Below are 230686 nucleotides of genomic sequence, written 5' to 3'. Positions count from 1 at the left end.
GTCGGGAGCGGGGAAAGCTAGCGGGATACAAGACCAGTGCCGGAATTTTGGCAGGGCTGTTCACCGCAGCGCTGATGCTCAATCTAGCCAACTGGTTCAATGCCGATGACCTTCAGTCAGGATTCCTCAAGGTCAGCATGCTCTATGGCCTGCTTGCCGTCATCATCATGCTCATCACCTTCGTCACCAGCTTTGAACTGGATTTTGCCTCGAACAGCGGAAAGACGCTGAGCTTCGGTCAAACCCTGACCTTTTTGAAGAAAAACTACGCTTTCTGGCTGATGTGTGGCGGGGTTCTCTGCGGCGCCACAGGTAGCTCAATCGGCAACAAAGCATCGGTCTATTATGTCTCGCAAAATGCCGGCGAACCGGGGTGGATCTCTGCAGTGCTCTCTTCCGGCCTGGTTGCGGCCGCCATTGCCTCACCGCTCTGGTCCATGTCCTATCGCTGGCTGGCCAAGCGGACGGTATGGCTGATCGGAGCCGGGGGTTATACAGTCCTTGGCGGCCTCGCCTTTCTCATCGGGCCGACCGACATTCCCACCATCATTCTGTTCCGGGTTCTGGACGGTATTTGCCTGAGCGCGATCGTCGTGACGTACTGGTCGATGCTGCCCGACACGGTTGAATTTGGCGAATTCCGGAGCGGCGCGCGAGATGACGGGGTGATCTTCGGGATCAACCAGTTTGCGCTGAAGTCCGCCACCGGCATTGGTGTTGGCCTGCTGGGTCTGGGTCTGGGAGCGGCTGGATATGTCGCCCAGCAGGAGCAGACGGAAACAGCACTGACCGGCATTCGCGCTCTCACTTTCCTTGGCCCGATGGTGGGCTATGGACTCAGCTTCCTGTTCATTTTCTTTTATCCGATCGACGTCAAACTGCATCAGCGGCTTGTGAAAGCCCTGTCCCGACGCAAAGCTAAAGCGGTAACTGCGACAGCCAGCTAAACAAAAAAGCCCGGCATCAAATGCCGGGCTTTTCTTTCCAATACTGCTGGAAATCAGGCCAGTTTGACCAGATCCTCATCGCGTGGTGCGCCCTCGTCGAGACCGATCCCGAAGCTGTTACAGATCCGGCTGATCTGGGTGTAGTGGCCGCAGGTCATCACGATATCCATCATCTCCTTTTCGGAATAGTGCTGCGTCATTTCGGACCAGGTTTCATTGGTGACAAAATCATCGGCATAGAGGTCATCGACCGCCTTGATCAGAACCCGTTCGGACGGATCCCAGTCATGCGCGTCCGGATCCTTCTTGATCGCCTCGATTTCGTCTGCCGTCAGGCCAGCATGGAGACCGATCCGGCTGTGATGAGACCATTCGTACGCAGCCTTGGTGTTCCAGCTGGTGCGCAGGACCACGATTTCCTTTTTCCGCCCTTGCAGATCGTTCTTTTTGGACTGGATGTAGTTGCCCCAGGCAGTCAGTGCCTTGAATGCATTAGGATATTTCAGGATCGTCCGGAACAGCTTCAGATTCCTGGCAATCTCGTTAAAGCCGTCCAGTATCGATTTCTGTTCCTCGTTTAGTTCTTCGTCAGTGACGGGCTGGACCCTTGGTTCGTTCAGTCGCATGGCATTCCTCTTTTCGTTGTAGTGAATTATTCTGCTCAGCCAAAGGCAGGCTTCGGCCGGTCGGGAAACATCTCGGGGAAATCCCGGGAAACCTGATCGGGATAGTCAGGCTGGCGCTTCTCCAGAAAAGCGGCGACTCCTTCGCGGACATCGGCTGACGCACCGCGCGACTGGATCGCGCGACTGTCCGCCTTGTGGGCTTCCATCGGATGTTCGGCCGCCAGCATTTCCCACATCAGCCGCCGCGTGACAGCAATGGAGACCGGCGCGCAATTGTCTGCGATCTCCCGGGCAATTGCGCGAGCTGCGGGTAGCAGGTCTTCCGGCTCATGCAGAGATTCAACCAGACCTTTTTTCAAGGCTTCCTCAGCCCCGAAAACACGTCCGCTATAGGTCCATGACAGGGCCGTCGATATGCCGACTATGCGCGGCAAAAACCAGGAAGCTGCTGCATCCGGTGCAATGCCGCGGCGCGCGAACACAAAGCCGTACCGGCCTTTTGTGGAAGCGATCCGGATGTCCATGGCCAGCTGCATCGAAGCACCCACGCCAGCCGCTGCACCATTTGATGCGGCAATAACGGGTTTCAGGCTGTCGAATATCCGCATCGTGACAAGTCCGCCCAGATCGCGATACACGTCGCCCGCCTTGGGCAAACTGTCAGCATCGTCATAGGCCGTATAGTCAAACGTGTCGCCACCCGCCCCCAGATCCGCCCCGGCGCAAAAGGCCCTGTCACCAGCACCGGTCACGATAACCGCTTTCACTTCATCGTCACTGTCGGTGATGTCAAATGCTGCCAGCAGATCCTTGGTCATCTGGGGATTGAACGCGTTCATGTGCTCCGGACGATTGAGAGTGATCGTCGCGATGCCTTCCTCCCGAGAATATAAGATCGTGTCGAATTCCGGCATGCCATGATTCCTTTCTGCCCGACGTTTGCAGGTGCACTAACACGGGATTGACATACTCGTCAATTTACATACTTGTATGTACAGTTAAATAATCGAAACTGATGGAGTCACCCATGCTGCAGACCGAAAACCGCACGGCCTTTGACGAAAATCATGCGATCTTCAGGGACCAGGTCCGCAAGTTCTTTGACAGGGAACTCCACCCCAATCTCAATCGATGGGAAGAGGAAGGAATCATCGACCGAGACTTCTGGCGCGCATGTGGCGAGGCCGGTCTGCTTTGCCCGACAATGCCTGAGCAATATGGCGGGCTCGGCGCTGATTTTGGCTATAACATCATTATCGACGAGGAAATGACCTATGCCGGATCTTCAGCCGGACTGGGTCTGCAATCTGATATCGCTGCGGATTATATCCTTGCCTACGGGTCTGAAGAGCAGAAGCAGGAATGGCTTCCCAAAATGATTTCCGGCGAGGCAATTGCCGCCATTGCCATGACTGAACCGTCAACCGGCTCGGACCTTCAGAGCATCAAGACCACCGCCAAAAAAGACGGCAATCACTATGTCATCAACGGGTCCAAAACCTACATCACCAACGGCCAGAATGCCGACTTCATCATATTGGTGGTAAAAACCGACCCTTCACTCGGCGCCAAGGGAATTTCTCTGGTGCTGGTCGAAGCCACGCGGGAAGGTTTTGGCCGGGGCCGCAATCTGGACAAGATCGGGCAACATTCTGCCGACACTTCGGAACTGTTTTTCGAAGATGTCCGTGTGCCGATAACCAATTGCCTCGGTGAAGAGGGACTGGGCTTTGCCTATCTCATGAGCCAGCTGCCCCAGGAACGCCTGAGCATCGCTGCCGCCGCTCAGGCCGGAGCACAGCGTGCCTTTGATGAGGCGGTCAAATTCACAAAGGAACGCGGCGCCTTCGGAAAGACCGTGTTTGATTTCCAGAACACCCGCTTCACGCTGGCGGACCTTGCCGCCGAATTGCAGGTAGGCTGGGCGCATCTGGACTGGTGCATCACCCGGCATATCGCCGGCGAGCTGACGGCGGTTGAAGGTTCAGCCGCCAAATTGTGGCACAGCGAAATCCAGTGGAAATGCTGTGATGCCGCGCTGCAGCTGCATGGCGGGGCTGGCTATATGAACGAATATCCGATTGCCCGCTTGTGGCGTGATGCGCGGGTACAGCGGATATATGGTGGCACGTCTGAAATCATGAAGGAAGTGATCGGCCGTTCGCTTTAGCGATCACGCGCATCCTCTCCGGCTTTCAGATCCCACCAGACAATTGACCGGAAATTTGTTCCTGCTTCAACCAGTTCGCCAACGCGCGGGGCATGCATGAGGATATTCTGCTTATCAGCTGCGGCGCGGGCCAGTTCAATTGGCTCATTCCAGGCATGAAATCCGAGGTTGAACGTGCTCCAGTGGACCGGCAGCATTTCCTTTGCCCCCAGATCGACATGGGCCTGCACTGCGTCTTCCGCGCTCATATGCACGTCCGTCCAGGCCGCGCCAGGCCCATAGGCACCGATCTTGATGATACTGAGATCAAAAGGGCCATATTCCCTTGCGATCCGAACAAAATGGCCGGAATATCCGGTATCGCCACTATAATAGGCGCGGTGTTCGGGGCCGATCAAAGTCCAGGAAGACCAGAAGGTCTCCCGCTGGTTCATCAGGCCGCGACCGGAATAATGCCGGGCTTCGGTGCTGATGATTTGAACACCATTGATTGCCTGCGACTGCCCCCAATCAAACTCGGTATAGGCATCTGCCGGAATATCCCAGCGATCGAGATGGGTGCCCGCACCCAGTGGCACGAATATTCTCGCGCCCTTTGCCACCAGAGCCTTGATCGTTTCCATGTCCAGATGGTCATAATGATCGTGAGAAATCAGCACGGCGTCCACTTCAGGCACGTTCGTCAAGTCGATCGGTGATTTGTGAAACCGTTTTGGCCCCATTCCCTGCAGCGGCGAAGCATAGTCGGAAAAAACCGGGTCAATCAGGATACGCACCCCGTCGATTTCAAGATAGCTGCTGGCATGTCCCAGCCAGATGGCGCGCAGACCGGGCTCCACTGGCGCCTCGAATAAGCCTGCCGGGATTTCCACAAGGGGTATGGGCGCTGGCGGATAGCGTTGTTCGTCGCCGAAAAACTGTCCTTCAATCTGTTCCCGGATCCAGCCCGGCTCGGTCGGGCTGGGCGGCAGGACATTGTCGAACTCGCCATCTTTGTGGTGCGGCGACTTTTCAACCCTCGCCAGCCGCTCTCCTTCGACATCCCCGCCCACGGATGGCGCGAAATTCATGAACAACCCGACACTGGCACCGATAATGATCAATACCAGGATCAGTATTTTTGTTATGCCTTTGATGATCCGCATGACGCTGTGTCCAATCGAGTTCGCCTGGTTTGGTTAGTCGGGAACTGACTAATCGTTATCCGGCGTGAGCTTCACGAAATCCTCCCAGACCAGTTTTTCGACGCCAAAGCCATCGGTGACAATGTTGTTTGCCATCGCCGCGCCCAGGCGAGATACCTTGATTCCGCGCAGCTTGCGCCATCTCCCCTGAAACAATGGACCTATAACAGGCCAGATAGCAAGCGCCGTCTCAACAGCCCAGCCGTATCGCCGTTGTGGCGTCAGGATCATGGCTGGTTTGAAGAGACTGAGGCGCGTGAACGAAAGAGTTGCGAGAGCGTCTTCCAGTCTGCCCTTGCTGCGGACGTAGCTGTTTCGCGCATCCGGATCGGCAGTTACTGATGAGAGCATTGCAAAATGCCCAACTTCGCGTTTTTGGCATGCGGTCGCAAAAGCCATCGGTATATCGAAATCGACAGCCTGGAATTCTTCCTTCGAGACCTTGAACGGATCACCGACGCCGACCGTACAGATCGCGGAATCGTGACCATCGACTAAGTCAGCATATGACCCAGGGTTACGAAGATCGACTACATGAGCGACAACTTTGTCTTGAGCCGGGCGCTCAATGGCTCTTCTGTCAAGCAGTGTCACTTGCACCACATCTGGCATCGCGATTAGCCGGTCCAGCACAGCCGAGCCAACCGCGCCGCTGGCACCCATCAATACAACTTTGCGGTCCTGTCCGCTCATTCCAGTACACACTTTTCGAGACCGATTACTTCAGCCCAAGAAAATCCGAGACCACCATCGCCTGCATCTTCTTGCCATCCGGATCAGCCGAGGTTTTCAGTGAACAGATCTCTTCCGCCCAAGGCGAAGTTCGCTTGCGCACAGGTGGGTCGTCGGATTCAACAACTTCGAGCACTGCCGCTGCTGCGTCGTCCGCAGTCTGATAGGGGCTGTGTTCCCATTCGGTCGCTCCCATGGTGTCGCGATACTGGCCAAAGAGCGGCAAATACTCATCTTCTGGCAAGCCTCCCGTGGACTCCAGATGCGCCATCACATTGTTGACAAATTCCGAGGCAATCCCCCCCGGCTCAACAACAGTGAAGTTGATGCCAAAGGCCGGGCCGACATAGCTGGCAAGCCCCTCGATAAACCCTTCAACGGCAAATTTGGTCGCGCAATAGATTTCGTTAAACGGCTGCCCGACCAGGCCGCCCACCGAAGACACTGCAATCACATGGCCGGACCTGGCTTTGCGCATATGTGGCAACACCGCTTTGGTGCAGCGCATGACGCCCATCTGGTTGATGTCGGTGACTTGCTGCATTTCCTCTTCGCTCGCCTGCTCCGCCGTCCGGACAAATCCCATCCCGGCATTGTTGATCAGTGTGTCGATCCTCCCGTCATTCGCGATAATTTCGTCGACCACCGCAGAAATGCTGGCCATGTCCTGTACATCCAGCCGGCGCACTTCGAGGTCGACACCTGCCTCCGCGGCTGCGGCATCCAGAACCCTGCGCTTGTCGAGATTGCGCATCGTTGCGTAAACCTTGTGGCCGTTTTTGGCTGCACCCAAAGCGAGAGCCACGCCCAGTCCGCTGGAACATCCGGTAATCAATATCGTTTTTGCCACGTCCATTTCCTCTCAGATTTTCAAAGCCGTCTGCCCCGCAGAGAAATGCGGGTTACTGACGAACTGATGCCCCGACTAGCGGATGGAATATTCGTCGAAATCCGGTTCGCGGATCATCTCGTAAAACTGGTCAAAGGTCCACGGCTGGGTCACACCGGGCCGGCCATGGCTGTTGAGATAATAGCCGCCGCCGGCTCCCTGATTTTCCAGCAGCAGGGTTTTGAGCCCCTTGTCCAGCCGATCATTATAGTCGAGATACACGTCTTCCTTGATCTCGAACGTTTTGCTCCCGCTCTCAATTGTTTCGGTGATCAACCGGCAGCTATAGCGTGTCAGGCACTCCATCCAGCTGTGAAAACTCCCCGTCACCGCCCCGGCATTGGGGCCATAGAGAATGATGAAGTTCGGGAATTTCGGTATGGTCAGCGTCAGATGCGCCCGCGCGCCGTCTTCAGACCAGAGATCTTCCAGCGTTGTCCCATCGCGGCCTTCATATTCGACCGGCCACAGATAGCGTTCCACATCAAAACCGGCGGACAGCACGACCAGGTCAAACTCGCGCTCTGTGCCGTCGGGGGAAACGATCCCGTTTTCGGTAAAATGGTCAATAGGGCCGCTCACCAGATCGACATTGTCGAGCAACAGGCTGTCATACCAGTCATTGTCGACGACCAGTCGACGCGACATCGGGGCATAGTCAGGCACGAGCTGCTCATAAAGTTCGTCATTGTCACCCACTTTCGATCGGATATAGCCCTGAAGCATCTGGCGCAGCTGTTCGTTTTTCTCGCTGACCACGCCGCCCTTCTCTATCCACTCGTCATCGAGATACTGGAAGGCTTCCACCTGCATCGCTGACGCGGTGTGGTGATAGGAAAACCAGTTTTTATATCCGGGCATATTGTCCAGCAACCAGCGCAGCTCAGGCGTCACTTCGTTGCGATATCCCGGCACCTGATTCACCCAGTTGGGTGTGCGTTGATAAATGGTCAGCTGCGACGCCTTCGCTGCCACGCCGCGCACCAGTTGCGATCCCGTTGAACCGGTCCCGATCACGGCTACCCTTTTGCCTGTGTAGTCATAATCGTGATCCCAGGCGGTGGTGTGGAACATCTTGCCCCGGAATTTCTCGATACCTTCAATCTGCGGCAATTTCGGTGTGCTGAACAGACCGGCACCGCTGATCATGAACTGGCTGTTCAAAGTATCTTTGTTGCCGTCACCATCTTCCGTCGTGATGTCCCAGCGCGAATTTTCCTCATTCCATACCGAGCCCGTCACCTTGGTATTCAGCCGGATATGTTCGCGCAGTCCATGCTTGTCGACAATATAGTCCACATAATCACGCAGATCGCCCTGTGTGGCGAAATGGCTTTTCCATGGGTAATCCTGTTCAAATTTATATTGATATATGAACGACGTAATATCCACACGTGCTTCCGGGTAATCGTTCAAATACCAGGTCCCGCCCAGTCCTGCCTGCCGTTCGATAATCGTAAATTTCAGACCCAGCTGCTGCATCTGTATCGCGGCCATCAACCCGCTAAACCCGGCACCAATGATGGTGACATGAAATTTGTCCAGCTCTTCATCAGCCGGCTTGTTCTTCCAGCGGGCGGCCCGCACAAATCCGTTATCGGCAAAGGCCAGGTCTCCCCAGCCATAGTCGACATGCTGCTCGGAGATTTTCTTGCCGTTGAACATTTCCATCATGTGCGCGGCTTCTTCCCGCGACGGCATCACCGACGGAGAAGCGGGATCACGATCGCGCAGATATTCAAATGCCTTCTGTTTGATGACCGCCGCGTGCTCCTTGGAAATTTTCGGAAACTCATAGGGTGTCCCGCGCAGTTCCGTACGCACCGCGGCCATTTCCTCCAGCTCGGGGTCACGGGTCTGCTGGAACAGCGCTATGCGCAGTGCGTTGATCTGCGCCTGATCAAGCGCCCGACGGATAAATTCCTCATCAACGCTCAATCCCCCGGATTGCTTCAGCACGGTCGCCATTGATGATTCTCCTGATTCCTGTTGAATTTGATTCTCTATACAATATAATCATGTTTCGTTTAAAGAATCAACATGGCTTGTTGTTGACACGCAAAAAAGGACTGTCATGGGACGGCTGGACGGAAAAACTGCACTGGTCACGGGCGGAGCAAGGGGACTCGGTTCCTCGGCGGCAAGGCTGATGGCAGCGGAAGGCGCCCGGGTTGTGGTCACGGATGTCCTGAACGAGGAGGGGCACCGGGTAGCAGCAGACATGGGCGCTACCTTCCTTTCTCACGACGTTGCCAGCGAAAGCGACTGGCAAAGAGTTGCGAATGACATGCTCGATAGCCATGGCCAGATCGATATTCTGGTCAACAATGCAGGAGTCCTGCACCGCAGCAGCATCATCGAACATGACATCTCCGATTGGGACCGTGTCATCGCCATCAACCAGCGCAGCGTTTTTCTCGGCATGCGCCAGATCGGCAAGTACATGGTGGAACAAAAAGGTGGCTCCATCATCAATGTCTCCTCGGTGGCTTTCAATCACGCCCGACCGACAACCGCCGCCTATACCGCCACCAAATTTGCCATCATCGGCATGACCCGCGTTGCAGCCAAGGAAATGGGGCCACACGGCATTCGGGTGAATGCCATTTTGCCGGGCATGATGGACACGCCGATGATTGACATGATTGACCCTGATCGCGCTGCCCGGGACAAGCAGATTCCGGATGTCCCGTTACGTCGCACGGCTTCGGCCGACGAAGTTGCGAAAACCATATTGTTTCTCGCCAGCGATGAGTCCTCATTCTGCACCGGAGAGTCCATTCTGGTCGACGGAGGTGTCGGATGCTGACCAACCCGTTACGGAATCCGGAACCTGCGACAATAACCCGGAGGCAGACACATGAATCTTGAAAAGCTGTTTTCTCTTGAAGGACGCGTTGCGCTGGTTACCGGCGGTCAGCGCGGGATCGGCAAGATGATCACCGAAGGGTTTCTGGTCCAGGGCGCGAAAGTCTATATCACCGGGCGCAAGGGAGACCAGGGCCAGGCTGCGGCAGAAGAATTTGGCCCAGACTGCACATATATTTGCGGAGATATTTCCACGGTGGAGGGGTGCAAGACCCTCGCGGTGGAACTGGCCGATCGCGAGCAACATCTCGACATACTGGTAAACAACGCCGGTGTTGCCTGGGGGGAGGACTATCTCGATTTTCCCGAAGCCGGCTGGGACAAGGTCATGGACACCAATGTGAAAGGGCTGTTTTTTCTGACGCAGGCTTTGCATTCGTTGTTGAAGGCCGCGGCAACTGCCGACCGGCCGGCGAAGGTGCTCAATGTGGCATCGATTGATGGTCTCAGCATCAATCCCTGGGAGACATACAGTTATCAGGCGTCAAAGGCTGCCGTTATCCATCTCACCCGCAAAATGGCATCCCGATTAATCGCGGACAATATCGTGATGTCCGGTATCGCACCGGGCCCTTTCGCATCGACCATGAACAAGGCGGCGCGGGACCATGGCGAACAGATGGCAAAAAATGTTCCGGCAAGGCGGATCGGCAATGCCGGGGATATGGCCGCAGCCGCAGTCTATCTGGCGAGTCAAGCCGGAGACTATGTGATTGGCACCACCCTTCCCGTGGATGGCGGCATCGTCAATGCGATGGCAGCCGACAGTCCCCCGGCAGGTTAGAAAGCAGGAAATCCAAGTGAAAAACAGTTCCCACATTGATCCCAAGCTCTACACGTTTCTGGAAGAGCAAGAGAAAGCCAATGACCGGTTGCGGGAGTCCGCAGACAAGATGCCGCAACCCGGCTCGGTCGATCCGAAAATCCTGCGGAACTTCCGGATCTACAACAAGGATGGTTCAATCAAGCCGCCCCTGCATTCCGAAGCGTTTGAAGAGAATCTGGAACTGGCCGACCGGACCATCAAAACCCGGGTTTTCCCGGTGGAGGAAGCGCGCGGGATTGCGTTGCATTTTCACGGTGGCGGCTGGACCATGGGGTCGGTCTATGAACAGGATCCCTATCTTGCGGGCATCGCCCAAAAGACGAAACTGACACTTGTCACCATCGATTATCCCCTGGCCCCGGAACATCAGCTGCCTGAAATTCTGGACGTGGCCCATGCAGCGACCTGTGCCTTGCTGGAGAAGCATCCAGACCTGCCAGTCGCGATTGTGGCAGAATCTGCCGGAGCCAATGTGGCATTGCACTGTCTCTTGCGATTGCGGGAGGAACCATCCCTGTTGCGGCGTATCAAGGCGGCAAGCTTGTGCTATCCTGTCGCAGACCTCTCCATGACACCTTCGCTGCGCAACTGGGACAACGACCTTCCCGGTCTGTCGCGGCAATGGATGGAATGGTTTTTTGAACTTGCGTTGCCCGGTGTCGACCGGGACAGGCGCAGTGACCCGAAATATTCACCGCTCTATGCTGATCTTGCCGGCCTCCCCCCCGTGCTTTTCAGCGTGGGAGAACTGGATCCCATGCTCGATGACAGCCTGTTCATGCATCAACGCTGGCTGGCGGCAGGAAACGAAAGCGCACTTGCCGTCTATCCCGCAGCGCCGCATGGCTTCAACGCCGATGAAACGAGGATGGCCAAGGCCTGCAACCAGCGGATCCATGATTTCCTCAAGTTTCGACTGACTGCACCTGATCCGGCTTGAACGTGGATTTCGCGAGATGCAGAAACAGCGCAGCGCCCAATCCTACACATATGGCCACCGTCAACGCCATCTGAAGTGACGCGGCATCTTGCGCACCGCCTCCGAGCCAGTCGCTCATCAGTCCGATAGCGAAGGGTGCAAGCCCCACACCCAGCAAACTGGTTGCCAGGCCGAAGAATGCCGTCGCAGTTCCACGCATGCCAGCGGGAACGATGGACTGCATTGAAGCCGTGAGCGGACCAAATCCGATCGAGCCTACAATATTCACTGCAAATACCGCCACGATCACAAGCGGAACCGAGCTTCCGTAGAGCACGACAAGATAAAATGGGAATACGGCAATGGCCGCAATCATCGGCACGAAAAGAAGCCAGTACACATTGCGCTCGACCAGCCTGTTGGTCACCAGCCCGCCTCCGATGGCCCCAATCGCAGTACCGCCGCCCATGGCCAGTCCGAAATAGAGGCCAACCTCACTGGCACTCAATCCGAACTGCCTGATCAGAAAAGCCGGGACCCACTGCGCCACACCGAACAGGACAAACGCATTGCAGACCGAAGCAAAGACAATCGGCAGGAAACTTCTTTTGGCGAACAGAAACCGGACAGCGGGCAGGAATTTCGTTCCCTCCATTGCGGTTTCGACGCCATCCTGAATTCCCCGTTCCGGATCGCGCAGCGTGAAAAATACCAATAGAATGAACGGCACGCCCATGAACCCCGCTGCAAAGAAAGCGGTACGCCAGCCATGGGTATCAGCCAGATAGCCGCCCAGCGCCAAACCCACCATCAGGCCAATGGAACCACCGCTGGAAAAGATTGCATAGGCAATCGGCCGGATCTGGAAATTGCAGAAATCAGCAAGCAGCGAGTAGGATGCGGGCGTGTTGCCTGCTTCCCCTGCCCCGACAAACAACCGCGCCAGCAGCAGATGGACAAAATTTCCCGCAAATCCGGTCACAGCCGTCGCCAGGCTCCAGACAGAGATACCGGCCATCAGGATTTTCTTGCGGCTGAACAGGTCGGACAGGCGACCAATCAATACGCCCGCGATCGAATAGAATGCAGCAAAGGCCAGTCCGGTCAAAATGCCGATCTGGGTATCGGTCATCGGAATTTCCTGCCGGATGTCCTCAATGAGGACCGCCAGAATCATGCGATCGACATAGTTGAGCATGTTGATAGCAAACAGCAACCAGATCACGTACCAGGTATAAGGCGTGGCGGCGGTTCCCGTTGGTTCGTTACTCATGCACCCCCAGCCTTCCATGCTTTAAACAGGTCATTAGCATCTCGTATAGATTGTTTGCGTCCAGGGCAATTGCCCAAAGTCGCGCTTGCATTTTATATGAAACACATATATCTCGTTTAAAGGCTTGAAAGTTTGGCGAGGGGATGAACCGTGTTGGCAAATGCGAAACCGGACAAGGAATTTATTGAACTGGCAGTAGGCGCGGCAGACGTGAATGCCCTGCGTCTTGCGCTGTATCAGCAAACCGGCGATCCCGAACTTGCCGCCATGAAGGTCAGCAGCGAATTGCGGCAAGGCAATCCTTTCAAATATACCAATGTCGAGAAGGAACATCACGACCGGATTCGCGAAATGGCGGTCGAATACCTGTCCGGCGATGTCGATGCTCCGGTCATCCCGACCCGGGAAGAAGCCAACGCTCTGATGGACCTGTTTTGCGGGCGGACCCTGTCGGAGGCTGAAAAGGGATATGCCTATGGCGATCTGGCCTTTGATGAAACGGTTCGTTTTCCCCAATGGAAAAACAGGCCGCCACAGGAGGAACTGGACAAGATCAACGTCACGATCATTGGTGCCGGCTTCAGCGGTCTTCTGGCCGGCATTCAAATGGACCGACTGGGCATCAACTATCGCATCATTGAACGGCAAAGCGGTTTGGGCGGGACATGGTGGCTCAACGATTATCTGGAAGCCCGCGTCGATGTGACATCATTTCTGTACCAGTATAAATTCGAACTCGGCTATCCATGGAAAAGCTTCTTCGCCACCCAGGGCGAGCTGCAGGAATATATCGACTATATCGTCGACAAATATGACCTGCGCAAAAGAATCACGCTTGGCACCAAGGTCAACACGGCGAACTGGATTGAAGACGAGAACAAGTGGCGCTTCACTCTGGAAGGCCCGGATGGCCAGACCGAAGTGATCGAAAGCAATTTCTGCATCAGCGCCAGCGGCCAGTTCAGCACGCCGCAAATGCCGAAAATTGACGGCATTGAAGATTTCCAGGGCGCAATGTTCCACTCGACCGAATGGGATCATGACTATGACCTGACCGGAAAACGGGTAGCAATTATCGGCACCGGTTCAACCGGATCGCAAATGACCCGTGGCATTGCCGAAAAAGCATCCTCGCTGACCATCTATCAGCGGACGCCCAACTGGATCATGAAGATGCCCGGTTACCGGGACAAGGTGCCGGAGCACCTGCACTGGCTGATGGATAATATGCCCGGATACCGAAACTGGTTTGTCTTCTCCGAGCATATTTCGCAGCTCCGCATGGACGGGATCAACGAGGTTGACGAGGAATGGGTTGCCAATGGCGGCCTGTTCAACGAACGAAATGACCAGCTGCGCGAGATATTGAAACGCTATATCTACAAATCGGTAGGTGAAGACAAAGAGCTCTATGAAAAGCTCGTGCCCGACTATGCGCCGCTGGCCCGGCGCCCGGTCGTCGACAATGACTGGTACAAGACCCTCACGCTCGACCATGTCGATCTGGTGGCCGGACCGATTGACCATTTTACGGAAACCGGAATTGTGGCCGCAGACGGATCGGAAAAAGACTTTGATCTTGTCGTGCTGTGCGCCGGATTTCAGGTAGAACGCTTCCTGTGGCCTGTTGATTATATCGGCCGCGATGGATCCAATCTCGATGATCTGTGGAAGGTGGACGGCCCCCGCGCCTATCAAACCTCCATGCTGCCGGGCTTTCCAAATTTCGCAATGATCTATGGCCCCAATTCAGGCCTGGTCGCGGGCAGCTATCACAGCTGGATCGAGCTTTTCACCAAATATTTCTGCGAAATCATAACGCACACGATAGAAACAGGCGCCTCGTCATTTGAGCTCAGGAGAGAGGCGTATGACGCGTTCAACAAGGAACTGGATGAGCGTTCCTCCACATGGGTCTATCAAATCGAAAATGGCGGCGGCGGATATTATATGAACAAACATGGCCGCTCATCCGTTCGACTTCCCTGGAAGGTTCCGGAATTTTACGACAAAATCAAGCAGCCGAAATTTGACGATTATTTGATCGGGTAGCTCAGACACGCAGCGAGTGACAACCTGCCCTGCATGATCGGGCCCGTCCCGCAACGACCCCGTTCACGGACTCAAGCCCCGGCATGCTCGAGCAGCACCGGTGCCCGGTACGTGCCTGCGAAAATTTCTCCTCCATAGACGTCAGGACCGGGAATCGATAAACATCATGTCGCTCGACCATCTGGAGGAAGAATATGGCCGAAACCGTTCCTGTGCAGCACTTGCCACGTCCCAGGATCAGTTACCGGAAACCGGCGCGTCCGCATTATCTGGAGCGCGATGATTATGTGAAGCCGGCCAGTGAAATTGATCTCGACGCAATTGATTTTGTCGATGTTGAACAATGGCGGCAGCACAAGATGTGGGACCGGTTTGCACGGCTGCGCAAGGAAGACCCCGTGCATTATACACCGGACAGCCCGGTTGGTCCTTATTGGTCGATCACCCGCTATGAAGATGTGAAAGCGGTTGACGTGGACAATAAACGTTTTTCATCCGACGCCAGCTACGGGGGGATCACACTAGGGAAACCCCTGGAGGAGTTCACCGCTGAGAGCTTTATTTCGGCCGACGAACCCGATCACTGGAATCAGCGCAAACCGATGCAGCCGGCTGTTGCCCCCGCCCTGCTGCGCAATGAATTTGAACCGCTGATCAGAGAACGCACCCGGGCGGTTCTGGATTCACTGCCTGATGACAAGCCGTTTGACTGGGTCGAAGCCGTATCAACGGAACTCACGGCCATGATGCTGGCGACATTGCTCGGTTATCCGCAGGAACGAAGGCGGGAACTGACCCGATGGTCGGATGTCACAACCAACCCGTTTGATCCGGATATTTGTCCCGGCGGGCGCGAGCAATGGTTGCAGGAACTCAATGCGTGCCTGGGGACATTTTCGACCATATATGCCGAACGCCAGTCCGCGCCGCCGACGAATGATCTGATAAGCCTGCTCGCCCACGGACCGGCCACCAGAAATCTGTCCCCCCAGGAGTTACTGGGTAATGTGCTGCTGCTGATCATCGGTGGCAATGATACAACCCGCAACACGATGTCTGGCGGTATCTATGCACTGAACAAATTTCCGGATGAATATGCCAAGCTCCGGGATGACCCCGGCCTCATACCCAATATGGTATCGGAAATGATCCGCTGGCAAACGCCGCTTGCTTACATGCGGCGCACCGCGCTGGAAGACGTTTCCATGCACGGCAAGACGATCCGAAAAGGCGATCAGGTTGCGATGTGGTATATCTCTGCCAATCGCGATGAAAGATTCTGGGAGCAGGATCCGGACGCGCTGATCATCGACCGCAAGCAGGCGAAAGATCACATCTCTTTCGGTTTCGGGATCCATCGCTGCTACGGCAATCGTCTCGCCGAACTGCAGTTGCGCATCTTGTGGGAAGAAATCATGCAACGTTTCACCCATATCGAGGTCATCGACGAACCCAGTCGAACGTCGAGCGCATTTGTGCACGGCTACACCTGGTTGCCGGTCATCTGTCATCGCAAAGCCTGACCGGTGAGATGGCAGTACGAATTTCAGGAGGTACCATCAATGGCTGTTTCAGACTCAGAGTTGCGAGAAATCGCCCTGTCATTGGATGGTGTGACGGAGAAACCGCATTTTGATCGGGCAGCCTTCAAGGTGAAACGGAATTTTGCAACACTGGCCCCGGACAAAGCCACGGTGAACCTTTTGCTCCTTCCTGAAGAGCAAGAGCTCAGATGCGAAATGCACCCCGATTGTTTTGTACCCGTTCCCAACAAGTGGGGTGAGCGCGGCTGGACTGTCATGGATCTGACCAAGGTCGATATGGATATCGCCAAATCCGCCATGCATGCGGCCTGGTTGAACGGAAAATAGGGGTCGTCCTAGTCCGTTTGAGGCGTGTTCCTGCATAATGGCAGCAGCGTGTCAAAGGACGGCAAAAGGGTAGTAGACAAAAATCGCGATTGTTCGAAAGAGAAAGTTCAAAAAAAAGCCCGGCGTAAGGGCACCGGGTTTTTGCAAGTTTATTTGGCCAAATGGAGTCGCTTTGTTTCTTGGTTTGCGGCTCTCGTATTCCGGTTTGTGTGTGCGAAAAACCATTGCTGTTTTTTCAAGTGTTCGAGCTGGCCTGATGGTGACGATGTCCACTCTCCATCGCACTGCCGATGGGTTGGTATCTTCCCGGCAATTTTCATAATCCATCAAGTCAGGGTTGTTTTGCGCGTAACAATTCTCACAAAAATGAGATACGCCAGAAACAACCAGTGGTCTGCCCCACCCGTGCGGAGACGAGTTCACAAATTGCACATCTCAGGCTGCCGGCAACAAAACCTGGATCGCTTTTGGGACTAGCTCCTCTCCGGTCAAACTCATATCAAAGCCCGGGTGGAGCGTCAGCCAAAGTTCGATAAACCGCCCTTTTCATCGACGAGTTGCGTCAGGCGGTCATTCCGGATCGATACTGGCCAAGGCACAGTGAAATCCGATACCGCCCCAGCGCTGATATTGTTGCAAAAAAGTTACAAGCGTAAAACAATATGGACATAACCGGTTTCGAATTCTTGCCTCGGGGCACCATTGCGGGTAACCCAAATCCACCGACGAAGCTGTAAGGGCAGCTTTCATAACGGACCTCGGATGCAGCCAAACAACTGCAGAAAGAGGTCTTGCTTGAAAGGCTTGACCCATGAAAAATACACGCTTTTTTACCCTGAAATCTACTTCTGCCCCGCTCGCACTTTGTCTTGCGCTGACTGCAACACCGTCATTCGCACAAGTTGCCGAAACGGAAAATCAGGACGCCGATGCGACTGCGGAAAGTGCCGAGACTCTGATTGTTGTTACCGGGTCACGTATCGCGCGCCCGGGGGTTGAGTCACCCTCGCCCGTCACCGTGGTTGGTAACGAAGACATCAAGCTTCAAGGCACAACCCGTATCGAGGATATCCTCAACACGCTGCCTTCGGTTGCAGCGAGCCAGGCAGCCGGTCTCGCCAATGGTGCGGACGGCACCGCCACTGTCGATCTTCGCGGCCTTGGGTCAACCCGAACGCTCGCACTCATCAATGGCCGCCGCATCGTGCCCGGCGATCCGTCGCCGGCAAGTGGCTCGGCTGCAGACATCAATATCATTCCCGCCGCCATGCTGAAGCGGGTTGAAGTTCTGACCGGCGGTGCCTCATCGGTTTATGGTGCTGATGCTGTCGCCGGCGTTGTCAACTTCATCATCGACGACGATTTTGAAGGCTTTCGAATTGATGCCCAGTACGGCGTCTATCAGCACAATAACAACAACCAGTTCATTCGGCCATTTCTTGATGCGCGAGGTTTTCCTTTTCCGGACGGCAACACCGTAGACGGGGGAACAATCGACGCCACCGTCGCCTTTGGCTCAAGATTTGCTGATGACCGTGGCCATTTCATGATCTACGGCGGCTACCGCAGAATCGAAGCGGTGACCCAGTCCGAGCGTGACTTCAGCGCCTGTGTCCTGCAGAATGTCGCTGGCGGTGCCAACCGCTGTGGCGGGTCAGCAACAACTCCAAATGGCAATATTCTGGTATTCGATACGGCCGTTACGACAGGGACATCGACTTTCTATACTTTCGCGCCGAACCGCGGTCTGGTGCCTGGCGCCGGGGTTTTCAACTTTGCACCATTCAACCATTTCCAGCGCCCCGACGAGCGCTTCACTGCCGGAGCTTTCGTGAAATACGAGGTCAGCGATTCATTCCGTCCGTATATGGAATTCCAGTTCATGGACAATCAGACGGTTGCGCAAATTGCTCCGTCCGGAAACTTTGGCAACACCTTGACGCTGAATTGTGACAACCCGCTAATGTCTGCTGAGCAATTTGCGGTTATTTGTGACGCCGACAATTTGATCAGCGGTTTCGTCGGGACGTTCCCGGCCGCCACCACTGCTCCGTTCAATCCCAATCCGGGCGCGCCCCCTATAGACTTTCAGGACGGCCAGGGAGGAACCTATAATCAAGGCTATGCGCTTACTCTTCGGCGCAATATCGAAGGCGGTCCGCGTCGTTCAAATCTCGGTCATACGACGTTCCGAGGTGTTATCGGTGCGAATGGCGATATTTCGGATGTGTGGAGCTACGACGCCTATTACCAATATGGCAAGGTGGAATACTCGCAAGTCTATGACAATGAGTTTTCCATAGCCCGCCTCACTCGCGCGCTTGATGCGGTGACTGACAACCGCCCGGGTAGTGCAACGTTCGGGCAGGTCGTTTGCCGTTCGCTTATCACCGCCGGAGACACGAACTGTGTCCCTTACGACTTGTTCGCTGGTGAAGGCGGAGCGAGCCAGGCAGCCGTAGACTATCTCAATGTATCCGGATTCCAGAATGGTGAAACGACCGAACAGGTTGCGAACATCTCGTTTACGGGTGATCTCACCAACTATGGCGTTGTTTTTCCATGGGCCGAGAACGGCGTGCGGATCAACGTCGGTGGCGAATGGCGCCAGGAGACGCTTGAACTCGAGGTTGATACGGCTTTTGCAACCGGTGATTTGAGTGGCCAGGGTGGCGCAACCCTGCCTATTTCAGGCAGTTTCGACGTTCTGGAGTTTTTCGCTGAAACACAGATCCCGATCATCGAGAATGGGTTCATCGACCTGCTTGAGATCAATGCTGGCTATCGTCGATCGCATTATGAAACCAGCGCCGACCGTACATATAATACTGACACGTTCAAGATTGGTGCCGAGCTGGCACCGATTCCTGACATACGCTTTCGGGCCGTTTACAATCAGGCGGTTCGGGCACCGAACATTCAGGAACTGTTCCGTACACCGGCGGTCGGCCTGAGTGGATCAAACGACCCATGCGCCGGAATTACAATTTCCGCGACCGATTTCGGTTGCCTGGCGCAGGGCCTTGTCGTCGGTCAGGGGGTAACTCCAAATCCGGCGGGACAATATAATGGCCTGCTCGGCGGGAATGCCGACTTGCAACCTGAAACCGCAAAAACATGGACGGTCGGCGTTGTGCTCCAGCCGGATTTCATTCCCAGATTGTCGGTGACCGTCGACTATTTCAATATCGAAGTGGAAGATGCCATCCGCACATTCGGTGTCGATGCCGTACTCAATAACTGCGTAACCAATGCTTCGGCGACTTTCACGCCTGAGTCATGTGCACTGGTCAATCGCGACGCTGCAGGCTCGCTCTGGCTGACGCCCGGTGGCTTTACGTCCGATCTTCCGAACAATGTCGGCAGCATTCGAACTTCCGGCATTGAAGTGGCGGCCAGCTACTCTGTGCCCGTCAGCTTTGGTACGGTCTCCCTGTCGATGAACGGCACCTATCTCGATTCCTACGAGATCGAGAATGGCCTCACCAATGCCGACGGCAGCCGTGTTTCATTCGATTGTGCAGGTCTCTACGGACCAACTTGCAGTGTTGGCGGAACGTCGAATGCGGGCGCTCCGCTGCCACGCTGGCGCCACAAGGCCCGTGTGTCGCTGAACATGGACTCCGGCATTGGTATCTCGGCCCAGTGGCGATATGTCGGCAAGGTGACAGCCGAAACGGTTTCGTCATTTGCCGCACTGAACCCCGGAGGTCTGACAGATCATGCCGGGCCGGGAACCCGGATTTCATCGTTCAACTATATCGACGCGGTGCTTTCGTTTAACCTCGAGGAGACCTTTCAATTCCGTCTCGGTATCAACAACCTGTTTGACAAGGAACCGCCGCTGGTAACCTCTGGCGGTGGGGGAACACCGAACCTGTGTCCGACCGGCCCTTGTAACGGCAACACCTATCCGGCGACGTATGATGCTTTGGGACGTTACATATTTGCTGGCGTGACACTCGACTTCTGAAGCCGGGTTGATCTATGATATTGGAGAGTTTCTGAAGAGAAACTCTCCATTTTTTTGCTGACGCGACTGTCAGCGATAAATGACGCGGCAAACAGAGGGCGTGATATGACAGACCAGTCCTCCAGCATACTCGACAGCAATGATTTGCTGAACCAGGCTTTGCAGGCAGCGCAGCAAGGACAGTTTGCACAAGCAAGGACAATAGCTGAAACGGCGCTTCAGGGCGAAACCGGTGACGCGGCTCCTCTTCATGGCTTCCTCGGCATGGTCTGCGCCCGCTCCGGGGATCTGCCGGCGGCGACCGACCATCTTGCACAGGCGCACGCGCTTCTCCCCCAGGATATTACCATCGCATGCAACCTGATCTCGCTGTTGATGGATCAGGAGCGTGACGCGGAAGCGCTGGCGGTATCCAGTGCCGAACTGATGCAAAAGGATGAAAGCCTGAGGGTTGGTCGTTTTCGCGGATTCCTTGCGCAGAAACAGGACGATTTTGCTTCTGCAGCTGATGCTTATGAGTTTGTAATCGCCAGACAGCCTGATGATTTCGAGTGCTGGAACAACCTTGGCAACGCCCGGACCGGGCTGGGTGACCATGAAGGTGCAGTGGCGGCCTTGCGGCGCGCAATCGAACTTGATCCCGGAGCGGCGCCGAGCAGGCTCAATCTGGCTTCGGCACTGGAAGCGCTTGAACAGACGGAGGAGGCCGAAGCCGAGTTGATCAAAGCGGTTGACGAATTTCCGGAAGACCCTCGTCTGCCTTATCAACTCTACATATTTTACAAAACGCAGCTCAGGCAGGAAGAAGCGGTTGCCGCACTGATAACGGCAGCTGACCGCGATCCTAGTTCTGCCGACATTCAATTGAAGCTGGGGATCGAGTATGGCGTGTTGCGGCGTACGGAAGATGCCGAGCGCGCGTACAAGCGGACGATCGAACTCGATCCGAAAGAACTCGACGCCTATCTCGGTCTCGCCATTCAGTACGAGCATACCAATCAGGAAGAAGAATTCGGCCCGCTCATTGCAAGAGCGCACCAGAACGGAATTGCACCAGAGCCATTATCTTATATCGAAGCACTGGGATTGCGGCGAGAGAAGAAGTTTGAAGAAGCGCTAACCAAACTCGATGCGGTTCCTGCTGATGTAGAACCAATCCGTACCACGCATATGCGGGCCACGCTGCTCGACCGGCTGGACAAGCCCGACGAGGCTTTCGCAGTTTATACAGAGGCCAACAGGCTGGCCTATGAAGACAACCCGACCGAGCCGCTCAATCGTGCACGAGAACTGCGGGAACAGCTGGCAGGGGAAATCGCCATGCTCACACCGCAGTGGCGCGATTCCTGGCGCCAGGCAACAATCGCAGACGACCGGATTGATCCGGTCTTTCTGGTCGGTTTCCCGCGGTCCGGAACCACCCTGCTCGACACAATCCTGATGGGGCATCCAGGCACCGTTGTGATGGAAGAGCAACCACCGCTCAATCATGTCGAGGAAGCTCTTGGTGGTCTGGCGGCACTGCCTGATATGGACAGCGAGGCCATCATGAAGGCCCGCGACCATTATTTCGCCGAAGTCTTTAAGATTCAGCCAGTTACTCCTGGCCAGTTGCTGGTGGATAAATCACCGCTGTTCCTCTATCGGCTTCCCCTGATTCAACGCCTGTTCCCGAAGTCAAAGATCATTCTGGCCCTGCGCCATCCTTGCGATGTGGTGCTCAGCTGTTTCATGGCAAATTTTCGACTGAACTCAGCCATGGCCAATTTTCTTCGTCTGTCCGATGCGGCCGAGCTCTATGATCTGGTCTTCCGGCACTGGAACACCTCTCTCGCTTTGTTCCCGTCACATGTCCATCCGATTGTCTATGAGCAGCTGGTAGAGGATGTTGCCGGCGAGGTGCGTCCATTATTCAAATTCCTGGAACTGGAATGGGATGAAGCCGTGCTGGATCACAGCCGCACTGCCCGATCGCGCGGACTGATCACAACAGCCAGCTATTCCCAGGTGACCGAACCCATTTACCAACGCGCCAGCGGCCGATGGATACGCTACCGGGAAAAGCTGCATCCCATATTGCCAACTCTGACGCCATGGATCGAGCACTACGGATATGATTCATAGCCAGCGATTTTTGCATATCACCCGGCGGCATTCCCCCACCTCTGCTCTTGCCAACCAGACAGCGATTTGACCGCTTGCATGATTTTCTCAATCCGCTTCACTGACCGTGCTCTCGCAGAAAGGCAACTGCTGCGCCGTATAGCCCCGGCTCCTTGTGTGTCAGTTGCCGTACCGGAATTTTCTCCATCATCGATTGAAAACGCCCCTTCGCGACAAATCTCTTTTTAAAACCCGATGATGGCAGCTGGTCGGCGATACGATTACCCAACCCGCCGGCGAGAACCACCATCTGAGCTCCCTGCGCCAAAGCCAGATCTCCTGCCACACTTCCCAGACAGAGGCAGAAACGATCAAAAGCTGCCGCAGCGATGGCATCATCACCGGAAAGAGCCAGTTGCCACAAATCCTTGTCGGTCAATTGTTTTGCCTGGCTGCCCTCAAGCTGAGCCATCAGCCGATAGATCTCCTGCAGACCCGGTCCTGCCACTACTCTTTCCACCGAAACACGGCCATGAACTTTGCGCAATCGAACCAGCAGCTGGTCCTCCAGTTCGTCATGGGGAGCAAAATCGACATGCCCGCCTTCTGTCTCTGTAACGGTATATTCATCGCCGGAACGCAGAATATGGGCCACACCCAATCCTGTCCCTGGTCCCAGCACGGTGATGATCCCCTTTTCGGGCGCGGCGATATCCGGACCACAAACGTGATCCAGAACGATGGCGTCCAGCGCAGCGATGGCATGACAGACGGCACCAAAATCATTGATGAGGGAAAACTGGTCCAGCTTGAGTTTTTCGCCAATCAGCCCCGGGCGAATCTTCCAGCTGGAATTGGTAAAACAGACATCTTCACCATTGACCGGAGCTGCCACAGCCAATGTTCCCCGGCGCGGCAACTCCTGTCCGATTGCCCTGGCATAGGCCTGCCAGGCAATCTGGAGACTGGCATGGGCCGAACATTCCATCGTCACTTCGCGATCAATCGCGATATTCCTGGCATCGCTTATGTTTGCTATCGCAAAACGCGCATGGGTGCCGCCAATATCGGCGATGACTATCTCGTTCACGGTCACAGGCATGACGTATCATACTGAAATCCATATCGACACAATTACTTGATGATATTGTTACGGATGACAGGGAGAGGCGCAGAATATTGTGATCTCTACAGGCTCATGGTTCTTGCCCGTCCTGGATTCTCACGAGAAAGTCGATAAGGAATGCCGTGGCCAGACTGAACAGCAGGAACCCGTTGGCCGCCAGCATGCCGGACAACAGGCGCCATTCCTGGCTGATAATGACGTCACCGAAACCCAGGGTCGTAAACGAGACAATGGAAAAATAGACCGCTGCCTCCAGTGTCTGGAACTCGCCAACCCAGAGGAAGGCCAGTGCCCAGATCCAGACGGCTGTGCTCAACGCGGCCAGCATCCAGAGGACCGCACCGGAAAGGATGATCATCATCTTCAGGTGCTTCAATCCGGACTGCAGTCGCTTGTTGGCGAAATCAAACATGCCGGACGCTGCCGCAAAAAAGGAAATGGTGATAATCACGGTCGAGCAGATCAGCAGGGAACCTATGATAATCTGTTTCAACATAATAACACTCGATCAGGTCTCATTCGGATTGTTGCACTTCTGTGTCTTGCGATTGCCAGCCACCGCCCAATGCCAGATTAAGGGCCACCCATTGTTCGACCCTTGCACGTCTGATGGTCACCAGTCCGCGCTCGGCGTTGAACAAACGCTGCTGAATGTTCAGCACGTCAATCAGATCCGTTTCGCCTTCCTTATATTGTAACTGGGACAGGCGGTAGGCTCGTGCCGAGGCCCTCGCCGCATTGTCCAGGGCGTTTTCCCGCCGTTTCAGCACGACCGCCTGATCCAGACTGGTTTCGGCTTCATTGAGCGCAGTGAGTGCGGTATCTGCATATGCGGCGATGGCCGCACGCTGATCCGCATTGGCCTGATCGACCTGGGCGCCGCGCAACCCTCCGTCGAAAATCGGTTGCAGAACGCCCCCGATAATGGACCAGACGAGATTGGGGCCGTCGAGAATATCCCCGAGATCCGAAGAAGCACCGCCAATATTGCCGGTCAGCGACAGCAACGGCAATCGTGCAGCCTTTGCCTGATCAAGACTGGCAAAGGCCGCCGCAACCCGTCGTTCAGCAGCGATTACATCAGGGCGGCGTTCGAGCAGTCCGGACGGAATGCCGGCCGGCGGGCTGGCAGGCGTCACCGGCAAATCACTGGCTGCCTTGAGCCTGTTCGCCGGATATCGACCCAGAAGCAGTTCCAGCGCGCGATTGGTGCTCCGCGCCGCGCCGCGGGCATTTTCGAGACTGTCAATCGCGGTCGCCAGATCAGATGCGGTGATGGCGGTATCCTGGGCCGAGGCAAATCCCTCGCGATAACGGACCCGCACAATGCGATCGATTTCTGCCAGCGCGGTGACGGTGCGTTCGGCGACGCCGATCTGCAATTGTGTTTCAATTGCGGTGAAATAGGCACTGGCCACGGCACTGGCCAAGGAATATTGCGCGAAACGAAAATCTGCTTCGACGGCCTGTGCGCTCGCATAGGCTGCATTTCTTCCGGCTCTCACGCGCCCCCAGATATCGACTTCCCATTGTGCCTGCGCGCCGAGGTCAAACTGGCTGACATCAGGAATCGGCCCTTCCAGCCGCCCGGTCCGGGTTGCGTTGAAATTCCCGTTGATGGCTGGGAACAGCGCGGACCTTGCCTGCCTGACCAGCGCCCAGGAGGATTCCACATTGGCCGCGGCGGCCTGAATGCTGCGGTTATTGAGCTGGGCTTCACGAACCAGTTCGGAAAGCACCGGATCACCAATCCGGTCGATCCAGCCGATCTGCACCTCTCCCGGCTCCGCCCCGTCAACCTGCCACTCGGCCGGCAGTGCGGGCAGGCTTTGCTCTGTCGCCTGGCGAACATCCGCGTCTGTGCTCAGCGACGCACAGGCCGTGAGCGGCGGTGCAAGCAATAGCGGCAGAACCAGACGCCAGTTCATGTTGTGGCTCCTTCAGAGGCGGGATCCACTATGTCGGACTCCGGGGCCTGCGCCGTTTCATTCTCGGAAACCTTGAACAGGGTCGCATAGACAACAGGAACAAAGATGAGTGTCAGCAGCGTCGCAAAGCTCAGCCCGAAAACAAGCACCACCGCCATCGACTGGAAAAACGCGTCAAAAAACAGCGGGATAACGCCAAGAACAGTGGTTCCCGATCCCAGCAGGACCGGACGGACGCGGCTGGCCGCGCTGTCGATAATCGCATCAAATCGCGGTTTGTTCTCGGCTATCTCCAGATCGATCTGGTCAACCAGCACAATCGCGTTCTTGATCAGCAGGCCGGCCAGCGAAAGCACGCCCAGTATCGCCATGAATTCAAACGGAACACCCATGACGATCAGACCGAATACCACGCCAACAAGGGCGAGCGGTACCACCGACCAGATCACCAGCGGCTGGCGCAAAGCATTGAACAGGAGAACGACGACCAATATCATCGCGCCAAAGCCGAACGGTATCGCTCCCATCAGCTGGCTGTTGGCTTCCGCGCTGTTCCCCGATTCCCCATCCCATTTTAGCGTATAGCCGGGCGGCAACGCGATATCTTCCACTTGCGGCTGTACACGGGCCTGGAGTTCACCGGCAAGAAGTCCCGGGACGGGGTCGGCCTGTGCCTTGATGCTCCAGATCTTGTCTGTCCGGCGCAGGCGGCCATCCCGCCATACCGTGCGGACCCCGTCGGTCACCTGTTCGAGAGGCACGGAACGACCAGATGCCCCGACCAGTTGAATGCCCCCGATCCCGGACACATCGGCCCGCTCGTTCTCGGGCGCTCGCGACAAGATCGGAATCAGGTCATCATTCTCCCGATACACGCCGACCCGCTGTCCGGAATAGTTGCGGGCCAGCGCGTTTCCGAGATCTGTTCTGCTCACACCGGCGCGCCGGCCTTTGACTTCGGAATAGACGGCGTCCACTGCCGGGACCTGTTGCCGCCAATTGTCTTTGATCGAAAGCGCGCCGCCATCCTCTGCAAATATCGCCTTTGCTTCTCCGGCGAGTTCGCGCAGTTTTGCGGGATCGGGGCCGGAAAATGTTGCCTCGATTTTCGAACCGCCTCCGGGACCGAGGACAAAACGCCAGACCTTGCCCTGTGCCTGTGTGAAATTCGAGTCGATATGGTTCTGGACTGTCGGGATCAGCTGGTCGAGCCGCTCATAATCATCGAGCTTTACCAGGATCTGGCCATAGGCACTGTTCTGCGATTCAAACTGATATACCAGCATGTATCGCAGCGTCCCGCCGCCGACCAGCGTATGGACATTTTCGACGCCATCCTGTTTCGCGATAAATTTTTCCAGTTCGCGCATATCGGCGTCGGTCTTGGCAATATCGGTACCTTCCGGCAGCCAATAGTCGACAACCATTTGCGGTGTGGTCGAAGCCGGGAAAAAGCCAGGTGTGACGAAATTGAATCCGACCATGGACAAAAGAAACAGTCCAACTGCTCCCGCTATCGTCAGCGCCCGGAATCTGATCAGCCGCGCGATTAGATCCTTGAACATCTGCATGCCAGGACTGTCCGGCTGTTCTTCCGGGGCGTCTTCGTCATCACCGGTCTCATTAAACAGCAGACTGCAGAAAAACGGCGTCAGGGTGATCGCAAAAACCCAGCTGTACAGCAGGGAAATCAGAATCACCCAGAACAGGTCGCCCGTGAATTCAGCGGTATCCCCGGGGGCCAGGCCAATTGGTGCAAAGGCAAGAATGCCAACCAGGGTACCGCCGAGCAAGGGCCAGATGGACTTGCGCACAGTCTCACCCGCAATGTCGATAATCTTGCGTCCCTTCTGGGTGCCCACCAATATGCCGTCGGTCACCACAATCGCATTGTCGACCAGCATGCCCAGCGCGATGATCAGCGCACCCAGCGAAATGCGGTGCATGGGGATATTGATCATGTACATCGTGCCGAGCGTGGCGGCGATGGTCAGTAAAAGCCCCAGACCAATGACAAGGCCCGAACGCGGACCCATGAAGATAAACAGCGTGCCAATCACGATCACCAGCGCAATGATCACGTTAATGACAAAGTCGACCACGGATTTTTCGACAACTTCTCCCTGATGATAGAATTTGTGCAGTTCCATCCCCAGCGGACGCTGATCCTCGATTTCCGCCAGCTTGGCGGATATGTCCTTGCCAATCGCAACCACATTGGAACCCGAGACTGCCGCCACACCGACAGCCAGCGCCGGTTTGCCATCATAATACATTTGCAGCGACGCCGGATCCTTGTAACCGCGGGTCACCCGGGCAATATCCCCCAGCTGCGTGATCCGGCCCTCGGATGAGGACACCAGCAGATTTTTAATGGCGTCCACAGAGTCGATATCGCCTGTGGGTGTGATGATCAGGCGCTGGTCTTCGATCTTTACCGAACCCCCGGAGACAACGGCATTCTGTGTCGAGAGCTGGTCAAATATCGCGTTGACGGTAGCACCCAGAGCCGCGGCATTCTGCCGGGCGATCTCGACATATATGACCTCTTCCTGTTCTCCGGATATGTTGACCTTGCCCACGCCTTTTACCGAAAGCAGATCTTGCTGGAGAGTTTTGGCATATTCGCGAAGTTCCGCCATTTCAAAGCCGTCGCCGGTCAAAATATAATAGATCCCGAATACGTCCCCGAACTCGTCGAAGACGGTTGATGGTCCTGCCCCGGGGGGCAAGTCACTCGCGGCATCTGCCACCTTGTTGCGAAGCTTTGTCCAGATGATTTGCAGATCATCCTTCGTCGGCGAAGCTTCAAATTTCATTTCCACAGAAATTTCCGAAAATCCGTCAGAAGATACCGAATTGATTTCCTTGACCTCGGCCATGTCCTGCAGCGCAGTTTCCAGTGGAGCCGTGACTTCTCTCGCCACTTCCTCGGGACTGCCACCAGGATAGGGGGTCAGAACCTGCGCCGTGCGAATGGTGAACTCCGGGTCTTCGAAACGCGGCATGTTCTGATAGGCGTACCATCCGGCAAATAGCGACAACAGGATGACAATCCCCATTATCAGACGGTTCCTGATGCTGTATTCCGCGATTTGCATATCCCGTCAGCCTATCGCTTCCAGGAGCGGACACGGTCGCCCTTTCGCAAATAAGCGCCGCCAGACGCGACGATTGTTTCGCCGACTTTCAATCCCTTGGTCGCAATCACGTCTTTGCCGACCTGATCGGCCAGCTCAACCTCTCGGCGGGCAACAGTCCTTTCCACCGGCTTTACCACCCAGACATATTTCTTGCCGCCTTCGGTCACAACGGAAGCAAGCGGGATGGAAATCCCGGCAATGCCATCGGCGCCCCGGCCATCCAGATCATAGTCAAAAAACAATGTGGCGGTCATGCCAGTGAGCACGAGCAGATCCGCGGGCGGCTGAAAGGTAAAGCGCCCTTCAAAAGTTTGCGTCGATTGATCCGCCTGACCGGTCGCCTCTCTGAAAACAGCCGGGAAGCGACGTCCAGGTGCGGCGTCCAGTTCGACGAAGGTGTTGTAATAATTGATCCGATTGGAATTGAGCACGAAACTGCCGGGGACATTCACGATTGCTTCCACAGCGCTGCTTTGCATGGTGACGACCGGAGCCTGTGGTTGCACATTCTGGAACTGCTCGACGTAGGTTTTGCCAATAAAGCCGGAGAACGGTGCCCGCAGGACCGTATCTGCCAGGCTCTTCCGCGCATCATCCAGCGTCGCCTGTGCCACCTGCCGCTGAGCGAGACGGCTTTCAACAACGCTTTGCGATATGGCGTCCTCCTTGATCAGCCGCAATGCACGCTGATACTCGCTGTCCGCGTTGCGGTATTGCGCTTCGGCCTGGGCGACTGCATTGCGGAAACTGCGTGGATCAAGCCCCGCGATCACGGTGCCCTTTCGATAGAATTCCCCGCCAAGTGCCTTCCAGGTCGTGATCTGACCACCAACCTGAAATGCCAGATCGGTCGACCTGACGGAACGGATCACCGCCGGGAAGCTGTTGCGGGCCTGCTTCGACTGCTCAGTCAGTTTCAACAGTTTGGCGGGACGCGGTTCAGCAACCTGATCCGTCTGCTCTGCCGCACCACAAGCCGGCAGCAACAACGCGAAGCAAAGAGCCAGTCCGGCGGGAAATGGAATTCGGTTCACACGAGCACTCCTTCCATGGTCAGTAGCTGCCAGGCGCGGCGGGTAGGGTGACGATAACGCCCGCGATCGCTCGCGACAATCGCCATATCTATTTTGTGGTTGCCAGTTTGTGGATAGAATATCGCTAATCCAGATGAACCGCAGTACGCCACAGACTCAACAATGGATATTCTGCGCACCCCCGGCTCGCAGCTATTCCCGCTCGATTTCGGTAATTGCGCCGGGTGCCGGGATATGCTCGGACATGGATCGGAGGGGCGCGTTTTTCCGAGCGGACAATATGGCCGCAATCGGTCCTCCATGGGTAACCACAACGATTTTCCTGTCGCTCGGCAGGTGATGCCAGGCCTGTATGGCACGCGCCAGCAGTTCGGCAGTGGTTTCTCCCCCACCGGGCCGAAACCCGTGCGGATTATCCATCATGCCGTCCATCGCATCGCCGGTCTCACGATAAATCTGGTTCCAGGTCCGTCCCTCCCAGCTGCCGAAATCCCGTTCGCGCCACCGGGGATCGCTATGTGCATTGATCGACAGCTGAACCGCCGCTCGCTCGGCGATGTTGCGCGTGCGCTTGCGATCAGAATGAATGATGATTTCCGGGCAGAATGTGATCAGGCGGGCGACCAGAGACTTGGCCATTCGCGCACCTTCGCGGCTCAATCCCATGTCGCTGGTGCCATAGCAGCGCTTTTGCCAGTCTTTGACAACAGGCGGATGCCTCACCAGCCAAATCATGGTCCCGCCATTGCCATTACCGCCAGCAAAAGGATCAGCTGCCCGACATAGGCGGCAAATCCCAGGCAGTCTCCGGTGCTACCACCGAGACGGCGCAGCAGCAGCGCACGGAACCAGATCAGGAACAGGGCCGCCAGGGCGAAGGTCAGTAGCGCTGCAAACGGCAACAGATAGGCGAAGAGCCCGATAACGGGAGCTGAAAGCAAACTGGCCAGCAGCAAGTCCTTGATACCGGTGCGACCGCCGATATCCCTGGCCAGTCCCTGAGCCTGAACCGGGACCGGAGAAACCAGTGCCATGACTGCTACAGCCAGCAGTCGGCCGAAACAGGCGGATGCGATCAGGGCGACAATGATCATGTCCTGGGGTAGTGTTATGAGCAAAGCGCCGCGCAATCCTACCGCAAGAATGAGACCCAGCGCGCCATAGCTGCCAATCCGGCTGTCCTTCATGATCCGCTGTGTCGATTCCCGGTCATGGCCCCCGCCAAAGGCATCACAGAAATCTGCCACGGCATCTTCGTGAAAGGCGCCGGTCAGCCGTGCCTCAATCGCCAGAGCAATGATCACGGCGATGGCGCGCGGCCAGACATGAGCGCTGGCGACAAGGACGATCGTTGTTATCAGCCCGACAAGCGCACCTACCAGTGGAAACCAGATGACCGCGCGGGACAAACCGGAGCGCGCCTGCTCAGCTGTCAAACCGTTGAGACCCGGGACCGGTATCCGGGTCAGAAACTGCACTGCCAGCAAGGGCGGCATCCACCATTTGAGATTCTCGCTCGTTTTGCTTCCGCTGGTCATGGCAGGATATCCGCCAGCCGGGCGACATCACCAAGCAGCGCAGCAGCGCTGTCCAGCATGGGAACTGCGACAAGCGCTCCCGTCCCCTCACCCAGCCGCATCTGCCACTCGAGCAACGGTTCGAGTCCGAGATGGTCAAGTGCGGCCTGATGCCCGGGTTCCGCCGACAAATGGGCAGCAATCATTTGCTGAACACTTCCCGGACTGAGCTGTTCTGCGATCAGGGCGGCGGCGGTGCTGACATAGCCGTCGAGCAGCAGCGTGGAGCCCTGCCTGGCGCCTTGCGCAAAATAGCCGGCCATTGCCGCAATCTCGAAACCGGCAAGAGCGGCAATGGCGGTCATGGGATCTTCATCAAAAATACTCGCCGCCCGTCCCGTCGCCCGCGCCACGATATCGCGTTTTTTTGCCAATATCGCGTCATCTGCTCCAGCGCCCCGTCCGGTCGCGACATTTGCATCAGAGCCGGTGAGCAGCATGGTGAGACAGGCGGCGGGCGTTGTATTTCCGATCCCCATTTCCCCCGCCATAAGCAGCATATGGCCATGGTCTTGCGCGCGAATGGCTTCTTCTTCTCCGGCTGCCCAGGCGCGCTGGAACTGGGCTTTCGTCATCGCCGGACCAAGTGCAAGATTGGCGGTTCCGGCGGCAATACGAGCATCCCGGAACCTTTTGGATGATCGATCTGCGGCTGGCGGGACAATAGTTCCCATGTCGACAAGCCGAACGTCCACATCTTGAGCGGCAGCCAAAGCTGTACTTGTCGCTTTTTGCGCGATGATGGTTTCCATCATTACCGTCGTCACCGCGGAAGGCCAGGCAGAGACACCACTTTCGACAACACCATGATCAGCCGCGAACAGGGTCATCCGCCTCGGCCTGGTAATCGGCTGTAGCGATTGCTGCACAACCGCCAGCCTGATCGCCAGCTCTTCCAGATGCCCCATGCTGCCTTGCGGTTTGGCAAGAGCATCAAGATGCGCGACAACAGTTTCGCGGGTAACTGTCATTTCGCTTCTCCCGCAATTGCCAGCAGGCGCTCAATATCCACATGTTTCTCCAGCGCTTCCGCCAGGTCATCAAGCGCGTTGTCGACGACAGACTCGTGCTTCTGGCCATTGGACGCCACTCCCAGCCGCGCCAGCCATGTCTGTCTCTGGGCCGGGTCATCAAATAATCCGTGCACATAGCAACCCGATATTCGGCCATCCGGGCTGATAACACCCTCCTCGCGACCACCATCCGTCCGCAACAAAGTTGCGCAATCGGTAATCCCATCCTGCACTTTGGTCTGACCGGCATGGATTTCATAGCCACCAAAAGGCTGATCATCGGCAATGCTTTTGCCTGTAATTCTGGACAAAGTCTTTGATTGGGCGAGGACTGTATCGATCGGCAGCAATTGTAACCCGGCAACGGTTTCAGCCGGGCCTTCCACGCCATCGGGATCGGCAATTGTCTGGCCCAGCATCTGATAGCCACCACAGATACCGAGAACATGCCCGCCGCGCCGGACATGGGCCGCAATGTCGATATCCCAGCCCTGCGTGCGCAGGAATTTCAGATCGGCAATGGTCGCCTTCGTACCCGGAATGATAATCAGCGCTGCGCTGGCCGGTATCGGTGCGCCCGGCGGCACCATATGCAGACGCACATTTGGTTCGAGCCGGAGGGGATCAAAGTCATCAAAATTCGCTATGCGTGAGAACATCGGAACGGCGATCTCGATCAAGCCATCGGCTGCTGTTTCCGCTTGCTCCAGCACAACCGCATCCTCCGCCGGCAGATTCCGGACTATCGGCAGCCAGGGGATGACACCCAGGCCCGCCCAGCCAGTGCGATCGGCGATCGCTTTGTAGCCATCCGTGAACAGGTCGATATCGCCACGAAACTTGTTGATCAGAAACCCCCGGATCATCGCGGCATCCTCGCCGTCGAGCACCGCTTTGGTTCCGACGATGGATGCAATAACTCCGCCGCGATCAATATCGCCGATCAACACAACCGGCACGCCCGCCGACCGGGCAAATCCCATATTGGCAATATCACCGGCACGCAGATTGATTTCCGCGGGACTGCCAGCCCCTTCGACCAGGACAATATCCGCTTCTTCGGACAGACGCTTATAAGACGCCAGAACCGCCTTGTGCAGCGATGACTTCCGCTCCCGGAAATAACCGGCATCACCAGTATCCTGAACCTGACCATGCACGATCACCTGGGCGCTTTTGTCGGATTGCGGCTTGAGCAGAACCGGATTCATGTCGACATGGGGTGAAACCCGGCACGCCAGGGCCTGCAAGGCCTGGGCGCGGCCAATCTCTCCGCCACCTGGTGTTACAGCGGCGTTGTTGGACATGTTTTGCGGCTTGAATGGTCGAACTGCCATGCCGCGATTTGCCAGCAATCGGCAAAGACCGGCCACCAGCACCGATTTCCCGACATCCGAGCCGGTCCCCTGGAGCATCACAGCAGCCATGCCAGAACTCCGATCAAAATCCACAGCAGCAGGCAGGCGCGTAGATACACACGGAGCGCGTCTGCCAGTTCTCGGGTCTGCGGGCGCGGGCCATCGCCCAGATTCTCTCGCTCTATCCAGTCCCCGTCATAAAACGCGCCGCCACCCATTTCTACGCTCAGGGCTCCCGCCATTGCGGCTTCAGACCAGCCAGCATTGGGCGAAAGATGCTTGCGGGCATCCCGAAACATCACCCGCCAGCCTCCGGGACCGGCGATACATATCAGAAATCCGGCCATTCGCGCCGGTATATAGTTCATGGCATCGTCAGCACGCGCTGCCGCCCAGCCAAAATCACGATAGCGGGTATCGAGATGTCCGATCTGACTGTCAGCGGTACTGATCGCCTTGAACACAAACAGGCCGGGGAGGCCGGCGATGAGGAACCAGAAAGCGGGCGCGACAATTCCGTCGCAAAAACTCTCGGCGAGACTTTCGGTAGCTGCGGAGGCCATGGCCTGTTCATCGAGGCGCTCGGTGTCGCGCCCGACAATCATCGACAGTGCCTGGCGGGCGCCAGGTACATCGCCTTGATGCAACGGATTCAATACATTACGGACATGGGAATAGAGGCTGCGCTGGGCGAGCCCCGTTGTGGCTATGATGATTAGAATTACCATGCCCGGCCACCTGGTCAGAACTGCTTCAAGCAAGAATCCGGCAGCGGCGGGCAGCAATATGAGAACCAGAACCGTCCCAATGCCTGACCGACGTCGCACCGCAGCACTGCCTGTGTTCCACCGCCGATCCATGCCGGATATCAGGCGTCCAATCCATGTAACCGGGTGCGGAATTTTGCGATGCAGGTTGTCGGGATATCCGATCATCGCTTCCAGTATCAGCGCAGCCAGCAATATCATGCTGTTGACCTCGACGGATGCGACAAATGTTTCCCAGAGCGTCACAGACGTCGAACCGGAACCACAAGGGGTTCCCCCGTGGCACTGGTCCCCATCTGGATTTCCACACCATAGGCCTCGCCCATTGTCTCAGCAGTCATTGCCTGTTCCCGTGGGCCAGCGGCCAGAACATTGCCTTCTTTCAGCACGATAACATCGTCGGCAAAGCGCGCCGCCTGAGTCAGGTCATGCAGGACCACAATGACGCCCTGCCCGGCCCTGGCATAGGTTTTCAGGCGTTCCAGAACGTCAAACTGATGGGCGGGATCCAGACTGGCCAGCGGTTCATCCGCCAGAAGCCACCGCGGTTCACCGGCCAAAACCCGGGCCAGCAGAACACGGCCCTGTTCCCCGCCTGACAGGCGCATGGCCTTGCGATCGGCAAGATCCGCACAGTCTGTGGCTACCATCGCTCTGGCAACCGCCTGATGATCGGCGTCGCTCATTCCCCAGCGTCCGGAGTGGGGCAGCCGGCCCAGCCCGACGATGGTCTTGACGTCGACATTCCAGTGGATGTCTGGCCGCTGGGGCAAAAGGCCAATCAACCGGCCACGTTCGCGGTTATCCAGCGAAAACAGAGGTTGATTGTCCAGCGTCACCGAGCCGCCCTGGGGTTCGCGAAGACCGGCCAGACAGGACAGCAGACTGCTTTTTCCGGCACCATTGGCACCCAAAATCACCGTGACCTTGCCCGGCTGGAACTGGCCGCTGACTGTTTTCAGTATTTCGCGCCCGCGCAATGTCAGGTCGAGGGAATCAAACGCGAGCTTCATCAGGCAAGCTCCCGGTGCATCTTGAACAGCAGGATCATGAAAAACGGGGCACCCAGCAATGCCATGGCAATGCCCAGTCGCAATTCACTCACGCTGGGCAAAATGCGCACCAGGCTGTCGGCCACCACGATCAGCAAGGCCCCTGCCAATGCCGAGGGCAACATCACGGCGGACGGTCGATGCCCGGCAAAGGGGCGCACCAGATGGGGCACGATCAGGCCAACAAACCCGATAATGCCGGCGGCGGCCACCGATGCTCCGACCGTCAAACCGACACCGATAACCGCGAGCCATTGCAGCCGCAGAACGTTCACGCCCATCGACCGGGCAGCATCTTCGCCAAGGGTGAGCGCATCAAGAGAGCGCCCTGTGGCCATCAGAAAAACCATGCCTGTGGCGATCAAGGGCAGTGCAAGTTTCACATCATCCCAGCTGCGGTCGGTCAGTGCACCCATCAGCCAGGTGACAATCTCCGTTGTCGCGAACGGGGTCGGTGCCAGGCTGATAATCAGCGTGGTCAGCGAGCTGGCCAGGCTGGCAATGATCACGCCGGCGAGAGTGAACAGGATCAGGCTGCCCGAACGCCCGGCCAGCAACGCCAGCAGGCCCATGCCAATCCCCGCTCCGGCCAGCGCGAATGCGGGCAGTAGCCAGGCGGTCATGGCGAAGCCAAAATAGAGCGACGTAACGGCTCCCAGTGCCGCACTGCTCGACACGCCAAACACGCCGGGGTCGGCCAGAGGATTGCGCAGATAGCCCTGCATGGCGGCGCCCGCCATGCCGAGACCCGCACCAATTGCCGCGCCCAGTATCGTCCGCGGAATGCGCAGTTCCATGATGATAAGACCAGCGAGGTCATCACTCCACCAGGTGGACGGTGCCACCCAGACCTTGCCAGCCGCCAGGGAAAACAGCATTGCGGCGAACAGGCCCAAGGCGAGCAAGATGTTGAGACGGACGGAGTTCATTTCCCGGCCTTCAGTTTGCGACGCGCCGCGGACAGGGTTTTGACCGCCTCGATCAGCGTTGGTCCGGCACAATGCATCAGCCGGGCGGGATAGTCGGCAATCATGATCCGGTGCGCCAGTTTTCGGAGAACCGGATGGGAGAGCATGCGGTCTTTCCGGTCGGATTGCACTTCCGAACCATTGGAGAACAACAGCCGCGGTGGGCGAGCCACCAGATGTTCGAGCGGCAGGATGTCCCACTGGCTCAGGCCATAACTGCTGCTGACATTCTCAAAGCCGGTGCGGCGCAACAATTCGTCGGGCAGCGTACCGCCGCCGGGCACCAGACCGCCACTGCGCCAGATCAATGCGGGAATTTTCTGAGTGTCGGACGGTCTCGCTTGGACCAGAGCATCAGAAATGCGCTGATTGACGACTGCACCGCGTTGTCTGGCGCCAACGATTTCGGCCAGCTGGCTGATCTGCTCCTGACTTTCGGCGACGCTTTGCGGAATCGAAAGCTGCACCAGCGGAATTCCCATGCGCCTGAGCGCAGAAGCGGTGGATTGCGGCACAATAGACCCGGCGACGACCAGATCCGGCCGCATGGCCAGTATCTCTTCCGCTGTTCCCGAGGTTGCCGGGAATTGCAGGGCCTGTCTGAGCGGAATGGACGTGGCGCGCCGGTCGTGGGAATAGTGGCTGACCGAAGCTATCTGGCGCTTGTCTGCCAGTTGCATCAGCAGCGCATCAGCGCAGGGATTTACCGACACGATCCGCTTGGGATACACCGGCATTGCCACTCCCGGACTGGGTGTAACCGGTCCTGCCGATCCTGTCATCGCAGGAGCGAACAGCAGCGCAACCGTGGCAAACAAGGCGATGGCGCGTTTCAATATTCCACGCCCTTCTGCGCCTTGAATCCCGCCTTGAAGGGATGCTTGATCTCGTCAAATTCCGTCACGAGATCGGCCATTTCGATGAGCTCCGGTTTCGCATTACGGCCGGTGATGCAGATATGTTTCTCCAGCGGCCGTTCCTGCAGGAATTTCGTTACTGCGGCAATGTCGAGCGTGTCATCCCGCAGCACGATGTTGAGCTCATCGAGAATGATGAAATCATATTCAGGGTCCAGAATGAGTTCTTTGGAGCGTTCCCAGGCAGCCTGAGCCGCTTCGATATCCTTCGCACGATCCTGTGTGTCCCACGTGAATCCGTCTCCCATCACTTCGAAGGTCAGCAAGTCGGGATTGGCCTGGAAGAAATTCTTCTCGCCGGTTTCCCAGCTGCCTTTAACATACTGGACGAGGCCTACCTTCATGCCCCAGCCGAGCGACCGAATGGCCATACCGAAGGCGGAGGACGACTTGCCTTTGCCATTGCCGGTATGGACGATCAGCAGCCCGCGCTCGATGGTTCGACGCGCCTGCATTTTCGCGCGGGCGGCCTGCACCTTTTTCATCCGGGCATTGTGCTTTGCATGCTGGTCATTATCGGTTTCGGTCATTGCATGTCTCTCCAGCTATCGAGGGCATTTGTCAGCCGCTGCCATTCTGCTTCATTGGCGGGGAGTCCAAAACGCAGCTGTTGCTCTTCTTCCGAAAATGGCCGGACCAATATGCCTGACCGACCCAGATATTCAAATAATTCCCGTGCTTTATCGTGAATTGCTAACCGGAACAGGGATGTCCCGCCGATGATCCTCAGGCCGGAATCTTCGAGCAACCGGTCAAGGCGTGACGCCGCCTCACCCAGGCGTTTGCGCTGGTGCTCTTGCCAGTTCCCATCCTGATAAGCCGCTATTCCCACGGTCGTGGCGATCGCCGATACCGGCCAGTCGCCTAGTACATGGCGGAGTCGCTCCACGATCGGCACATCCGCGATAACGAACCCCAAACGGATTCCCGCCAGTCCGTAAAATTTGCCAAAGGAGCGCAGGATGATGGCGTCACCGCGATCCGGCAACAGGCTGACTGCAGGTTCCGTATCAGCGAAGGCTTCATCCACAATGATCTGTCCGCGCAGCGCTCGCAGTCTGGCGGGCGAAACAATCCGCCCGTCCGGATTGTTGGGATTGGCGAGGATGACCAGATCATGATCATCGGCTTCATCCCGGGAGATTTCGACCGCGTCTGGCCAGGCCGCCCTGTGACCCGAGTAAATCGGCGTTAGCAGCGCTCCCTGCGAATTCGGGAACAGAGTTCCGAGCAGACGGATCGCCAGATCACTGCCCGGAACGGCAACGATCTCCGCCGGCTTCGTCACGCCAAATGCCTCTGCCGCCGCCCGCTCCAGCCGCGCAATCTGTTCCGGTTCCGGCAGGCGGCCCCAGATGTCGGCAGTGACCTCCGGTACCGGATAGGCCCAGGGGCTGATCCCGGTGGACAGATCGATCCATGGCGCTGGCGCTGATTTGAAACGGCCAGCCGCAGCCACCAGCCGACCGCCGTGAAAACGGAACGGATCAGGAGGGGCTGCGGCGATCATGTCAGTAGCGTACCCGTACGCCCGCAAATGCGGACCGGCCGGGGGTGCCATATCGGAAGATGGTTTCGTAGTCCTCGTCCAGCAGATTGTCGACGCGGCCATATATCTCGATATTGTCGGTAACCGGCATGGCCGCCCGCAGATCGACGACGACATAGCCTGCAACTTCCCGGATGTTTGCGCCATCGTCAAACTGCGACCCGACATGAGTGATGGAAGCACCGGTTTTCAGTCCGAAACTCCAGTCATAATCGAGCGACGCGTTGACACTGTGTTTCGGGCGGCGAGGCAGTGTCAGACCGGTGATGCGGTCTTCGGTATCCACCAGCCCGTAATTGAGTGACCATGTCAGCGCCTCAACCGGACGGATGACCAGACCGAATTCCAGCCCCTGTGCCCGGGCGCGGTCAACATTGTCATATGTCCCCGACGGCCGGTTCTCGCAGATCCCGGTCTGCACCGGGCAGCTGATGAAATCGATCAGGTTGCGGCTATCCCGGCGAAACAGCGTGGCACGGACTTCGATCTTCCCGCCCACAAGTTTCTGTGTCACTCCCGCATCCCAGCTTCGCGAAGTTTCGGGGGCAAGCGTATCATTGCCAAAATCGCTGAACAGCTGAAACAGCGACGGCACCCGGAAGCCTTCGCCATAGCTGGCGCGAAAAACAGTGTTCCCCTGATTGGGACTGTAAACCACATCTCCGGCGAACGTCGTCTCGCCGCCGAAAGTGCTGTGGTCATCATAACGCAGACCAATATTGGCCGTGAGGCCGGAAACAGGAGTGATGCCGAGCTGTCCGTAGATACTGTCAATGGCGGCGCTGAAATTGCTGGCACCCGCACCCGAACCAGTGCGATATTTTGACGTTTCCGTTTCGGCACCAAAGGTCGCAGTGACCATGTCGGACATGTCAAATATCCCCTGATATTCAAACCGTTCATTGCGGCCGAGCGCATCAAAGGTCTGCACATCCAGATTGAAATTGTCTCTGCTGACGCTGGTATAGGCGAAGGCGATCCGGTTGCGGAACCGGCCATCCAGAAGGGCAAAGTTCAACCCTGAATAACCGACAAATTCTTCCGTGTTGGCCACTTCGGAGGTGTCCCCCAATCCGAACACGCCATTGGCGAAGACAAAGCCGTCAATATCGGTCCGGCCATCCGAATAGTAACCGCGCAGATCGACGGAGATCGAGTCTGTCAGGGAAATCTCAAGCTTGCCGTTCGCGCCAAAATTGCGGTAGCCGTCCTGTTCGGTTGCACCGCGTGCTTCATTGAAAGCGGAAAAACCGTCGCTGCGGTAGTAGCCTGCTCCGACACTCGCTGCGACCGGACCAAAACGTCCCGAGACATTGCCTACGACTTGCCCGGTATCCCGATAGCCATATTCCGCGCGCGCATTGATTGCGAGATCTTCCGTGGGCTCCCGTGTAATCATGTTGATCACCCCGCCAATCGCCTGACTGCCCCAGATAACCGACTGGGATCCGCGCAGCACTTCGATCCGCGAAATATTGCCCGTCAGCAGGTTGCCGAAGTTGAACCCGCCGCCGGGAGAGGACGGGTCGTTCAGCTTCACGCCGTCGATCAGGGCGACAGTCTGATTGGAGTCTGCTCCGCGAATGAAAACCGAGGTGGACGTCCCGATCCCGCCATTGCGGGCAAATGTGACGCCGGGAACGTTGCGCAGCAGGTCAACGACCGCGACGCTCTGGGTTCGTTCAATCCGGTCTTCATTGATAACGGTGATCGCCTGTCCGGTCTGCGACACGGGTTGCTCTGCGCGAGATGCCGTCACGACGATGAGCTCATCGTCCGTTACATCATCCACCGTTGATTCAGCAAAGACCGGCTGAACCGACATTATTGCTGTTGTACATACTATAAAGCTCTGAAAACGCATGATTATTCCTTTTTGAAATCCATTCAAAAAGGCCACGCATCCAGTCGCCTGCGGGGTTCCCACATGCGCAGCCCGAAGTTAATCATCGCTACGCGAGGAAATCCCCGATCATATGGCACACCCCGTCCGCATGATAGAACGACAGCTACGGGCAGGTCTCCTGGCTCCTGGGTCATCACATCGCCCGTCCCCTTCCCGGACCTGGGTCCAGTGGGATTTGACAGGCATGCTCGCCAGATACAGTTGCGGGGGCAGCTCCGGCCTGAGAAGTTTCCCTCTTTCCGAATTCCCTTTTGATCCCGTCTCCGGGAACCTGTAGCAGGAGGTGATCTAGTCTTCCTGAAATCGTGGAGCAAGGGAAATATGCCCGCCAAAGTCCGAACAAGTGGCAAGATCACGCTGATACTGGGCGGCACCCGCTCGGGTAAAAGCCGCTTTGGACAGCAGCTTGCCGAGGAATATGGAGGGCAAATGCTCTATGTCGCAACGGCGGAAGCTTTTGATGCGGAAATGACTGATCGCATCAACCGGCATCGGGAAGATCGCGGGTCAAACTGGCAAACGATTGAAGAGCAGATGAACATAGCACACATGATCCGGGACAATGCTTCTCCCGGCACGGTGCTGCTCGTCGACTGCCTGACGATCTGGCTGAGTAATCTGATGCTGTCCGAAGCAGACATCGCGTTCGAGCTGGACAATCTGAGCGAGGCCTTGAGGAAAAGCGATGGGCCGGTCATTCTGGTATCCAACGAGGTGGGATCGGGCGTGGTCCCGGAGAGCCCGCTGGGCAGAGAGTTTCGCGATCAATCCGGATGGATGAACCAGCGCCTTGCAAGGGAAGCCGGGGAGGTCGCGCTGGTCACGGCAGGCCTGCCATTATGGCTGAAGGGCAGGACGAGCCAGTAAGGCAGACAAATATTTCCATGAAATCCCTCAGCTGCCGTTCATCCGCATCGGACAGATCGAGCCGACAGGGATTTTCCTCTGGTTCAACCGATTGTCCGGCGCTGGACTGTCCTGGACGGCCCATTGGTCATGTCGAACTTCAGACGGAAACAAGTGCTCTGGTTGCCCTTGTCCACCCGCAGCAGCTTTGCGATACTCACGTATGACCCGCCGTGTTTCCATAGCTCGCCCCGACCATTTGGATTGGTTGCTCTCGCACGATCGCGATGTGTCCCAAGACTGGGTTGAACGATGCATCATGCATAAGGAATATCTGATCCTACAGGAAGACGGGCTGGAGATCGGATTTATCCGGTGGAGTTCCTTTTGGGGAAAGATACCATATATGGACATGATCTTCGTCCTGCCATCGTCCCGGACCTCCGGGGCTGGAAAATTGCTCTACCGCGCCTGGGAAAAGGCAATGGCAGACCGTGGTGCCGGATTGTTGATGACCTCTTGTGAACGAGACGAACAAGAGCCGTTGCGATGGCACATGGCCAACGGGTTCGAAATCGTCGGGGAAGTCGCGTTTCCCGGGTTCCAAAACGGCAAGGAAGTCTTTCTGGCCAAGATCCTGGTGTAAAGGTCGGGTGCCCCTGTTCCATCGAGTACCTTTTGCTCAGCAAAATACCCGCCTGGGTCCGCGATGCGAACTGAAGCGGACGTGGGTTTCGAAAATCAAGATCTGATCCCGTGCTTGGTGAGGCGCTTTTGGTGAGGGACCAAAAAAAACGCTTGCATCATAGAAACGGGAGAATAAATGATACGTTATATCATAACACTTATTCTCCCGTAAAAAGGCTGTATCTATGAGAAAGACCATATTGTTGCTGGCGACATTTCTGAGTTCCCCGGCGATAGCTGCGACCGCTGAAGATTCGGCTGATGGCCTGGATCACCCGATTGATGATGATGAAACGATTATCGTGACGGCTGATTATGTCGACGAATTCGACATACTTGCCGGAACTTCCGTTATTGCCCGGGACAACATTCTCCGCCGTGTCCAGCCCCAGATCGGAGACGTTCTCACCGGTGAACCGGGGGTATCCGCAACGTCTTTCGGTCCCGGGGCCTCGCGCCCGGTGCTCCGCGGTCTGCAAGGCGAGAGGGTCCGGGTATTGACGGACGGGATTGGAACGCTGGACGTTTCTAATACTTCGGCTGATCACGCGGTCACCATTGATCCGCTGACTACTGACCGGATCGAGGTTTTCCGAGGACCAGCGGCCTTGCTGTTTGGCAGTCAGGCCATTGGCGGTGCCGTCAATGCGATTGATCGCCGGATTCCGCGCGTGGTTCCGGAGAACGGATATCATTTTGACCTTCTCGGAAACTATGCCACCGCTTTTGACGAAACCAGCATCGGCGGCGCCGTCGAACTGGCGTTGAGCGACCAGTTTGTGGTCCATGTTGACGGCAGTTTTCGGGAAACCAGTGACCTTGAGGTCGGCGGCTTTGTTCTGACCCCCGCATTGCGTGCCGAACAGCTTGAGGTTGCAGCGGAGGAACTCGAAGAAGGCAATCTGGATGAAGCCGCAGAAGCCCAGGAACTGGCGGCATTGCGTGATGTATTGCCAAACAGTTTTACCGAAACCTACACTTTCGGGGCCGGATTCGCGCTGATCAATGATCGAGGGAGCCTGGGTGCTTCCTTTGGTTATTATGACACCCGCTACGGGATTCCGGCACGGCCCGGTGCAGAAGATCATCATGGTGAGGAAGGCGAGGAAGAGGGCGAGGAGGAGGAAGCACCCGTTTCCATCGATCTGCAGCAATGGCGGGCGGACTTGCGCGGCGAGATATTCACGAGCGGCGGTTTTCTGCAGTCGATCCGCTTCCGGGCCGGCTATTCCAACTATGAGCATACTGAATTTGAGGGCGACGAGGTTGGCACTGTTTTCGATAGCGAAGGCTTTGAGGCCCGACTGGAACTGATCCAGGCTGATCGTGACGGCTGGCGCGGCGTAACCGGTTTGCAGGCGTCGACACGCGATTTCATTGCCGTAGGGGCAGAAGCCTTCGTCCCGCCGAACATCACCGATCAATATGGCCTGTTCACACTGCAGGAACTTGAATGGGACAAGATCGGTCTGGAATTCTCGGCGCGCTATGAAAAAACCGATGTGCGATCCGACAGTGTCGCTATCGGCCTGGAAGACGCAGCCGTGATTGTTCCCGTTGACCGCAATTTCAACGCGTTCTCTGTCGCAGCAGGTGCCAATTACAGCATTACACCGGATGTTCGCCTTGGCCTCAACGCCAGCCGCGTGGAGCGCGCACCGTCGGCCGAAGAACTCTTCTCCAACGGACCGCATGTTGCCACCCAGGCTTTTGAGATCGGCAATCCGTTTTTTGAGAAGGAAACCGCCTGGGGTCTCGAGGCCTATCTGCGCGGAGAGAGCGGTCCGGCCCGGTTCCAGCTGGCAGCCTATCACAACTGGTTTGATGATTTCATATATGAAATCGAAACCGGAGGTGAGGCAGACGGCTTGCCCATTTTCCAGTTTCTGCAGTCGGATGCGCGATACTGGGGGTTCGAGGCCCAGATGGCGGTTGACGTGGTACAGTCCGATGACCTGACCGTCACTGTCGATGCCGTCGCCGACTATGTCCGCGCAATGATCGAAGGCAGTGGTCCTGCGCCACGCATTCCGCCGCTGCGGCTATTCGGTGGCGTGGAAGCCAATACTGGCACGCTGGGCGGGCGGGTTGAAGTGGAGTGGGTCGATGATCAGAACCGCACGACCGACTTCGAACTGCCCACCGATGGTCACACCCTGGTGAATGCTTCGGTGTCATGGAAACCATTGGGCGCAGAGTCGGAGCACATCCTCATATTGTCTGCCGACAATATTTTTGACGTGGATGCCCGGCGCCACGCCAGCTTCACAAAGGATTTCGTGCCGCTGTCCGGCCGGAACATCAAACTCTCTGCCCGGATCAGTTTTTGATGTAAGGTGCGATAACCGGATCGGGCAGAATGTCGAATTCTGCCGATTCTGAAACCGTTCAAGGATTTTTCGCTGATGTCAGACAAACGGATCCCGGTGACCCTGCTGACCGGATTTCTGGGTTCGGGGAAAACCACCCTGTTGAACCGGATGATGCCGTTGCCCCCGATGTCGAGGGCGCTGGTTATCATCAACGAGTTCGGTTCAATCGGGATTGATCATGATCTGGTGGCGCACAGCAATGAAGATGACACAATCGTTGAAATGGCCAATGGATGTCTGTGCTGTACGATCAAGGGTGACCTGCAGAAAACTTTGCGGGAAGCGCCCTGGCGCTTTGCCCGTGCCGGTGAACGCTGGTTTGACCGGGTGCTGATCGAGACCACAGGTCTGGCGGACCCCGCACCGATCATTCACACCGTGATGGCGGATGACAAGTTAAAGGCCCTGTACCGGCTGGAGACCGTGATCGCTCTGGTTGACGGGTATAATGGCGATGCGACACTGGATGCCCAGGTCGAGGCGGTCAAACAGGTCGCGGTTGCGGATCAGCTCCTGATTTCGAAGACCGACCTTGCCGATGCCGCAGCCATCACCCGCTTGGAAACTCGGCTGCGCAAACTCAATCCAGCGGCTCCCTTCCACTTGCTTCCGGGTGAGGCAGAAGATCTTGCCGGCCTGTTTGATGGCCCTGTTTTCAACCCGGACCTCAAGCACGAGGATGTACAATCCTGGCTGGCAGCCGAAGCCTATGAAGATGAGGAGCATGATCACCATCACCACCATGGAGAATCCAGCCATCATACCCACGGTCACGGCCACGAACACGACATTAATCGCCATGACCACCGGATCAGATCCGTTTGCCTGACAATAAACGAGCCCCTGCCGGCCAAGGTGTTCGACAGCTGGCTGGAGATGCTGGTGACGTTCAACGGTGTCAACGTCCTGCGGGTCAAGGGCATCATCAATCTCGCCGAACTCGACAAGCCCCTCGTCATTCACGGTGTCCAGCACATCTGGCATCCGCCGGAAATCCTGGAGAACTGGCCCGGGGATGATCGCAGCTCCCGCATTGTCTTCATTCTTCGCGATCTGGAAGAAACCGAATTGCGGGACATGCTGGCTTTTGTGCAGAACAAATTTGCCGGTACGAAAGTTATGGGACTGGGTGCAACCTAGCCAGCCTTGGGCGGCAAAAACTATGCGCTGACACCCGAAAAACATGCCAATGCCGGTGTTCACTTTCGAGATGAACCGGATATCCAGTTGCATTGTCCATCTTGGCCGCTTCCCAAATATGACAGTTTTGTTGCAAAAACTGTCATATTTCTGTAATATATCCGTCATCGGATAGGAGAGCAGGCAATGAAAATCTTGAAAATACTGGGGATTGCAACAGGGTTGATGATGACAGCGACACCTGCGTCTGCCGAATCCGACAAGGGTGAAATCGGCTACGCCAAGGGAGCCCTGGCTTATGATGCCCTGATGGCCGGCAAAAATGAGGTGGCCGTTGAACGACTGGAACAGGCAAAATACGTCCAGGCAAATGATCCTGCGCGACTGATCAATCTGGGACAGGCCTATGCCCGAACGGGACGCATGGGTGACGCGGCTGTCATGTTCCAATCCGCGATCAACAGCAATCGCAGTCTGGATCTTGTTCTATCCGATGGGACGGTGATCAATTCGCGTGATGCGGCCAGACTGGCCCTGCGCAATCTGAACAATCGGGTGGCGTCTCGCTAAGTCGATAACAGCGACAATTAGAATCAAGAGCGGCCGCATTTGTGGCCGTTTTTTGTTTCTCCGATATTTTACAACTGCTGCAGTGCAGCAAAATACCTGACTCCTCTGCCATGTCCGGACAAACAGCAACATACATGACTTATTTTTGTCTCTGAAACGTCATCTGAACCGCACCAACGAGTCATTTTCCCTGCCTATTGCCCAGGTCCGAAGGCGATGGGGATAAGCTGATTCGGTTCCGCATCGTTTGAACTCAACAGTTTCAAACCCGATTTGCGGAGATATCCCTGATGATCAATAAAAAGTGTCGTTCCGTCCTTTTCGCAAGTGCCGCAGCGCTTGCCGTGTCCGCCTGTGGTGCCGATGATGTGGCTTCACCCGGTGAAGGCAACCTGGTCATTCTGCCAACCCCCACTCCAACGCCAACTCCGACGCCAACTCCAACACCAACTCCGAACCCTGGCCCGGCGGCTGACTGCCCCACCGGCACAGCGAATGTTGGCACGCTCACAACAGGCAACGGCGAAGAAGTTCGCAACTGTCAGATCTCCGGCACCATCACCGGCAACCTCGTCATTCCGCAGGAATCCGGCAGGATCTACTCGCTGAACGGCGGTGTCGAAGTTGGCGTTGATGGTGGTGCATCCGGTATCCTGACCATAGAACCGGGCGTTGTTCTTTTTGGTTCCTCCGGCGGCGACTTCCTGCTCGTCAATCGCGGTTCACAGATTTTCGCAGAAGGTACAGCCTCTGCTCCGATCATCATGACCTCTCGTCAGAATGTCGAAGGCACGGCCGGGATCAACAGCATCGGTCAGTGGGGTGGCGTCGTGATATTGGGCCGCGCCCCGATTTCGGATTGCGCCAGCGGCGGGGCATCCAACCCCGGCGGCACCCGCACCGACTGCGAAGCGATTGTCGAAGGCCCAACCAACGCTGTCTATGGCGGGACGCTTCCGGCCGATTCCAGCGGACGGATTTCCTATCTGCAGGTTCGTTACCCAGGCTTCGAAGTTTCGCCCGGCAACGAACTCAACGGCATTACTCTTGCTGGCGTTGGCAGTGGCACCTTCTTCCAGAATGTTCAGGTTCACAACAGTTCGGATGACGGCGTTGAGTGGTTTGGCGGTCGGGTTAACGGCAAGAATCTGGTGATGACCGGCATCGATGATGACTCGGTGGACAGCGATTCCGGCTACCAGGGTGCCAACCAGTTTATCCTTGCGGTTCAGCGCGCGGGCGGCGGCGACCATGTGATGGAAGCGGACTCCAATGGTGACGAGGACGCGGAACCGCGTCAGCGACATCAGCTCGCCAATGTGACCTTCGTGTCCCGAGGCGGGGATTTCACGGTTCTCCTGCGCGGTGGCGGGGATTATGAATTCTACAACTCGATCCTGACCAGTCAGGGCACGAACAGCTGTCTCGATGTCGACGGCACGGCGACTGTTCAGGCCGCTGGTGCTCAGCCGGATGAAAACGGGCCGCCAGTATTCGAGTCCACTTTCCTGAGTTGCACGACAGATTTTGTCGATGACGGCAATGTGACGGTAGCCACGATCCAGACCTTGTTCACCAACGGAACGAACAACACCACTGGTGGAACGTCGACACTCGCCAGTGCCGTGTTCCCGCTGCCATTCATCAATGGAGCAAACGAAACGGCCGTGACGCCGTTTGCAGCCAGCGGTGCCAACAGTTTCTTCGAGGATGTCAGCTACATCGGCGCCGTGCAGGATGCCAATGACACCCGGTTCCAGGGCTGGACCTGTGGTCTCTATGCCGATGACTGCATCACCGCACCGACCATCGGGTAACCGGACCTGACTTTTGGGATGGCGGCGTTTCGTGCCGCCATCCCCTTTTTTATTTTCGATAAGGAATATCTCCGATGAAAAAGCGGACTCAATTTATCTCCAGCCTGCTTCTGAGCACTGCCCTGTTTGCTCCGGCTGCCCTCGCCCAGACCACTCCGGCAGAAGAAACAGCGGGTGAGCAGGTGGCACAGGAACCGGAAGTCTCAGAGGAAGAAGATGTCGACATTTCCGCGCCAGGGGGTGACTTCGGCGGAGATATTATTGTCCGCGGCCGGTTCATTCCCAACCCTATCCGCGCCACTCCGGAAGTGGTTTCGGTCCTCGGTGCCGAGGAAATCGCCCGCGCAGCCGATGGCGATATCGCCGGATCGCTGCAACGTGTGACCGGACTCAGCGTGGTTGGTGGTCGATTTGTTTTTGTCCGTGGGCTGGGCGAACGTTATTCGCTTGCGCTGCTCAACGGGCTCCCGCTGCCGTCTCCCGAGCCGCTGCGCCGCGTTGTGCCGCTCGACCTTTTTCCGACCAGCGTCATCGCGTCCACCGTTGTCCAGAAAAGCTATTCTGTAAATTATCCGGGGGAATTCGGCGGCGGCGTGATTAACCTCACGACGAAATCGACCCCGGAAGAGCCGTTCCTGAAGATTAGCGCCGGGATCAGCGGGGACAGTGAAACAACGGGTGAGCTCGGCTATACCTATGACGGGTCACCGACGGACATCATCGGATATGACAGCGGCGGGATCCGCTCCATCCCGACCGGGCTGCAAAATGCGATTGACCAGCTGGTTCCCATTTCAACAGGCAATAATTTTTCGTCGCTCGATCTGCAGAATTTTGCCGCCAGCCTGACCAATGCCGAAACCGCTCTCATCCAGCGCAATAATGACATCCCCGCGAATTTCTCCGCAGAAATCACCGGCGGCACCACGCTCGATGTAGGGAATGCCTTTGTCGGAATAATCGCGACGGCGGGTTTCGACAACAGCTGGCGGACACGTGGCGGCGTTCAGCAGCAAACCCAGGGGATCGTCCAGATTGACGGACAGGACGGCCTGCTGCCCGACCGCAATTTCAATTTTCTGCAGACCCAGAACCGGATCATCGTCAACGGCCTGCTCGCGCTGTCGGCCGAGATTGACGAACACAAGCTGCGTCTTTCCAACCTCTATATCCATGACACGATCAAGGACGCCCAGATTGCAGCCGGAACCGATGCCATCAGCGTGGGAGAGGAAACCCTCCTCAACCAGAGCCGGACAAGCTGGTTCGAGCGTCAATTGTTCACCACCCAGTTTGTCGGAGAATTCAGGTTTGACGAGATCAGCCTGGATCTGCGCGCAAGCTATGCCAATTCCAAACGCGATGCGCCCTATGAGCGAACCTACAGCTATGCCTTTGACGATCAGGTCGCCAATGATTTTGTAAATGACCTGACTTCTCCGGGCCAGTCCGCGCGGATCCGGTTCAGCGATCTGAATGATGACGTTTATGGCGCGGGAGTGGATTTGGGATATGAAACAGATATCGGAATTCCGGCAAACTTCCTGTTCGGCTACAATTATTATCTGAACGACCGCAACGCATCCCGGCGGGACTTCCGTTTTCTGCCAACCAACGGTCTTGCAAGCCCACTGGAGCAACAGCGGATCGATTTTCTGCTGTCGGATTTCAACATCTTCACGCAGCAGATTGAATTGCAGGAGACCGCGTCCCAGACGACCGTGCCAGCCTATACTGCGGAACTGGAAGTCCATGCCGGGTATGGCTCGGTAGATGCGGAACTGACTGATGGCGTCAGGCTCAACCTTGGTATCCGGTACGAAGACGCCAGCCAGACGGTGTCTCCCATATTGCTCACCGGAACGACCGGGGGCGGTGTCCCAACCAGTCTCGCCAACGACTATTTCCTGCCTGCAGCCACGCTGACCTGGAATTTCGCAGATGACATGCAATTCCGTATCGCCGCTTCGCGAACCATCGCCCGGCCGCAATTTCGCGAACTGGCCCCGCAGCAATTTCTCGATGTCGAGACCAACCGGACGTTTATCGGCAATCCGTTGCTGGACGACAGCGAACTGATCAATGCAGAGGCCCGTTTCGAATATTATATCGGACGCGGCGAACGAATCACAATTGCCGGATTTTACAAGGATATCGACAATCCGATCGAGTCCGTGGCCTTCGTCCAGGGCGGTGGCGCTTTCTTCCAGGGCTTTTCCAACGCCCCGTCGGCGCAGCTCTATGGCGTGGAAGCCGAAGTGGTGAAATATTTCCCGCTCCAAGATCTGGGTGGGTCATTTTTTGACGATCGCCGCCTGCTTCTGGCTGCCAACTATACCTTCACGGAGTCGGAAATCTCCGTTGGCGCGGCCGACACGGCGATCAGCCCGATCACGCTTCTTCCCGGAGCGGCAACCAGCTTCTTCACCGACGGGGATCGATTGACCGGCCAGTCCAGGCATGTTGCCAACCTGCAATTCGGCATGGAACGGGAGGACGGACCGCTGTCCCAGCAGACGATCCTGCTGACATATAACAGCCCGCGCGTAACGGCTCGCGGGCCACAGGATCAGCCGGACCTTGTCGAAAGAACCGGATGGCAACTCGATTTCGTCATGCGCGAGGAGCTGGATATCGCAGGCCAGGATTTTGAGGTGAAGTTCGAAGTGCGGAACATTCTGGGCGAGGATTACAGGGAATCCCAGACGCTGAATGCCTCCACAATTCTCAACAACGCCTATGATGTTGGCACGCGTTTTTCCTTGAGCATTGGCTTGAATTTCTGACCCGTCATCCCTTGCCACTGGCAGTTTCGTGTCATTTATCTGTCATCGCCATGTCGCCGGATCGTCAACAAAAGGCCTTATTTACTGACAGGTCGGTTCAGGGGATTGGAATGGAAACCATCGGACATGGTCAGCAGGCTTTCGCAAGCCCCAATCCTTTCACTCCTGGGGTAATTTGTAGCAATCAGCAATCGTCCGGAGACGGTTCCGAATGACCGTCGAGACGGATGATGGTGATGAAACCGGCATTCTTGACAGGATGATCCGGTCCGCAATCCGGCAGCATGTGACCAACATTCATCTCGAACTTTCTGAGTCATTTCTGGTCGTTCAGTTTCGGCGTGGTGACAAACTGGCGGAATTCGGGAAATTACCTTCTGCAATTGGTGTAAATGTCATCCGGCAAATCAAGGACATGGCCAGTATCAAGGCCCTGGAACATGATCAAAGCGAGGTTGGGCGGATCGATGCGGATAGAAGTCCTTTCCAGGAGGATATCGAAGTTTCCGCACTGCGCTACCAGGCAAAAGAACGGATCGTCTTGCAGATTCAGAGTGCCGGCAGTCCGGATCTGCGTCCCGACATGCCTGGGCTGACGGAATCTGCTCGCGACATACTCGGGGGCGCGCTGGCGGAACCGGAAGGCATCATCCTTGCTGCCGGCCCGGATGTCTCCGACAGAATGACAGCTGCATATGCACTTGTTCAGCAGCTTGGGCGACAGAATCTGAACATATGTACTGTCGAGAATTCGCCGGTCACCTGGCTTGATGATATCGTGCAATTTGACACCTGCCAGCAGAACGACCCCGAATTTTCAACAGGTTTGAAGGCTGTCTTGCGACAGGATCCTGACGTTGTGATGCTGGAGGAAATCCCTGATCCTTGCACTGCGGATATTGCCGTGCGGGCCGCGCTGGAAGGGCGGCTGATCGTTGCGGCCGTGCCTGCAAAGAATGCGGTGGGTGCCATTTCCCGAATGCGGAACCTGAATACCGATCCCTTCCTTCTGGCCTCGTCATTACGCGCTATCGTCGCGCGGCGTGAAGTGCGCCATCTATGTGAATCTTGCCGCAAACCCGTTCAGGCGAACGGATCCATGGCTTCGCTGCTGGGATTCGACAACGGCACGGTGGTCTTTACCGAAACCGGTTGCAGAGAGTGCAACCAAACCGGCTTCCAGGGTTCAACAGGTGTATTTGAGGTGATACGGGTCGATGATACGGTCCGCAGACTCATCAACGACGGCGCCGATGAAGCCCGGATTTCCGCCCATGCCTTCCTTCACCAGCCGAACCTCTCCTCTGCGGCCAGAGCGCACGTTCGCCATGGATTGACGACAGCCGAAGAAGCGATCCGAATATCCAGACCGGCCGACTGATCGTCACCGAATTCCCGCCACAGCCTTGCTCCGAATTCCGGCGCCCCGCATTGTACCGACAGCGACCGATTCTTTCCGGCCAATAATAGTGTCTTTACACCATACGTCGCCGTTCAGGTCGGTACTATAGTGTTGCAAATCCACTGAACAGAGGAGTCCGCTGTGGCCGCCATCATGACCAGCGTAAAAATACTTGTTCGTATTGCTCTGGCCTATGCCGCCGCCTGCTTCGCGGCTGCGCTGGGAATATTTTTGATCGGCAGCCTTATGACCATTGGGCAACCGCTGATGGAAGGCGTTACCTGGTCTGAGGATATGGCGAACCAGGCCGGCTATTTGCCGGTTTACGCCGCTATGGCCGGGATACTGGCAGCCCCGGTTGCCCTGCTTACCATTCTGATATCAGAGTTTGGCAAGATTACCGGGCTCTGGTTTTTCCTGCTGGCGGGAGCAGCGGCCGGTATTCCCGTCCTGTTCCGTGGCAGCCAGTTTACGCTGATGCGTGCTCTGGATGATTTCGTCACTCTCGGACCAGTTGGGGCTGCAGCGGGCGCGGCATTCTGGCTTGTACGCCATCGCAAATGGCCGATCTAATTTCTGTCCGGGCTACAGCATCATGGGCAGCACGGGAGCAAGTCCTGCAGATGGTGTCTTCCGCCTGATGGCGACACTCCGGTCAAAAGCGAACATGTCCGGGCATGTGCCTATCTCTTTTTCTTGCAGTTTTTTATCTTGATTTCCGGAACGCTAGGATATGTATTCCGGTCGATATATTCCCTGTTTCCTATAAAGGTGAACGGCATTTTCCTTAGCTTGCCGCTCTTGATGTCAAAATCTCTGGGTGCTTGTCCCGGATGAAACAACCAGCGGAACTCCGGTTTATCTGACAGGTAAATATCCGACTTCTTTTTCCAGCCTTGTATCTTGCCATTGTCAACATATGCGTAAAAATCTTTCAGGTCATAACTGTTCAATTCAACAATCATGTCGGCTCGCGCGGAAATTGTATGCCATCCCCATACCGTAATACCGGAATTCCTGTTTCGGCCGGTCCTTGCAAACACGGCCCTTACCGGCGACGTGCAGGTGTTGGTGACTCTGTAGGAATATTTGCTGCGCCAGGATTTGGATTGCTTTCGCGGAGCTTTTCTATTTTGGGGTGCCGGCACGTAAGTTTCTGTCTGTTGTGGGGGTCGCAGGGGTTCGGGTGATTGACGCTGGTTGTTTGACTGGTCCTGCAGAAAGGCATTTGATGAACAACGCTGATATTGCTGTGTGCAATAACCGCGTGAGTAACATCCGCCACCCCGGGCCGGGCAGGATTTCTGCAATTCACCGCGCGACGGACTGCGACCGCAGGCCTGAATGACGGCGCGCTGCTGATATTGTTGAACTTGCGTTGCGCTTGGGCGCGCGCCGTATTGACCTCTCAGCGGAGCCAATGTGTTTAGTCGGCGGCGCTCGCAGTTTTCATATTTCCGCACGATGTTGGCGCGACATTGATCTGTCCGCTGATTTTCATATCGCTCATTTGCTTTGCAACTGTTGGAGTCAATTTCGCAACTTTCCCGAGCAATGCGGCATTGGTTCTCGGCCTCTCCAATGGTTTGAAGTAACATGGCGGGTATGGCAGGCGACGCATGTGCACTGCTGTCCGATGCTGCCGTTGGCATAAGAATAAAAATGGTGAGAAAAGCGGCAGCAACGAGCCCCCCTATAACATAGCTTTTGTTGCCCATTTTTCCCTCGCTTCTTTTGTTTATGACCATATCCTAGAAATCAGTACCATGCGTTTTCAATATTTTCGAAACCGCTTCATTGCCTGCAAACTGCTCAATATATCCCGCATGCTGTGCGCTGGCTTCGTCGCATCCCGCCTTGTCCCGGCTTTCGGCAACCTGCTTGTCGCGATCCGGATTGCCGCTGGCCTCTCCGGCAAGATGACGGCAGATTTCGAGTCTTTCAAAGTGCAGGACAAGACCAAAGGGCAATCGGTTCGACCTGCTGCCCAGCTTTTCCATATCGGCCACGAAAAAACCCTTGGGGCTTGCCGAATATTCGCGCCCGACAGAGCTGGTGGTTCGCCATGCCGGATATTCGATCCGCTGGTGAGGTGCGGCCTTGATGCTTGTCACTGTGCTGCCTTCGAAGAAAGTGAAGATGATTTCCCCCCGCTTTCCAGTGGACCAGAACCCGCCGGAGATATTGCGCGCCACCCAGGCCTGTTTCACTGAGCTCTGCCGGAAAACCAGTGTACCTTCCTCGTCCATCATCACCGTTACCCGGTGATTTTGATCGATACCGGCATAGAGGATTTGCTCGCCCATCAGGCAGTCCAGATGTGTGACATTCACCCGCGGGATATGGACGCTGGACAGCGTTGCCATGGGTATTTTGGCAGGATCCCCCAGAGCACCCGGATTGATGAAATGCAGTTCAAAGACCGCCTCTTCACTGTCCGGCTCGACGAGACTGTAACGTATCTGGCTGACTCCGGCATCCGGTTCGCTCAGTTTCAATCTGGTCGCTGCGACCTTTTCGCCCTCTCTCAATTCAAGAAAATCAAGCGTACCATTTCCGGTATTGATGAATGCCATCAGGTCGTCGTGATTTTCTCCGATACACATACTGTCGACGGCTCTGTAACGCGACAGATCATCCGCATTCGTCCGTATCATGTAAAAGCCGTTTTCCGTGGTCGGAAGACTTTGGGCCGAGACCGGTATTGCGGCAAAAAGGCTGGCCATACCACTGATCCAGCCCATGGTTGGTTTTCCGGTAAAAACAGGCATGTCGCACCTCCTCGCTGGTGCCATCCTATACCTCCGGGCATCCTCTCCCTATGGTGTGAACACACTATAATCTGCTGCTGGCAGATTATGATTTTTCCGCGTGTCGGAGGCCAGTCTGACGGTAACGTTACCACTCAACAGCGCGAGCGACCTGGTGCAGGCCTGTCACCAGGGATCCAGAAACAATTGCGCGACAGTACCTTTTCCGGGAACACTGCTCAGTTTCCACACGCTGCCAATCTGTTCTGTCAGATCGTCCACAATCGACAGGCCCAGGCCCTTGCCATCGGGATTGCCATCGGCCATTTGATTACCTCGCTGGCTCCGTTGTTTCGCAGCTTTCAACTGCTCGGCTGTCATCCCCGGTCCGGTGTCATGAACTTCGAACACCAGATGCCTGTTCCGGCGCCGAATGCCGACAAGAATGCGTGCGCCCGGGGCATAGGCAATGGCGTTGGCTACAAGGTTGCTGAGTATACGTAACACCGCGACGGAATTGGCGGTCATTTGCGCGGAAGACGGCACGACTTTCAGTCTGATGCCCGCCGCTTCCGCCTCCTGGGCAAAAATCGTGGCTATCGCCTGCAGGATATGGGACGCACTCATCTGGCGGTCCGGAGTTTCCGGGATTTGCCGACGATCCTCGCTGGCCTGGTTTAAATTCTCTTCGACAAGCGACTCCATATACTGGAGCGACTGTTCGATATGATCGATTTCGCTTTTGTCGGTTTTCGTCCTGTCTGACAGATTGTGGATCACTGATCTTAAGGAATGGAGCGGCTGTCGGAGGTCATGCGTGGTATTGGCGACCATCCGGTTGGAATTTTCGACCATGGCCTGCGCCAGTTCATATTTCTGTTCCAGCCCGGCCAGTCTTCCGGCCAGCTCGAAATTGCGTTCGGCCGACGCGGCCCTCTGCGCCATCAGCTGTTCCCGTTCCTTGCGCAATTCCGACACGACACTGACGCAGGCCACGCCCATCATGAAGGCATCAAAGATCATTGATGTCCGCATCGTATCGAGGGTCGCCGACCGCGTAACCTCGATATCAAGCCAGTGCGCCGTGAACGTTGTCAGAGATGCCACGACGATGCCCGACCAGCCGATCACAAAAAAGAGCACCCGGCGACCCTTCGTTCGCAATGCAGAAAGTCCTGCTGTCAGAAACAGCATCGCACAGAGGGTAATGCTGATTGTCATAAGTTGCTTGATCAGTTCACTGTCGACAACAACCGTTGCCAAAACCATCAGCACTTGCAGCAGAATGATTCCCAGCAGGATCCGGTCATAGACAGGATAGTCATCCCGGGTGTTCAGGTAACTGCGCGTGAACTGGGAGGCAAAGGCCGTTAGCGCCGCCGCCAGCGGCAAGGAAGCATAGGCATTCCATCGCGGCCAGTCCGGCCACAGGAACTGAAACGCATATCCGTCACGATGGAAAATATAAATCAGGACGGCCGCAGCGTAGAAGAAATAGTAGATGAATATGCGTGCCGGCGCGAAAATCGCCGCGGCTATGCTGGCGATCAGAAACATGCCGATAATGCCGTAAAACGCGAAATTCAGAGCCATTTCCCGGTTCGAACGGGAGTTGAAACTGTTCAGTGTTTCGATCGACATCGGCAATGCCGTCAGACCGCTTGTCCGGTATCGCACCCACAACACGGTCTGTTGACCCGCCTCAATCGAGAAAGGCACGGCCAATTGATGATAATCAACGGGACGCGTGCGAAAGGGCATCTCCGTATTTTGCTTCATCAGGCTCCGGGTTGAACCGCCGATCTCCTGGAAGACTTCTATCTCGCTGACAAAATTTGTTTCAATTGCGAAAATACGGGACAATTCCTCGTTGCCGGGGTTGTGCAGCTTTAGCCGCAACCAGATTGCCCCTTTCTGGAATCCGAAATTGGGCTCTGATTTTGTGACCTTCCGGAAATCAAAGGCTTCCGGATCCTGCTGCAGCTGCGACAGTGTCAATTGCTGTTGGGGATCAAGCAAATAACTGATATTTTGAGATATATTCCGGCTTGGATCATCTTGACGGAGTTCGATGATATCGGATGCGGTCCCACTATTTGCAGCAAATGCTGGTTTTTCCCCGGCAAAGATGAAAAGAATGCAGACGGCGACGATCTTGAATGCGGTCGAAACAGCTTGCCAGCGATGCGGATCAGGGATGGGACATGGGGCAGACAGCATATTCAATCATCCTCGTTGATGACCATGACGTGGTCCGTCAGGGAATCAAGATGCTTCTCGAAAATCACGGCAGCTTTGACGTGGTCGCCGAATGCGCTGACGGTGGAGCGGGTCTGGAGAAGGCGAAGCAACTTGTCCCCGATATCATTCTCCTGGATATCTCCATGCCCGACGTGACGGGGATTGAAATTCTGGAAGAAGTGCGGCGATGGTGTCCGGAAACGCGCATTGCCATTCTCACCGGCCTGACATCACGAAAACTGCTCGCCCAGGCCTGGGAAAACGGTGTGGACGGAATATTCCTCAAGACGTCAAATTCCAGAGATCTGGCCCATGAGCTCAAACTGGTTTGCGAAGGCAATCGGCGGCTGCCTCCCGAAGTTGCTGAATTACTGGACGAAGAAAAAGGGCAGGAAAAACTGACCCAGAGGGAGGCCCAGATTCTTTTCGCCATTGCGCGCGGTGAAACCAACGCGACTATTGCCAGGCGACTGGGTATCAGCGCAAATACGGTCGACAACCACCGGTCCAATATCATGCGCAAACTGGGAGCCCATTCCGTGGCTGAACTGCTGGCGCTGGCTTTGCGGGAAGGGCTGCTGGACAGCGCGAAACAGACCTGATTGCCTTTCATGAACAGACCCATCTCATTTGCCGCGCGGACAAGTGCCGACAACAGCGGCTAGTTGAAATTGAACGTATTCTCGGCGCCCGGATTCAGCTGGAATTCAAACGTCTCCGCCAGCCACTGATCCTGCCCTTTGCACGCCATTCTGTCGGCATCCAGATGATCAAAGTCCGACGGGTGCATGCAGAAAGCATAATCCCCTTTGCCCCAGCTCACCCGCTCGGATGTGGCATGCAGGTAAACCGTATCCTCATAGGGATCGCCATTGCGATAATGCGGAAACTCGATCCGTTCGCAGCGACCGCGTGGCAAGCGGACCCAGCCCTGTGCCCGCCAGTTCTTGCGTCGCCGGTTCTCGCCCCAGTCGTGCCACACCCAGGCCGCGTAGATGGTATCCGTACGCGACCGGTTGCACATGCTGAGGGCAGTGTACTGGGCTTCACCTCTCCCATAACCCGCCGATGGCGGCGGTGGTGCCGGCTCGCGAGGCGGTGGATTGCGCCGGGCTGTATCCTGACCACAGTGCACTGTCCGGCCATGCAAATGGTAACGGGATGTTCCCCGAAACTTGCGACAGGCCTCGGCATAACCCAGGGGTTTGAAATGGGCCGGAGTGATGATGTTAAATCCGACGCTCTGGGGGATGTGGCAGCCCCATTTCTTGCGTTTGGGGTCCCATTTGGCGCGAATTTTGGTCTTCAGGCCGCGCAGCAGACCGGTCCGGTATTTGCCGTCGCAGAATGTCGACAGATTGATCGATGATCCGCCGGCCTGTGCCGGTTGCGGAAGCAGTATCCCCGACAGAGCAAGGCAGACCGAAAAACTCAACGCGCCCAGGGCGGTTTGGCGAAGTAGCGAAACAATCATCTGTGGTCATTCCTGCCGCAGGCAACGCGGCCTTCTCCGTGCCAGTGGAAGTCCGCCCGCCCGGTCGTGAAATGGCAGAGGTCATTCAGGTTGATCCAGAATGTCCGGCCTTTGACCGAGGTATTGAAGCCCATGGAGTCCGCTTCCCGGCATTCCATCCGCTTTGTGCGGCTGTTATAGCCGTAACTCCACCGCGGCTTGACCCCTTTGAGGGCGCCCTTCCGGTATTTGGCCTCGCAATAGTCGCGGTACTGGGGTGTGGTGCCGCTCGCCTGCACCGGTGCGCTCCAGAAGGATGCCATCATCGGGGCGATCAAAAGAGTGGCTGCGGACAGTGTTTTCATCATACCGGTCATGTTCGTTCTCCTTCGACAGAGCGGTTGGGCTTGGCGCCCCTATTTGCACTTCCGTTTGCTGAGGCCGAAGAGCGTGGAAAATCCCTTGCAGGTGGACTTGCCGATATTACTTACCGTCTTCCCAACCCGTTTCGCCCCGTAATTGACCTGCTTGGCAGCATAGTTGGGATCGGTCATGAACCGGGCCCCATCCCGGGTTGTCTTGACGGTCTTTTCGCCGACATACTGCACCGCACCCACGCCCGCGCGCGCCGCGCCAGTCACCGCTCGATTGACATTGCCTGGAATCCGCCGCGGATCACGAATGGAGTCACCAACACCGCGCGCTGCACCATAAAGATTGTGCCCGAACCGCTCTGTGGCGCGGCCAGCAGCAATGACCGGGTCACCGCCATTGGCAAAGGTTTGCGCCTGGCCGAAGGTCATGTCGACACCATATTCGCCGATGCCGGTGCTGTGCCCGCCAAAGGCCTCGGTGCCCATATCGACGGCCGATACCCTGTTCGAAACAGATGTCGCTGCGAAGCCAGTCCTTGCAGTGGATTTTATCCGGCTGGTCCTGCTCATGTTCCGCGCACCCTGCCCGCGGACCGGAGCTCTTCCTGCACCCGGATAGCCATTGTTCCCGTACCGCGCCTGCCGCTGATACTGCCTGGTGCCAGCGGTTGTTCCCGCCGCTGTCGGCCGATACCCCTGTCGTTGTCCATGGGTGATCTGCGCCTGGCGGCCCTGTCGTTGCAACTGACGCCGTTCATTTGGCGTATAATCATATTCGTCGCGAAACTGGTGTCCCGGCCGGGCACGTCGCGCGTCATAGCCGCGCTGCTCGAGCTGCTCCAGATTCCCGGTCCCCGCCAGTCGGCCAGCATGTTTGCGATAAGCCGGGCCACGGAAGTCTGTCCCGCGCGGTGTGCGTGCCTGACCGCGCTGGTGGCGGTTCGTATTGCGTTGCGCAGAAGGATGCCCGTTATTTTGATACCCCTGTCGTGCACCATGTGCGACTTGCGCATCGCGACCCCGACGGTCCAGCTGCTGTCGCTCGGTCGGCGTAAGATCGTTCACATCCTCAATCTGATGTCCGGGCCGTCCCCGACGCGCGTCATAGCCGCGCTGCTCGAGCTCCTGCAGATCACTGTTCGCTGCCAGATCTCCAACATGCTGGCGATATTCGCGGCCATTGAAATCCGGGTTGGCGGCTTGCCGGTTGTTGCGTCTCTGGTCGCGCGCCTGATCGCCGCGCCGTTCCAGCTCGCGCGTTTCGCTGCTCTTCTTGTCGAATAACGCGTTAAATTGGTCTGCCTGCGCCAGGGCCGGTGAGGCTCCGGCAATGGTTGTGACCGCCAGTGCTAATGCTGACAGCGGCAATCCGGAATATTTTCTGATCTTGCTCATGTTCATTCTCCCCGTGTCTGGCGATAGAACAATCATCTGGAAAATCCGGCTGGAAGCCCATAGTGGAATCACACTATTTTCCGCAGACGGTCGTTCATCTGGAGTTCATTGGTCCGGAATAATACTGTAATTATTCAAGTGGTTATAACCAGTGCCTGCCGCAATTTCATCAGACAGGTTTCTAGCAATCCACGCCGCCGGTTTTCACCTTGCCCGAATATCCGGACTTGCGGTCAAACCGCTTCTCGATGGCCTGCATGAAACGCGGCATCAGGGACGGAATGCTGCCACAGGATCCGCTGCTCTTCAGACGCAACTCATATACCGGACTGGTTTTGGCGGTCGCATTTTTGGGCAGAATATCGACATGGACAAACCGCGAATAGACGGTCCTGTTCCGCACCTCCTGCGTATATCCGGTGATTCCGTAAGTCGGATCCGTACCGCGCACGGTGCTGTTGATCACCTGCTGTCCCGGCCTGGTTTCGTCCACAACGGTTGAGGTTGTCTGGGCATTGTATGTCATGCCCCATTGCGGCACGTTGTAGGTATAGGTGACCGGGCGACCATCATCGATGCCATAGTCCAGATAGGCAATATAGTCCGCAGGCTGCCCCGGTGCCACGACCCGCAAGCCGGCCTCTCGCATGATCGTTGTCAGGCGCCGGGCATAGCTGCGAAACTCAAGCGACCGGTCCAGTTCCGGCCGCCAGGACACCACGGAAAAGGTGGCCGTTGCCGGAACAGATTCGAGGGAATGGAATTGCGAGATATTGCTTTGAACCGGCCCACTGCCTCCGAGACAAGCGGAGAGGGTCAGACTCGTGGCAGCAAGTAAAAGCAGGTTATGTGGGCGCATGGCAGTTCTCCTGAAATGGGGTGCCGCTCGTTCTAGAACCCGCGGAAACGGGCTGGAATAGTGCAATCACACCATTCTTGGGCAAGCGGCATTCGGATAGAGTTGGAACACTATTGCGGGCGCTCGTCCCCAGAGAAGGAGTTGTCTTATGCCCTTTTGCAAGCTGATTATCGCAGGTTCGGCCCTGACTCTCGCCAGTTTCGCCACCCCCATATTTGCACAACCGGAAGATGGTCCGGCTCTGATATTCCGCTCGGACCAGCTGCCAACCATATTTATGTGTGACTCCAACTATCGCCTGAAGGTCTCATGGATGTCCATTGACTCCAACGAGTTGATTTCCGTCACATTGCCTTCCGATCGAAGTCCTGAAAAAAGCCGGACGTTGCTGTTACCTCTGTCGCAAAGCGGAAGCGGCGTGCGCTATGCGTCCGACCTGGCCAGTTTCCATATCAAAGGTGACTCTGCAGAATTTTCATCAAAAGAAACCGCTCATTCGGACGATACGCGCTTCCAGAACTGCAAGGTTTCTCCGTGAAGAACTCCCTGGATTGGCCAGCGCCTGACTCCAAAGACCATGGCACCGTGCGCGTTGCGGCCATACGCGTGATTGCTTGTTTGAACGTGGCGGATTGTAACACATGCGCATTGGTGCAAGAACACACCAATGGAATGGAGTGACTATCAACTGGTACTGGCTGTTGCGCGCGAAAAATCCCTTCGTGGTGCGGCACGCAATCTAGGGGTAAACCATGCTACGGTTTCGCGCCGGTTGCAGCAGTTGAACAAAGAGCCGTCAGGACCATTTCTTCAAAAATCGTCCACCGGATACTGGCCAACAAAGGCAGGCCAAACCATAGTCGAGGCCGCCGAGAAGATGGAACAAATTAGCGATGAGGCAGGACGCAAGCAGCGAGCGGCCGGACGAAACCTGTCGGGGCCGCTGTCGATCTCCATTCCCGCGCTGGTGCTGCAACATCTGCTGATCAATGACGTGTCAGCCTTTGGACAACAGCATCCCGAAATTGATTTGACGGTCGACTCAACCGATCGATTTGTCGATCTTGACCGGGCGGAGGCTGACATCGTGTTGAGAGCGGCGGACAGTCCTCCGGAACATTGGGTGGGCAGACGCCTGTTTCCCTATTCACTATCTGTCTATGCGCACAAGGATTATCTCGCGAATACGGCAACGCATGATTTGCAATGGATCGCTCCGCCCGGTGAGCAACAAAGGTGGCAATCATGGCTGGAGCAGTCGCCCTATCCTGACGCTGCCATCAGTATGACCATCACCACGATTGCAGGACGGTTCGCTGCTCTGAAACATGGCCTTGGGATGGGACGGGCTGCCTGTTTTATGGCGGATAAGGATCCTGATCTGGTGCGGTTGCCAGGTGCTCCGGTGATCGAGGTCGAAACCTTCTGGTTGTTGTGCCATCCTGACTTTGCCCGCACGGCCCGTGCAAAGGCAGCCCTGGCCTATTTTGCCGAGGCGATGACTTCATATCGCTCATTGCTTCAAGGCAATGGGCAACACGACTTAAATACTTGATATTCAAATAAAAAAATCAGATTGACGGTCGGAGGCGATAGAATGCGAGTTCTTTCGTTCCCGATGCGGCCAGGTGGCGGTTCGCCTTATACACATCAGACCGCAACAATCGGTCCGCACCGTCTGCGTCGTCCCACTCAATAAAGGTCAGCTGATTGGGAGACTTCGCACCGGACAGAGATTCAAGATTGGGATTCACCAGCTTGAGGACAAATCTGCCTCCATTGCGCTCGACTTCGCCTCGGAGATTGGCGAGATACTGGTCATAATCCGCGGCATTTTCCGGATCGGTATGTGCAATCGCCAGAGTGTAGAATTTGTCACTTCTTAATGTCAGCGAGAGCCCATCCTCCTGAACGTCGCGGTAATAGCGAATGTCATTCCAGATCGAGCGCCGCAATTCGCTGAATTCAGGCCAGCGTGGATCATTGGCAAACTGGTCATAAGCAGATTGACTGGGCCAGCTGGTCAACAAGAGTCCTTGTGGCTTGTATGTGCCAATGCTGGGACCGTTGATCAGCAAGGCGCCGTGTCGCGCAAAGCCATATTCCGTCGCCATCGGAATAGCGGACGACTGAAATTCCGCCCGCGCTTCCTTTGCTTCTTCTGTTCGCTTGTAATCAAATGCGATAACCGAGAAAAGCGATTGCGGCGGCAGCTCAATCTTGACGGACTTTATACCCGCGGCGCCATTTTGTGCCTGACCGGCGGAGTTCGCCGATTGCGCTTGAAGAGCAGAACACCCCGCCGCAAACAGCATGGCTCCGACGAGAGCAAAACGTGCCGAATATAGTTTAAGTCTTCTCATCCCGGAACTCCTCTGCATTGTCGCGTCTGAGATAGCTCAGGCAAGGTGCAGTGGAACGGATTGTTTTTCAGAGCCGATGTTGCGTTTTCGCACCATAGATCAACCTGACCAGGCGAATCACTGGTGCCGGCGTCTGGCAAGATATCGAAATATGGCCGTTCAAAGCCGCTTCAGGTGAATGGGCCAACAGCCAGGGAGCACTCCTCTGGATATCAGATGAGCTGTTGGAGTATGCTTTTTGGGCCCGCAGCGATCGCGTTTGCCGATATGAACGGTACGCACCTGTCCGAAGGTCCGCACTTTGCCGCGTGTTGGTCATCACCGAAACAGCGTGCGACTTCCGGGCTTTGGTATGGACTGCCATGATGCGGCTGGATGGTTGACCATCTGTTGAACAAAGTTCCGGTCGGGCTGGTTGTCAAAACCCCACTGTTGCTAGACAACAATCTCTCAGGTTTGGATATTACACAGGACGATTGGAGAAATCAGTGCAGCAAATCGACATCTCCGCTCCGGAACCCGGCAAGGCAGCATCGGCTTTACTGGCGTGTCCGGCCCAGAAAATCCTGATCGACGGGCAATGGGTTGAAACGGAAAGCGGAGACGTTTTTGAAACACTTGATCCTGCGACCGGACAGGTGATTGGCAAGCTACAACGCTGCGATGCGCGAGATGTCGACAAGGCCGTGGCAGCAGCCCGGAGAGCCCTTGAAGGCGCGGCCTGGAGTGGCATGACTCCGATGGAAAGAAGCCAGCTGCTGTGGCGAATTGCGGATTTGATCGAAGCGAATATTGATGAGCTGGCCGAGCTCGAAACCCTCGACCAGGGCAAGGCCCTGTATGTCGGCCGCTGGGCCGAAATCCCGGGAGCTGTAAACCAGTTCCGCTATTTTTCCGGTCTGGCCACGAAGATTGAGGGTACCACCATTCCCACCTCAATCAATTATCAGCCGGAGGGCAAGCAAGTCTTTGCCTATACCCAGAAGGAACCGGTTGGCGTGGTTGGTGCCATTGTACCCTGGAACTCGCCGCTGGTCCTGACGGCCATGAAACTGGCGCCGGCGCTTGCGGCCGGTTGTACAATTGTCCTCAAGCCGGCGGAGAATACCTCTCTGACAGCGGTCCGGCTGCTCGAGCTGATGCAGGAAGCGGGATTGCCGGACGGGGTGGTCAATTTAGTCACCGGTTATGGCAACGAGGCCGGAGCCGCTCTCGCGCAACATCCCGGTGTCGACAAGATTGCCTTCACCGGCTCAACCGCCACTGGTCGGCAGATACTGGATGCCGCGAAAGGCAATCTGAAGAAAGTCACGCTCGAGCTTGGCGGCAAGTCACCGGTCATCATCATGCCCGACGCGGACATCGATGCCGCCGTGCAAGGCGCGGCCAATGCCATATTTTTCAACGGTGGCCAGGTCTGTATCGCGGGATCGCGTCTCTATTGCCACAGCTCGATCCAGGACAAGGTGATCGAGGGGGTCGCCGCGATTGGAGAGCAGATTACACTGGGCCACGGGCTCAACCCTGAAACGCAGATGGGGCCACTGGTATCGAGAGAGCATAGCGCCAAAGTCGCCGAATATATCGCCGATGGAAAATCCAGCGGCGCGTCAATTGTGGCCGGCGGAGAAACCGGCGGACCCAATGCCAGCTTTGTTGCACCAACCGTGATCACTGATGTGAAACCGGACATGCGGATCGTGCGTGAGGAAATTTTCGGCCCGGTTGTGGTGGTGACACCATTTGATGACACCGACGAAGTCGTGGCTGCTGCCAATGACAGCGAATATGGTCTGGCAGCAGGTGTATGGACCGAGGGCATGTCAAACGGGATCCGGATGGCCAACCGGCTGAAGGCCGGCACGATATGGATCAACGGCCATGCCATGTATGACGCGTCACTGCCGATTGGTGGCATGAAACAGTCCGGCTGGGGCCGGGACAGTGGTCAGGCCGCGCTGCAGAACTATCTCGAGCTGAAAACCGTCTGCGCCATTGTCTGATCTGATCGAAGCGTGCCGGACTGACAGGATTGCCCTAGAATAGAGCGACCAGGCCGAACAGCAGCGCCGCGGTCAGTGCTGCTCCCAACAGCATCAATGTTGATCTGGATTTTTTCTGCCGCCGTTCAATTTCAACAAAATCCAAATCATGGTTTTGCGTGAGCTGGAATGTGGGTTTGTCGATCAGCCAGGGCATGATCCTGTTGAGCCCGAGCTGGATCATGAACATCAATAACCATTTTCTGAAATGCCAGGGCTTATGGTTATACTGGTAAGGCGCAACAGTTTGAACGAGACGCGTCAATGAGGCATTGTTCGGGAGTCGCTGCTTTTCGTATGTGTGGCAAACTTCCTCGAGATTTCCCCCGGCACTGGCAAGGATGTCATCGAGGACAAATAGATCTTCCAGAGCAGAATTCACGCCAAGTCCCAGGTCTGGTGGAAAGGCATGCGCGGCATCGCCAATCAGCAAACAGTGCATTACATTGTGGCCCTGCCCAATTTTGGCATGGACGTGTCTGGCATGTTGTGGCGCAGGAAATCGTCCGGCCTCGATTTTGACAAAATCCTCGGCCTCTGCCCGGGAGACGATTTCCGAAATGTCCAGCTGCGGGAACGCGTCTTGCAGATAAGCGATCAGATCATCGGCATTGTCGATCTTCCACAGATTGTGGTCCGCGGCCCGGATGATGTTCACGCTTCGCGGATGACCGGGATCGGTCACGGGAAAGGCAAAAAGTGCCATCGCGTCACCGGGGTTCGTGTGGCGTGAGACTATCGAATAGGTCATGCGATGATCATCTGCTGCGTCAATTTTTCCCTGGACCGGAAAACAGGCAGGAAGATTGAGTACCTTGTAGGTGAGACCGGTACTGGCGGAGGGATATTGGATCATCTCAAAATAATCTGGTGCCATCCCAGGCCACTGGGCCAATGATTGACGAGCTTGCGATACAAGCCCGTCACAAGCGAGCAGCAAATCCGGCTGGAAGATCTGCTTTGCGCCATTCCCGTCGGAAATCGTCACCCGGGGAATTTCGTCTGCATCTAGCGTAATCCCTTGGAAGCTGTGGTCATATAACAGGCGAATACGTCCGTCATTGCGCTCCGCGACGGCGCGATACATCATTTCCAGAAAGTTCCGGCGTGTCGTCCAATAGGACGTTTCGCGATCGGGATCGATTATCGGAGGACTAGTCAAAGAGGCTTCACCATCGGGCCCGATAGACGTCAGGGTGAAGCCCCGATTGGCAACACCATATTCGTCAAGCATCCTGTTGATTTCGAGCCGCTTCAACAGCTTCTGACCCCGAGGGTCGATCTGATAGTTGAAAGCCTTGTTTTTCTCGAAATCGCCCGGCGACTGGCGCCGCTCAACCAGGACAATATCTTCCCAGCCCAGATCGGCAAACAGCAACGCGGCAGCGAGGCCACTTGGTCCGCCACCGCTTATAACTATCTGTCTGTTGTCCGGGGTCATTGGCTTTTTTCAGGAAGAGCCAGATAAGCCATGATCATGCATTGCAAACTGGCTGTCCGTCCAGCGGACACCTCCAATCGGCAGCATGTATCGCAAAAGCCGGACACCTCCCCCAAGGTGCCCGGCTTTTGACCAGTCATACGCGACAAACATGTTTTCCGAAACTCAGAACCGGACCTTGGTCGTGACCCCGAAGGACCGGCGCTCACCGAAAAACTCGCCATATGTGTTGCCGAAGGGAAGCAGCACCACGAAGGCGTTTGATACGTATTTCTTGTCGAAGGCGTTTCTGACCCAGATACTGACGTCAACATTCTCGACAGTGACACCGGCCCGTCCGTTGACAAGGAAGCGGCTGGGAATGACCCCGGTATTGCCGCTGTCTGCAAAGAAATCACTCTGCCAGGTCAGGTCTGTGCGGATGAAATAGTCTCCCGCATCGCCCAGCGGAGCATCCCATTGGGCACCGAAGGACACCTGTGTCGGCGCCTGCCGTTCGACTTCATTGCCGCCAATGTCACCATTGGAATTACAGACAATGTCATCACAGGGCGGGTCCGATGTCACGCCGGGATCGCGCGCATATCGCGCATCCACTGTACCGCTGCTATATTCGGCTTCGGTATGCGAGAATGTCGCATCGAAGCTGAGATTGTCGGTTGCCTGGAACCGTCCGGCCAGTTCAATACCATAGACGGTGGCATCGCCCAGATTCAGCGTGATATTGACGGCATTGGGATTGGGTGAATCCGGGTCCGGCGAGTTGATCTGGATGTCAGACCAGTCCGTGTAAAAGACCGAGGCATTCAGGGTGATACGGCCATCCGCCAGGGTATTTTTGGTTCCCAGTTCGTAGGTCCAGTTGAATTCCGGTCCAAACACCCGGTTCGCGGGATCAATGGCGGTGGCATTGAAACCCCCGGCCTTGGCACCGCGCGCAGCGGTCGCGAAAATCAGCGACTCGTCGGTCAGGTCATGCTCAACCGTGATCCGGGGCGTGAAGACCTTGAACGTATCGTTCAGCGTCAGCGTCCGGCGGTTGTCATCGGTCGTGACTTCGGTTTCGGAATAGCGGCCCTCGGCTCCAATGCGGGTCGCACCATCACCGGAAGTCCACTGGATTTCCCCGAAAATCGAGACAACTTCGGTCGTCGTCGTCGCGTCCTGCAGCGTGATGCCAAAAGGACCGGGCTGGAAAGCGCCGCCGACAGGCACCGGAGTTCCGGGCACGGTCACAATATTGTTTGCGTCCGTAATCACCGGCAGGCTGAGACTGTTGAACCGGAAATTGTCCACGCCGTCGGAGAGGAACCCGCCGATGGCGCCGCGAATGGGGCCGCCATTGTCGAACACGATTCGCAGTTCATGGGTATCATAATCAATGTCACCGATCGGCGCATTCTGGAAATTACAGAGCGCATCGAAGGTCGGTGGCCCTACCAGCGTTCCGCAATTGATCGGGTCCGGTTCACCACTGGTGGCGATATCCACATCTCCGTTCACATTGCCGAAGGTGTAGTCCACCGTCAGGCTGTCGGTGATCTCCAGATTGGCGTTGAACCGGAAAATTCCCGTTTCCGCCTGTGCGCCATATCCGCGCGGATCGTTTGTCGTTGTTTCCCCTGGAGCCGGCAGCTCGCCACAAATCAGCGGCAGGGTGGCTGGAGCGAAGAAAATGCTCCGTGCATTGCCGCAATTGCCGTCCCCTGTCTGTTCGGCGAGATAGTTGGACGCGCGGGCCTCGTTCTGAACATCAAAATAATTGTAGGAGGCTTCGATGGTAAAGCCAGGCGACAGCTCGGCAATGGCCGATACCGAAATCGACTGGTTTTCCCAGCCGCCGACATTCCCCTCCGTGCTCGGCCCGGGAATATCCGCATTGGCAAAGGGATGACTGTTTTCCCAGCTGCCATCATAGGTCGAATAGTCGTAGGACGCAGCAAGGGCGAAATTGTCAGAGACGGCAAAATTGATGAACGCCCCGATATCGCGGCGCTCGTCAATGCCGACTGTCGCTTCGATTTCACCGGAAATTTCTCCGTCCAGCACTGCTTTTTTCGGCAGATAATTTATGGCACCCGAAAAGGCATTGCGTCCATAACGGGCACTTTGCGGGCCCTTCACGACTTCAATACGCTGCAGATTGGCTGTGCCGAGATCTACCGCCCAGGAGCGCGGAATATATATGCCGTCATAAAATGCTGAAACATTCGACTCCAGTGCGGTCACCCGGGCCGTTGCCTGCCCACGAATGGTGGGCTGCGCAAATCCGCCGGAAAAATCCTCAAAGCTGAAGCCGGGTGTAAAGCGGGCCACATCATCCAGTTCCTGGATCGACTGCCGGGCGATATCCTCTTCGCTGAACGCGGTAATCGCGAGCGGAACGGATTGAATATTTTCTTCCCTGTTCCGCGCGGTTACAACGATAATGCCGCTATCGGCATCGTCGGCCGCCTCGGCTTCCTGCGCCATGACCTGCGACGGCAATCCGGCGGCCATCATGGTAGCCAGAGCCAACAGGCTGGTTTTCTCAAAACGTGTCTTCATCATACACTCCCTCGGATCCTGCAATGTAAGGATGAGGCATGTTATGTTGGTTTCCTGCCTCTGCTTCATTCATAAACCGAGTCGGGAGACCGGACGGATACTTGTGTAAAATGCCCGACTGTCGGATAATTATCCCAGCTGATTGGGGAAATGCCGTTGATGATTGTCCTTGTACCAGTCGGCAATTTCTTCGCGGCGGGGCCACCAGACACCGGTTTTCGACTGCGCATGGGCGATGAATTCGCGCAGGGCGCGAATGCGATGGGCCCTCCCCGAAACATGCGGATGCAATCCGATATTCATGATTCGGGCGGTTTTCTTTCCGTCCTCGTACAGGGCATCAAACTCCTCGATCAGCTGATCGCGAAACTGGTCGGTTGTAAGGCAGTGGCGCGTGACCATGGTGAAGTCATTGATGACATTGGAATAGGGAATGCCCACGACCGGGCCATGCTGGGTTCGAATCATGAAGGGCTGATCGTCATTCATGATGTCGCAGTAAAATTTAAAGCCCTGTTCGGCCAGAATCCCGGGCGTGTTCAATGTGCCGCGGAGCGAAGAGGAAAGCCATCCAACGGGACGTTTCCCGACATGTTTTTCGTACATGTCAATCGATCGTAAAATTACATCGCGTTCCGCTGCCTCATCATGCGCAAAGTTGGTCAGCAACTCTCCCTGCTCGAAATTGTGAGCGAGCAACTCCCATCCCCGATCCAGCGCGGCGGCCGTCATCTCGCTGCGTCGCTCAAATGTGACAGCATTGGTTGTGCAGCTGGCAGCTATGCCCATCTCGTCGAACAGATCAACGAGGCGCCAGATTCCGACACGCTGTCCATATTCTCGCCAGGTGAAATTGGGATAATCCGGCGTGTTACCGGGAAGAATATCCGGCAATATGGCCGGTCCACCCGCATAATAGGGCTTGTCCGTATCCTTGGTCAGATCCCAGGTTTCCAGGTTGAAAGTGAAGATGATCGCCAGACCTTCGCCTCCCGGCCACTGGATCGGATTGCGCTTTGGCAGCGGAACATAATCATATTCAAGCATGGATGTTTTCCTAAAAGTCTTCCATCAGCCGGCCAAAGCCGGGAACCTGGTCGGTGATGCCATTTTGCCGGAGTGCATTCCAGTAGGTTGCCGTGTTGATCGCAATAACAGGCTTGCCGAGATATAATTCGGCTGCGGCGGCGAGGCGAATCATCGACAGGTTTGTTCCGACCTGCACAATGGCATCGACATCATCCCCGTCCAGTTTTTGCAGTTCGTCACGTAACTCGCTGGTTGGCACCTGGGCAATCGCCGTCCAGCTGGGGCATCGCAAACAGGTATCGCGAACCACTTCAATGCCGTGATCCGACATGAAATGGGCGACATGCGCATTGGCACTCGGATAATAGGGCGAGAGGACAACAATCTTCTTGATCCCGCCATAGGCGCCAAAGGCTTCGATCAGTGACTGCGACCCGGTGCACAGCTTCAGTCCCGCCTCAGCCTCGATATTGGCCCGCCACTTTTCTGCACCCTCGGCCCCGCCGTAAAAGGTCACTGCCGACATGCCCATCACCAGATAATCGGGATTGCAGGTCAAAACACCGCGCACGGCATCCAGTGTGTTACGAGAAATTTCGAGCGTGCCTGCCATGAATGTTTCGTCAGAAATGGCCTGCGCATCTTCCACCACGATCCGGCTGTAATGGTTCGTCACGCCGCGCACCCGCAGATCATCGAAATCTGGCTGTACCACCGTGTTTGTGGACGGTCCCAGCACGCCGAACAATTTTCGATGACCCAGGGCATCCGGTGCGGGGCGTGGTTTCAGAGGCATCAGGCGACCTCTTTTTCCTGTTCCAGACTTTCGATCATGGACTGGCGGAGCAGGAAATTTCGGCGGGCGTCCGGATCGCCGTGCACGCGTTGCATTTCGGCCTTGCGCCGGCGATGCTCGCCGCTTTCCCCGTCTGACAGATATTCCATGTTGCGGATTGTCTGGGCCTGGATGAAATCGTGGGTGGTGGTTCGTCGCTGGCGTTCGAAGATACCGAGTGCTTCGTCGGCATCTGCCTTGTCATTATATATCCGTGCAAACTTGTCACAGAGATTGAACGCATCGTGGATGCCGCTGTTCATCCCGAACCCGCCAATCGGGTTATTGAGATGCGCCGCATCGCCAATGATGGCAACCCGGTCATGCATGAACCTTTTGGCGACCCGCTGATGCACGCGGTAGATTGTCCTGTGGGCCGTTTCGACAGCCTCGCCGTCACCGAGCAGCCGGTCAAATACGTCATTCTTCTTTTCATCAGCCAGCAATTCGGCGTCCGGCTGATCTTCTTTCGCCGGCACAAGCACCCGCCACAGGGAAGGCACCTTCAGCAAGACCATCCATTCTTCCGGGTCAGACACATAGTTGACGTGACAGAGATTTGGCAATTTCTGTTCCAGTGGCTCTTCAGTCGTGAAACAGAGAAACTTTTCGGGATAGGTGAAGCCGTCAAAGTCCGTATCCAGCCATTTGCGGATAATGCTGTTCGACCCGTCTGCGCCGATCAGATAGTCGGCGCGGATCTGGACTATTTCCTGGGGTGTTTCCGCATAGACATCCACGCCCGTCTGATCCTGATGAAAGCCAACGACCCGATGATCAAACCGGACTTCGGTCCCGGGCAGATCGCGAACACCCTCGGACAGCATGCGTGACAGATGATATTGCTCGCACTGGATGCGGTAGGGAAAACGCGTCTGGTCAGAGATTTCGGTCATGTCGAAATCGATGACCTCACCTGTTTTCCGCTCGCGGAAATGGTAGACAGGGGCTTTGAGGCCCCTGGCGATGAGCCGGTCGGTAATGTCGAACTGATCCAGCATTTCGAGGGTTGGCGGATGAAAAGTCGATGCCCTGAGATCGAGCGCACAATCTTGGCCAGACTCCAGCAAAATGACCCGGATACCCTTGCTGGCCAGATAATAGGCGGCCACGCTTCCGACGGGGCCGGCACCCGCAATGACTATCTGTGTGTTCAGATGCTGCATGTTGCTCTCCGACTTGGCAATCATCGATGCTCTAGGCAAGGTGATGACTGCAGGGCACCGTGTTCTGGCGCAGTCTCCACCCTGCGGTAACGCCATTGCCAAAACTATCCGTCGGGTGGATATTGAGACCGAGAAGCATCGGGAAAGTGAGCATCATGATTTATCAGGACAGCAAATACACGAAGGAATCATGATATGGCTTTGAACAAACGCCCGCTGAGAGAAGTGACACAGCAGGATATTGACGATTATGCCCGCGACGGGGCCGTCTGCCTCCGCAATGTGCTCGATCGTGACTGGATTGACCTGCTGGAGCCGATCGCTCGTGAGGTCATCATCAACAAAAAGGATGTCGGTTTGCTGCCGACAATCCCCGGACGCTATATGGCCCGCTGTATTGAGGAATACCGGCGTTTTGTCTTCGAATCGCCGATTGCCGAGGTCGCGGGACAGGTTATGCAGTCCAGGGAGATTCGATTCTTCTTTGACGAGTTTTTTGCCAAGCCGCCGCAATCGGATGCCAAGACTTTGTGGCATTGTGACCGGATGGGCTGGCCGGTAACCGGAACCATGGTCCCTTCGATCTGGATACCGCTGACGCCGATCGTGAAAGCCAATTGTCTGGAAGTCCTGGCGGGAACGCAGCATGATGATGTGCCCTACTGGCTGTTTTCTCCCAATGCGCGCAAGATGATCAAGCCCGATGACCGGGTGCCGCACCCGGAAATCGAAAGCAAGCGCGGGGATCCCGATCTGCGTTTCCTGAGCTGGGACATGGAGCCCGGCGATCTGCTGATCGTACACCCCTGGGTGCTGCATTATTCAGCAGGCAACCCCACCGATGACTGGCGCGTCGCGATTTCGGAACGGGTCTTCGGAGATGATATCCGCTGGGCACCGCGTCCCGACTGTGTCAATCTCGCGGGCGTCAGCTTCGACGAGATGCTGGATGGCGAAAAACCGGAAGGCAGCCACTTTCCGATGCTCTGGTCGGAAGATGGGCGGGCCGATGGCGATGCGGATTTCCCGCGCGGTTTCGCGACTCGCTGGCCGAAACAGGAGATGCAGGGCGTCAACGAGTACAAGGCGTTCAAGGAATTGAAAGTGAAGGAAGATGCCGGAGAGCTGTCCAGGAAAGACAGCGCACCGGTCAACTGAAGGACTGCATGAGCCAGGCTGCCGCCCTGCGCATACGGTTGCGCCAAAAACCCATTCTTGTCGCGCCCGGAATATATGATGCGTTCAGCGCCTGGCGGGCCGAGCAAGCCGGGTTCGAGGCGGTGTTTGTTTCCGGTTCATCACTCGCCGCGATGCATCTCGGGCGACCGGATATCGGACTGCTGACGGTTTCGGAAACCGCAGATATTGTTGCCCGCATCGCGGATCGGGTTTCGATTCCTCTTTTTGTCGATGCGGATCAGGGATTTGGCAATAGCTATACGGTTGCAAGATCTGTCAGACTGCTCGAGCGCGCCGGGGCTTCGGCGATCCAGATCGAGGATCAGCAGGAGGTCAAACCGGCCGATGCGCCCTTGTCCCGCCCGCTGATCCCGCAACAGGTGATGGTCGACAAGATTCGGTCCGCCCGGGACGCACTGACAGATGACCAGACCATCATCAGCGCGCGCAGCGATGCCATGTCGACCGAAGGCCTTGAAAGGGCGCTGGAGCGGGCGCAGGCCTATATGGATGCCGGAGCGGACATGATTTTTGTCGAGTCCCTGACGACCCGGGGGGAGATGAAACGGTTGACCGACTCCTTTGCCGGTCGGGTTCCGCTATTGCACAACCTGCTGCGGCCTGATGACGAGATCACGAGTGCCACCGAGGTGGAAGCGCTGGGATATAGTGTCGCCCTGTTCCCCGGTGTGGCCGTCGGAGCTGTCGGGACGGCACTGGCAGACAGCTTCGCGCAATTGAAACAGGACTCGGCCTTGCCAAAAGCGAAAGCGCTTGTTGATCCTGTCGGTGCCAAAGACTTTTTGATCAAGAGGAGTGAGCCATGATGAAACTGTTCTATTCCCCGTTTCACACTTTCATTCACAAGGTGCTGGTGACGGCACATGAATGTGGTCACTGGGATGATATCGATTTCATTCCGACCTTTCCGTTCAAGAATCTGGATGGAGAGGATCAAGGTGACGCCTACAGCATCGCGGCGCTGAACCCGCTGGACAAGGTCCCGACTTTGGCCACCGAAACCGGCCAGGTCATTTTCGGCAGCCAGGCGATCTGTGAATATCTGGATGCGAATACCAAAGCGCGGAACATGTATCCCGAACCGGGACCGAAACGCTGGGATGCCATCACCTGCCTGGCGCTCGGCGACACGATATTTGAAACGACCGTCCAGATGGTGGCCGAGCAGTGGCAGGAGCCGGAACAGTGGAACATGCGTGTCTTTGAATCGCTCTGGCCCAAATATATTCGCTCGCTCGACCGGCTGGACAAGCAGGCAGCTGGCTGGACCGATTTCGACATCGGTCACGCCTCCCTGCTGCACGCGATCAGCTATCTCGGGTTCCGTGCCGAATTTTATGAAGCGAAGGATCCGATCCATCCGGATTTCCGCTGGCGGGATGGCCGGCCGGCACTGTCGGACTGGTTTGACGCTGCTGTCGAGCGCCCTTCGGTAAAGGCCCATTATAATGTCGATTTCGCCGGCGATACCAGCGCCGAACGCTGCCAGCAGGCGGTGCGCGATATACTCGCATTGCAAAAGGAACAGCGCTGATGATCGACTTTTATTACTGGCCGACGCCAAATGGCCACAAGACCGCGATTGCGCTTGAGGAATTCGAACTGGAGTACCGGGTCCGGTCGATCAACATTCTCAAAGGCGAACAACATGTACCCGATTTTCTGGCGATCAGCCCAAATAACCGGGTCCCTGCGATTGTTGATACTGACGGTCCCGGAGGCACACCACATGCGGTATTCGAGTCTGGCGCAATTTTCCTTTATCTTGTTCAAAAGACAGGGAAATTCTGGCCTTCCGATCCGGTACAGCAATCGGTCGTGACGCAGTGGCTGTTCTTTCAGAACGCCAGTATCGGGCCGATGTTTGGCCAGTGTGGCTATTTCAATGGCTATGCCAAAGAGCGCGTGGAACATGGCATCGAGCGCTATTGCGGCGAAACGAAGCGGCTCTATGGCGTAATAGACAAACGGCTGGGTGAGGTCGAATTTCTGGCGGGCAGCGAATATTCGGTTGCCGACATGTCCACCTATCCGTGGATGACCCCGAAGCAACAGAATCTGCACGGCATCGATGTCACGGAATTTCCAAATGTCGAACGGTGGCTGGAGACTGTCGGTTCCCGGCCCGCGGTGCAACGCGGCGTCACAGTGATGGCTGAGGACATGAAGGTCGGCAATCCGACCGAAGAAAGTTTCGAAGCGATGTTCAACCAGCGATAGTTGCGATCAACTGTCCAGTCCGTCCAGAATCAGATTGACGATGACTGAATCGTCATAGTCCATGTTGATCTGACTGGTCCGCACTATGGTAAGGCCCGCCGATGGTACGACATAGACACGCTGACCGCCAAAACCATCAAAGAAAAGCACATCATCTGTACGATAAGGCGCTCCATGACTGACACTTAGCGGGTTCTGCCGGCTGTAACGCCGCTTTGCGACATGGGGAGAACCCAGCCAGACATGTAGTCCGTAATTGGGATTTGTGGCTGCAGGTTTGGCCATTTCCGTGATCCATTTCTGCGGAACGATCTGCCGGTTCCCCACCCTTCCCTGATTCCGGACCAGCTCTCCAATGCGCGCCCAGTTGCGAACCGTTGTAAACATACCCGAATAGTAGCGCGGTGAACCATCTTCCCGGTCAAACCAGATTTCGGCTTTGTCATTACCTGAGGGGCACCAGAGCTTCTTTTCCAGATATTCCGCATATCCGGCATGTCCCGCCTTCCTCAGTGCACGCTCCAATACGATACCGGCTACCTGGCTGTTCGCATTATTATAGCGGAATTCGCTGCCCGGGGCTTCGGCAAGCGGGTGTTCCAGCGCCACGGCATTGATGTCCGCAGCCAGCAATAGCTCCATGGATTTGGTGCCTGCATCCTGAAAACTGTACAGCTTGAGTCCGCTCTCCATCTGCAGCAGCTGGCGCAGCGTGATCCGGCCGCGCGGATCATTGCGCCACTCGCGGATATGGTCCCCTGTGGTTTCGTTGAGGGACCCGACAATGCCTTCCGACAAGGCAATTCCGTAAACCAGCGCAAATAGCGATTTGTGCATGGAATAACTGTCAGTCACTGTTTCTGCCGAGGCATCATCGATATATTGCTCAAGCAGGACCTTTCCGTCCTTCAGCACCATCAGGCCGATACCCTTTTGTGCTTCGGAATATTCCTGTGCCTTGGCAAGAGCCGCCGTTAGCTTCGGCCCGGGGCTGGAAGCGGGGTGTTCAAATTCTGCTGGCACACACTGGCTGCCGATCGCAACTTTCGGCTGAAATCGCTCAACGTCCCGCAGTGTCGCACCTTGCAGGGCCTGAGAAGCGGCTTTGATATCGCGGACGGGGACCGGGTCCGCTGTGGCAGAGACACAGCCTGCCGGCAGGAGGAGCAGTGATACGAGACCAGTCACAAGAGGCGATTTTTTCATGCCTTAGTCCTTGGTAAGGGTGACGCCCGTCGTCGGCGCGACCGGCGCGGCGGGTTTTTCCGGTTTCAGGTGGCTATCCAGAAACTGGATGGTGGTGGCGATCGCATGGTTGAATCGCTCGCCGATTTCCCGCCGGATGGATCCCGGCCGGCCGAAAATGCCATCGAAATAGTGGTTCACATCTTCCCCGACCCACAGCCATCGTTGCCCGGCCGGTGTGGCATTGTGGGAGACCTTGTGCAGTTCCCAGCTATCGATAAATCCGGGCAGGACATCCGCTGTGCCGGTGATGGTGAGGCTGGGCAGGTCAATATGCGACCAGCCCTCGGCATTGATCAGGTTGGCCATCGGCCCCGGCGGAGACCAGGCGACCAGGGCACCGGCCCCGGGAATCCTCCGGTTCGGTTGCGCTCCGTCCGCTTCTGTTGCTACCGCTCCGGCAGCCAGCTGCGCGATCAGCGCACCATAGCTGTGCCCCATCACCGCCAGCTTGTCTTCGCTGATCATGGTGTCGCGTCGGTCGAGAGCTTTTCGGACCGGCTCCGGAATCGAAGCGATCAGGGCGATTTCTGCATTGCGGGTGGCCCAGATCCTTTCGGGTGCGGGTTTGGGATCGAGCCTCAGGATTTCCGCGTCCAGATGGGTTGGTGCGATCACAACATAGCCTGCTTCGGCAATCGGGTTCAGCATGTGCCGGTAGCGATCGGGACTGGCAAAATTGCCGTGGGAAAACAGAACAGCCGGATAGGTGCCTTCAAAGTCCGGTGCAAAGATCGTCGCCTCGAACCGGTGTCCGTCGCCGGTCTCCAGACGAACCGGAATCTCTGTCACCGCGGGTCTGGAGGGTGGCGAATTGACGAGTTGCGCGAAAACGGGTGCGGGAAAAAGCGCGGATATAGCCCCGCAGGAAGCTCCCAGCAAAAGATGCCGCCGATCGATCACTCGGCTCCGGTCAGATCGCCGATTATCGTCTGGATGATCAGGCTGGTTTGGGCGTCAATCCGTTTCTGCACCGCCTCGTCCGGTTGATAGGTGTCGACCGCTTCGGCAATGTCGATGCCTTCTTCGGCCAGCACCTTTTCCAGGACCAGTTGCCGGTCGGTGAGGACACAAATCTCCCGGGTCAGGCTGATCACCGCCCGACCGAGATTGTCGATCTGTTCGGGGCGCAGCAATTCACCCTCGGGAAAATTGAAACTCCGGGGATTGTCACGATGAGGCCCGCTCATGCCGGTTTCCGTCCCTTGACCACATGCGGATAAATTCCGTCTGCGCTGACATCTTCAAACCCAACCTTTCGGGCAATCTCTGCAAGATCCAGGCTGGCTGTTTCCCGCCAGAAGGGCTCGCCGCCATATTTCGCGCCGCGATCCGCTTTCCACACGCCGAGCTTGTCGAGATCGGCATATCTTGTGGCATCGGACATGATCATGTCGCCGCCGGGTTCCAGCAGGCGAAAGGCTTCGGCGAAGACCTTCTCGACAACATCGGCGGGAATCTCGTGGATCAGGATATAAGAAGCGACCAGATCGAAGCTGGCATCATCAAACCCTGTGTCTTCCGCAGGACGCTGGTAGAGTTTCCAGTTCCAGCCATTGGCGTTGGCAGTCCGGAAGGCATGTTCAAGCATGCGGGCGGACAGCTCGACTCCGGTAATCTGTGCATCCGGGTAGGTATTGGCGAGGGCGGTTGTGAAATGGCCACTCGAGCACCCCATGTCCAATATGCGCTTGTAATTGTCGCGCGGTGCCATTTCGGCGACATTCTGCCGCTGCTGGAAAATCCCGCCAGGGAAGAAGCGCGCAACCATTTTCTTGTGAATGATCTCGCCATGGACATATCCCATATGCTCATGGCCGTCCCAACCGCCATCCGTCCGGTGAAAGTGGACGCCGTCCCAATAGTCGGGGAGCGGAAGGTCGGGGTCCAGTTCCAGCGATGCCGGACCATTTGAGGTTTTGTCCAGAACTGGCTGGAGCTCCGGCAGAATTTCTTCGAATGCCTCGGTTGAGATCCTGGTGTAGCTGCGGCTGTGCCAGTCACCCATCAGGCGATGGGTGGCAAAGGCTCTGGAATCAGCAAGCGCGGCATTGATCAAAGCATCCCGCTCATCGAGATCATCCGGGAGCTTGTCCGGGTCCATTTGGTCGCTGATCTCGCTGGTCACCTTTTGCGATACCGGCGCGGCGGCTACGCCCATTTGCGCAAGGAAATCCAGCGAGGCGCGTCCGCGTTGCCGAAGATTGGGGTCTTGGAGTTCCATGATTATCTATCCTGCTTGTTGGGGTTGGTGTTTTGCAGTTCTTCTTCGGTCAGTTTGTAGCCAGACAAAATCCAGACCGCAATCAGACCGAAGACTGCCGGAAGCCAGCTGACGGCCATCAACAGAGCGATGTCCACATTGCCGCCCTGAGGCACGTCAAATGGCAGTTTGTTGTTGAAGCCGGCAATTGACAGGGCGAATCCGACGATCAGCGGCCCGACGGCGCCGGTCAGCTTTTCGACAAAGCTGTATAGCGCGGTGAATGCGCCTTCACGGCGGACCCCGGTGCGATTGGCATCCGCATTGATGATGTCTGTCAGCATCGACATCGCCATCACCACATTACCGGTGAAGGCGATACCGACAAAGGCGGCGCGCAAAACGATTGACCAGAGCGGCTCGCCCTCGCTCGCCAGAGACCAGCTGAGTGCATAGAAAATATTGACACTGGCGGCGACATAATAGGCGTTTTTCTTGCCGAACCTCTTCGAGAATTTGACGAGGAGCGGGGCGAAGATGATTGTCGAGATCGTCACCGTCGTGCCAAAAATTGCGAGCACATTGAAATCGCGGCCCAAACTCTGAACAAAGAAATAGGCAAAGGCCGCACCGGATGTCTGCACACCGAGCAATTGCGCAAACTTCACACTGATCAAACGCAAGAAATGCCGATTGCTGCGGACGGCGTTGAATTCATCCACGACCTGGGCCGCATTGCTTTTGGTGCTTTTTTCACCGGCATGAGTGAAACGTGCAGAGCCGGTGGTGAAATAGGCGATGAGGGTGCTGATCAGGATGAGCAGGGCGCAGCCAAGGCCGACCATCGCATAGCTCGAAGGCTCGGTTTTTCCGAGCGCCTCCAGCACCACTTTCACCCCGGCGGTAGCGATGAAGGATCCCAGCGAAATGAAGACCATGCGATAGGCATGGATGGAAGACCGTTCGTGATAGCTGTCGGTCATCTCCGCCGGCATCGACATATAGGGGATATTGTAGATGGTGTAGGCGATCGCGTAAAAACTGAGCACGATGAAGATGTAGAAGGCCGTCATATACTGGTTTTCGAATGACGGTGCGGTGAAGATCAGCGCAAAACTGATTGCCCCTGTAATCGACCCCCAAAGCAGGAAAGGCCGGCGTCGGCCCTTGGGAGACTCAAACCGGTCGCTCCAGACTCCGACAATCGGGTCGGTAACGACATCGACCAGCTTCGCAAGAAAGATCACCAGTCCGGCCAGCCAGGGTTCGATCTGCAATATGCTGGCGGTGAACAGCAGGATGAGGCCGGATATCCCGTTCATCAGCAGAGCAACGCCAAATGCTCCCGTCGCCCAGCCCAGTTTCAGGCCGGTCGGCAATTGTTCGGTTTTCGCGGCGCCGCCAGATTCGGCCAGACTTGCCATGCTATTCCCCGCTTGCTTGTGGCTTGGGCATGGCCTCGCCGGGCATGCGCTCTATGGAGCCGATAATCTTGTTGGGAATATAGCTGTTGTCCCAGGGCTTGTCTTTCGCCGGACGGTCTCCTGTTCGCACAATGACCAGTCCCTGGGACGGAACAATGTAGACCACCTGACTGCCATTGCCGTCGAAAAGGAACAGATCCCGGTCAGCATAAGGTTCGCTGTGGAGGGTTTTGCCGGCGTCCATCGATGGGTGCAGCGGACCGCGTCCCCTGATATAATTCCCGGCAATCCATACACCGAGGCCGGCATGCGGATTTTCTGCGGTAGATGTCCGCATTTTTGTGACATAGCCTTCCGGTAACAGCCGCTGGCCTTTCCAGATGCCGTCATTGAGCAACAATATGCCGAGCCGCGCCCAGGTCTGGGCCGGCAGCTGGATACAGCAACCGGCATGGGCCATGCCTCCCGGCCGGTTGACCCAGACAGTCCCGCCTTGTGCACCCAGCGGGATCAGCAGCGCATCGCTGACATAGTCATGATAGCGCTGACCGGTTGCCCGTTCGATGAGTGGAGCCACCAGTTCGGAATTGGCGTTGGCATATTCGTATCGGCTGCCCGGATCGTTCACCAGGGGATATTCGTTTATGATCACTTCATCATGCCGCGGGTGCAGATAGGCGCGGTTGAGCACGTTTTCCGGTCCGCTTCCAAAACCCTGCGGCAGCAATCCGCTGCGCATGTCGAGCAGATGGCGCACCAGAATGCGGGATTTCCCGGGATCGCCTTTCCACTCGGTAATGAAATCGGCCACCGGTTGATCGAGCGACCGGATATGACCCTCCAGAATGGCCCGGCCGATGATGATGGCGGTCAGCGGCTTGGCCAGAGATTTGGAATTGACGAGATAATCCCGATCCGCCCCGCCAAAATAACTCTCTTTCACCAGCGCCCCGTCATGCCATACGAGAAAGGCAGAGCTTTTGCGTTCGGCAGCGAAACGTTGGGCATCTGCCAGGGCCTGCCGAGCGATGCGCGGTTCCGCTTCCGGCAGAGGCTGGTAACGCTCGGCGCCGCGAACCGGCTCGAGCGGATCATAGGCGGGCAATCCCCCGCCCTCAATGGCCGCGTTGCGCTGCAGCTCGAACCGTTTCAGATACAGCGCCTCCTCCGCCGCGGAGAAGGATGGCGAGGGAACAGCCGGTGTGTCCGGGGTGGCGCAACCGCCCACCGCCAGTGCCAGCGGCAGGAGCATGCCAGATATTCTAGTCCAGAAGGTCAACAGTCGTCCCCTTGTTCTGAGTTTCGGCCATCTGCCAGATAGCATGAGCAGCGGCGAGATCCTGTGAAGCGACGCCGAGCGACTTGTACATCGTAATCTCGTCATTGCTTTCGCGGCCGGGTGCTTTGCCGCCTGCAACGTCGCCAATCTCGCCAATAATATGTTCTTCGGTCACCACTCCGCGTTCAATTGCACCCAGCAATTCTCCCGCCGCCGCCATCGCAGCTTCGCGGTAGTCAACATAGAAACGCGATCGGGAAACAGCTTCGTCGTCGACTTCGGCGGCGGCAGGAATGGCCGCGCCGACCAGATTCACATGCTGACCCGGTTGCAGGTCCTCGCCACGCAGCACCGGATCACGCGCAGAAGTGGTGGTGCAGATGATATCTGCCTCGGCCACTGCTTCTGCTGGTGTGTTGGCAACATTGACGGTGACTCCCGTTTTCCGACCAATTTTTTCGGCAAACATGCCCGCTCTCGCGGGATCACGGCCCCAGACTGTGACATGATCAATATTCCGGACGGCCCGCATGGCGTGCACATGTCGATCGGCCTGCTCGCCATTGCCGATCATCGCCAGCCGCCTGGCATCCCTCCTTGCCAGCAGGTCGGTGGCGAGCGCACTGGTGGCCGAGGTCCGGATCGCGGTCAGGGAGCTGCCTTCAATCATTGCCAGCGGGACACCCTTGACGCTGTCGAACAGCATGACCATGCCGACATGGGTGCCGAGCGGATCACCATGCGGGCGGTCATATTTGCAGACCAGCTTGATCCCGAAACAGGCTGGATCTCCTAGGGTTCCCGGCATGATCGCGAGTTTGCCCGGCGCATCGGGAATCGGCATGAACTGCCGGATCGGCAAGGTCACGTCACCGGCCGAAGTAGCCAGCATGGCCTGTCGCATGACCGGTACACACCGGGCCACCGGGAGCAGCTGTTCAACCTCTGTTCGGGGGATGATCCGCATCAGCCGGAATTCCGAGGTGGCAGAAAACGCATCTTGTCCATCACCTCCTGGACATTGTCGGGGCGATCAAATGGGTTGGGCATGGGATCGCCGGGAGTTCGCTCCCGCCCAATAGCGTTGAACCAGTCCTCCAGCCCCGGCGGAAAAAACACCCAGAACATCCTGAGATCGGTATCGCCGGTATTTTTGATCCAGTGCGTGCAATTGCGCGCGAACAGGATCGTCGTACCGGGCCCGAATTCGGTAACTTCGCCGTCAATATCAACCTGACCATTGCCTTCATAGACAAAGACCAGTTCATGGTTTTGCTTGTGGCCGTGCTCGCGCACCATGCAACCCGGCGGCATCATCTGAATGCCGCTCGAGAAGGTGTCATAGGGCATGTTGTCAGGCGTGAGATTGACATTGACATAGCCGCGGGACGGCATGGGCTGCCAGAGCGATTGCCCATCGTCCGGCCCGATGATGACCGACTTGCCTTTGGTAATGTCGCTGGCCATTCAGTCCTCCTCTTTGGTCAAAAATTCCAGGACGCGCTTGTTATAGGCTTCGGTGGAAGCCAACGGGCTGAAATGTCCGCCGCGGTCCAGCAAATGGGTTTGTGCGCCATCAATCAGCCGCCCCATTTCCTCGGTGAATCCGGGCGGGGTAATCTGGTCATCGTTTGCCCCGATGCACAGGGTTGGCACCCTGATATCATGCAGCCGGCTGCGCAGGTCATGCGTATATACCGCGTTGATCCGGGACAGTTCGACTTCAAGCCCCGGAAAGGCCGCGAGACGCTCCTCCATGAAGGCTCGTGCCGAGGTCATTTGCGGTTGCAGGACCGAGCTCGGCATGGCGAGATAGGTGCCCATGGTCAGATAAGCGAGCGGCCCGCAACTGATCAATATTTCCCGCCGCGTACGGAATAGCTGGGTCAGATATTCATCCGGCCCGGCCCAGCTGCAGGACAGCACAAGCTTTGAAAGGCGTTCGGGCTGGTCCAGTGCAATATGCTGGCCAATCGCTCCGCCAGTTGAGTGCCCGACCAGTCCAGCCTGCCCGATGTCCATGGCATCCAACAGGGCAAGCACATCCCGGGCCATATGCTCCGCTCCATAGACCACCTTGTCCGGCGTGCTGTTTCCGCACCCGCGATGATCGAATGTAATGACCCGGAAATGGGCGGCAAAATCCTGGATCTGATTGGTCCAGAACGCTCCGCGACCGCCAAGTCCGGCGACCAGCAACAGGTTGGGGCCGCTGCCGGTCAATTCGACATGAATCTCGGCATCACCGACATCCACCATCCGGGTTTCGGTCGGCAGGGTCATAGGGTGGTGAATACCGACTTCGTGTTCAGGTAGAGCTCCAGGCCTTCACGGCCGTTTTCGCGGCCGATGCCTGACTGCTTGTACCCGCCCAGAGGCACATCCCAATCAGCTCCCATGGCGGTGTTGATACCCAATATTCCGGCCTTGATCTTCCGTGCCATCCGGTGCCCGGTTGAAATATCCTGCGTCCAGACCGCCCCGGCAAGGCCATATTCCGTGTCATTGGCGAGGGCGAGCGCCTCTTCCTCGGTCTTGAAACTCTGGGTCACCAGAACAGGTCCGAAAATCTCTTCCTTCACAACTGTCATCTCGTTGTTGGTCTGGTCGATGATGGTCGGCTCAAGAAAATACCCTTCCTCTCCATGGCGTACACCGCCAGCTGCGATTTCGGCGCCTTCCTTTTGCCCGGCTTCGATATAGCTGGTCACCCGCTCAAACTGTTTGGCGGACACCAGTGGCCCCATCATGCTTTCTTCATCGAGGCCAGGCGCGATCTTCATCGATTTGCCCACTTCGGCAATGCCTTTGATGACCTCATCCTTGACATCCTCATGCACGTAGAGGCGAGACGGTGCGGTACAGGTCTGGCCGCTGTTGAAGAATATGCCCATCGCGGAAGCCGGAATGGCCTTTTCCAGATCGGCATCAGCCATGATGATGTTGGGAGACTTGCCGCCCAGTTCGAGGCTGACTTTTTTCAGGCCCTCGGCTGCCGCATGTGCAATGACTTTGCCGGTGGCCGTCGATCCGGTGAAGGCAATCTTGTCGATCCCCGGATGGTTGATCAGCGCGGAACCAACGGTGTGGCCATAGCCCGTGACGATGTTCAGGACCCCTTCCGGCAATCCTGCCTCCAGCATCAGTTCGCCGAGCCGCAGCGCAGACAGGGACGTGTCCTCGGCGGGCTTCAATATGGCAGTGCAGCCGGCGGCGAGCGCCGGACCCAGCTTCATCGCTGCCATCACCAGCGGATAGTTCCACGGAACGATCAGCGCGACGACTCCGACCGGCTCCTTGATCGTATAGACATGATGGTCACCAGGCATGTTGATGTTATGCGTGCTGCCGTGGATCTTGTCGGCCCAGCCTGCATAATAGCGGATGGCGCCGATGGAAGCGAAGACATCACCGCGCGCAAAATTGATCGGCTTGCCGTTGTCCAGTGTTTCCAGCTGCGCCAGTTCCTCGGCGTGAGCCTCCATCTTGTCGGCAATCTGGTAAATCAGCCGCGACCGTTCGCCGGGTTTCATTTCGGGCCAGGGACCCGATTCAAATGCCTGGCGGGCCGCAGCTACCGCTTTTTCGACATCCGCATTGCTGGCATCGCCAATCCCCGAAATCCGTTGTCCGTCCGCCGGATTAATGACATCGATCAGTGCGGCGCTGCCGGCATCCTGCCATTGACTGCCGATCAGCAGTTTCTTGTCCTTTGCGATGAAAGACTGTGTTTCCGGGGCGAGATTGATCAAGGCCATCAGGGCGACTCCAGTTCGATTTTTTGTACCATGTAACGATAGGGTTTGAGTGCGAAAAGCACGAGAACAAGACCAGCTACCATCGCAAGAGGTGGCGCCAGTGCCAGAGATTTGTTGATGGCGTCAGCAGACCCGAACATGTTGTCGGTCAGCCAGGCGACCAGCAAGGGACCGGCCGAATATCCGAGCAAATTGGCAATCAGCAGATAGACGGCAATCACCTGCGCCCGCATGCGGTTGGGGGTTATCAGCGGGAAGGTGGACACGCCGGCACCAAACGGCACGGTTCCGAAGAATAGCACCAGAGCGAGCAATGCCAGCGCGACCCATGGCGATGAAACCAGAGGGAAGGCAATGGCGAAGGGCAGCGCGCAGATAACAGCGATCAAGGGCAATCGCAAAGTCGCGTCCTTGCTTCCCGCAGACAGCATACGCTCGGCAGCGAAGCCTCCGGCGATCACGCCTGCGACGCCTCCGAACATGACAACCGGTCCAAAAAATTGTCCGACTTCAAGCTGAGTCCAGGCGTGCATGCGAATGAAATAGCTGGGTGCCCAGGCACCGATCCCGAATTGTGCCGCAGCAAAACAGGAGAAGCCGAAAAAAAGTGGCAGGAAAACCCTGGCATTCTGACGAATAAAGCTCAGGATCTCGAGGGCCGGTGGTGCGTCGTCCTTTGCCAGAACGACATTGCCTTCCTTGCGGACCGGCTCGCGTATCAGAAGCAGGCACAAAAAGACCGGCAGGCTGAGTAACGAGACCGCAAAAAAGGTCATCTGCCACGGCTGGAACGTTCCGAACGGCAGAACGGTCGGACCCATTTCTGCCAGCCGGGTATAAAGATAGCCACCGACCACCAGAGCCAGTCCCGATCCCAGGAAACCGGTCCCGGTAAATACGCTGATCGCGGCCGGGAGCTTTTCTTTCGGGAAATAGTCGCTGAGCATCGAAAATCCGGCGGGCGACAGGGTGGCTTCGCCGACGCCCACCAGCATTCGGGCGAAGAAAAGAAAAACAAATCCCATGGCCAGTCCGCTGCCGAAGGTCGCTGCTGACCAGATGATAAGGCCGCCCAATATGACCCATTTGCGATTGTGGCGATCCGCCAGCCAGGCAAGCGGGATCGCCATGACCGCGTACAGCAACGCAAATGAAAAGCCCTGAAGCAGGCTGATCTGCACATCGCTCAACCCGAGATCTGCCTTGATCGGATCTACCAGCAGATTGATAATCTGCCGGTCGATATAGCTTACGATCCCCGCAAAAGAGAGCGCGGCCACCACCAGCCAGGCACGCAAGGGTGACCAGGGCTCTTCCGGCACGGCGGCAGGGGGTGCCGACGATGGCAAATCCATGGGTGGTGAAATCGAGCTCATTTGGGTCAAGCTTATGATTCCATTGCCGGGAGTACATTACAAGAAGCGCATTTAACCGTCAGCCGGATAGGAAGTTTGGGTGCTCTCGCCATCTCTTTCATGCTAACGCATCACAGAGCAATGGAACTGGAAACAGAAACGGCAAATACGGACGATGGCAGTCTGGTTAAACGGCTGGCAATGATTTGTGGGTCTGACGGTGTCTCGACAACGCCGGCTGATCTGCGTTACTTCTCGCAAGATCTCTTCTTTGACGGGGATTTGCCGCTGGCTGTGGTCAGCCCGGGCGGCACCGATGCGGTGGTCGAGATCATCCACCTGTGTCGTGCATCCGGAATTGCAATTTTCCTCCGCGGTGGCGGCATGTCCTATACCAAGGCTTTTCAGCCCGAGGGCAACCGGTCGATCATGCTGGACTTTTCGCGGTTGAACAAAATTCGGGACATTGCCGTTGACGACGGACATGTCACGGTGGAGGCGGGCTGTACCTGGGCCGCGCTGGATGCGGCGCTCGCCAAACATGACCGCCGTGCCCGCTTCTGGGGACCGATGTCTGGCGGCACAGCGACTGTTGGCGGTTCCCTCAGTCAGGGAACGGTCACTTTTGGCTCGGGAACCACGGGCGCATCTGCCAATGCGGTCAAAAGTTTCGAGATTGTTTCGGGCACTGGCGAGATCATTCACAGCGGATCGGATGGATCGGCAGGCTTGACGCCGTTCAACCGCAATTTTGGTCCCGACATGACCGGGCTGTTTGCCAATGATGCCGGTGCACTGGGCATCAAGACGGCGGCGACCATGGAGATTGAGCCACGGCCGGCAATGGTCAGCGGACTTTCCTTTGCCTATGACGATTTCGATACCATGGCAAAATTGTTCGCGGACCTTTCGGCTCGACGTCTGGCGTCAGAAATGATCGCGATGGACGGTGACGTTGCGCGGCAAAATGCCGGGCCGGCCAATCTGGTGGAAGATGCAAAGGCGATGTGGCGGATTGGCAAGGCGGCGGGGAATCCCGTTTCTGCCGTGGAGCGCATGATCCGGATTGCAATGGCCGGGCGACGGTTTCTCGACAAAGCGAAATATACGGCCCATTTCGTGGTGGAAGGCCGCGACCGGGCAGAATTGAAGAGCCGGATTGACGCCATCCGAGGCTTTGCCGGTACAGGTTCGGAGATCGTCAATACCGTACCACTAATGACCCGTGCGGATCCTTTTCCATCCTTGCCCGTCACTCATCCCGACGGACGGCGGATGCTGCCTGTACATACCGTGCTGCCCCATTCGGCCCTGCACCAGTTCCACCGTGACTATTGCGATCTGAAGTCGCGTTTTGCCAACCGCATGCAACAGGTCAATGTCACGATCGCAGAATTTTTTGCCGGGGTTTCCGGTATTGGACTGCTTTATGAACCGGTCTTCTACTGGCCCGATGCGTTGCAGGAATATCATCATCGCATGACTCCGGATTATCTGGAGGGCCAGATGCCGGAATATCCCGAAAATGCCGCCGCCCGCAAACTGGTGGAGGAAATCGTCGCCGATTTTGTCGCGCTTGCACATGATCATGGCGGCAGTCATTTCCAGATCGGTCGGCTATATCCCTTTGCCGAAAACCGGGAACAGGGCGCGGGTGATTTGCTCCGCGATCTGAAGAAGCGGCTTGACCCTGACAATATCATCAACCCCGGAGCACTGGGCCTGTGAACAGGGATCTGAATATTGCCATTATCGGCGGGGGAATTGGCGGACTGACGGCCGGAATAGCGCTGCAGAAGGCCGGTTTTTCACCGCGAATCTACGAGCGGGCACCGGAATTTGGAGAAGTGGGGGCAGGCATATCGATGTCGCCCAATGCGACATTGGGACTGGAGTCGCTCGGCTTTGGCGATTTCCTGAACGACACAGCCAACGAGCCGCTGGAACAGCGTCTCTATCACGGGGAAACCGGCGAAATGCTGATGGCGATTGATCGCCGCAATTGTCGCGAAACCTATCACGGAGCCTATTACCAGCTGCATCGAGCTGATCTGCTGGGCATGCTGATTGATGGCTTCGGGCGGGAAAACTGCGTTATGAACCAGTCACTGGCCGGGATCGACAGCCGGGAAGATGGTGTCAGCTTGCGCTTTGAGGACGGCCATGCCGAGGAGGTTGATATTGCCATTGCTGCTGACGGACTCCGTTCCGTGGTGCGCGATGCGCTGTTTGACAGCGATCCTCCGGAGTTTAGCGGCCATGTGGCGTGGCGGGCGCTGGTGCCTGCGAACAAGCTGGGCACCCTTTCGGTGGAGCGACTCAACATCAACCATCTCGGCACCGGCCGGAACATCGTGAGTTATCCGGTACGCGGCACGGATCTGGTCAATATTGTGGCGCTGACCAAAGCGGATGCGTGGGCAGAAGAAAGCTGGAATGCGAAAGCGGAGAAAAGTGAACTGACCGTGCACTATGAGGGCTGGGCAGATTATGTGCAGGCTCTCCTCGCCGCAATTCCAGGTGATGAGCTTTATCGCTGGGGACTTTTCATTCGCAAACCTCTTGATCATTGGGTCAGCGGGCGCACGGCACTGCTCGGCGACGCCGCTCATCCCATGCTGCCCTATATGGGACAGGGAGCCTCCTGCGCGATTGAGGACGGTGTCATTCTGGGTCGCGCTTTCGCTGCTGCCGGGTCAGCGGACGAAGCATTAAACATCTACCAGAACACACGCCTTGAGCGCGCGTCGACATTGCAATCCGAATCCAACCTTGGCGGAGACAGACTCCAGGCTATTGTCCCGGATGCATTCCGCAATACGCCCGTGAAAAACGAAGATTCACTTGGTATTTTCGCTTATAATCCCGCGACGGTCCCGCTGAAAAAGTAAATCAGTCGGGTTTCGTGGCCACCAGCGATTGCAGAAACTCATTGGATACGGCCGGGCCCTGCTCGACCGCAAATCCGGTTGCTTCCAATATCCCCTTGAAGTCACTTGCGACAAAGGCTGGTGAATAGGGCTCGCAATTATCGCGGCTGTCATTGTCGATCATGAACCGGTAACCCGGCGGGACCTGCCCCTTGTCATTGTTCGGGAACTCGAAAATCGAAAAAGTACCGCCGGGTCTCAAGATACGGAACACCTCGGCGACAATCTCCTTCATCTTCTTGACGGGTACTTCGTGGAAAAGGATGTAGGCGTGGACCATGTCGAAATGGGCATCCGGATAGCCGCTTTCCTCCGCCAGCGCCTGCTTGAAATGCACATCCTTGCCTCGTTGTACGGCCCGCATGTGGGCATAGCGAATGAGCGGAAGCCCAACATCCAGCCCCCACACTTCCGCTTCGGGAAAGAGGTCCTTCAGAACCGTGGTTGACTGACCGATGCTGCACCCCAGATCGAGAATGCGACTGACTTTGCCGTCGACCGGTTTCGTAGCCTTTTCGGCGAGCTCGATATGGAGCTCGTCCTGATCGTTAAAGCCTTCGTAGAAAATCTTGGTTCCATAGTGGAACACCGCGCCGCCCAACGGATCATCGGTGTAACCACCGGGCTGGCAATGAATTTCGCAGCGGGTATATTTCGGCGGTTCGAAGGCGGGGTCATAATGGATATTGTCCGGATGCGATTTTTCCGCGGCATCCATGTCGGCCATGATCTTGTCGGCGTTGCGCATGAATGACTTGCGCGTGCCACGCCACATCATTTCCTGTTGAGACCGAACAAAACGCTGCCAGGTGGGTGTAAAAGGCACTTGGGCGAAGACCTTCTTGATCTCTTCCAGTTCGAGTTCATCGCCATCTTCCGGCGGGCTGACCTCGCCTTTTTCGATGGCTTTCCCCAGCGCCGCCTCGCCGTTGGCGGCCATGACCGGAAAGCCTTTTTGAATGGCGAATTTCCGGAACGATGTGACGAATTCGAGATAGCTTTCATCCGCCAGTCGGGTTGGGCGAGGGAGAACTCCTATATGTCCGCGGTCCATGATATTGCTTCCTTCTAAATGTCTGCCTTGTCGGCCAGATTATGCGTCGGGCGACGCAGAAATGCGCCGAATACACGTTCTACAAAGGCGTCTCGCTCCGCTGCGCGAGCGGCAATCTCTTCCTCACCCGGCAAATGGGCTTCGATTTCCGCGCTCACGTCGATGCCTTTGGAGGCGAGGATTTTTTCCAGAACGATGACGCGGTCATGATGCGTCCAGACGGTTGCAGACAGTTCGAGCAGCGCGTCGAGCATATTGTCTATGACGACATTCTCGAAATAGACTCGGCCGTTGCCGCCAATTTCGTCACCCAGTTCTTCGGGGACTTCGATTTTTCGGGACTCATCGTTCATCAGCATACCCTTGCAAAATTCGCTATTATCATGCCCGAGCCGCGTACATCATACAAAACTCTCGGCCACAATATCCGCGCTATGGATAGGAATGACGGACAGAGTAACTTATCACGGCAAATCAGCAAAGGGTGAGGATATGACAACAGGCCATCACAATTATGCATCACTGAGCAGACACGCGTTCGAACAACCCGAGCGGTTCTGGGGCGGCGTCGCCGAACGGCTGAACTGGACCAGGAAATGGGATCAGGTCGTCGGTGAAGGCCAAGGACCGATTCCCCGCTGGTTCGGCGGAGGCCAGATCAACGCCTGCTATAATTGTGTCGATCGCCACGTTGAACAGGGCTTTGGAGAAGACACCGCGCTGATTTACGAAAGCCCCGTTACCGGAACTTCCCGCCAGCTGAGTTTCCGGGAACTGCGGGATGCAACAGCCAGGCTTGGTGGGGCGATGCGCCAGCAGGGCGTTACTCTGGGTGACCGCGTCCTGATCTATATGCCCAATTCTCCGGAAGCGGTCATCGCCATGCTGGCTTGCGCCCGGATCGGTGCCATACATTCGGTTGTCTTCGGCGGATTTGCGGCCAGAGAACTTGCTGCGCGGATTGATGACGCCACACCGAAGCTCATATTGGCGGCGTCCTGTGGCATCGAGGGCGCGAAAATCCTCCCCTATCAACCGATTCTGGACGAGGCCTGTACCATTTCCGCCCATCAGCCGGATGGAACCATATATTGGCAACGGGAACAGCATCAGGCCGACCTGACGGGCGCGCGCGCGATGGACTGGGTCACCGAACTTGCGGCGGCTGAGCCAGTGGCATGTGAGCCGGTGGATGCGACTCACCCGCTCTACATTCTTTACACATCCGGAACGACCGGACAGCCCAAGGGCATCGTTCGTGACACAGGCGGCTATCTGGTTGCGCTCAGCTGGACCATGGAGGGCCTTTACAATTGCCCGCCGGGCGAAACCTACTGGGCGGCGAGCGATGTCGGCTGGGTCGTGGGACACAGTTATATCGTGTATGGCCCGCTGCTGAACCGGAATGCCACGGTCATATTTGAAGGCAAGCCCGTCGGCACGCCGGATGCCGGGATATTCTGGCAGATCATGGCCAAACACAAGGTGCGCAGCTTTTTCACTGCGCCCACGGCAATCCGCGCGATCAAGCAAGTGGATCCCGATGGAGATCTGGCCGCGGGCGAGGATCTGTCGGCATTGCAGGCGGTCTATCTCGCCGGAGAACGGACGGACCCCAGTACCCTGGAATGGATTGAGATCCTGCTCGGCAAGCCGGTGGTTGATCACTGGTGGCAGACAGAGACTGGCTGGGCCATTTGCGGCAATCCGCTGGGCGTCGAGCCATTGCCCGTCAAACCGGGTTCGACCAGTGTTCCGATGCCGGGTTGGCAGATCGAATGCCTCGACGAACAAGGGAACCCGGTCGCGGCCAATGAGACCGGAGCCATTGTCGCGCGGCTGCCGCTTCCTCCCGGTGCTGCCCCGACCTTGTGGAACGCCGAAGAGCGCTATGTCGAAGCTTATCTCGAACGCTATGCCGGTTATTATCTTTCCGGGGACGCCGGCTTTATTGACGAGGACGGATTTGTCTATGTGATGACGCGGACGGATGACGTGATAAACGTCGCGGGTCACCGATTGTCCTCCTCCGCGATGGAAGAAGTGCTCGCCGCCAACCCGGCGGTAGCCGAATGCGCGGTGGTGGGAGTCCATGACGAACTGAAAGGCCAGATACCGGCCGGGTTCGTGGTGTTAAAAGCCGGTGTCGGCGCGACGGTGGAAGAGCTGTGCGCAGAGCTTGTCCAGGACGTACGCCGGGAAATTGGACCGGTTGCGGCGTTCAAGCGGGTCCACCTGGTCAGCAAGTTGCCGAAGACCCGCTCCGGCAAGATCTTGCGGCGCAACATCCGCCAGATCGCTGACGGAGAGGAGCCCAAAGTGCCGGCTACGATCGAGGACCTTTCGGTGCTGGATGAATATTTGCAGCTGTTTGAAAAGCGGGAAGAGAAATCATGAGCGGTACGGAACTGCGAGCGAAACTCGCCGGGGAGAACATCATCGCAGCACCCGGTATCTATGATCATATGAGCCTGCTGATGGCCAATGAGGTCGGCTTTGATGCCCATTATGCGTCTGGTTACTGGGGGACAGCTTCTGCCATGGGCGAGCCGGATGTGGGGATCGCCGGCTATGCCGATTTCATCCGGATCTTTGCTGCCTTTGCTGCGAAGAGCAGGGCCCCGGTCATTGCCGATGCGGATACCGGCTTTGGCAGTCTTGCCAACCTCGCGCACGCGGTAAAGGGTTATCAGAAAGCCGGCATTGCCGCGATGCAAATCGAAGACCAGGCCTTTCCGAAAATCTGCGGGCATGTCGAGCAGGCCGTGTCCGCCCCCGCTGAAGAGATGGTTCGCCGCCTGCACGTGGCCGTTGAGGCACGGGGTGATGGTGACATGCTCATCATCGCCCGATCGGATGCGCGTCGCATCGAGGGCCTTGAGGCCGCTATTGCCCGGCTGCAACTCTACGCCGAAAATGGCGCGGATATCCTGTTTCTCGAAGCGCCCCGGAGCCGCGAAGAAATCCGGCAGGCAGCGAGCGAGATCGACAAGCCGCTATTGTTGAATGCCGCCCACGGAGGATTCACTCCCATATTGCCGCCAGCGGAATATCAGGAACTGGGCGTGAAGCTGGTCATCTATCCGGCCGGTGCCCCGCTGGCCGCGGCCCAGGCTGCCCGGAATTTCTACACAGGTTTGAAATCCGGCGATGCCAATGGCGAAGGAGAAGGACATTTCGATTTCACCGAAATGTCCCGGTTGCTGGGCATCGATGATGTTGTGGCTCTGCAGAAAAGGCATGGCGGTGCCTAGACAAATTCGCGCCGCCGTATCGCCCGGTAATGGAGCGTTGCCCGAACTGGAAACACTCTGGCTGGATGACCCTCTGCCTGATGAGCTGGTGATTGCGGTGCGCGCCGCGGCGATTTGCCACACGGATATCGGGATATCAGAATGGGCCGAAACTCCCCGGGTCTATGGTCATGAGGGAGCCGGCATAGTTGTCGAAACGGGATCCGGAGTGAAAGGCTTTCGGGTTGGCGACAGGGTGGCGGCGACATTCGGTTTGTGCGGCAAATGCCGGAATTGCATCGATGATCACCCGGCTTACTGTTTCGAGAATATTGTGCTGAATATCGAGGGGCAACGGCCCCGACCAGCGCTTACGAGGCCAGACGGAACGGAAATCGGCGGGGCTTTTTTTCAGCAAAGCAGCTTTGCCACCCACGCTCTGGTGACGGAACGCAATATCGTGCGGATACCGGATGACCTCGATTTCGTGACGGCGGCACCACTGGGTTGCGGCATCCAGACAGGTGCCGGGGCCGTGATCAACAATTTTGCTGCAAAGCCGGGCCGGCCGCTTCTTGTCATTGGTTGCGGGGCGGTTGGACTGGCGGCGGTCATGGCCGGGAAAATTGCCGGATGTGCGCCGATCATCGCCAGCGACGTGCAGGCGGACCGTCTCGAACTGGCCGCGAAATATGGTGCCGATGTGACAGTCAGCGGAGAGGATCCAGCCTTTGTCGGCAAGGTTCTGGAGACGTCGCAGGGGGGCGTGTCCTATGCGCTGGACAGTGCGGGTACACAGCAGACATTTGAAGCGGCGATTGCCTGTCTTCATCCGGGAGGAAATCTGGGAATATTGACCCTGCCCGGAGGATTTGAGGACCCCGTGCCGCATCCCGGCGGGTTGCCATTCATGACGACCAGCATGACCGGGATCATCGAAGGCGACAGCGTGCCCGACCGCTTCATTCCCTGGCTGATCGAACAGCATCGGGCGGGGAAAATGCCCTATGACGAGTTGATCACGACTTATCCTTTTGAGGATATCGCCAAGGCCTTTGCCGCCCAGAAGAGCGGAGATGCGATCAAGCCGGTACTGACTTTCGAAAGCGAGGTGCAATGAGCAAGATTGAGATAATCCGCTGCGACCATGTCGAGACGATCATGGAGATTCCGGTTCTGATTGTCGGCGGCGGAGGCACCGGATTGTGCGCGGCTCTGGCGGTTCGGGATGCGGGGGTGGATGTTCTGGTCATCGAACGCGACCGCCAGCCTCTGGGAACCACATCCATGTCCACAGGTCTGATCCCGGCCGCGGGCAGCAAGGCTCAAAAGGCGAGGCAGATTGCCGACAGTCCTGAGCTGTTTGCCGAGGATATTGTTGCGAAGACCAAGGGCCAGGTCGATCATTCCCTTGTGAAACGGCTGGCCGAACAGTCCGCGCAAACGATCGACTGGCTGACCGGGGTTCATCAGGTCGGCCTCAGTCTTGTGGAAGGCTTCACCTATCCTGGTCACAGCGCCCTGCGCATGCACGGCATGCCAAGCCGTTCCGGCGGTGAACTGATGGGCGCGCTGGCCAATGCCTGCGAGACGGCTGGCGTTGATATTTTGACCGATGCCACCGTGGACGCCCTTTATGTCCGTGAGGATGACCGGATTATCGCCGTGGCGGCCACGCGCCCGGACGGGGGCCAGGACATCATCGGATGCGGAGCACTCATCCTGGCCTGTTGCGGATTTGCAGGAAATCAGGACATGGTCACCGAACTGATCCCCGAGCTGGAGCATGCAACATTTCATGGCCATCCGGGGAACAAGGGGCACGCCATAGCCTGGGGGCAGCAACTCGGCGCGCGACTGGCTGACCTCAGCGCCTATCAGGGTCATGCGGGTCTGGCCGCCGGATATGGCATCCCCATACTCTGGCCGCTGATCGCCGAGGGCGGAATTCAGGTGAACCGGGCGGGCGAGAGATTCGCGAACGAGGCGTCCGGTTATTCGGAACAGGCGGTGAAGGTGCTGGAACAGGAGGGCCATGTTGCCTGGAGCATCTACGATCAGGCACGTCATAAGATCATGGAACAGTTTGACGACTATCAGCAGGCAAAGACCGCGGGCTGCCTGGTCAAGGCCGACACTCTGGAAGATCTGGCGCGAGAAACCGGAATTGATGTGGACGGATTGTGCACAAGCGTTCAGGAAACGCACGCACTGGTCGACAGTGGCGAGCGTGACCGGTTCGGGCGGTCCTTTGCCGGCAAGCAGAAGCTGACCGCTCCGTTCTATGCGGTTCGGGTAACCGGTGCGCTGTTCCATACACAAGGCGGACTGGAGGTCGACGGCGATGCGAGAGTCCTCAGGACCGATGGATCGACTTTTCCCAATCTCTATGCCGGTGGCGGAGCCGCCCGCGGGATTTCCGGTCCGGGCGCCGATGGATATATTGCAGGTAACGGGTTGTTGACGGCGACGACACTGGGCCGGCTTGCAGGTGAGCATGCGGCGCACAATGCGACACGAGATGTCTGAGCACTGCCAGGTCTCAGGCCTCGATATCTTCTCCCAGCTCTGACGCAATTTCCCCGGCTGCCGCCTGCATGGCCGGCAGAAAATCCGTCACCGCCTGTTCGGGCTTCAGGGCAGAAGCGAAATAGATCAGCGCGAGCGCCCCCATTAACTCCCCGTTTGCGTTGTGGACAGGAACCGCGAGAGACGAAGTTTTGCCGGGTTCTTCATTATAGAAATTGCGCGCCTGCAGCGCGTACCCGTCGCTCCGGATTTTATCCAGAACGACATTGTCCGCCACCATGAGCAATCCCATTTTGGAAGTTTCGTTGTCGGTGGCTTCCCAGGCTTCGACAATGGTTTGACGTTCTTCAGCCGAACAATGGGCGAGATAGGCCTTGCCGCTGGCACATTCTGCGATCGGCAAGGTGTACCCGGGATAATAGTTGGAGAATGTCAGAGAGGTCATCTTGTGGGTCGAGTCCCTGACCATCATCCGCGTTCCGACCCGCGTTGCGAGAGAGACGGGCCAGCTCACCTGCTTGCACAGTTTTTCCAGATGCGGCCTGGCGACGGCCACGAGCTGGTCCTCGGCCTGAAATCCGGTTGCCAGTGTCTGGACAAGCGAAGTTACGCGATATCTCTTGCGCGCCGGTTCGCGTTCGATCAGGCCTTCGTGCAACAATGTCTGCACAATCCGGCAAGCAGTTGGATAAGGCACATTCGCACTTTTGGAAATATTCATCATGGTAATCGGGCCATCCCGGTTAACCGCCGATAAAACCGCGATTCCCCGTGAAATTGCCCTGACCGGTACGCCGCGTTCCATTCCACCCTCTTTATCCGACCAGCGGATAAATAGCGCCAATGGCGGCTGCATCGCAAGTTATTTCGAAACTTCCCATGGTTCCTTTTGCGTTCTGTGCCGAAACCGGCTCCAAAGTCACGATGATCCAGGACGGACGAGATTATATTCAAGGCTGTCGAGCGCAGCTTCCACCCGGTTGGAGAATATTGGAAAGCAGCAAATTGCAAAGTCCGCCCGGAACCTTGCAGGCGGTCGCACGCGTGCCACCCTGCACCAGATGAACGGGCAGAGGAGGATTGGGGGGATTTGCGAAAAGGCGCATGGACAAAAGCCTGATCCGTGAATAGTGAGAACTGATCAGGGGAGGACGACATCTCAGATTCAGAATTGTTCTTTTCCGGCTCCCTTTTGACCGAAGATTTTCTGGCTGAAGGTATTAAACGGTCAGCAGTCTGGAACGACTTTGATTCCAGCGAAATCCATCAGAAGGTGGAAATGGCGCTCGCCAAGTTTCCGACTGGAACCAATGAGAATGAGGATGTTACCGAGGATGATTTGATCGTCCCGATCCTTGAGATTCTGGGTTGGGAACACCGGCTAACCGAACAGAATCTGTCGGCCAAAGGGCGGCAGGATGTTCCTGACTGGCTGCTGTTTATTGATGAAGAACAGAAACAGCAGGCCAGCGAACATCCCGAATATAAACGCTATGAATATGGCGCGGCTCTGCTGGAGGCCAAGCGCTGGAATCGGCCGCTCGACCGTGCTGCAAGCAGAACGGAATCCGACACACCATCAGCACAGATCTTGCGCTATCTCCGCCGCGTTGATGATCTGACCAATGGCGCGCTGCGCTGGGGAATCCTGACCAATGGCAACAAGTGGCGGCTGTATTGGTCGGGTGCGCGATCGACCATTGACGACTATTGCGAGATTGATCTGGGTCGAATTTTTAAACTAGACGACGATCTATTCGATTCCAGGATTGACGATGACAAACGCGCCCACTGGCTAAAGGTTTTCGCGCTGCTCTTCCGTCGCCAGGCATTCGAGCGTGATACCACCAGCAATCTCAGCTTTCACGACCGTGCTCGCAAGGAATCATTGTTCTATGAGGAACGGGTTGCAAAAGACCTTTCCGGCAAGGTCTTCAATACGATCTTCCCCGCCTTTGCCAACGCCATCAACGATGCCGCACCAGAGGACACAAGCCTCGATGATATCCGTCAGGCTTCGATGATCCTGCTCTATCGGTTATTGTTTATCCTCTATGCCGAAGACCGGAACTTGCTCCCCGTGCGAGACAGCCGGTTCGACGATTATGCATTGCGCCCGAAACGGGAGGAAGTCGGTCAACGGATCACAGACAAAGACGCCTTTTCCGAAACCGCCAACCAGCTGTGGAACCGCTATGCCGATCTAGCCCGGATCATCGATAAGGGCGATCCATCGGTCGGCATCCCGCCATATAATGGAGGGCTGTTTTCGGAGGATGAGACGCCGCTACTCGAACAGGTACGCATCCCGGATAGCGTGATGGGGCCAGCGCTCGATGCGCTGTCCTACGAACGCTCCATGGACGAGCCCGCGCGCTATATAAATTATCGCGACCTGTCGGTGCAGCAGCTTGGATCAATCTACGAACGCCTGCTCGAATTCGAGCCTGTGCCCGATCCGGATAACGAAGGCGCGCTGATCGTTCGCCCCAATCCCTTCGCGCGCAAAAGCTCGGGCAGCTATTATACACCCGACGAACTGGTGTTGCTAATCATCGACGAAACGCTCGAACCGCTGATCGAAGAGCGCAAGGCAGCGTTCGAAGAAGCGCTCGCGGCGCTCGATCCAAAAGACAATGCGGATTATCGGAGCCGCCAGCTGCGCAAAGTCGATCCGGCACAGGCCATCGGCCGCTTGCGCGTGTGCGATCCGGCAATGGGCTCGGGGCACTTTCTGGTGAGCCTCGTCGACCGACTCGCCGATCATGTTATCGAAGCGCAGCAGTGGGCGGCGGAGCAGGCGAACGAGGCCGATCCCGATCTCGATTACCAATCCCCGCTGGGCGACGAGATCGAACGCATCCGCGAGACGATTCACGACAATGCAAGCGATGGCGGCTGGGCGATCTCGGAAGACCAGCTCGACGATCCGCAACTGGTCAAGCGCATGATCCTGAAACGTTGCGTCCATGGCGTCGACAAGAACGATATGGCGGTGGAACTGGCCAAGGTCTCGCTCTGGCTCCACACCTTCACCGTTGGCGCGCCGCTCTCCTTCATCGACCATCACCTGCAATGCGGCGACAGCCTGTTCGGCCTGTGGGTGCGCGATGCGATTGACAGGGCGAACAAGCTTGGGGGTGAGTTGTTACATAGCGGTCCGCTGCGCAAGGCGCAGGCACAGGCCGAAGCGATGAAGCAGATCGAAAAACTCACCGATGCCGATATCGGTGAAGCCCACGAATCGCGAGTGAAATATGATGGCGTAGTTGAAATGACGGCGGAACTAGATGCCTTTGTCAGCTTCATGCACGCACTCGACTGGCTCGATTTGAAGGAATCGGAGCAGAAGGAAGCGGTTCGAGCACTGGTGGATGGCCAGTTCGGCGATCCGGTTCTGATCATGCAAGGCCGGACGGAACCCATGGCGAAGACAAGTGCCTTCAAAGAATCGGGCGCGAGCGATCGAATGAAAGGACAGACATTCGAAGCCAGCGAGCTGCTGGAGCCGATTACGAAAATTCTGCAAGATGCCCGTCAACTGATTGCAGAAGAACGATTTTTCAACTGGCAGATCAGATTCCCCGGCGTATGGAAGAACTGGGCCAGCGCCGGACGCGAGGGTGGCTTTGATGCTGTGATCGGCAATCCACCGTGGGACAAAATCAAGTTGCAACAAGTTGAGTGGTTTGAGGAAAGACGCAAAGATATTGCGTTGGCAAAACGAGCTTCAGAAAGAAAAGCTTTAATCCGGAAATTGGAAGACGACGAAGAGCCACTATTTGCAGATTACAAGATTGCGGAAAAGCGTGCGAAAGATATGGCAAAACAGGCACGCAAATCTGGCCACTATCCACTTCTGTCAAAAGGGGACATGAATATTTACGCGCTATTTGTAGAGCGTACTCATGCAATATTGAAACCAAATGGCATGAGCGGATTACTTCTACCGATAGGCATTGGTACGGACAAATATCCCTCTGAGTTTTTCTCAAAAATGGTTCAAGAGAAAAAATTGAAGTGCTTCATTAGTTTTGAAAACAAAGGCCGTTGGCTGTTTAAAGACGTCCACTCGGAGGATCAACCGACGGTCTTCGTAACCTCCTCACAAGCCAAATCCTATGACCAGGTTAAATATGCGGTCAAACTACATGAACTTTCTGACCATATTCTCCAGACCCTTCCTGCTTGCGACGCGGCTGAACTGACTAGCCTCAACCCGAATACTCAAACGGCACCAGTGATCCGGAAATATTCAGATCTCCCATTGTTGCTCAAAATCTACCGGCGTGCTCCTGTGCTTGTGGATAGAAGTGGGGATGAACCGTCACTCGCTTGGCCAATGAAATACGTGACGATGTTTCATATGACCAATGATAGCGAAATTTTTCTGATTGAAACTGAGCTTAACAATCATTGGTCAATTGGCACTAACAAATTTGAATCCGACTCTGAGATTCGAGTTCCACTCTATGAGGGTAAGAGCATTCAAATAGACAACCACCGATATGCTGGCGTTGAATTTCCTGAAGGACGAACCAGTGGTCAAGGCAACGCTATAAAATCATCTATAGAGGAATTGTCCGATCCTAGTTTCACCACCAAGCCCCGATACTGGGTGAAGGAAGAGGATATCCCAATACGACGCCCATATCATTTTGCGTTTAATGGGATTTGCAACTCCAACAACACCCGAACACTGATTTCTGCGATTATTCCGGACGTAGGTTGCGGAAATTCATTACCAGTTTTCGAATTTGAGACTGACGACGCCCATTCAAAGGCACTACTTCAGGGAAATTTTGGTTGTGTTTTGTTGGACTACGTTCTGCGTCAAAAGCTACACAGCCGCAACTTGAATAAATTTGTTGTAGAACAACTCCCCGTCATCCCGCCTTCCGCTTACTCACGTGAATTCGGCGACAAAACTGCCGCCGAGATCGTCCGTGAGGCGGTGCTAGAGCTGACTTATACGGCGCATGATATGGCGCCCTTTGCCCGCGACATGGGCTATGTCGATGACGCGGGAGAGGTGAAGCCGCCCTTTATCTGGGACAGCGAACGCCGACTGCAACTGCGCGCCAGGCTCGATGCGCTCTATTTCATTCTCTATGGCGTGTTCGACCCCAATGACGCGGAGCAATCGCGCGACGATATCCGCTATATCTATTCCACCTTCCCGATTGTCGAAAAAGACGAGATAAAGAAATATGGAAACTACCGCAGCCGCGATCTGGCTCTCGCCTGGATTAACGCGCTGATGGCCGGAAAGCCAAATGCGGAGATTTTTGGGTAGGACAAATCCGTCCCCCTGTCCTACACCGTCCACGTCATGATATGCCTGTTATCATGACCGCCTTGCATGTTTCCGGTTCACGCCATCTCCCGCTTGCGCCCGCAGGCGAGGCGGTTCCGGCAATGTGTCAACCGGAACTCATCCTGCTGTTCGATGCTCAACACTCTGAAATATATGGCGAAATTTCCGGTACCGGCAAGGTGACACACTGTCACTTGTGTCACCTTCAGCGTCACGATCCGACTCGTGGGTTTTTTGCGGTGATTGTCCCCGGGACAATTTCTTCATCGCAAAAAATGGTGCTGCTAGGGAGAATTGAACTCCCGACCTCGTCATTACCAATGACGCGCTCTACCACTGAGCTACAGCAGCACTATCTTGATGCCGGAGCCGCCTGCTCCGAGCCTCGCGCCTAAGACCAAATGGTTAAGCTCTTGTCAAGCGGAGTTGCATTTTTCTGGGGGCAATGGCACGTGTTTGCCATGGCCAGGCCTCAATCTCCATCGGAAAAGAAGCGCAAGGAAGCCGAGAAGGCTGAACGGCTTGCCGAACAGCTTCGGGCCAATCTGCGTCGGCGCAAGGCCCAGTCTCGGACACTGGATGCCGAAAAAGCCAGGGGATCACCTGAAAATCAGGCGTGAACAGCGGCGAGTTCGGGTGCGATAATTTCAAATTCGGTGACCGCTTCGATGAATTTTGGGGAGACCGGCGTGACTTTTTCGGTCGCAGGATCAAACCAGACATAAGTCAGCTTGATCACGTTGAGTAGCGTGTCGTCCCGGACAATGTGTGCCAGTGCGGAATAGCTGGTCCGCCCGAAACGCGTAATCCGGAGGCAAATGTCGATCATGTCATCGGCTTTGGCCGGGGCATGAAAGTCGACCTCCGCATGCCGGACCCAGTTGTCGCCGCCAAAAAGCTCGAGAAACTTGCCGAGAGAGTCCTCATTGCCCTGCGCCCCGACCAGCGCCCGAAAATATTCGGTCACGCCGACATCGGCAAAGGCGAGATAGTTGGCATTGAAGACGATGCCCTGCATGTCTGCTTCGGCATAGCGGACCCGCAATGGCGTTATCAGCCGGAATCCCTCCCGGGAGTTCTGTGATTCTGTCATGATTTCTCCGTCAGGCGAGCGGTGCACATTGCGACTGGAGCCAGGCCAGCGCATCGCCCTCAAGCTGTGGTCCAATTATGGTCATCACTTGCTGATGATAGGCGTCAACCCACGCACGCTGGCTTTCGGAGAGCATGTCGAGATTGATCAGACGCCGGTCGAGCGGGGCAAATGTCAGCGTTTCAAAACCCAGCATCTGCTGCTCCGCACCCTGGACGTCGCGTTCCTCGACGAGGATCAGATTCTCGATCCGAATGCCAAAAGCGTCGTCCTTGTAATAGCCGGGCTCGTTCGAGCAAATCATCCCGGCGACCAGCGGCTCGTTGAAACCGCCGAATGCCGCAATGCGTTGCGGTCCTTCGTGGACGGACAGATAAGCACCCACACCATGACCGGTGCCATGAGCATAATCGACCCCGTCGGCCCACAGATATTGCCTGGCAAGGATATCCAGCTGGCCGCCGGTGGTGCCTTTCGGGAAGACCGCCTTTGCCAGCGCGATATGACCCTGCAAAACCTGCGTATAGCGCTTGATCATCTCCTCAGTCGGCTCACCCACCGCCATCGTTCGGGTCACGTCGGTGGTTCCGTCGCGATATTGCCCGCCGCTGTCGACCAGATAGAGCGTACCTGTTTCGATCTTGCGGTTGGTTTCTTCATTGACGCTGTAATGACACAGGGCGCCGTTCGGCCCGGCGCCGGAAATCGTCCGGAAGGACAGGTCCATCAGCTTGTCGGACTGTCCCCGGAATTCCGCGAGCTTGGCGGCAACCGACAACTCATCATGCCCGCCTTTGTCCGCCTCCTCGGCAAACCAGTGCAGGAACCGGCTCAGCGCCGCACCGTCGCGCGCCTGGGCCGCCCTGTGTCCACAGATTTCGGCGTCATTCTTGATCGCCTTTGCCAATATCGTCGGGTCGCGTTTCTGGACGACTTTGGCCCCTGCCGCTTCCAGTTTTTCGAATATCGCCGCAACCGACCGCTCCGGATCCACGCCGATATTCTGTTCACCATATTCGGCGAGGGCATCCGGAAAGTCACCATAGTTCCGGATCGTGACGGCATTGCCGAGATGTACGCGCACCTCGTCGGTCAGTTTCTCGGGTGCCACAAACAGCTCGGCATTGCCGTCAGCCTTGACGATGGCATAGCTGCGCGGGACCGGTGTGTTGCTGATATCCTTGCCGCGGATATTGAAAGCCCAGGCCACGGAATCAAGAGCAGCGATCACCGTCGCATCAAGACCCTCACCTTTCAGCCAGTCCGCAATGTCTGCCCGCTTGTCAGCAGCCGACTTGCCCGCAAACTCGTCGGGCTGAACATCCAGCTTCGCGAGCGAGGGCTCCGGCTGGTCTTCCCAAATAACATCGAGTGGATTGGCTTCTACAGCAACCAGTTTCGCATCTCGCTTGGCCAGTTTTGCCGAAGCCGATTTCGCCCAGTCCTTGGTATGCAACCACGCATCATAACCAATGCTTGATCCAGCCGGTGCATGTTCCCCAAGCCATCCGATGACGCTTTGCTCGGCTGTCCCGACATATTCATAGAGTTTGCCATCGACCTGATCGCGCACCTGGATGGTGTATCGGCCGTCGACAAAAATGGCCGCCTTGTCTTTCAGCACAACAGCAGAGCCGGCGGATCCGCCAAAGCCGGTCAGCCAGGCCAGGCGCTGCGCATAATCGCCGACATATTCGCTCATATGCTCGTCACAAATCGGAACAACAAAGCCATCCAGTCCATCTTTCGCCATTTGCTCGCGCAATGCGGCAAGTCTCGCTTCATAGGTAGACATCAACATGGGCAGGGAAACTCCTTGAATTCGCCTCTAGGGCAACACATAGGTGTTTCAGACGATTTTCGCCACCGATTTCGCTGAAGAGGACAGATATGAAACAGACAATTCTCCTGTTTGCCGGAGCCCTGATATCGACGGCTTTGTCCTTGCCCGGCCCGGCCCTTGCCCAATCCGAAAAAACAGAAGAGAATATGACAACAAAACTGGAAAAAGCACCTGTCGCTGAGCAGCGCCCTTATAGTTTCGAACGCCACGGTTACACGATCAGCGATCCCTGGCACTGGCTCAAGGATCAGAGTTACCCGAAAATCGACGATGAAGATGTGCTCGCCTATCTGAAGGAGGAAAATCGCTGGTTCGAGCAGAACATGGCGGGGCAGAAGGCGTTGACCGAAACACTGTTCGAAGAAATGAAGGCCAGAATCAAGGAAGATGATTCTTCCGTTCCCCAAAAGGATGGCGACTGGACATATTGGACGCGTTTCGATGAGGGTGCGCAATATCGCAAATGGTATCGCAAGCGTGCCGTGGAAGGCAGCGAGGAACTGTTGATCCTTGATGAAAACGCGTTGGCCGAGGGTAAGGAATATTTCCGGCTAGGTGCGTTCTCGGTTTCGCCGGATGGCAATTTGCTGGCCTATTCCTATGACGATAATGGCTCCGAGCGATTTGATGTCCATATTCGCAATCTGGTGACAGGCGAAGAACTGCCTGACATCATCCCCGGGACTCTTTCCAGCCTGGTCTGGTCGGCAGATTCCCAAAGCCTGCTTTACGGCCTCGCCAATGCCAACTGGCGGACCGACAATGCACGGCTGCATGTTCTGGGCACTGATGTGTCCAAGGATATCGAGCTCTACAAGGAAGAGCAGGACGGTTTCACGGTCGGCATCGGTCTGACCCAGTCAGAGAAATATATCACCATTGCCACTGGCGACAATGAAACCAGCGAAGTGCGGCTTGTGCCCGCAAATGATCCGACGGCGGATCCCATTCTGGTTTCCAGGCGACAGAAAGGTCGCGAATATTCCGTCGAGGAACATGATGGCAAATTGTACATTCTGACCAATGATGATCATGTGAATTTCCGGCTGGCCAGCGCGTCGATCGACAACCCGGGAGAATGGACCACCGTGATTGCCGGTTCGGATGAATTTTATCTCACTGGCATGACCGCCTTCAGGCAATTCTTTGTCACCGAAGGCCGGCAGAATGGGCTTGATCAGGTTGAAATCCGATCCTGGTCCGATCCCTCAGACGTGCAACGGATCGCCTTTCCGGAAGCCAGCTACAATGCCGGCCTGAGCAACAATCCGGAATATGACGTGGACAAGCTGCGGCTGAGCTATGAGTCGATGGTCACGCCAGATACGGTCTACGACTATCATCTCGCCGACAAGCAGCTGGAAACGCTGAAGGTCCAGGAGATTCCGTCTGGCTATGACGCGGAACTCTACGCCACCGAACGCCTGGCCATCAAGGCGCGGGATGGCGCCATGGTCCCGGTGTCTCTGGTCTACAAAAAGGGGACCAGACTGGACGGATCCGCGCCGCTTCACCTCTATGCCTACGGGGCCTATGGCTATGCCGTTCCGCCCAGCTTCTCGACCAGCCGCCTGTCGCTGGTTGATCGCGGTTTCATCTACGCGATCGCGCATATCCGTGGCGGCGACGACCTGGGCCGCGAGTGGTATCTGCAGGGTAAGTTGATGCAGCGGACCAACACGTTCAATGACTTTGTGGATGTTGCCAAAGGCCTTGCTGCGAAAGGCTACACCTCCGAAGGCCGGATCAGTGCCTCCGGCGGTTCGGCTGGCGGCGAGCTCATGGGCGCGGTGGTCAACAGCGATCCGGATCTGTGGGGAGCGGTCGTAGCGCACGTCCCCTTTGTTGACGTACTCAATACCATGCTGGACGACAGTCTACCCCTTACTCCTGGCGAATGGCCGGAATGGGGCAACCCCATCACCGACAAGGCGGCATTTGAATATATCCGCAGCTATTCCCCATATGACCAGGTCAGCGCGCAGGATTATCCGCCGATGCTGATCACGGGTGGCCTCAATGACCCGCGCGTCACCTATTGGGAACCGGCAAAATGGACCGCCAAATTGCGCGCTACCAAGACAGACGGCAATATGCTGCTGATGAAAATGAACATGGGAGCGGGCCATGGCGGAAAATCGGGGCGATGGAACCGGGTGCAGGAAACGGCCGAAGAATTTGCCTTCATTCTCTGGCAAATGGGCATGACCAAACCGTCCGAATGAATGAGCATTTTCTCCACATTACCGCGCAGCAGAGCGACATTGACGAGCTGGGTCATGTCAACAATGCGGTCTGGGTCCGCTGGATTCAGGATATCGCGACAGTCCACTGGAATGCCGTCGCACCGCAGGAATATGTCGATCGCTATATCTGGGTCGTGACCCGGCACGAGATTGACTATCGCGGAAATGTAGAGGCCGGACAGACCGTGACGGGCCGGACCTGGATATCGGAACCACCCAAGGGCGCACGTTTCTGGCGTAATGTCTGCTTCACCGGGCCGGACGGCAATATCAAGGTGGAAGCAAAGACCAACTGGGCGATAATTGACCGGGCAACGGGACGGCCGGTCAGAGTACCCCCTGCCCTCGCTGCACTGTTTCTCAGTCCGGAATAGTGTCTCAGGGCGCAGGGATAGGCTCTACAGGGGCCAGTGGAGACTGCTGTTCCACCCGCAATCCTTCCGCCGTGCGCAATTGTTGCGGTTCCAGAATCGCCGCCGTTTCGATAACATCCAGTGCCCGCCGGGCTTCGTTGTAGCGCCGTGCCTGCTCCATCCAGGCGCTTGCCGTTTCATTGCTTTCAATATCTCCCGGCAAGCGGTCGATTTCGGTTATTGCTGCATCGACATTGCCATTTTCGACATAGCGCTCCGCGCGGAGCAGGCGCTGCTGGGGTGCCGGAGACGGCGTACCGTCGCGGCGGATCACGAACAGTTCGGAAAGTTCGCGGCGAACATCGGTCCAGAAGCCCTGGCCACTGGATCCGCTAGTCAATGTGGGTCCGATATCGTCCAGTCCGGACGCCAGTTCTTCAAGCGTTACTGGCTCCCTGGAGGCGTTGATAATCGTCGTGACCGCCTTGGGTTGCGCATCACCAAAGCGCAAGCGCAATTGCGATTCGATATATCCCAGTGGCGAGCCCCGATCGAGGGCTCGGCGCGCCGCAAATGCAATCAGCAGGCCCTCCGCACGGGCGGCATTTCCGGAAGCGGCCTGGGCCTGCACATTGATTCGCGACAACCGGTCTTCCAGATCGGCAACCCGAACAGCCAGGGCCCGCTCGATATCGGGAGTCAAAATCGGCGGTTCCGGTTCGGACTCCTGAACTTGCGCTGGTGCCGGCAACACTGTGCCATCGGCATCAATGCGTTTGGCCAGCGCAGCGGCCGGATCATCGGCGGCTTGCGCTTCGGCGGCCGCCGGTGTTTCCACCGCGACTGTTTCGCTGGCCGGATCAAAAGGATTGTAACGCGAGAGAATCCATCCGGTAAGGATCGCACCACCAATGAATGCGACGATCATGAGAATCAGCACATTGCGGGTCAGATTGCTTTTTCCGCCTGCGCTTCTCAGATTTTCATAGTCCCGGTTCATCCCATCTCCTTTGGCGGCCGCTGCCGAAAGATCACCCGTCGGTCAGGGCGCGAAGCATAGAGGGGGGAGAAGAGACAGTAAAGCATCCTCGGTGGGTTGTTCCGCAACATGCAGGCCTTTCCATGCCAGTGCCAGGCCGGAGGCAATATTGTCCGAAAGCGCCAATGCATGGCAGTGTATCGGCGAAATTTCCGCTGAACGCAGCTCACTTTCGACAATCCGGGCGGCCCGGACCGAGAAAAGCAATACAGCGCAGCCTTCGGCAATGGCCTTTCGGGCGTTCGGGCCAAGGGATAACGCACCGGCACGATATACCTTGCAAGACACGATCTCCCGCCCGCCCGGGTCCAGCACAACATGGTCCTTTCCGGTCAGGCGCAATATTCGAGAATATCGGTCCGTCGGCAACTGCCCGATCAGATCGGCGGCCCCGCCGTCTCCGGTTTCCACAACATCCAGACCCGCTTTCCGCGCAGCTTCGGCGGTTCTGTCTCCCACGGCAAGAACGGGTAGCCCGGAATATTCCTGCAGCGCGTCTCCGGCAAACCTGACCGCATTGGCACTGGTTAGCAACAGGCTGTCGAACAGACCGGAATCGGGTGGATCCCAGTTTATGGGTTCTACTTCGAACAGCGGGTCCACTATCGGCTCGAAACCGAGCTCTCGAACCCTGGACGCGGTTCCTTCGGCGCCGTCGCGAGGACGCAGGATCAGAACCGGCAGACTCATCGGCCGAAAACAGCCTTCAATTCCGCACTGGCGCGACCGAGCAGGCTGTTGGCCAGTCGCGCCGGCGCCTGTTTGTCATCATTCGCGAATTCGACTGAATCACTGACAGATTCACTGCCATCGGGAAGCAGAATCTCTGCACGAAGGCACAGTTGCGTGTCTTGCACCACCGCATTGGCAGCCACAGGACTGTGACAGTCCGCTGTCAGTTCCGCCAGAAACGCCCGTTCAGCCATGACCGCCTGAAAGGTCGCGGAGCAGGAAATATCTGACAGCAAGTCGCGTATTGCCTGCGCTTCCCGAAGGGTTTCGATTCCAATCGCACCTTGTGCCGGGGCGGGCAGCATGAGCTCGTCGGAAATGTCCGTTCCGATGTCATCCATGCCCAATCGGTCAAGGCCTGCTGCGGCAAGCAGGCTGGCTGCATATTCGCCCGCCGCTATTTTCGCCAGCCGGGTCTGGACGTTTCCGCGGATCAGCCGGATATCCAGATCATCGCGCTGACGCAATAGCTGGGCCTTGCGACGGGGGGACGCGGTGCCGACAATAGCGCCATGTGGCAACGCATCGATATTTTCCGCGCCAACCAGCCGGTCATGAATGTCCGCCCGTTCCAGCATGGCAGCAACGACAAATTCCTCGGGCCGGATGGTTTCCACATCCTTCATGCTGTGTACGGCACAATCAATCTCGCCAGCTGCCAGTGACCGGTCAAGTTCCTTCGTCCACAGCGCCTTGCCGCCCGCATCGGCCAGAGACCGGTCGAGAATTCGGTCGCCGCTGGCAATCATCGGCACCAGTTCCACCTGATCCGCAGACCAGCGATGGGCGGCGACCAGCGCTTTTGCTGTCATTTCCGCCTGTGCCAAGGCGAGTGGTGACTGCCGGGTTCCCAGACGGAGCGGACGGTCAATTCCCGGCTTTGCGGCAGAGCTGGGATCATGGATTTTTGTCATAGCCCTTGTCCTAATCCTTCCAGCGCGTAAGTAAACGCGTGATGAGCATCATTTTGGGTATTGAGTCCAGTTGTGACGAAACAGCCGCCGCGCTGGTCACGTCAGACCGGGAAATTCTGGCACACAAGCTGGCCGGTCAGGAGGCCGAGCATGCGCCTTATGGCGGAGTCGTACCGGAAATTGCCGCGCGGGCTCATGCCGAAAGCATCACGCCCCTGATCGATTCCGCACTGGAGGAAGCGGGACTGACGCTCAGCGATGTCGACGCGATTGCCGCAACGGCAGGTCCGGGACTGATCGGCGGCGTGATGGTCGGGCTGGTTACCGGCAAGGCACTGGCCATGGCAGCCGACAAACCGCTCGTTGCGGTCAACCATCTGGAGGGCCATGCTCTCTCGCCCCGTCTGGTCAATCCGGAGCTGGCCTTTCCCTATATGCTGCTTCTCGTGTCCGGTGGCCATTGCCAGATTTTGCTGGTCAACGGCGTGAACCAGTATCGCCGTATCGCCACCACGATTGACGATGCCGCCGGCGAAGCTTTTGACAAAACAGCGAAAATTCTGGGCCTGGGATATCCTGGTGGTCCGAAGGTCGAAGAAATGGCCCGGTCTGGAAACGCCGATGCCGTGCCGCTGCCCCGGCCGCTCACCGGCAGCGCGGAGCCGCATTTTTCCTTTGCGGGCCTCAAAAGTGCGGTCGTCAGGGCGTTCGACACCGGAAAGTATAAAAAGGAAGACATTGCCGCCTCTTTTCAACAGGCCGTGGTCGACTGCCTGCAGGACCGCCTGGAAAAGGCGCTGCGCGACAACCCTCCGGTAGGGCAACTGGTCGTGGCAGGAGGTGTGGCGGCGAACGGACCGGTGCGCGCGATGCTCGAAGAAGTAGCCAGTAAAAATGACATGACCTTCACCGCCCCGCCGCTTTGGCTCTGTACCGACAATGCGGCAATGATCGCATGGGCTGGTGCCGAGCGGTTCGCGGCCGGGCTGACGGACCCGCTGGATATCGCCGCCCGGCCCCGCTGGCCACTTGATCCCGATGCCGAAAAGGCCCGGGGCGCGGGGGTCAAGGCATGAGTAATATGAAACTGGGCGTGATGGGCGGTGGTGCCTGGGGCACGGCGCTGGCTCAGGTTTTGTCTGAAGGTCAGCCGGAGCTTCTGCTCTGGGCCCGTGAACCCGAAGTGGTTGCGCAAATCAATGAAAGCCATGAAAACTCGAGTTTTCTAAAAGGCCACAGGCTGCGCGAAGAAATCCGGGCAACGGGCGAACTTGACGAACTGTCAGATTGTGATGGCATTCTGGTAGTCACGCCGGCACAGCATTTGCGCGCAAGCCTCAGCGCCCTGTCGGATACCGACGCCGCTCTGATCCTCTGCAGCAAAGGCATTGAAGCTGACACCCGAATGCTGATGAGCGATGTGACCCGTGAATTGCGCCCGAACAATCCACTGGCGGTCCTGTCCGGTCCGACCTTTGCGCATGAAGTCGCCCGTGGTCTGCCGACGGCGCTCACGCTGGCCTGCGAGGATGAGGCGCTCTGGGAGAGGCTTTATCCGGCCATCGCCAAGACCGCGTTCCGGCCCTATTTTTCGGATGACATTATCGGTGCAGAAATCGGCGGTGCAGTCAAAAATGTGCTCGCGATCGGATGCGGGGTCGTCGATGGTGCAGGACTGGGACAAAATGCCCGCGCCTCGCTCATCGGCCGCGGATTTGCCGAGATGCAGCGATACGGAAAGGACCGGGGCGCCCGACCGGAAACGCTCGCTGGCCTGTGCGGCCTGGGAGATCTGGTCCTGACCTGTTCGTCGACAAGCTCACGCAACTTCTCTCTCGGTCGGGGACTGGGAGCGGGCGAGTCTGCCGAAAGCCTGATGTCCAATCGGTCCACAGTTGCGGAAGGAGCTTTTACCGCACCGGTATTGCAACAGGACGCCCGGTCGCGCGAGGTCGATATGCCGATTGTTGACGCGGTTTGCGCGCTGCTTTCCGGCGAGGCACATGTCAGGCAGGTGGTCGAACGCCTGATGTCCCGGCCGCTGGTTGCCGAACGCCGCTGACAGTTGGGCCTGATGGCAACCGGACCAAAAGATGACAAGTCCGGCAGGCTCGGCTAAGCGGGTTGGCATCATCAAAATACAACCGTCAATTGCCGGAGAAAAACCTTTTGAACAGCCCTGAATCCTCAGGATCCACTGGTGCGGCGGTTCCCGGTTCTTCCTCCACTGACGGCGAATCCCGGGAAGATATTGCAGCGCTGGCCAAAGGTGGCCGGACCAATATTTTCGGTTTTCTGCTCCGGCTGGCTGCTCGCCTCCCGTTCCTGTTCGTGGCCGGCCGCATGTATGGTGCGGAGGCGCTTGGACGGTTCGCTTATGCAATCCTGGTCATCGAATTCGCCGCTCAGATTGCTACACTGGGCCTGAAACGTGGTCTCGCGGAGCAGCTGAGCCGCACCGAACGACCTCATGTGCATGTGGTGTGGGACGGTCTGATCGTCAGCTTTTTCGCATCCGCGGTGGCGGCCGGGTTGTTGATCGCCTTTCCGCAAATCATGTTTCCGAACAGCCAGATCAACGGATTCGACCGGTTTCTGCCCGTTGTTATTTTTGCGATTGCCGGCGCGGATGTCGCGCTCGCGGCCCTTGCCTATCGCTATGATATCGCCTCGACAGTGCGCGCGCGGTCCATTGTCGAACCCTGGACCATCAGCATCGTGGCCGTCCTTTTCGCTTGGGAGACAATGCCGTTCTGGTCGCTGCGTGACGGTCTTATCATCTCCTATGTTGTCTCCATGCTCGCCGCGCTGGCCGCGGCGCTATGGCCACTGATGCGCAGCTATGGTCTGCCCTGGGGGTGGCGTCCCAAGCCCCTGCAGCTCGCCGCAATCACCCGCCGCAACATGCCCCTTGCCGCAGCGGATGCCGTGGAGTGGGGCTCAAGGAGGCTGGATCTCGCCATTCTTGGACTTTTCGCCTCCCCCGCCATTGTCGGGATCTACTATGTCGCCCAGCAGGTCGCGAGCCTGCCGCAGAAGCTCAAGACGAGCTTTGACCCGATATTGGGTCCGGTCATTACCCGCAATCTCGAAGCCGGCAATCTGAAAGGCATCGCGGCACAAGTCAGCCAGGTCGGCTTCTGGATCATTGCCGCACAGGCCGGGATAGCGCTGGCGCTGGCCATTCCCGGCGAAGCGGTGATGGGACTGGTCGGACCCAATTTCGTCGGCGGAACGGGCGCCCTCGCCTTCCTGCTGGCGGCGGAAGCCGTTGCTGCTACGGCCGTTGTCAGCGAATCTGCGCTCGTCTATATCGCCCGGCACCGCAATTTGCTGATCTCGCTGTCGATGCTGTTGCTGCAGGCGGGACTGAGTGTAGCCTTCATTCAAATCTGCATGCGTCTGGGATTGAGCCCGCTGTACCAGGCTGCCGGCGTCGCCGCGGCGCTGATGGTCGCTCTCGCCTACGCCTCGCTGGTGAAGGCGATCTTCCTGTCAAAACTGCTCGGCGCTTCGGTCAATGGCTGGCGCTGGTCACTGATACTCGCGGCTATTGTCGGGACGGCTGTCGGCTATCTCGCAACCTATCTTCCGGAATGGGCCGAACTGATCATCGGCATCCCGATGATCCTCGGCAGTTACGCCTATGTGATCTGGAAATGGGGATTTGGCCCGGAAGACCGGACGCTGTTCAAGATGAAGAGCTGATCCCGGCGCCCGGGAAGACTATCCGAGACGCTCGGCAACCATCGCCCTGATATCAGCTTCCGGCCGTGCGCCATAGTGGGAAATCACCTCGGCAGCAGCAATCGCACCCATGGTGAGACAATCTTCCATCGACCGGCCCTCGCCATATCCGCTCAGGAAACCGGCTGCGAACAGATCACCGGCACCGGTTGTGTCGACAATCTTGTCAACCGGTTCGGCGGCCACTGCATGGGTTTTCCCGTCCCGAACGGCAATTGCACCCTTTTCGCTGCGGGTAACTACCAGCGTTTCAACCTGGGCCGCCGTCCGGGCCACCGCATCGTCAAAATCTTCGGTTTCACACAGCGACTTGATCTCTTCTTCATTGGCAAACAGAATGTCGATCTTCCCGTCCGCAATGAGCCGGACGAAATCCGCGCGATGGCGGGCGATGCAGAACCCGTCGGACAGAGTGAAAGCAACCTTGCGGTCATTTTCCCGGGCAATATCAATCGCCAGTGCCATCGCTGCCTTGGGCTCCTCGGCGTCCCACAGATAGCCTTCGAGATAAAGGATCGCACCACTCGCAATCAGGTCGGCATCGACCGAAGCGGGGGGCAGGAACTGCGACGCTCCGAGAAAGGTATTCATCGTGCGTTGCGCATCGGGCGTCACAAAGATCAGGCAGCGGGCGGTCGGTGGTTCCTTGCCCAGCGGCGGGACATCAAAATCGATCCCGGTGGCACGAATGTCATGCGTGAAGACTTCACCCAGCTGGTCATCGGCAACCTGGGCAATCAGGGCGCATTGGCGGCCCAAAGTGGACGCGCCGGCGAGAGTATTGGAGCCCGAACCACCACTGATTTCACGAGCCGGTCCCATATCACGGTACAATTCCTTAGCCCGGTCGGCATCGATCAGAGCCATGGATCCCTTGACCAGTTGCTCCTCCTCCAGAAAACTGTCGTCAGACTGGGCAATAACGTCAACAATGGCGTTTCCTACGGCGACAATATCGTAGCGGGCTTCGGTGGTCATGAAATATCCTTTTGATCTCGAACGAACTGGATCGGCAGTTAGGGGCATCGACGCCCGGCTTCAAGCAGAATCCCGTCTTGGCCCTGATGGCCAGTTTGCCCTTATCGAATTGACGCTGACGCCAGAACCGTGACATGGTCGGTCCATGCTCAATGCCCTGCTTTTGTCGATCAGCCAGTTAAATGATCGCAAGATCCTTATGCTGTTGCTGAAAGTAGTCGGCATTACTCTGTTGCTGCTGGTGATACTGGGGGTGGGCGTCTGGTATGGTCTCACCTGGTTATTTGCCTGGATGAACCTGGGCGATGGCGGACTGGCCGCCGCTGCCACGGCGGCAGTGATTGCAATATTTGCCGCCGTTTTCCTGTTTCGCGTCATCGCGATGTTCGTTCTCAACATCTTCTCCGACATGGTTGTCGATGCGGTCGAGGCACGGCACTATCCGGACAAGGCCGTTTCCGCGCGGCCGCCCGGTTATGTCACGGGTCTGAAAATGGGGCTGGCATCTGCCGGACGCGCCCTCGGCTATAATATCCTCGCCTTGCCGGTCTATATCCTCTTGTTGTTCACCGCGATCGGCACGCCGGTCGTCTTTTTCGCGGTCAACGCCCTGTTGATCGGCCGCGATCTGCAAGACATGGTCGTGGCGCGCCATGCCCAGGATTCCGGTACTGGTGGTCAGGAGATGGCCTTGTCCAAAGCTCCGCGTTTCGGACTCGGACTGGTCACTGCCTTGCTGCTTGCCATCCCGTTCGTCAATTTTCTTGCGCCGGTTATCGGAGCCGCTATGGCTACACACATGGTTCATATGCAGCGTCAGGAATCCACCGCCCCATGATCCGCAAATTGGCCATTTTTGCCATGTTGCCGGCCGTCGCCGGGTGCGCCTCAACCATTCCTCCACCGGCTCCGGCATTGCCGACAGCAGCGCAATCGGCTCTGAATGATGTGGCCGGCCTCGATCTGGTCATGGGCAAGACCGCGCGACAGCTGGTGCGCCTGTTCGGCAATCCACGCGCGGACGTGTCCGAGCCCCCGGCGCGAAAACTGCAGTTTTCGAGCGGGGCCTGTATCCTCGACGCCTATCTCTATCCTTCTCCAAATGGCGGAGAAAACCGGGTGACCCATATCGACACCCGGCGCAGTGACGGAGCAGTTGTTGACCGGGTATCCTGCGTCAACGCCTTGCGCACCCGTTAGTCCCGGGACCATTCCTCAAGAACATGGGCATCGCTTTCGCGATCGACATGCCGGGCTTTCTCTTCCTCGAAGGCTGAACTGTCGAGTTGTGAAAGCGCCCAGACGGCGGCGCCGCGAACCACCGGCTCATCGTCATACAGTCGTTTTCGTACCGCCCGTACAAGGCCTTTGTCCGCACTGTTGCCGGCGGCAATCAGGGCATTGCGTACCATGCGGTTGCGCCCAGTGCGCTTGATCGGCGAACCGGAAAAGATCTGGCGAAACCCGGCATCATCCATATCGAGCAGATCGGACAAGGCCGGTGCAGCCAGTTCCGCGCGGGGCAGGAACGCTTTCTGGCTTGCAGCGGCCGATGCGAACTTGTTCCAGGGACACACCGCCAGGCAGTCGTCGCAGCCATAGATATGGTTGCCAATCGCCGTCCGGAATTCGATTGGTATCGGTCCCTTGTTCTCAATCGTCAGGTAGGAAATACAGGCGCGTGCATCCAGCTTGTAGGGCGCTGGAAAGGCATTGGTGGGACAGATATCCTGACAGGCGCTGCAGCTGCCACAGCGGTCCTGCCCTGCCAGAGAATGCTCCAGGTCCAGCGTAGTGTAAATGGCACCGAGAAACAGCCAGCTGCCATGGTCCCGGCTGACGAGGTTGGTATGTTTGCCCTGCCAGCCCAGACCGGCGGCTTCTGCCAGCGGCTTTTCCATAACCGGGGCAGTGTCCACGAAGACCTTGACCTCGCAATTGCTCCGGTCGACCAGCCAGCGGGCCAGGCGCTTCAGTGCCCGCTTGACGATATCATGATAATCCTTGCCCTGCGCATAGACCGATATACGACCGTGATCCCGGACATGCTCCAGCGCGAATGGATCCCGGTCAGGTGCATAGCTCATGCCGAGCATGATGACCGAACGGGTGTCAGGCCATAGCGCGGTCGGGCTTGCGCGCTGCCCGGCCCGATCTGCCATCCAGATCATGTCGCCATGACAGCCCTCGGCCAGCCATGTCTGCAATCGTTTTCCGGCCTCCGGTGCCAGATCCGCTGGGGCGATGCCAAAAGCGGCGAAACCTTCCTCTCTCGCCCTTCTTTCCAGATCTTGGGTCAATCTTAACTTGTCATTGGCCATAGGTGCACACTATCTGTCAGTCAGTCGCCATATGAAAGCCGTAAATGACTTTTGTTCCACCGGAAATTGCTGTTGAAGCCCGAAATATCGTCAAGCGTTTTGACGGCGATGTAGCTGTCGACGGCATTGATCTGAGCATTTCGCGCGGCAGCATATTCGGAATCCTGGGCCCCAATGGCGCTGGCAAGACGACAACCCTGCGGATGTTGCTCGGGATTATCGACCCGGACGAAGGCGAACGATTCCTGCTGGGATCGCCCGATCCGATTTCTCGGGCCCACAAGGTCGGTTATCTGCCGGAAGAACGCGGCCTGTACCAGTCCATGAAGGCATATGACGCAATTGCCTTCATGGGTGCCCTGCGTGGACTGCCACTGGCCGAAGGGCGCGAACGCGGTCGCCAGATGATGGAAGATCACGGACTGGGCGATGCAGCAGACAAGCAGATCCGGCAGCTGTCCAAGGGCATGGCACAAACGGTCCAGCTCCTGGGTACCATTGTGCACGAGCCCGAACTGATCATTCTTGACGAACCCTTTTCCGGACTGGATGCGCTGAACCAGGGCAAACTGGAGCGGCTCATTCGCGCCCAGGCGGACAAGGGCGTCACGGTCATTTTTTCCACCCATGTCATCGCCCATGCCGAACGGTTATGTGAAGAGATCGCCATTGTGGCCCATGGCAAGATCCCGTTCATGGGCAAAGTATCAACTGCCCGTGACCGGTTACGCCCACAGGTCCATCTGGAAACTCGTAATCTGGACGGCCCCTGGCGCTCGGCGATTCCCGCAGAGTGCCAGCCTCTCGGCCATAACTGGCATTTCACGCTCCCGGAAAGCGGTGTGGAGCCTTTGCTTCGCGCGCTTATCGAAGGGGATGCCGGAATACAGTCCCTGTCGATCGAACGTCCCGGTCTGCATGATGCCTTTGTGTCGATCGCCGGGGAAGCCGTCGCCAAAAAAATGGAAGAGGATGCAGCGCGGGACCAGACGGAGGAAGCGGCATGAAGGAAACCATTCGCGCGGCCTTCGTGATCGCCAGGCGTGATTTCACGGCGATCATCTTCTCGAAATCCTTTATCATTTTCCTGGCGGGACCGTTGTTTCCCCTGATCATCGCAATAGCCGCCAGCGGTCTTGGCAAACAGGTCAATGAGGATATTGACCGCCCGATCATCGGAGTGGCCCTGGACGCAGCCGACAGCGCTGCGATCCTCGCGGCGCGTGAAAAGCTGGTCACCAATCTCGGCGAAAATGGCGTACCCGAACTGATCCGGCTGGATGGTGTCGACCCCAATGATCCGGATATTGCCGATCAACTGGACAAGGCGGCGCGACCGTTGACGGCAATATTATCGGGGAGTCTGGAAACGCCCCGTCTGACCGGATCAGCAAGGGACATCCAGCGCTGGCAGGGGAGAATGGCACTTTTGTCCGAAACCGCGCTGTCCCGTTCGGAGCCTGTGCAAGTGCAAGCACAAGCGGTGGCATCCACAGGTAGCGCGACCAAACGCAACCGGCTTGTTGTGGCGCAAGGTGGTCAGGTGATCCTGATCCTCCTGACCATGATATTGGCGGGCATGGTCCTGTCCAATCTGGTCGAAGAAAAAACCAACAAGATCATCGAAATTCTCGCGGCGGCGATTCCGATGGATGCGATCTTCCTCGGCAAGCTGTTTGCCATGCTCGGGATGGCTATTGTCGGGATCACCGTCTGGGCAACCCTTGGGTTTGTTGGACTGACCCTTGCCACTTCGGGGCTGCCGAACCTCCCGGTTCCGGCCGTAGGATGGCCGATATTCTGTGTGTTGATGATCCTTTATTTCTCCATGGCCTACCTGTTGCTGGGATCTCTATTCCTCGGCATCGGTGCGATGGCGGCAACGGTCCGGGAGGTGCAGACCCTGTCCATGCCGGTCACAATGGGACAGCTGCTGGTCTTCTTTCTGGCGGCATTCTCGGTTACCAAACTGGGAGAGCCCGTCGAGTGGGCCGCTGTTCTGATCCCGTTCAGTTCACCTTTCGCCATGATTGCCCGCGCGGCGCAAATGGACAATCTCTGGCAGCATGGGGTGGCTCTGGTCTGGCAAGCCATGTTCACCCTGATCATCATCCGCTTCAGCGTGATACTGTTCCGGCGCAATGTCATGAAATCCGGAAATAGCGTCGTGAAGAAAGGCTTGCTCGCCACTCTCCTCGCCTTCAAACGGTAGAGTCCGCCCCGTTTGCAGAAAATTCATTGACATTGCTGTCAATAAATAGAGACTGATCGGGTTTTGAAACGCAACCGATTGCCCTAACGGCAGCGGCAGGAGAGAGACCATGGCATCCGTCCCCGTAATTGATTTGAACAATCTGACCACCAGCCCGACCGCCGACGAGGCGCTCGAGGCCTGGTACAAGCGCAATCCGCCGATTTCCGACGAAGATGCCAATCCGTGGGACGTCAGCCGGGCAGAGCTGTACAGCAAGGATCTGTGGCGCAAGCCGTTTGCCGAAATGCGCGAGCAGGCCCCGATCAACAAGGTCGAGGGTGGTGTTCATGGCGACTACTGGAACATTACCACCTACAAGCCGATTCAGCATGTCGAGGCCTTGCCGGACATTTATTCATCGGATGTGGAGCATGGCGGGATCACCATCGCCGAACCGGAATTTGATGATTCGGATTTTCAGCTGCCCATGTTCATCGCCATGGACCGGCCGAAGCATACCGGCCAGCGCCGCACTGTCGCTCCGGCCTTCACACCGACCGAAATGCAGCGGATGGAGGCCGAGATTCGCCAGCGCACTGCGGAAGTGCTTGATGGCCTGCCCTGGGACAAGCCTTTTGACTGGGTCGACAAGGTCTCGATCGAACTCACCACCGGCATGCTCGCGATCCTGTTCGGTTTCCCCTGGGAGGACCGCCGGCTGCTGACCTACTGGTCCGACTGGGCCGGTGATGTCGAATTGTCGGTGGCGGAAGATCTCACCGAACAGCGCCGTCAGATCCTCTATGAAATGGGTGCCTATTTCCAGCAGCTCTGGAACGAACGTGTAAATGACGAGCCGACGCCAGACCTCATTTCGATGATGATCCACAGCGAAGCCATGCGCGACATGGACCCGATGGAATTCATGGGCAATCTGGTCCTGCTGATCGTTGGCGGCAATGACACGACCCGCAACACCATGTCGGGTGTTGCTTACGGGCTGAGCCAGTTCCCCGAGGAGCGTGAAAAACTGCAGCAAAATCCCGACCTGATTCCCAATGCTGTCCAGGAACTGATCCGCTGGCAGACTCCGCTGGCCCACATGCGGCGCACGGCGCTTGAGGACCATGATCTGTTTGGACATCAGATCAAAAAGGGTGACAAGGTCGTGATGTGGTACATTTCCGCCAATCGCGACGAAGACGTGTTCCCGGAAGCCGACAAGATCATCGTGGACCGGGAAAATGCGCGTCGGCATCTCGCCTTCGGATACGGTATCCACCGCTGCGTAGGCGCGCGACTGGCCGAGCTGCAGATCCGGATATTGCTGGAAGAAATGCACAAGCGCCGGATGCAGGTCAACCCGACCGGCAAGATGCGCCGCGTCCATGCCTGCTTCGTTCACGGCTTCCGCGAACTTGAGGTCGAACTGTCCAAATATTGATCGCAGCCGGTTCAGCTCCCATATTGTAACCATTCAGCGAATTCTCCCGAATATCCGGGAGAAAGAGCAGAAAGGATGGCCGGAACATGTTGAACCGTCGAAAACTGTTGGCCGCAGGGCTGATTGGCGCAGGCGGCGTCGGACTGGCCAGTCTGACGGGCATGGGCAATGTCATGAGCGGCAAGGCGCAGGCCAAAGGCAAGTTCAGGATTACCCGCACATCAGCAGAGTGGAAGAAACGGCTCGGACCGGCACGCTATCGAATATTGCGACAGGAGGGGACGGAACGCCCTTATTCCAGCCCGCTCAATGACGAGAAACGCAAGGGCGTCTATGCCTGTGCCGGTTGCAATCTCGGTCTCTACCGCTCGGAAACAAAATATGACAGCGGTACAGGCTGGCCCAGTTTCTGGGCGGCAATCGAAGGCCGGGTTGGCACGTCCACAGACTTCAAGCTCGGATATCCCCGCACGGAAGTGCATTGCGGCCGCTGTGGTGGACATCAGGGGCATATTTTTAACGATGGTCCGAAGCCCACCGGCAAACGCCATTGCATCAACGGACTGGCGCTGAGGTTCATCCCCGCCTGACCGGTTGCCTCATTCCGGCGCTTCCACCTGCTGCCAGAATTCCAGCTTCACGCCGTCACAGTCCAGAATCCAGGCAAATTTCCCGTATCCTTCGTCGACATGGCCGAGAATTTCGAGGCCTTTCTTGCGCAGCTCATCGACATAGGCATCGAGATCATCCACCCGCAGGTTGATCATGAACTTCGCCTCGCTTGGGGCCAGATAATCACTGTCTTCGTCAAAATGACTGATCAGGCTATAGGGCTTTTCCCCCTTCTCCTCGGACCAGTTCAGCATCGGGCCATATTCCCCGTCCAGTCCCAGATATTCCTTGTACCATTTGCGTGTGGCAGCGGGGTCCTTCACCATGTGAAATACGCCGCCCAGTCCGGTTATCCCAGCCATCATCTCCTCCCAGAGTCTGTTCGTTTTGCACCCCGAAGAAGAGCTAACATATTTTACGGGTCGTTACGTAGCTCTTTCCGCACGATCCGCCAGACTTGCAGCTGACTGTCCCGGATATGGACGGGGTGGAGCCAGTCGGGTGACTTGTCTGACAACAGGTCCGCCACGAAACTTTCCGGGTTCCTTTCCCGGTAGATCTGCAATTCATCCTCGTCGGGACAGGTGACGATATAGCCGATGGAGCGAGACTCCAGGATTGTGCGGGCCTCCGCCGGAGTCGAAATGAAGAGACGAATCTGGTCTGACATGGCGGAGCTGTTACGATGATGGCTCGTGGCCAGCACATTGTGATCGGTGAGCAGCAAGATCTCGGGACCGAAGTCAAAGGGCGCCACGATATTGGAACGCGGCAAAATGGACAGTCTCGCCAGCGATTCCGCAGAATCGCAAAGTGGAGTTGTTCCGGAAGCCTCAGCACCGTCCGATGCCGGTTCGTTACCGAAACTGTTGATGACGGAAATCGCCAAGGGGCCGGGCATGATCAGGAACACGACCGAGGCGGTGGCGAGTATCCGGACGAGCGGGCTCCGGACCTTCCGCGCGGCAACAAAGGCCTGATGTACCGCCCAGGCCATGAACGGCAGTGCATAGGCCGCGGCCACGGCGGATGCTCGCTGGACCAGCAGCGAAACAGCCAGTGCCCAGAGAAACGCATAGGCCAGCAAAATCAGCTTTTCCTGATCAAACTCCCTGCGCCGGCGCAGGGCAATGTAGACCAGGCTCAGCAGCCCGACCAGAATGGCCCCGCCCAAGAGAGTCATGGAGGTTTTCCACGGCTGGACCCAGATGGGCAGGCCTTCGCGCACACTGACCAGCCAGTAGTCGCGGACCAATGGGTCGAGGCTGGAAAAGGCGCCTGTAGTGCATTGCGGTGCACTGAGATAGAACACCCCAAGCGCCGCCGCTCCTGCCAGTCCCAATGCAATCACGCGTGCTGCAACCGCCTGAGGTGCAAGATGAATAGCCGGCAGGACAATCGCTCCGCCCGCCAGACAAGCCACCAAATGTCCCGGTGAAACGGCATCACAATAGTTGACGATGGTGGATATAAATCCCTGGCTGGCGAGAAAGAGACCGCCGCTTGTCACCAGAAAGGACAGGAGCGTCCAGAACAACCGCTTGCCTTCATCGAGCGAAATGACCCAGCGCCAGGCAAGCAAGGCGACAAAGGCCACCGACAGCGGCAGGCCTTCCAGGGAGATGGACAGCCACAGGGCTAGCGCTGCCCCCATCGCGATACCGCCGCGTCGCCGGTCCGGCCAGAACATCGTCCACAGCACCAGAAGTGCCATGACGATCTGCCATCCGTGATGATCGATCCGCATTGGACGCAATTGCATCACCACCGGTACCGCAGTGGCGGTCAGAGCAGCCGCCAGGAGCGCAACCGGGCGGTCAAACAGCTGGCTGGAAATTTTCGCAACAAGCCAAATGGCGAGGCCAAGTGCGATCAAGGGAACCGCGGTCATCGCAACGGTTTCTCCCGTGCCTGTGCCCAGCACAGGAGACAAAAGCAGGATGACAAGTGCCAGAGGAACTTCATTCCAGCGCGGCCAGTGCATTGGCTGGCTGTCCGGTTCACCGATTCGGTACTGGGTCGTGTCAAACCAGCTTTGCCCGGCGAGCCAGTCACGCAACTGGACCTGACGCAGCTGGTCATCGGGGCCCCAGCCAATCCCGGTCTGGATCTGCCCCCAGGACACCAGAACAAGTACGGTGCAAACCGCTAGCCAGATCCAGAAGACTGGAAATCGTCCGACCCATTTGGCGATCATGTTCAGTCCCCGGTTTGCGCGTCGTCGCCGGACAGCGGCTTGGCCTTCAAGTAAAGCCACGGAACTCGCTCGGGGTCAAATTGCGAACGATTGTGCCGGTCGAAATAGGGCGGCATATGATCCCCGACCAGCAGGATATCGGCCTCGGGAAAATCGCTGGCCGTGATTTCTGCAATGAGCGCACGATCGATATCGTCGAATATCGCAAACTGACGGCATATCATCGGAAAGTCGCTGGCCAGCTCTTGAGAAACCCGCCCACAGTCATCTGCATTGAGATTGGCGCCGGTAGGAACCGGCAAATGGGCATTGAGGGTCAACCAGTAGAGAAAGGTTGGCTGTGCCGCACGCTTGAGATTCTCTGCGAGCATCGCCGGAACCTGCCGGTCACATGCGCCGGCAAAGACACCACCGCACCATTCCGCACCGCGCTTTTCGAGTTCGGGCCAGAATTCCTGGCTTTCGAACCCGATGTTCGGATACCATTGATTGCGTTTGAAAAACTCGCCCTTGAAGCTGTGCATGGCGTGAGTGGCATAGCCTTTTTCCGCGAGTTGTGCCGGCAGGCAATCCAGTTGTTTGGCCTCGGCAGCATCGAGAAGTTCGTAATAGTCTCCCCATTTGCCGCACATCTCCCGGAATTCTCCGGATGTGGTGCTGTTATAGTAGAGGCTCGTGCCCTGACTGACGTCATAGCGCGCCCGAATGGCGCTGTTTTCGTAGTAGGCGAACAGTTTTTCGGCCATCACCTGGTTGTTCCGGGGCACGCCCAGGGATTCGACCATGATCAGGACCAGGTGACGTTTGCCATCGGCTCTGGCGGCAAATCCTGTTTTCTCCGCCGCAGATTCAAAATTGGCTCCGACCGGCGCTTCGCGGAAATAATGCCCGCGCATCCCCTGCCCCATCGCGGCATCCGCCCCGACCAGACCGAAAATCAGCGCGCCGCCAAGCAGGATATGCAGCGGTTTTTCAAAGTTGGTATCCCGCTTGAGCAGGAACCAGCTGGCCACCAAAATACCGAGGACCACGATCGCAGCGACAATATATTCGGCGCTGTTTCCCGGCTTGATTTCGGCAAAAAACTGCAAGGAATAGAGCAGACTGTCCATCGCCAGATTGAACAGACCTGCCACAAAGGACAGCAGCGAATATGCCATGACCGCAGCAAATGCGGTCCACTGCACCATCCGCGGCATGCGTTTGACAATCAGGCCAACAAATCCGGCAATGGCGATTTCCATGAAGCGCGGCGGTGCGCCGACAAACCACATCGCCATGAACGGGATGTTCGCCAGACCGATCCAGACCAGCGCCCAGTTCGCAAATTTCCGGAAATCCGCGCTGAAACGCGGAACCGGTTTTTCCATCGTCAGCGCTGTCACCGGAACACTCCGTATTTGCGGGTCACATACACGGCAAAGAAGCTGACAACCACGGCGACACCCTTGGCTATGACCGGCATGATCCCGATTTCTGTCAACGCACTGACAATCGCCACGGTGATGCCAAGCCCCAATATTGCCGTGCCGACGAAGCCCAGGCGCTGCAGTTGCAAAGCCGCGCCCTGACGGGTTTTTCCGGGAAACACGAAGCTTGAGGAAATCAGCCAGTGGACCAGGATTCCGGCGCTGTAGCCAGCGGCCGAAGCGATCCCGGGATCTGTGTTGAAATCCACCAGTATGAGCAGCAACGCGACATCAAAAGCGAGCGATATGATGCTGGCCAGAAGATATCGGGTGATCGAAAACCGGTGCAGTACGGCCAGCGGCTGGGGCAGACTGCCCACCGCCTGTCCGATTGTCGAACGCCGTTCCGGTTGCCGATCCGCCATCGGTCTTACGCGGCTTTCTTGCCGGCTTTGCCAGTTGCAGAATCTTCGTCTCCCGCATCACCAATCCGGGTCGGGACATCACGCATGCTTTCCAGCGCTGCGGCCCGGTCTTCAGAGATTTCAGCCGGGATCGTGTCCTGTTCACCTTCATCACCGGATTCATGATATTCGGCATCTTCGTTGACGTTCCAGACATTCCACTTGCGTGTGCCGGCTTCGATATTCTCCACCGTCAGCATCGCGGTCATCATCGCGTGATCCTGGTTATTGTACCGGTGCATGCCATTGCGGCCGACCATGTGCAGGGTCGGGAAGCGGCTTTCGAGATCATCGCGCATCTCCGCGACATTCTGTTCATAGCTGTCATCATAGACCGGATAGGCCTTTTCCTGACGAACCACCGCACCACCGACGACATCTTCCGGATTGCAGAGACCCAGAATGGCCATTTCCTTTTTGGCCAGTTCGACGAGATCTTCGTCCGTCGACGACCACAGGCCATCATTTTCGAAACAAAAATATTCGAGGCCGACGCAGGCAATCGATTCATCCGGCACCATTTCCGGCGACCAGCTGCGGAAATTCTGTACCCGGCCCACCTGCACGCGGTCATCATGGATATAGATCCAGTTGTCCGGAAACAGGTCTTCCGACTTGACCATCAGGGCGACCGTCAGAAAGTCGCGATAGTTGAGTTCCTGCGCCTGAGGCAGCGTTTCGGGCAACGGATGGATCCGCGTGGCCAGCTCACGCATTGGTGCAGAGCTGATCACATGTTTTGCGGTAATCACCTTTTCGCCGGCATCACTGGCGGCGCTCATCCGCCAGTTGCCGTCGGCATCCTGTGCCAGCTGTTTCAGGCTGTGGCCCATCAGGACGTCATTGCCTTTCGACCGCACAAAATCGCGCGCCGCATCCCACATCATGCCAGGGCCGAGGCGCGGATAGCGGAATGTTTCGAGAAGCGTTTTCACTTCCTGACCGTCATTCGGCTTCTTGTTGAGACCAAGTGAGCGCTTCAGACCATCGGTAACCGCGTTCCAGAGGCTCAGCCCCTTGATCCGCTGGGCTGCCCAGTCGGCTGACATTTCGTCACAGGGCATGCCCCAGACTTTCTCGGTATAGGTCTTGAAAAAGATCGAATAGAGTTTCCAGCCGAACTGGTTCACAGTCCAGTCCTCAAAGCTCTTCACATCTTTCTTGGGAAAAACTTTCGCCTTGGCATAGCTGAGCATGCAGAGCGAAGAGCGCCAGATGCCCAAGTTCCACAGCGCTTCAAATGCGCGCAAGGGATAGCTGTAGAATTTGCCTTCATAGTAGATCCGGCTCATCCGCGGGCGCTGGATAAAATCATCCGGGAGGATCTCGTTCCAGAGGTCCACAACTTCCTTGGATTTCGAGAAGAAACGGTGCCCGCCAATATCAAAACGGAAGCCTTCATATTCGACCGTCCGGCTGATCCCGCCAACATAGGTCGGGTCCTTTTCGATCACCGTGACCGAATAGCCTTTTTTGGAAAGAAGATAGGCGGCGGTCAGCCCAGCGGGTCCTGCGCCGATTACGGCTACATCCACGGGTGCATTTGTCTCAGTCATAAATCCGGTCCCTGTTTGCCAAACGCGTGCGTCAAACATTGCGTTCATGGTTCAGAAACCGGACTGAACGAAATTGGTTAACAACTGGTTAGCGGCAGCCCGGAATCGGTACGAATCAACAGCTTTTGGGGCCATCTGCCGAGATCTGCGTCTCAAACACCCGAATCTTGAATTCCCCCGACGTTTGAAATATAGCGCTTTGCGAAAGGCATGTGCCTCTCATTTACTCGGAGCTTTTTTGTCAGAGATTGCATCAAACCGCTGATCTGAAGCCATTTGGGCCGTTCAGATCATAGCAGCGACAGTCCTTCCGTATCCTTCACCGGACCGGGGAGTTTTGTCGCATCCGAAGGTTTGAATTTTCCGAGAATATCAATGAACATTTCCAAAGCCGAACAGCGCGTGCTGCACACGCTGGCTCAGGGCGGCCATATCCGCCACAAACGCAACCGCAATGCCAAGATCGACGAAGTCCTGTGCGTGACCCGGGATGGTTATATCCTGTCCGACTGCACTTTGTCCGTTTTTGCACGCCTGAAACGCCGCGGCCTGATCGCTTCACATGGCGGCAGACCCTATCGCATTTCGCGTCTCGGGCGGAAATCCGTGCGTTCCCAACTCGACAACCGATAGAAAGACTGATCATGACCAGACATACACCCATACGGCCCGCGGTGGCCGAAGACCTGCCTGCCCTGAAACACATCATTGAGGCAACAGAGATGTTTCCACCGGAACTGCTCGGCCCGATGATGACCGGGTTTCTGGAAGGCTCTGCAGATCGGGAATTCTGGAACGTCCATGGACGTTCCAGACCCGACGCGGTGGCCTTTTATCGGCCGGAAGAGATGACAGAGGGCACGTGGAATCTGCTGTTACTGGCCGTGGATCCCGCCAGTCATGGTCGCGGCATCGGCGCGGCAATGCTGGACCATGTCGAACAGCATCTTTCCGGGCTGGGTGAGAGAATATTGCTGGTTGAAACATCCGGCACTCCGGATTTCGCGAACACCCGGACATTCTATCGGAAATGCGGCTATGTCGAAGAAGCGCGGGTCAGGGACTATTATGCAGACGGTGATGACAAGGTCATCTTCCGCAAACGGCTCCACAGGTGATTCGCAACCACGAGAGAATCAGGGTGCGGGCACCACCAGATCATCCGGCAGCATCGGTTCGCTGAGCAAGCGCTCCATCGCTTTCCAGCGCCAGACCGGGCCGTCCCCTTGCGCTTCGATCCAGGCTTTGACCATCTCCTGTCCGAGACCATAGTTGATCACATAGCTGCGATATTGTTCGGAAAAGTCCATCATTTGTTCGGCGCGTGGTTTGCTGACGAGCTGATATTTCTGCGTCAGTTCCACTGCTTTCGCGCGCGGAATCTCACCGTCCAGAAATTGCTGGGTTATGGTATTGCGCGCTCCGCTCAGCGCCCGCTTGGCCGTCTGCAACGCCCAGTAAGCCTGGGCGCTACTCGGATCCAGGCCGGCCAGCGGGTAAAGCACATCACGCTCATATTCTAGACGCTTGTCCCCGGGAAAGGCCAGATCGATACCGTAATTGGCCGATCCTTCGGCGATGAAGGACTGCGGGGAATAAAGCGGATAGACCGAAAACTCCTGCCAGCCGAGTCCGTTTGTCAGATTGCGTTCCAGCAGCATGTTGAAGACATGATGGCCGGGATACCCCTCATGACAACCCAGATCGACAGCACGATCAATCCGGATCGGCAAATCGGTATTGATCTGGATCAGGCTCTGATAGCCGCCTTGATAATAATTATAGCCGCTCCAGCTTTTTCCAGTGACGAATTCCATCCGGAAATTCTCGGTCTCTGGCAGATCAAAATAGTCTTTCGTCCGCTTTTTGCATTCGGCGATGGCGGTATCCATCACAAGGCGCAGTCGCTCAGTGGGAATAACAAATCTGTTCTCGAACGCGTCAACCCGAACGGACAGCGGCCCCTCCCCGGGAACGAGTTTGGCAATCTCTTCGAGAAAAATATCGAACTCCGCGAGCGGCCGAATCTCGGGTGTGACGCCGAACAACTTTGTCGCCTCTTCAACAAATGGCAAGTTTTCGCCCTGCATCATTGCGTGCCGGGTGAGCGCGGCCTCGAGCTGCGCAGACAGGAACCGTTTGCGTGCTTCGACCATCGGATGTCCGGTTTCCGGCAGCGCATCCAGCCGCAGCATCAGATCGACAATCGCATTTCCCAGCTGCCGCATGTCCCGCGGTTTCAGCTTTGCGGCTTCGGCCCATTCTGCCGGTCCGTAATAGGCATCGACATATCCCGCCTCCTGCTGACCCAGCTCCAGTGTCAGTTTTACATAATCTTCGGCGAGCAGGTTGAGCGCGGGCTGGGCAGGTGGCAGCTGACGGGATTCCATCGCCTCTTTGAACGTAATGGTTTCTCCCTGTGAAACGGCACCGGAGGTGCTGCAACCCATGGTAATGGTTGCCAGTGCCAGAAGCAGAAATCTCTTCAAGTTGTCGCCTTCAGCTGGTCCGTTTCCGGATTTTCGGGCGCCTCCAGTTCCTTTTCCTGTGGCGCAAAGCGCAATATGCAATAGCCGACAATTGCGGAAAGGAAGGACCCGCCCAGTACGCCGATTTTGGCCTCCTCGATCAGCAGTTCATTGCCGGGGAAAGCCAGCGCACCAATGAACAGACTCATCGTGAAGCCAATGCCGCACAGCATCGATACGCCGTAGACCTGCAGCCAGCTGGCCCCGCCAAGCCGCCCCGCAAATCCGATTTTGACAGCAATCCAGACGGAGGCGAAAATTCCCAGCTGCTTGCCAAAAAACAGGCCAGCCGCGATGCCCAGCGGCAGCGGTGCAAATATCTCGTTGAAGCCGATGCCTTCCAGCGAGACTCCGGCATTGGCGAAACCAAAAACCGGGACAATCAGGAAGGCGCTCCAGGGCGCAATGGCATGCTCGAGCCGGTGCAAGGGGGATTCTTCGGCATCGGGTGAGGTCGGCGTGCGCACGATCGGAATGGTCATCGCCGCCAGCACACCGGCGATGGTGGCGTGAACGCCCGACATCAATACCGCATACCAAAGCAAAACGGCGCCAATCAGATAGGGCCAGAGCTTCAGCACCCCGGCCTTGTTCATGGTGTACATCGCACCCAGGATGACGGCGCTGGCGAGCAGGGCTGCACCGTTGATTTCGGCGGTATAGACCAGCGCAATGATGGCCACGGCGCCCATGTCATCGACAATCGCTACCGTCACCAGAAACAATTTCAGAGAGGCGGGTGCACGCGGGCCCAGCAAAGCCAGAACACCGATCGCAAAGGCAATATCCGTAGCGGCCGGAATGGCCCAGCCATTGTACAATTCCGGAGAATCTTTCACGATGACCATGAAGAACAGCGCTGGTACGGCCATGCCCGCAGCCGCAGCCAGCACCGGCAATCGCCGTCGTTCCCAGGTATTCAGCCGGCCATCAACAAATTCCCGCTTGATCTCCAGCCCGACCAGCATGAAGAAAATCGCCATGAGCCCGTCATTGATCCACAAGTGCGGAGTCATGGGACCGAGCTTCTTGGACAATGTGGGCCCTTCCAGCTCATGCAGGAAATGATGGTACATGTCATAGAGCGGGCTATTGGCGACAATCATCGCCAACGCTGCGGCAACCATCAGGAGAATTCCGCCCGCCGCTTCATTTTCGAGAAAATCGCGAAGTGCAGAATGGGATCCGGATCGCGCTACTTTTTCAGAAGACATAGAGGCCCTTGCATTTGGTCGGTTCGGGAATTCTCATGCGCAGACCCGTTTGTAAAATCAAGACCGAACTGGACGGACTGGACGCTCAGGCGGCTATAAGATCCCGCACTTCAGCCGCCAGCCCGTAGGATTTTTCGCGGGCCTTCTGATCAAATATCGAACCGCTAATGATCAGTTCGTCCGCATGCGTGCGTTCCAGAAAAGCCCGGGTCGCCGACAAAACGGCATCGGGAGATCCGACAGCGCTCCCCTGCATGATCTGACTCAGCATCGCCTGGGCCGACGTTGGCAGGCTTTCGCGATAACCTACCACAGGCGGGGGCAGCTTTCCGGGATTACCCGTTCTGAGGGCAACAAAGCTTTGCATCATGCTGGTCGCCAGATGCTCACCCTCATCGTCACTGTCGGCCGCGAAAATATTGAAGCCGCACATGACATAAGGCTCCTCCAACTGTGCCGAAGGCTTGAAATCCCGCCGGTAAATCGCGAGGGCGTCATCCAGCGCTTGCGGGGCGAAATGCGATGCGAAGGCATAAGGCAGACCCAAAGCTGCGGCCAGCTGGGCTCCAAACAAACTGCTTCCCAGTATATAGAGCGGGATCTTTGCCCCGCGGCCTGGAGTAGCCTGTATTCCCAGCCGTTCATCGCCTTCGAAGAGGGCCTGCAATTCGATCACATCGCGCGGAAAGGCGTTGGGATCGCTGTCCAGATTCCGCCGCAGCGCTTGCGCCACCCGCTGATCCGAACCGGGGGCCCTGCCAAGCCCAAGATCTATACGCCCAGGAAAAAGAGCTTCCAGGGTTCCGAACTGCTCAGCAATTACCATCGGTGCATGGTTGGGCAGCATGACACCGCCAGCACCTATGCGAATGGTTTTGGTCCCCTGCCCGACATGGGCCAGGGCCACCGAGGTCGCCGCACTGGCAATTCCAGCCATGCCGTGATGTTCCGCCATCCAGAAGCGTTCAAAACCAAGTGTTTCGCCATGTTGCGCCAATGCAAGAGAACGATCCAGCGCGGTTCTGACATCTGAACCCTGCGGCACGGGCGACAGATCAAGTATCGAAAATTTGACTGATTTTGTCATTCACATCCATCCTGTTCATCCACGGGCTAACGGCTTCATGCCCGACCGACAAGCCTGTTGAGAACCAAAACCCACGCCGAACCGAAAGACAAATGCGGACGGATGGACTTACTGGAATCGCCAAATACATGTAGAATTACAAGGGGGCATATCACGCGTTTCACGGCGACAGGGGGTTGAGACGCCAGACCCGAAGGAACCCCTGCATGCCGCTCGAGATCGTCCTCACACTGGCAGGATATCTGATGTTCAGTTTTTTGCTGTCGGCGATGCTGGTCAGGTTCGCACCCAAAACAGAAGTCGCCCGGATGAGCAGGAAGCATTTTTACTTCTTCCCGTTCGTGCCCATCATGATCGCCGCCCTGTTCCTTGCCCTGGCCTTGAAATGGGCTTTTGTCATTGGAGTTGCCTATCCGTTCAGGCTGATCCGGCGCACTTTTGAAATCCTTTCGGGTCACAAACGGCGGCGGCGAAAAACCTATTATCGCTATTAGGCTATTTCCCCATTTGACCCGCAATCTTAATCGCATAACCATCCGGGGTCTTGAGAAAGCCCAGCGTGGGCAGGATAAGCGTCCAGGTACTCTCGTTCCCCCGCAGGAGCAATCTTGCCGTGTAAAACCCGTTGCCTTCCAGTTTCATGGTGAGCTCTTCCATGCCCGAAGCGCCGACTAGGGGCAGGATCAGGACACCATCTTCACATTTGGCGTTTCCAAGCAGTCCCCGCTTGAGATCCAGGCCGGGAATATTCGCATCCAGTGACAGACGTACCTGACCCGTGGCCGACTGACATCTCCCGTTCGCAAACGTCACACTGACCGCATCCAGATCAATATCCGACGCTGGCATTGGCGCCAGTTCACTTCCCAGCTGCAACCGGGTTGTCGCATCTTCCACCAGCAAATTCGGGCCGCGCTTGCCAAGCGTTGCACTAAGTCCGCCATCGCCATCGGAAGCCGGGCGCTCAAGATCGATTTTGACCTGGCCGGTCAGCAAGGGTAGGAATTGCACGCCAGCATTTAGATCTCCCAGATCGAATACGCCAATCCTCGCGGCCTCGATTCGGCCATTCCAAACTGTCCCACTGATCTCCCGGGCCGAAAACCGGCTGTCTTCCAGGCCGGACAGGCTCACCGCCAGTCGCAGCGGCATGAAAAAGACAAGGACCGCTATCAGTCCCAGAACGATCAGCAATATAGTCAAGAAACGTTTCACCTGCTTTCCTGCTTCCCGCCAGCCTCTTCATTCTTGTCAGCGCGTTCCACTTCGAAGGATTCGAAATGGGCATAGATATCGTCTGCATCACGGCTCGCCGCATTTCTCCAGGTGGGGGCGGAATCGGGGTTCAGCAATTCACCTTCCGGAGAAAGAACCAGCACCGTCGGGGTCCCGACAATTTTTTCGATACCGAAGCGCTGCGCGATATCGATATTCCGGTTCCGCTTTCCAACATCGACATAGACGACTTCATATCGATCGCGCAGCATGTTGGCAAAGCGGGGTTTTTCAAACCAGCCGGCAAGGCCGCGGCTATCGTGGCACCAGTTGGCACCCATGACCAGAATAACACGCTTGCCCGTTTGCCCGGCCTGTTTCAGTGCGGCATTCACGGCAAGGGATGCCTCGGCTTTCTTGTCATAAGGTCGCGCTTCGGGATGGTCGCGTTCCGCAGCCAGCGTCGGCGCATGCGGTACCAGCAGGAGGAGCCCCAGCATCAGGATCACATATCGCATCATTCAACCCTTGTTTTGCTCGATCAGTTTCGGGAGATTCCCCATCGCGGCCATGGCATTGGCGCGGAAAGCTTCCAGCACCGCCATTTTTTCCGTGTCATCCGGAGACACACCGAAGATCATCTTGCCGAATCCGTCAAGCCTGCTGGCATTGATCCACTTGTTGACAATCTTGTCCTGTGACCATTGAAATTGATTCATCATGTTGGTCATTGTCGCCAGCGGATAACCTTCAATTCCATCGGGCAAGGGGATCGGTGCGCCCAGGCGGTTTTTGGTTTCGTCATCATCATAGGTGACTTCCAGAAAGGCCGTCAAAGCCGCGCTGAAAGCCGGTTGCGGTACACGGATCATCTGCAGCGTGACAAGGTCGTCCTGAAATTGCGGTACGATGGGCCGGCGTTCGACCGCCGTGGCTGTGCAGTCGATATACAGGGCATCACCGTCGACCGGATAATCGCCATCCACCAGATGCATGCCGGTGTGGTCGATCGACTGGACATGTCCCATCCGGACAATGTTCCCGATCTTGCGGAGGATATCGACCTCGCCCTGGGAGATTGTGGCATAGTGGAACATTTCCGGCCGGACCCCGGGGTCGATCCGCAACATCACATTGCTTTCTTCCAGCCTGGAAAACAGGTCTTCGACATCCGTGGCCTGCGCAAGGGCAGCCATAATGTCCCGCTGACCACCGATGGTCTGGTGAAAAAACTCGCTGCCGGGCTGTGTGGCGTTCCGGTTCAATATCCAGCTGTCCCGCGGACAAACCCAGATGATATCCGCCGGATCCGCTCCCGAGCGCAGCAGCCAGACACCGACATCCATGGCAGTTTTCCCTGCTCCGACAATGACAAACTTGTCCGGCCGCGGTTCAGGTGACTGCCAAAGCCGCGGCAGGTCGTTGGGCGGAATGAACCGGACGTCGGAAGCGACATCAAATTTGGGCGTATGGGTCGAGGGAACAGTTGTCCCGTAATAGGTGGAATCAACAGTCTTGCACCGGATGCCAACCCGGGTTTCTTCCCCGGACAGGAGCGAGACAAATTTGCCGTCCCCCAGATAATCGCTCATCGGAAAATATCTGACCCGCCCGGATGGCAGGAATTTCTTCTGCATCACATGATCGAAATAGGCGCTGACTTCGGTGCCGGTCGCCAGTTCGTAATAGCCCGTGTTCGGACCACTCTGGTCAATCTGACCGCTGCCGAGCTCAGTCGAATTCACGCCGTAAAATGCCGAAGGCTGATGCAGCGCGACAAAGGGATAGGCATCATTCCAGTGCCCGCCCGGCTTGCCATGCCGATCGACAATCGTCACATGTGCATCGCTTTCGTCCAGCAATGTATCGGCAAAAGCCATGCCGACAGCGCCGCTGCCAACAACAAGATAATCGGTTTCAAAATCAGGCATCGAGGGCCTTTCCTGTCAGGGTCCGACCCCCGCTCTAGCGGGCAATCCGGACAGGAGCAATCAAACTTGCAGGGGTGTCAGCGAACAGGCGCGGGACAGGCCCAGTCCGCGCTTCATGGCCGGATAAACACGCACTGTCGCTGCGGCCATGGCCAGTTCCAGCCGGACGGTGCGGCCATGGTCTTGTTCGAGCCGGTCACCAAGCGAGAATGCCTCTTCCGACTGGCACGCCATGGCCTGGCCAAATGCAAAGGCTGTTTGCTGATCGCCCGACAAATCCCCCCGCAACATGCGGTTTACCGTATCCCGGTCGACATTGTCCGCCAGCGCGCCCTCGGCTGCTGTTATCGCGCAAGGTCCGCAATCTTCAGCAAGCACCGCCCCGATCCGGGTGGCAGCAAGCAGGTCCGCCGAAGCTTCGGTCCGGTGATTGCTCGCAGGCATGAAATGCTTGAATTTCTCCAGCGCATGTCCCGGGGCTCCGGCAATTTCATGAACATAGGCGCTTTCGCCGGGCGTCATCCGGTCCACTACGCCCAGAAATACCAGATCTGGAATACCCGCAGGTGCCACGCGCTGACGCAGGAACAGGATGGTCAGCGCTACATGGACAAGCAGCGGTGGGCCCAGGACACCGGGCGCGTCCGCCCAGAATATGTCCGGTGAACAGATCCCCACCGAGACTTCGTAGATGTGCAATATCCCGTGCAAGGCCAGCCAGAGACTGCCGGCGAAAGCCACCAGCCAGCGCATGTGGATGTTCACGCTCGCGTAAAGAAGGATGATTCCGCTGGTCGAATAGGCGATTCCTATATCCCGGATGAAATGTTTGTTCGGCGGGCCGGTCGTGATCACTGTCGGAATCGCGGTGTACCAGTCGAGCGGGCTGATGATCATGAATGCGCCAAATAGCAGCGCAAATATCCCTACAGCCGCAACCAGAAACTGCGCCAGCCGGTCAAGAAAATCGGGTTTGCCAGTCAACATTTGGAGCTCCCTTCCATCCATATCGCTTTATTCGGATATTTTTTATCCGATTTAAGTCAGAAGTCAATCACTCACATGTTTGCGGGACCCAGGAAATTCGGATATCCAATGTCGGAAAAGTGAACTGGAAAAGATGACCCATGCAGATTTCCAAAGGTGTTGAATGGGCCGTGCATGCGGCTGCGCTGCTAAACGGGCTCCCCGCAGGGCGCGGTCTCAAGGCGGAAGCCCTGGCCCGCTATCATGGCGTCCCTGCGCCCTATATGGCAAAACAGATGCAAGCGCTCAGCAAGGCCGGGATCACCCGATCATCGCGCGGCGCACATGGCGGCTATCGGCTGGCCAGACCGGCGGATCAGATCAGCTTGTGGGACATCACGGCAGCGGTCGACGGAAAAGGTCCGGCATTTCGATGTACGGAAATCCGCCAAAACGGCCCATGCGGGCTGAAACCGAAGGATTGCAAAAAGGCCTGCCAGATCGCTGCCGCCTTCGCCGCCGCCGAGCGCGCTTTCCGGGAAAGTCTGGCAGTCATCTCACTTGCAGATATCGCCGGTCAGGTTGTCGATGATGCCTCGCCGGAGCATCTGACGGCAATCATGCAGTGGCTGGGGAAAGAGGCAGAACCCCTGAGCGACTCACAATCATAAACCCGATGCGCGACTATTCCGCCGCCTCGACCTGATCTTCGGCAGCTTCAATTTCTGCTGCTTTCGCTTCGACGAGCTTGACGATGTGATCGACCATGTCGCCATCCTCGACATGATGGTCGGTGACGCCGGACAGATAGACCATGTGCTTGCCCTTGCCGCCACCGGTGATTCCGATGTCGGTTTCGCGTGCTTCGCCGGGGCCGTTGACGACACATCCCAGAACCGAGAGCGACAGCGGTGTCCGAATATGCTGGAGCCGCTCTTCGAGCGTTTGCACGGTGCGGATCACGTCAAAGCCCTGGCGCGCGCAGCTCGGACAGGAGACCACCCTGACGCCGCGGGTTCTGAGTCCCAGCGCCTTGAGCATCTCATAACCGACCCGGACTTCCTCTTCCGGTTCCGCCGACAGGCTGACGCGGATCGTGTCGCCGATTCCGGCCCAGAGCAGGTTGCCCATGCCAATAGAGCTTTTGACCGTGCCACCGATCAGGCCGCCGGCCTCGGTGATACCGAGATGCAACGGACAGTCGACCGCATCGGCCAGCTGTGAATAGGCCGCCACCGCCAGAAACACGTCACTGGCCTTCACCGCCACCTTGAATTCGTGAAAATCATGGTCCTGCAGGATCTTGATATGATCGAGTGCACTTTCAACCAGCGCTTCGGGACAAGGTTCGCCATATTTTTCGAGCAAATCCTTTTCCAGGCTGCCGGCATTCACGCCGATGCGGATCGCACAGCCATTGGACTTCGCGGCATCGACCACTTCCTTCACCCGTGCCGACGATCCGATATTGCCGGGATTGATCCGCAGGCAGGCGGCGCCCGCTTCCGCTGCCTCAATTCCGCGTTTGTAGTGAAAATGGATATCTGCAACGATCGGCACTCGGCTGGCGCGGACAATCTGCTTGAGTGCTGAGGTGCTTTCGACGTCGGGGCAGGACACGCGGATGATATCGACGCCAGCGTCTTCGCAGCGCCGGATCTGGTCTATTGTCGCCCCGGCATCCGATGTCGGTGTGTTGGTCATTGTCTGGACAGTGATCGGCGCATCACCACCCACTGGCACGTCACCCACCATGATCTGGCGACTTTGCCGGCGTTCGATATCACGCCACGGTCGCAAGGAGGGATTTTCGCTTGTCATGTTCGGAACCTGCTGCGCTGTTGCTTGTTACGCGCTATATAGTCATTCCATGCCGCAGGTGCGAGAAGATTGTCTCCCTCGCCCAAAAAACCCGTTTGAAAGGAAACCCCCATGAGCACTGTACTGATAACCGGAGCCAATCGCGGCATCGGACTGGAAATGGCCCGACAATATGCCGACAACGGCTGGGAGGTTATCGGCACCGCTCGTCAAGCGGACGCAGCAGATGAACTGAACACCATTGCCGGCGCCGAAACCATGGAGCTGGATGTCGCAGATGAGGCCAGCGTCCAAAAGCTTGCAGAGGCGCTGGGTGACCGGCCGGTCGATCTGTTCATCAATAATGCCGGCATTTATGGTCCGGCGGATTTTGACCGTTCGGGCTGGCTGGACCTGTTCAACGTCAATGTCGTCGCGCCGGTTGAACTGGCCAGCAGCCTGAAGGACAATGTTGCCCGGTCCGGTCAGAAGAAAATGGTCGTTTTGTCTAGCCAGGTCGGCAGCATCGCTGAGAATGATACGGGCAGCATGATGTATTACCGCTCGAGCAAGGCGGCAGTGAATCAGGCGTGGAAATCGCTTGCCCTGCAATGGCAGAATGACGGACTGACACTGGCGATGCTGCATCCCGGCTGGGTGCAAACCGACATGGGTGGCCCGCAGGCTCCGCTTTCGCCTGAAGAAAGTGTCAGCGGCTTGCGGCAAGTGATTGACGGTCTCGCCCCCGCCCAGACCGGCCATTTCTATAATTATGATGGACGGGAAATCCCCTGGTAGTGCAGCTGCATTGGGCTTGCCCGCTATGGCCGCTCACGCTAGTCCTGCCGCAAAGAGGAGCAGCACGATGTTCAAAACCCTGTTCACCGCCATCGCCACCCTGTCCCTGGGCAGCACAGCTTTGGCAGAAGAAAAGAAAGCCGACAGCATGGAAGAGAAAAACTGGTCCCTGGTCATTCATGGCGGCGCCGGCGTCATCAAGCGCGAACGCATCACGGCGGAAAAAGACGCCGAGGTACGCGCGGCATTGAACCGGGCGCTGGAAGCCGGATCAGCGATTCTGGCGCAAGGCGGGACATCGATGGACGCGGTAGAAGCTGCCGTTGTCGTGCTCGAAGATGATCCCAATTTCAACGCGGGCCGGGGCAGTGTCTTCACCTACAAGGGCCGCAACGAGATGGATGCCGCTTTCATGGACGGCGAAACCCGCGAAGCCGGAGCGGTGGCCGGCAGCACAACGACCAAGAACCCGATCAAGCTGGCCCGCGCCGTCAAGGACGAGAGCCCGCACGTGTTGCTCAGCCGGGATGGCGCCAATGAATTTGCGGTCCTCAGAGGTCTCGAACAGGCGGGCCCACAATGGTTTGCCACAGACGAACGTTATCGCCAGCTGGAAGAGCTGAAGGCGCGACAAACCGGCAAGGACGGCGACAAGGTCAGCTATTTTGACATCGACATGAAATATGGAACCGTCGGCGCGGTGGCAGTCGACCAGGGCGGCAATGTCGCCGCCGGCACGTCGACCGGTGGACTGACGGGCAAGCGCTGGGGGCGGATCGGCGACAGTCCGATCATCGGCGCGGGAACCTATGCGGATAACCGCGCTTGCGCGATTTCGGCCACCGGCGCGGGGGAATATTATATCCGCCTCGGTGTCGCGCATGAAATCTGCGCCCGCATGCGGTTCAAGGGAGAGGATGCCAAGACCGCGGCAGACAAGGTGATGGAAGAACTCGGCGAGCTGGGTGGCACTGGCGGGGTGATTGTGGCGGCGCCCGATGGCACCTTTGCCTGGAGTTTCAACACGCCGGGCATGTACCGCGGAAAAGCGAATAGCGCCGGCGTCAAGATGGTCGGCATCTACGGCGACGAGGAATGATCCGACATTTGTTGCTTGCCGCAATGGCGAGTCTCGGGACGGTTCCGCTGGCGGCGGCCAACACGCAAATTGCGGATAGCGAAACGGTAGCGGAAGCGTTCGATGCGGTGGCCGCGTGGCAGGAGTTTGAAGACACACTGCGCCTGTTTTACGCCTATATCGACCGTGATGACATGGATGTCGAAGCGCAGTTGCAGCGATCAAAAGCTGCAGCACTGGCTGCCACGGACCGAGAGAGTTTTCGCAAGCTTCTCCACCAGACAGCGCTGACATTTTCCGATCCGCATTTTCTGGTCGGACCGCTTGATGAAACCGACTATTCGATCATCCCTTCGGGATCCGACTTGAAGACCATATTCCGCGACAGCCGCTTGTACGTTCTCGACGTCCGTGCCGGTTCTGCCGCCGATGACGCAGGCATCCGGCCAGGCTGGGAAATTGTCGGCATTGACGGCCAGCCGGTCCGGGAAGCGGTGCAACAACCTTTTGGAGACCTGCTGCCGAACCCGAGCCCCCGACAGCTGGTTTATGCCGCGGATATTGCGGTAAGCGGGATGCGCAACAGATCGCGCGATATCTCCTTCCGCCATGAAGGCCAAACACGCGACATTACGCTTCCCGCGACTTATGACTATTCCAACCTGATCCGGGCGGGCGAGATACTGACGGTCTCGCAACAGGCCGGGATCGGTGTCGTTCGGATCAACAACTCGCTGGGCAATAATGACCTGATCCCGGCCTTTGACCGCGCGCTGGAACAATTGGCGGGCAGCGATGCGATCATCATCGATCTGCGCAACACGCCCAGCGGGGGCAATACCGAAGTCGCGCGCAGCATCATCGGACATTTTGTAACCGGGACGCGCTCCTACCAGATCCACGAAATTCCCAGCCTGGAGCGCGAATTCAGTGTTCCGCGACGATTTGTTGAACAGGTCAAACCCCGCAATCCCGGCTTCTCCGGGCCTGTCGCCGTACTTGGCGGCCACTGGACCGGGAGCATGGGAGAGGGCCTTGTTATCGGGCTGGATGCGGCGGCCGATGCCTACACCATCGCATCAGATATGGGCGACCTGCTGGGCGCGCTATCTAACCTCGATCTGAAAAAGTCCGGAGCCCGTATGGATATCGGCACCGAAAGCCTGTTCCATGTCGATGGCACACCCCGCGAGGATTATGTCGCGGATCTTCCGCTGCGCGAATCCGACCGGCTGACTGATGGCTCGGATCCAGCAATGGCTGCAGCTTTGGAATATCTGCAACAAGCCATCACCAGTCCGTAACACCGGAGCAATTTTGCCCGATTGTTACTTGACCAGCGGGGTGGCGGCGCGCCCTGCCCGTGTCGTCACGATGTAATCGAAACCCAGCACCAGGAATTGTCCCAGCTGCCCAAGCTCGCCAATTCCTTTCCCGCCCAGCTTTCGCCGGATCGGATCAAGGGGGATCAAATAATGCCCGGTAGGTCCGATCGCAGATAGATCCATGCCCGCCGCTTCCAGCAGCGGCGTCACCAGCTGATCCTTCACCGGGCGCACCTGAAAATAGCCTTCCGAAGCCGGCCCCATTGCCAGCTGCTCTCCATCCAGCGCGCCATAGACAATATGCAGGGATGTTTTCTGATTGGCGGCAGCCAGTCCGGGCAACAGCGAACCGAGATCAAACATGCGCGTGGGGGTCGTGCCGCGCCCCAGATGGAAGGCCCCCATCTTCAACAATACGCGCGGTGCCTCGTCATATCTTCGGTGATATTCGGCCAGAAACTGCTGCTTGATCAGCTCAATACGTTCGTAGTTATTGTCAAAATAGCGCCTGGCGGAATTATACTGATAGATCACCGCGCTTTCGGCCATCGAATCGATGATCGCCCACGCTTCGCCGCTGTCGGGAAACTTGGCGCGCAAGGCTTCAAACTTTTCGGGAGGAGCGGACAGCATCAACAAGCCTTCCTGATCTCCCGTGGCCATGGCCTCGCGATCACTGTCCAGCATTTCGGCTATCATCTGCCGCGCGTCGTCGCTGGGTGCCAGTTCGGCCAGCCGCCCAAGCAGCAGCAGCGGTGATCCGAGAAACTCCTGATCCACACCCCACAAATCGACGGCACCGTCCTCGCGCACAAATTCCTGCGCCAGTTCCGCATCCTCGCGATGTCCAAGAAAAGGAATCGCGAGCGGCTTGCCTTTCAGAACGCGCGCCAGTTCTTCTACCCCGCCTTCGGTCAGGGCCCGTTTGACGACCTGCTCCGAATGCGGACCTATTTCCGCGGCATGATGTACCTGTCCGTCTTTCCGCATCTCCGCGGCCAATCCCCGCGCCAGCATCGGCGCAGCGGCATAACCATGATCTTCTCCCAATGCGACGAACTGCGCATTCTCCATTTCCGCTTCCAATATGGCAGCTCCAGGTCCACTCAGACCCTCGGGAGAAAAACCAATCTCCCACACCGGGATTGCTGGTGCCTCCTGTTCCGGAACAGTATCGGCCTCCTCGGCATGAACTCCGATGGCCTGTCCGGCCAGCGCCAGTCCCAATATTGCACCTGCCCATTTCCGCATGTTTCTCTCCCTGTTTTTCAGTCACAGTAATGCTGTACTACTACACTAACACATTACATGCAATTTGCGACTGTCATATTCGGCCTTTCCCTCCTTTAACCCCTCGGTTAAACCGCTCCGATGACATGGAAGCCCGAACTGGAAGAACTGGCTGAACGCCAGCGGCTCGCCGAGAAAATGGGCGGCGAAGAAAAAGTATCGCGTCAACATGGACGCGGCAAGCTGGATGCGCGTGCCCGAATTGCAGGCATAGTGGATGAAGGCTCGTTCCGGGAAGTCGGCAAGATAGCCGGACGCGGAACCTATAATGACAAGGCGGAGTTCGAGGATTTTTCTCCCAGCAATCTGATTTTCGGACGCGCCAATATCGAAGGGCGCCCTGTTGTCGCCAGCGCGGACGATTTCACAGTGCGCGGTGGTGCCGCCGATGCCGCCCTGCACCGGAAATTCGTGCAATGCGAAAAAATGGCGCACACGCTGGGCATCCCCATGATCCGGATGATCGACGGCACCGGTGGCGGCGGGTCGGTCAAAAGCCTGGAAGACATGGGTTTCACCTATGTCCCTGCGGTTCCCGGTTGGGACGATATCATGAAGAATCAAGACACGGTGCCCGTTGTAGCCCTGGCGCTGGGACCCACGGCCGGGATGGGGGCCGCGCGGACAGTGGCCAGCCACTATTCGATCATGGTCCGCGGATTGTCCCAGTTGTTTGCCGCCGGGCCCGCGGTCGCGGCGGCCATTGGCGATACGCTGTCCAAGGAAGAGCTGGGCGGGAGCGATATCCACACCACCAATGGCGTGGTCGACGAAGAAGTTTCCAGCGAGCAGGAAGCCTTCGCCACCGCACGCAGATTTCTATCCTATTTGCCGAGCAATGTGAACCAGCGCGCCGCACGCATCGCCTGTGATGACCCGGTTGACCGGTGCGACGACAGCCTGCTGTCGGCTGTGCCGCGTGAAGACAAACAGGTCTATTCGATGCGCAAGATCATGGAGAGCGTGTTTGACCGGGGCAGCGTGTTCGAAATGGGCAAACGCTGGGGACGCGCCGCGATTACCGCTTTTGCCCGGCTCGACGGATATCCGGTTGCCGTGCTCGCCAATGACCCCAGCTTTCTGGGCGGGTCCTGGGAAGCCAAATCTTCGGAAAAGGTCGAACGTTTTGCCAAAATGGCAGACCAGTTCCGGCTGCCTGTTGTTCATCTGGTCGACAATCCCGGATTCATGATTGGCGAAGACGCGGAAAAAACCGGAACCATCCGCTACGGGGTCCAGGCGATGAATGCCGTCTATCGCGCCACTATTCCCTGGGCGAGCATCATTGTGCGCCGGGCCTACGGAATTGCCGGCAGCGCCATGTCCAATGCCGAGAATTTTCAATACCGTTTTGCCTGGCCGTCCGGGGACTGGGGCTCGCTGCCAATCGCCGGCGGCCTGGAGGTGGCCTACAAGGCGGACATTGAAGCGGCGGAAGATCCCGCGGCCCGCCTCGAGGAGATCAAGGCCAGGCTCAATCAGGTGACGTCGCCATTCCGCACGGCCGAGCATTTCAGCGTCGAGGACATTATCGATCCCCGCGATACCCGGCCACTGCTGTGCGAATTTGCAGATCTGGCCTGGCGGCGCCTGGATGCGGAATGACTTTTGCCTGTCATGCCGACGGCCTGTTTATCGGACCATGATTCGCCTTCTGCTCGTATCACTGGTCTTGGCACTTCTTGTTGCACCCGGGCCAGCTTCAGCCTGGTGGGACTTCGGGCACCGGACCACTGCTGCTGTGGCAGAGCAGAATATCTCGGCATCGACACGGCAGAAAATGGAGGCGCTTTTCGCCTCCTCCGCATTGCTGGGAACGCCGGACTGTGCGCTGGAAACCATCGAAGACGCCAGTGTCTGGCCGGACTGCATCCGCCCCGATCGAGTACGCTGGGGCCACACATTCCCCTGGCATTACCAGAATGTCGACATCTGCAAACCGTTCGACATGGCCAGCGCCTGCAGAGGGGGCAATTGTGTATCCGCCCAGATCGACCGCAATGCCGCAATCCTGAAAAATACCGCCTATCCCGATCATGTCCGATTGCAGGCTCTCGCCTTCCTCGTCCATTTTGTCGGCGATTTGCACATGCCGCTCCACAGCGGTGATCGCGGCGATCGTGGCGGCAATGATGTCAGCGCAGCCTATGGGATCATCAAAGGCCGCTTGAACCTTCACGCCCTTTGGGATGGGCCACTGGCCGAACGTTCGATTACCGATGGCCCGGATCTGGTACGTCGCTATGACAGGGCCGAAAAGGCCCGCCTCAACGCTGGCTCGACCGAGGACTGGGCCCGGGAAGCCTGGCAAATCGCGCGGGATCATAGCTATCTCACCGCGGAAGATGCGCCATCCTGCGGACCCAAAATGAAAGAGCGGGCGCTGGTCGACAATCAGGAAATCCCCGAGCTCGTCCCGGTGACGCGACTCCAGATTCAGCGGGCCGGCCTGCGAATCGCCCGGCTTCTGGATGAATCGCTCAATTAAGCACGTCCCTCAACAGACTGGTTCAAATCGGGACTTGTTTAACGGATTTTTAAGGGCCAGATTTCAACAACTTGCAGGCGAGTGTGCGGCAGATCACCGAATCTGGCGGATACATACTATCTAAAAATCCCGAACCGCATAGCTTTTCATCTACCGAAACAACCGGTTCATCGTCACTTCAGCAACATTTGGCGATCCTGTTCGAACAGTAACTGGCAGAAGAGAAAAGGAAGAAAGATGTATTTATCCCCCCGTTCATCCGTCAACCAGCCCGATGCCGCTCCGGCTGACGCAATCCAGCGCGGTTATCAGCCAATGTATCATCTCGATATTGTCAATCGCTGCCCCGGCTGCGGAAAGTCGCACTGGCATATTGGCCGTTTCAGTGCTGAATGTGCGCATTGCGAAACGGCTTTGCCGCTCGCCATTGTCGCCAGCCAGCCGATGCAACCTCGCTTTACCGAACATTTCAGCAAGACCGCCATGGCGGCCTGAAGGCCTGAACCGGCGCTCGGTTAGCGGCCGGCCAAACCGGTCACCCGCCGCAACCAGCGGCTGACTGGCGTAACATATAGCGGGTTGGCGCGCGTTCCGTTTTCATCGGCATAGGCTGCATAGGTGTCGGGATAGACCCAAAGGCTGTGATCGGCCTGGGCGATTTCGAGCCATTCCGCCTGACCGGGCGTTTTGCGATTGATCATGTCGACAATCATGCGGTGGCCGTGGCGTGTTTCAAATTGTTCATACTCCCCGAAAACCACCATGACCGGTGTGCCCAGTGACAGCCAGGCGGCGAGAAAATTCCGGTCGGCCGCCTGCTGATGCCAGGCAAAGGGGCGGCCATAATGGGTCGTCTCCTGCGTGCCGCGAATGCTCTTCCAAACGTCGCCAAGGTCTGGATATTGCGCAGCAATTTCGGCAGGCGTTTTTTTCTCGCCCAGATAGTGATGCAGAAACGCCATCCGTTTCACCATCTCCGGGTGAATGTCTTCCGGTCTGACGGAGCCGGATCGTTCGACATAATGGCGCTCGAACCCGATCATGCGTTCCATGTACGTCACCGCGCCACCACCCTGCACAACAACACCGGCGACATTATTGCCCTGCGCCACCAGCGGCGCTGTGGTGGATCCCAGACTGCTGCCGAGGATCACGACGCGATCCGGGTCGACCCAGGGATGCTGTTTCATCTGGACCAGCGCTTCGCGATAATGCCGCACCTCCGTATTGTAATCGAGCTGGTCACAGCCCGGCCCTTCGCTGTCGCCCGAACCCGAGCGGTCAATACGGATCATCACCAGGCCGGACTGCCAGGCAAGCAGTTTCAGCTGGGTGTCGCGGGCATCGGGAAAGCGCATTGCACCGCAGGACACCCACTGGGTGACAAACACCGCGGGCAGCTTGCCGACAGTACCCTCCGGCCGCGTGACATAGCTGCGCAGGCGCAGACCTTCGGAGGTCCGGACCACGCCATATTCGGTCTCCAGCCCCTCAGTGGCTTCCGCACCGGCATCTCCCTGAACCGGCAGATCACCAGTGATGCGGGTTTCGGAATGAGCCACCGTCGAAGACAGCAGCAGAGCGAGGCCGGCAAGCATGAAGCGCATGTTTTTCCCTTTCGTGCGTGTTTCAGGGAAATATGATCACCGCTCGACCGGTCGGGAAAGCCGCATGTGACGAAGGGACGAGTTTTTGCTTAGGCCAGCGCCGACCGGTAGCGGTTGCCGACCTTGAACTGTTGCCCGCATTTTAGAATGACCAGATCATTGACCACCTTTTCCACCGCCCGGCGCGAGACCAGCACCGAACGATGAATGCGTACAAACCCCTGATCCGCCAGCTTGCGCTCGACGGCGGAAATCGGGGCGCGGTGGAGCACCGGTTTTTCCGGACCATGCAGCTCGACATAGTTGCCGGCAGCGGAGACCCACAAAATCTGGCTGGCCACCAGCGGCAGATCATCCGGCTCGACCAGTGCCCCGCTTGCTGGTCCCTTGCCAAGCGCATAATGCTTGGCGATTTCGGTCAGAACGAACAGCGCACCGACCAGAGCCGCACCCGGAATCCGCCGGGTCATCTGAAACAGCAGGTCTCCCGCGGGCAGGCTCAACGGGTTTGCAACAAGGCTGTCCAGCGCCGCCATGCCGACCAGTACCATCAGGATGGCGGTGAGACGCCGGGGCCAGCCGGCGATGCGCTTGCCGAATTCAAAACAGAGGAACCAGGGCAGGATATTGAAGATCGGCCAGAAAAACGCTTCCTGCAGCGTCGCCATATTGCCCGAAAAGGCGGTATAGGCGAGGCAATAGGCGGCCGTCACCACGGTCAGGCCGACCGCGATCTGCACGATCTGCAGCGATGGCAGCGGGCGCAGGAATATCCGTTCCAACAGGCCTGTCATAACTCCTCCGGTATCAGCCTTCCGTCAGTCTCCAAAACTCTTCAGCGCGGCTGGCGCAACAATGTCACCCCATTCCTGGACGAAATGGCCAGCCTCTTCGATCAACAGCGGTTCCGGGCACCCCTTGATCAGTCCGTGCATCATTTTCATCACCGGCGGACCCAGCACCGGATCAGACCCGCCAATCGCCATGAAGCTCTGCCCCGACCACTCGCCGCTCCAGAAAGCCGCTGCCTTTTTGCTGGTCTCGACGCCATCCATATCCGGTGAAACCGGTACGAGTGCCGGGAATTTTCGGGCACCAGCCTGGAAGCTCGGATCGGGATAGGGCGCGTTGTAAGCCCCAGTTTCGGCATCCGTCATTTGCGGCGTCCCGCGCGCGATGATGTCGCCAGCGTCAAAAACCGGGGTGGTCAGGGCATATTCCTTCCACGCATTGAAGCCGTCCCCGGCCCCTGTTCCCAGACCCAGAGCGGTGTTCATGATGATCAGCCTGGACAGGCGTGGCTTGAACTTGTCATCGACCGGCAATGTCAGTCCGATCAGCCCGCCCCAGTCCTGCACCACCAGAGTGACATTCTTCAGGTCCAGCCGCTCGACCAGCGCCAGGATATGGTTGCGGTGAAAGTCGAACGTGTAGCTGTCGAGTTCGGTCGGCTTGTCGGACCGGCCAAAACCGAAGAAATCGGGGCAGACGACACGCGCGCCGGTCGCGGTGAAATGCGGGATCATCTTGCGATAGAGAAAGGACCAGCTGGGCTCGCCATGCATGCACAGAAAGGTGGTTTCCGCATCCGCCGGCCCGGTATCGATCCAGGCCGCGCGCAGCCCCTCATATCCCGGAAGATTGTCGGCATAATGCACGGGAAAGTCGAAATCCGGAATGTCGTCGAAACGGTCATCGGGGGTACGGACGGCTGCAATTGTCATGGCGGAATTTCCTCTCAGGTTGTGATTCGAAACCTGTCAGCGGCACGCAGGTCGGTCAAGGCGCAAATTTGCACCGGCAAAGCGGGCAAATGCAGGGATCCGTGCATTTGCGCGATGAGGCATTGCGGGTGACAAAGGTGACCCCCTGTCCCCCCGCCGGTATCGATAATTTTCCTTTCTGTTCAAGTATCTTGCAGCGAATTTCGCGAAGGTGACAATTTGCTGAATCACGAATAATGTCCTGCTGGTGCTTCTTTGCCCAACAATAACCTGGCCATATGGCAGTAGGAAAGCGCGTGCGGAGCTAGTCCCCGACAATCCCGTCCAGCTTGTAGACCCGTCGCGCATTTTCGCGCAGGAATAGCGGCCAGACATCATCTTTCAATGGCAGATCATCCATTTCCGAAAAGATCCGGTCATAGGAAAGGCCCGGATAATAGCCGGCGAACAGGACTTTCTGTGCCCCGCGCTTGTTGGCGAAGTCGAGAATATTGCGCGGATAATGTTTCGGGGCCCAGGCCGAGGTTGAATAATAGAGATTGGGCCATTTGAGCAGCAGCTTGCAGCACAGATCGGTCCACGGATCGCCGCCATGGCGCATCACCACGCGAAGCTCCGGAAAGAACCATGCGACTTCATCCAGCAGACCGGGATGCTGGCATTTATAGGGCACGCGCGGTCCGGGCACACCGACCAGCATGTTGACCGGAATATCCAGCTCACAGCATTTGGCGTAAAGCGGATACCAGGTCTTGTCATCAATCGGCACCTGCGGATTGAGCAGACAGGGCGCGGCCGAGGCGGCGACAATATTGGGGTGGAGCTTCACCGTCTCCTCCAGCGCGCGGACGCCTTTCATGCCCAGATGCGGATTGATCCCGACCTCGCCGATGAAACGTCCGGGATGGGCTTCAAACAACGCGAGCGCGTTCTCCGGATATTTCGGATGCACCCCGATCATCGCGCAGGCGACGCCATGCGCATCCATCATCGCGACAATCGCATCGGGATCCAGCTCCTGCGCCATGCGATCACCCGAATCCTTGAACAGATATTGCGCGGGATGATGGGAGAAATCCTTCGACCCGCTATCCTTCATCAGCTTGCGCGCTTCCTTCATCCCCATCCCGGCGGTTCCGGTCGGAATTTCCATCATGAGATCAACGACGGGAATGTCGGTAGGGCGTGGCATGCAATTTGCTCCTGTTGTCTGTCCACCGAAAAGGTGGAGCAAATAGGCCGGCGCGGCAATTATCAATAATCGCCGGGTTTTCCAGAATTTGCCGGAGTTGACCCGGGTCCAAACCTGTAGGAATACATGATCAATGAGTGTGAAACGGGTATCTTTGGGAATCCTGGCTGTGATCGTGCTGGCAAGTGCCGCACTAGGTTACGGCATGTTTACCGCGAAGGATCCTCCCGAAACCTTTCTGGAAAATGATCCGGAAGTTCGGGCCAACCCCGACTATCCGGCGAAAATCCTGAACACTGGCGATCTTGAAAATAGCATCCTCGTCAACAAGGACATCTGGATCGAGATGCGGGACGGCATCCGTTTGTCTGCCAATGTCTACCGCCCAAAAGACAGCGGACAATATCCCGTGGTCATGGCTTTCACGGCTTATGACAAAAACAAGGGACCGGACCAATATCCGAAAATCCTGAGGGCAGCGCTGAATCCGGATTTTGACCTCGGGTCCTTTGCCGTGAGTCCGTGGACATCCTGGGAGGGGCCTGATCCGGCATATTGGGTGCCGAACGGATATGTTGTGATCTACGTGGATTCGCGTGGATTCGCTTCCTCGGAAGGTGACCCCGGCACGCTAACCATGCAAGATCGTGACGATTTTTATGACGCCATTGAGTGGGCAGGCAATCAGGATTGGAGCAATGGCAAGGTGGGCTTGAACGGGGTTTCCTATCTCGCCATTTCGCAATGGGTGGCAGCGAGCGGCAACCCGCCACACCTGAAAGCCATTATCCCCTGGGAAGGACAATCCGACAGCTTTCGGGAAGTCCTGTACCATGGAGGTATTCCAGAAACAGCCTTCACCGACTTCTGGCTTCGCAAAATGCGTACAGGCGCAAATGGCTATCCTCTGCCACCGCCGCCCGTATTCCGCTTCGCCCACAAGCGTCCGTCCTTAATGCGATGGGTGCAGCAGCGTCCCGCGAATAGATCGGGTATCGACCTGTCGCGCATCAACGTCCCGGCTCTGATCAGTGCGACATGGAGCGATCAGGGCCTCCACACCCGTGGTTCGTTTGAGGGCTACAAGCAGATCGCGTCTGAACAGAAATGGCTGTTCACCCATGGTCGCGCGAAATGGGACCTCTATTACAGCGCAGAGGGTCTCGCCTATCAAAAGGATTTTTTCGATCATTTCCTGAAAGGTGTCGACAATGGTTTTGCTGATCGGAAATCCATCCGCCTGGAAGTCAGGGAAAGCCTGAACGAATTTGAAGTACGCTATGAAGATGACTGGCCCCTTCCCGGCACCGAATATCGCAAACTCTTTCTGGATGGCGCGCAAAACGGTTTTTCCACCAAGCCTTCAAAAGAAATTCATCAAACCCGATATGATCCTCATACCGGGCGCGCCACCTTTACCCGGCAGTTTGGCGAAGAAACCGAAATCACTGGCAACATGAAGCTGAAACTCTGGGTTTCCACAGATCAGGGCGCTGACCTCGATCTGTTTGTCGGTATTGAAAAGCTCGACAAGGATTACAATCCGGTCAGTTTTTACGCCAAAACCGGATATACAAGGGGTCCGGCAGCGATGGGATGGTTGCGCGTTTCGCAGCGCAGTCTGGACAAAAATCTGTCGACTGACTGGCAACCTGTCTTGAGACATGATGAACCTCTCCCGGTCAGTCCTGATGAAATTGTTCCGGTTGAAATCGAAATCCTGCCCAGCAGCACATTGTTCCGTGCGGGAGAGTCGCTCAGATTGATTGTGCAGGGCAAGGATTTGTTTGAGCATCCAAGCCTTGCCCACAAATATTCTGTCAATCAGGGACAGCACACGATCCATTCCGGTGCCCGCTTTGACTCGCATTTGCTGGTGCCGGTCATTCCAGCGGCAGATTGAACAAGCCGACCTTGCTCTGAGCCGTTCCCGGTCCCTCGGGAGGTGCGGGGCCGACAAATGCGATCATTTATCTGGTTTGCGCAGGTGCAATTCTATTGGCCTTATCCGTTTTGTTGTGCAACGCTTTGTATTCCCGCAACAACCCCGGACAGCTTCCTTTGCACCTGACCCTTTCCAACCGCCTGTCCTATGGCCTCGGCGGAGCGGTCTATGCGGTCAAGGAAGCCGCCTACATCATGTTTGTCCTGCTCTTCTACACGCAGGTCCTGGGGCTGAGCGGCACCGCGACCGGATTTGTCCTGTCGCTCAGCCTGCTGTGGGATGCGGTATCAGACCCGATGGTCGGGAGCTGGTCGGACCGGATCAAGAGCCGCTGGGGACGGCGGCATCCGTTCATGATCTACAGCACCATCCCGCTGGCGCTGGGCTTTGTTGCGCTGTTCACCCCGCCGGACTTTGTGCTGGGCAGCGAATGGTGGCTGGCCAGCTGGCTGCTGATCTGTTCGCTGTGGATCCGGACGGCGCTGACCTTCTTCTCGATCCCGCACTATACGCTGGTCGCCGAAATCACCCAGGATTATCACGAGCGCAGTGCCCTGCTCGGCCAGCGCACGGCCTTTCTGTTCCTGACCGCGCTGCTGCTCCCGTCGCTGTGCCTCTATTTCCTGTTCGATGAAGGCACTGCTGGCGACGGCCGGTTCATTGCCGAGAATTATGTGACCTATGGCTGGCTGTCGGCGCTGCTCGTATTCATCACGGCCTCGGCCTGCATCGCCGGGACCTGGAAGTTCATTGACCATACCCGGATCGATCCGGACCGGACGCCCGCCACGCCGGGGCTGCTCGGTCTGTGGCGCGACTTCCTGTCCACATTCCGCAACCGCAATTTCCGCAACGTGCTCTATTACGATCTTGGTGCAACGGCATCCTATGGCATCACGGTGGCGCTCAATATCATATTCTGGACCTATTTCTGGGAACTGGAGGCGGACCAGACCGGGCTGGTGCTGGGTATCTCCGTCCTGATCGCGGTGCCCTGTGCCATGGTCCTGTTGCGGACGATCGGACGGCGCATGGCCAAACAGGATATTGTCAAATGGGCGGTTGCGATCATGCTGGTCGATCTGTCCTGGCCTTATCTGCTCCGCTTTGCCGGCCTGATCCCCGACAACGGCCATCCTGCGATATTTGCGATCCTGGTCGCGCAGAACTCGATTTTCATGACCTTTTTCGTGCTGCGGATCGTCGCCATCACCTCGATCACCGCTGACCTGACCGACGAGCATGAAGTCGACAGCGGCCTCCGGCAGGAAGGCTCCTTCTATGCCGTGCTGCAGTTCACGACCAAGCTCGGCGGGGCGGTTGGCCCCCTATATGGCGGCTTCGCGCTCGACATGGTCGGGCTGGAGGAAGGCATGCGCCCCGGCGCGGTCGACGACGCGACGCTCAACGCACTGGTCTGGGTTGCCGGGGCCGGCATCATCCCGATGATGCTGATCGCCTTCTTCTTCGCCTTCCGATTCTCCATGACCGAGCAGCGACTGCTGCAGATCCAGGAACAGATCGCCCGCAACCGGCGGCGGAACAACCAGGGTGGCTAGAAGAAAATATCGGCCAATATGATCAATATGCCGACTTGCCCGATCTGCCAGCACAAGGGTCGCAACCCGGTTGGACCAAAAACATAGGCCGGGACATATAACAGCCGGCCCACAAAGAATGTCCACGCCCCGACTGCCGACAATTGTCCGGCCTCCCCGGCAAAGTGGATGATCAGCAATGCCGCTACAAATTGCGGAAATATCTCGAGCAGGTTGCGATGGGCGCGAACCACACGGCCGGTCCGGCCTGATGTTTCCCGCGGCTGGTCCCGCGGACCGAGTACCCAATCCGGCCCCAGCTGCCGCACGGTCAGGATACTCGCCAGACCGATTTGCACCATGGCGAGTACAAGCGTGGCAAACAGCGCCCAAAGATCAAATGTCATTGTCGCACTCCGGGTTTATTGCGTTCTCAATGGCCGGAACCGGGTGGGGTCTGGCGGACGAGCCGCGCCAGCCCTGCCGCGAGCATGGCAAGTACAAGTCCAGCGACCAGCGCACCCAGTGGCGCTGTCAGGAAGGTAAAGCTTCGTGCGGACAGGCCCCAGGGGACCTCAGAAACCGCATATTCGGGATTGTTCTGAAAATAGAGTGGCAGGAACAGCGCCTGAACCCACACGGCTGTCAGAATGGCGGTAAAGCCACCGACGAACCCGTTCCGGAAAGCCGAACCAGGTGTATGCCGCAAGACCAGCATCAGGACAGCGGCAAGCAACATCCCCATCACATAATATTCAAACCCGTGAATGATCGCGAAAATGGTCAGCCCGGCATAGATGGCTCCGCCCAGAGCTGATGCCTGGATGATTGTTCGGCTGATGTTGTTCATGCGATTCGCTCCCTCGGCTTTCTCTCCAAGTGACCATTTGACGAAATTAGTCAAATCGTCATACACAAGGCCATGCCGACCCGATTTGATCATGCCGAACAGGCGACCATCAGGGAGAAATTGCGCGCCGCTGCTCGCGAGGCTTTTGCCCGCAAGGGTGTGGCGCGAACGACGGTCGACGAACTCGCCGCCGCAGCACATATCGGAAAGGGGTCCTTCTACAAATTCTATCCGACCAAGCAGCTGCTGTTTTTCGAGCTGCTCGAAGATTTCCAGAATGATCTTCGCACACCCCTCATCCTGCCCTCAGCTGAAGACTGGAAACCGGAGCGGGAAGAGCTCATATTGCTGCTGACAGAAATGTTTCGGAAGATCGCAGGTGAAAAGCTGATCCATATCCTGGGCGACGCCCGGGAATTCGGGGCGATCATCCAGAAAGTGCCGCCCGAACGCCTGCTTGACCATCAAACGGCAGATCAACAGTTCCTGGATGCCCTGATTGCGAAATGGAGTCGATCATCACCGGCACCCGAACGCGACCAGATCGCCGCCCAGATGACACTCCTGATCTTGCTGTGCCTGCGCCGGGATTTCGTCGGAGAGCGGCTTTTCCCGCATGCGGCCAGGTCGCTGATCCGGGCGCTGGCGGACATGTTCTTCTGAACGAAAAAGGGGAACGCAACAGCGCTCCCCTTTTTGCAATTCTCCAGCGATGATCTGATTTATTTCACCGCATCATCCTTGCTGCCTGCTGCCGCCGTCTCATCCGGTACCGGGAAGCCGCGCTTCTTCAGGATGAACTTGACCTGCGGATCACGGCCGCGGAATTTGCGATAGGCCTCTTTCCGGTCAGTCTCGTTGCCGGTGGCGAGGATGATCGAGCGGAAGCGTTCGGCGACTTCCGGATCCCAGACATTGCCGGCCTCTTCAAAGGCCGCCCAGGTATCGGCGTCCATCGTTTCCGACCAGAGATAGCTGTAATAGCCGGCCGAATAGGCGTCTGACGAGAACAGGTGATTGAACTGCGGCAGTCGGTGGCGCATCACGATTTCGCGCGGCATGCCGATTTCGGTCAGCGTTTCACGCTCGAATGCATCCGGATCAGTGACCGGTTCCGCCCGGTTGTGCAGCTTCATGTCAACAATCGCACTCGACAGATATTCCACGGTCGAGAAACCCTCGTTGAAGGTCTTCGACTTTTCAATCTTGTCGACCAGTGCCTGCGGCATCGGCTCGCCGGTTTCTGCATGCTTGGCATAATTGTCGAGAATGTGGCGTGTCAGCAGCCAGTTCTCGTGCACCTGGCTGGGATATTCGACAAAGTCGCGCGGCGTGCCGCCAAAGCCGGGATAGGTGATGTCATAATTGAGATAATGCAGCGCATGTCCGAACTCGTGGAACAGCGTCGTCGCGTCATCCAGACTGATCAGCGTGGGTTCGCCGTCGCCGCCTTTGACAAAATTGTTGTTGTTCGAGGCAAAGACATAACGGTTCTTCCCGCTCAGCTTGTTCTGGCTGCGATAGGTGGTCATCCATGCACCCGAACGTTTGCCTTCACGCGCGAAATTGTCGAGATAGAAAACCCCGATCACCCGGTCGCCACGCTTCACTTCGAAGGTGCGGACTTCCGGTTCGAACACGGGCACGGTGCCGGTATTCTCGGTAAAGGTCATGCCATACAGCTTGTTCGCCATGTCGAACATCGCGTCGACCATGTTATCGAGTTTGAAATAGGGTTTGATCTCCGCTTCATCGAGATCATATTTCGCCTTGCGGACCTTTTCCGCATAGTAGCGATAGTCCCACGGTTCGATGGTGATGCCCGCGCCTTCGGCATCCGCAATTTCCTGCATGTCCGCCACTTCTTCCTTCACCCGGGCGACAGCGGCAGGCCAGACTTTCATCATCAGGTCCATCGCGGTTTCGGGCGTCTGCGCCATGGTATCCGCCATCCGGAAATGGGCATGGCTGTCAAAACCGAGCAGCTTCGCCCGGTCCGCGCGCAGCTTCAGGATTTTGGCGATGGTGGCATTGGTGTCATTCGCATCGCCATTATCACCGCGATTGATATAGGCCATGTAGACCTTCTTGCGCAGGTCCCGGTTGGTCGAGTTCTGCAGGAACGGTTGCATCACTGAGCGGGTGTTTTTGAGTGCCCAGCCAGGCTTGTCTTGCGCTTCGGCAGCCGCCTTGATCGAGGCCACAAAGCTGTCCGGCAGTCCGGCCAGCTCGGCTTCCTCGGTAAGGTAGATATAGGTTTCCTCGTCCGCGAGCACCTTGTTGGAAAACTCGTTAAATGCTTTTGAAAGCTCGGTGTTGAGACGGATCAGTTCCTTCTTGTTGTCGCCTTCGAGCAAGGCCCCGTTGCGCACCAGCGACTCATACTGGCGGGTGACCAGGCGCTGTTGCTGGGCGTTCAGACCCGATGTGCCAAGATTGTCGTAAACCTGTTTGGTTTTCTGGAACAGCCGCGGATCGAGCTGGATCTGGTTGTAGAACGCGGAAATTTTCGGCAGCCATTCGCCCTGTACCTTGCGGACTTCGTCGTTTGACAGGTTGCTGCTGTGCACGCCCCACAAGGAAAACACTTCATTGGCTTTGGCACCGGCCAATTCCCACGGCACCATGAAATTGTCGAAGGTCGCGGGCTCGGGGTTGGAAAGGATGACTTCTACTTCCTTCTTGCCTTCATCCATCAGGTTCTGGAAAGCGCCCGGGAAATCGGACACTTTGACTTCGTCCCATGGCGGCACGCCGTCATAGGGGCCTTCCCAGGTCTGGAGTACGGAATTTTCCATTTCGGCTTCGGGACCTCCAGTCGCGCTGGCACTGGCATTTGCACTCATCCGGTTCAACTCCGCAGTGGTCATTTTCTTGCCGTGATCATTGGCCAGCGCCGGGCTCGCCGTGGCGCCGATCAGCGCAGCGGTGGATACACCCATGAATATTTTGCGGGTGGAAATAGAAATTCGCATGTAAGTCTCTCCAGTAAAATAAGATTTCGGGTCCGGACCGGAACCGCAGGTCGCACATGTTTTACGCTTGGTGTCCCCGATACAATAACCTGTCAACAAAGGCAAAAAGGTTGCGATTGAAATCATGTTTTAGACGAAAGGCGCTTAGCCATCGATGAACGACGACGGCAAGCTAAGCTGACAGCACCACTTTCAGCTGATCCACATCCTCGCGGTCATGGTAGATGGCAAAGCCGATCCGGAGCACATCTCCGCGAACATCGGTCACGACATTTTGTGCGGTCAGATGGTCATGCAGGGACGGCGCGTTGTCACCCCTGAAAGCCAGAAACCGCGCGTGGCAACCTTCGGTGAGCGGATTGAGCAGTTCCATGCCATCCAGAGGATTTCCGCCGAGAAAATATTGCTGCAGACCGCTGACATGCTCCGAGATCCGGGCGGTCGTCAGCCCGTTGTCCGCCAGCATCTTCTGGACGGCATTGAACCGGTACAAGCCGGATGGATCGAAAGTACTGCCCAGGAAGCGCCGGCCGTCGCTGGCATAACCAACCTGTCCGGGGGGCAGGCTGAGGTCATCAAAGGCCGCATACCAGCCCGTAACCTTTGGCCGCGGAGCAAATCCCGGTGGGGCATGCAGAAAGCAGACCCCCTCGCCAGCCATGGCATATTTGTAGCCGCCGGAGAGATAGAAAATCCGGTCTGCTACTTCTGACAGATCAGTCTCGATCGCCATGAATCCGTGATAGCCGTCAATCACCACCCAGGGCCCCTCCGGACGCGCCATCGCGGCGAGTTCCGCGATGCTGTCCAGCACCGTCCCCGAATTGAACAGCACCTGGCTGGCGAAGATCAGGTCATGGGCACCATCAGCCGCCTCCGCCGCGATCCGGTCTGCCGGAACCGTTGTAACAAGCACATCCCCCGCTTCGGCCCAGCGATCCATTTGCCGCCGAAAGCTGTGAAATTCCCCGTCGGTGGCCAGCACGCGCACCGGATGCCGGTCAATCGACGCGACAATCCGCACGAGGAAGTCATGCGTGTTGGGCGCAAAAGCGATGGTCGCGGGATCCGGAAGGCGCAATTCTCCCGCAATGTGGCGCTGCGCTTCCTCCCACACCGGCCCCATGATCCGAGACCATTTGTGATCGGCCAGGCTGGCTGCGTCTTCCCAGGCCTGCACCTGCCCTGCGAAGCTCGCATCCGGCCACAGATGGTGACTGTGGGCAGCAAAATGCAACCGCCCGGGTGCGGCCTCCAGCGACCTGGAAAACAGGTGTTTCCAGCTCATGGCAGCGTTCGGCTTTGCAGAGCGACGATCATGACCAAGTGGCCTAGCGCGAAAAGCGGCCGTTTCCAATCCGTTTGCAATCGTGCGGTTATTTGCCTGACGCTCCGTCCGGCCGCTCGGCGAGCAGCGCCCGGACTAGAGGTTGCAGATTGTCGTCATAACGGGCCAGCATGACATGCTCTTCCGCGGTTTCGAAATGGCTGATCAGTTGTTGCCCGTTCCACCAGTGCAAGGCGATGGCGGGCGGGTCGGCCACGATCATGTTGCGGCCGTCGGGATTTTCCGGATCAATCGGCGCCAGATCAAAAGCCACCTGCGGCGCCGTCGAGGCACAGACGGACAGGCTCGCCCCTTCAAACCAGGTGGAGATATTGCGGTGGAGATGGCCCGTAATCATCGCCTTGATCTGGTCATGTCCGGCAATCGTGTCCCGTAACACCGATACCCACGGTTCGTCGGGATGAGTGTTCATCCAGGCAATGCCGGATTCGACGGGTGGATGGTGGAATACCAATATCGTTGGCCGGTCCGGTTTTTCGGCCAGCCGGTCCGCCAGCCATTTGGCCCGGACTTCGCAAAAGGCACCGCCATGTCGCCCCTCTTCGAGCGTGTCGAGAAACAGCAGGCGCAGGGGGCCGTCGTCAATCTCGTACTGGACGAAGCCATCGACGGTCGGAACGTCCGGAAACTGCTTGCAAAAGGGTTTGCGCATGTCGTGATTGCCCAGGCACATATAGACCGGAAATGGCACGACCGAGAGCGCGTTTTCGAGACGGCGATAGCTGTCCTGATCACCGCGATCGACGAGATCACCGGTGGCCAGCAGCAGATCGGGCTGCGGCGTCATCTCGCAGATCTGGCGGAGGGCCTGATCGAGCCGCTTGCGATTGAATTCTGCCGGATTATCCGGGTCGAAACCCAGATGAATATCCGTAATTTGCGCCATCAACATCGGCGCTCCTCCTCGATCTGGTCGCAACTTGCGACGGTCCAAATGCCGTTACTGGCGGCCGGCAATTTCCTTTTCCGGTTTCTTTTGCTTTTCCTTTTGCTGCTCCCTGATCAGCCAGGGTGCACCTTCATCTGCGTGATAGTCATGACACATGGCGCAACTCGACGGAACATCCGATGCGGTTTCAAATTCGCCGCCATGGCATTCGCGGCAGGTCTTGATCCCGGGCAACAGCAGATCCCGCGCCTCCTTCGACGTGGTGGCATTGTGGCAGGACGTACAATCCTCGTCATTATGCGCTTCGTGACTGAACCAGCCCTTGTGCATGTAGCGATCGGTCTGGGTCACCGGCTTGATGCCGTAATCGACGCTGCCCCGGGTCGCCGGCGGGACAATGCCATGACAATCGAAGCAGGCGCCGCCCCGGGAAAATACTTCTTGTATGGCAAGATTGGCGCGGGTGGGCCGGAACCGGACCGCCCGGGCATAGTCGCTGGCGACGCGGGCATCATTGGCTTCGCCCGGACGCCGGCGTTTCATGCCGCCAAGATTGATCGGCCGCGTCGGTCCGGTCGCGCGGTAATAGGCCCGCAGGTCCGCGCGCACCATTTCGGGTTCGCCGTGGCGCAGGGTCCGGATCGTTCCGCCGATTTCGTCAAAGGCGAGACTGTGACACATCGCGCAGTCTTCCTGCATGTCGACCGGCTTGAACCGGACACCTTCCGAATCGGGTGTATGGCAGTCGGCACAGACCAGCGACGGTCCGAATCCGAATTTGGCTGACAGGCGCCGGCCCATCTGGGCGACACCGCCGGTCTTCGACATGTGGATGTCGTGCGGAAATTTCAGACCATTGTCCTCGGTCGGCTTCTCATCCAGCGAAATCCGCTTGCGCGGCGGGTTTTTGCCGCCCGGCTTGAGCAGGAGGGCGGGCCGGAACTGGGGATGGGCGATGCCAAAGTCCGATGCGTTTTCCAGTTTTGTATCGGTCAATCTCGTGTCCAGTCCGTCATGGCAATCGGCGCAGAATTTTTGCGCGGTGGGTTCCATAGCACCGGCGCCCTCATGCTCGGTGTGACATTCGACACACCTGCCGCGTGGCTTGTTGAAAGCAGCGGCAAAGGCGGCGCCCACTCTGGCAAATCCTTCGGGATCACCCATGGAGGTCAACAGACGATCGGGCGCGGCATGATCATGCGCATCATCCTCGTGGCAGGTCATGCAGGCGGTATCGGTCACCGTCACAAAGGCGTCGACATGACAGGCCTGGCAATCCCCTTCCAGCGCATGATGGGCATCGCTGAGCGCACCGGAGGACCACATTGTGTCGGCATGGAACTGGTCCGGTCGCTCTTCCACACCCCGATAGGTGGCCCAGGTGTAAATGGGCCAGATGAGGAATGCGACCAGGACCAGGCCGACGAAACTCCACGCGCTCATGCGCTTGCCAGGCAGCAGGCCTTTCAGCGTATACAGCGCGCCTTCTTCCCGCTCCGCGGCGGAATCCGACAGCGCTTCGACCCGCTTGACGGTCAGGATGATCCCGTCATCCTCGCGGCTAACCGAAATCACATGGCCGCCAAATCCCAGCTCGGCACCCGCAGACGGATCAATGGTCGCCGAAATCTTGTCGCGCCCGTCGACCGAGAATTTCTGGCCGGACGTGCTGTCTATTTCGATCGTGCCGTCATCCAGCTGGCGGATCACCGCATGTTCCGGATTGACCGCGAGGTCAGGCAAATGGATCGCACTTTCGGCGTTGCGGCCGACGACAATCTCCGGCTCGCTGAACGGATTGGCGCGGATGATTTCCCGACCATCGGCGGTAACAGCGATCTGGCGAACGATAAATGTCATGCGATTATCTCCCGCCTACCAGTAGAAAAAGACACTGATGATATGCGCCGACAGCGAAGCGATCAGCGCAAAGGTCATCGGAACATGTACGAACAGCCAGACCTGGAGCATTGCCTTCAGTCGCAGATGCCGCCGGACCCGGGCCAGCGTGGCTTCCTTTTTCTGGAGCAGCGCATCAACCTTGTCGAGCGGATCGTCTCCCCCCATGCGAGGCTGATAGGCGCGCTCCCGCCTCAGATCAGCCTGCGCACGGCGGGTCTCGCAATTGGGATATTTCCCGGAAATGCGACGGAAGAAACCACCGCCAAATGGATCCTGTTCAAGAGACTGCTGCACCAGGGCGGCATGTTCTGCCGACAGCGGCTGCGCGGCCTCATGGAGTTGCCGGTCGAGCGAGCGCAAATTTTCCAGCATTTCGGTCTCGGTCATCTCGTCGCGATTATCGGACAAGGCCTGCGGGATGGTGGCATAGAACCAGATCCCGAAAATGCCGGAGATGATCACGATCATCATGAAGGCATAGGCGGCGGTGTGAATGTTCCAGCCAAACTGGAACCCGGTATGCAGCGTGCCAATGACGATCAGGCTGAGGCCAAGATAGATATGCGCCGAGGTCCACGCCTTGAGCGACCAGCTGCCCGGCGTCATCGCCCGCTTGCGCACGCCCAGCATGGTCAGCCACAGGATCAGCAGCGCGCCAATGGTCCCCAGTGTATAGCCATACCAGCTGCCCCCATTGTGTCGCGGTGACACGTCGATGAAGAGATAACTGACAATCGACACCAGCATAATCGCCGACGCGATCTTGAGCCAGCGATAGCCGGCATGCCTGAGGAAACCGTCATGCATGGCGACGGTTTTGCGGGACACGTCACCGGGAACAGGAACAGATGCCATTATGCGTCCTCCTGCTCGAGCTTGGCGACGGTCAGGAATTCCTCCGGAGCGACGCGGATGGCGGCACCGGTCGGACAGGCGCGGACGCAAGCGGGACCGCCATTAATTCCGGCGCACATGTCGCACTTGATCGCCTTTTTGGGTTTCTCGACCGCCGGATCACTATTCTCCGCGACCCAGTTCTTGTCCGGTTCGCCCGGTCCCGGGCCAAAACCGAACAGCAGCCAGTTCAAGATCCCCGGTTTTTTCGGCGGTACCTTGTCCATCCGGATCACGCCATAGGGGCAATAGCGCTGGCAATTGCCGCATCCGATACAGGTGTCATCAATAAACACCTCCCCGTCGGGCCCGCGATGAATCGCATCGGGCGGGCAATCCGACATGCAGTGCGGATGCTCGCAATGGCGGCAACTGGTGGGAACGTGGAGATGCGCGTAGGTCCGTCCCGCCTCGCGGTCGAGACGGCTGAGACCCTCATGGCTGTCCGCACAGGCCTTCTCGCAATTGTCACAGCCAACACAGAGATTTTCGTCGATCAGCAACACATCGGTTGCCTCGCCAATACCGTTGTCGACCAGGAAGTTGGCAACCCCGCTATACATGTCGACAACCCCGGAAAAGCTGTCCTTCTTGGCCTCGACAAAAGCATTCACGTCCTGACGCGAGGCCATGTCTTTCTTCGCCCGGGCGAGCAGGTCGGGATGCTGGTCGAGCACTTTCTTGAAGGCATCGCCAACAATCCTGATCACTTCCGACTTGATCGCGGCTTTCACGGTCGCGGTCCGGACACCGCCGGCGATCAGCGTCATCTCCCCGACATAGGAGCCCGCAGGCAGATAGGAGAGGAAGACCGGCTTGCCGCCAATTTCCTTTTCCACCACCATCGAGCCGACGCGGATGACATAGATGTCATTGCCTTCATCGCCCTCGTTGATGATGGCCTCCCCGGCGCGAACATTCATGATTTCGCTGGTGTCGACGACCTCTGCAATATCTTCCCTGGTCAGGCCGGAACCGAACATCTGCAGCAATTGCCGCTCGGTCGAGATCCGGGTAATCGCCCGTTTGGCTGCCGGAACCGAGGCTTGCAGTTTCAGCGCAGCCGTCCGGGAAATTTCCACGACGATCAGGTCTTCTGCCGCGCGAATGGTTGCCCCGCGCCGCCGGCCGGAGATCAGTCCCACTTCGCCGAATATCGAGCCTTCCTCGATCGACACTGTCACCGATGGGTTGTTCGGATCGATCTCGACCGCAACCGACCCCTGACCAATGGCGAACAGTGAACTGCCCGGTTCGTTCTTTTCGAAAATCACTTCGCCCTTGCGATATTGCCGGGGCTCGCTGTCGAGCATGAATTCCCGCATCTGCAGCGGCGACAGCTCGTTGAGAATGGTCACATTCTCACGGAAAAATTCCAGCCAGTCATCGACCGAGCGCCCCTTTGGCAGCACGCTGAATTTCTCCTCCAGGATCGGTTCATCGGCCGGTTTCAGATCTTCGTTGCCGTTGATAAATTCAATGACATCATAGCCCTGGTTCATGCAGTGCTTGATCAGCGGATATCCGGCGAGCGCACCGATAACATAAATACCCGTCTTGGTGCTTTCAAAAGCCGGCGAGAGCTTGGGATAGGCCTCGCGGTCCTCGCTGGTAAACTCGATCCCGCATTCCTCGACAAATTTCCGCGGTGGTGCCGAGCCCATGCGGGCGATGATCCGGTCGCACTTGATGGTTTCCTGCCCGTCGCGGGTCTCGAGAACCAGCTCGCCATCCTTGACCTCGGCCGGCGTGGTTTCGGTCCGGACATCGACCTTGCCCTGCTCGCCCGCCTCCATCAGCAGCTTGACATTGGCCTTCTTGGCCCGGGCAAATTCGGGCGAGCGGTTGAGGATCGTCACGATATTGTTCTGTGCGGCATCGGCGGCGAGGCCCAGCGCATTCTCGATTCCCGCATCGCCCGACCCGATCACGGTGATATGCTCGTCATAATATTCGCCGGGATCATCCAGCTGATATTGCACCAGCTTGTTGTCGCCGCCGGGACAGCGCATCAGATTGGGATTGCCCTGGGTACCGATCGCCATGACAATCGTCTCGGCCTTGACCGTTTCGCCGCTTTTCAGCGTGATGGTGAAATTGCCTTCGTCGCCTTCGATCTTCACCGGCTCGGCATTATACTGGACATTGACCCCGCAAGCGGCGGTCTGTTCGTCCCAGACGCCGAGGATCGCCTCACGCTTGCCGGCGTCGAAATCCATGTCGGAACGCAGCACCAGCTGGCTGGGCGTTGCCATGACATGCTTGCCCTTCTGATATTTGAAAATCGTGTCGGAGAGATGATCGGTCTTTTCGAGCAGGACATGTTTCAGCTTGAGCTGTGCCGCACGGCCAGCAGCGCTCATGCCCGCGGGACCGGAACCGACAATGGCAACTCGATATACGTCTGACACGCGCTTGCTTCCCCCTCTTGCCCTTTCCGACCAACGCTCCCTCATGCGTTATTGCGACCGGATCCAGCAATCTTTTCGGCTTTAGCGCGACCCCAAAAGACCTGATTAACCATCATCTTACCAAAAAGTCTTTTCAATGCCAGTGCTAAATATCACCGCGCCGCGGCGGCATTCCGGGCATCGCCGCGAGCCAATAATTCGCTTGTCAAAAGGACGGTCTTGTCCAAAAAGACGCAATCGAAATGCGGGTCGCACCGACGGGAGAGACTATGAGCGAGCCAGAGATGTCCAAGGACAGTCCTGCAAAATCGAAGGACAATATCGGCCGTATCGCGCTGATACTGGCGGGAATTCTGGCCGTCGGCGCCGTCGGCGTGCAGGTGTATCGCAGCACAGCCGATGACGAAACCCCGGCATCGGTCGCCTCGGTGCAAACCGGGGAAGAGGCGCCGAGCGTCAATGAAGTGATCGCGGGCCTGGAAAAGAAGCTGCAGGACAATCCCGACGACGCCGAAAGCTGGCGAATGCTGGGCTGGAGCTATTTCGAGACGCAGAAATTCGCCGAATCCGCGACCGCGATGAAACGGGCGACCAGTCTCGACCCGGACAATCCGGAATATTGGTCGATGCTTGGCGAGGCGCTGGTCATGTCGAGCGACGGCACCCAGGTTCCGCCCGATGCCGCCAAAGCGTTCGACAAGGCGCTGGCGCTCGACAAGACAGATCCGCGGGCGCGCTATTTCCTCGCGGTCCGCAAGGATATTGCCGGTGATCATCAGGGCGCGATCAACGACTGGTTCGCCCTCCTTGAAGACACGCCGGCCGACGCACCCTATGCCGGGGATGTCCGCCGCGTCATTGCACAGGTTGCCGAGAAGGAAGGCATCGATGTCGCTGACCGGCTTGCCAAAGTGACCCCGGCCGCGCCGACTGGCGGCATGTCCACTGACGGTCCGGCTGTCGCCACCGCCGCCATTCCCGGGCCCAGCCGGCAGCAGATGCAGGAAGCGGCGAGTCTGCCGCCCGGTCAGCAGGAGGCGATGATCGCACAGATGGTCGACGGCCTCGATGAGCGTCTGAAATCCAGTCCGGACGACCCCAATGGCTGGATCATGCTGATGCGCAGCCGCATGCAGCTGGGCCAGACGGTCCAGGCCCAGCAGGCCCGTGACCGGGCGCTGGCCGCGTTCAAAAATGACGGAGCGGAAGCCAAACGGATCCGCGAAGCCGCCGCGGCACTGGGGATCGGGGGATGATCATCCCCGGAACCCTATTTCTCCTTGCGGCGCGATTCCGGATGCAATGACGTCCCCAGAATATGTTCGGCATTGTGGAGGATGTGCGAGGTGTTCCCGACAATCAACGGATCGGGCTCCTTGACGATCTTGCGATCTTTTTCCGGATAATCAATATTGCTGAGAAAATGCATCATGCAATTGATCCGGGCGCGCTTCTTGTCGTTCGATTTGACAATGGTCCAGGGTGCGTCGGCGGTGTCGGTATAAAAGAACATCGCCTCCTTGGCCTCGGTATAATCATCCCATTTGGCAAGACTGGCCTGGTCAATCGGTGACAGTTTCCAGCGCTTCAGGGGATCGGTCTTTCGCGCGTCGAAGCGCAGGTGCTGTTCATCCTGGGTCACGGAGAACCAGTATTTGAACAGCCGGATTCCCGACCGTACCAGCATCCTCTCGAGCTCCGGCGCCTGTCGCATGAACTCAAGATATTCCGCAGGAGAACAGAAACCCATGACCCGTTCCACACCCGCGCGGTTATACCAGCTGCGATCATAGAGCACGATCTCGCCCGCAGTTGGCAGATGTTCGACATAGCGCTGGAAGAACCACTGCCCCTTTTGTTTCTCGGTTGGTTTGGGAAGCGCCACAACCCGCGCGCTGCGGGGATTGAGATGTTCGGTGAAGCGCTTGATCGTGCCCCCCTTGCCCGCTGCATCCCGGCCTTCGAACAGCAATATGAATTTCTCGCCCCTTTCCTGCGCCCAAAGCTGTACTTTCAGCAATTCGGCCTGCAGCTTGGCCTTCTTGTTTTCATATTCCCTCTTGGACATTTTCTTGTCGTAGGGATATTTGCCCTGCTCGAAAGTCTCGCGGATCAGATCCTTGGTCACCTTGGGAAATCTGGCTGGTTTGTCCTTTTCCAGATCCACGACGGGTGGCGCCGCCTGCACCGCTTTCGGCGCGCTCTCGATTGAACCATTTCCTGATGACTGTTTCATGTACCTTCCCCTGCACGGTTTATGTAAACCGTGAGTCTAACCACCCGTCAGGAAACGCACATTGATACAGATCAATGGCAAGATTGAACCCGGGCCAGTGCAGGAAGATCGATATTACGCAGACTTTCCCGGGACTGGATCGCTCACTCCACCGCCAGGCCGTCGATAAACGCGTGAATAATCGGTTCGAGTTCTTCGAAGGCAAAGCCGGCTTCGACTTTCAGTGCGGCGCCATCGAGCATTGAGCTGACCAGCTCGACCATCGGCTGCAAAGGCAATGGCTTGATTGCGCCCTGGTCGAGCGCCGCCTGCAAACCCTGTTTCAGCGACAGACGCGTGTGGCGGTCTTCTATTTCCAGCAGCTCTTTCTGACCGAGGACCGCCGGTCCCTCAATAAGGATCGTGCGCGCGCGGCCCTGAGAGGTAATCGAACGCACAAAAGCACTGGACCCGGATTTGAGCATGTCGAGAGCCGTGTCCGCCGCCTGTGATCCCCGGTTGATATCCTGACCCACAGCCGCGCAATCCTGCTCTACCACGGCCCGCAGCAGGTCGGTCTTGTCCGCGAAATGATGATAGAGAGCACCGCGAGTCACGCCGGCAGATTTGACGATCTCGGGAGTCGAAGTGGCCGCAAAACCCTTTTCGACGAACAATCTTTTTCCCGCCTTGATCAATAGCTTGCGTGTCTTTTCGGTCCGCTTGGCATTGGAGATCGCCTTTTTCTCTTGCATACATACAGCCTGTTTGTTACCTATCACTCAACATACAGACTGTATGTATAAAAAATGGAAAGGAAAGGCAAATGAAAACCACCAGCTATTATCCCGTCATCCAGGTGCGCGATGTGCAGGCCAGCGCGAAATTCTATGTCGAAAATTTGCGCTTCAAGGCCGTCTTCGACAGCGACTGGTATGTGCATCTGCAGTCGGAGGAAGACGAGACTGTCAATCTTGCGATACTGCAGTTTGACCATGAAACCGTGCCGGCGGAGATGCGCCAGCCCACCCAGGGTTTGATCCTCAATTTCGAGGTCGAAGATCCCGATGCCTGGTTTGATCGCGCCTGTGGGGCCGACCTGCCGATCCTCAAGCCGCTTTGCGACGAGGAATTTGGCCAGCGCCATTTCATCACGCAGGACCGGGACGGCATTCTGATCGATATCATCAAGCCGATCCCGCCATCGGCCGAGCATGCCGCCGGCTATGCCGATCCGGATGCGGTCGCCGCCTGATTGCAACCCTCAACCCGACCGAAAGGAAATCCCATGACCATACCAAGCAAAACCCGCGCAGCCCTGTTCGCTGTCTGTGCAACATTCACGCTTGTCACGGCCCTGCCCGCCCTGATGATCCCGCCCATGGTCTGAACCATGGACGCAACGAAAAACGCCCGGCCTCCGCAGGCCGGGCGCCTCTCCCACGAGCTGAAGGTCCAGTTCATCCTTACAGCTTGATCCCCAGACCGACACCAACCACCAGCGGATCCAGATTGATCCGGACACGCTGGGTACCGGCGGCCGTCGTATTCAGCCGGGCGGTGGTGTCGATATCGATATATTTCACATCGAGATTCAGAAACACATTGTCGTTGAGCGGAATGTCGACCCCGACCTGCGCTGCCCAGCCGAAACTGTCGCTGAGCCGCACGGATGTGGGACCAACCGCTGCCTCAAGGGCATTGGTCGCGTCTTCATTCCAGAACACGGTATAGTTGATCCCGGCACCGACATAGGGACGCACCTTGCCTTCGGGTGCAAAATGATATTGCGCGGTCAGGGTCGGCGGCAACACCCAGGTCGAAGCCAGCCGGCCAATGCCGCCAGTGGTGCCGGTGACGCCCGAAGCGCTATGCTTGGTTGTCGCAGCAATCAGTTCAAAGCCGATATGGTCGGTGGCCATATAGGTGATGTCCACTTCTGGCATGAAGCTGTTGTCGACACTCACTTCCTCACCCGGGAAGGCGGGGAGGATGGAGCCGCTGTCCTCGTTGGGCATGACATTAATGCCGCGGACGCGCAGCAGGATATCGCCCTGTTCGGCGCTTGCCGGAACCGATGTCAGGGCCATGGCGGATACCGCGGCCAGGCTCAGAATTCTCGTTATGTTACGCATGGATCTCATCCTTTTCACTCTGTTTCGCAGGTGCGATACAAAGCGAAATGACGCCGCGCATTGATCCAGCGCAACAAGAGTTTTGACCTATGTCAAAACGAAAGGAATTAGCCTCGTGTCAGCGGAACAGGGGCTCGCCAAAGCTGCGCAATTTCCGGCTGTGCAGGGTCCCGGCATCGGCCTCCTGTGCGAGCAGGTCAATCGTCCGCATCCCGATCGCAAGATGCTGGCCGACCCGTTCCTGGTAAAAGGCGTCCGCCATTCCGGGCAGCTTGATCTCGCCATGAAGTGGCTTGTCCGAAGCACAGAGCAGCGTGCCATAGGGGACGCGGTAGCGATAGCCATTGGCGGCCACGGTGGCTGACTCCATGTCGATGGCGATCGCGCGCGACTGGTTGAGACGCTTGGCAATCTGCTCGAAACGCAGCTCCCAGTTCCGGTCGCCGGTAGTGACCACAGTGCCGGTCCGCAAATGCTGTTTGAGATCGGAATGGTCGATCCCGGTCTCTTCCTGCACCGCCCGGGTCAGGGCCAGCTGGACTTCCGCGATGGTTGGCAGCGGGATGGACGGCGGCAGCACGTCATCGAGAACATTGTCGTCGCGCAGATAGGCGTGCGCCAGCACATAGTCACCGAGCCGCTGGGTCCGCCGCAACGCGCCGCAATGACCGATCATCAGCCAGACATGCGGCCGCAGCACGGCGAGATGGTCGGTTATGGTTTTCGCATTGGAAGGGCCGACCCCCATATTGACCAGGGTGACGCCGGGTCGGCCATCCTTGCGTACCAGATGATAGGCCGGCATTTGCGGGGGTTTGGCGATCGGCGGGCAGGATGGCACGCCGTCAGCACGGGTGATGCGATTGCCCGGCTCGACCAGCATTTCTGCATCACCGGTCGCGACTTCGGCCAGACCATGTTCGATAAACTCGTCGACATAGCGCTGATAGTTGGTGAACAGGATGAAGGGCTGAAAATGCTCCGGATCGGTTGCGCAATAGTGCCGGATCCGGTGCAGGGAATAATCGACCCGCTCGGCGGTGAACAGCGACAAGGCCGAATTGGAACCATCACCGAAAATCTGGCCGCCATCGACGATATCGTCGTTGGTCGCGATCAGATTGGGTGTGTGAAAATGATTGGGCAGCGCATCCTTGCGCTCGCGTTCCAGTCCGCCGCCGGCATTTTCGATGGCAAAGGCCAGCGGAATCGGGGTATCGGACAGTCCGACGCGGATCTTGGCGGTGAAAATGCGATTGATCCGGGCCAGCTGGTTGGTCAGATATTGCCGGTACAGGCCCGGCTGGCTGATCGTTGTGCTGTAGCAGTTTATGTCGGAAATCCGGCCGGAGGCAAGGTTGCTGGTCTCGGTGGCCTGATCAGCGGGGATCTCGACCGAAATCATCGGATAGACGCCCTGATCGGTGTCGTCGCTGGCGAGATCACCCTCGGTATAGCGGCCAAAACGGGCCGTGATCATTTCTATTTGCTGCTGGTAAAGTTCTTCAAGTCGGGCGACAGCCTCTTCCGGGCTGTCGCAAAGCGCCAAGGTCTGGCGGGGTTCGTCAATTGTCATGTAGTCTCCGTTAACAGTTACAGGCCTGTAACGGAAAATCGGCCAAAAGGGAAAAACTAAGTTCTCGACAGTTCCAGAAACCGGACCGCATCGAGATATTCGGCGCGCTTTTTCTCGCGCTTTTGGGCTGCGACCTCATCCTGACCCCATTGTTGTTCCTGCCAGAGCTCTTCGAGATTGGCCAGCGACCAAAGGTCATCGACAGCCACGGAATTCTCGATCAGCGCCAGCACCCCGACCAGCGTTCCGGTCAGCCCGGTCAGCGCCAGCATAGCTGCCAGGGCAAAATCATCCTGGGCATGGACCGCGTCTTCCAGCCGCTGCAGCGTATTGTCCGGTTGCGACTGGTGCATGATCCCGTGAATCAGGACGAAGCTGATATCATAGCGTTGCCGCGCCCAGTCGAGCAGCGGATCCCATTGCTGTGCCTGCCAGTCAACCAGCGCCCGCTGATTGTCGTCGCCACGAAAATAGAGCATGTCGCTGTCCGCAAATCCGGCCACCCGGGCGGCGATCCGGTCGCGCTCCCGTGCAACCTGATCCAGCGCGCCCTGGGCCAGTCCGGTCAAAGGCATTTGCGTCGAATCGATTTCGTCTTTCTGCCCGGCCCATTCATCACAAATGGCCTTGGCCAGATCGGCGGTCGGCAGTTCCAGCGCGTTGCGTGCAGGTGTTTTGACCGGCCGCCCATCGAGCTCGACCAGAAATCCCCCGGTCGTGGCCGAAAAACCGGTTGTCTTGTAGAACCGCTTCATCGCTCCGGGCGATCCTCCGGTCGCTTGCCAGCGAGAAACTCGTCGCGCTCCGTCTGAAACATTCGCCGGATGACGACTGGCAGGATCACGAGATCGACGATCCCGACAAAGGCCAGAACATAGCCGATCATCGGATCGAGATTGCCGACAAAACCGAAGGCCATGGCGAGGCCGCCGACGAGAAGGACGAGACCGAGCGATCGCACCGCAAACAGGACTGTTTGCATGCTCGCTCGGCGTTGCTGCCTGGCCTTGCGTTCTTCCGGCTTCGTCATGACGTTCCCTTTTCCTCCGGCTGACTGTCTGCCGCCGCCTCCGCCCGGGCCGTTTCCTCTTCCGCCACCCGGGCTTTTACATACATGCGGACCATGACCAGCGGGATGACAAGCATCTGGACCAGCCCGATCACCGCGAGGACATAACCCGCGAATGGCGGCACCGGGGGCAATCGGCCCAGCGAGATGGCGATCCCCAGCATCAATATCGCGACGCCGAGCAACCGAATGATGCTGATCGTGAAATGCAGCGCCCTGGCCTGCTTTTCCTTTTCCGGATCGGGAACATAGGCCGCTTCCTCCGATGCGCTTTCGTCCGTCAGCTGGTCTTTGTCGCTCATCGCAGCAGAGCCTCCTGCAATTCTTCCATTGTCGCGGCGACCAGTTCGGCACCGGCCGCGATCAGCTCGTCGGCATTGTGATAGCCCCAGTCCACGCCCAGTGCCCGGACCCCGGCATTGTTTCCCATCTCCATGTCAAAACTGGTGTCCCCGATCATCACTGTCGTTTCCTTCAGCGCGCCCGCTTCCGACATTGCCAGATCGACCATTGCCGGATGCGGCTTGGACGGATGGCGGTCCGCGGTCTGGAGCGTGACAAAGCGATCCTTCAGACCGTGATTTTCGAGCACATGGTTGAGCCCGCGGTCAGACTTGCCGGTCGCCACACCGAGTACCCACCCGGCAGCGTCCAGCTGGTCGAGCAATTCCGGCAGACCGTCATAAAGCGGCTCGTGCACACCGCCCGCCTGGCGCATTTCGAAAAAGCCTTCCTTGTAGCTGTTTGTGACGTCTTCGATCAGCCGTTCGTCATCCTGATCCGGCAGCAGACGTCGCACCGCTTCCTGGAGGCTGAGGCCCACAATCCGCCGGATCAGATGGCGGTCGGGTGCCGCCAGCCCGTGCTTTTCAAACGCATGCTCCATCGACAGGCAGATATTCGCCTGGCTGTCGACCATTGTGCCATCGCAGTCAAAGAGAGCCAGCCGGTTCATTTCGGTGCAAATTCCCGCATCATGTGCGCCACCGCCCGGCGCCCCTGATCTTCCAGCGCCCTGGCAGCATTCTCAATCATCTCCGCCGGCTTGTTCTGGCTGAGCTTGACGGTCGGGCGCCAGGCGAGGATTTCCATTTCGAAACCGGTAATGGCGCCAACCATTTTTTCGAACCGGTCGCTGTCCATCTTGTCCCGGTGCCAGGGCTCCTTGGGAGCCAGGCGGCCCTCGTTGACGGCGGTCACATCGTCAAGCAACGCGATCAGTCCCTCGCGCTCCATCTTGCGCACCGGCCCTTCAAGCTCGAGCGCAACATAATTCCAGGTCGGCACCTGATCACCGCCGCCATACCAGTCGGGACTGACATAGGCGTCGGGTCCGTTCACGACGCAAAGGGCGGTGCTGCCGGGCAGCGATCTGGACAGTGCATTGCCGCGAGCCAGATGGAACTGCAACGCGCCATCTCCGGTGGAAAAGACCGGGACATGCGCCACGCGTGGTCCGTCCGGTGTGGACGCGAAAATCATCCCGAAGCCGATATTGGCGATCAGCGCCTCGAGCGCAGCGCGTTCATCGGCATCATCCTGGTCATGCGCAGTTTTGGGCCAGCGGAAAGCGGGATTGGGATGCATCAGCGTTTCCTCTGCTTCGCCTTGTGCGGCAGCGCTTTCTTGTGAGACGCCTTGCCGGCGGAAGGACGCGGGCGTTTGGAGGGTTTCCCTGCCTTGACCGGTTTGCCGGCCTGCTCGCCCCGCGCGCGCCGTTCGCCCCGCTTGTCCTTGCGGATCTGCTTGGCATGCGCCCGGCTCTTCTGTTTGCGCACCGCTTTGCCACCGGGGGCTTTTTCTTCGAGCGGCAGGTCACCGATCGACAGGTCCAGACCGAGATTCTCTACCGTTTCGGCAAAATGTTCGGGCAGATCGGCCTTCACGTCAAGCTTGTGGCCATCCGGATGGTCAATCTTCAAACGCCGGGCATGCAGATGCATCTTGCGGCTGATCGCGCCGGTCAGGAAGGCATCCTTGCCGCCATATTTGCCGTCGCCGACAATCGGATGGCCGATTGCCGCCATGTGCACACGCAGCTGATGCGTCCGTCCGGTAAAAGGCTGTAATTCGACCCAGCAGGCGCGGTTGCCGGCCCGTTCGATGATCCGGTATCGCGATTTCGCCGGCTGGCCATTTTCCTCGTCGACATGCATTTTTTCGCCGCCCGAACCTGGCTGTTTGGACAGCGGCAAGTCGATCATGCCATCGGCAATTTCGGGAACGCCCATGACTATCGCCCAGTACACCTTGCGCGCGGTCCGGCCTGAAAAGCGTTTGGAAAAGAAGGACGCAGCCCCTGCCGAGCGGGCGAGCAAAATTGCACCACTGGTATCCTTGTCGAGGCGATGTACTAGTTTTGGCCGCGTTGCCGCATCAAATGTCAGCGCATCCAGCAGGCCATCGAGATGGGTGCTGGTCTTGCTGCCGCCCTGCGTCGCGAGACCCGGTGGCTTGTTGACGACTATCGCCGCCTTGTCTTTGTGGATCACCAGTTCCTGCGCAAAGGCAATTTCGTCTTCGCTCAATTCCTTGCGCGGTTTGGGCACCCGGCCGGGGCGCTCGATTTCGGCCGGCGGTACGCGCAGCACCTGTCCTGCCACAATACGGTCACCCGGACTGACCCGCTTGCCGTCGAGCCGCAACTGGCCGGTCCGCGCCCAGCGGGAGATCATGTTGAACGGAATATCGGGCATGTTCCGCTTGAACCAGCGGTCGACGCGAATATCCTCGTCATCAGCCGAAATCGTGAACTGCCGGACATCCAGAGACTTCAGCGCCTGTTTCTGCTCCTTGCGATCGCCTTGCGGCTTTTCGGCATCGGAGCCGCTATCGGCGGTCGGATCAAATTTGCTCATGCCACCGTCCTGACCACCAGCAGCCCGGCAAACAGCGCCGCGACCGATCCGGTCACGGACAGCAGGGCATATCCGGCCGCCACGCCCCAGTCCCCCCGGTCGATCATGTTCATGACCTCAAGACTGAACGCGGAAAAGGTGGTGAACCCGCCGAGCAGCCCGACCCCCAGCAAGAGCCGCCAGCTTTCGCCGGTGATGGAATCCCGTGCCAGGACGCCGACCAGCACACCCATCAGAAACCCGCCCAGCAAATTGGCCGCGAGTGTACCATAGGGAAAGCCCGGCCCGGCCCAGTGCAGCAGCAGCCGGCCAAGATGATAGCGGGCCCCGGCACCAAGTGCGCCACCGGCCATGACAAGAAGGGTTGCATTCATTGCGATCCGCCTTAGTCGGCCTCGTCCGATTTTCCAAGCAGATCATCCGTCAGCCACAAGCGGATGGCCGTCGCCAGCCCCGGTGGTTCGTCTGCTTCGAGGCGTGCGACATCAATCCGTGCAACCAGCGCGTTCACTGGCAGAGACCGGACATCGGCGGCCTGCTTGAGCAGATCCCAAAAGAGCGGTTCCAGAGTAATCGATGTCTGATGGCCGGCGATGGTCACGCTGCGCTTGACCGGCGGATGGAAAATGTCTGGCCGGGTTTCGTCTAAATCCATCCCGACATTTCCCGCCGGATCAAGGTCTCGAGCATGTTGATGCTGCCTTCGCTGGCATTCAGGCAGGGAATATAGGCAAATTTCTCGCCGCCGGCTTCGGTAAACTGTTCCTCGCCCCGGATCGCCAGTTCTTCGCAGGTCTCCAGACAGTCGCTCGAGAAACCGGGTGCAAATATCGCGACGTTTTTCTTCCCCTGCCCCGGCAGCGATTCGAGAATCGTGTCGGTCGCCGGCTCCAGCCATTTCGCCGGACCGAAGCGCGACTGAAAAGCGATGGTCAGTTCCCTGCCCATCGCCTCGGACAAAAGCCGCGCGGTTTTCTGGCAATGGCAGTGATAGGGATCGCCCAGCTCCAGTGTGCGCTGCGGCATGCCATGGAAACTGGCAATAATCGCGTCCGGTTCAAAGTCGAGAGACGCAAGCCCCGCTTCGACGCTGTCCTTCAGCGCGGCAATATAGGCGTCATCATCATGATAGGGCGGCAGAAACCGCAAGGCCGGATGCCAGCGCATGGCCGCAACTGCATCAAATACTGCATCATGCACGCTGGCCGTGGTAGCACCGCTGAATTGCGGGTAAAGCGGCGCGACCAGAATGCGTTCACAGCCGGCATCCTTGAGCCGGTTAATCCGGCTGGCGACAGACGGATTGCCGTAGCGCATCGCCCAGTCCACCATCACGCCCTCGCCCAGCCTTTTTTGCAGCGCATGGGCCTGATCCCGGGTATGGACAGCCAGCGGCGAACCTTCCTCGGTCCAGACCAGACTGTAGGCTTCCGCCGACTTGCGCGGCCGGGTATTCAGGATGATACCGCGCAAAATCGGCTGCCAGACGATCGATGGGATCTCGACCACCCGGCGATCCGACAGAAACTCCTTCAGATAGCGTCGCACCGACCGCGTATCCGGCGCATCCGGGGTGCCCAGATTGACCAGCAACAGGCCGGTTTTGCCAAAAGCCACTTTGGGATGGTCCGCGGGCAGGGTTGTGGTCTGGTCAGAGATGGTCGTCATGCCTTAGCTGGCCTCGGAAAACAGGGGCAATTGCCGGAAGCGCACACCCGTAGCAGAGAACAGCGCATTGGCAATGGCTGGCGCGACGGCCGGAACACCAATTTCCTCCACCCCGGCCGGCTCCTCTTCGCTCTTGATAAACTCCACCTGCACATCCGGGACTTCCGCCAGTCGGGGAAGAGAAAGATCCCGCAACCGCTTTGCGACCGGCAAGCCATCCTCGAACCTGGTCGAGGCGCCCATCGCCATGGCGAGGCCAAAGACGATGCCGCCCTCAATCTGCTGCCGGGCAATGTCCGGGTGAATGATCCGGCCGATGTCGACCGTTGCGGAAATCCGCCGGACGCTCAGCCCGCCCTCTCCGCGGGTGGCGCTGGCAATAACCGCGATATGCGCGCCATGCATCATGTGACAGGCAATGCCCTGCCCGCTGCCATCAAGTCCGCCATCCCAGCCGGCCATCGCGGCCACGCCGGTCAGACAGCGCGCGAGGCGCGGCTGACCGGTCAGCATCTGCATGCGATAGGACAGCGGCTCGACCCCGGCCCGGCTGGCCAGCTCGTCGATGAAGGATTCCACAAAAAACGCGTTGTAGCTGCTTGCATTGCTGCGCCAGTTGCCGGTCGGCACCCCGACATAGGCGGGGTGGTGGTCGACCGTGACATTGGGGATATTGTAGGGAATTTCCGCTCCGTCTAGCGCCCGGGAATCGGGTTCGCCCAGAGTGTCCTGCATCGCCTCGGTCATCGTTGCGCCGCTGAAAAGGCGTTTGCTCTGTTCGCGCGCGGCGGCAGGAGCGGCCACTTTCACCTGCAGCGCCTGAATGCGCCCGGCTTCGTCGGTTGCGGCATCCAGCCGGGCATGGGCCGGGGCCCGGTAATGGCTGTGCATCATGTCCTCGGCCCGCGACCAGGTCAGCTGAACCGGCCGCTCGAGCTGCTCTGCGATGACGGCGATCTGCGCTGCGATCGTGCAATCGAGATTGCGTCCGAACGATCCGCCCGACAGCATGGGGTAGAGCGTGACCCGCTTTTCGCTGATGCCGATCGCCCGGGCGGCGGTCGCAATCGCTGCAACCGGCGCCTGGGTGGCGAGCCAGATCTGCAGGCGTCCGTCCTTGTAATCCGCGGTGGCTGTCTGTGTTTCGATCGGCGCGTGAACGGCAATATCTGCCTCGTACAGCGCCCGCTTGCTGATATCTTCCTCGAAAACCGGCGCCGTATCCCCGCGAGACAAGAAGCGAACCCCCGGACCCGCGTCGAGTGCATCCTCCAGCGCGACGTTCATCTTGCCGCTGTCGGGCAACAGACCGCGCGTTTCGAAGACCGGCGCCATCAGGTCGAGCGCCCGGTTGGCCGCCCACCAGTTGGTGGCCACTGCCGCCAGCCAGCCGTCATTTTCGATTACCTCGACCAGCCCGATCACCTTGCTGGCCGCCTCGCGGTTGAAGGATTTCAGCGACGTGTCTCCGACCGGTCCCTGTCGCAACGAAGCATAAACCATGTCCGGCAGGCGTATGTCGCCGGCAAAATTGGCTGATCCGTCCAGCTTTGACGGCAGATCAAGGCGGGGCACATCCTGACCGACCAGATTATTTTCCGGGCTGGGCCGCAGCGGCACCGGATCGGGCAGCGACTGTTTCGCGGCATCATCCACCAGTTCGCCGAAGCGCAAGCTCTTGTCTTCATGCCGGACCAACCCGTTTTCAACGGAACAGGCTTCCCAGGCGATATCCCATCGCGCCGCGGCGGCCTTGCACAATAACACCCGGGCCGCCGCACCCGCATCACGAAAGCTTTGTTCATAGGCCGGGATGGTCGTGGAATCCGCCGTCACGATAAATTCGTTGCGCATCGCCACATTCGCGGCCAGCCAGCGCGCCGTTTCACTTTCGGTCATCTTGTCGGCACCGGCAGGCAGAATCGTCTCGGCCCACTGTTCGGCCAGCACGGTATTGGAATAAAGCGGGTTGACCGGTGCCGGTTCCACCGCAACGGTGCGCCAGTCCGCACCCAGCTCGCCGGCGAGGATCTGTGGCAGCACGGTATAGACCCCCTGCCCCATTTCACATTGCGGCACAGCGACCGTTAAAAGCCCTTCGCGGGAAATTTTCAGATAGGCCCCGAATATCTCTTCATTGTCGGCTGCGGTCAGGTTCGGCGCATAACTGCGCGGCCACAGCGCCCAGGCCAGCACCAGACCGGCTGCTCCGCCACCGCCAATGAGAATCTGCCGCCGGTTTAATTTCGGCAAGGAGAATGCGCGGGCCTTTTCCGCCGGCTGATCCTGCTCGGGAATCTCCGGTTCAGCTGTCATGCGCAGTCTTCAACAGCCCGAGCCTGGGAATTTCAATCTTGGGACATTTGTCCATCACTGCCTGCAGCCCTGCAGCTTCGGCCCGTTCCACCGCCGGACGGTTGATCACACCCAGTTGCAGCCACACCGAACCCGCGCCGATCGCAATCGCATCGTCGACCACCGGTCCCGCATTTTTGGAATTGCGGAAAACATCCACCATGTCGATCGGACCTTCGATGGCATCCAGCGATTCCACCACCGGGACACCATGCAATAGCTGGCCCGCCAGTCCGGGATTGACGGGGATGACCTCATAGCCCTGTTCAAGCAGGAATTTCATGATCCGGTTACTGGCCCGTTCCGGCTTGGCAGATGCTCCAACCAGGGCGATCCTCTGGACCTTGGTCAGGAGAGCCGCAATTTCTTCGTCACTTTCCAGGGGCATGATACCATTCCTTGTGCTCAACCGGGTCGTCAGGCGGCAGCCTTTTGATTATCCAACCACGTCACAAGCCGTTTGGCAATATCATGAAAGGCCTGCCCTTGCCCGCCGTCAGTGGCTGCGGGGGGCACGCCACCATCGCTGGCCTTGCGGATATCCATGTCCAGCGGCACCCGGCCGAGAAACGCCATGTTCATGGTCTTTGCCGCGGCTTCGGCGCCGCCCGCTCCGAACGGATCGCTGATCTCGCCGCAATGCGGGCAGGCATAGCCTGCCATGTTTTCGACCATGCCGATGACCGGTATCTTGGCCTGTTCAAACAGATCTACCGCGCGCACCGCATCCATCAGGGCGAGGTCCTGCGGCGTCGACACGATCACGGCGCCCACCGGCTTGTGATTCTGCATCATCGACAATTGCACATCACCCGTGCCTGGCGGCATGTCGACAATCAGCTCCTCGACATCGCCCCAGTGCGCATTGATCAGCTGCTCAAGCGCCTTGCCCGCCATCGGGCCCCGCCAGGCGATGGCCTGACCCGGTTTGGCGAGATGCCCCATGGACAGGACCGGGATGCCATATTCATTGGGTACGGGGATGAGCTGTTTGCCCTCCGCTTCCGGACGCTGGCCCTCGCAATTGAGCAGGCGCGGCTGGGACGGGCCGTAAATATCCGCATCGACCATGCCGACCTTGCGGCCGAGCGCGCGCATCGCAATCGCCAGATTGGTGGAAAGCGTGGATTTGCCGACGCCGCCCTTGCCGCTGCCCACAGCAATCAGACGGCGTTCGATTTTCTCTGCCGTCATTACGATATCAACCTTGGTCACCCCGTCCAGTTCGAGCAGGCGGCCTTTCACGGCAATTTCGATCTGCCCGCGGTCCCGGACGTCAAGACCGCTGACGTTGAGAACGAGCGATACCCGGCCGTCATCCAGTTTCACGGCACTGAACCGGCCATCTGCAACTTCGGCCAGAGCAGCTTCTATGGTGGAAATATCAGTCATTTGTTTCGCATAGTTGCACTTTTATCCGATTGACACTGTTTTTCTGGCATCGCGCTACCTATAAAGAAACCATGGACAAAAAAATTGACGGGCAGGCGCCCCAAAAATCGTTTCTGGGTTCGATATTCGGCATGAGCAATCCCTGGGGCAACGGCAATGGCGGTGGCGACGGAAATGGCGGTGGTCCTCGCAATCCGTGGGGCAATCCTTCCGGCGGATCATCCGGCGGTGGCGGCCGCAAGGGCGGCGCAACGTCCCTGGAAGAGCTTTTCAAAAAGGGCACCGGTGGCGGTTTCAAGGGCGGTATCCCGAAACGTCCCGGCGGTCGCTCCTGGTGGCCGATATTCATTCTCGGCTTTATCATTCTGTGGGTGGCGCTGACCAGCATCCACCGGGTGAGCCCGCAAGAGCGCGGCGTTGTCACCTTCTTCGGCTCCTATTCCCGGACCATGCAGCCCGGCCTGCACTTCTCGCTGCCCGCTCCCCTGGAACAGGTGAGCAAACTGGACGTGGAAGAAATTCGCACCATCGATATTCCAACCGGGGAATCAGAAAAGCTGATTTTGACCGGCGACCAGAATATTGTCGATCTCGCCTACTCGGTTCGCTGGAACATCAAGGCCGCCGAGCTGTTCCTGTTCCAGATTGCCGAACCGGAAGAAACCATCAAGGAAGTCGCAGAAGCCTCCATGCGGGCCGCGGTAGCGAATTTCACACTCGATGATACAATTGGCTCGGAACGGACCGAGATTGAACAGCAGGTGCAAACCACCATGCAGGCCCTGCTCGACGGCTATGGGGCCGGCGTGGTTATTCGCGGCATCGCGATCAAGAAAGCCGATCCGCCCGCCGCAGTGAACGACGCTTTCAAGGAAGTGTCTGCTTCGCAGCAGACCGCGCAAACCTTCCTCAACGAAGCCCGCGCCTATGCCCAGCAGCTGACCGCGCAGGCCCAGGGTGAATCCGCCGCCTTTGACAAGGTTTACGAAGAATATCGGCTGGCACCTCGCGTGACCCGCCAGCGCATGTATTATGAAACAATGGAGCGCGTGTTATCCGAAGTCGACAAGACGATTGTGGAGCCGAGCGGGGTGACGCCCTATCTCGCGCTTCCGGAACTGAAGAAACGGGCCGAGGCGGCACCGGCGGGAGACGGCCAATGATCAGCAGACTGATGCAAAACCCGGTTGCCCTTGCGGTCATCGTGATCGGCGGCCTGTTCATTCTCCTGAACACGACCGTGATCGTCCCCGAAACCCGTCAGGGTGTAGTCGTCCGCTTTGGTGAACCTGTCCGGATCGTGAACCGCTACCAGAACGGCATGGAATTCGGCCAGACCGGCGCGGGCCTGATTGCCAAGATCCCGTTTGCCGAACAGATTGTGTGGATCGACAAGCGCATCCTCGACGTCGAGATGGAGCAGCAACAGGTGCTGTCCACCGATCAGCTGCGCCTTCAGGTGGACGCCTTTGCCCGCTTCCGGATTACCGATCCGCTGCGCATGTTCATTGCGGCCGGTAACGAGGCCCGAGTCGCGGACGAACTGCGTCCGATTCTCGGATCTGCGCTGAGGAACGAGCTGGGCAAACGCCCCTTCGCTTCGTTGCTGACACCGGAGCGCGGCCAGATCATGGACAATATCCAGACCGGCCTCAATCGTGTCGCCCGTCAATATGGTGCAGAGATTGTCGATGTCCGGATCAAGCGCGCCGATTTGCCCGATGGCACGCCGCTGGAAAGTGCCTATCAGCGGATGCGGACGGCGCGTGAGCAGGAAGCCCGCACGATTCTGGCCCAAGGCCGGAAACAGGCTGCTATCATCCGCGCCGAAGCGGATGCCAGTGCTGCCCGCACCTATGCGGAAAGCTTTGGCAAGGATCCGGAATTTTACGACTTCTACCGGGCCATGCGCAGCTATGAAACCACCTTCCGGCAAGGTAATGACGCGAATTCCACTTCGTCCTTCGTGCTCTCCCCGGATAACGAGTATCTGCGCCAGTTCCGCGGCCGATAAGGCCTGATGTCCGCCAGCCGCGAGATTGTCGACGCCTTTTATACGGCTCTGGCCGAACTTGACCTCGAGCGGTTTGAAGCGCTGCATCAGCCGGATGTCGTCTACAATGTCTCGGGCAACACCATTATCTCCGGCCGCTATGACAGCTTTGCGGCGCTGAAAGCCGCGCTGCCGCTGATCTTTGACGCACTGGATTTCACCCGGTTTCGGTTTGCCAGCAAATGGAAGGTGATGAACGAAGGGCCGGACGGCATCACCGCGATCATGGAAGCGGAAGGTGTCGCCCGCAACGGGCAGCGTTACGACCAGCGCTATGTCCACATCTTCACCTTCCGCGAAGGGAAAATCGCCTCGGTCCACGAATTTTTTGATACCCAGCTGGCCAACGAATCTCTGGAATTTGGCAAGCAGAATCCCGTCTCGACGGATGGCGAATTCACGTTTTAGGTCTCTGGAACACAAAAAATTCCGTTATCGACTACAAATGTCGATTTTCGGCAAAAGTCCCACAAAATTCGACAAATCTGCGACTCCCGGCTTGCGAAATGCCTGTGCAGAACCCAAATAGCCCTCATGCATTTCAAAAACGCCCACCGAAAAGCTGATCTTGACGATTGACTGTGGTAATATTCAAATTCGGTTCATAATTCCGCGCCAATCATTTGGGCGAATGTGAATGAATTGGGTATCGGGCGTTCAGCATCGATGCGAACTTGTTGAGAGGAATATATAGTGCGTTACGCTTACGGAATTTCAGCAGCCTTGCTCCTGGCAGGAGGTGCAGCGACCCTGTCCGGTGTCGGCATTGCCGGTGCCCAGGTTGCGGCAAATGACAGCCAGGCCATGCGGGCCGCAGCACCGCGTGCCGGTGCCCCGATGAGCTTTGCCGACCTGACCGAGCAACTGCAACCGGCCGTCGTCAACATCTCCACCACCCAGCGCGTACGGGTCAGCAACAATCCCTTTGCCGGAACCCCCTTTGGCGGACTTTTCGGCAATCGTCGCGGCGGTGACAACAATAATGGAACACGGACTCGCCAGGCCCAGTCCCTGGGTTCCGGTTTCATCATCTCGGCTGACGGTTATATTGTCACCAACAACCATGTCGTGGCTCCGGGCAATCGCAATGCGACGATCGAATCGATCACCGTCATCATGCCCGATCGCACCGAATATGATGCTACATTAGTCGGCCGCGATCCGGCTTCGGATATTGCCGTGCTGAAAATCAATGCCGACCGGGATCTGCCCTTTGTCGAATTTGGTGACAGCGAGACAGCCCGTGTCGGCGACTGGGTCATTGCCATTGGCAATCCCTTTGGGCTTGGAGGCACCGTGACCACGGGCATCCTGTCGGCGATCCACCGCAATACCGGTCAGGGCGGCGCCTATGACCGGTTCCTGCAGACAGATGCCTCGATCAACCGCGGCAATAGCGGCGGTCCGATGTTTGACCTCAACGGCAATGTGATCGGCATCAACAATGCCATTATCTCGCCCACCGGCGGCAATGTCGGCATCGGCTTTGCGATCCCGGCAGAAGTCGCGGTTCCGATCGTCAATACCCTGAGAAAGGGTGAAGAAGTCGAGCGCGGCTATCTCGGCGTACAGATCAGCCCGCTGACCGAAGATCTCGCGGATTCGCTTGGTCTGGAAAAGAATCGCGGCGAATTCATTCAAAGCGTCGTCGACGGCGAAGCCGCGGAAAAGGCCGGGATTCAGGCCGGTGACGTGATCGTCATGGTCAATGGCCGTGACGTGACGCCGGACCAGACGTTGTCTTTCCTTGTCGCCAATCTCCCGGTCGGCACGAAAGTTCCGATCGAGCTGCTGCGCGACGGCAAGCGGGTCAAGGTCAATGCCACCCTGGGTCGGCGACCTTCCGAAGAGGAGCTGGCAAGCAATTTTGATCCCGATGCAGAAGATGCGATGGGTGCCGATGAAGACGGCGATAGCGCGCAGGCCACCGCCGATGCCCTGGGTCTCTCGGTTGTTGAACTGACGCCGGCCATTGCCCGGCAGATCGGTGTATCGGCGTCCCAGAAAGGCGTTGTCGTGTCGTCGGTTGATCCCAACAGCGATGCTGCACAAAAAGGCATTCGTCGCGGTTTCCTGATCACCAGCGTCAATCGTCGTCCGGTGAACAGCGCACCTGATCTCGACAAGGCGATCGGTTCGGCCAAGCGGGCCAACCGGGAAGCCGTGCTGCTGCAAATCAAGCGCGGCGGGCGGGATCCGCAATTCCTGGCGGTACGTCTGAACGAAAACTAGGCTCGCAAAATTGTAACTTTGGGAAAGGCCGGCTTGCGCTGGCCTTTTTCTTTGCCCATCAATAAGCAGAAACCGAAACGTCGAGGGGATTCGAAATGGGTGAGGCAAAAGAGATTTTTCTGGGGCTGGGAGGCGGCGAGCGGCAGAGTCTGAATCTGTCACGTGCCAATCGCCACGGCCTGATTGCGGGCGCAACCGGCACCGGGAAGACCGTAACCTTGCAAGGCCTGGCAGAGAGCTTTTCCGCCAATGGCGTGCCGGTCTTTGTCGCCGATGTCAAAGGCGACCTGGCTGGCATCTCGATGGCCGGATCCCCGCAATTCAAACATGCCGACAAGCTCGAGGGACGCGCGAAAGAACTGGGCATGGATGATTATGCCTATTCCGACAATCCGGCGATATTCTGGGATCTCTATGGCAAGCAGGGTCATCCGATCCGCACGACGATCAGCGAGATGGGCCCGCTGCTGCTGGCCCGGCTGATGGATCTCAACGAGACCCAGGAAGGCGTGCTCAACATCGTCTTCCGCTTTGCCGACGAGCAGGGTCTGCTGCTGCTGAATCTCGACGATCTGCAATCCATGCTCGCGCACACCGCAGAAAATGCCAAGGAATTGTCCGCCAAATATGGCAATGTCTCCAAGGCCAGTGTCGGAGCGATCCAGCGGCAATTGCTGCAACTGGACAGTCAGGGCGCCGGCCAGTTTTTCGGCGAACCCGCGCTGGAGATTGACGATTTCCTGCAATGTGACGATCAGGGCCGCGGCTATATCAACGTCCTTGCCGCCGACCAGCTGATGCGCAGTCCGAAGCTCTATGCGACCTTCCTGCTCTGGCTGCTCGCCGAGCTGTTCGAAACCCTGCCCGAAGTCGGCGATCCGGAAAAACCGAAACTCGTCTTCTTTTTCGACGAGGCGCATCTGCTATTTGAAGATGCGCCCAAGGCACTGGAGGACAAGATCGAACAGGTGGTTCGCCTGATCCGCTCCAAGGGTGTCGGTGTCTATTTCGTGACCCAGAATCCGATTGATATCCCGGAAGATGTCGCCGGACAGCTGGGCAACCGGGTGCAGCATGCCCTGCGCGCCTTCACGCCGCGCGACAAGAAGGCGATCAAGGCCGCCGCCGACACGTTCCGGATCAATCCCGATCTCGATGTCGAGGAAGCGATCACCGAATTGCGGGTGGGCGAAGCGCTGGTGTCGACATTGCTGGAAGACGGCGCGCCGTCCATTGTTCAACGCACGCTGATCAAGCCGCCGCGTTCGCGCCTGGGGCTCGTCACCGCGAAGGAACGGGCGATCATGCAGTCCATCTCGCCGTTTGACGGCAAATATGAGGAAGAGATTGACCGCGAGTCCGCCGAAGAAATTCTCCTCGCCAAAGCCACCGATGCTGTCGAAACCGCCAGGGAAGTCGAGGAAAAGGGCGAGGAAGAAGTCCGCAAGCGTCCGCGCAAGACCAAGAGTATCTGGGAAAAGGCATTCAGCCGCGGCGCCAAGGTTGCCGCCGGTTCTGCTGCAGCCATTGCTGCTTCCGCCATGCTCGGCAAGAAATCGCGCGCCAATCCCATGCGCTCCGGCGTCACATCCGCTGCAGGTTCCATCGCAACCGATCTCGCCGGCCCCGTGGCCGGCCGCTTTGTCCGCAACCTGATCGGCGGACTGATGCGATGAAGCGCATGGGGGCTCATACTCTCGCAAGGATGTGGCTCACGATAATTTTGGGCAGCCTCCTCGCAATCTCTTCCCCGGCCACCGCGCTGACCGAGTCGGACTCGGAAACGGAGATATCCCGATTGCAGGATCAGGCGGATGAACTGATCGACAAGAAAGACTATGACAATCTGTTCAAGGTCTACCAGCGTCTGGCAAAATTGGATGACCCGGTGGGAATATATGGCATGGGCCTCGCCTATTCTAACGGAGAAGGTACTGAAAAAGACTATGCGAAGGCCTTTCGCTGGTTTGAAAGTGCCGCAGCACTCAAACATCCTCCCGCAATAACCAGTCTTGGTCTGGCCTATGAACAGGGCGAAGGCGTCGATATCGATCTCGACAAGGCGAACAGCCTTTATGCGCGTGCAGCGGATCTTGACCATGCCAAGGCGATGCATTTTCTGGGCCTGAACTACCGGTTTGCCATTGGCTTTGCCAGGGACGAGGTCGAAGCGGTCAAATGGTTCCAGCGTGCCGCCGACGCCGGACGGGCCGATGCCATGTACCAGCTCGCGCGATCATTTGAAGAGGGCCGGGGCGTGGAAAAAAGCATGCGCGACATGCTGTACTGGTATTCCCGCGCTGCCAGTAAAGGCAATGTTGCTGCCTATTTCGCTCTGGGTGTCATATTCGAAAATGGCCAGGGCGTCTCGAAAAACGACGATATCGCATTTCACTGGTACCGTCTTGCCGCCGAAAATGGTGACGGTGCGGGGATGAACAATCTTGCAAATTTCTTCAAAGACGGGCGCGGAACGAAAAAGGACACTGCCGCCGCCTTGTCCTGGTTCACCAAGGGAGCCGAAGCGGGGGACGACTATGCGCAGGCCAATCTGGGTCTGATGTATCTGGAAGGCGACCAGGTTAAAATGGATGTCGAAAAAGGTGAAACCCTGCTCCAGCAATCTGTTTCCAAGGGGAGCAGTTACGGCATGATAAAACTGGCGATTGCCTATGAAAATGGCACTGGAGTCGATGTAGACCGGGGCAAGTCCACCGCCCTTTTCCGAAAGGCCGCCGAACTGGGCGATGGCGAAGCCATGCGCTATCTCGGCATTAATTATCGCGATGGTATCGGATTGCTGAAAGATCCGGATATGGCAAAGGTCTGGTTCGAAAAGGCCATAGCGGCCGGAGATTCCGACGCGACAGCGCTTCGCGATGCGCTCGTCAAATCCATGGCCGGAGAGGCGCAGTAGCCGGACTAGTTGGTCCGGAGGCCTGAAGGAAAGGCTTTGCCTTCCCGGATGCACAACCGGGACCAATATGCTATGCATTTGAAAAAAGGTCGCTTCCCGTATCCGGAACCGGAGAAGTGTAATGAGCCATGTCTTTGTCGATCTGTCCAGCGATGACAAACCCATATTCCTGTTCACCCCTGCGGGGGAAAAAGTGCGTCAGGTGCTCTGGGGCGACTATCTCACCCTCGATCCGGCCAGCCCGCCGGCGGACGGGTGGACCCATGTCATCTGGGGCGCCTCCGGGAGCAATCCGCAGCCGCTGAAAATCCGGACCGAATTCACCACATCCGAACGGCCGCTGGAAATCATTTTTGTGGATGTCGGTCAGGGAGACGGCTGCGTTGTAATCACGCCGGAAAGGGACCTGAACGAACGGATCCTTGTCATCGATGCCGGCAAGAAGCACCATATGGCCGAATTTCTCAACGACCGGTTCAAGATCCTGCGCAACGAAGCCGATTTGCAGTTCCATGCGGCGATCGTCACCCATCCCGATGAAGATCATTATGGCGGTTTCACGCCGATTTTCCGGGATACGGAGGCCCGCTTCAAGCATCTCTATCACAGCGGACTCGTCGAAAAGGCGATATCCGGATCATATGAAAAACTCGGCGGCAAAGAACGGCGACCCGGAGAAAAACGCTCCTATCTGCGCAACCTCGCAGTGACAGATTCCGACACCCGCGCCCGCTTTGACACGCAGGAAAGCGACTTTTCCTATCCCGAAATGATGCGACACGCGCTGAACCGGTCCGCAGTCGATTCCTATGCCATGGTGTCCACAGTGCACGGAGATTCCCATGATGGCCGGTCCTGGCTCCCCGGCTTTGCACCGACCGGCAGCGCCGCATACAGTATCGAGATTCTCGGCCCGTGGGTCGAAAATGATGGAGACGGAAACAAGTTACGCGTGCTGGGCGGCAATTACGGCAAGACGAAAAACGGCCATTCGGTCCTGCTCCGGCTCGAATATGGCGAGTTCAGCGTGCTGTTTGGCGGCGACCTCAACGCCCCAGCCGAAAAATTCCTGATGAAACAGCATACCGGCATCGACAACTGGCCCGACACGATTGTCGAGCGCGAGATCTTTGTCGCCGAGGCGCGCAAGACCTTCCGCTCCGATGTCATGAAAGTCTGTCACCACGGCGCGGCCGATGTCACCGATGAGTTTCTGAGCTCGGTGCATCCGGCGGCCTTTGTCATCTCCTCGGGAGATCAGGAAGGCCATGTCCATCCCCGCCCGGACCTGCTGGGGCGGCTGGGCCGGCACGGCCGCGGCATTTCCCCGGTCCTGCTCTCGACCGAGCTGCAGCGGTCCACGCGCGAAAAGGAGGATGAAGATCTGGCGTTCGACCTCAAGGAAACAATCGAGAAACAGCTCACCAATGTCACCGAAACACGGACGCTGAAGATCGCCAATCTCATCCGGACGCTGGCCCGGTCCAATGTCGAAGTGGACGGTGCCATCTATCTGAAAACAGACGGAAAGCGCCTGATCACCGCCTTTCGCAACGAGATCAATTCGGAAAAGAAAAAGTGGTTCTATTTCCGCTATACGCTTGAAAACGGTATGCTCATCCCGCGTTCGGTCGGCGGATAGTCAGCTGCCGAAAAAGCGGTTTGCGATATCCTTCGCAATCCGCATCGGGCGGAGCGTGTCGGCATCCACGCAGCACCAGCTGGATTGGACTTCGGCCAGTACATCCTCGCCGCGCCGGATCACGGTGCTGTAGAATGCGCGCGCGCCATGGACCTTTTCGAGCAGCACTTCGGCGATCACATCATCGTCCAGAAAAGCCGGCTTGCGATAGGTAATCTCGTGTTTCAGCGCGACCCAGAGATGCGAAGCCACCGCGTCGGACGGTGCGATATGCTGCCAATGGGCGATCACCGCGTCCTGCACCCATTTCAGATAATTGGCATTGTTCACATGCCCCATGAAATCGATATCGTCGGGCTGAATCGCGATGGCGTGGTGATGGGGGACAGCAGTCATTCTGCTAACACTAGTGTTAGTGTGTTACGATTCCTAGTCGCTTCGCAAAAAAAGCGACGCGCCGTTGTCTTTGCTGGCCGGATCAGGCCAGTGCCAGCCGGAAATCTTCAAATACCAGCCGCGGGCCGGGGCGAAAATCCTGAAAACCACCGGCGCCAGATATCCCGGATAGCAAGGCATCGACCGTGTCCCTTTCGCCATCATCCAGATCCCGATAATGATCATGCGGCCGCTGGAACATCCACAGGCTGAAAGGTGGTGCAATCCTTTGGGCGGTGGCACCCTCGACCGTGAATTCCGCCATGCCGACAGCGCGGGGTATCTCGGCATCAGCATTGGCCGCGGCCCAGGCCGTTAGCATGTCCGCCGAGGTCTGGAGGAACGGCAATTGCTCGCGCATCATCCGCTCGATCACCGGGATCAGACTCGCCGGAACTTCGTCGTCCGGGAGAAATTCTCCCGACAAAGGGGCCTTCACGTCGACCATCCGTTCGACCCATTGCGCCACCCGCGGTGCGAGACGTTTCATGATCTCGCCGGACGCCGGATCCCGATACAGATGCGCATAGAGCGGTCCGATCAGGCCATAGTCGCCGATCGAAGGGCGGGATCCGAGCAGATAGTCATGCGCGGAAAAATGGGCATCAAGGTCCGAGAGCAAGGCTTCATAGCTCGCTTCGATTGCTGGTATCGTGTCCGGATTGATCCCCAGTATCGGACAGAATCCCTTGAAATCCGCTCCGCGCTTGCGGCCAATTTCGAGCTGCTCTTCCTTGCTCGCTTCGGGGGCCGAAGCAGCACCAAATTCGCCGTAAACCCATTCCTCATTATAGTTCCAGCGATAGTGCATGGCCGGGATGACCAGCCATTCATCGCCGAGCACTTCCAGCAGCAACGCCACCAGTTTCTGCCGTGGACCTTCCGGATAGACCGACGGTCCACCTAGTTGCTGCTCATAATGGTCGATAATGCAGGTCGTGTCCTGGAGGATAGTGCCATCCCGTGTAGCGACAACCGGGATCACCGGACGCCCGACTTTCGGAACGATAATATCGCGATAGACATCGGCAGAAGACAGGGTTTCGGTGTAGTCCACCCCTTTCCAGTCCATATAGGCCCGGGCCTTGCCCGAATAGAGCGACAGCGGCGCGCCGTAGAGCGTGTCGGACATCAGCCTCTCCCGCGATACGGGGCGACGCCCTGATCGGGGATCCACAGGCCTGCTGGCGGTTCGCCCGACTGCCAGAACACATCAATCGGGATCCCGCCCCGCGGATACCAGTATCCGCCAATCCGGAGCCATTTCGGCTGCATTTCGTCAAACAGGCGCTGGCCAATTCCGACAGTGCAATCCTCGTGAAATGCGGCATGATTGCGAAACGAGCCGAGAAACAGCTTCAGCGACTTGGACTCGACAATCGTCTTGTCCGGCGCATAGTCGATGACCAGATGGGCGAAGTCGGGCTGGGCCGTCACCGGGCATAATGAGGTGAATTCCGGCGCGGCAAAGCGTGTCAGGTAAAGCTCACCGGCTCGCGGGTTGGGGACATAGTCCAGCACCGCTTCTTCGGGAGACGCGGGCAATGGACTGTCCTGACCCAGAAACCGGGGCGCGGGCGAGGCGGAATCATCTTCTGTCATGCAGGTCATCTAGTCTACGGGGCATCCCGTGTCATCCCATGGTGAACATTCATAAAGGGTTCAGTGAGTAAAACCGTTATTGCGACATGCAGGGTCAAAGAGGGCAATGAGTAAAGTTCGACGGTCTGAAATGATATGGCAGCGCCTGCGCGGGTTGGTAATGGCCGGTGCAGCCTTTGTGCTGTGCGGGCAGGCCGTCGCGGTGGCTGCGCAGATTTCCCAGCCCGAGCCGCTGGAACCCCCGCCGCCGGACCTGCCCTCGGTCAGTGATTATTCCCTGCCACCCGGCGATGAGCCCGAACCTGCCGAAGAACCGGCGCAAGGCCCCGCGGCAGATGAAGTCCCGCCGCCGGAACCTCTGGAACCTGCCACCGAAACACCGGCGCAACCGGCATCTCCGCTTCCCGTACTGCCGGTTCCGGAATCACTTCCCCAATCCGCACCGGCAACGGACGCGGACAGCCCGGCGCCTGAGCAAGTTGCTCCGGTAGCCCCGCCTGCAACGACCAGACCCGCTGCGCCAGAGTCCCCCGTTTCGACGGACGAATCTGGCCCGGCTCCGGGATTCTCCTTTGATACCGACCCAACGGAACTGCCAGCAGATACCCAGCAGCCTGCGCCCGCTGGAGCGGCACCGGGACCAACTCCGGAAACTGAAACCTCATCGACATATCTTCTGATCGGTGCTGGTCTCCTATTGCTGCTGGCCGCACTCGTCGCCGCGTTAATCTGGCGGCGGAAAAGCCAGTCCCGCGCGGACTCGGCAGAACGATTCATTCCAACAGAACCGGTGGATCCCGAATCCCGGGCCACCCTTCCGGAACCCGATCTGGACCACCTGCTCGACCCGCTATCCGATACACAAGGTCGCGGATCGACAGCCGAGCCCCCGGCCGAACCCGATGCGCAGCCTGTTGTCCGGAATTTCGGATCGGCCCGTCCGCAGCGCTGGGGGCATCTGAAAATCGAATTTGTCGCGGAATCCGCATCCTCGACCCTGATCAATGCGCTGGTCAGTTATCGAATCATTCTGACTAATGAAGGCGGGGACAATCTGTCGAATCTTGCTGTGTCCGGTGCCATGGCCCAGGCCGAAAAGGATATCGCGGTATCTGATCTCGGTCTCGTGCACACGCCTTTGCATGAGCTGCCTTCTCTGGCTGCCGGACAATCGGTGACGCTGCAGGGGGAATTGCGCTTGCCACTCACGGCCATTCGACCAATTGCATTCAAGTCCCAGGCGCTATTCATTCCTCTGGCCCGCTTTGCCGTCGAATATCTGGATGGAGACGGAGAAAAGCAGCGCCAGGTTGCGGCCTTTGTCGTCGGACGGGAATATGATCCGCCGCGGCAGAAAATGGCCCCGTTTCGCCTCGATCTGGGACCGGGCAGCTTTGCCCCTGTCGGGCAACGCGCACTGGTAACGTGATAACCGGAAATTGCCCGATATCAATGATTTGTCCAAATGACAGATTGGCTGTGGATTCTGTGGACAATGCGTTATAGCCTCGCGGGTTCAAACGCGAATCACCATGATGTCGCGACAGGTCTGGTCTGCGGACATGCAGCGTCCGCTGACACAAGGAGCATGATATGGAATTGCTGGTAACAACCGACTGGCTTGCAAATGAACTGGGCGCTTCGGATTTGCGCATCGTCGATGCCACCAAATTCATGCCGGATGCCGGACGCAATCCGGCAGCCGAATATGAAGCTGGTCATATCCCCGGCGCGGTCTTCATGGATCTCGAAGACCTGACCGACACCGGCAACCCGATTGAAAACATGCTGCCGCCACCGGAGAAATTTGCCAGCCGCATGCAGTCACTGGGACTGGGCGACGGCAGCCGCATCGTCCTCTACGATGACAGTCCGCTGAAAAGTGCTGCTCGGGCGTGGTGGATGCTGACCATTTTCGGTGCTCATGAAGTCGCGATTCTCGACGGCGGCATTGCCAAGTGGAAGGCCGAAGGTCGCCCGCTGGAAACCGGCAAGGAAGCCCTGCGTCACCGCCATTTCACGGTCTGGAAAGACGACAAGGATGTCCGCACGAAAGCCGACATGCTGTCCAATCTGCACAGCAAGGAAGAACAGGTTGTTGATGCGCGTCCCGCCGGGCGTTTCACCGGTGCCGAAGAAGATCCCCGCCCGGGGATCGCCTCGGGCCATATTCCCGGATCGGTGAATATTCCGCACAGCGCCTTTTACAATGCCGACGGCACCTGGAAATCACCGGACGAGGTCAAGGCGATCTTCGACGATGCCGGTGTCGATCTGGGCAAGCCGGTCGTGACGACCTGCGGGTCCGGCATGACCGCGGCGGTGGTATCCTTCGCTGCCGCTCTGGCAGGCGGCGAAAAGCTGGCGCTCTATGATGGCAGCTGGTCGGAATGGGGCGCCGACGCGGACACGCCCAAAGCGACCGCCTGATACGGACGCGGCCATGGAACAGTGCTTTGACTGACAGGCCGCGCAAACCTCTCAAACCCGCGACACAGGCGACCAATTCCGGACGCCGCTCCGAATGGACCGGGGCCGTGGTCAATCCGCCGGTATGGCGGGCAAGCACCCATCTCTATCCAGATGTTGTGGCCCTGCGCGAAGGGCTGACCAGCAATGCCGACGGCAGGTTTTTCTATGGCCGCCGCGGATCGCCAACCCAGTGGTCGCTCGCGGATGCGCTGACCGAGATGGAGCCCGGCGCCACCGGAACGATGCTTTATCCGTCCGGTGTTGCCGCGATTTCCTGTGCCTTGCTGGCGGTACTGAAACCCGGTGACGAGATATTGATAGCCGACAGCAGCTATGATCCGAGCCGCAGCTTTGCTGATGTTTTCCTGAAACGCATGGAGGTCACCGCCCATTATTATGATCCGCTCATTGGTGCGGACATTGCGAACCTGTTTTCCGACAAGACCCGGGCGATACTTCTGGAAAGCCCCGGCAGTCTGTCCTTCGAGGTGCAGGACGTGCCGGCCATTTGCGCAGCTGCGCGGAAGGCAGGAATTACGACGCTGCTCGACAACACCTGGGCGACGTCCCGCTTTTTCCCGGCGCTGGAAAAAGGCGTCGACATCTCGATTGTCGCGGCGACCAAATATATTGTCGGACATAGCGATGTCATGCTGGGCGCGGCGACCACGCATGACAAATACTGGAACCGGTTACGGCGCACGGCACAGCAACTGGGTCAGGTGGTTTCGCCAGATGATGCCTATCTCGCCGCACGCGGACTTCGGACGCTGGAAGTCCGGTTGCGCCAGCATGAGAGCAGTGCCCTCACCATCGCCCGCTGGCTGAAAGAACGAGAAGAAGTCGGCTTGGTCCTGCACCCCGCACTCCCCGACTGTCCGGGGCACGAAATCTGGAAACGCGACTTTCTCGGGTCATCCGGACTGTTTTCCTTCGAACTCAAGCAGGGTGATGAAGCTTCGCGGGCCGCTTTTGTCGATGCGCTGGACCTGTTTGGCATTGGGTACAGCTGGGGCGGTTATGAAAGCCTGGCCTTGCCCGTGGACCCGGCGAAGCATCGGACCGCTACGGAATGGAAAGGCAAGGGCGCGCTCGTCCGGCTTAATATTGGCCTGGAAGATCCGGACGATCTGATCGCGGACCTTGCCAATGCTTTTGAACACTATCATGGTGCCGGATCATGATCGAAAATTTCCTTACTTGGCTGGAATCCCTTGTCCCTGATACGCTTGGCAATGTGCAACTGATTGAAGCCGGCGTTGCTTCCCTTCTGGTAGTGGTTGCGCTTGGTGCCGGCTGGATTCTCAGTAAATATGTCGGCCCCAAACTGCGCCATTTGTGGGAAACCCGGGCCGGATATGAAAGCGAGCTAGCCGGTCGGCGCATCCGTGACATGACCCGGCGGTTCACGACCTTCATTCTCTGCGGATTTTTCATCGGGATTTATGACTGGAGTCTGATAGCACAGGTCATCCTTGCACTCACCATTGCGATCAGCATGGGCCTGTTCACCAATGACCTGATCCGCGGCGTACGGATGCCGGACTGGCTGGGAACGGTCATGGGCCTGACCGTCTTCGGAGCCACGGCCCTGGGCCTGGTCGGCAATATTGACCGCATCACCACCGCGATGTCGCGGGTTGGCGTGGATGTCGGCACCAACCGCATTTCGCTGCTCGTCGTCGTCAGCACGATCATGACCGCGGTCATCCTGCTCGCGGTCGCGCGTGTCCTGATGAAGCTGGTCAGCCACGTCATTTCCAATTCCGATCTCGATGGTGCACAAAAAGTCCTCGGCCAGAAACTGGCCACGGTGGCGATACTCGGCGCCGCGTTCATTCTGGGTCTCGATGTTCTCGGAATCGACCTGACTGCGCTGGCCGTGTTCTCTGGTGCCTTTGGTCTCGCCATCGGTTTCGGGATGCAGAAAACCATCGGGAACCTGATCGCCGGGATCATCCTGCTGATGGATCGGTCGATCAAGCCGGGCGATGTCATCGCGGTCGGCGACAGTTTCGGCTGGGTCAACAAGATCGGGGTCCGCGCGGTGTCGGTGCTGACCCGCGAAGGCAAGGAACATCTGATTCCGAACGAGAATCTGATGACCCAGGAAGTGGAAAACTGGTCCTATTCCAACAAGAATGTCCGGATCAGCATCCCGGTGGGCGTATCCTACAATACCGATATGGATCATGCGATCAAACTGATGTCGCAAGCCTGTGACGACGTGCCGCGGATCCTTACGCATCCCAAGCCTGTCGTGTGGATGCTCGAATTCGGGGACAACAGCGTCAATTTCGAAATCCGGTGCTGGATCAAGGATCCGGAGTCCGGGGTCGGCAATTTCAAGGCAGCGGTGCTCAAGCGGGTCTGGGATCTGTTCCGGGAGCATGACATAGAAATCCCGTTCCCGCAGCGCGATATTCATGTCCGGACCATGCCGGCCAAAACCGCGGTGCCCATTGCCAGCGAATCGGCAGACAGCACGAAAATACCTGCCGCCGAATAACACCTGATGCAATTTTGACTGCTTCAGCCATATTCGGGACGTTTCCTGCAAACCCCTGTTATATATCCCGGAAACCGGTGATTTCTGGCGGATGTCCGGACAAATTGACAGCTGTGTCAATAATATCACAACCGGGATTTATGTCACCTTTGCTGTCATTTTTCGGTTGTGCGGCGCAGCAAAATGAGGCAGCTTTTGCCTGCATGTTTTGAGATTGTCTGCTGCCGGCCCTGCTGGCGCAATAAAAAGACAACCGGAACAAATTCCAGGAGGGGCGATACGCATCCAACAGAAGGGAATTTTCATGCGCACGTCCACTTTAAAGAAACTTACCGCAGCGACTGCGGTTCTGCTCGCCTCCACTGCCACGCCGGCACTGGCCCAGGAAGTCGAATCCTCGGGCATCACCATTTCCGGAAACGCAGCGGTCACCTCTGACTATCGCTTCCGCGGCCTGTCTTTCTCTGACGGCGACATTGCCATCCAGGGCGGAATCGACGTCGCTCACGAAAGCGGGTTCTATATCGGCACCTGGGGCTCTTCGATTGAAGACAGTCCGACATTCGGACATACCGAGCTGGACCTCTATGCTGGCTGGTCAGGAGACGTGACAGACGGCCTCACTCTTGATGTCGGTCTGCTCTACTATTTCTACCCCAATGGTGAAGGCGGGGTCGCTGGTCCCAGTGATTATTTCGAACCCTATGCTTCGGTTTCCACCACGCTCGGTCCTGTCGAACTGACAACCGGGATTGCCTATGCCTGGTCGCAATCCAGCCTGGGCAACAGCGACAATGTCTATATCTATACTGGGGTTTCCGGCGGCATTCCGGACACGCCGATCACGCTCAATGCCAATATCGGCATCAACGAGGGATCGCTCGGCAATCCGGCCGGTGTCGTCGGCGTAGATGACTATGTGGACTGGAGCCTCAGTGCAGACTGGGCGCTGACAGAAAACCTGACAGCCACCGTCGCTTATACGGATACCGATGCACCTTCGATCAACAATTTCACGGACAGTGCGTTCGTGTTCACACTCGGTGTCGCATTCTGATCCGCTTCGGGTTCTGATTCACAACCAGTTTCGTCACCAATCAGGCCGCTCCGGAAACGGGGCGGCCTTTTTCAGCTTGCCGCAACCAGCTTGCGCGTCACTGCACTCTGCGGATCGGTGATGACCGTCTCCATGTCCCCGCATTCGACAATCCAGCCTTCATCCAGCACGATCACCCGGTGACACAGCCGCCTCGCCGCGGCAATGTCATGGGTGATGAACAATATGCTCAGGCGGTTGCTGTCGCGCAATTCGCCCAGCAACTGCAAAATACCCGATCCGATCAACGGGTCGAGAGCGGATGTCGCTTCATCCAGAACCAGCATGTCGGGATCGGCAGCCAACGCCCTGGCAATGGCCACACGCTGGGCCTGGCCGCCCGACAGGCTGGCCGGAAACCGCTCTGCCTGGTCTTCAGAAAGTCCGACTTTGCCCAGCAAGTCCCGAATCTTCTCGATCCGTTCTTCCGGCAACATGTCCGGGCGCAGAAATCCGAGCGGTTCGGCGATAATGTCCGCAACAGTCCATTGCGGATCCAGACTGGCGACAGGATCCTGAAAAACGGGCTGCACCAGTTTCCGCATCCGCTGGCTGCGCCCTCGGCGTTCAGGCAACTCTTCACCTTTCCACCGGATCGTTCCTGCCGTGACGGGACCAATGCCGGCTATCGCCCGGCCGAGGGTCGATTTTCCCGAACCGGACCCCCCAACAATGGCCAGCGCTTCGCCTTCCCCCACTTCGAAATCCGCATCGACCAGCGCCTGTATCGTCCCGCGCCGCCAGCCTGGCCTGGGGAAGGAAACCGTCAGGGCCTCCGCAACCAGTTGCCGGTCTCCCACCGGCGGCAAGCGAGGTGGCGGCTCGTTCAGGTCGGGGATCGCGGCGATCAGTTCCCGGGTCACATCCTCTTGCGGCTCGGCAATCAGGCTGGCGGCGGGTCCGCGTTCCACAACCCGGCCCTTGTCCATAACCACCAGTTGATTGGCGTGATCCGCCACCGCAGCCAGATCATGGCTGACCAACAGCAAGCCCAGTCCTTGCTCGGCGCGCAACCTGTCCAGCAGGTTCATGATCTCCCGGCGCAGTGTCGCATCCAGAGCGCTGGTCGGTTCGTCGGCAATCAGCAATTTCGGATCGTGAGCAATGGCCGCCGCGATCATCACACGCTGACGCTCGCCGCCTGACAGCCGATGCGGAAACTGGTCGAGCCGTTCGTCCGCGCGTGACAATCCGACCCTTTCCAGTTGCCGGGCCAGTTCTGATCGGGACGGTCGCGGCCCTCCGGCCTGGGTCGTGGCCTCGTGCAATTGGGCACCTACTGTCAAATGCGGCGTCAGGGCGGTCAACGGCTGCTGAAACACAAATCCCGCCAATTGGCTCCTGGCTTCGCGCAGCTGGGCGGCAGCGGCATTGGCCAGATCACGGCCATCCAGCAGTACCTGGCCCGAGAACCGGCCCGGCGTCAGCCCGAAGGGCGTCAGACAGGTCAGGCTTTTGCCCGAACCCGAAGCGCCGATAATCGCCGTGCACTCCCCGGCCCGGACATCCAGGTCCACGCCCTCGACCAGGCGGTTGTCACCGATCATGATCCCGAGATCGCGGATTTCATAGAGGCTCATGAATAGACATCCCGAAGCCGTTCCCCCTCGATCGTCAGACAGACGAGTATCAGAACCAGCACGCCGCCGGGCAAAAACAGCCCGAGCGGGGCCATGTCCATGTCATCCGCCCCTTCCTTGACCAGGATTCCCAGCGAAGTCAGCGGCTCCTGCACACCGAGACCGAGGAAGGACAGAAAGCTCTCCACCATCACCACTTGCGGAATGGTGAGCATCAGATAGGCAAGCGCAACACCGGCGATATTGGGCAGGATATGGCGCAGGATGATGGCAAGCGGCGGGGCGCCCGCAGCTTCGGCGGCGAGTATGAACGGGCGCTCCTTGAGTGCCATGACCTGCCCCCGCACCACGCGCGCCATGGTCAGCCACTCGACCAAGCCGATGCCGACAAAAACAAGCAGGATCGAACGCCCGAAAATCACCATCAGCAAAATGACAATGAACATGAAGGGCAGCGCATAAAGGGCATCGACAAAGCGCATCATGGCCTCGTCTACCCGGCCGCCGATCCATCCGGCCGTTGCACCCCAGGCGATACCAATGACCAGCGATACCAGGGCTGCGGCCACAGCAACCATGACGGTTATCTGTGTACCCGCCATCAACCGCGCAAGCCGGTCGCGGCCAATATCGTCGGTCCCGAATATATGGCTACCGGTAAAGGCCGGTGCGCGGACCGCATCCCAGTCGATCTGCTCATGGCTCCAGGGCAGGACGAATGGCAGGATCAGCGCCAGTCCCACGAGCAGGAAAACGGTCCACAAGGGCCAGTGGCGGAGGCGCAGGATCCGCTTCATGATTCCCGCATCCGCGGATCCAGCCAGCCGTAGATCAGGTCGGCAAACAGGTTGAACAGGATGATCAGCGCCGCATAGATCGTCACCACACCGAGCACCAGGGGATAGTCCCGGTTGAGCGCGCCCTGGACGAAATAACGCCCCAGTCCGGGGAGCCCGAAGACCGTTTCCACAACCACGGCCCCGGTCAGCAATCCCGCCGCGGCCGGACCGAGATAACTGGCCACGGGCACCAGCGACGGCCGCAGCCCGTGTCGGAGGAGAATCCGGCTCTCTGGCAATCCCCGGGCCCGTGCCGTACGGATATGATCCTGTTTCAGGACCGATGCCAGACCGGCCCGGGTGAGCTTGGCAATCGCCCCCGCGACGGGCAAGGCCAGCGCGGTTACCGGCATGATCAGCCAGGCGACCCCATCACCGCGCCCCGACACCAGCAACAAGCCCAGCCAGAGCCCCAGAAACAAGGCCAGCGCCGGGCCGGTGACAAAGGTCGGCAAGGCCGTCGCCACGGTAGCGAGCATCATGATCGCCTTGTCCGTCGCCTGTCCGGCACGGATTGCGGCCAGCAGCCCGAGAGAAACACCAACCAGCATGGCGAGGATGACCGCCAGACCTCCGAGCGTCAGCGAAACGGGCAGACCCTGCGCGACCAGTTCGGTGACGGTGAAATCGCGATAGACCAGCGATGGCCCGAAATCGCCCTGCACGAGCCGCGAGACATAGATCCATGCCTGTTCCCAGATCGGCCGGTCCAGCCCGTAGGCCGATTGCAGCGCCGCCCGGGTCTCCGGTGCCAGCGGCCGTTCTCCGTCAAACGGACCGCCGGGCGCCAGCTTCATCAGGACAAAGGATACCAAAATGATCCCGAGCAATGTGGGAATGGCTGTCAGCAGCCGCCTGGCAACCAGCGCCAGCATCCGGATCTACAGCGCCATCTGTCCGAAACAGGCCCGCACTTCCGCGACAAACAGGTCGGGGACCTCCATCGCGGCAAAATGACCGCCACGTTCGGGCTCGCCCCAATATTGCAGATCCTTGAACCGGTGTTCGGCCCAGCGCCGTGACGGCGTCATGATCTCGTTGGGAAAGATACTGCAGCCGGACGGCATCACCACCGGATCCACATTGGGATTGCCGAAACTCTCGCGATACAGCCGCGCCGAGGACGCCCCGGCATTGTTCAGCCAGTAGATCATGACATTGTCGAGCAGCCGGTCGCGGTTGAAACTGTCATCCGGCGTATTGGCGCCGTCCGACCAGCCCTGAAATTTTTCCATGATCCACGCCATCTGGCCGACAGGAGAATCCGCCAGACCATAGCCGAGTGTCTGCGGCTTGGTCTTCTGGATCTCGGCATAGCCGGCCCCCTCTGTCTGGTAGCTGGCGAAATGCGCCAGCGAAGCCTGTTCCTCAGAGGTCGGGCTTTGCATGACCGATGCGGGCGGCGCCCCCACAACCACCAGATTGATATGGATTCCCGCGCAATGGCCGAGATTCTGGACGCCAATGGCCGACGTGACCAGCGCGCCCCAGTCGCCGCCCTGGGCAAAATAGCGGTCATATCCCAGCCGCAGCATCAGTTCGTCCCAGGCCTGGCCAATTTTCTCCGCGCCCCAGCCAGTGACTGCGGGTTTGCCCGAAAATCCGTAACCGGGCAGCGAGGGAATGACCAGATGACAGGCATCTTTTGCCTCTCCGCCATGCGCCACCGGATCAGTCAGCGGGCCGATGACATCGAGAAACTCCACAATCGATCCCGGCCAGCCATGGGTCATGATCACCGGCCGGGCACCCGGCTCGGGCGAACGGATATGCATGAAGTGGATGTCCACGCCATCAATTTCGGTCATGTGGTGCGGATACCGGTTGAGCGCTGCCTCGCACTGCCGCCAGTCATAACCCGACCGCCAATGGGCCGCGACGTCCTGGACATAGGAGAGCGGAATTCCCTGCGACCAGTCGTTCACCGGCTCCGGATCCGGCCAGCGCACCCGGTCCAGCCGGTCGTTCAAATCCGCCAGCGCAGAGTCCGGTATCTCGATGCGAAAGTCCCTGATCACGTCACTCATCGCCTGTCCCCTTCACAATCCGGCTGTTATCCTGACCCCGTCCCGGTCAAATCGCAAGGTCACAGGGTCGGAACCGGTGCCTCGCCTGAATAGTCGTAAAATCCCTTGCCGGTCTTGCGGCCGAGCCAGCCGGCTTCGACATATTTGACGAGCAGCGGGGCCGGGCGATATTTCGGGTCGCCAAAATCATTCTGCAGAACCCGCAGGATTTCAAGCAGCGTGTCCAGTCCGATCATGTCGGCCAGGGTCAGCGGCCCCATCGGGTGACCGAGCCCCAGTTGCACACCGCGATCAATATCTTCCATCGAGGCCGTCCCTTCACCCAATGCAAAAAATGCCTCGTTGAGCATCGGCAGCAGGATGCGGTTGACGACAAAACAGGGCGAGTCCTTGACCAGGACCGGCTGTTTGCCCAGCGCCTTCGCAAAATCGCTGGCGGTGGCCGCTGTCTGGTCACTGGTGGCGAGGCCGCGAATGACCTCGACCAGCCCCATTAGTGGCACGGGATTGAAGAAATGCACACCGATGAAGCGCGATGGATCCTTTACCGACTGGGCCAGCCGGGTGATCGAGATCGAAGAGGTGTTGGAAGCCAGAATGGCCTGGTGACCCAGGATTTCGGAAGCGGCGGCAAAAATCTGTCGCTTGATATCCTCGCGCTCGGTGGCTGCTTCGATGATCATGTCAGCGCTGGCCATCGGGTCCAGCGCACCGACAGTCTGGATGCGGTTCAGCGCCGTTTCGGCGGCCTGCTGTTCGATCTTTTCCTTTTCGACAAGCCGCGCCAGCTGCCGGGCGATGCCGGCTTTGCCCTTTTCGGCAATCTCCTGATTCATGTCCGACAGAAAGACATGATAGCCGGCCTGTGCGGACACCTGTGCAATGCCTGCACCCATTTGTCCCGAGCCGATGATACCGATCGTTTTCACTGCGCTTTCCTTCCTGATTCCCTGTCGTTTCACAAGGCACTAGCGATTGTCGATCAAACTGGCTAGATTGCAAATATGCCCCCGATTGTTTCTGCCATATCTGTTCTGGTTCTGGCTGCCGCAGCTGATGTCGGCCAGCCCTTGCCGCAGCCACCCGTGATGCCGGCACCCGGCAAGATTGAAGTGTTCAAAGACTGGGCCGTGGGTTGTGACAATGGCCGCCAGTGCCGCGCCATTTCCTTCGCCGGGGAGAGCAGTTCCGGTTTTGCCGAATGGGGCGGACCGATCAGCATCGTGCGAACCGCCGGGCAGGATGACATCTTGCGGGTCAGGGTGCTGGTCAACAGCCAGGTTGACGAAATCGATCGCTATCAGATGCTGGTGGATGGCGAACTGGTCGACACCGGCCCGATCGCGGACGGCGACTATCCGATCGAGATTGTTGGCGAAGATGCCAAGAAAGTTGCCCTCGCCATCGCGCGCGGTCAGGAACTGATCGTCACTGACCCCAATGGCGAAACACTGACGAAAGTATCGCTTGCCGGGTCAGCCGCTGCCCTGCGCTATATGGATCAGAAACAGGAACGCGCCCGGACGAAAACGGCTCTGGTGGCAAAAGGATCTCGCAATTTTGAACCGGTGGATACACCTATACCGGTTGTTCCGGTCACACGCTGGTCCAAGTCGGAGCGGATTCCCGCGACCACGGAAATCGTCCGGCTGGCGGAAAATTCGCCCTGCAAGGACGAGCGCTTTGGTGTGGTCGAAGACCAGGCCTATCCTTTGGGCCAGAAAGCGGGCCGGTACCGTGCGCTGGTCCTGATCGCCTGTGGTTCGGGTGCCTATAATTTTTCCAGCTCCGCCTATATCGGCGAGATATCCGGCAAGGAATCCGATGGCGCCCGCTGGCGCTTCACCCCGGCTGAATTCGACGTGCAACCCGCGTGGGCCGGGGAAGGCCGTCCGGCTCTGCTGGTCAATGCTGGCTGGGACGAGAAGGAACAGCTGCTTGGCAGCTTTGCCAAGGGACGTGGTCTCGGCGATTGCGGCAGCGCGGAAAGCTATGTTTGGGATGGCGAAAAGTTTCGACTGATCGAGGCCAGCAACATGCCGGAATGTCGTGGGGCCTATGAATGGATTACGACCTGGCGGGCGTCCTATCAGATGGTCGAACCGCTCGCCGGACAGGATGCCCCGTCCGGCGGCTGATTCCGGCGCGCCTCAGGGTGCGTGCTTGAATGGACGCGCTTCAGCCAAAATCAGGGAAAAATAATCATTTTCATCGCTCCAGTCCCGGACCGGTGACCAGCCCGCGGCACGGAGCATCAGCCGCGCGTCACGCAAACCATATTTGTGACTGTTCTCGATATGAATGCGCTCCCCCGCTTGCATTCTGACATCATGGCCTTCGACCGCAAAAGATACGTCTGACCGGGCCTCAAGGAAAATTTCTATCCGGGCATAGAGATCGTTCCAGACCGCGACATGGGCAAAATCGCCGACCGGGATATCCGCATTCAGTTCACGGTTGATGCGATGCAGCAGGTTCAGGGAAAATTCGGCGGTAACACCGGCACTGTCATCATAGGCGGCAACCAGCATGTCCTCGTCCTTGATTCGGTCAAACCCGATCAGCAGATAGGCGCTCTGCCCCAGGGTCTCACGCATCGAACGCAGCAGGTCGACCGAGGTCCGGGCCACCATGTTGCCGATCGTCGAACCCGGGAAAAAGCCCAGCTTGGGCAGGCCTGCCACGTCATCGGGAAGCTGCAGCGGGTGCATGAAATCCGCTTCGAGCGGATGGATCGGCAGTTCCGGAAATCTCTCCTGCAGATCATCTGAACTCGCGCTCAGGAATTCCCCCGAAATATCGATTGGCACATAGGCGGAAGGTGCAACGGCGCGCAGCAGATGGGGGGTTTTGGTCGAGCTGCCGGATCCGAATTCCACTACCGCCCGGCCATGACCGATATGGGCACCAACATCACCGCTGAAATTTGCCAGCAAGGCGGTTTCGGTCCGGGTGGGATAATATTCCGGCAGTTCGGTAATCTGTTCGAACAGTTCCGAACCCCGGCGATCGTAAAGCCAGCGCGCCGGAATCGCAAAGCGCTCTCCGGCAAAGCAGCTGATCACGTCGTTGCGGAAGCCCGAATCGACGGCCGTTTTGATCATGTCCATGAAAGTGTCCGTCCTTGGCGGTTTGGGGGATTATCGGGAAAATCAGAGATCTTTGGCGAGGCGCAGACCGGTAAATTGCCAGCGCTGGTGCGGGTAGAAAAAATTGCGGTAACTGGGACGGACATGACCAGGCGAAGTGGCCTGGCTGCCGCCACGCAGCACGAACTGACCGGACATGAACTTGCCGTTATATTCGCCGACCGCGCCTTCCGCTGCCCGGAATCCGGGATAGGGCCGATAAGCACTGCCGGTCCACTCCCAGACTTCGCCCGTGCCAGGGAGGTCGCCTGTCTGTGCCACCGCTTCCCATTCTGCCTCGGTCGGCAGACGCGCCCCTGCCCAGCTCGCATAGGCATCCGCTTCATACAGGCTGAGATGGCGGACCGGTGCAGCGGGTTCCAGCGGCTGGTCTCCCTCCAGTCCAAAGATATTCCAGCCGCCATTGTCGGCCGGGCTCCAGTATAATGGGGCATCAATCTGTTCCGCCTGGACCCAGGCCCAGCCATCCGACAGCCAGTGCCGCGGCTCGCGATACCCGCCATCCGCGATGAAGGCACACCATTCCCCATTGGTGATCGGACGGTCGGCAATGGCAAAGGGGGTGAGCAGCACCTGATGGCGTGGCCCTTCGCAGTCGAAAGCAAAGCCCTGACCATCATGCCCGATTTCCTGAATGCCATCCGGTCCGGTATTCCAGTTCATCGATCCGGGTTCGACCGCATGCAGGCTGGGCCGGGATGTATGCCGGTAAGCCGGACGCAGCGGATTGCAGGAAAACAGATGCAGGATATCCGTCAGCAACAGCTCCTGATGCTGCTGCTCATGATGCAGGCCCAGCTCCACAAGCTCGAGAAGCTTTTCGGAAAAATCGGGAATGGCCTGTTCCATCGCGTTATCGACATGCGCACGATAGGCGCGGATTTCATCCAGCGACGGCCGGGTCAGCATGCCCCGTTTCGGCCGCGCATGGCGCGCGCCTTCGGCCTCGTAATAGCTGTTGAACAGATAGGCATAGCTGTCGTCAAAAGCCTGATATCCCGGCCGGTTGTCGCGCAGCAGGAAGGTTTCGAAAAACCAGCTGGTATGTGCCAGATGCCACTTGGCGGGCGAAGCGTCCTCCATCGACTGGACCGTGGCATCGGCATCGCTGAGCGGTGCAGCCAGAGCGAGGCTGTGGGCGCGAATTTCGCGGTAGAGTTGCTGAAGTGCTTTGCCGGTGGTCAGGTTTTCGAAAGGCCCTCCCGGCGCCAGCGGTGTTTCAGCCAGTTCTGTTTCGATATTGCTGGCGATCAATCCTACTCCGGTTTTTCGGCGTTCCGGCTGGAACATAGCGCGAACAGCAAGAGGGTCAACCGCTTATATATGCGCCGCCCTGGTGCATTTTTTCGATTTGCGCTGCATTTTTGCAGCCCAATGCCCCGATCAGCGCGATGCGCCCGGGACCCATAAAATGTCGTCCTTGCCACCCCTGTTGGCGGCGCGCGCCAGCACGAAGAGAAAGTCGGACAGCCTGTTGACATAGGCAAGGGCCAGGGGGTTGATCACCAGTGTCCCTGCTGCCGAAACCAGTGTGCGTTCCGCCCGCCGGGCGACGGCGCGAGCGAGGTGAATGGCTGCGGCCGCATCACTGCCACCGGGCAGGATGAAGCTGGTCAGCGGGTCGAGATCTGCATTGACCCGGTCAATATCCGATTCCAGACGCTCGACCTGCGAAGCCGTTATCCGGAGCACCATTTCGGAAGGGGTGAAATCCTCGTCCTCACCGGCTGGTGTTGCCAGATCGGCGCCGAGATCGAACAGGTCATTCTGGATCACCCGCAATGTCTGGACGGTTTCCGGTGTTTCAATCGCACAAATCGCCACGCCGATGACGCTGTTGAGTTCGTCAACATCACCAATGGCCGCCATCCGCGCATCATCTTTGGCAATGCGGGAACCGTCCACGAGCCCCGTCGTGCCATCATCTCCGGTTTTGGTGTAGATCTTGTTCAGCTTGACCATGAAGTGCCGGTCAGGTCTGGCCGCCCGCCATCAACAGCAGCAGCGCCACCAGAATAACGGCTATGGCCTGATATTTGACCCGGGCGAACATCATCTGGTTCTGCTTTTTGTGGGAAGCGGTGATACCCTCGGCATCAACATCGTCGGGTTCCATATTGGCAAAGGCGATCAGGCCTTTCACCAAAGCATAAACAACGGCACCAGCGGCCAGCACGATCATGGCGATAATTACAATGTTCATAGGTCAGACTTAGTCCTTCGACAGCGTGATTCCAACAGGGAATGTCTTTTTGCGCAAATCACTGACTAATTCTTGCCCGCAAACACCCTGTTCCCGCAATACGGCCAATGAGGCAGACTTGCGGCTTTTGGACAATTTGTTGCCGGTTTCATCGAGCAACAGACGGTGATGCCAATAGTCCGGCACCGGCAGATCCAGCAGGCCCTGCAGGATACGATGGACATGGGTCGAGGCCCGCAGATCTTCTCCCCTCACCACATGCGATATTCCGTCTGCAGCATCGTCCAGCACGACCGCCAGATGGTAACTGACCAGCAATTCCCTGGGCCGGAGAATGACATCGCCGAGCACCGCCGCATCGACCTGCTCCGTGCCGAATCGCCGGTCATGCCATTGCAGCTCCCCCAGATGGCGCAACGCCTTGCCGCTGTTCAGCCGCCAGCTGTGCGCTTCTGTCTGTCTGCGACTTTCGACCTCTTCCACCGGCAGCTCACGACAGGTTCCGGGATAAAGCGGGCCATCCGGCCCTGATTCCAGCCCTCCCTGTTCCTCAAGCCGGCGCAGATCGGAGCGGCTGCAGAAACAGGGGTAGACCATTTCCATGGCGACCAGTCGTTTCAGCGCCGCAGCATAGCAGTCAAATCGCCGGGACTGGAACAGCGGCTCTTCGTCGAACGTCAGACCCAGCCAGGCCAGATCTGCGAAAATGGCATCGACATATTCCTCCTGGCATCTTTGTGTGTCGATATCCTCGATCCGCAACAGGATTTTGCCACCCTCTGCCCGGGCAAAGTCGTGGGCCATGACCGCGGCATAAGCGTGCCCCAAATGCAACAACCCGTTGGGGCTGGGCGCAAAACGGACCACCATATCTTGCTTCATATAGACTCTTGACGCAGCACGCGCGATGATGTTGTCATACGCTGGAATGTAATGACCATGACATGTTCTTGCGGCTAAAAGCCCGGACAGTCAAAGGGAGCAGGGAATTTATGTATCATCCGGATCTGGTTCGTCACCCGGAAAGTTGCCCGTCACTCGTTTTGAATGCGGATTATACCCCGCTGTCCTATTATCCGCTGAGCCTGTGGCCCTGGCAAACGGCCATCAAGGCGGTTTTTCTCGACCGGGTCGACATTGTATCCAGCTATGAACGGGAAGTGCACAGCCCCAGCGTGGACATGAAAATCCCTTCGGTCATCGCGCTCAAAAACTATGTCAAACCCTCCGAATATCCGGCATTTACGCGGTTCAATCTGTTCCTCCGGGACCGTTTCACTTGCCAATATTGCGGTTCGGAGGACAATCTCACGTTCGATCATGTCGTGCCGCGCCGGCAAAAGGGACGCACGACATGGGAAAATGTCGCCACGGCCTGCCTGCCTTGCAATCTGAAAAAAGGCGGACGGACGCCGAAAGAGGCACATATGAGTCTGGCGAAACAGCCGATCAAGCCGACCAGCTGGCAGTTGCAGGAACATGGCCGGGCTTTTCCGCCCAATTTCCTGCACGAAACCTGGCATGACTGGCTCTACTGGGATATCGAACTCGAGGGCTGACCGGATTACTGCCCAAAATCGCACGTTGTTTCAGAATTCCGGCGAATGACAAATGCATCTTTATTTGGATAGTGGTGCACCGGTGCGCGGTTGCATAGAAAACTCCAAACTTTTATTGCAGTTCAGTGCCAAGACATGATATTTAATTTCACAGATGAAATATTGACGAAAATTTTCGTTGGAAGTTCTGACGGTAAAAACAATCACAATTCGGCCGTTGTTCCCGCTTCGGGTCTCGCTGAAAAAAACGTCTGCCATCCGCCATTTCACCCCTCCCCGGGATGCCGGAACAATTCAATGGCCCGGGAGTTTCCGATGACCATTGCAAAAAGGGGAAGCGCAACATGAAATATTCGGACAAGGCTGATCGCAATCAAAATGCCGTGTCGAATCACGAATCCGCCGATCCCATCAAGGATCTTGCCAAGATGATCCTCTTGCAAAACAGGAAGCGAAAACAGTTCATGCAGCAGCTGGACTGGGGAGAGCCCGGCTGGGACCTGCTTCTGGATCTTTTTGTTGCAGAATCAGAGCGCATGGACAGCTCCGCGACCGCGCTTGCCGAGCGGAACAATATGCCGCTTTCATCCGTTCGCCGATATCTGGCGTTGCTGGTCGAACGTGGTTTGCTGACGCAGGCATCTGCCAACGAGCCGAACTGGCGATTGACACAAACGGCCAAGCACGGGCTTGTATCATGGGTTCGGGATGCCATTGGCTCGATGGCAAATCATCGATAAGCCTGTCACGGTTGCCCTTCAGCGGAGTTTGCACGGGAACGAAACAGGATACCCGGCTCGGATCAGCGCCCAGCTTCGGCCAGCAATGTCAGCAGCAATATCTGAATAGCGACATGGGCGTCGCGATTTTCCCAGGATTCATTTGGGGCGTGAGCATTGCGGCTGATTCCGCCCCGGTTCATCGTCACCGCCGGAATGTCGAGCGAAAGCGGGATATTGGCATCGGTGGACGATGCACTGACCCGCGGCTCAACGCCAAGATGACGCATGGCGGCGCTGGCATGGTGGAACAAATTGCTCCCCTCGCTGCTGCTGCCCGCCGGCCGTTTACCCACCGACCGAATGTCCAGATTCAGTGCCGCGTTACCGGCGCGGCGACGATTTTCTGAATCAAGCGCTTCATTCATTGCCTTGTGAAACGCGGTGTCCAGCTCTTCCAGCTTCGTCACGTCCGCCGAGCGCATGTCGACCTCCATCCAGCTGCTGAACGGGATCGAGTTGATTGAGGTCCCGCCACCGATCCGCCCGATCGAAAACGTGGATTTGGTTCCTTTTGCCGAAATCTCACGACCCGCCTGCGTAAAGCGGGTGATGGCATCGCCCAGTGCCTGGTGCGGATGGGCGCGGCCAAATGCGCCATAGGAATGACCGCCCGGACCGCTGAACGTTACCCGGTATCGGTTGGACCCAACAGCTTCGGTTACCAGCCGGTCGGGGGAGCCACCGTCAACGGCGATAAAACTGTCAATCTCTGGTCCGCCGTCGCGGAACAGGTGGCGCACGCCCCGCAGATCACCAAGCCCCTCCTCACCGACCGATCCGACGAAGAGAATATCGGCATCCGTCGAAAGCGCGTGCTTTTCCATGATCTCAGCCAATGTCAGCAAGACGATCAACCCGCGTGTATTGTCACCTATTCCCGGTGCATGGTAGATATTGCCTTCCCGGCGTACTGTGACGTCGGTTTCTTCCGGGAAAACCGTATCGATATGCGCAACCACTGCGATGGTTCGATCGCCGGACCTGCCCGGGCGCCTCGCCACGGCGTTACCCACGGCATCCAGCTGCGCGTTTTCCAGCCCGGCGGCTCTTAATCCTTCCACCAGTTTTTTCGCGCGCGCGACTTCCTTGAATGGCGGGGCGGGAATTTCGGTCAAGGCAATCAAGCGCTCGACATTATAGGCATCCATTACCTCGATCGACCGGAAAGCGGACCGGACCCGAGGATCCTGTGACAATTTTCCGATCACCTGCTCGGCTCCGGCAGTGTCAACCTTCACCGGCCCGTCCACCCCCCGGGCATGCGCCGAAACTATCGAAAAACCGCTCAACTCTGGCAATCCAGCCAACAGGGTCAAAATCACAGCTTGGACAATTTTCATGTGGTGAGCTCCCCGAAATGTAATCGTCGTTTCTTCTGCGAAAATTGGCGGGAAAGCAAATTCGGATATGGAATGACCTGATGTCATCCCAGCATGGGCTTGACGGACCTTGCCTCCATCCGCAACAGCGGTAGGGCAATCCACAAATTCCCGTGCACAGGATCCGCTGTTGGACAACAAGGACATTTTTCGCTTTCTTTCAGACGCACTGAACAAAGGTCAGCGCTGCGTGCTGGTCACGGTGGCCAGCGTATCCGGGTCTTCGATGCGCGATCCGGGAGCGCATATGGCGGTGAGCGACGACGGCCGTTTCACAGGATCGCTATCCGGCGGATGTATCGAAGCGGCAGTTGTCGCCGAAGCGCAAAGCGTATTGGCAGAAAACTGCCCGCGCGTGGTCCGGTTCGGAGAAGGCTCGCCCTATCTGGATATCCGCCTGCCCTGCGGTGGCGGCCTCGACATTCATTTCCTGCCAATTGGCGACGATGGGCTGGTGGCACATTGTAACGACGCCCTCGCCCGCCGAGAGCCCTTCGGATTACGCCTGCCCTGCAACTCTGGCGCCGGTGAGTTTCTTGAAGAGCCGCGAGAAACGGTCTGGCGTCAGGATCAGGACCATGTGGAAGTCGCGCACTGGCCATCGCCGAAGCTGCTGATTGCAGGTCACGGTGCGGCCAGCGTCAAGGTCGCCCGCATGGCGGAATCCATGAAAATGGACGTAGCCTTCCATTCCTCCGACGAGCAGCTGGTCAAGGAGCTGGACGAGGGGGGATTTGAGGCGCGCCTGTTGAAAACGCCCCGGGATACTGCTCAGCTCTCTGCCGATCCATGGACAGCGATCATATTCATGTTCCACGATCATGACTGGGAGGGCCATTTGATGGAGCATGCACTGGGGCTTCCGCATTTCTATATCGGAGCCATGGGCGGCAAACTGGCTCATGCCCGGAGAAAGGAAACGCTGGCCGCGCTCGGGGCAACAGCCGAGCAGATTGCATCAATCCATGCGCCGATCGGCCTGTTCCATTCCTCGCGCGACCCCGACACGCTGGCGCTGTCCGTGGTGGCGGAAGTTACGGCGGAATATCATCGTTCCATGTGCCGCCGCAGCAGCGAAGAATGACAATTTTGTCAGGGGTAGCGGCGGACAATCTGCTGGTCAATCGGTCAGATTGCGCCTATAAGTTGCAGATTGCCATGCAAACAAGGTGAGCACATTTTCATGATCAAGCTGAATGTTAACGGCACGACCCAGGAGGTCGACGTCGATCCGAACACACCCATTCTCTGGGTTGTCCGGGAAAATCTCAAAATGTCCGGCACCAAATTCGGCTGCGGCATCGCCCAGTGCGGCGCCTGCACAGTGCATCTTGATGGCAAGCCAATCCGCAGTTGCTCGACACCCGTCTCTGCCGCCGAAGGCAAGGCGATCACCACGATCGAAGGTCTGGCCGCCGAAGACGGGACGCTTACCAATGTGCAGCAAGCCTGGATATCGGAGCAGGTCCCGCAATGCGGTTATTGCCAGTCCGGCCAGATCATGTCCGCGACGGCGCTGCTCCGCGACAATCCCAGTCCCAGTGACGAGCAGATCGATGCAGCCATGAAGGGCAATATCTGCCGCTGCGGTACTTATCCGCGAATCCGGAAAGCGATCAAGGTCGCGGCTGGTGCAAAAACCGCCAGCACAGAGGAGGCGTAATCATGGGCAAGTGGACAAGACGAGCCTTTATTGGCGCCGGTGTACTGACCGGCGGCGCCCTGGTGGTTGGCGTGGCTGTTCGCCCGGGTAACCCGGTCGACGAACTGAAGGGCACGCTGGCGAAAGGCGAAGGCGAAGAGCTGATCAACAGCTGGGTCAAGATCGGCACCGATAATGTCGTGACTGCGATCGTCCCCCATGCCGAGATGGGACAGGGCGCGCATACCGCCCTTGCCCAGATGCTGGCCGACGAGCTGGATGCCGACTGGGACAAGGTCGAAATCATGGAAGCGCCGGGCATCGGCAAATTTGTATCCGCCGATATTGGCCGGGAATTTCTCGCACCGACACTGGAAGTGCCGGCGATACTCGAACCCACGGTACAAGGTTCGTTTCTGAAGCTGGCCCAGGCGATGAACCTGCAAATTACCGGTGGCAGCTTCTCGATCCGCGGCACCGGGCAACGTGGCATGCGGACAGCGGGAGCTGCCGCACGCGAGATGCTCATGGCTTCGGCTGCAGACGAATGGGATGTACCGGTCAGCGAGATCCGGACCGAAAAGAGCATGCTCATTCACGACAAGTCCGGAAAATCCGAACCCTATGCAACCTTTGCGGCGGCAGCGGCCGAACAGAGCCTGCCCGCCAAACCAAAGCTGAAAAATCCTAAGGATTTCAAATTGATGGGCAAGCCAATAGCCCGTAAAGACATTCCGCCCAAGGTGGATGGCAGCGCGATTTTTGGTGTCGATGCCGATATTCCCGACATGAAATATGCGGCGGTCAAGGCAGCTCCGGTCGTCGGCGCCACCGCCGATTCCATCGACGCGGCCACGGCCAGGGCCATGCCCGGCGTCCTGCAAATTCTCAATATGGGGGATTTTGTCGCGGTGATCGCGGATGGCTACTGGCAGGCCCAGCAGGCGCTGAACAGCGTGCAAACCAAATGGTCGGCTACAGAGGGCGACAGTCTGGATCAGGACGCGATTTTTGCCCGTTATACAGCGGCGCTGGACGACGCCGGAACTGACGGCGGCGATGTGGAAACCGAAGAAGGGGATACCGGAAATGCCTTTGCCTCGGCCGATATCCAGCTCGAAGCGGAATATAAGGCGCCGTTCCTCGCGCATGCCACGATGGAGCCAATGAATTGCACGGCATGGCTGCGTGACGGCAAATGCGATGTGTGGACCGGCACGCAGTCTCCGCTGGGCGCCCGTTCAACCATAGCCGACACGCTCGGCATCGACATGGAAAATGTCACTCTGCACAATGCCTTTCTCGGCGGCGGCTTTGGACGCCGGTCGGAGGAAGACGCCATTGTGATGGCCGTCAGACTGACCAAGGCCGCGGGCTATCCGGTCAAGGTCATCTTCTCGCGCGAAGAAGATACCCAGCAGGATTTCTATCGCCCCTCCGCAATGAGCCGGTTCAAGGCCGGACTCGACAAGGACGGCAAAGCGGTCAGCTGGGACAATATTCACACGCATTTGTTTGACCCGGCCGATGCACCGACCGTCCCCTATTACAATATCGCCAATCACCGGATCCGGAAGATCGACGTGCCGATGCATTTGCGCTTTGGCCCCTGGCGATCGGTCGACCACAGCCAGCAAAGCTATTTCATCGAATCCTTTGTCGACGAAATGGCCCATGCCGCGAACAAGGATCCCTATGAATATCGCCGCGAACTGCTCGCGGGATCACCGCGGCATCTGGCCGTTCTGGACGGCGTGGCCGAAATGTCGGACTGGGGCAGAGAGCTTCCCGAAAAGCACGGCCGCGGCATTGCCTTTGTCCCGTCATTCGGCACGATTGTCGCCGAGGTTGCCGAGATTGACATGAGCGGGCCGAAGCCCCGGGTCACCAAGGTATTCTGCTGCGCCGATCCTGGCTATGCGATGAACCCGGACGGGTTTGCCGCACAGATGGAAAGCAGTATTATCTATGGTCTGACAGCTGCCCTTTATGGCGAAATCTCGGTCAAGAACGGCGCGGTCCAGCAAAGTAATTTCCACAATTACAAGATGCTCCGCATCGACGAGTCCCCGGAAATTGCGGTGAAGATCATCAATGGCGATGCCAAGCGGCTGGGCGGTGCGGGAGAACCCGGATTGCCCCCACTGGCCCCGGCCGTCACCAATGCGGTATTCGCTGCAACCGGCAAGCGCTTGCGGGAATTGCCCCTAGCCAAACACAAATTTGCCTGATCAATCCGAGCGGAGTTCCCGAATGAAAATCTCAACACACGTGATGGCCGTCGGTCTGGCATTTGCACTGGCAAGCTGTGGCAGCGACCCGGCACCCGGACCGGTCGAACAGATTGTCGTGCGCGAACCCGGTGAGGCGGCACAGCCAGTCGCCGCTGCGACGGATGAAGAAGCAGGTACGGAAACGGATCTGGTCGCAACCGGTGAAACCGTATTTGCCACCTGCTCGGGCTGCCATGCGGTGGAACCCGATGCTGCGGCCATGGCCGGCCCCAATCTTGCCGGCATTGTTGGCGCGAAAGCAGGTGCGGTCGAAGGCTTCCCCTATTCCGAAGCGCTTCTGGCATCGAGGCTGACCTGGACCGAGGCCGAGCTGGATGCCTATCTGGCCGACCCGACAGGAAAGGTTCCCGGCACCACCATGGTGGCCGGCGCCCTGCCCGATCCGGACCGGCGCAAGGCGGTGATCGCCTGGCTGGCTACCACCGGGTCGGATTAACGACCGGGGCATCTGCACCCCATGGCCGGTTCACATCGCATCTGCGCGGCTCTGCTGGCCGCCGGGCAGTCCCTCCGGTTTGGCGAACAGGACAAGCTGGCGCAGGATCTGCACGGCCGAAAGCTGGGTCTCCATGTGGCCGAAACGTTGCAAAACATGGATTTTGCAGACAAAATTGCGATTGTTTCGTCTGACTCATGCTTGTGTATTCCTGCCTGGACCAACCTGGGCTTTGACATTGTGATGAATCCGGAGGCGCGTGCCGGGATGGCCACATCGGTCGCACTGGCCGCCCGTCATGCGCAACAGATGGAAGCGGATGGCCTGCTGATCTGCCTCGCGGACATGCCCTTTGTGTCGGGCGCCTTGCTGGATCAGCTCGTTGCGGCGTTCCGCAACGAGAGTACCGGTGCAATTCTGTGTGCCACCGAAGGTGACAAACGCTCTCCCCCTGCCCTGTTCGGATCCCGGCATTTTGCCAAGCTGGCCAGTCTGTCCGGCGACGCCGGCGCGCGGGATCTGATCGCAGAGGCCAGGGTTATTGCTGCTGCCCCACACGAGCTGACGGATATTGATACGCCTGCGGAGCTGGAACAGTGGAATGGTCGTCCCCTCCCCTGAGAGGGCTGCTCTCCCGGACAAACGGCATTTCCCTTCGCTGCGGGATATGCTCTAGTTACTGATCTTTAGGGGAAGGAACGCTTTTGGACAGCAGCAGTCTTTTGTTCACGCTTGTCAGCTGCCTGTTCTTCATGGGTCTGGTGGCATGGATCAGCTGGCGCCGGACGCGCGGCACGGTCGAGGACAAGGACGGATATTTTCTCGCCGGACGCGGGCTGAGCAGCGTCTTCATTGCCGGTTCGCTGCTGCTGACTAATTTGTCGGCCGAACAGCTGATTGGGCTGAATGGCTCGGCCTATGGCTATAATCTGTCAAGCATGGCCTGGGAGGTAACCGCAGCGGTCGCGACGATCGCGATGGCGCTGATCTTCCTGCCCCGCTATCTCGCCGGCGCCTTCACAACCCTGCCCGAGTTTCTCAACGACCGTTTTGACAACACGGTGCGGCGGATGTCGGTGATCCTGTTCATGCTGGGCTACGGACTGGTGACAATTCCTTCGGTGCTCTATTCCGGCTCCATCGCGGTGATGCAGCTGTTTGACATCCCCCAGCTCACCGGTCTCGACTATTTCCCGGCGCTGGTCGTCACCGTGGTAGCTATCGGAGCTATCGGCTCGGTTTACGCGATATTTGGCGGGCTGAAGGCGGTTGCAGTCTCGGACACCATCAACGGGATCGGCCTGCTGATCATCGGTGTTCTGGTTCCCGTCCTCGGCCTGATCGCTCTGGGCCAGGGAGATTTCGGCGACGGACTGTCCCGTCTGGTCAGCGATCATCCCGAAAAGCTCAATGCGATTGGCGGCGCGGACGACCCCACACCCTTCGGGACACTGTTTACCGGCATGCTGTTCGCCAATCTGTTCTACTGGTGCACCAATCAATATGTCATCCAGCGTACGCTAGGTGCCGCATCGCTTGCGGAAGGGCAGAAGGGCGTCCTGTTTTCCGGCTTTTTCAAGGTCCTGGTGCCGTTCATGATGATGATTCCCGGTGTCATTGCCTATCATCTCTACGGCCCCGGCCTCGGATCGATTGACCAGGCCTATCCGCGCCTGATCCGCGATGTGCTGCCGGTCTATCTCTCGGGCTTTTTCCTCGCTGTCCTGCTCGGTGCGGTCTTCAGTTCGTTCAACTCGCTGCTCAACAGCGCGGCGACCCTGTTTGCCCTGGATGTCTATGGGCCCTGGTCCCGCACAAAGCCGGAAGGCAAGCAGCTGGTCCGGGTCGCCAAAATCGCTTCCATTGTCATCGCCCTGTTCTCCTTCCTCGTCGCGCCCCTGCTCTATTTCGCCGAGCAAGGGTTATGGCAGGTTATCCGGGTGTTTACCGGTTTCTACAATATCCCGACCGTGGTGATTGTGATCGTCGGCCTGTTCACAACGCGGGTGCCGGCGCTGGGTGCCAAGCTGGTCATCCTCTTCCACGTCACCGCCTATGGGCTGCTGCGCTTCGTCTTTGATGACGCGATCACGATCCATTTCCTCCACCAATATGCCATACTGTTCGTGATAGAGGTCGGCATCATGCTCGCTGTCGGTGCCTGGCAACCCCGAGAAAAGGCGTGGGCGTTCACCAGCAACAGCAAGGTCGACATGACCCCCTGGGCCTTTGCCCGGCCGCTGGCTTTCACTCTCTTTTCCTGTGTGGTGGCGCTCTATCTGCTGTTTTCCGATATCGGCCTGGCTTCAGGACAGGGTCTGCAACTGCCCTTTGTCGTGGCGCTTTCAGCGCTGGTCGCCTGCAATCTCGCCTACTGGGTGTGGAAAGCGAAGGCCGAGCCCCGGTCCGAAGCGGCAATCAGCTGATCAGAGAGGCCAGCACCCGGCGTTTCCCGGAAAACGGGCGCCGGCCGTGCATGACCAGAAAATTGTCGACCAGCACGACGTCGCCCGACTGCCAGGGCATGTCAAAGGTCAGGTCATCCGACAGCCGGATCGCTTCCGTCATGTCCGTCAGGGTGATCGGTTCACCGCCACCGAAGCGAATCGCCCGGGACGGATCATTGCGGCTGTCCGACCAGCCGCGAAAGGCGGCGATCAACTGATTGAAAAAGACCGTCCGGCCATCGCGCAGTTGCCGCACGGCATCGAGTACGGGCGTCGTCGCGCGCAGGCTGTCATCTTCCTGCCATTCCCAGTCATAGCCCAGTTTGCGCAAGCGGGTTTCGGCGTCCTCGCGGGATGTCGCATCCAATGTACTGCGCCAGCTGCGCCCCTGCCCGGAACCGACATCGTCGCTGGCCGGCATGATATTGGTATAGCGCACGCCCTCACGTTCGAGCCGATCGACAAAGGCCCGGTCACTCTGCCGCAGCCGGTCGAGGAGGATATCCGATCGGCACAGCGGCGTCGCGCCGCCTTCATCAGCCGCGATTTCGCAGAAGAAGAACAGTTTCGAGGGGTAGATCGGGGTCTGCGCCATTTCGTGATGGAGATAGATGCTGGTATCCGGCGGGGCTTCATTGGCCGTGAACACCCGGTCCGTGACATTGACCCGTACCGCATTGGACAAGGATTCAGCGTAAGTGAAACCGGGTGCACCATAAGCCCGAACTGCTGCGTCAAAGGTTTCGGAGTCTGCCACGTCAAAACCGCGAAAGAGGATCGCGCCGCTGGCGGCAAGCTGTTCGCTGACGACAGTTCCGTTGGCCGCGAGATAGTCCGGCAGACTGCTGGAACCAGCCAAGACATGTGGAAACTCGACGCCATTCCATTGCTGCAATGTCAGGGCAATTTCAGTCATAGATCGGGTGAAAGCTGTCAAAAGCCTGCTCGCAGAACACGCCGGGATCGTTGAAGCGGCGATTGCGGTTGAGCGCGGAAATCGCCGCCATCTCGTCTTCGGACAGACTGAAATCCGTGATCGCCAGGTTTTCCCGCATGCGCTCGGGGTTAGTGCTTTTGGGAATGATCGACGTGCCGCGCTGTGTCGCCCATCGGAGTACGATTTGCGCTGGAGTCTTGCCATGCCGGGCGGCGGCCTTGGTGACAGCGGGGGCATTGAGAACGGTGTCATTCTCCCCCGCCATGTCAAGTTCAACATAGGATAGCGCACCAAGTGGTGAGAAGGCAGTAACGGCAATCCCGTAATCTCTCGCAAGGCGGATCAGCTTCTCCTGGGTCAGATAGGGATGCGCCTCGATCTGCAGCACCGCCGGCTTGATGCGGGCATAGCTCATCAGGTCGTGGATCAGCGCGCTATTATAATTGCACACGCCGATCTGACGCGTCAGACCTTTGTCCTGCAACTCTTCCATCGCGCGCCAGGTCTGGTGCAACGGCACCGCCGCCCGCTGCATGACCGGTTTGTCCGCGTCCGGATCATGGATCCATTCCGGCGGATAGCGTTGTTCAAAAGGCACAAATTCGAGTGCGATCGGGAAATGGATCAGATAGAGATCGAGATATTCCAGCCCCAGATCCGCAAGCGACTTGCGACAGGCCGCTTCAACATGTTCGGGCGCATGACAGGTGTTCCAGAGCTTGGAGGTGATCCACAGCTCGTCGCGGGAACACAGGCCGTCCGCCATGGCCGCGGCAAGGCCTTCACCAACCGCTTCCTCATTGCCGTAATCGGCCGCGCAGTCGAAATGCCGGTATCCGGCGCGCACGGCTTCCAGGATCGTGGCCCGGCAATCTTCCGACGCAACTTTCCACAATCCAAAACCTGTCTGAGGCATATCCATGTCGTGCGGTCTTCCCTGTTTAGCCCGAGAAATCAAGCGCTACCGGCAGCCCGGTCTCGATCGACTGATGCGCAGCGGCTCCCATTTCCACGGACCGCAGGCCATCAATCGCACTGACATCCGGTGAGCCGCCTTCTACAAGGGCCTTGTGAAAACGGAGTAGCTGGAACCAGGTCGCGCCGTGATGGTCACCGGCGGCCAGAGCTTCAGGTGGGGTGTCTACCGGCTCGCTCCGGACACCCGCACCATCGCGGGGTGACCAGATAATTTCGGCCGCGGGAATCCGCACATCGAGTTTCCCGACGTCGCCGAGCGCATAGATTTCCTCTTGCTGTTCCGCCCCTTCCGCGAACATGCAAAGATCCAGTGTAGCGCGGGCCCCGCCGGCGAAATCCACGATGACATAGGCATTGTCGAGAATATCTGACGGCTTGCCGTCGTACACTTCGTCGAGATGATTCACATCCTGCCCGCCGCTGGCAAAAATCCGCACCGGTTCATCCTGCAAAATGTGACGCATGAGATCGAAGAAATGGCAGCATTTCTCGACCAGCGTCCCGCCGGTATTGGCGCTGAACCGGTTCCAGTCTCCAACCTTGGTCAGGAACGGAAAGCGGTGTTCGCGGATCGACAGCATCCTGACCGGACCCGTCTCTCCCGCCTGCACCCGTTCGACAAAGCGCGTAACCGGCGGCATGTAGCGATATTCCAGCCCGACCCAGAAGAGCGGATCATAATCTGCCGCCAGTGCGGCCAGCTTTCCGGCATCCTCCACGGTCGTGCACATCGGTTTTTCGAGCAACAGCGCAACTTCATGTCCCATCAGTTGCTGCGCGATTGCGAAATGGGTGTGATTGGGCGCCGCCACGATCACCGCATCCGGCCGGGCCGATGGCATCATGTCTTCTACGGTTTCGTAACAGGCAAAGGACTGTCCCAACTTGCCTGCCAACTCGGCAGCCGCATCCCGTGACGGCCCATGGGGGTCGACAATCGCGACCAGTTCCGCTTCCGGCACCAGCGCCAGATTGCGCATGTGCTCGCGGCCCATCATGCCGCATCCGACTATTGCATAGGTGCGGGAATCCGTCATTTCGGTCCGGCGGTCATGTCCCGATTACAGCTTTTCCAGACACACCGGCAAGCCGTCTTTGGGCTGCGGGATCGGGAAGACCTGCCATTTCGGTTCATAGTCCGGACCACCCGACAACACGACCCGGTTCTGGGTCAGCATCGCATGCATCAGGATCTTGATCTGCATATAGGCAAAGTGCAGGCCGAGACACATATGCGCGCCGCCGCCAAAGGGCACCCAGGCATATTTGTGCCGACCAGCGGAATTTTCCGGCGTAAAGCGCAGCGGATCGAATTTCTCGGGTTCCGGCCAGTGCTTCTCCATCTTGTGGACAAAGCTTGGACTGATGCCCACCGTGGTACCGGCCGGTATGGTGAAATTGCGGAAAGTGAAATCCTTGATCGCCCGGCGCGGCATGGACGGCACCGGCGGGATCAGCCGCAAGGCTTCCTTGAATGCCATTTCGGTCAGTTCCAGCTTGCCCAGGTCCTCGTAGGACAATTGCGCGCCCGCTGGAGCGACCTTGAGGCATTCTTCCCGGATCCGGTCCTGCCATTCGGGATGCTTGGCCAGCAGATAGGTCATGCTGGTGGCGGAAGACGTGATCGTGTCATGCGCCGCCATCATCAGGAAGTTCATGTGATCAACCACTTCATCTTCGGTCAGCAATTCGCCATTTTCATGGGTGGCCAGGCAGATCTGGGTGAAGATATCTTCGCCGCCCTTTTCCCTGCGGGCCTTCACCTGCGGGGTAAAATATTCCAGCAGATATTCCCGCGCTTTCACTCCGCGCCACATCTTGGTGAACGGGATGGGCGAGCGGACAACCCCGACGGATGCCTGAACCTCGTCAACAAACGCCTTGTTGATCCGATCGGCCTCGGGTCCCCAGGGAATGCCCAGAATCGCGCTGGCCGCGGTATCCAGCGAAAGCGACTTGATCGCCGGGTAAAATTTGAAGGCCGACCCGTTCCAGTCTTCCATCCGTTCCCGGATGCCCTCGCCCAGAACCTGGCAATGGTGCTTCATCGGTCCCGGCTTGAATGCCACCGACAGCGCCTTGCGATCGGCCCGGTGCCGCTCGAAATCCATCAGCATCAGCCCGCGCGGGAAGAGATTGTTGAGTATCGGCCCCCAGCCCTGTTCGCTGGAGAAAATCTTGTCCTTGTTGAACAGCACCAGTTCGGTCGCTTCGGCGCCGAGCAGGTTCACCGACCATCCGCCAAAACTGAACGTCCGGTAGATTGAGCCGTGCCGCTCAAACATGCGCCTGCCGAACGACGGTGGGTCTTTGAGCATCTCGAGTGTCGAGCCGAAAAATGGCAGGCCATCCTCTCCCGGGATATGGGCCAGTTTGTCCTTGCCAGGTGGACGCACCCAGTGCGGATTGGCCGACTCCTGATAGGGATAGCCATGCGGCTGCGGTTCTTTTGCGGACAGGGCAGTTGCCAAGGGAGGACTCCTCGATTTCTAGTCTTTCGACGGACGATAGCTACTTTCATGAATGTCAGCAAGAGCCAGAATGAATGGACCATTCATATCCAATTCAATGCCTTTCCGTTACAAAATGCGACACAGGGCAAATAGTTGAGACTCGGAGCAGACAGCAGGTGTAAGCTGCGCTCCGCAAAGATGAGGGGCTTTTGACATGGCTGGAACCGGATTCGGGAAATTGGTGTTTGCGGGCGGCGCCTTGCTGACCCTCGGGGCCTGTACCTACGCGGGATATGGCGGGGGCTATTATGGCGATGGGTATGTTAACGGCGGATATGGCTGCGATCCCTATGCGCCATTTGATGACTATTATGCCTGCGACGATGGCTATGGCTATGCCAATATCGGTTATGGCGGCGGCTGGTATGACAGTTTCTACTATCCCGGATTTGGCATCTATATTTTCGATCGTGGCGGGTCGCGCTATGCGATGAAACGTCACCATCGGCGCTACTGGGCGCGTCAGCGCGCAATCTGGGGTGCAAAGCACCGTGATGGTCGGCGACATGCCGATCGTCGCGGCAATCTCACCCCGGAAGAACGGGCGGCCCGCCGGGACAGACAGGCACAGCGGCGGGCGATGATGACTCCCGAGGAACGGAGCATGCGCCGCGAAAGACGTGCCGAGCGGCGCGCAAACCTGACTCCGGAGCAGCGCGAGATTCGCCGTGAGCGTCGTGCTGAACGGCGAGCCAATATGACACCGGCCCAGCGAGCAGCTCGACAGGAACGCCGGACCGAGCGCCGGGCGGCCAGAAACGAACGACGAAATGCCGCACCGCGCCAGACACGACAGACCCGACCAAACCGCCCGGATGCCGCACCGCGCCGGGCGGCCAGGCAAGCACCGGCCCGGCCATCCCGTCCGGCAGCTCGCAGTTCCCGCCGGTCCGTGGAGACCCGCTCTCGCAGATCCGATGATCGCTAGCCGGCACCGCCTGGATATAACCGGACAATAAAAAGGCGGGAGCCCCGCCGAAGCAGATCTCCCGCCCGGTGGCGACATGTCCGGAGGACTAGTCGCCCACGGTTACGCGGCCGACCCGGTACCCACGCTCCCGCATTTCCTTTCGATAATCCTTGTTCGCATCCGCAATTTCCGCGCGATACTCTTCATGCGCTTCGCGGCGATCTTCCTCGTCGGTCGCGCGCGCAAGATCCTTTTTAAGCTCATGCTCCGCTTCGCGAATGTCTGTCAGGTAATCGAACCAGTAATTATTCTCCACATTGGCGATCGGCTGGGTGAGGATTTTCTCGTGTGAGCCATAGCCCGACTGATGGGCAGATATGGCTGTCAAAGGCAGGCCAGCGGTTGCAAGACCGGCCAGTGCCAGCTTCATGAACCGAATCGTCATTGTTATTCTCCTGTCAGTTATCGACGGGAGAGAATGGGCGTATGAGCGCTTTCCTGTTCATGAACATCCGGTTTCCCGCGATGATCCGCACCGGGATTGCGGCGGACGCCGTGTTCAGGACAGCTTTGCTGCCGTGAATCCGGCCCGACGGTTGACTGTTGCAGTCATAATGGGGGCATTTTCCTGCCGGAAAGGTTAAGATAATTGTAATCATGTCGCCAAACCGCTAAATTGCTTACCGCGATGTCAGTAGTGGCTCGCATCAACAGTGGGGTCAGAATAATGGCGACGGCATATAGCGATATTCAGCCGGAAGACTATCAGCCAGATGTGGATCATCCACAGCATGGCGTGATCATTGGCGGACCGGCGGCACGGGCCAAGAAGCTCGAATATGGCATCTTGCTCGCCTCGATGGTGATCGGCTCGCTCGGCGCGCTCTACTGGACACTCACCCAGTCCACCGGATGGGTGGAATGGTCGGCCTTCCTGTCCGGTTATGTCATTATCAACATGGGCGTGGGCATCGGATACCACCGTTTCTACACCCACAAGTCCTTCGAAACCTCGCGCCCCATGCGCTATGCCATTGCGATCATGGCGCAGCTCGCTTGCCAGGCATCGGTTCTCAAATGGGCTGCTGACCATCGGCGGCATCATGCCTTTGCCGACCGGGTTGGCGATCTGCACAGCCCGCATGTCGACGGATTCGGCAAGCCGATGAAGGGCTTCAAGGGCTTTGCCATCGCCCATTTCGGCTGGCTGTTTGACAACACAACATCGGACATGAACGTCTATGGCAAGGGCCTGATCGATGATGATGCCGTGCTCTTCGCCCACCGGACCCGCTGGTTCTGGGTCGCGGTATCGATGATCGGCATTCCGGTGGTCTGGGCGCTGACATTCGGTACGGTGGAAAATATCATCGGCACCATCCTGATTGGCGGATTTTTCCGGACCTTCTTCTTCCTCAATCTGGTGATGGGCGTGAACAGCATCGGCCACATGTTCGGCTCCCAGCGGTTCAAGACCGGGGACAAGGGACGCAATCTCTGGTGGCTGGCCCTGCTAACCTTCGGCGACGGCTGGCACAACAACCATCACCGCCACCCGCGCAGTGCCTATGCCGGCATCATGTGGTGGGAAATCGACATCAACGGCTATATCATCTCGCTCTGGGAGAGAATGGGTCTGGTCTGGAATGTCCAGCGCGCCCCGAAATATGAGCGCAATGCTGCAGGCGAATGGGTCCAGATCACCAAACTGGCAGTTCCGGCCGATGAAAACAGCCCGGAAGTCCTGTCAGAACCGGATGGCGGTGTCATGTTTCGCGATGAAAAACCCGCAGCCAGCCCGAAACATCCGGTCGAATCGGCCTGATAACCGAATAGCCGCTATTCTCCGCTCGCGGACGTATCGCGTGCCCTGAGGCCGATTGTCGCTGTCACCGTTCCGGGAGCGGCGGGCTCGACAGACAGCCGAGTGACGGCCACCCCTTCCCGCTCCAGTTCCGACAACCAGGCAAACAGCGCGGTTGGCCGTGCCGAATCGATCACCAGGTCGACCCCGCCATTGGCTTGTGCGTCGAGGCGTCCGACTTCAAATCCTGCCTCGCCAGCCCGGCGGCTGACATGAGCGTTGATGCTGCCGGTGAGCTGACCCGGCGCTTCTGCAGCCGGGGCGGTTAACGCGGTGACCTTGGCTTCCATTCGGGTCTGACGCTCGACCGCTTCATGATACCGAATCGATGCGGCTTCTGATGCCGCCGAAAACGGCTTGTAAATACCGTACCAGGCCACGGTCAGAGCGACCAGCACCGCCAATATGCCAATCATGATTTTCTCGCGCTGGCTGAGCGCCGCGAACCAGTCCCGCAATCCTGTCATCATGGCGCCCTCACCGTAATGTCCGCCTTGGCCGTGCCGGTGGCGTCGGTGCGCGGGGTGGCGGTAATGGCATATCCGGCTTTCTGGACGGCCAGCAAAACCGGATTGATATCCTCGTTTCGCACTGCCGACAGGGTCGCCGCCACAATACCTGCCCGTTCATAGCCCAGCCGGTCGACCGTGACACCGGGCGCCTGTTGCAGGGCTTCAAAAAGTGCAGATGCCGGGACCGAGAAGACTCCATTGCCCCGGTTTTCCTGAGCCAGTCGATTGTCCAGCTGACGCTCCGCCGCGTCCAGATTGTCCACCGGTCCCAGCACGGCCGTGGCGGCTTGCAGCGCCGCTTCATCAGCCGAATCCGCAGCCCAGTAATATTTCGCCATCTGCATCAGCGGTATCGCGAGCGACACGATCAGCAGTACCGCAGCTGTCCACACCAGCGCCTTGCGCTGAAGCGCCGTCATCGAACGGCTCTGTTTCCGGGCATGGATGCCTGAACGCAGATTCAACTGATCGGCTTCACCCGCCCTCGACAATGCAGCCAGTGTTTCCGCTTCACTGAGCATGCGGGCGGTCTCGCCTGCGGTCAGATAGTCGCGCAGGGACGGGTCGTCGGGAATGATCATGTCCTCGCGTCGCAGCACGCGGTCAAAGCCGAAATCGGCTTCCACCAGCTCCCCTGCCGCCGGATCCACCAGCCAGCCGGATGGCACTATCACATCCGGATCAAATCCCAGTTCCTGACACCGCAAAACGCCGTTCCGAAAAATCGCATCATCAATGGTTGCAGTTGCCACGGTTCCGGAGGGTGCAAGAGCGGCCGCGACGTGGACCGGCTTGCCGGCAATCGCTTCATCTTCTGCTGCCAGCATTGCGGCCGCCAGCACCTGTTTCTCCGTCGCATCCTCAACCGGATCGTGCCAGCGCACCGTGGTCATGGCGGACGGCACCAGCGCAGCGCAACGGACGTCCTCCGCATGGGCGGGCAGCTTCAGGCCGGCCGCCAGCATCGGATCGGTGTCACAGCCGGTCTGGACCAGCTGGCCGTCCTCGAACAGCCACCAGTGCAGCGCCTGTTCCTCCGAAACCGGAAAAACGGTGACAAGCAGATGCCGTGTCATCAGTTAGCGCACCTATTCTGCATAGATATCCGCATTCTCGTCTTCGCCGCCGGGCGCACCATCGGCACCGAGCGAATAGAGATCAAAACCCGGTCCGCGGCGTCCGGGATTGTCATATTGATAGGGCCGACCCCACGGATCATCGGGCAGGTTCTTGATATAGCCGCCCTTGCGGTAGCGCGAGGATGCCGGCAGAGAGCCCGGAGGCTGCGACAGCGCCTTGAGCCCGTCAGCAGATGTCGGATAAGTGAGATTGTCCAGCCGGTACATTTCCAGCGCCTGGCTCAACGTGGCTATATCTGACCGCGCCTTTTCGGTCATCGCCCGATCCTGGCTTGGCAGGACATTGATCACGACAATCGTGGTCAGCAAGCCGAGGATGAAAATCACCACCATCAGCTCGACCAGCGTAAAGCCATTGCGCTTGCGCCTGCTTTTCTGCGCGGGTTCGGCGTTTTCCGCCATCGGGTTTTCTGTCTCGGGCATGGTCTTTCCTGTCATTGCGGGCCTCACAATCCCGCCAGATTTTGAAGTTGCAAGATCGGCAGCAATATAGCGAGAATCACTACCGCAACAACACCGCCCATCGCGACGATGATCAGCGGTTCGAGCAAGGAGAGCGCGGTGGAGCTGAAATTGTCAAACTCACGCTCCAGATAGTCTGCCGCCCGCGCCAGCATCTCGTCCAGCTGCCCGGACGCTTCTCCACTGGCGGCCAGATAGATCAGCATTGGCGGAAAAACGCCGGCATTTTTGAGCGCATTGGAGAGACTGCCGCCGCCACGAATGGCCTCGATCATGTCCTCCGACGCCTTGCGCAGCACCGAATTGCCAATCGTGCCTGTGGTCAGGCGCAGGCCTTCCAGGATCGGCAGACGGCTCGCCACCATGGTCGACAGCGTCCGGGCCAGTCGCGCCGCGTGCAGATCTCGGATCAGGCGGCCAAAAAACGGGAGCTTCAAAAGAAACGCGTCGAACCTGTATTTGATCTGCGGCTCTTTCAGAGCGCGCCAGGCGATCAGGCCCAGCACCACAATCATCGCGGCCAGTGCCCAGTACCAGTTGGCCAGAAAATCCGAAATGCCGATTACCAGCCGGGTCACAAAGGGCAGTTGCTGGTTCACATTATCAAATTGCTCAACCACTTTCGGCACCACCGCGATCATCAGCAGAGCCACGACCAGGATCGCAACCAGCGCGAGGATGATCGGATAAGCCAGCGCACTGATCAGCTTTCCGCGCATTTCGGCCTGACGCTCGAGCAGGGCCGCGAGGCGCTCGGCAATGTCCGGCAAAGTACCGGAGCTTTCACCGGCGGAGATCATCGCGCGATAGAGCGGCGGAAAGCTCGCCGGTTCGCGGCGCATCGCTTCGGCCAGTCTCTGCCCCTCCAGCACGCCGCCATGAACCGCACCGATGCGGTCGCGAACATGCGCCTTTTCATTCTGCATACCGATAGTCCGCAGGGCTTCTTCCAGCGGGGTGACCTGTACCAGCGAGGACAGCTGGCGCGTAAACAGGGTCAGTTCCTTGGCATTCAGTTTCTTGCGGCCAAAAAGCGGCCGTTCTTTCGACGCATCGGATGCCAGACTCGGTGCGATCTTTACGACATGCAGGTCGCGGCGTGCCAGCTTCTGACGGACGGCATCATCATTCGCACCGGACAGCTGGCCGGTTTTCTGGCGACCCTTGGGGTCAATCGCAGTGTAGGAATATTCAGGCACCCGGCGCCTCATCCGAACTGATGCGGCGGGATATGCGGATCGCCTCTTCCGCCGTGGTCAGCCCCTGTTCGACCAGCGCTGCCGCGGCCGAGCCCAGGGTCGGGCGGGACCGGAAAGCATGGGCAGAAATCAGCGCTTCGTCGGCGCCCTCGTTGATATATTTGCGGATCGTGTCATCCACCGGCACGGCTTCGTAGACACCGACGCGCCCCTGAAACCCGGTATGATTGCAGGTTTCGCAGCCGGCTTCGCGATAAATCACTGAACCGGGCGCCAGTCCCAGCAAGGAAGCCAGTCCGGCCTCGGCTTCAACCGGGACCCGGCAGTCGGGGCACAATTTTCGAACCAGCCGCTGTGCGACAATCGCGCGCAAGGTTGAAGCGAGCAGAAACGGTTCGACATTCATGTCCCGCATCCGGGTGATCGCACCGACCGCATCGTTGGTGTGCACGGTGGACAGTACCAGATGCCCGGTCAGAGAGGCCTGCACGGCGATTTCAGCGGTTTCGCGATCGCGAATCTCACCGACCATGACGACATCCGGATCCTGCCGCAAAATGGCGCGCAGTCCGGCGGCGAAGCTGAGCCCGACCTTGGCGTTGACCTGGGTCTGGCCAATGCCTTCCACCGCATATTCGACGGGATCTTCCACCGTCAAAATATTGCGGCTGCCGTCATTCAGCTGTTTCAGTCCGGCATAGAGCGTCGTGGTTTTCCCGGAACCGGTCGGCCCGGTCACCAGCAGGATACCATTGGGCTGCGCCAGCGCATCCTCCACAATCTGGCGGGTTGCATCGGTCATGCCGAGATCACCCATCGATATGCCGGCATTGTCCTTGTCGAGAATCCGCATCACAACCCGCTCGTTTGCGCGATTGGGCAATGTCGACACGCGAACATCGAGCAGTTTTCCGCCCAGGGTCAGGCTGATCCGGCCGTCCTGCGGAATCCGGCGCTCGGCAATGTCGAGCCGTGCCATGACCTTGATCCGGTTGACGATGACCGATGCGACATGTGGCGGCATTTTCAGTTTCTCGTGCAGCACACCATCAACCCGCATCCGCACCACCAGACCGGTTTCATAGGGTTCGATATGGATATCCGATGCACCCTGCCGCGCCGCTTCGGCGATGATACCGTTGATCAGGCGAATGGTCGGCGCGTCATCCGCGCTGTCGAGCAGGTCTTCGGCGCTCGGAATATCGCCGGCAATATCGTCCAGCCCTTCGGTATCCAGCGAACTGGCCAGCGATGCGGCACTGCCATCCATGGCATAGCGTTCGGACAAGAGCCGGTCGAACTGATCAGCATCCACCTCGACAATCTCGAACGGCCGTGACAAGTACCGGCGAACCTCGAGCAAAGTTACGGGATCCCCGCCGGTTCGCATCAGCAGCTTTGGCGGGTCGGAGACTTCCGGAGACAGCAGCACCCCATGATCGCGCGCGAATCCATACGGGATTTCTGCGGCAGCTGGCATGGCTGGAGACGTCAGCTCACCAGTTTCGCCGATCCCGTCAGAAACGGCCGGTTGTTCAGGAAGAGCCGAACTGTCCGTCATTGATCATTCTGATCCACTGGTTCTGCGTCGGTCGCCTCGCTTGGCGGTACCTCCACCGGCGCGACTTCGGTTTGCGGTGTGACTGGTGCCTGCGGTTCCGCTCCGGGAGCATAGATAATCTCGTCTCCGGGGCGTGGTCCGGCCGATGGCGGAACTGTGCCCAGATAATCACGAACCAGAACATCCAGCGACGGTTCCACATCCGGATTCTGGATCATCTGGCGTCCACGGATATAACCATAGCGATTGCTCGAGAAGCGACGCGCATCACTCGGGTCCTTGAGGATCGTCGGGCGGATGAAGACCATGAGGTTGGTCTTGGTCCGCGATCGGCCGCGGGATTTAAACAATTCGCCGATCAGCGGAATGTCGCCGAGGAACGGGATTTTCTGGATCGTGCGACGTTCATTGTCGTCGAGCAGACCGCCCAGCGCAATGATCTCGCCGTCACCAACCGTGACGGTCGTGTTGATCTCGCGCTTGTTGATGATCAGCTCGTTGAAGTCATCCGACACCGGCCCGGCAATCGAACTGACCTGCTGACGCAATTCCATGCGCACTTCCTGGCCAGCATTGATCTGCGGTGTGACTTCCAGCTCGATACCGACATTCTGTCGCTGGATCGTGCGGAAGGCATTGTCGAAATTGTTCGACAGCGCTTCGCCGGTCGAAACCGGAATTTCCTGACCAAACAGGATGCTGCCCTTGAGATTGTTGTTCACGGTCAGCGACGGTGTCGAGAGGATATTGCTGTCGGTGTCGGACTGCACAGCGTTGATGATCGCACCCAGTACCGCATTGCCACCGAGCGATGTTGCAAATCCGGCAAATCCGCCACGCGCGCCCAGAATTGCATCCGCAGCATTTTGTTCCAGCGCATCTCCAACCGCGCTGTTGGTCGTCACCGTTGTTGACGTGTCGGTTGTGGTGGTCGTGGTGCTGTCAAACTCGTCCGCAAGCAGGCCGCCGGCAATATCCACGATATTTGGCGAGGCGTTGGAGAAATTGGTCACGGCAAAGGGCACGTCCTCGCCGCCAACCAGCCATTGCACACCCAGTTCACGGGCGAGACTTTCAGAGATCTCAACAATGATCGCCTCGACAACCACCTGTTCCTGCCGGGTATCCAGCTGCCGGATCAGTTCGCCGATCATCCGCTGCACGTCCGGATTGGCTGCAACGATAATCGCGTTGGTGCCTTCCAGTCGGGTGACGATCGCCGGGCCGCTGCGGGCGATGCTGTTGCTGCTGGCGGATACCGGGGTTGGACTGGCTGCA

The 230686-nt window shown here is 57.9% G+C and carries 208 protein-coding genes, 1 tRNA gene and 1 riboswitch (2 of these 210 running past the window's edge); of the genes, 84 read left to right on the top strand and 125 right to left on the bottom strand.

Annotated elements, in window-relative coordinates; all coding sequences use genetic code 11:
* A protein-coding gene (locus tag BUQ90_RS07080) for an MFS transporter (RefSeq protein WP_074204326.1) crosses the window boundary here: on the top strand, positions 1-947 show its 3' portion. Its footprint begins 421 nt before the window's first position; the window shows 947 of its 1368 coding nt (coding positions 422-1368); its start codon lies off the left edge, out of view; the stop codon is at positions 945-947.
* A gap of 53 nt (positions 948-1000) precedes the next feature.
* Here BUQ90_RS07080 and BUQ90_RS07075 read toward each other — a convergent pair whose 3' ends face one another.
* Entirely contained in the window at positions 1001-1573 is a 573-nt protein-coding gene (locus tag BUQ90_RS07075; RefSeq protein WP_074204325.1) for a carboxymuconolactone decarboxylase family protein, read from the bottom strand.
* A 35-nt stretch (positions 1574-1608) separates the two neighbouring features.
* A complete protein-coding gene (locus BUQ90_RS07070; RefSeq protein WP_074204324.1) occupies positions 1609-2487 on the bottom strand; it encodes a crotonase/enoyl-CoA hydratase family protein in 879 nt (292 codons plus the stop codon).
* 113 nt (positions 2488-2600) lie between these two features.
* On the opposite strand from BUQ90_RS07070, the gene BUQ90_RS07065 reads away from it, so the two are divergent.
* A complete protein-coding gene (locus tag BUQ90_RS07065; RefSeq protein WP_074204963.1) occupies positions 2601-3743 on the top strand; it encodes an acyl-CoA dehydrogenase family protein in 1143 nt (380 codons plus the stop codon).
* Here the strand turns inward: BUQ90_RS07065 and BUQ90_RS07060 are convergent.
* From BUQ90_RS07060 to BUQ90_RS07045, 4 genes are all read right to left on the bottom strand, one after another.
* A complete protein-coding gene (locus BUQ90_RS07060) occupies positions 3740-4888 on the bottom strand; it encodes an MBL fold metallo-hydrolase (RefSeq protein WP_074204323.1) in 1149 nt (382 codons plus the stop codon). The two genes, BUQ90_RS07065 and BUQ90_RS07060, sit on opposite strands and share 4 nt — an antisense overlap.
* Positions 4889-4936: 48 nt before the next feature.
* Positions 4937-5620: an NAD(P)H-binding protein gene (locus tag BUQ90_RS07055; protein ID WP_074204322.1), complete on the bottom strand. Its 684-nt coding sequence runs from the start codon at positions 5618-5620 to the stop codon at positions 4937-4939.
* A gap of 25 nt (positions 5621-5645) precedes the next feature.
* Entirely contained in the window at positions 5646-6509 is an 864-nt protein-coding gene (locus BUQ90_RS07050; protein ID WP_204244747.1) for an SDR family oxidoreductase, read from the bottom strand.
* A 75-nt stretch (positions 6510-6584) separates the two neighbouring features.
* Positions 6585-8516 carry a flavin-containing monooxygenase gene (locus BUQ90_RS07045; protein ID WP_074204320.1) on the bottom strand — a complete coding sequence of 644 codons (1932 nt, stop codon included), beginning with the start codon at positions 8514-8516 and terminating at the stop codon, positions 6585-6587.
* 106 nt (positions 8517-8622) lie between these two features.
* Between BUQ90_RS07045 and BUQ90_RS07040 the strand changes: the two genes are divergently transcribed.
* The 3 genes from BUQ90_RS07040 to BUQ90_RS07030 are packed head-to-tail and all read left to right on the top strand — an operon-like array spanning position 8623 to position 11182.
* Entirely contained in the window at positions 8623-9357 is a 735-nt protein-coding gene (locus BUQ90_RS07040; protein WP_074204319.1) for an SDR family NAD(P)-dependent oxidoreductase, read from the top strand.
* 51 nt (positions 9358-9408) lie between these two features.
* The gene (locus BUQ90_RS07035) at positions 9409-10200 is read left to right on the top strand and encodes an SDR family oxidoreductase (RefSeq protein WP_074204318.1); all 792 of its coding nucleotides are present in this window, start codon (positions 9409-9411) and stop codon (positions 10198-10200) included.
* A 16-nt stretch (positions 10201-10216) separates the two neighbouring features.
* Positions 10217-11182 (top strand): alpha/beta hydrolase, encoded by a 966-nt coding sequence (locus tag BUQ90_RS07030; protein ID WP_074204317.1) that lies wholly within the window; start codon positions 10217-10219, stop codon positions 11180-11182.
* Here the strand turns inward: BUQ90_RS07030 and BUQ90_RS07025 are convergent.
* Entirely contained in the window at positions 11148-12434 is a 1287-nt protein-coding gene (locus tag BUQ90_RS07025; protein WP_074204316.1) for a spinster family MFS transporter, read from the bottom strand. The two genes, BUQ90_RS07030 and BUQ90_RS07025, sit on opposite strands and share 35 nt — an antisense overlap.
* Positions 12435-12584: 150 nt before the next feature.
* Between BUQ90_RS07025 and BUQ90_RS07020 the strand changes: the two genes are divergently transcribed.
* The 5 genes from BUQ90_RS07020 to BUQ90_RS07000 all read left to right on the top strand — a co-directional run bounded on the left by BUQ90_RS07020 (position 12585) and on the right by BUQ90_RS07000 (position 22454).
* On the top strand, positions 12585-14486 hold the full coding sequence (locus BUQ90_RS07020) for a flavin-containing monooxygenase (protein WP_074204315.1): 1902 nt from the start codon (positions 12585-12587) through the stop codon (positions 14484-14486).
* 194 nt (positions 14487-14680) lie between these two features.
* A complete protein-coding gene (locus BUQ90_RS07015) occupies positions 14681-16009 on the top strand; it encodes a cytochrome P450 (protein WP_074204314.1) in 1329 nt (442 codons plus the stop codon).
* A gap of 39 nt (positions 16010-16048) precedes the next feature.
* Positions 16049-16357 (top strand): MmcQ/YjbR family DNA-binding protein, encoded by a 309-nt coding sequence (locus BUQ90_RS07010; protein WP_074204313.1) that lies wholly within the window; start codon positions 16049-16051, stop codon positions 16355-16357.
* Positions 16358-17168: 811 nt separating this feature from the next.
* Positions 17169-20330 (top strand): TonB-dependent receptor domain-containing protein, encoded by a 3162-nt coding sequence (locus tag BUQ90_RS07005; protein ID WP_074204312.1) that lies wholly within the window; start codon positions 17169-17171, stop codon positions 20328-20330.
* Positions 20331-20435: 105 nt separating this feature from the next.
* Positions 20436-22454, top strand: coding sequence for a tetratricopeptide repeat-containing sulfotransferase family protein (locus tag BUQ90_RS07000; protein WP_084192535.1), 2019 nt, complete (start codon positions 20436-20438; stop codon positions 22452-22454).
* 97 nt (positions 22455-22551) lie between these two features.
* Here BUQ90_RS07000 and glk read toward each other — a convergent pair whose 3' ends face one another.
* The 16 genes from glk to BUQ90_RS06920 form a co-directional block, all read right to left on the bottom strand.
* Positions 22552-23535: a glucokinase gene (glk, locus tag BUQ90_RS06995; protein ID WP_074204311.1), complete on the bottom strand. Its 984-nt coding sequence runs from the start codon at positions 23533-23535 to the stop codon at positions 22552-22554.
* A gap of 94 nt (positions 23536-23629) precedes the next feature.
* Positions 23630-24055, bottom strand: a complete 426-nt coding sequence (locus tag BUQ90_RS06990) for an ion channel (protein ID WP_074204310.1) — start codon at positions 24053-24055, stop codon at positions 23630-23632.
* Between the two features lie 19 nt (positions 24056-24074).
* Positions 24075-25487 carry an efflux transporter outer membrane subunit gene (locus BUQ90_RS06985; protein ID WP_074204309.1) on the bottom strand — a complete coding sequence of 471 codons (1413 nt, stop codon included), beginning with the start codon at positions 25485-25487 and terminating at the stop codon, positions 24075-24077.
* The gene (locus tag BUQ90_RS06980; protein WP_239447365.1) at positions 25484-28549 is read right to left on the bottom strand and encodes an efflux RND transporter permease subunit; all 3066 of its coding nucleotides are present in this window, start codon (positions 28547-28549) and stop codon (positions 25484-25486) included. Before BUQ90_RS06980 ends, BUQ90_RS06985 begins: the two co-directional genes overlap by 4 nt.
* 50 nt (positions 28550-28599) lie before the next feature.
* Positions 28600-29664 (bottom strand): efflux RND transporter periplasmic adaptor subunit, encoded by a 1065-nt coding sequence (locus BUQ90_RS06975; protein ID WP_074204307.1) that lies wholly within the window; start codon positions 29662-29664, stop codon positions 28600-28602.
* 192 nt (positions 29665-29856) lie between these two features.
* Positions 29857-30387, bottom strand: coding sequence for a histidine phosphatase family protein (locus BUQ90_RS06970; RefSeq protein ID WP_239447364.1), 531 nt, complete (start codon positions 30385-30387; stop codon positions 29857-29859).
* A gap of 8 nt (positions 30388-30395) precedes the next feature.
* Entirely contained in the window at positions 30396-31202 is an 807-nt protein-coding gene (locus BUQ90_RS06965; RefSeq protein WP_074204305.1) for an adenosylcobinamide-GDP ribazoletransferase, read from the bottom strand.
* On the bottom strand, positions 31199-32212 hold the full coding sequence (cobT, locus tag BUQ90_RS06960; RefSeq protein WP_074204304.1) for a nicotinate-nucleotide--dimethylbenzimidazole phosphoribosyltransferase: 1014 nt from the start codon (positions 32210-32212) through the stop codon (positions 31199-31201). Before cobT ends, BUQ90_RS06965 begins: the two co-directional genes overlap by 4 nt.
* On the bottom strand, positions 32209-33681 hold the full coding sequence (locus BUQ90_RS06955; RefSeq protein WP_074204303.1) for a cobyric acid synthase: 1473 nt from the start codon (positions 33679-33681) through the stop codon (positions 32209-32211). Before BUQ90_RS06955 ends, cobT begins: the two co-directional genes overlap by 4 nt.
* Positions 33669-34625 (bottom strand): adenosylcobinamide-phosphate synthase CbiB, encoded by a 957-nt coding sequence (gene cbiB / locus BUQ90_RS06950; RefSeq protein WP_239447363.1) that lies wholly within the window; start codon positions 34623-34625, stop codon positions 33669-33671. The genes BUQ90_RS06955 and cbiB overlap by 13 nt, the downstream gene beginning before the upstream one ends.
* Positions 34622-35392, bottom strand: a complete 771-nt coding sequence (locus BUQ90_RS06945) for an ABC transporter ATP-binding protein (protein WP_074204302.1) — start codon at positions 35390-35392, stop codon at positions 34622-34624. Before BUQ90_RS06945 ends, cbiB begins: the two co-directional genes overlap by 4 nt.
* Positions 35392-36360: a FecCD family ABC transporter permease gene (locus tag BUQ90_RS06940; RefSeq protein ID WP_074204301.1), complete on the bottom strand. Its 969-nt coding sequence runs from the start codon at positions 36358-36360 to the stop codon at positions 35392-35394. The genes BUQ90_RS06945 and BUQ90_RS06940 overlap by 1 nt, the downstream gene beginning before the upstream one ends.
* Positions 36357-37235, bottom strand: coding sequence for an ABC transporter substrate-binding protein (locus BUQ90_RS06935; protein WP_239447362.1), 879 nt, complete (start codon positions 37233-37235; stop codon positions 36357-36359). The genes BUQ90_RS06940 and BUQ90_RS06935 overlap by 4 nt, the downstream gene beginning before the upstream one ends.
* Complete coding sequence (gene cobO, locus BUQ90_RS06930) at positions 37232-37846, bottom strand: cob(I)yrinic acid a,c-diamide adenosyltransferase (RefSeq protein ID WP_074204300.1); 615 nt, start codon at positions 37844-37846, stop codon at positions 37232-37234. The genes BUQ90_RS06935 and cobO overlap by 4 nt, the downstream gene beginning before the upstream one ends.
* Complete coding sequence (locus BUQ90_RS06925) at positions 37843-38826, bottom strand: threonine-phosphate decarboxylase (RefSeq protein ID WP_074204299.1); 984 nt, start codon at positions 38824-38826, stop codon at positions 37843-37845. Before BUQ90_RS06925 ends, cobO begins: the two co-directional genes overlap by 4 nt.
* 1 nt (position 38827) lies before the next feature.
* The gene (locus BUQ90_RS06920) at positions 38828-40729 is read right to left on the bottom strand and encodes a TonB-dependent receptor plug domain-containing protein (RefSeq protein ID WP_074204298.1); all 1902 of its coding nucleotides are present in this window, start codon (positions 40727-40729) and stop codon (positions 38828-38830) included.
* A gap of 133 nt (positions 40730-40862) precedes the next feature.
* Positions 40863-41061: riboswitch (cobalamin riboswitch) on the bottom strand.
* A 31-nt stretch (positions 41062-41092) separates the two neighbouring features.
* On the opposite strand from BUQ90_RS06920, the gene cobU reads away from it, so the two are divergent.
* From cobU to BUQ90_RS06875, 9 genes are all read left to right on the top strand, one after another.
* A complete protein-coding gene (gene cobU / locus BUQ90_RS06915) occupies positions 41093-41638 on the top strand; it encodes a bifunctional adenosylcobinamide kinase/adenosylcobinamide-phosphate guanylyltransferase (protein WP_074204297.1) in 546 nt (181 codons plus the stop codon).
* Between the two features lie 202 nt (positions 41639-41840).
* Positions 41841-42263, top strand: a complete 423-nt coding sequence (locus tag BUQ90_RS06910) for a GNAT family N-acetyltransferase (protein WP_074204296.1) — start codon at positions 41841-41843, stop codon at positions 42261-42263.
* 226 nt (positions 42264-42489) lie between these two features.
* A complete protein-coding gene (locus BUQ90_RS06905; protein ID WP_074204295.1) occupies positions 42490-44634 on the top strand; it encodes a TonB-dependent receptor domain-containing protein in 2145 nt (714 codons plus the stop codon).
* A gap of 75 nt (positions 44635-44709) precedes the next feature.
* The gene (locus BUQ90_RS06900) at positions 44710-45816 is read left to right on the top strand and encodes a CobW family GTP-binding protein (RefSeq protein ID WP_074204294.1); all 1107 of its coding nucleotides are present in this window, start codon (positions 44710-44712) and stop codon (positions 45814-45816) included.
* Positions 45817-46002: 186 nt separating this feature from the next.
* Positions 46003-46386 (top strand): hypothetical protein, encoded by a 384-nt coding sequence (locus BUQ90_RS06895; protein WP_084192533.1) that lies wholly within the window; start codon positions 46003-46005, stop codon positions 46384-46386.
* A 290-nt stretch (positions 46387-46676) separates the two neighbouring features.
* Positions 46677-48203: a hypothetical protein gene (locus BUQ90_RS06890; protein WP_074204293.1), complete on the top strand. Its 1527-nt coding sequence runs from the start codon at positions 46677-46679 to the stop codon at positions 48201-48203.
* A 74-nt stretch (positions 48204-48277) separates the two neighbouring features.
* Complete coding sequence (locus BUQ90_RS06885; protein WP_074204292.1) at positions 48278-50989, top strand: TonB-dependent receptor domain-containing protein; 2712 nt, start codon at positions 48278-48280, stop codon at positions 50987-50989.
* 211 nt (positions 50990-51200) lie between these two features.
* Complete coding sequence (locus BUQ90_RS06880) at positions 51201-52370, top strand: GspE/PulE family protein (protein ID WP_074204291.1); 1170 nt, start codon at positions 51201-51203, stop codon at positions 52368-52370.
* A gap of 174 nt (positions 52371-52544) precedes the next feature.
* Positions 52545-52964 (top strand): hypothetical protein, encoded by a 420-nt coding sequence (locus tag BUQ90_RS06875; protein ID WP_143182745.1) that lies wholly within the window; start codon positions 52545-52547, stop codon positions 52962-52964.
* Between the two features lie 110 nt (positions 52965-53074).
* On the opposite strand, the gene BUQ90_RS17545 is transcribed toward BUQ90_RS06875, so the two are convergent.
* From BUQ90_RS17545 to BUQ90_RS06860, 3 genes are all read right to left on the bottom strand, one after another.
* Positions 53075-54109, bottom strand: coding sequence for a hypothetical protein (locus BUQ90_RS17545; RefSeq protein WP_143182744.1), 1035 nt, complete (start codon positions 54107-54109; stop codon positions 53075-53077).
* A 33-nt stretch (positions 54110-54142) separates the two neighbouring features.
* A complete protein-coding gene (locus tag BUQ90_RS06865) occupies positions 54143-55162 on the bottom strand; it encodes a hypothetical protein (protein WP_143182743.1) in 1020 nt (339 codons plus the stop codon).
* 165 nt (positions 55163-55327) lie between these two features.
* Entirely contained in the window at positions 55328-57361 is a 2034-nt protein-coding gene (locus BUQ90_RS06860) for a sensor histidine kinase (RefSeq protein ID WP_074204287.1), read from the bottom strand.
* Here BUQ90_RS06860 and BUQ90_RS17540 point away from each other — a divergent pair.
* The gene (locus BUQ90_RS17540) at positions 57301-57984 is read left to right on the top strand and encodes a response regulator (RefSeq protein WP_143182742.1); all 684 of its coding nucleotides are present in this window, start codon (positions 57301-57303) and stop codon (positions 57982-57984) included. The genes BUQ90_RS06860 and BUQ90_RS17540 overlap by 61 nt on opposite strands.
* Positions 57985-58043: 59 nt before the next feature.
* On the opposite strand, the gene BUQ90_RS06850 is transcribed toward BUQ90_RS17540, so the two are convergent.
* The 4 genes from BUQ90_RS06850 to BUQ90_RS06835 all read right to left on the bottom strand — a co-directional run bounded on the left by BUQ90_RS06850 (position 58044) and on the right by BUQ90_RS06835 (position 61463).
* Complete coding sequence (locus tag BUQ90_RS06850; protein WP_074204285.1) at positions 58044-58856, bottom strand: DUF1036 domain-containing protein; 813 nt, start codon at positions 58854-58856, stop codon at positions 58044-58046.
* Entirely contained in the window at positions 58853-59212 is a 360-nt protein-coding gene (locus BUQ90_RS06845) for a hypothetical protein (protein ID WP_074204284.1), read from the bottom strand. Before BUQ90_RS06845 ends, BUQ90_RS06850 begins: the two co-directional genes overlap by 4 nt.
* A 39-nt stretch (positions 59213-59251) precedes the next feature.
* Positions 59252-60604 (bottom strand): hypothetical protein, encoded by a 1353-nt coding sequence (locus tag BUQ90_RS06840; RefSeq protein WP_074204283.1) that lies wholly within the window; start codon positions 60602-60604, stop codon positions 59252-59254.
* A gap of 181 nt (positions 60605-60785) precedes the next feature.
* Positions 60786-61463, bottom strand: coding sequence for a hypothetical protein (locus tag BUQ90_RS06835; RefSeq protein ID WP_074204282.1), 678 nt, complete (start codon positions 61461-61463; stop codon positions 60786-60788).
* 148 nt (positions 61464-61611) lie between these two features.
* Between BUQ90_RS06835 and BUQ90_RS06830 the strand changes: the two genes are divergently transcribed.
* Positions 61612-62001, top strand: coding sequence for an MliC family protein (locus tag BUQ90_RS06830; protein WP_074204281.1), 390 nt, complete (start codon positions 61612-61614; stop codon positions 61999-62001).
* 129 nt (positions 62002-62130) lie between these two features.
* On the top strand, positions 62131-63018 hold the full coding sequence (locus tag BUQ90_RS06825; RefSeq protein ID WP_074204280.1) for a LysR family transcriptional regulator: 888 nt from the start codon (positions 62131-62133) through the stop codon (positions 63016-63018).
* A 16-nt stretch (positions 63019-63034) separates the two neighbouring features.
* Here BUQ90_RS06825 and BUQ90_RS06820 read toward each other — a convergent pair whose 3' ends face one another.
* Positions 63035-63826, bottom strand: coding sequence for a DUF1330 domain-containing protein (locus BUQ90_RS06820; protein WP_159437045.1), 792 nt, complete (start codon positions 63824-63826; stop codon positions 63035-63037).
* A 488-nt stretch (positions 63827-64314) separates the two neighbouring features.
* On the opposite strand from BUQ90_RS06820, the gene BUQ90_RS06815 reads away from it, so the two are divergent.
* Positions 64315-65829 (top strand): aldehyde dehydrogenase family protein, encoded by a 1515-nt coding sequence (locus tag BUQ90_RS06815; RefSeq protein ID WP_275425809.1) that lies wholly within the window; start codon positions 64315-64317, stop codon positions 65827-65829.
* Positions 65830-65863: 34 nt separating this feature from the next.
* Here the strand turns inward: BUQ90_RS06815 and BUQ90_RS06810 are convergent, their stop codons facing one another.
* The 5 genes from BUQ90_RS06810 to BUQ90_RS06790 all read right to left on the bottom strand — a co-directional run bounded on the left by BUQ90_RS06810 (position 65864) and on the right by BUQ90_RS06790 (position 72886).
* The gene (locus BUQ90_RS06810; RefSeq protein WP_074204278.1) at positions 65864-67309 is read right to left on the bottom strand and encodes an FAD-dependent oxidoreductase; all 1446 of its coding nucleotides are present in this window, start codon (positions 67307-67309) and stop codon (positions 65864-65866) included.
* A 165-nt stretch (positions 67310-67474) separates the two neighbouring features.
* Entirely contained in the window at positions 67475-69856 is a 2382-nt protein-coding gene (locus tag BUQ90_RS06805; protein ID WP_074204277.1) for a TonB-dependent receptor, read from the bottom strand.
* 129 nt (positions 69857-69985) lie between these two features.
* Positions 69986-70903 (bottom strand): polysaccharide deacetylase family protein, encoded by a 918-nt coding sequence (locus BUQ90_RS06800; RefSeq protein ID WP_074204276.1) that lies wholly within the window; start codon positions 70901-70903, stop codon positions 69986-69988.
* Between the two features lie 10 nt (positions 70904-70913).
* Positions 70914-71681 (bottom strand): maleate cis-trans isomerase family protein, encoded by a 768-nt coding sequence (locus tag BUQ90_RS06795; RefSeq protein ID WP_074204275.1) that lies wholly within the window; start codon positions 71679-71681, stop codon positions 70914-70916.
* Complete coding sequence (locus tag BUQ90_RS06790) at positions 71681-72886, bottom strand: FAD-dependent oxidoreductase (RefSeq protein ID WP_074204274.1); 1206 nt, start codon at positions 72884-72886, stop codon at positions 71681-71683. Before BUQ90_RS06790 ends, BUQ90_RS06795 begins: the two co-directional genes overlap by 1 nt.
* 195 nt (positions 72887-73081) lie before the next feature.
* Between BUQ90_RS06790 and BUQ90_RS06780 the strand changes: the two genes are divergently transcribed.
* Genes BUQ90_RS06780 through BUQ90_RS06765 form a run of 4 tightly spaced genes read left to right on the top strand, consistent with a single transcriptional unit; the run spans position 73082 to position 76306 of the window.
* Positions 73082-74044 carry a phytanoyl-CoA dioxygenase family protein gene (locus BUQ90_RS06780; RefSeq protein WP_074204272.1) on the top strand — a complete coding sequence of 321 codons (963 nt, stop codon included), beginning with the start codon at positions 73082-73084 and terminating at the stop codon, positions 74042-74044.
* An 8-nt stretch (positions 74045-74052) separates the two neighbouring features.
* Positions 74053-74892 carry an isocitrate lyase/PEP mutase family protein gene (locus BUQ90_RS06775; protein WP_074204271.1) on the top strand — a complete coding sequence of 280 codons (840 nt, stop codon included), beginning with the start codon at positions 74053-74055 and terminating at the stop codon, positions 74890-74892.
* Positions 74889-75620, top strand: a complete 732-nt coding sequence (locus BUQ90_RS06770; protein WP_204244746.1) for a glutathione S-transferase family protein — start codon at positions 74889-74891, stop codon at positions 75618-75620. The genes BUQ90_RS06775 and BUQ90_RS06770 overlap by 4 nt, the downstream gene beginning before the upstream one ends.
* On the top strand, positions 75620-76306 hold the full coding sequence (locus BUQ90_RS06765; RefSeq protein ID WP_074204270.1) for a glutathione S-transferase family protein: 687 nt from the start codon (positions 75620-75622) through the stop codon (positions 76304-76306). Before BUQ90_RS06770 ends, BUQ90_RS06765 begins: the two co-directional genes overlap by 1 nt.
* A 6-nt stretch (positions 76307-76312) precedes the next feature.
* Here the strand turns inward: BUQ90_RS06765 and BUQ90_RS06760 are convergent, their stop codons facing one another.
* The 11 genes from BUQ90_RS06760 to BUQ90_RS06710 all read right to left on the bottom strand — a co-directional run bounded on the left by BUQ90_RS06760 (position 76313) and on the right by BUQ90_RS06710 (position 87591).
* Positions 76313-77512: a serine hydrolase domain-containing protein gene (locus BUQ90_RS06760; protein WP_074204269.1), complete on the bottom strand. Its 1200-nt coding sequence runs from the start codon at positions 77510-77512 to the stop codon at positions 76313-76315.
* 3 nt (positions 77513-77515) lie between these two features.
* Entirely contained in the window at positions 77516-78343 is an 828-nt protein-coding gene (locus BUQ90_RS06755) for an alpha/beta hydrolase family protein (RefSeq protein WP_159437044.1), read from the bottom strand.
* Positions 78344-78450: 107 nt separating this feature from the next.
* The gene (locus tag BUQ90_RS06750) at positions 78451-78741 is read right to left on the bottom strand and encodes a hypothetical protein (RefSeq protein ID WP_074204267.1); all 291 of its coding nucleotides are present in this window, start codon (positions 78739-78741) and stop codon (positions 78451-78453) included.
* The gene (locus tag BUQ90_RS06745) at positions 78738-79775 is read right to left on the bottom strand and encodes a class I SAM-dependent methyltransferase (RefSeq protein ID WP_074204266.1); all 1038 of its coding nucleotides are present in this window, start codon (positions 79773-79775) and stop codon (positions 78738-78740) included. Before BUQ90_RS06745 ends, BUQ90_RS06750 begins: the two co-directional genes overlap by 4 nt.
* 2 nt (positions 79776-79777) lie before the next feature.
* On the bottom strand, positions 79778-81178 hold the full coding sequence (locus BUQ90_RS06740; protein WP_074204265.1) for an MFS transporter: 1401 nt from the start codon (positions 81176-81178) through the stop codon (positions 79778-79780).
* Between the two features lies 1 nt (position 81179).
* A complete protein-coding gene (locus BUQ90_RS06735) occupies positions 81180-82457 on the bottom strand; it encodes a serine hydrolase domain-containing protein (protein WP_159437043.1) in 1278 nt (425 codons plus the stop codon).
* Entirely contained in the window at positions 82441-83424 is a 984-nt protein-coding gene (locus tag BUQ90_RS06730) for an ornithine cyclodeaminase family protein (RefSeq protein WP_074204263.1), read from the bottom strand. The genes BUQ90_RS06735 and BUQ90_RS06730 overlap by 17 nt, the downstream gene beginning before the upstream one ends.
* Positions 83424-83924 carry a cupin domain-containing protein gene (locus BUQ90_RS06725; protein ID WP_074204262.1) on the bottom strand — a complete coding sequence of 167 codons (501 nt, stop codon included), beginning with the start codon at positions 83922-83924 and terminating at the stop codon, positions 83424-83426. The genes BUQ90_RS06730 and BUQ90_RS06725 overlap by 1 nt, the downstream gene beginning before the upstream one ends.
* A complete protein-coding gene (locus tag BUQ90_RS06720) occupies positions 83925-84740 on the bottom strand; it encodes an alpha/beta fold hydrolase (RefSeq protein ID WP_074204261.1) in 816 nt (271 codons plus the stop codon). It lies immediately after the preceding gene.
* Positions 84737-86215 carry an aldehyde dehydrogenase family protein gene (locus BUQ90_RS06715; protein ID WP_074204260.1) on the bottom strand — a complete coding sequence of 493 codons (1479 nt, stop codon included), beginning with the start codon at positions 86213-86215 and terminating at the stop codon, positions 84737-84739. Before BUQ90_RS06715 ends, BUQ90_RS06720 begins: the two co-directional genes overlap by 4 nt.
* The gene (locus tag BUQ90_RS06710) at positions 86215-87591 is read right to left on the bottom strand and encodes an MFS transporter (RefSeq protein ID WP_084192529.1); all 1377 of its coding nucleotides are present in this window, start codon (positions 87589-87591) and stop codon (positions 86215-86217) included. Before BUQ90_RS06710 ends, BUQ90_RS06715 begins: the two co-directional genes overlap by 1 nt.
* A gap of 120 nt (positions 87592-87711) precedes the next feature.
* Between BUQ90_RS06710 and BUQ90_RS06705 the strand changes: the two genes are divergently transcribed.
* Together BUQ90_RS06705 and BUQ90_RS06700 are read left to right on the top strand one after the other, a co-directional pair.
* Positions 87712-89298 (top strand): FAD-binding oxidoreductase, encoded by a 1587-nt coding sequence (locus BUQ90_RS06705; protein ID WP_074204259.1) that lies wholly within the window; start codon positions 87712-87714, stop codon positions 89296-89298.
* Entirely contained in the window at positions 89295-90461 is a 1167-nt protein-coding gene (locus tag BUQ90_RS06700; RefSeq protein WP_084192527.1) for an FAD-dependent monooxygenase, read from the top strand. Before BUQ90_RS06705 ends, BUQ90_RS06700 begins: the two co-directional genes overlap by 4 nt.
* A 1-nt stretch (position 90462) precedes the next feature.
* On the opposite strand, the gene BUQ90_RS06695 is transcribed toward BUQ90_RS06700, so the two are convergent.
* Both BUQ90_RS06695 and BUQ90_RS06690 read right to left on the bottom strand, forming a co-directional pair.
* Positions 90463-91554 (bottom strand): class I SAM-dependent methyltransferase, encoded by a 1092-nt coding sequence (locus BUQ90_RS06695; RefSeq protein ID WP_074204258.1) that lies wholly within the window; start codon positions 91552-91554, stop codon positions 90463-90465.
* Between the two features lie 14 nt (positions 91555-91568).
* Positions 91569-91907 carry a hypothetical protein gene (locus BUQ90_RS06690; RefSeq protein WP_143182741.1) on the bottom strand — a complete coding sequence of 113 codons (339 nt, stop codon included), beginning with the start codon at positions 91905-91907 and terminating at the stop codon, positions 91569-91571.
* A 139-nt stretch (positions 91908-92046) separates the two neighbouring features.
* Between BUQ90_RS06690 and BUQ90_RS06685 the strand changes: the two genes are divergently transcribed.
* Genes BUQ90_RS06685 through BUQ90_RS06670 form a run of 4 tightly spaced genes read left to right on the top strand, consistent with a single transcriptional unit; the run spans position 92047 to position 97316 of the window.
* Entirely contained in the window at positions 92047-93951 is a 1905-nt protein-coding gene (locus tag BUQ90_RS06685; protein ID WP_074204256.1) for an AMP-binding protein, read from the top strand.
* The gene (locus tag BUQ90_RS06680; protein ID WP_074204255.1) at positions 93948-94808 is read left to right on the top strand and encodes an isocitrate lyase/PEP mutase family protein; all 861 of its coding nucleotides are present in this window, start codon (positions 93948-93950) and stop codon (positions 94806-94808) included. Before BUQ90_RS06685 ends, BUQ90_RS06680 begins: the two co-directional genes overlap by 4 nt.
* Positions 94801-95907 (top strand): NAD(P)-dependent alcohol dehydrogenase, encoded by a 1107-nt coding sequence (locus BUQ90_RS06675; RefSeq protein ID WP_159437041.1) that lies wholly within the window; start codon positions 94801-94803, stop codon positions 95905-95907. Before BUQ90_RS06680 ends, BUQ90_RS06675 begins: the two co-directional genes overlap by 8 nt.
* The gene (locus BUQ90_RS06670; RefSeq protein WP_074204253.1) at positions 95904-97316 is read left to right on the top strand and encodes an FAD-dependent oxidoreductase; all 1413 of its coding nucleotides are present in this window, start codon (positions 95904-95906) and stop codon (positions 97314-97316) included. Before BUQ90_RS06675 ends, BUQ90_RS06670 begins: the two co-directional genes overlap by 4 nt.
* A gap of 13 nt (positions 97317-97329) precedes the next feature.
* On the opposite strand, the gene BUQ90_RS06665 is transcribed toward BUQ90_RS06670, so the two are convergent.
* Positions 97330-98121: an IclR family transcriptional regulator domain-containing protein gene (locus BUQ90_RS06665; protein ID WP_074204954.1), complete on the bottom strand. Its 792-nt coding sequence runs from the start codon at positions 98119-98121 to the stop codon at positions 97330-97332.
* A gap of 387 nt (positions 98122-98508) precedes the next feature.
* On the opposite strand from BUQ90_RS06665, the gene BUQ90_RS06660 reads away from it, so the two are divergent.
* Complete coding sequence (locus tag BUQ90_RS06660) at positions 98509-102612, top strand: Eco57I restriction-modification methylase domain-containing protein (protein ID WP_204244745.1); 4104 nt, start codon at positions 98509-98511, stop codon at positions 102610-102612.
* Between the two features lie 297 nt (positions 102613-102909).
* Here the strand turns inward: BUQ90_RS06660 and BUQ90_RS06655 are convergent.
* Positions 102910-102984 (bottom strand) — tRNA-Thr (locus BUQ90_RS06655).
* A gap of 110 nt (positions 102985-103094) precedes the next feature.
* Between BUQ90_RS06655 and BUQ90_RS17775 the strand changes: the two genes are divergently transcribed.
* The gene (locus tag BUQ90_RS17775) at positions 103095-103253 is read left to right on the top strand and encodes a hypothetical protein (RefSeq protein ID WP_204244744.1); all 159 of its coding nucleotides are present in this window, start codon (positions 103095-103097) and stop codon (positions 103251-103253) included.
* Here BUQ90_RS17775 and BUQ90_RS06650 read toward each other — a convergent pair.
* The gene (locus tag BUQ90_RS06650; RefSeq protein ID WP_074204251.1) at positions 103244-103726 is read right to left on the bottom strand and encodes an acyl-CoA thioesterase; all 483 of its coding nucleotides are present in this window, start codon (positions 103724-103726) and stop codon (positions 103244-103246) included. The two genes, BUQ90_RS17775 and BUQ90_RS06650, sit on opposite strands and share 10 nt — an antisense overlap.
* Before the next feature lie 10 nt (positions 103727-103736).
* Complete coding sequence (locus BUQ90_RS06645; RefSeq protein WP_074204953.1) at positions 103737-105521, bottom strand: aminopeptidase P family protein; 1785 nt, start codon at positions 105519-105521, stop codon at positions 103737-103739.
* Between the two features lie 194 nt (positions 105522-105715).
* On the opposite strand from BUQ90_RS06645, the gene BUQ90_RS06640 reads away from it, so the two are divergent.
* Together BUQ90_RS06640 and BUQ90_RS06635 are read left to right on the top strand one after the other, a co-directional pair.
* Positions 105716-107794, top strand: coding sequence for a S9 family peptidase (locus BUQ90_RS06640; RefSeq protein WP_074204952.1), 2079 nt, complete (start codon positions 105716-105718; stop codon positions 107792-107794).
* On the top strand, positions 107791-108189 hold the full coding sequence (locus BUQ90_RS06635) for an acyl-CoA thioesterase (protein ID WP_074204250.1): 399 nt from the start codon (positions 107791-107793) through the stop codon (positions 108187-108189). Before BUQ90_RS06640 ends, BUQ90_RS06635 begins: the two co-directional genes overlap by 4 nt.
* 4 nt (positions 108190-108193) lie before the next feature.
* Here the strand turns inward: BUQ90_RS06635 and BUQ90_RS06630 are convergent, their stop codons facing one another.
* From BUQ90_RS06630 to hemC, 3 genes are read right to left on the bottom strand one after another with little or no spacing between them, the layout of a single operon-like run.
* Positions 108194-109168 carry a mitofilin family membrane protein gene (locus BUQ90_RS06630; protein ID WP_074204249.1) on the bottom strand — a complete coding sequence of 325 codons (975 nt, stop codon included), beginning with the start codon at positions 109166-109168 and terminating at the stop codon, positions 108194-108196.
* A 42-nt stretch (positions 109169-109210) separates the two neighbouring features.
* The gene (locus BUQ90_RS06625; protein ID WP_074204248.1) at positions 109211-109897 is read right to left on the bottom strand and encodes a uroporphyrinogen-III synthase; all 687 of its coding nucleotides are present in this window, start codon (positions 109895-109897) and stop codon (positions 109211-109213) included.
* Positions 109894-110853 carry a hydroxymethylbilane synthase gene (gene hemC / locus BUQ90_RS06620; RefSeq protein ID WP_074204247.1) on the bottom strand — a complete coding sequence of 320 codons (960 nt, stop codon included), beginning with the start codon at positions 110851-110853 and terminating at the stop codon, positions 109894-109896. Before hemC ends, BUQ90_RS06625 begins: the two co-directional genes overlap by 4 nt.
* Before the next feature lie 41 nt (positions 110854-110894).
* Here hemC and tsaD point away from each other — a divergent pair, with 41 nt between their 5' ends.
* From tsaD to BUQ90_RS06605, 3 genes are all read left to right on the top strand, one after another.
* Positions 110895-111929, top strand: a complete 1035-nt coding sequence (gene tsaD / locus BUQ90_RS06615) for a tRNA (adenosine(37)-N6)-threonylcarbamoyltransferase complex transferase subunit TsaD (RefSeq protein WP_074204246.1) — start codon at positions 110895-110897, stop codon at positions 111927-111929.
* Positions 111930-111934: 5 nt separating this feature from the next.
* Positions 111935-112915: an NAD(P)H-dependent glycerol-3-phosphate dehydrogenase gene (locus BUQ90_RS06610; RefSeq protein ID WP_074204245.1), complete on the top strand. Its 981-nt coding sequence runs from the start codon at positions 111935-111937 to the stop codon at positions 112913-112915.
* A gap of 188 nt (positions 112916-113103) precedes the next feature.
* Positions 113104-114561 (top strand): lipopolysaccharide biosynthesis protein, encoded by a 1458-nt coding sequence (locus BUQ90_RS06605; RefSeq protein ID WP_074204951.1) that lies wholly within the window; start codon positions 113104-113106, stop codon positions 114559-114561.
* A gap of 18 nt (positions 114562-114579) precedes the next feature.
* Here the strand turns inward: BUQ90_RS06605 and BUQ90_RS06600 are convergent, their stop codons facing one another.
* Complete coding sequence (locus tag BUQ90_RS06600) at positions 114580-115578, bottom strand: adenosine kinase (RefSeq protein ID WP_074204244.1); 999 nt, start codon at positions 115576-115578, stop codon at positions 114580-114582.
* A gap of 145 nt (positions 115579-115723) precedes the next feature.
* Between BUQ90_RS06600 and BUQ90_RS06595 the strand changes: the two genes are divergently transcribed.
* Entirely contained in the window at positions 115724-116416 is a 693-nt protein-coding gene (locus tag BUQ90_RS06595) for an EI24 domain-containing protein (protein ID WP_074204243.1), read from the top strand.
* Positions 116413-116778 (top strand): hypothetical protein, encoded by a 366-nt coding sequence (locus BUQ90_RS06590; RefSeq protein WP_074204242.1) that lies wholly within the window; start codon positions 116413-116415, stop codon positions 116776-116778. The genes BUQ90_RS06595 and BUQ90_RS06590 overlap by 4 nt, the downstream gene beginning before the upstream one ends.
* Here the strand turns inward: BUQ90_RS06590 and queG are convergent.
* Positions 116775-117899, bottom strand: coding sequence for a tRNA epoxyqueuosine(34) reductase QueG (gene queG, locus BUQ90_RS06585; RefSeq protein WP_074204241.1), 1125 nt, complete (start codon positions 117897-117899; stop codon positions 116775-116777). The genes BUQ90_RS06590 and queG overlap by 4 nt on opposite strands.
* Before the next feature lie 44 nt (positions 117900-117943).
* On the opposite strand from queG, the gene BUQ90_RS06580 reads away from it, so the two are divergent.
* The 4 genes from BUQ90_RS06580 (at position 117944) to msrB (ending at position 122127) form a co-directional block, all read left to right on the top strand.
* A complete protein-coding gene (locus BUQ90_RS06580; protein ID WP_074204240.1) occupies positions 117944-118906 on the top strand; it encodes an ABC transporter ATP-binding protein in 963 nt (320 codons plus the stop codon).
* Positions 118903-120111, top strand: coding sequence for an ABC transporter permease (locus tag BUQ90_RS06575; protein WP_074204239.1), 1209 nt, complete (start codon positions 118903-118905; stop codon positions 120109-120111). Before BUQ90_RS06580 ends, BUQ90_RS06575 begins: the two co-directional genes overlap by 4 nt.
* A gap of 109 nt (positions 120112-120220) precedes the next feature.
* Positions 120221-121537 (top strand): cytochrome P450, encoded by a 1317-nt coding sequence (locus tag BUQ90_RS06570; protein ID WP_074204238.1) that lies wholly within the window; start codon positions 120221-120223, stop codon positions 121535-121537.
* Between the two features lie 86 nt (positions 121538-121623).
* The gene (msrB, locus tag BUQ90_RS06565; protein WP_074204237.1) at positions 121624-122127 is read left to right on the top strand and encodes a peptide-methionine (R)-S-oxide reductase MsrB; all 504 of its coding nucleotides are present in this window, start codon (positions 121624-121626) and stop codon (positions 122125-122127) included.
* A gap of 9 nt (positions 122128-122136) precedes the next feature.
* Here msrB and BUQ90_RS06560 read toward each other — a convergent pair whose 3' ends face one another.
* Genes BUQ90_RS06560 through BUQ90_RS06540 form a run of 5 tightly spaced genes read right to left on the bottom strand, consistent with a single transcriptional unit; the run spans position 122137 to position 127775 of the window.
* Positions 122137-122511 carry a VOC family protein gene (locus tag BUQ90_RS06560; RefSeq protein ID WP_074204950.1) on the bottom strand — a complete coding sequence of 125 codons (375 nt, stop codon included), beginning with the start codon at positions 122509-122511 and terminating at the stop codon, positions 122137-122139.
* 53 nt (positions 122512-122564) lie between these two features.
* Positions 122565-124346 carry a hypothetical protein gene (locus BUQ90_RS06555; protein WP_074204236.1) on the bottom strand — a complete coding sequence of 594 codons (1782 nt, stop codon included), beginning with the start codon at positions 124344-124346 and terminating at the stop codon, positions 122565-122567.
* Between the two features lie 2 nt (positions 124347-124348).
* Complete coding sequence (locus tag BUQ90_RS06550; protein WP_074204235.1) at positions 124349-125731, bottom strand: sulfatase-like hydrolase/transferase; 1383 nt, start codon at positions 125729-125731, stop codon at positions 124349-124351.
* Positions 125728-126180 (bottom strand): GtrA family protein, encoded by a 453-nt coding sequence (locus BUQ90_RS06545; RefSeq protein ID WP_084192523.1) that lies wholly within the window; start codon positions 126178-126180, stop codon positions 125728-125730. Before BUQ90_RS06545 ends, BUQ90_RS06550 begins: the two co-directional genes overlap by 4 nt.
* 5 nt (positions 126181-126185) lie before the next feature.
* Complete coding sequence (locus BUQ90_RS06540) at positions 126186-127775, bottom strand: NAD(P)/FAD-dependent oxidoreductase (protein ID WP_074204234.1); 1590 nt, start codon at positions 127773-127775, stop codon at positions 126186-126188.
* Positions 127776-128150: 375 nt separating this feature from the next.
* Between BUQ90_RS06540 and BUQ90_RS06535 the strand changes: the two genes are divergently transcribed.
* Entirely contained in the window at positions 128151-128408 is a 258-nt protein-coding gene (locus BUQ90_RS06535; protein ID WP_074204233.1) for a YjhX family toxin, read from the top strand.
* A gap of 11 nt (positions 128409-128419) precedes the next feature.
* On the top strand, positions 128420-128893 hold the full coding sequence (locus BUQ90_RS06530; RefSeq protein ID WP_074204232.1) for a GNAT family N-acetyltransferase: 474 nt from the start codon (positions 128420-128422) through the stop codon (positions 128891-128893).
* A gap of 18 nt (positions 128894-128911) precedes the next feature.
* Here BUQ90_RS06530 and BUQ90_RS06525 read toward each other — a convergent pair whose 3' ends face one another.
* From BUQ90_RS06525 to BUQ90_RS06515, 3 genes are all read right to left on the bottom strand, one after another.
* Complete coding sequence (locus BUQ90_RS06525; protein WP_204244743.1) at positions 128912-130264, bottom strand: hypothetical protein; 1353 nt, start codon at positions 130262-130264, stop codon at positions 128912-128914.
* Positions 130261-131517, bottom strand: a complete 1257-nt coding sequence (nhaA, locus tag BUQ90_RS06520; RefSeq protein WP_074204231.1) for a Na+/H+ antiporter NhaA — start codon at positions 131515-131517, stop codon at positions 130261-130263. The genes BUQ90_RS06525 and nhaA overlap by 4 nt, the downstream gene beginning before the upstream one ends.
* A gap of 85 nt (positions 131518-131602) precedes the next feature.
* Positions 131603-132604 carry an LLM class flavin-dependent oxidoreductase gene (locus BUQ90_RS06515; RefSeq protein ID WP_074204230.1) on the bottom strand — a complete coding sequence of 334 codons (1002 nt, stop codon included), beginning with the start codon at positions 132602-132604 and terminating at the stop codon, positions 131603-131605.
* A gap of 206 nt (positions 132605-132810) precedes the next feature.
* Between BUQ90_RS06515 and BUQ90_RS06510 the strand changes: the two genes are divergently transcribed.
* On the top strand, positions 132811-133098 hold the full coding sequence (locus BUQ90_RS06510) for a hypothetical protein (RefSeq protein ID WP_074204229.1): 288 nt from the start codon (positions 132811-132813) through the stop codon (positions 133096-133098).
* A gap of 1 nt (position 133099) precedes the next feature.
* On the opposite strand, the gene gspN is transcribed toward BUQ90_RS06510, so the two are convergent.
* Genes gspN through BUQ90_RS06490 form a run of 4 tightly spaced genes read right to left on the bottom strand, consistent with a single transcriptional unit; the run spans position 133100 to position 136737 of the window.
* The gene (gene gspN / locus BUQ90_RS06505; protein WP_074204228.1) at positions 133100-133819 is read right to left on the bottom strand and encodes a type II secretion system protein N; all 720 of its coding nucleotides are present in this window, start codon (positions 133817-133819) and stop codon (positions 133100-133102) included.
* Positions 133816-134340, bottom strand: coding sequence for a thioredoxin family protein (locus BUQ90_RS06500; protein WP_074204227.1), 525 nt, complete (start codon positions 134338-134340; stop codon positions 133816-133818). Before BUQ90_RS06500 ends, gspN begins: the two co-directional genes overlap by 4 nt.
* Complete coding sequence (locus BUQ90_RS06495) at positions 134341-135750, bottom strand: NAD(P)-binding protein (protein ID WP_074204226.1); 1410 nt, start codon at positions 135748-135750, stop codon at positions 134341-134343. It abuts the gene before it with no gap.
* Positions 135751-135810: 60 nt separating this feature from the next.
* Positions 135811-136737 (bottom strand): hypothetical protein, encoded by a 927-nt coding sequence (locus BUQ90_RS06490; protein ID WP_074204225.1) that lies wholly within the window; start codon positions 136735-136737, stop codon positions 135811-135813.
* 140 nt (positions 136738-136877) lie between these two features.
* Between BUQ90_RS06490 and BUQ90_RS06485 the strand changes: the two genes are divergently transcribed.
* A complete protein-coding gene (locus tag BUQ90_RS06485) occupies positions 136878-137387 on the top strand; it encodes an RrF2 family transcriptional regulator (RefSeq protein WP_074204224.1) in 510 nt (169 codons plus the stop codon).
* Positions 137388-137400: 13 nt separating this feature from the next.
* On the opposite strand, the gene ispG is transcribed toward BUQ90_RS06485, so the two are convergent.
* On the bottom strand, positions 137401-138537 hold the full coding sequence (gene ispG, locus BUQ90_RS06480; RefSeq protein WP_074204223.1) for a flavodoxin-dependent (E)-4-hydroxy-3-methylbut-2-enyl-diphosphate synthase: 1137 nt from the start codon (positions 138535-138537) through the stop codon (positions 137401-137403).
* A 111-nt stretch (positions 138538-138648) separates the two neighbouring features.
* Here ispG and BUQ90_RS06475 point away from each other — a divergent pair, with 111 nt between their 5' ends.
* From BUQ90_RS06475 to BUQ90_RS06465, 3 genes are all read left to right on the top strand, one after another.
* Positions 138649-139314: an SDR family oxidoreductase gene (locus BUQ90_RS06475; protein ID WP_074204222.1), complete on the top strand. Its 666-nt coding sequence runs from the start codon at positions 138649-138651 to the stop codon at positions 139312-139314.
* 67 nt (positions 139315-139381) lie between these two features.
* Positions 139382-140413 (top strand): isoaspartyl peptidase/L-asparaginase family protein, encoded by a 1032-nt coding sequence (locus tag BUQ90_RS06470; protein WP_420812010.1) that lies wholly within the window; start codon positions 139382-139384, stop codon positions 140411-140413.
* A complete protein-coding gene (locus BUQ90_RS06465) occupies positions 140410-141696 on the top strand; it encodes a S41 family peptidase (protein ID WP_084192522.1) in 1287 nt (428 codons plus the stop codon). The genes BUQ90_RS06470 and BUQ90_RS06465 overlap by 4 nt, the downstream gene beginning before the upstream one ends.
* 24 nt (positions 141697-141720) lie before the next feature.
* Here the strand turns inward: BUQ90_RS06465 and BUQ90_RS06460 are convergent, their stop codons facing one another.
* The gene (locus tag BUQ90_RS06460) at positions 141721-142968 is read right to left on the bottom strand and encodes a hypothetical protein (protein ID WP_074204221.1); all 1248 of its coding nucleotides are present in this window, start codon (positions 142966-142968) and stop codon (positions 141721-141723) included.
* A gap of 120 nt (positions 142969-143088) precedes the next feature.
* Between BUQ90_RS06460 and BUQ90_RS06455 the strand changes: the two genes are divergently transcribed.
* From BUQ90_RS06455 to BUQ90_RS06445, 3 genes are all read left to right on the top strand, one after another.
* Entirely contained in the window at positions 143089-144612 is a 1524-nt protein-coding gene (locus BUQ90_RS06455) for an acyl-CoA carboxylase subunit beta (RefSeq protein WP_074204220.1), read from the top strand.
* Positions 144613-144649: 37 nt separating this feature from the next.
* On the top strand, positions 144650-145495 hold the full coding sequence (locus tag BUQ90_RS06450) for a S1/P1 nuclease (protein WP_074204945.1): 846 nt from the start codon (positions 144650-144652) through the stop codon (positions 145493-145495).
* Between the two features lie 237 nt (positions 145496-145732).
* Positions 145733-145990, top strand: coding sequence for a hypothetical protein (locus BUQ90_RS06445; protein WP_074204219.1), 258 nt, complete (start codon positions 145733-145735; stop codon positions 145988-145990).
* Positions 145991-146010: 20 nt separating this feature from the next.
* On the opposite strand, the gene BUQ90_RS06440 is transcribed toward BUQ90_RS06445, so the two are convergent.
* The 4 genes from BUQ90_RS06440 to BUQ90_RS06425 form a co-directional block, all read right to left on the bottom strand.
* On the bottom strand, positions 146011-147102 hold the full coding sequence (locus tag BUQ90_RS06440; protein ID WP_074204218.1) for an alpha/beta hydrolase: 1092 nt from the start codon (positions 147100-147102) through the stop codon (positions 146011-146013).
* A gap of 89 nt (positions 147103-147191) precedes the next feature.
* Complete coding sequence (locus BUQ90_RS06435; RefSeq protein WP_074204217.1) at positions 147192-147896, bottom strand: LytR/AlgR family response regulator transcription factor; 705 nt, start codon at positions 147894-147896, stop codon at positions 147192-147194.
* Between the two features lie 24 nt (positions 147897-147920).
* A complete protein-coding gene (locus BUQ90_RS06430; protein WP_074204216.1) occupies positions 147921-148826 on the bottom strand; it encodes a haloalkane dehalogenase in 906 nt (301 codons plus the stop codon).
* Positions 148827-149130: 304 nt separating this feature from the next.
* The gene (locus BUQ90_RS06425) at positions 149131-150018 is read right to left on the bottom strand and encodes an amidohydrolase family protein (protein WP_074204944.1); all 888 of its coding nucleotides are present in this window, start codon (positions 150016-150018) and stop codon (positions 149131-149133) included.
* A 133-nt stretch (positions 150019-150151) separates the two neighbouring features.
* On the opposite strand from BUQ90_RS06425, the gene BUQ90_RS06420 reads away from it, so the two are divergent.
* Entirely contained in the window at positions 150152-151921 is a 1770-nt protein-coding gene (locus BUQ90_RS06420; RefSeq protein ID WP_084192521.1) for a CocE/NonD family hydrolase, read from the top strand.
* Positions 151922-152079: 158 nt separating this feature from the next.
* Positions 152080-153522 carry an MFS transporter gene (locus tag BUQ90_RS06415; RefSeq protein ID WP_159437040.1) on the top strand — a complete coding sequence of 481 codons (1443 nt, stop codon included), beginning with the start codon at positions 152080-152082 and terminating at the stop codon, positions 153520-153522.
* Here the strand turns inward: BUQ90_RS06415 and BUQ90_RS06410 are convergent.
* Both BUQ90_RS06410 and BUQ90_RS06405 read right to left on the bottom strand, forming a co-directional pair.
* The gene (locus tag BUQ90_RS06410; protein ID WP_074204214.1) at positions 153519-153908 is read right to left on the bottom strand and encodes an MAPEG family protein; all 390 of its coding nucleotides are present in this window, start codon (positions 153906-153908) and stop codon (positions 153519-153521) included. The genes BUQ90_RS06415 and BUQ90_RS06410 overlap by 4 nt on opposite strands.
* A gap of 26 nt (positions 153909-153934) precedes the next feature.
* Positions 153935-154351, bottom strand: a complete 417-nt coding sequence (locus BUQ90_RS06405) for a hypothetical protein (RefSeq protein ID WP_074204213.1) — start codon at positions 154349-154351, stop codon at positions 153935-153937.
* A gap of 72 nt (positions 154352-154423) precedes the next feature.
* Here BUQ90_RS06405 and BUQ90_RS06400 point away from each other — a divergent pair, with 72 nt between their 5' ends.
* Positions 154424-155014, top strand: a complete 591-nt coding sequence (locus BUQ90_RS06400; protein WP_074204212.1) for a TetR/AcrR family transcriptional regulator — start codon at positions 154424-154426, stop codon at positions 155012-155014.
* Positions 155015-155073: 59 nt separating this feature from the next.
* On the opposite strand, the gene BUQ90_RS06395 is transcribed toward BUQ90_RS06400, so the two are convergent.
* From BUQ90_RS06395 to BUQ90_RS06370, 6 genes are all read right to left on the bottom strand, one after another.
* On the bottom strand, positions 155074-157326 hold the full coding sequence (locus BUQ90_RS06395; protein WP_239447361.1) for a M3 family metallopeptidase: 2253 nt from the start codon (positions 157324-157326) through the stop codon (positions 155074-155076).
* Positions 157327-157498: 172 nt separating this feature from the next.
* A complete protein-coding gene (locus tag BUQ90_RS06390) occupies positions 157499-158614 on the bottom strand; it encodes an aminotransferase class V-fold PLP-dependent enzyme (protein ID WP_074204211.1) in 1116 nt (371 codons plus the stop codon).
* Positions 158615-158702: 88 nt separating this feature from the next.
* On the bottom strand, positions 158703-159566 hold the full coding sequence (locus BUQ90_RS06385) for a phosphodiesterase (RefSeq protein ID WP_074204210.1): 864 nt from the start codon (positions 159564-159566) through the stop codon (positions 158703-158705).
* Between the two features lie 48 nt (positions 159567-159614).
* Complete coding sequence (locus BUQ90_RS06380) at positions 159615-161423, bottom strand: cytochrome c3 family protein (protein ID WP_074204209.1); 1809 nt, start codon at positions 161421-161423, stop codon at positions 159615-159617.
* A 15-nt stretch (positions 161424-161438) separates the two neighbouring features.
* A complete protein-coding gene (locus BUQ90_RS06375) occupies positions 161439-162320 on the bottom strand; it encodes a hypothetical protein (protein ID WP_074204208.1) in 882 nt (293 codons plus the stop codon).
* Positions 162320-164722: a cyclic nucleotide-binding domain-containing protein gene (locus BUQ90_RS06370; protein ID WP_239447395.1), complete on the bottom strand. Its 2403-nt coding sequence runs from the start codon at positions 164720-164722 to the stop codon at positions 162320-162322. The genes BUQ90_RS06375 and BUQ90_RS06370 overlap by 1 nt, the downstream gene beginning before the upstream one ends.
* 317 nt (positions 164723-165039) lie before the next feature.
* Between BUQ90_RS06370 and BUQ90_RS06365 the strand changes: the two genes are divergently transcribed.
* Positions 165040-166026: a tetratricopeptide repeat protein gene (locus tag BUQ90_RS06365; protein WP_084192519.1), complete on the top strand. Its 987-nt coding sequence runs from the start codon at positions 165040-165042 to the stop codon at positions 166024-166026.
* A gap of 14 nt (positions 166027-166040) precedes the next feature.
* Here the strand turns inward: BUQ90_RS06365 and ppk2 are convergent, their stop codons facing one another.
* Together ppk2 and BUQ90_RS06355 are read right to left on the bottom strand one after the other, a co-directional pair.
* Positions 166041-167006 carry a polyphosphate kinase 2 gene (ppk2, locus tag BUQ90_RS06360; protein ID WP_084192518.1) on the bottom strand — a complete coding sequence of 322 codons (966 nt, stop codon included), beginning with the start codon at positions 167004-167006 and terminating at the stop codon, positions 166041-166043.
* Between the two features lie 143 nt (positions 167007-167149).
* A complete protein-coding gene (locus tag BUQ90_RS06355) occupies positions 167150-167740 on the bottom strand; it encodes a TetR/AcrR family transcriptional regulator (protein WP_074204206.1) in 591 nt (196 codons plus the stop codon).
* Between the two features lie 71 nt (positions 167741-167811).
* On the opposite strand from BUQ90_RS06355, the gene BUQ90_RS06350 reads away from it, so the two are divergent.
* The gene (locus tag BUQ90_RS06350) at positions 167812-168240 is read left to right on the top strand and encodes a VOC family protein (RefSeq protein ID WP_074204205.1); all 429 of its coding nucleotides are present in this window, start codon (positions 167812-167814) and stop codon (positions 168238-168240) included.
* Positions 168241-168451: 211 nt separating this feature from the next.
* On the opposite strand, the gene BUQ90_RS06345 is transcribed toward BUQ90_RS06350, so the two are convergent.
* From BUQ90_RS06345 to BUQ90_RS06280, 14 genes are all read right to left on the bottom strand, one after another.
* Positions 168452-169120: an OmpW/AlkL family protein gene (locus BUQ90_RS06345; protein WP_084192517.1), complete on the bottom strand. Its 669-nt coding sequence runs from the start codon at positions 169118-169120 to the stop codon at positions 168452-168454.
* A gap of 118 nt (positions 169121-169238) precedes the next feature.
* The gene (locus tag BUQ90_RS06340; protein WP_074204204.1) at positions 169239-170696 is read right to left on the bottom strand and encodes an AMP nucleosidase; all 1458 of its coding nucleotides are present in this window, start codon (positions 170694-170696) and stop codon (positions 169239-169241) included.
* A 56-nt stretch (positions 170697-170752) separates the two neighbouring features.
* Positions 170753-171451 (bottom strand): ATP12 family chaperone protein, encoded by a 699-nt coding sequence (locus BUQ90_RS06335; RefSeq protein WP_074204203.1) that lies wholly within the window; start codon positions 171449-171451, stop codon positions 170753-170755.
* Positions 171448-171726, bottom strand: a complete 279-nt coding sequence (locus BUQ90_RS06330) for a hypothetical protein (RefSeq protein ID WP_074204202.1) — start codon at positions 171724-171726, stop codon at positions 171448-171450. Before BUQ90_RS06330 ends, BUQ90_RS06335 begins: the two co-directional genes overlap by 4 nt.
* Positions 171723-172067, bottom strand: coding sequence for a hypothetical protein (locus BUQ90_RS06325; protein ID WP_074204201.1), 345 nt, complete (start codon positions 172065-172067; stop codon positions 171723-171725). Before BUQ90_RS06325 ends, BUQ90_RS06330 begins: the two co-directional genes overlap by 4 nt.
* Positions 172064-172720 (bottom strand): HAD-IA family hydrolase, encoded by a 657-nt coding sequence (locus BUQ90_RS06320; protein WP_074204200.1) that lies wholly within the window; start codon positions 172718-172720, stop codon positions 172064-172066. The genes BUQ90_RS06325 and BUQ90_RS06320 overlap by 4 nt, the downstream gene beginning before the upstream one ends.
* Entirely contained in the window at positions 172717-173352 is a 636-nt protein-coding gene (locus BUQ90_RS06315) for an FMN-binding negative transcriptional regulator (protein ID WP_074204199.1), read from the bottom strand. Before BUQ90_RS06315 ends, BUQ90_RS06320 begins: the two co-directional genes overlap by 4 nt.
* Positions 173352-174623, bottom strand: a complete 1272-nt coding sequence (locus BUQ90_RS06310) for an RluA family pseudouridine synthase (protein ID WP_084192516.1) — start codon at positions 174621-174623, stop codon at positions 173352-173354. The genes BUQ90_RS06315 and BUQ90_RS06310 overlap by 1 nt, the downstream gene beginning before the upstream one ends.
* The gene (gene crcB, locus BUQ90_RS06305; protein ID WP_074204198.1) at positions 174620-174997 is read right to left on the bottom strand and encodes a fluoride efflux transporter CrcB; all 378 of its coding nucleotides are present in this window, start codon (positions 174995-174997) and stop codon (positions 174620-174622) included. The genes BUQ90_RS06310 and crcB overlap by 4 nt, the downstream gene beginning before the upstream one ends.
* 11 nt (positions 174998-175008) lie before the next feature.
* Positions 175009-175278 carry a ribbon-helix-helix domain-containing protein gene (locus tag BUQ90_RS06300; RefSeq protein ID WP_074204197.1) on the bottom strand — a complete coding sequence of 90 codons (270 nt, stop codon included), beginning with the start codon at positions 175276-175278 and terminating at the stop codon, positions 175009-175011.
* Positions 175269-176291 (bottom strand): ferrochelatase, encoded by a 1023-nt coding sequence (gene hemH, locus BUQ90_RS06295; RefSeq protein WP_074204196.1) that lies wholly within the window; start codon positions 176289-176291, stop codon positions 175269-175271. Before hemH ends, BUQ90_RS06300 begins: the two co-directional genes overlap by 10 nt.
* Before the next feature lie 3 nt (positions 176292-176294).
* Positions 176295-178607 carry a xanthine dehydrogenase family protein molybdopterin-binding subunit gene (locus BUQ90_RS06290; protein WP_084192515.1) on the bottom strand — a complete coding sequence of 771 codons (2313 nt, stop codon included), beginning with the start codon at positions 178605-178607 and terminating at the stop codon, positions 176295-176297.
* Complete coding sequence (locus BUQ90_RS06285; RefSeq protein ID WP_074204195.1) at positions 178597-179034, bottom strand: CoA-binding protein; 438 nt, start codon at positions 179032-179034, stop codon at positions 178597-178599. Before BUQ90_RS06285 ends, BUQ90_RS06290 begins: the two co-directional genes overlap by 11 nt.
* A gap of 29 nt (positions 179035-179063) precedes the next feature.
* Positions 179064-180038, bottom strand: a complete 975-nt coding sequence (locus tag BUQ90_RS06280; protein WP_074204194.1) for an Mrp/NBP35 family ATP-binding protein — start codon at positions 180036-180038, stop codon at positions 179064-179066.
* Positions 180039-180109: 71 nt separating this feature from the next.
* Between BUQ90_RS06280 and hflK the strand changes: the two genes are divergently transcribed.
* The 7 genes from hflK (at position 180110) to BUQ90_RS06245 (ending at position 188882) form a co-directional block, all read left to right on the top strand.
* Positions 180110-181201 carry a protease modulator HflK gene (hflK, locus tag BUQ90_RS06275; protein ID WP_420812009.1) on the top strand — a complete coding sequence of 364 codons (1092 nt, stop codon included), beginning with the start codon at positions 180110-180112 and terminating at the stop codon, positions 181199-181201.
* Positions 181202-181212: 11 nt separating this feature from the next.
* Positions 181213-182052 (top strand): protease modulator HflC, encoded by an 840-nt coding sequence (hflC, locus tag BUQ90_RS06270; RefSeq protein WP_420812011.1) that lies wholly within the window; start codon positions 181213-181215, stop codon positions 182050-182052.
* 6 nt (positions 182053-182058) lie between these two features.
* On the top strand, positions 182059-182499 hold the full coding sequence (locus BUQ90_RS06265; protein ID WP_074204192.1) for a nuclear transport factor 2 family protein: 441 nt from the start codon (positions 182059-182061) through the stop codon (positions 182497-182499).
* Positions 182500-182784: 285 nt separating this feature from the next.
* Positions 182785-184323, top strand: a complete 1539-nt coding sequence (locus BUQ90_RS06260; protein ID WP_204244742.1) for a DegQ family serine endoprotease — start codon at positions 182785-182787, stop codon at positions 184321-184323.
* 95 nt (positions 184324-184418) lie between these two features.
* Positions 184419-185999 carry a helicase HerA-like domain-containing protein gene (locus BUQ90_RS06255; RefSeq protein ID WP_074204191.1) on the top strand — a complete coding sequence of 527 codons (1581 nt, stop codon included), beginning with the start codon at positions 184419-184421 and terminating at the stop codon, positions 185997-185999.
* Complete coding sequence (locus tag BUQ90_RS06250) at positions 185996-187240, top strand: tetratricopeptide repeat protein (RefSeq protein ID WP_084192514.1); 1245 nt, start codon at positions 185996-185998, stop codon at positions 187238-187240. Before BUQ90_RS06255 ends, BUQ90_RS06250 begins: the two co-directional genes overlap by 4 nt.
* Before the next feature lie 121 nt (positions 187241-187361).
* The gene (locus BUQ90_RS06245; protein WP_074204189.1) at positions 187362-188882 is read left to right on the top strand and encodes a ComEC/Rec2 family competence protein; all 1521 of its coding nucleotides are present in this window, start codon (positions 187362-187364) and stop codon (positions 188880-188882) included.
* Here BUQ90_RS06245 and BUQ90_RS06240 read toward each other — a convergent pair whose 3' ends face one another.
* The 3 genes from BUQ90_RS06240 to queF all read right to left on the bottom strand — a co-directional run bounded on the left by BUQ90_RS06240 (position 188883) and on the right by queF (position 190919).
* Positions 188883-189278, bottom strand: coding sequence for an acyl-CoA thioesterase (locus BUQ90_RS06240; RefSeq protein ID WP_074204188.1), 396 nt, complete (start codon positions 189276-189278; stop codon positions 188883-188885).
* 82 nt (positions 189279-189360) lie between these two features.
* Positions 189361-190449, bottom strand: coding sequence for a glutathione S-transferase (locus BUQ90_RS06235; protein WP_074204187.1), 1089 nt, complete (start codon positions 190447-190449; stop codon positions 189361-189363).
* A complete protein-coding gene (gene queF, locus BUQ90_RS06230; protein ID WP_204244741.1) occupies positions 190449-190919 on the bottom strand; it encodes a preQ(1) synthase in 471 nt (156 codons plus the stop codon). The genes BUQ90_RS06235 and queF overlap by 1 nt, the downstream gene beginning before the upstream one ends.
* 106 nt (positions 190920-191025) lie before the next feature.
* On the opposite strand from queF, the gene BUQ90_RS06225 reads away from it, so the two are divergent.
* The 5 genes from BUQ90_RS06225 (at position 191026) to BUQ90_RS06205 (ending at position 196957) form a co-directional block, all read left to right on the top strand.
* Positions 191026-192348: a hypothetical protein gene (locus BUQ90_RS06225; protein ID WP_159437039.1), complete on the top strand. Its 1323-nt coding sequence runs from the start codon at positions 191026-191028 to the stop codon at positions 192346-192348.
* A 164-nt stretch (positions 192349-192512) separates the two neighbouring features.
* Positions 192513-193349, top strand: coding sequence for a 3-mercaptopyruvate sulfurtransferase (gene sseA / locus BUQ90_RS06220; protein WP_074204184.1), 837 nt, complete (start codon positions 192513-192515; stop codon positions 193347-193349).
* A 26-nt stretch (positions 193350-193375) separates the two neighbouring features.
* Positions 193376-194575, top strand: coding sequence for a cystathionine beta-lyase (gene metC / locus BUQ90_RS06215; protein WP_074204183.1), 1200 nt, complete (start codon positions 193376-193378; stop codon positions 194573-194575).
* Positions 194572-195900 (top strand): mechanosensitive ion channel family protein, encoded by a 1329-nt coding sequence (locus BUQ90_RS06210; protein WP_084192512.1) that lies wholly within the window; start codon positions 194572-194574, stop codon positions 195898-195900. Before metC ends, BUQ90_RS06210 begins: the two co-directional genes overlap by 4 nt.
* A gap of 304 nt (positions 195901-196204) precedes the next feature.
* A complete protein-coding gene (locus tag BUQ90_RS06205; protein ID WP_074204182.1) occupies positions 196205-196957 on the top strand; it encodes a TorF family putative porin in 753 nt (250 codons plus the stop codon).
* A gap of 71 nt (positions 196958-197028) precedes the next feature.
* On the opposite strand, the gene BUQ90_RS06200 is transcribed toward BUQ90_RS06205, so the two are convergent.
* The 5 genes from BUQ90_RS06200 to BUQ90_RS06180 are packed head-to-tail and all read right to left on the bottom strand — an operon-like array spanning position 197029 to position 202371.
* Positions 197029-198576: an ATP-binding cassette domain-containing protein gene (locus BUQ90_RS06200; protein ID WP_074204181.1), complete on the bottom strand. Its 1548-nt coding sequence runs from the start codon at positions 198574-198576 to the stop codon at positions 197029-197031.
* Positions 198573-199373, bottom strand: a complete 801-nt coding sequence (locus tag BUQ90_RS06195) for an ABC transporter permease (protein WP_074204180.1) — start codon at positions 199371-199373, stop codon at positions 198573-198575. The genes BUQ90_RS06200 and BUQ90_RS06195 overlap by 4 nt, the downstream gene beginning before the upstream one ends.
* Positions 199370-200290, bottom strand: a complete 921-nt coding sequence (locus BUQ90_RS06190) for an ABC transporter permease (protein ID WP_074204179.1) — start codon at positions 200288-200290, stop codon at positions 199370-199372. Before BUQ90_RS06190 ends, BUQ90_RS06195 begins: the two co-directional genes overlap by 4 nt.
* Before the next feature lie 6 nt (positions 200291-200296).
* Entirely contained in the window at positions 200297-201442 is a 1146-nt protein-coding gene (locus BUQ90_RS06185) for an epoxide hydrolase family protein (protein WP_074204178.1), read from the bottom strand.
* A gap of 59 nt (positions 201443-201501) precedes the next feature.
* Positions 201502-202371, bottom strand: coding sequence for a 3-hydroxyacyl-CoA dehydrogenase family protein (locus tag BUQ90_RS06180; RefSeq protein ID WP_074204177.1), 870 nt, complete (start codon positions 202369-202371; stop codon positions 201502-201504).
* A 75-nt stretch (positions 202372-202446) separates the two neighbouring features.
* Here BUQ90_RS06180 and BUQ90_RS06175 point away from each other — a divergent pair, with 75 nt between their 5' ends.
* Positions 202447-203580, top strand: coding sequence for a DUF1176 domain-containing protein (locus tag BUQ90_RS06175; protein ID WP_074204176.1), 1134 nt, complete (start codon positions 202447-202449; stop codon positions 203578-203580).
* A gap of 12 nt (positions 203581-203592) precedes the next feature.
* On the opposite strand, the gene egtD is transcribed toward BUQ90_RS06175, so the two are convergent.
* From egtD to gluQRS, 5 genes are all read right to left on the bottom strand, one after another.
* The gene (egtD, locus tag BUQ90_RS06170; RefSeq protein WP_143182740.1) at positions 203593-204552 is read right to left on the bottom strand and encodes an L-histidine N(alpha)-methyltransferase; all 960 of its coding nucleotides are present in this window, start codon (positions 204550-204552) and stop codon (positions 203593-203595) included.
* A gap of 42 nt (positions 204553-204594) precedes the next feature.
* Positions 204595-205737, bottom strand: a complete 1143-nt coding sequence (egtB, locus tag BUQ90_RS06165) for an ergothioneine biosynthesis protein EgtB (RefSeq protein WP_239447394.1) — start codon at positions 205735-205737, stop codon at positions 204595-204597.
* Positions 205738-205974: 237 nt separating this feature from the next.
* A complete protein-coding gene (locus BUQ90_RS06160; protein WP_074204175.1) occupies positions 205975-206553 on the bottom strand; it encodes a cob(I)yrinic acid a,c-diamide adenosyltransferase in 579 nt (192 codons plus the stop codon).
* 10 nt (positions 206554-206563) lie between these two features.
* Positions 206564-206794, bottom strand: a complete 231-nt coding sequence (locus BUQ90_RS06155) for an HIG1 domain-containing protein (RefSeq protein ID WP_074204174.1) — start codon at positions 206792-206794, stop codon at positions 206564-206566.
* A 9-nt stretch (positions 206795-206803) separates the two neighbouring features.
* Complete coding sequence (gene gluQRS, locus BUQ90_RS06150; RefSeq protein WP_074204173.1) at positions 206804-207676, bottom strand: tRNA glutamyl-Q(34) synthetase GluQRS; 873 nt, start codon at positions 207674-207676, stop codon at positions 206804-206806.
* A 110-nt stretch (positions 207677-207786) separates the two neighbouring features.
* Between gluQRS and BUQ90_RS06145 the strand changes: the two genes are divergently transcribed.
* On the top strand, positions 207787-208353 hold the full coding sequence (locus BUQ90_RS06145) for an HNH endonuclease (protein ID WP_074204172.1): 567 nt from the start codon (positions 207787-207789) through the stop codon (positions 208351-208353).
* 344 nt (positions 208354-208697) lie between these two features.
* A complete protein-coding gene (locus tag BUQ90_RS06135; protein ID WP_159437038.1) occupies positions 208698-209093 on the top strand; it encodes a helix-turn-helix domain-containing protein in 396 nt (131 codons plus the stop codon).
* A gap of 62 nt (positions 209094-209155) precedes the next feature.
* Here the strand turns inward: BUQ90_RS06135 and BUQ90_RS06130 are convergent, their stop codons facing one another.
* On the bottom strand, positions 209156-210475 hold the full coding sequence (locus BUQ90_RS06130; RefSeq protein ID WP_204244740.1) for a M20/M25/M40 family metallo-hydrolase: 1320 nt from the start codon (positions 210473-210475) through the stop codon (positions 209156-209158).
* Positions 210476-210644: 169 nt separating this feature from the next.
* Here BUQ90_RS06130 and BUQ90_RS06125 point away from each other — a divergent pair, with 169 nt between their 5' ends.
* The 6 genes from BUQ90_RS06125 (at position 210645) to BUQ90_RS06100 (ending at position 217312) form a co-directional block, all read left to right on the top strand.
* Positions 210645-211598, top strand: coding sequence for an XdhC family protein (locus BUQ90_RS06125; protein ID WP_074204169.1), 954 nt, complete (start codon positions 210645-210647; stop codon positions 211596-211598).
* A gap of 99 nt (positions 211599-211697) precedes the next feature.
* On the top strand, positions 211698-212177 hold the full coding sequence (locus BUQ90_RS06120) for a (2Fe-2S)-binding protein (RefSeq protein WP_074204168.1): 480 nt from the start codon (positions 211698-211700) through the stop codon (positions 212175-212177).
* Between the two features lie 2 nt (positions 212178-212179).
* The gene (locus BUQ90_RS06115) at positions 212180-214387 is read left to right on the top strand and encodes a xanthine dehydrogenase family protein molybdopterin-binding subunit (RefSeq protein ID WP_074204167.1); all 2208 of its coding nucleotides are present in this window, start codon (positions 212180-212182) and stop codon (positions 214385-214387) included.
* A gap of 22 nt (positions 214388-214409) precedes the next feature.
* On the top strand, positions 214410-214886 hold the full coding sequence (locus BUQ90_RS06110; RefSeq protein WP_084192510.1) for a c-type cytochrome: 477 nt from the start codon (positions 214410-214412) through the stop codon (positions 214884-214886).
* A gap of 21 nt (positions 214887-214907) precedes the next feature.
* Complete coding sequence (locus BUQ90_RS06105) at positions 214908-215507, top strand: nucleotidyltransferase family protein (protein ID WP_074204166.1); 600 nt, start codon at positions 214908-214910, stop codon at positions 215505-215507.
* Between the two features lie 83 nt (positions 215508-215590).
* On the top strand, positions 215591-217312 hold the full coding sequence (locus BUQ90_RS06100) for a solute:sodium symporter family transporter (RefSeq protein ID WP_074204165.1): 1722 nt from the start codon (positions 215591-215593) through the stop codon (positions 217310-217312).
* Here the strand turns inward: BUQ90_RS06100 and BUQ90_RS06095 are convergent.
* The 4 genes from BUQ90_RS06095 to BUQ90_RS06080 are packed head-to-tail and all read right to left on the bottom strand — an operon-like array spanning position 217305 to position 221719.
* Entirely contained in the window at positions 217305-218249 is a 945-nt protein-coding gene (locus tag BUQ90_RS06095) for a TauD/TfdA family dioxygenase (RefSeq protein WP_074204164.1), read from the bottom strand. The genes BUQ90_RS06100 and BUQ90_RS06095 overlap by 8 nt on opposite strands.
* Positions 218242-219192: an aldo/keto reductase gene (locus tag BUQ90_RS06090; protein WP_074204163.1), complete on the bottom strand. Its 951-nt coding sequence runs from the start codon at positions 219190-219192 to the stop codon at positions 218242-218244. The genes BUQ90_RS06095 and BUQ90_RS06090 overlap by 8 nt, the downstream gene beginning before the upstream one ends.
* A 19-nt stretch (positions 219193-219211) precedes the next feature.
* On the bottom strand, positions 219212-220285 hold the full coding sequence (locus BUQ90_RS06085; protein ID WP_074204162.1) for a Gfo/Idh/MocA family protein: 1074 nt from the start codon (positions 220283-220285) through the stop codon (positions 219212-219214).
* Between the two features lie 24 nt (positions 220286-220309).
* On the bottom strand, positions 220310-221719 hold the full coding sequence (locus BUQ90_RS06080) for a cytochrome P450 (protein ID WP_074204161.1): 1410 nt from the start codon (positions 221717-221719) through the stop codon (positions 220310-220312).
* Between the two features lie 196 nt (positions 221720-221915).
* Here BUQ90_RS06080 and BUQ90_RS06075 point away from each other — a divergent pair, with 196 nt between their 5' ends.
* On the top strand, positions 221916-222689 hold the full coding sequence (locus tag BUQ90_RS06075) for a hypothetical protein (protein ID WP_074204160.1): 774 nt from the start codon (positions 221916-221918) through the stop codon (positions 222687-222689).
* Between the two features lie 88 nt (positions 222690-222777).
* On the opposite strand, the gene BUQ90_RS06070 is transcribed toward BUQ90_RS06075, so the two are convergent.
* On the bottom strand, positions 222778-223116 hold the full coding sequence (locus BUQ90_RS06070; RefSeq protein WP_143182739.1) for a hypothetical protein: 339 nt from the start codon (positions 223114-223116) through the stop codon (positions 222778-222780).
* A gap of 282 nt (positions 223117-223398) precedes the next feature.
* Here BUQ90_RS06070 and BUQ90_RS06065 point away from each other — a divergent pair, with 282 nt between their 5' ends.
* Positions 223399-224496, top strand: coding sequence for an acyl-CoA desaturase (locus BUQ90_RS06065; RefSeq protein WP_074204159.1), 1098 nt, complete (start codon positions 223399-223401; stop codon positions 224494-224496).
* A gap of 14 nt (positions 224497-224510) precedes the next feature.
* On the opposite strand, the gene gspM is transcribed toward BUQ90_RS06065, so the two are convergent.
* The 6 genes from gspM to gspD all read right to left on the bottom strand — a co-directional run.
* Positions 224511-225005 carry a type II secretion system protein GspM gene (gene gspM, locus BUQ90_RS06060; protein WP_074204158.1) on the bottom strand — a complete coding sequence of 165 codons (495 nt, stop codon included), beginning with the start codon at positions 225003-225005 and terminating at the stop codon, positions 224511-224513.
* Positions 225002-226123, bottom strand: a complete 1122-nt coding sequence (locus BUQ90_RS06055) for a type II secretion system protein L (RefSeq protein ID WP_074204157.1) — start codon at positions 226121-226123, stop codon at positions 225002-225004. Before BUQ90_RS06055 ends, gspM begins: the two co-directional genes overlap by 4 nt.
* A gap of 12 nt (positions 226124-226135) precedes the next feature.
* Positions 226136-226609: a type II secretion system major pseudopilin GspG gene (gene gspG, locus BUQ90_RS06050; protein WP_420812008.1), complete on the bottom strand. Its 474-nt coding sequence runs from the start codon at positions 226607-226609 to the stop codon at positions 226136-226138.
* A 23-nt stretch (positions 226610-226632) separates the two neighbouring features.
* Positions 226633-227847, bottom strand: a complete 1215-nt coding sequence (gene gspF / locus BUQ90_RS06045; RefSeq protein ID WP_074204928.1) for a type II secretion system inner membrane protein GspF — start codon at positions 227845-227847, stop codon at positions 226633-226635.
* On the bottom strand, positions 227840-229327 hold the full coding sequence (gene gspE / locus BUQ90_RS06040) for a type II secretion system ATPase GspE (RefSeq protein ID WP_074204927.1): 1488 nt from the start codon (positions 229325-229327) through the stop codon (positions 227840-227842). Before gspE ends, gspF begins: the two co-directional genes overlap by 8 nt.
* 77 nt (positions 229328-229404) lie before the next feature.
* Positions 229405-230686: the 3' portion of a type II secretion system secretin GspD gene (gene gspD / locus BUQ90_RS06035; protein ID WP_074204926.1), read on the bottom strand. Its footprint extends 896 nt past the window's final position; only the last 1282 of its 2178 coding nucleotides appear in the window; its start codon lies beyond the right edge, outside the window — the gene reads right to left on this strand; its stop codon occupies positions 229405-229407.

This window comes from Parasphingorhabdus marina DSM 22363 (assembly GCF_900128895.1).
GTDB classification, from domain to species: Bacteria; Pseudomonadota; Alphaproteobacteria; order Sphingomonadales; family Sphingomonadaceae; genus Parasphingorhabdus; species Parasphingorhabdus marina.
Note: the sequence above shows the minus strand (reverse complement) of the source record. Positions and strands in the feature narration are given on the sequence as shown.

Bases quoted from the DNA above. Each gene is read 5' to 3' on its own strand.
- BUQ90_RS17545 (WP_143182744.1), bottom strand. From the start codon at position 54,109: ATGGGCAACAAAAGCTATGTTATAGGGGGGCTCGTTGCTGCCGCTTTT.
- BUQ90_RS06465 (WP_084192522.1), top strand. From the start codon at position 140,410: ATGATCCGACATTTGTTGCTTGCCGCAATGGCGAGTCTCGGGACGGTT.
- BUQ90_RS06250 (WP_084192514.1), top strand. From the start codon at position 185,996: ATGAAGCGCATGGGGGCTCATACTCTCGCAAGGATGTGGCTCACGATA.
- BUQ90_RS06280 (WP_074204194.1), bottom strand. From the start codon at position 180,038: ATGACTGATATTTCCACCATAGAAGCTGCTCTGGCCGAAGTTGCAGAT.
- BUQ90_RS06245 (WP_074204189.1), top strand. From the start codon at position 187,362: ATGAGCCATGTCTTTGTCGATCTGTCCAGCGATGACAAACCCATATTC.
- BUQ90_RS06905 (WP_074204295.1), top strand. From the start codon at position 42,490: ATGAGAAAGACCATATTGTTGCTGGCGACATTTCTGAGTTCCCCGGCG.
- BUQ90_RS06840 (WP_074204283.1), bottom strand. From the start codon at position 60,604: ATGAGCAAGATCAGAAAATATTCCGGATTGCCGCTGTCAGCATTAGCA.
- BUQ90_RS06490 (WP_074204225.1), bottom strand. From the start codon at position 136,737: ATGTTGACTGGCAAACCCGATTTTCTTGACCGGCTGGCGCAGTTTCTG.
- BUQ90_RS06875 (WP_143182745.1), top strand. From the start codon at position 52,545: ATGACCAGCGTAAAAATACTTGTTCGTATTGCTCTGGCCTATGCCGCC.
- BUQ90_RS06685 (WP_074204256.1), top strand. From the start codon at position 92,047: ATGACAACAGGCCATCACAATTATGCATCACTGAGCAGACACGCGTTC.
- BUQ90_RS06420 (WP_084192521.1), top strand. From the start codon at position 150,152: ATGAGTGTGAAACGGGTATCTTTGGGAATCCTGGCTGTGATCGTGCTG.
- BUQ90_RS06075 (WP_074204160.1), top strand. From the start codon at position 221,916: ATGGCTGGAACCGGATTCGGGAAATTGGTGTTTGCGGGCGGCGCCTTG.
- BUQ90_RS06865 (WP_143182743.1), bottom strand. From the start codon at position 55,162: ATGCCTGTTTTTACCGGAAAACCAACCATGGGCTGGATCAGTGGTATG.
- BUQ90_RS06715 (WP_074204260.1), bottom strand. From the start codon at position 86,215: ATGGCCTTGATCAATCTCGCCCCGGAAACACAGTCTTTCATCGCAAAG.
- BUQ90_RS06640 (WP_074204952.1), top strand. From the start codon at position 105,716: ATGACAACAAAACTGGAAAAAGCACCTGTCGCTGAGCAGCGCCCTTAT.
- BUQ90_RS06290 (WP_084192515.1), bottom strand. From the start codon at position 178,607: ATGACAGCTGAACCGGAGATTCCCGAGCAGGATCAGCCGGCGGAAAAG.
- BUQ90_RS06455 (WP_074204220.1), top strand. From the start codon at position 143,089: ATGACATGGAAGCCCGAACTGGAAGAACTGGCTGAACGCCAGCGGCTC.
- BUQ90_RS06395 (WP_239447361.1), bottom strand. From the start codon at position 157,326: ATGCGAATTTCTATTTCCACCCGCAAAATATTCATGGGTGTATCCACC.
- BUQ90_RS06175 (WP_074204176.1), top strand. From the start codon at position 202,447: ATGCCCCCGATTGTTTCTGCCATATCTGTTCTGGTTCTGGCTGCCGCA.
- BUQ90_RS06235 (WP_074204187.1), bottom strand. From the start codon at position 190,449: ATGTCCGACACGCTCTACGGCGCGCCGCTGTCGCTCTATTCGGGCAAG.
- BUQ90_RS06485 (WP_074204224.1), top strand. From the start codon at position 136,878: ATGCAGATTTCCAAAGGTGTTGAATGGGCCGTGCATGCGGCTGCGCTG.
- BUQ90_RS06630 (WP_074204249.1), bottom strand. From the start codon at position 109,168: ATGAACCGGGACTATGAAAATCTGAGAAGCGCAGGCGGAAAAAGCAAT.
- BUQ90_RS06375 (WP_074204208.1), bottom strand. From the start codon at position 162,320: ATGGCATCTGTTCCTGTTCCCGGTGACGTGTCCCGCAAAACCGTCGCC.
- BUQ90_RS06380 (WP_074204209.1), bottom strand. From the start codon at position 161,423: ATGACATTTATCGTTCGCCAGATCGCTGTTACCGCCGATGGTCGGGAA.
- BUQ90_RS06900 (WP_074204294.1), top strand. From the start codon at position 44,710: ATGTCAGACAAACGGATCCCGGTGACCCTGCTGACCGGATTTCTGGGT.
- BUQ90_RS06440 (WP_074204218.1), bottom strand. From the start codon at position 147,102: ATGCGCTTCATGCTTGCCGGCCTCGCTCTGCTGCTGTCTTCGACGGTG.
- BUQ90_RS06160 (WP_074204175.1), bottom strand. From the start codon at position 206,553: ATGGTCAAGCTGAACAAGATCTACACCAAAACCGGAGATGATGGCACG.
- hemC (WP_074204247.1), bottom strand. From the start codon at position 110,853: ATGACAAAAATCCATGATCCCAGCTCTGCCGCAAAGCCGGGAATTGAC.
- tsaD (WP_074204246.1), top strand. From the start codon at position 110,895: ATGAGCATCATTTTGGGTATTGAGTCCAGTTGTGACGAAACAGCCGCC.
- BUQ90_RS06435 (WP_074204217.1), bottom strand. From the start codon at position 147,896: ATGACAGGCCTGTTGGAACGGATATTCCTGCGCCCGCTGCCATCGCTG.
- BUQ90_RS06860 (WP_074204287.1), bottom strand. From the start codon at position 57,361: ATGCTGTCTGCCCCATGTCCCATCCCTGATCCGCATCGCTGGCAAGCT.
- BUQ90_RS07005 (WP_074204312.1), top strand. From the start codon at position 17,169: ATGAAAAATACACGCTTTTTTACCCTGAAATCTACTTCTGCCCCGCTC.
- BUQ90_RS06610 (WP_074204245.1), top strand. From the start codon at position 111,935: ATGAAACTGGGCGTGATGGGCGGTGGTGCCTGGGGCACGGCGCTGGCT.
- BUQ90_RS06665 (WP_074204954.1), bottom strand. From the start codon at position 98,121: ATGGAACGCGGCGTACCGGTCAGGGCAATTTCACGGGGAATCGCGGTT.
- BUQ90_RS06365 (WP_084192519.1), top strand. From the start codon at position 165,040: ATGAGCGAGCCAGAGATGTCCAAGGACAGTCCTGCAAAATCGAAGGAC.
- BUQ90_RS06765 (WP_074204270.1), top strand. From the start codon at position 75,620: ATGATCGACTTTTATTACTGGCCGACGCCAAATGGCCACAAGACCGCG.
- BUQ90_RS06065 (WP_074204159.1), top strand. From the start codon at position 223,399: ATGGCGACGGCATATAGCGATATTCAGCCGGAAGACTATCAGCCAGAT.
- BUQ90_RS07000 (WP_084192535.1), top strand. From the start codon at position 20,436: ATGACAGACCAGTCCTCCAGCATACTCGACAGCAATGATTTGCTGAAC.
- BUQ90_RS06255 (WP_074204191.1), top strand. From the start codon at position 184,419: ATGGGTGAGGCAAAAGAGATTTTTCTGGGGCTGGGAGGCGGCGAGCGG.
- BUQ90_RS06835 (WP_074204282.1), bottom strand. From the start codon at position 61,463: ATGCGCCCACATAACCTGCTTTTACTTGCTGCCACGAGTCTGACCCTC.
- nhaA (WP_074204231.1), bottom strand. From the start codon at position 131,517: ATGTCTTCTGAAAAAGTAGCGCGATCCGGATCCCATTCTGCACTTCGC.
- egtD (WP_143182740.1), bottom strand. From the start codon at position 204,552: ATGGACATGATCAAAACGGCCGTCGATTCGGGCTTCCGCAACGACGTG.
- BUQ90_RS06325 (WP_074204201.1), bottom strand. From the start codon at position 172,067: ATGAGCGACAAAGACCAGCTGACGGACGAAAGCGCATCGGAGGAAGCG.
- BUQ90_RS06085 (WP_074204162.1), bottom strand. From the start codon at position 220,285: ATGACGGATTCCCGCACCTATGCAATAGTCGGATGCGGCATGATGGGC.
- BUQ90_RS06885 (WP_074204292.1), top strand. From the start codon at position 48,278: ATGAAAAAGCGGACTCAATTTATCTCCAGCCTGCTTCTGAGCACTGCC.
- BUQ90_RS06315 (WP_074204199.1), bottom strand. From the start codon at position 173,352: ATGCATCCCAATCCCGCTTTCCGCTGGCCCAAAACTGCGCATGACCAG.
- BUQ90_RS06095 (WP_074204164.1), bottom strand. From the start codon at position 218,249: ATGACTGAAATTGCCCTGACATTGCAGCAATGGAATGGCGTCGAGTTT.
- BUQ90_RS06195 (WP_074204180.1), bottom strand. From the start codon at position 199,373: ATGAAGCGGATCCTGCGCCTCCGCCACTGGCCCTTGTGGACCGTTTTC.
- BUQ90_RS06720 (WP_074204261.1), bottom strand. From the start codon at position 84,740: ATGACCCTGCCGACCGAAACCCGGATGGTGGATGTCGGTGATGCCGAG.
- BUQ90_RS06595 (WP_074204243.1), top strand. From the start codon at position 115,724: ATGCTCAATGCCCTGCTTTTGTCGATCAGCCAGTTAAATGATCGCAAG.
- BUQ90_RS07060 (WP_074204323.1), bottom strand. From the start codon at position 4,888: ATGCGGATCATCAAAGGCATAACAAAAATACTGATCCTGGTATTGATC.
- BUQ90_RS06320 (WP_074204200.1), bottom strand. From the start codon at position 172,720: ATGAACCGGCTGGCTCTCTTTGACTGCGATGGCACAATGGTCGACAGC.
- BUQ90_RS06340 (WP_074204204.1), bottom strand. From the start codon at position 170,696: ATGACAATTGACGAACCCCGCCAGACCTTGGCGCTTTGCGACAGCCCG.
- hflK (WP_420812009.1), top strand. From the start codon at position 180,110: ATGGACAAAAAAATTGACGGGCAGGCGCCCCAAAAATCGTTTCTGGGT.
- BUQ90_RS06925 (WP_074204299.1), bottom strand. From the start codon at position 38,826: ATGATCGCCGCAGCCCCTCCTGATCCGTTCCGTTTTCACGGCGGTCGG.
- BUQ90_RS06135 (WP_159437038.1), top strand. From the start codon at position 208,698: ATGAAATATTCGGACAAGGCTGATCGCAATCAAAATGCCGTGTCGAAT.
- BUQ90_RS06090 (WP_074204163.1), bottom strand. From the start codon at position 219,192: ATGGATATGCCTCAGACAGGTTTTGGATTGTGGAAAGTTGCGTCGGAA.
- BUQ90_RS06120 (WP_074204168.1), top strand. From the start codon at position 211,698: ATGATCAAGCTGAATGTTAACGGCACGACCCAGGAGGTCGACGTCGAT.
- BUQ90_RS06985 (WP_074204309.1), bottom strand. From the start codon at position 25,487: ATGAACTGGCGTCTGGTTCTGCCGCTATTGCTTGCACCGCCGCTCACG.
- BUQ90_RS06740 (WP_074204265.1), bottom strand. From the start codon at position 81,178: ATGGCAAGTCTGGCCGAATCTGGCGGCGCCGCGAAAACCGAACAATTG.
- BUQ90_RS06555 (WP_074204236.1), bottom strand. From the start codon at position 124,346: ATGATCGCCAAATGGGTCGGACGATTTCCAGTCTTCTGGATCTGGCTA.
- BUQ90_RS06390 (WP_074204211.1), bottom strand. From the start codon at position 158,614: ATGAGCTGGAAACACCTGTTTTCCAGGTCGCTGGAGGCCGCACCCGGG.
- BUQ90_RS06110 (WP_084192510.1), top strand. From the start codon at position 214,410: ATGAAAATCTCAACACACGTGATGGCCGTCGGTCTGGCATTTGCACTG.
- BUQ90_RS06475 (WP_074204222.1), top strand. From the start codon at position 138,649: ATGAGCACTGTACTGATAACCGGAGCCAATCGCGGCATCGGACTGGAA.
- BUQ90_RS07035 (WP_074204318.1), top strand. From the start codon at position 9,409: ATGAATCTTGAAAAGCTGTTTTCTCTTGAAGGACGCGTTGCGCTGGTT.
- BUQ90_RS07055 (WP_074204322.1), bottom strand. From the start codon at position 5,620: ATGAGCGGACAGGACCGCAAAGTTGTATTGATGGGTGCCAGCGGCGCG.
- BUQ90_RS06990 (WP_074204310.1), bottom strand. From the start codon at position 24,055: ATGTTGAAACAGATTATCATAGGTTCCCTGCTGATCTGCTCGACCGTG.
- BUQ90_RS07010 (WP_074204313.1), top strand. From the start codon at position 16,049: ATGGCTGTTTCAGACTCAGAGTTGCGAGAAATCGCCCTGTCATTGGAT.
- BUQ90_RS17775 (WP_204244744.1), top strand. From the start codon at position 103,095: ATGGCCAGGCCTCAATCTCCATCGGAAAAGAAGCGCAAGGAAGCCGAG.
- BUQ90_RS06105 (WP_074204166.1), top strand. From the start codon at position 214,908: ATGGCCGGTTCACATCGCATCTGCGCGGCTCTGCTGGCCGCCGGGCAG.
- BUQ90_RS06580 (WP_074204240.1), top strand. From the start codon at position 117,944: ATGACTTTTGTTCCACCGGAAATTGCTGTTGAAGCCCGAAATATCGTC.
- BUQ90_RS06545 (WP_084192523.1), bottom strand. From the start codon at position 126,180: ATGGCGGATCGGCAACCGGAACGGCGTTCGACAATCGGACAGGCGGTG.
- BUQ90_RS06185 (WP_074204178.1), bottom strand. From the start codon at position 201,442: ATGAGTGACGTGATCAGGGACTTTCGCATCGAGATACCGGACTCTGCG.
- BUQ90_RS06430 (WP_074204216.1), bottom strand. From the start codon at position 148,826: ATGACAATTGCAGCCGTCCGTACCCCCGATGACCGTTTCGACGACATT.
- BUQ90_RS06745 (WP_074204266.1), bottom strand. From the start codon at position 79,775: ATGGAACTCCAAGACCCCAATCTTCGGCAACGCGGACGCGCCTCGCTG.
- BUQ90_RS06345 (WP_084192517.1), bottom strand. From the start codon at position 169,120: ATGCGTAACATAACGAGAATTCTGAGCCTGGCCGCGGTATCCGCCATG.
- BUQ90_RS06425 (WP_074204944.1), bottom strand. From the start codon at position 150,018: ATGCCACGCCCTACCGACATTCCCGTCGTTGATCTCATGATGGAAATT.
- BUQ90_RS06460 (WP_074204221.1), bottom strand. From the start codon at position 142,968: ATGCGGAAATGGGCAGGTGCAATATTGGGACTGGCGCTGGCCGGACAG.
- BUQ90_RS06810 (WP_074204278.1), bottom strand. From the start codon at position 67,309: ATGACCCCGGACAACAGACAGATAGTTATAAGCGGTGGCGGACCAAGT.
- BUQ90_RS06695 (WP_074204258.1), bottom strand. From the start codon at position 91,554: ATGGACCGCGGACATATAGGAGTTCTCCCTCGCCCAACCCGACTGGCG.
- BUQ90_RS07025 (WP_074204316.1), bottom strand. From the start codon at position 12,434: ATGAGTAACGAACCAACGGGAACCGCCGCCACGCCTTATACCTGGTAC.
- BUQ90_RS06355 (WP_074204206.1), bottom strand. From the start codon at position 167,740: ATGCAAGAGAAAAAGGCGATCTCCAATGCCAAGCGGACCGAAAAGACA.
- msrB (WP_074204237.1), top strand. From the start codon at position 121,624: ATGTTGAACCGTCGAAAACTGTTGGCCGCAGGGCTGATTGGCGCAGGC.
- BUQ90_RS06590 (WP_074204242.1), top strand. From the start codon at position 116,413: ATGATCCGCAAATTGGCCATTTTTGCCATGTTGCCGGCCGTCGCCGGG.
- BUQ90_RS06690 (WP_143182741.1), bottom strand. From the start codon at position 91,907: ATGAACGATGAGTCCCGAAAAATCGAAGTCCCCGAAGAACTGGGTGAC.
- glk (WP_074204311.1), bottom strand. From the start codon at position 23,535: ATGCCTGTGACCGTGAACGAGATAGTCATCGCCGATATTGGCGGCACC.
- BUQ90_RS06895 (WP_084192533.1), top strand. From the start codon at position 46,003: ATGAAAATCTTGAAAATACTGGGGATTGCAACAGGGTTGATGATGACA.
- BUQ90_RS06850 (WP_074204285.1), bottom strand. From the start codon at position 58,856: ATGATTGTTTCGCTACTTCGCCAAACCGCCCTGGGCGCGTTGAGTTTT.
- BUQ90_RS06775 (WP_074204271.1), top strand. From the start codon at position 74,053: ATGAGCCAGGCTGCCGCCCTGCGCATACGGTTGCGCCAAAAACCCATT.
- BUQ90_RS06910 (WP_074204296.1), top strand. From the start codon at position 41,841: ATGACCCGCCGTGTTTCCATAGCTCGCCCCGACCATTTGGATTGGTTG.
- BUQ90_RS06965 (WP_074204305.1), bottom strand. From the start codon at position 31,202: ATGACCAGCGGAAGCAAAACGAGCGAGAATCTCAAATGGTGGATGCCG.
- ispG (WP_074204223.1), bottom strand. From the start codon at position 138,537: ATGACAAGCGAAAATCCCTCCTTGCGACCGTGGCGTGATATCGAACGC.
- BUQ90_RS06800 (WP_074204276.1), bottom strand. From the start codon at position 70,903: ATGCTTGAATATGATTATGTTCCGCTGCCAAAGCGCAATCCGATCCAG.
- BUQ90_RS06530 (WP_074204232.1), top strand. From the start codon at position 128,420: ATGACCAGACATACACCCATACGGCCCGCGGTGGCCGAAGACCTGCCT.
- BUQ90_RS06210 (WP_084192512.1), top strand. From the start codon at position 194,572: ATGATCGAAAATTTCCTTACTTGGCTGGAATCCCTTGTCCCTGATACG.
- queF (WP_204244741.1), bottom strand. From the start codon at position 190,919: ATGACAGAAGATGATTCCGCCTCGCCCGCGCCCCGGTTTCTGGGTCAG.
- BUQ90_RS06705 (WP_074204259.1), top strand. From the start codon at position 87,712: ATGGAACTGGAAACAGAAACGGCAAATACGGACGATGGCAGTCTGGTT.
- BUQ90_RS06890 (WP_074204293.1), top strand. From the start codon at position 46,677: ATGATCAATAAAAAGTGTCGTTCCGTCCTTTTCGCAAGTGCCGCAGCG.
- cobO (WP_074204300.1), bottom strand. From the start codon at position 37,846: ATGACCGAAACCGATAATGACCAGCATGCAAAGCACAATGCCCGGATG.
- BUQ90_RS06830 (WP_074204281.1), top strand. From the start codon at position 61,612: ATGCCCTTTTGCAAGCTGATTATCGCAGGTTCGGCCCTGACTCTCGCC.
- BUQ90_RS06300 (WP_074204197.1), bottom strand. From the start codon at position 175,278: ATGGATTTAGACGAAACCCGGCCAGACATTTTCCATCCGCCGGTCAAG.
- BUQ90_RS07065 (WP_074204963.1), top strand. From the start codon at position 2,601: ATGCTGCAGACCGAAAACCGCACGGCCTTTGACGAAAATCATGCGATC.
- BUQ90_RS06760 (WP_074204269.1), bottom strand. From the start codon at position 77,512: ATGAAAAAATCGCCTCTTGTGACTGGTCTCGTATCACTGCTCCTCCTG.
- BUQ90_RS06055 (WP_074204157.1), bottom strand. From the start codon at position 226,123: ATGACACGGCATCTGCTTGTCACCGTTTTTCCGGTTTCGGAGGAACAG.
- BUQ90_RS06225 (WP_159437039.1), top strand. From the start codon at position 191,026: ATGAGTAAAGTTCGACGGTCTGAAATGATATGGCAGCGCCTGCGCGGG.
- BUQ90_RS06515 (WP_074204230.1), bottom strand. From the start codon at position 132,604: ATGACAAAATCAGTCAAATTTTCGATACTTGATCTGTCGCCCGTGCCG.
- BUQ90_RS06240 (WP_074204188.1), bottom strand. From the start codon at position 189,278: ATGACTGCTGTCCCCCATCACCACGCCATCGCGATTCAGCCCGACGAT.
- cobT (WP_074204304.1), bottom strand. From the start codon at position 32,212: ATGACAGTTACCCGCGAAACTGTTGTCGCGCATCTTGATGCTCTTGCC.
- BUQ90_RS06820 (WP_159437045.1), bottom strand. From the start codon at position 63,826: ATGAGAAGACTTAAACTATATTCGGCACGTTTTGCTCTCGTCGGAGCC.
- BUQ90_RS06130 (WP_204244740.1), bottom strand. From the start codon at position 210,475: ATGAAAATTGTCCAAGCTGTGATTTTGACCCTGTTGGCTGGATTGCCA.
- BUQ90_RS06955 (WP_074204303.1), bottom strand. From the start codon at position 33,681: ATGGCTGCTGTGATGCTCCAGGGGACCGGCTCGGATGTCGGGAAATCG.
- BUQ90_RS06600 (WP_074204244.1), bottom strand. From the start codon at position 115,578: ATGACCACCGAAGCCCGCTACGATATTGTCGCCGTAGGAAACGCCATT.
- BUQ90_RS06880 (WP_074204291.1), top strand. From the start codon at position 51,201: ATGACCGTCGAGACGGATGATGGTGATGAAACCGGCATTCTTGACAGG.
- BUQ90_RS06385 (WP_074204210.1), bottom strand. From the start codon at position 159,566: ATGTTGATGGCGCAAATTACGGATATTCATCTGGGTTTCGACCCGGAT.
- BUQ90_RS06780 (WP_074204272.1), top strand. From the start codon at position 73,082: ATGGCTTTGAACAAACGCCCGCTGAGAGAAGTGACACAGCAGGATATT.
- BUQ90_RS06635 (WP_074204250.1), top strand. From the start codon at position 107,791: ATGAATGAGCATTTTCTCCACATTACCGCGCAGCAGAGCGACATTGAC.
- BUQ90_RS06750 (WP_074204267.1), bottom strand. From the start codon at position 78,741: ATGAGCGGGCCTCATCGTGACAATCCCCGGAGTTTCAATTTTCCCGAG.
- BUQ90_RS06680 (WP_074204255.1), top strand. From the start codon at position 93,948: ATGAGCGGTACGGAACTGCGAGCGAAACTCGCCGGGGAGAACATCATC.
- BUQ90_RS06710 (WP_084192529.1), bottom strand. From the start codon at position 87,591: ATGAGCTCGATTTCACCACCCATGGATTTGCCATCGTCGGCACCCCCT.
- BUQ90_RS06200 (WP_074204181.1), bottom strand. From the start codon at position 198,576: ATGAGCCTCTATGAAATCCGCGATCTCGGGATCATGATCGGTGACAAC.
- BUQ90_RS06945 (WP_074204302.1), bottom strand. From the start codon at position 35,392: ATGAAGCTCGCGTTTGATTCCCTCGACCTGACATTGCGCGGGCGCGAA.
- BUQ90_RS06285 (WP_074204195.1), bottom strand. From the start codon at position 179,034: ATGCCCCTGGAAAGTGACGAAGAAATTGCGGCTCTCCTGACCAAGGTC.
- BUQ90_RS06145 (WP_074204172.1), top strand. From the start codon at position 207,787: ATGTATCATCCGGATCTGGTTCGTCACCCGGAAAGTTGCCCGTCACTC.
- hflC (WP_420812011.1), top strand. From the start codon at position 181,213: ATGCAAAACCCGGTTGCCCTTGCGGTCATCGTGATCGGCGGCCTGTTC.
- BUQ90_RS06845 (WP_074204284.1), bottom strand. From the start codon at position 59,212: ATGACCGGTATGATGAAAACACTGTCCGCAGCCACTCTTTTGATCGCC.
- BUQ90_RS17540 (WP_143182742.1), top strand. From the start codon at position 57,301: ATGCGGTCGAAACAGCTTGCCAGCGATGCGGATCAGGGATGGGACATG.
- BUQ90_RS06540 (WP_074204234.1), bottom strand. From the start codon at position 127,775: ATGACTGAGACAAATGCACCCGTGGATGTAGCCGTAATCGGCGCAGGA.
- BUQ90_RS07070 (WP_074204324.1), bottom strand. From the start codon at position 2,487: ATGCCGGAATTCGACACGATCTTATATTCTCGGGAGGAAGGCATCGCG.
- BUQ90_RS07045 (WP_074204320.1), bottom strand. From the start codon at position 8,516: ATGGCGACCGTGCTGAAGCAATCCGGGGGATTGAGCGTTGATGAGGAA.
- BUQ90_RS06450 (WP_074204945.1), top strand. From the start codon at position 144,650: ATGATTCGCCTTCTGCTCGTATCACTGGTCTTGGCACTTCTTGTTGCA.
- BUQ90_RS06940 (WP_074204301.1), bottom strand. From the start codon at position 36,360: ATGAACTCCGTCCGTCTCAACATCTTGCTCGCCTTGGGCCTGTTCGCC.
- BUQ90_RS06335 (WP_074204203.1), bottom strand. From the start codon at position 171,451: ATGAAGCGGTTCTACAAGACAACCGGTTTTTCGGCCACGACCGGGGGA.
- BUQ90_RS06400 (WP_074204212.1), top strand. From the start codon at position 154,424: ATGCCGACCCGATTTGATCATGCCGAACAGGCGACCATCAGGGAGAAA.
- BUQ90_RS06980 (WP_239447365.1), bottom strand. From the start codon at position 28,549: ATGGGGATTGTCATCCTGTTGTCGCTATTTGCCGGATGGTACGCCTAT.
- BUQ90_RS06570 (WP_074204238.1), top strand. From the start codon at position 120,221: ATGGCATCCGTCCCCGTAATTGATTTGAACAATCTGACCACCAGCCCG.
- gspG (WP_420812008.1), bottom strand. From the start codon at position 226,609: ATGCCCGAGACAGAAAACCCGATGGCGGAAAACGCCGAACCCGCGCAG.
- BUQ90_RS06730 (WP_074204263.1), bottom strand. From the start codon at position 83,424: ATGCGGATCATCCCCCGAACAGAGGTTGAACAGCTGCTCCCGGTGGCC.
- BUQ90_RS06310 (WP_084192516.1), bottom strand. From the start codon at position 174,623: ATGAGCAAATTTGATCCGACCGCCGATAGCGGCTCCGATGCCGAAAAG.
- BUQ90_RS06115 (WP_074204167.1), top strand. From the start codon at position 212,180: ATGGGCAAGTGGACAAGACGAGCCTTTATTGGCGCCGGTGTACTGACC.
- BUQ90_RS06205 (WP_074204182.1), top strand. From the start codon at position 196,205: ATGCGCACGTCCACTTTAAAGAAACTTACCGCAGCGACTGCGGTTCTG.
- BUQ90_RS06070 (WP_143182739.1), bottom strand. From the start codon at position 223,116: ATGACGATTCGGTTCATGAAGCTGGCACTGGCCGGTCTTGCAACCGCT.
- BUQ90_RS06190 (WP_074204179.1), bottom strand. From the start codon at position 200,290: ATGCTGGCGCTGGTTGCCAGGCGGCTGCTGACAGCCATTCCCACATTG.
- BUQ90_RS06650 (WP_074204251.1), bottom strand. From the start codon at position 103,726: ATGACAGAATCACAGAACTCCCGGGAGGGATTCCGGCTGATAACGCCA.
- BUQ90_RS06500 (WP_074204227.1), bottom strand. From the start codon at position 134,340: ATGATGCGATATGTGATCCTGATGCTGGGGCTCCTCCTGCTGGTACCG.
- sseA (WP_074204184.1), top strand. From the start codon at position 192,513: ATGGAATTGCTGGTAACAACCGACTGGCTTGCAAATGAACTGGGCGCT.
- BUQ90_RS06405 (WP_074204213.1), bottom strand. From the start codon at position 154,351: ATGAACAACATCAGCCGAACAATCATCCAGGCATCAGCTCTGGGCGGA.
- BUQ90_RS07015 (WP_074204314.1), top strand. From the start codon at position 14,681: ATGGCCGAAACCGTTCCTGTGCAGCACTTGCCACGTCCCAGGATCAGT.
- BUQ90_RS07075 (WP_074204325.1), bottom strand. From the start codon at position 1,573: ATGCGACTGAACGAACCAAGGGTCCAGCCCGTCACTGACGAAGAACTA.
- BUQ90_RS06645 (WP_074204953.1), bottom strand. From the start codon at position 105,521: ATGTCTACCTATGAAGCGAGACTTGCCGCATTGCGCGAGCAAATGGCG.
- BUQ90_RS06625 (WP_074204248.1), bottom strand. From the start codon at position 109,897: ATGAGTCTGCCGGTTCTGATCCTGCGTCCTCGCGACGGCGCCGAAGGA.
- crcB (WP_074204198.1), bottom strand. From the start codon at position 174,997: ATGAATGCAACCCTTCTTGTCATGGCCGGTGGCGCACTTGGTGCCGGG.
- BUQ90_RS06795 (WP_074204275.1), bottom strand. From the start codon at position 71,681: ATGCCTCTGAAACCACGCCCCGCACCGGATGCCCTGGGTCATCGAAAA.
- BUQ90_RS06265 (WP_074204192.1), top strand. From the start codon at position 182,059: ATGTCCGCCAGCCGCGAGATTGTCGACGCCTTTTATACGGCTCTGGCC.
- BUQ90_RS06790 (WP_074204274.1), bottom strand. From the start codon at position 72,886: ATGCAGCATCTGAACACACAGATAGTCATTGCGGGTGCCGGCCCCGTC.
- BUQ90_RS06470 (WP_420812010.1), top strand. From the start codon at position 139,382: ATGTTCAAAACCCTGTTCACCGCCATCGCCACCCTGTCCCTGGGCAGC.
- BUQ90_RS06510 (WP_074204229.1), top strand. From the start codon at position 132,811: ATGCCGCTCGAGATCGTCCTCACACTGGCAGGATATCTGATGTTCAGT.
- BUQ90_RS06575 (WP_074204239.1), top strand. From the start codon at position 118,903: ATGAAGGAAACCATTCGCGCGGCCTTCGTGATCGCCAGGCGTGATTTC.
- BUQ90_RS06770 (WP_204244746.1), top strand. From the start codon at position 74,889: ATGATGAAACTGTTCTATTCCCCGTTTCACACTTTCATTCACAAGGTG.
- cobU (WP_074204297.1), top strand. From the start codon at position 41,093: ATGCCCGCCAAAGTCCGAACAAGTGGCAAGATCACGCTGATACTGGGC.
- BUQ90_RS06330 (WP_074204202.1), bottom strand. From the start codon at position 171,726: ATGACGAAGCCGGAAGAACGCAAGGCCAGGCAGCAACGCCGAGCGAGC.
- BUQ90_RS06805 (WP_074204277.1), bottom strand. From the start codon at position 69,856: ATGAAGACACGTTTTGAGAAAACCAGCCTGTTGGCTCTGGCTACCATG.
- BUQ90_RS06535 (WP_074204233.1), top strand. From the start codon at position 128,151: ATGAACATTTCCAAAGCCGAACAGCGCGTGCTGCACACGCTGGCTCAG.
- BUQ90_RS06445 (WP_074204219.1), top strand. From the start codon at position 145,733: ATGTATTTATCCCCCCGTTCATCCGTCAACCAGCCCGATGCCGCTCCG.
- BUQ90_RS06370 (WP_239447395.1), bottom strand. From the start codon at position 164,722: ATGAGCGCTGCTGGCCGTGCGGCACAGCTCAAGCTGAAACATGTCCTG.
- BUQ90_RS06495 (WP_074204226.1), bottom strand. From the start codon at position 135,750: ATGCCTGATTTTGAAACCGATTATCTTGTTGTTGGCAGCGGCGCTGTC.
- BUQ90_RS06410 (WP_074204214.1), bottom strand. From the start codon at position 153,908: ATGACATTTGATCTTTGGGCGCTGTTTGCCACGCTTGTACTCGCCATG.
- BUQ90_RS06350 (WP_074204205.1), top strand. From the start codon at position 167,812: ATGAAAACCACCAGCTATTATCCCGTCATCCAGGTGCGCGATGTGCAG.
- BUQ90_RS07040 (WP_074204319.1), top strand. From the start codon at position 8,623: ATGGGACGGCTGGACGGAAAAACTGCACTGGTCACGGGCGGAGCAAGG.
- queG (WP_074204241.1), bottom strand. From the start codon at position 117,899: ATGGCCAATGACAAGTTAAGATTGACCCAAGATCTGGAAAGAAGGGCG.
- BUQ90_RS06670 (WP_074204253.1), top strand. From the start codon at position 95,904: ATGAGCAAGATTGAGATAATCCGCTGCGACCATGTCGAGACGATCATG.
- BUQ90_RS06825 (WP_074204280.1), top strand. From the start codon at position 62,131: ATGGAATGGAGTGACTATCAACTGGTACTGGCTGTTGCGCGCGAAAAA.
- BUQ90_RS06560 (WP_074204950.1), bottom strand. From the start codon at position 122,511: ATGGCTGGGATAACCGGACTGGGCGGCGTATTTCACATGGTGAAGGAC.
- gspM (WP_074204158.1), bottom strand. From the start codon at position 225,005: ATGATGACAGGATTGCGGGACTGGTTCGCGGCGCTCAGCCAGCGCGAG.
- gspE (WP_074204927.1), bottom strand. From the start codon at position 229,327: ATGCCAGCTGCCGCAGAAATCCCGTATGGATTCGCGCGCGATCATGGG.
- BUQ90_RS06155 (WP_074204174.1), bottom strand. From the start codon at position 206,794: ATGAACATTGTAATTATCGCCATGATCGTGCTGGCCGCTGGTGCCGTT.
- gluQRS (WP_074204173.1), bottom strand. From the start codon at position 207,676: ATGAAGCAAGATATGGTGGTCCGTTTTGCGCCCAGCCCCAACGGGTTG.
- ppk2 (WP_084192518.1), bottom strand. From the start codon at position 167,006: ATGAAACAGTCATCAGGAAATGGTTCAATCGAGAGCGCGCCGAAAGCG.
- BUQ90_RS06920 (WP_074204298.1), bottom strand. From the start codon at position 40,729: ATGCGTTTTCAGAGCTTTATAGTATGTACAACAGCAATAATGTCGGTT.
- hemH (WP_074204196.1), bottom strand. From the start codon at position 176,291: ATGACGACCATCTCTGACCAGACCACAACCCTGCCCGCGGACCATCCC.
- BUQ90_RS06725 (WP_074204262.1), bottom strand. From the start codon at position 83,924: ATGGCCAGCGACATTACCAAAGGCAAGTCGGTCATCATCGGGCCGGAC.